The organism is Hydrogenophaga sp., from assembly GCF_030373245.1.
Classification (GTDB): domain Bacteria; phylum Pseudomonadota; class Gammaproteobacteria; order Burkholderiales; family Burkholderiaceae_C; genus Hydrogenophaga.
In genome coordinates this window covers 281,612-506,422 of the sequence record NZ_JAUCZF010000002.1, presented here as the reverse complement: position 1 = coordinate 506,422, position 224,811 = coordinate 281,612, and the positions used below count along the sequence as shown (strand labels likewise).

Genomic DNA, 224,811 nt, shown 5'->3' with positions numbered 1-224,811 from the left:
CGCTCCGCTCTCAACTTGCTGACCTGCCTGCCGCTGATCGCGGTCTGGCCGGCGCAGGCCACTGTGAGCAGCGACGCCGCTGCGCAGTGGCGCGAGCAGGCCCGGGCGCTGGAGCATGGCTCGGGTGTCGCGCGCAACCTGGACGTCGCCATCAGCCTGTACTGCAAAGCAGCCATGGCGGGCGACGCTGCGGCGCGCTATCACCTGGGCTGGATATACGCCATGGGCCGTGGTGTGCCGCGTGACGACGCCCATGCTTCCTACCTGTTCCGCCTGGCGGCTGATCAAGGCGACGAACCTTCGCGCAACATGCTGACCCTGGTCGGGACCCGAGCCACCAAGCCGCCCTGCATAGTCCACGCCGAACTCGCGCAAGCCGAACAGCTGGCGCGCGAGCGCGCCGCCATCGAAGCAGCCCGCCTCGCAGCGCAGGAAGCCGCTGAGCGCGTGGCACTGGACAACCGCTACCGGGCCTTGATCGACAGTGCGGAGCGGCGCAAGATCCTGGCCATCGTGCAAAAGCTCGCGCCCGAATATGGCATCCACCCAGGACTGGCCGTGGCCCTGATCCGGGCCGAGTCGAACTTCGATCCACAAGCCGTATCGACCAAAAACGCGCAAGGACTTATGCAGCTGATCCCCGAGACGGCGGCGCGTTTCCGGGTCACCCAACCATTCGACCCGGAGCAAAACATCCGCGGCGGCATGGCCTACCTGCGCTGGCTGCTGGCGTATTTCCAGGGCGATGTGGACCTGGCTGTCGCCGCTTACAACGCTGGGGAAGGCGCGGTGGACCGCTTTGGCGGCATTCCTCCCTATCCAGAGACGCGCGGCTACGTCAAGCGCATCCGCGAGGTGTTTGCCCACCCCACGCACCCCTTTGATCAACGCATCTCCGATCCCTCGCCGATGCTCAAGGCCGAGACCAAACCCAGGACTTGAGCCGGACAAATGGTGGGTTCGGGCCGCACAGGCGCCGCGACGATCTGCCGCCTCGGCAGCCGCGCCAACAGGCTCCCGCGATGCCCGTGCACAATCGGGGATTGCCCGCTGAACTCCTTCGCCACATGACCGCTTCCGCCGCCCGCCCTGTCCGATCGCAATACGAAGACTTCATGCGCCACGTCTACACGACCGGCGTGCAAAAGACCGATCGCACCGGTACCGGCACCACCAGCGTCTTTGGCCACCAGATGCGTTTTGACCTGAGCGAAGGTTTCCCGCTGGTCACGACCAAGAAGGTTTTTCTGAAGGCCATCATCGTAGAACTGCTGTGGTTTCTGCGTGGCGACAGCAATGTGAAATGGCTGCAGGATCGCGGTTGCACCATCTGGGACGAATGGGCGCGCGATGACGGTGACCTGGGACCGGTTTATGGCGTGCAGTGGCGCAGCTGGCCCACGCCCGGCGGCGGTCACATCGACCAGATCGCCGATGTGATGCACACGCTCAAGAGCAATCCCGATTCGCGCCGCATCATCGTCAGTGCCTGGAACGTGGCCGAGCTCTCCAAGATGGCGCTCATGCCCTGTCACGCGTTTTTCCAGTTCTATGTGGCCCCGGCCACCGAGCCTGGCGGCCGCGGCAAGCTCAGCTGCCAGCTCTACCAGCGAAGCGCCGACATTTTTCTGGGTGTGCCGTTCAACATCGCCAGCTATGCGCTGCTCACCCACATGGTGGCGCAGCAATGCGATCTGGAGGTGGGCGACTTCATCTGGACCGGTGGCGACTGCCACATCTACAGCAACCACCAAGAGCAGGTCGAGCTCCAGCTCAGCCGCCAGCCGTTCGCCTACCCCACGCTGCGCATCTTGCGCCGCCCGGCTTCCATCTTCGACTACGAGTACGAGGATTTTGAAGTGCAAGGCTACGAACACCACCCGGCGATCAAAGCGCCGGTGGCGGTTTAAGGCCTGTTCACACTGTTGTTCTGAGAAAAATGGTGAGAACAGACCCCAGACCCGTGGCCCACACACTTCACCGCGGCGCACCGAGGGAGATGCCCTTGTTCGGGGCAGCCCTTCGCTGCGGTCGTGTGCCCACATGATCTCTCGCAAGCAGGCCTGGGCGCTGCTCGCCCTCACGCTCATGTGGGGCGTGAACTGGCCCATGATGAAGCTGTCTTTGCAGGAGATGAGTCCGCTCTTCTTCCGCGCCAGCACCATGCTGCTGGGTGCTGGCTGGCTGTGTTTCTATGTTGCGCGCAAAGGTGAGCGCATGTGGCCGGCCGGGCGTGAATGGGGTGCGATTGCGCTGCTGGGCCTGCCCAACGTACTGGGCTGGCACACGCTGTCCATCCTGGGTGTCCAGGAGCTGGCCTCGGGTCGGGCTGCCATCCTCGGCTTCACCATGCCGATCTTCACGGTGTTGCTCGGTGCCCTGTTTTTTGGAGAGCGCGTCACGCCGCGCGTGCGGGTGGCGGTGTTGTGCGCGGGTCTGGCGATTGGCCTGTTGCTGTGGCACGAGCTCGCCCGCCTGAGCGGCCGGCCCACCGGCATTGTCTGGATGTTGTCCGCGGCGGTCTGCTGGGCGCTGGGCACACTCATGTTCCGCCGCGCCCGGCTCACACTCTCGCCGCTGGTGGTGACGGTGTGGATGTTGCTGCTGGGCAGCCTGGTGGTCTGGGCGCTGGCGTTTGCGCTGGAGCCCCTGCCGCAGCCATCGCGCTTCTCGCTTCCGATGTGGGTCAGCCTGGTCTATGGCGTGATCATCAACTACGGCTATGCCCAGCTGATCTGGTTCGGCATGGCGCGCGATCTGCCGCCGGCCACCAGCGCCATGAGCGTGATGGCGATTCCACTGGTCGGCACGCTCAGTGCCACCGTCATCACCGGCGAGGTGCCCCACTGGCAGGACTGGCTGGCCATGGGCTTTGTCATGATGGCGATTGCCAGCGTGCTGTGGCCTGCGCGCCGACCGACCGTGATCGCCGCGGCACAATCGCCCCATGCCTGAATCTCCACCGCAGACCGCGCCCGCCCGCCTGCACCTGATCTACGCCCGCGGCGCCAACGGCGTGATCGGCAAGGACAACCGGCTGCCCTGGCATTTGCCCGAAGACCTGGCGCACTTCAAGCGCACCACATTGGGCTGCCCGGTCATCATGGGTCGCAAGACCTGGGACTCGTTGCCGCCGCGCTTTCGCCCGCTGCCAGGTCGCACCAACATCGTGATCACGCGCGATGCCGACTGGTCTGCCGAGGGTGCAGAAGTCGCCCACTCGCTGGCACAGGCGCAAGCACGGTGCCCGCCCGGCACCGATGCCTGGGTGATCGGTGGCGCCCAGATCTACGCCCAGGCTCTGCCTCTGGCGAGCAGCGTGGTGGTCACAGAGATCTCGCAAGACTTTGAAGGTGACGCGTTCGCCCCAGCACTCGGCGCCGAATGGCGGGAAGCGCAGCGTGAAGACCACGTCTCGTCCACCGGCCTGCCCTTCGCATTCGTGACCTACCTGAGATCCGCCTGACATGAAAGTCGCCACCTGGAACGTCAACTCCCTCAATGTGCGCCTGCCTCAGGTGCTGGACTGGCTGGCCGCCAACCCGGTCGATGTGCTGGCGCTGCAAGAGCTCAAGCTCACCGACGACAAGTTTCCAGCGCTGGCGCTGGGCGAAGCGGGTTACCAGTCGCAGTGGTTCGGTCAGAAGACCTACAACGGCGTGGCGCTGCTGAGCAAGACACCCGCGCAAGACGTGATCAAGAACATCCCGGGCTTCGCCGACGAGCAGTCGAGAGTGTTGTGCGCCACATTCAACGGTGTGCGGGTAATCGGCGCCTACTTCCCCAATGGCCAGGCACCTGACAGCGAGAAGTTTGCCTACAAGATGCGCTGGCTCGATGCGCTGCGCGCCTGGGTTCAACACGAGATGGCCGCGCACCCCCAGCTGGTGCTCATGGGCGACTACAACATCACCTTCGATGACGCCGATGTCTGGGATCCGGTCGGCCTGCGCGAGACCATCCACTGCACGACCGAGGAACGCGCGCAGTTGCAGGCCCTGATCAGCCTGGGTTTGCACGACGCTCACCGGCTGTTCGAGCAGCCACCCAAAGCCTACAGCTGGTGGGATTACCGGCAACTGGGCTTCCAGAAAAACCGCGGCATGCGCATCGACCACATCCTGATCAGCGATGCGCTGAAAGCGCGCGCCACGGCATGCACGATCGACCGCGAACCCCGCAAAAACCCCCAGCCCAGCGACCACGCGCCGGTGGTGCTCACGCTGGACTGACCATCCGGAAGACGCGATCCACCTGCGCGTCTGGGCGAAGCGGACTTGCTGCCTGACTGCGGTAGGACGCGGTCTGACCGACCGCGCGCATCGCACCCTGAAAGGGATGGCACTGCAGGTAACGAGGGGCGGCACCCCTGCACCCCTACTCCAGGTTCAGCTCCTGGATCTTTCTCGTGATGGTGTTGCGTCCGATGCCGAGCTTCTGAGCGGCCTCGATGCGCCGGCCCCGCGTATTGCCCAGGGCGGCCTGGATCAGCGCTGTCTCAAAGCGGCGACTCAGCACATCCCAGACATCGGTGCGCCCGGCTTCCAGCATCTGCAGTGCCTCGACGCGCAAATTGTTCTCCCAGCTGGACGCCGCTGGACCGGTCGCCGACAACTCGCCCACCACAGGCGCCATCGGCGACAGCGGCGCAGCGTCAGGTGTGACGGTCTTCAAGGCGGCTGGTGCAGGCAAGGGTTCGGACGCAGCTGCAGCCTGAGCCTCCGCCGCCTGCGCACCCATGGAAGCCAGTACCTCGGGCGGCAAGTCCTTGACCTCGACCACCTGGGCCGGCGCCATCACGGTCAGCCAGTGACACACGTTCTCCAGCTGCCGCACGTTGCCTGGGAAGTCAAACAGGCCCAACAGCTTGAGCGCACCCTCGGAAATGCGCTTGGGCTCCACGCCCAGCTGTTTGGCGCTCTGCTGCATGAAGAGGCGCGTGAGCATGGGCACGTCTTCCCGCCGCTCGCGCAGCGCTGGCAGACGCAGCCGGATCACGTTCAGGCGATGGAACAGGTCTTCGCGGAACCCCCCTTCCTTGACGCGCTGCTCCAGATTCTGGTGAGTGGCCGCAATCACACGCACGTTCGCGCGCACCGCACTGTGGCCACCTACTCGGTAGAAATTCCCGTCGGACAACACGCGCAACAGGCGCGTCTGGAGGTCAAAAGGCATATCGCCGATTTCATCCAGAAACAGCGTGCCACCGTCGGCCTGCTCAAAACGGCCACGGCGCATGGTCTGCGCACCGGTGAAGGCGCCGCGCTCGTGACCAAAAAGCTCGGATTCCAGCAGGTCTTTCGGAATCGCTGCGGTGTTGATCGCCACGAATGGGCCGCTGGCGCGAGGCGAATGTTTGTGCAGGGCACGCGCCACCAGCTCCTTGCCCGACCCGGATTCACCGGTGATCAACACCGTGACCTGACTCTGACTCAGTCTTCCGATGGCGCGAAACACATCCTGCATGGCAGGCGCCTGCCCCAGCATTTCCGGCGCATCGCCCATGCGATCTTCGGCCACCTCTTCGCGCTGGCTCTCCTCGACCGCCCGGTGAATCAGCTCCACCGCCTTGGGTAAGTCGAACGGCTTGGGCAGGTATTCGAAGGCACCGCCCTGAAACGCGGAAACCGCGCTGTCCAGATCGGAGAAGGCCGTCATGATGATGACGGGCAGGCCCGGCAAGCGCTCCTTCACTTTCTCCAGCAGATCCAGACCGGAGCCCCCTGGCATGCGAATGTCACTCACCAGAATCTGAGGGCCCTCGCTCTCCGGCGTATCGATCAGCGCCTTGAGCACCTCTTGCGGATTGGTGAAGCTGCGCGTGGGCAGGTTTTCGCGCAGCAAGGCTTTTTCGAGGACGAAGCGGATCGATTGGTCGTCATCAACTATCCAGATCGGCTTCATGTGTGGTCTTTCCCTTGGTCAGGCGGCGCTGGCAGTGATCGGCTTCAGGGCAACGGAATCAGCAGTTTGAAATCCGTGTGCCCGGGCTGGCTCTCGCACTCGATCAGGCCATGGTGTTGCTGCACGAAGGTTTGTGCCAGCGTCAGTCCCAGGCCAGAGCCGCCATCGCGCCCCGACACCAGCGGGAAGAAAATGCGGTCCTTGATCGAGTCTGGTACGCCAGGCCCGTTGTCGATGACATGCAATTCCAGTGCCAGGCGGTAGCGCTGCTTGCCAAATGTGACCTGGCGGTTGACCCGCGTGCGCAGCGTGATGCGCGCGTCACCCGCCTGCGTGCGCTCGACCAGCGCCTGCGCGGCGTTGTGGGCAACGTTGAGCACGGCCTGGATCAGCTGCTCCCGATCACCGCGAAATTCGGGAATGGAGGTGTCGTAGTCGCGCACCACCCTCAGGCCTTTAGGAAACTCGGCCACGATCAGCGAGCGCACCCGCTCGCAGACCTCATGGATGTTGACGTCACCCACCACGTGAGGGCGGCGATGCGGCGCGAGCAGGCGATCAACCAGCGACTGCAACCGATCCGCTTCATGAATGATGACCTGGGTGTACTCGATCAGTTCCTTGGCGCTCGCGCCGGGTGGGCTGGGCGCATGGGCCTGGCCCGACTGCCGACTGGAAAACTCCATCTGCAGCAGTTGAGCCGCCCCCCGGATCCCCCCCAGCGGGTTCTTGATCTCGTGCGCGAGGTTGCGGATCAGCTCCTTGTTGGCCTGGGCCTGGTCCATCAAGCGCTCTTCGCGCTCCTGACGGGTCTGCTGCTCCAGCGGCAGTAGCTCGACCACGACCTCGCCCACCCCTTCGGTCTGTGCCACGACGACGTGCACCGGCAGTGGCTCGTGGTTGGTCCGTTTGAGCCAGGCGTCGTAGCGCAGCGCCGCGAATTCGTTGTCGCGAGCGCCACTCAAGGCGTTCTGCAGCAGCATCGGTTCGGTGAAGCAGTCCTGCAGCGCGCTGCCGGTGATGCTGCGGCGAGAGATGCCCAGCGCGTCTTCCAGTGCGGCATTGGCAAACAGCACCCGCCCTTCACCTGACACCACAGCCACCAGCGTGGCGAGCAGGTCAAGCGCCTGGTAACGGGTGTGGGCCAGCGCCTGGCGCGGCGCGCGCGCAGCAGGGGGATGTGCCGACGCGGGCAGCGGACTTGGGATGGTGGGCTTTTTCAAGCCACCTATTGTGCGGCAGGTGCGGAGGCCGAACTCGCGCCAGGCAAGCGGCCGAGCTCGCGCCGAATGCCTTCCACATCGCTCTCGGCGCGACCCACAGCGGCTTTCAACTCGGCCACGCGATCCAGGTAGCGCTGGTAGTTGCGTGATTCGATGCCCTGTTTCTCGGGTTCACCGTTGGCGTATTCCTTGCGCGCCAGGGTCAGGCGCTCCTCCGCCTTGCGCAACTCCGCTTCCAAGATGGCACGGGCGTCGCTGTCGCGCTGGCGCTGGGCGGTGGCGTCGATGCGATCGTTGGCGCTGCGAGAAGCCGTCGGCGTGCTGCGCGGTGCGGTGCTGGCCCGCGGCGCAGTGCCGGCCTGCGGGGCCGTGCCCTGCACGATGGTGATGTTGCCGCCCTCCATGAGCTTGCAGCCGCGCGTCTTCGCCACCTCGGGATTGTTGATGTACTCCACTGGCTTGCCCTCGCAACGGTACACCCGCTCCTGGGCCTGGGCTGGCGCGACAAACAGGGCCGCCACGCCAACCAGCGTCATCGAGAGCCCGATCCAACGGCTTTTATGCATCAAGAAACACACTCCACAATCCAGGAACACCATGGCACTCCAGGGAGCACCTCACATTTCAGTATGACCGATCCATCCACCGAAAGTGCCGCAATCAGGCAAACCGCCCGCTGAATATGCCGCACATCACGACAAAAGGGACAGCCTGAGCTGTCCCTTTTGGCATTTGACCCACACCCAAAGGTGGGATCGCGGCGGCCGGCCCGCGGGCCGGTCGCGCATCAAAGGCTGAAGTACATGTCGAACTCGACCGGGTGCGGCGCCATGCGGAAGCGGGTCACCTCGCCCATCTTGAGCTCGATGTAGGCGTCCAGCATGGAGTCGGTGAACACACCGCCCTTGGTCAGGAACGCGCGGTCCTTGTCCAGGTGTTCAAGCGCCTGGTCCAGGCTGTGGCACACGGTGGGGATCAGCTTGTCCTCTTCCGGCGGCAGGTGGTAAAGGTCCTTGGTGGCGGCCTCGCCCGGGTGGATCTTGTTTTCCACGCCATCCAGACCAGCCATCATCAAGGCCGAGAAGGCCAGATACGGGTTGGCTGAAGGATCGGGGAAACGCGCCTCGATACGGCGACCCTTGGGATTGGCCACGTACGGGATGCGGATCGAGGCCGAGCGGTTGCGCGCCGAGTAGGCCAGCTTCACAGGGGCTTCGAAGCCAGGAACCAGGCGCTTGTAGGAGTTGGTGCCGGGGTTGGTGATGGCGTTCAGGGCACGGGCATGCTTGATGATGCCGCCCACGTAGTACAGCGCGAAGTCCGACAGACCGGCGTAGCCGTCACCGGCAAACAGGTTCTTGCCATCCTTCCAGATCGACTGGTGCACGTGCATGCCCGAGCCGTTGTCGCCCGCGTAGGGCTTGGGCATGAAGGTGGCGGTCTTGCCGTAGGCGTTGGCCACGTTCTGCACCACGTACTTCAGCACCTGGGTCCAGTCAGCTCGCTCGACGAGCGTGCTGAATTTGGTGCCGATCTCATTCTGGCCCGCGCCAGCCACCTCATGGTGGAACACTTCGACCGGGATCCCCAGCGATTCCAGGATCAGCGACATTTCGGCGCGCATGTCCTGCGTGCTGTCGACCGGGGGCACAGGGAAGTAGCCGCCTTTGACGGTGGGACGGTGGCCGCGGTTGCCGCCTTCGAGCTTGGCACCACTGTTCCAGGGAGCTTCGTACTCCTCAATCTCGTACATCACGCGACCGGGCTCATTGCTCCAGCGCACGCCGTCAAAGATGAAGAACTCGGGCTCCGGACCGAAGTAGGCGGTGTCGCCCAGGCCGGAAGCCTTGAGGAAAGCCTCAGCGCGTTTGGCGATGGAGCGCGGATCGCGGTCGTACGCCTTGCCGTCACCCGGTTCAATCACATCACACTGAAGAAACAGCGTCGTCTCTTCATAGAACGGGTCGATGTTGGCGGTGTTCGAGTCGGGCATGAGCTGCATGTCCGAGGCTTCGATACCTTTCCAACCCGCCACCGAAGATCCGTCGAACGCGTGGCCCGAAGTGAACTTTTCCTCGTCAAAGTGCGAAATCGGCACGGTCACGTGCTGCTCTTTGCCTCGGGTGTCGGTGAAACGGAAGTCAACAAACTTGACTTCGTTGTCTTTCACCATTTGCATCACGTCTGCGACGGTCTTGGCCATCAAATACTCCTGTAGCTGGGTCGGTGGAAAAAAATGAACGAACGATAGGACTAAGCAGTTTCTGTGCCATTTGGCCGACCCGTGCCGTCAGCCACAGACCTGGCAAGCGCCGCTTGGTGGGCATTATCGTGCACAAGATTTCGAGCCGCCCGCTTCGGTGCACGCCATTCGGGGTATTGAACTGAAAGCACCAAATCAGTGCGTCCGCATTAATTGCACCAGACTGGGGCTCCTTCTCATCGCACCATTTCGGGGCCCAGGCGCGCACCCTGTGCGCGCAATCCATCGAGCAATTGAACAAACGCCAAACCCACGGCCACCGGTTCGCCCTTGACGCCGAGCTCGATGTGGCGTCCGAACTGGGGATGGTCCACGCTGGGCAGGCTGAACACCTTGACCGCGTGCGCCTCTTCGATACCCTCCATGAGCGGTGTGAGCGCCGCCTCCATGGCGCCCATCACCACCACCGAGCGCTCCATCCAGACGCCTTGCCGATGCCAGGCCTTGTATTCGGTGTCCAGCACCGACTCGATCATGGGCCAGGCCATGACCGGGAAACCGGGCACAAAATGCACCACACCACCGCCCTCACCCTCGCAAGTGAAGCCCGGAATTTTGTTGTACGGGTTGTGGATCAGGCGCGCGCCAGCTGGAAAGGTCCCCATGTTGTAGCGGTGCACGTTGTCGGGGCGCAGCGGGTCAAAAACCTGGCCTTGCTCGATGGCCACGTCGCGCATGCGCTGCTCGATCAACGACTTGGCCTCCGGGTGGAGCACCAGGTCGCGCCCCAGCGCGGCGGCCGCGCACTGGCGAGTGTGGTCGTCCGGCGTGGCACCGATGCCACCGCAAGAGAAGACCACTTCGCCACCGGCAAAAGCTTCGCGCAGGGCGGCGGTGATGCGGGCTCGGTCGTCGCCGATGCATTGCGCCCAGGCCAGCGACAGGCCACGAGTGGACATCAGCTCAGCCACTTTGGGCAGGTGCTTGTCGGCCCGTTTGCCCGAGAGAATCTCGTCGCCAATGATGATGAGGCCGAATGCGGGCGGCGTGATGTGTGGCGAAGACGGGTCGGAGGCGAGTGTCATGGCGGGGTGCTTGTGTCGGAGGAAGGCGCGTGCGGCAAGCGCTCGGGCTGATCGCGCTGGGGAGGGCCTGGCAGCGGGTCGAGGTCTGACACCACATCGACCTGCTCGGTTAGGGGCGAGGCACGCAGCGCTTGCAGGCAGCTGAGTGCGTAGTGGGCAAACCACAACGACGCAAAGGCGAACACCAGCGTGTACACCCAGATGGCCACTGGTACCAGCAGCGGCGCCATGGCGATGAACATCGCCCCAGACGCCCAGAGCAGACTCGGTGCTGCGCCCAGATAGCCACTGAGCACACCCATGAGCAGCAACTGACCGCGCCGTTCGCTCAGGATCTGCTTGCGCTCTTGCGCACTGGCATGCACCGCCAGCGCGTCAAACGCAAACACCCGGTAGGTCAGCCAGCCCCAGATCAGTGGTGGCAGGATCAGCACCAGGGGCGGCACCAGCCACAACGGCATCGAAACCACCAGCGCCACCAAGGCCAGCAAGGTCGAGCCCAGCGACCACAACACGCTGATCAGCAACGATCCCCCCTGCTTGCGCTCCAACCCGGCGAATCGGCGCTGGCCGACCATTTCCACCATCGTGGGCGTCATGAACATGGCCACCAGGAGCAGACAGAGCAAGACGATCATCGGCGTGGCCAGCACCAGCACCAGCAATGGGCCGAACACCGTTCGCAACGCACCCAGACCGATGCCCTCCAGCCAGGCCAGAAAGGTCTGCACCAGCGAATAGCTTTCCAGCCACGCTGTGACGGATGCGACCGCGCCCTCCCAAAAGAAATATCCCAGGCCGAACGACAGCAACACCATCATGACCAGCGGCAAAAAGGAGAGGGCGATCACCCGCGGATGCACGCAATAGGCCACCGCGCGCCAGAACGAATCAAACAGCAGGCTCATGACAACCAAGAATACCGGGTTTCATGGCCAGCTTCGACCGTCGCGGCATCCTCCGGGTGACAACAGGGGTTCAGCCACTGTGCTCGGTTCGGTCCAGAGCCGCTCTGCCAGACCGACAAACCGCCCAGACCTCACCTGTTTACAGGATGTTCAATCGGCCCCAGCCTGTGCACAATCACGGGTTTGCCTCTTTTCGCTCCTCAACCATGCACACCGATCCCTCAACCCCCCCGATCGGCGTTGAACCACCCCGCCCTGGTGCAATTGACCCATGAAACCCTGGGGAAACCCCAAGAACTTCACGTCAAGGGCGGCTGAGATGGCTGCACCTTGCGCCCCACGCGGCCATTAGTCCGTACACTTTGATACATATTTGTTTCAATGTCGCTCGTGACCTACTCCTTCAACCCCTGGCTGCTCGCGGCCCTGGTTCCAGTGTTGCTGGTGCTGGGGGCTTTCGCGCATCAGCAGTGGGTGGAGCGCCGCACGCGCAAGCAGCGCCGAATTCCCAAGCATTGGCCACTGGGCACCCGCCCGCTGGCCAACAGCGAAGAAGCCCGGGTCTGGAACTGGCTGTCCAGGGCCTTCTACGATCACCACGTGATGATCAAGCTGCCGGTGACCCGCTTTACCCTGCCGCGCGACAAGGAACAGGGCATGCACTGGTACCGGCTGCTGGGCAGCGTCTACTGCACCTTTACCATTTGCAAGGCCGACGGACGTGTGATCGGTTGCCTGGACGTGCCGGGCCAGGCCGGGCTGCCCCGAAGCACCCGCGCACTCAAACACTCGCTGCTCACCCAATGTGGCTTGCCCTACTGGGTCATCCGCTCCGACGCACTGCCTACCATCGCCGAAATCCGCGCCGAGTTCCTCGGTGAATCGCTTACCGCCCAGGGCATGCGTGAGCGCGAGTTCGAGGAGCGAGCCATCATTGCCGCGCAGACCAATCTGCGCACCGCGCTCAACCGCCAGCGCAGCAGCCGGCAAAGCGACTTCGGGCCCATGTCCAACTGGCCCAACAGCAACAGCAGCACCCTGCGAGCCAGCGATGGCAGCAGCGAGTGGCAGGACAATTCGTTCCTGGTGCCGCTGGACAGCCGCCGCGGCGACCTACTCTGACGCCGCAAGGCTTGTTGGTCAGGCCGCTTTGGCGACTTTGCCCGTCAAGGCGCTCACCTCGGTATCGCTCAACCAACGCCACTGCCCCGGCAACAAACTCTCTGGCAACGACACCGCACCGATGCGTGACCGGTGCAAGCTCTCCACCCGGTTGCTCACAGCGGCCACCATCCGCTTGACCTGGTGGTACTTGCCCTCCGTCAGCGTGAGTTCCAGTGTGTGCTCGTCCAGGGCACGGCAACCCGCTGCACGCACCGGTTTCGGATCGTCGTCCAGCACCACGCCCGCCAACAACCGGTCCAGCTGCGTCGCATCCAGCGGGTGCTTCACCTGCGCCAGATACACCTTGGGCACATGGTGACGCGGGGAGGTCATGCGGTGGATGAATTTGCCGTCGTCAGACAGCAAGAGCAGGCCCGTGGTGTCCTGATCCAGCCGTCCCACCGCCTGCACGCCAGCCGCCGCCCCGCCGCCCCGCATACGCAGCGGCCCAGGCAACAGCGTGTAAATGCTCGGATAGGTGCTCGGTTTTTGAGAGCACTCAAAGGCCGCTGGCTTGTTCAGCATCAGATACGCCTGAGCCTGATAGACCCAGGGCTCGCCCTGCACCATGAAGTTCAGACCGACGGGATCGAAGACCCCGGTGGGGTCAACCACCGGCACAAGTTGCCCGCCCACCTGCACCTGCACCAGGCCCTGCTGCACCAGACCAAAACAGACCCGTCGGGTGCCAAAACCTTGCGAAAAAAGAATGTCCTGAAGCTGCATCATGTGAGGTGAATTGTCGCCGCTCCCTGGAGGCTGGTGATCCATCAGCGACAATCAAAGGTTGCACGCCGTCCCACTCACTCCGTCGGATGAAACAGAAGTTCAAACAGTGGTTGCCTGACCCCGAAACCGTGCGCACCAATCGCTGGTTGCGCTGGATGGGGCCGATCCTCAAGCACCCGCGCCTCTGGCATCTGAGCCGCAAAGGCATCGCCATGGGGCTTGCGTTGGGCATCTTCTTCGGCCTGCTGATCCCGGTGGCCCAGATTCCGTTTGCTGCTGCCACAGCCGTCTTGCTGCGGGCCAACTTGCCGATGGCCGTGGCGAGCACGCTGGTGACCAACCCGGTCACCTTCGGCCCGGTTTACTTCGGGGCCTACCAGTTGGGCAAGTTCATCTTGAACGAGCCCGCGCTGTCAGAAGAAGAGGCGCTCAAGGCGCTCGACAAGGCGCATGCCGTCCCCAATTCAGACCTCAGCCTGTCTGATCGCATCCGGGTATGGACAAAACAGTTCGGCAAGATCGGCAAACCGCTGGTTGTGGGACTGGCCATTGTGGCCACGTTCAGCGGACTGCTGGTGTACTTTCTGGCCAGCGGCTTGTGGACTTTGAGAACCCGATGGACCCGTCGTCAACGCCTGCGCAAACGCAGCCCGCAGCGCCCTCGGGACCCTGCAGATGCGGCAACACCTTCCCCTGTCCGTAGCAATGACCAGACATCCGAGCCATGAAAAAAGTCGCCAGGCGGGTGAAGCTGGCGACTGATTCAATTAAATGGTGGAGCTGGGGGGATTCGAACCCCCGTCCGCAAGCCTTCTTCGCGCAGTTCTACATGTGTAGTCGTCTGATTTGATCTCGCTTCCCCAGCCGCGCAGCGACACGCTAAAAGGAAAGCCAGCAACCTTGCGTCTTGTTGCGCGCCAAGTTGCCCGACGCCCAACCAGCCTATTGAATTATCTTTGCAGCCTGGATCCCCACAGCTCGCGCCATGAGAACCCTTGCCCAGCCCATAGGCATGCTGTTGCAAAGCTCACCGGCAATTAAGCGGCGAGTGCGAAACGTTCGTCGTTTGCAGTTAGTTTTTTTCTGCGGATTTACGAGGTGACAGAACCTCGACATGCCCTGCTGCGTGTCCGAACCCACGTCGAAACCAATGCAGCCCCTGACACGCTAGTTTAAGGCAATTCAAACAATTTCAAGACCTCCAGCGGAGAGTGCACCTCCGCATCGGCACCCCAGCTCGCCACATCGGCACCGGGACCGAGGTAGCCATAGCGCGCGGCCACCGTAGGCATGCCGGCAGAACGGCCAGCCAGGATATCTCTCGCATCGTCGCCCACATACAGGCATTGCGCAGGAAGAAGACCAAGCTGACGCGCCGCTTCAAGCAGAGGCGCCGGGTGCGGCTTGGCATGCGGCGTGGTGTCGCCGCTGACGATGGTGGCAGCCGATCCAAACAAAGGCATGGCGGCGGTGAGTGGCGCGCTGAACCGCTGGGCCTTGTTGGTCACAACGCCCCAGCGAAGCCCTTGCCGCATCAGTGCCGCGAGCAAGTCTTCCACCTGGTCAAAGACCATGGTGCGCTGGGTCAGCGTGGCCTCATACTGAACGTAGAACTCCTCTCGCAGCGCTTCATAGGCCGCATGATCGGGCGTCATGCCGAAGGCCACACCGAGCATGCCCCGGGCGCCGGAACCGGCGTGCGGACGGTAATGCTCAAACGGCAGCGCTGGCAGGCCGCGCACCGAGCGCATGTGCTCGGCGGCTGCGCCGAGATCAGGCGCGCTGTCCACAAGGGTTCCGTCCAGATCAAACAGCACCGCCCGAATCTGCTGAAAGCTGAAGACGCTCATGTCTTGCGGGTAGCGAACATGTAGTTGACGCTGGTGTCCTGACTGAGCCAGTAGCGGCGGGTCAGAGGGTTGTATTCCAGGCCTTTGGTTTGCGACAAATCCAGATCGGCTGAGCGGCAATGCGCGGCGAGTTCGCTGGGGCGGATCAACTTGGCATATTCATGTGTTCCCTTTGGCAGCATCTGCAGCACGTACTCAGCCCCGACGATGGCAAACAGGAACGATTTTGGGTTGCGGTTGATGGTGGAAAAAAACACCCATCCCCCGGGCTTGACCAGCTGAGAACAGGCCTTGACCACAGAGCTGGGGTCTGGCACGTGCTCCAGCATCTCCATGCAGGTCACCACATCAAAGCTTGCGGGTTGATCAATCGCGAGTGCCTCGGCGCTGATCTCGCGGTAGGTCACGTTGGGCGTACTGGCTTCCAGCGCGTGAAGCTGGGCCACTCGCAGCGCCTTACTCGACAGGTCGATACCCGTGACTTCAGCGCCCTTTCGGGCCATGGAGTCCGACAGAATTCCACCACCACAGCCAATGTCCAGCACCCGCTTGCCGGCCAGCGGTACCAGGGCATCGATCCACTCCAGGCGCAGCGGGTTGATCTGGTGAAGAGGTCGGAATTCGCTCTCGGGATCCCACCAACGGTGGGCCAGATCGGAAAACTTGGCGAGCTCTGCGGGATCGGCGTTAACGGTCTTCATTTTTTAATTCTCCCACGGCTGGCAAACAGGCTTATCGACCCTGGATATTCGACCCTGGCCATGTGGCCCGAATGCGAAGCGCCGCGTCGAGTCACCCACCGGATCGACAGACGAAAAAAAGCCCTGCCGGCTTGCGCCAACAGGGCCTTGCGTCTGAGACGCAGAATTCAATGCTTACTTGTTGGCGCGGGTACCGACCACTTCCACTTCAACGCGGCGGTTCTTGGCGCGACCTTCGCGGGTGCTGTTGTCAGCGACCGGCTGGGTCAGACCCTTGCCTTCGGTGTAGATGCGGTTGCTTTCGATGCCCTTGGAAACCAGATAGGCCTTCACGGCTTCAGCACGGCGGTTAGACAGCGCCTGGTTGTACCCGGCAGGGCCGGTGGAATCGGTGTGGCCGACGGCAATCACCACTTCCAGGTTGATGCCGGAGACTTTGCCAGCCAGGTCGTCCAGCTTGGCTTTGCCTTCAGGCTTGAGCACTGCCTTGTCGAAATCGAAGAACGCATCGGCAGCGTAGGTCACTTTGGACGCTGCAGGTGCTGGAGCAGGTGCGGGGGCGCGAGCCGGTGCGGCAGCCGCAGGAGCAGGAGCAGGAGCGGGCGCAGCTGCAGGGGCCGGTGCAGGAGCAGGGGCAGGAGCAGCAGCCTTGGGCACGATCGCGCCGTCGCAGCCGACAGCAGCCGTGGCGGGCGTCCAGGAGGCATCGCGCCAGCAAAGCTCGCTGGTGCCGTTCTTCCAGACGGTGCCATCGGCACCACGCCAGTTGTCCACAGTCTGGGCGCCAGCAGCGGTAGCCAGGGCGGCCGTTGCGAACAGCATTGCCACTTTGTTCAGTTTTTTCATGGTTTTCCTCTTGGTAAGCCGCGTTCGGGCTGGAATAGAAACGATGACGCTTTCAGTGACCACCACCAGAAACGTTGAATTCATTGTGCCACAAGCCGCTCGCCGGCCGACCCACCTGGGCTCCCCTGCAAGTAACCCGTTTCGATTAGTCACCCCCATCCGTTGTTGAACTACAACAATAAAGCAGCCAGGAAGCGGCCCACGCGAGCCGCCTAAAATGTGCGGTTGCCTCCGGGATCCTTTTACGCATCACGCCGCCCTCCATGACCCAGTTCGCCAAAGAGACATTGCCCATCAGCCTGGAAGAGGAGATGCGCCGCAGTTACCTGGATTACGCGATGAGCGTGATCGTGGGGCGTGCGTTGCCCGATGCGCGCGATGGGCTGAAGCCGGTGCACCGGCGAGTTCTGTTCGCGATGCACGAGCTCAACAACGACTGGAATCGGCCCTACAAGAAGTCGGCCCGCATCGTGGGTGATGTGATCGGCAAGTACCACCCGCACGGTGACAGCGCGGTGTACGACACCATCGTGCGCATGGCTCAGGACTTTTCGCTGCGCCACATGCTGGTCGACGGCCAGGGCAACTTCGGCTCGGTCGACGGCGACAACGCAGCCGCCATGCGCTACACGGAAATCCGGCTCTCGAAGATCGCGCACGAAATGTTGGCCGATATCGACAAGGAGACGGTCAACTTCGGCCCCAACTACGACGGCAGTGAAAAAGAGCCGCTTGTGTTGCCCAGCCGCCTGCCCAACCTGCTGGTCAATGGCTCGGCGGGCATCGCGGTCGGTATGGCCACCAACATCCCGCCGCACAACCTCAACGAGGTGGTCGATGCGTGCCTGCACCTGCTCAAAAACCCGGAAGCCACCATCGAAGAGCTGATGGAAATCATTCCGGCGCCGGACTTTCCCACCGCCGGAATCATCTACGGCATCAACGGCGTCAAGGACGGCTATCGCACCGGCCGCGGCCGAGTGGTGATGCGCGCCAAATGCCACTTCGAAGACATCGACAAGGGCCAGCGCCAGTCCATCATCGTGGACGAGCTCCCCTACCAGGTGAACAAAAAGACGCTCCAGGAGCGCATCGCTGAACTGGTGCACGAGAAGAAGATCGAGGGCATCAGCCACATCCAGGACGAGTCCGACAAGTCGGGCATGCGCCTGGTGATCGAGCTCAAGCGCGGCGAAGTACCCGAAGTGGTGCTCAACAATCTGTACAAGCAGACCCAGCTGCAGGACACGTTTGGCATCAACATGGTCGCGCTCATTGACGGCCAGCCCAAGCTGTGCAATCTGATGGACCTGATCCAGGTTTTTCTGGATCACCGCCGCGAGGTGGTGACGCGGCGCACCGTATTCAACCTGCGCAAAGCGCGCGAGCGCGGCCACGTGCTCGAGGGCCTGGCCGTCGCGCTGGCCAACATCGACGAATTCATCAAGATCATCCGCGAGTCGCCCACGCCACCGGTGGCCAAGGCCGAATTGATGACGCGCAGCTGGGACAGCGCGATGGTGCGCGAAATGCTTACCCGTGCCCGAGCCGATGGCGGCGTGATCAATGCCGATGACTACCGTCCCGAAGGGCTGGAGCGCGAATTCGGCATGGGCAGCGATGGGCTGTATCGCCTGTCAGAGACGCAGGCGCAGGAGATCCTGCAGATGCGTCTGCAGCGCCTGACCGGTCTGGAGCAGGACAAGATCGTGGCCGAATACAAGGAAGTCATGGGCTTGATCGACGACCTGCTCGACATCCTGTCCAGGCCCGAGCGCGTGTCGACCATCATTGGCGAGGAGCTGTCCGAGGTGAAGCAGGAGTTTGGCCAGACCAAGCTCGGCGCGCGCCGCAGTCTGGTGGAACACAGCTCGTTCGACCTGTCGACCGAGGACCTGATCACGCCCACGGACATGGTGGTCACGCTCAGCCACAGCGGCTATATCAAGAGTCAGCCGCTTTCGGAATACCGGGCACAGAAGCGCGGAGGTCGTGGCAAGCAGGCCACCGCGACCAAGGAAGACGACTGGGTCGACCAGCTGTTCATCGCCAACACCCACGACTACATCCTGTGCTTCTCCAACCGCGGCCGGCTTTACTGGCTCAAGGTGTGGGAGGTACCAGCTGGTTCGCGCGGTTCACGTGGGCGCCCAATCGTCAACATGTTCCCGCTCGAAGAGGGCGAGAAGATCAACGTCGTGCTGCCGCTGACCGGAGAGGCCCGCAGCTTCCCGGAGGACCGCTTCGTGTTCATGGCGACCTCGATGGGCACGGTCAAGAAAACACCCCTCAACGAGTTCAGCAACCCGCGCAAGGCCGGCATCATCGCGGTTGGCCTGGACGAAGGTGATTACCTCATTGGTGCCGCCCTCACAGACGGTCAACACGATGTGATGCTCTTCAGCGACGGCGGCAAGGCCGTTAGATTCGACGAAAACGACGTGCGACCGATGGGTCGCAACGCGCGCGGTGTGCGCGGCATGGCCATTGAAGACACCCAAAGCGTGATCGCCATGCTGGTGGCCGAAGACGAGGCGCAGAGTGTGCTTACCGCCACCATCAACGGCTACGGCAAGCGCACTCCGATCGGCGAATACACCCGCCACGGCCGCGGCACCAAGGGCATGATCGCCATCCAGCAAAGTGAGCGCAACGGCAAGGTTGTGGCCGCCACGCTGGTGCACAGCGACGACGAGATCATGCTCATCACGGACACCGGTGTTCTGGTGCGCACCCGGGTGAGTGAAATCCGAGAAATGGGCCGCGCCACGCAGGGCGTGACCCTGATCGCGCTGGACGACGGCTCCGAGCTCTCTGGCCTGCAGCGCATCGTGGAGAACGACGCCAACATCGTTGGTACCACCGAAGAACCTGGCGACGCCGACGGCGCAGACGCTGCATGACGCCTCCCGCCGCGCGTCCTTACAACTTCTCCGCCGGCCCGGCGGCCATGCCCGTCGAGGTGCTGCAACAGGCAGCGAACGAGATGCTGGACTGGCAAGGCACGGGCATGAGCGTGATGGAGATGAGCCACCGCGGCAAATCCTTCATATCGATCTGCGAGGCCGCCGAGCAAGACCTGCGCGAGCTGCTGGCGGTGCCCGAGCAGTTCCGTATCTTGTTCATGCAGGGCGGCGGACTGGCCGAGAACGCCATCGTACCGATGAACCTCTCGCGCGGCGGTGTGGTCGATTTTGTGGTGACCGGCAGTTGGAGCCAGAAGTCGGCCAAGGAAGCGCGCAAATACGCCACCGGCCACATCGCAGCCAGCAATGAGGCCGATGCCCACACCACCCTGCCCGATCCAGCCAAATGGCAAGTGAGCGCTGACGCGCAATACCTTCATCTCTGCAGCAACGAAACCATCCACGGGGTGGAGTTCCATGATCTGCCCGACCTGAAGGCGCTGGGCAGCGATGCACCTCTGGTGATCGACTTCTCTTCCCACGTGGCTTCTCGACCGGTGGACTGGTCGCGCGTCGGTCTGGCCTTTGGTGGGGCGCAGAAGAACCTGGGCCCAGCTGGCCTGACCCTGGTGGTGGTGCGCGAAGATCTGATCGGACACGCTCTGTCCAGCTGTCCCAGTGCGTTCGACTACAAGACTGTGGCCGACAACGCATCCATGTACAACACACCCCCGACCTACGCCATCTACGTGGCGGGACTCACGTTTCAATGGCTCAAACGGCAGACCGAGGGCAACGCGAAGGGCATCGCTGCGATGGAGCAGCGCAACATCGCCAAGGCCAAGGTGCTGTACGACTTCATCGACAGCTCACAGCTCTACCAGAACAGAGTGGCCAGAAACTGCCGGTCGCGCATGAACATTCCCTTTTTCCTGCGTGACGAGTCGCGCAACAAGGCCTTCCTGGACGGTGCGCAGGCCGCTGGTCTGCTGCAGCTCAAGGGACACAAGTCGGTCGGTGGCATGCGTGCCAGCCTGTACAACGCCATGCCCATCGAAGGCGTGCAAGCACTCGTCGCGTTCATGCGCCATTTCGAAAGCACCCAGGCATGATCCAGCCCACCCAGTCCGACGCCCTGGCCGCGCTGCGCGTGCAGATCGACTCGCTCGACCAGCAACTGCTGTCGTTGCTCAACCAGCGTGCTCGGGTGGCCGAGCAGGTCGGTGAGATCAAGCGCGCCGAGGGGTCACCGTTTTTTCGTCCAGACCGGGTGGCCCAGGTGATCGACAAGATCCAGGCCAACAACGAGGGGCCTTTGCTCAACCAGCATGTGGCCTCGATCTGGCGCGAAATCATGTCGGCCTGTCTGGCACTGGAGGCGCCGCAGCGCGTGGCGGTGCTGGGGCCGGCGGGCACGTTTTGTGAGCAAGCCGCGGTCGAATTTTTCGGCGGTGCGGCCAACCTCATTTACTGTGCCAACTTCGACGAGGTGTTCCATGCAACCGCAGCAGGCACAGCGCAATACGGCGTGGTCGGCATGGAAAACTCCACCGAAGGGGTGGTCGCGCGCTCGCTTGACCTCTTCCTGCGATCACCCGTGCATGTGGTGGGCGAGGTCAGTCTGCTGATTCGCCACAACCTGCTGCGCCAGGTCAATTCGCTGGATGGCATCGAAGTGGTGATGGCGCATCCGCAAGCGCTGGCCCAGTGTCAGAACTGGCTGACGCAGCACCTGCCCAATGCCGAGCGCCGCGCCGTGTCCAGCAACGCCGAAGGCGCTCGCCTGGCAGCGACGAACCCTTCCTGGGCAGCGCTGGCGAGTGAACGCGCTGCCGGTCAGTTCGCGCTGCATATCGTGGCGCACGCGGTGCAGGACGAGGCCTACAACCGCACCCGCTTTGCCGTCATCAGCCTGCCACAGACCATGGCCATGCCACCGCCCTCAGGGCGCGACTGCACCAGCCTGGTGGTGTCGGTACCGAACCGGCCGGGCGCTGTGCACGACCTGCTCGTGCCGCTGAAGAACAACGGCGTGTCCATGACGCGTTTTGAATCCCGTCCCGCCAAGTCGGGCCAGTGGGAATACTATTTCTACATCGATTTGTCAGGACATCCTTCGCAGCCCAACGTGGCCGCCGCCCTGCAAGAACTTCAAGGCCTGTGCGCTTTCTACAAGGTACTGGGTGCCTACCCGGTGAACGAATGATCTTCACAGCGAAACCCGCCGTCCTAGTCGCGCATTCGGCCATCGAGCCAGGAATGGCCAGTCATGTTTGAGCAGCTGGGTTTGATCGGTTGTGGGCTCATGGGTGGCTCATTTGCGCTGGCCCTGAAAAAGGCGGGGCTGGTCAAACGCGTGGTGGGCTACAGCAAGTCGCCATCAACCACCGAGCGCGCACGCCAGATGGGCGTGATCGACGTGGAAGCTCCGTCTGCCCTGCTCGCCGTTTCCGGCGCCGACCTGGTCTTGCTGGCGGTTCCCGTGTCGGCCACCGAGGCCACCTTCAAGGCAATTCGCCATCTGGTGCACAAAAACACGCTGGTGATGGATGTGGGCTCGACCAAGCGCGAGGTGGTCGACGCGGCGCGGCGCGTGTTGCGCGACCAGGTGGGCGTATTCGTCCCGGCCCACCCGATCGCAGGCAAGGAGCTGGCCGGCGTCGAGCATGCCGACGCCGACCTCTACACCGGCCGCCAGGTCATCCTGACCCCCATCGAGCGCACCTACACGACACAGCTGACCAAGGCCGAGCAGGTGTGGACTGGACTGGGCTGCCACGTGCTGCAAATGTCTCCAGAAGAGCACGACGCCGCCTATGCCGCCGTGAGCCACCTGCCGCATCTGCTGGCTTTTGCGCTCATGAACGCGATCGGCGAACAGGAGAGCGGCAAAGCGTTTCTGGAGCTCGCCGGTCCCGGGTTTCGCGATTTCACCCGCATCGCCGCCAGCGACCCCAGCGTGTGGCGCGACATCTTGGTGTCCAACCGCGAAGAGCTGCTGGCGCAGTCGCGCCATTTCCAGCGCGCACTGCACGCACTGGAATCCGCCATCGATTCGAGCGATCCGGATGCACTGGAAGTCCTGATCGATCAGGCCAGCAACGCGCGCGCGCACTGGCGCATGACCGCCACAAAACCCCAGCGCTGAGGCAGTTCAAGTTCCAGCGCGCCGGCGTCCAGCGCCGCTCCCAGCACCATGTACGCCACCTCATTTCTCGATATTCCGCCTCTGGCCAGCGCCGGAGGCGTGGTTCGCTTGCCTGGCTCCAAGAGCATCTCCAACCGCTTGCTGCTGCTCGCCGCCTTGAGCAAAGGCAGCACCGATGTGATCGACCTGCTCGACTCGGACGACACGCAAGTGATGCTGCAAGCCTTGCACCAGCTCGGCTGCGCGCCGCAACCTCAGGCCGACGGCAGCCTTCGGGTCAATGGGCTGGGCGGTCAGCTGACCGTGAAGCAGGCGACGCTCTTCCTGGGCAATGCGGGTACGGCCATGCGTCCGCTCACCGCCGCCCTCGCGCTGCTCGCCACAGAGCAAGGCGCCGTGTTCGAACTGAGCGGTGTGCCTCGCATGCACGAGCGCCCGATCGGCGATCTGGTGGACGCCTTGCGTCAGATCGGTTGCCCCGTGACATGTCTGGGTCAGGCTGGCTACCCGCCGCTGCGGCTGGGCGACGGCCAGGCGAGGCCGTTGCAGCTTGGGGCAGCCATCCGCGTGCGGGGCGATGTCTCCAGCCAGTTTCTCACCGCTCTGCTGCTGGCTTTGCCGCTGGCAGCACGGTTGCAGGACGTGGTGATCGACGTGGTGGGCGAGCTGATTTCCCGACCCTACATCGACATCACGCTCAACCTGCTGGCCCGCTTCGGTGTGCAGGTGCGGGCGGAAGGCGCTTCCCGTTTTGTGATCCCTGCAGGCAGTCGCTACACCTCACCGGGACGCATCGCAGTGGAAGGCGATGCATCGTCTGCGAGTTACTTCATTGCGCTGGGCGCCGTCGCGCCGCCGCGATCGGGTCACACCGGCATCACCATCGAGGGCGTGGGCCTCTCGTCGATCCAGGGTGACATCCGCTTTGTGGAAGCAGCACGGGCCATGGGCGCCGACATCACCGGTGAAGACAACCGCCTGCACATACGTCGCGGCAGCTGGCCGCTGAAAGCCATCGACCTCGACTGCAACCACATCCCCGACGCGGCCATGACCCTGGCGGTGATGGCGCTGTACGCAGAGGGCACCACCACATTGCGCAACATCGCCAGCTGGCGGGTCAAGGAAACCGACCGGCTCACCGCCATGGCCGTCGAGTGCCGCAAGCTCGGCGCTGTGGTGGAAGAGGGTGCGGACTTCCTTCGCATCACACCCCCCGTCAAGGCCTCTGATTGGAAGCCTGCATCCATCCACACCTACGACGACCACCGCGTCGCCATGTGTTTCTCCCTCGCCGCCTTCAACCCGGCGCAGCAGCCAGTGCGCATCGAAGACCCCAAGTGCGTAGGCAAGACCTTTCCCGACTATTTCGAGGCCTTGTTCGGCGTCTGCGAGGCTCAGCCTCACCACATCCCGGTGCTGTGCGTCGACGGGCCCACCGCCTCGGGCAAAGGCACACTGGCTGCGGAGCTGGCCCGGCACCTGGGCTATCACCTGCTTGACTCGGGCGCGCTGTACCGGCTGGTGGGTCTGGCGGCAGAACGCGCTGGCTTATCCACCGCGACCGCCGATCTGGCCGAGCCGGCGCAGGCCGATCGCCTGAGCAAGCTCGCCACCGACTTGCAGGTGCGCTTCACCGGCGAGCGCATCCTTCTGGGCGGCGACGATGTGAGCGAAGACTTGCGCTCCGAGGCAGCGGGCATGGCGGCTTCGCGCGTCTCGGCGGTGCCCCAGGTGCGGGCCGCTCTGCTCGCGCTGCAACACAGCTTCCAGCAGTTGCCTGGCCTGGTGGCCGACGGACGCGACATGGGCACGGTGATCTTTCCCGATGCACAACTCAAGGTGTTTCTCACCGCAAGTGCCGAACAACGCGCCATGCGGCGCTATAAGCAATTGATTTCAAAAGGAATTGCTGCTAATATCGACCCTCTTTTGGCAGACCTGCGTGCGCGCGATGAACGGGATTCCTCCCGCTCACACGCCCCGCTCAAGCCGGCCGAAGATGCCCTGATGCTGGACAACTCCAGCCTGAGCGTCGAGCAATCGGTGCAGCAGGTGTTGATCTGGTGGCAGAGCAAATCGGTGTTTCAGGCAACTGATCGCACCACCCCTTGATGGCCCAGACGGCACCGCCGGGCGCTCCCAGCCCGCAGGCCGAATGGTTCTTGCAACTCAACCCCGCGGTGTCTCGCACCGCACGTCAACGCCGCCCATCCGTCGAATCCTGCGCAAGCCTTTGCCGGCCTTGCTGCAACCGACGCTGTGTGGTTCTAGGAAACTGAATGTCTGAATCTTTTGCCGACCTGTTCGAAGAGTCCCTGAAACGCGCTGAGATGCGCTCGGGCGAAGTCATCACCGCAGAGGTGGTGCGCATCGAACACAGCCACGTCGTGGTCAACGCCGGCCTCAAATCCGAAGCTTACGTCCCACTGGCCGAGTTCAAGAACGACCAGGGTGAACTCGAAGTGCAAGTCGGCGATTTTGTCGCCGTGGCCATCGACTCGGTCGAAAACGGTTTTGGCGACACCCTGCTGTCGCGCGACAAGGCCAAGCGCCTGGCGTCTTGGATGTCGCTGGAAAAAGCGCTGGAGTCCGGCGAATTCGTCACCGGAACGACCTCCAACAAAGTCAAGGGCGGCCTCAAGGTCATGGTCAACGGCATCAGCGCCTTCCTGCCGGGCTCGTTGGTCGACAGCCGTCCCACCAAGGACCTCACGCCGTACGAAAACAAGACCCTGGAATTCAAGGTCATCAAGCTCGACCGCAAGCGCAACAACGTGGTGCTGAGCCGCCGCGCGGTGGTGGAAGCCTCGATGGGCGAAGAGCGCGCCAAGCTAATGGAAACGCTCAAAGAAGGTGCGATCGTCAACGGCGTGGTCAAGAACATCACCGAATACGGTGCGTTCGTGGACCTCGGCGGCATCGATGGCCTGCTGCACATCACCGACATGGCCTGGCGCCGTGTGCGTCACCCAAGCGAGGTGGTGCAGGCTGGTCAGGAAATCACCGCCAAGATCCTCAAGTTCGACACCGAGAAGCACCGCGTCTCGCTGGGTCTGAAGCAGATGGGCGACGACCCATGGATGGGCGTTTCGCGCCGTTACCCGCAAGGCACCCGCATGTTCGGCAAGATCACAAACATCGCCGACTACGGCGCGTTCGTGGAACTCGAGCCCGGCATTGAAGGCCTGGTGCACGTGTCCGAAATGGACTGGACCAACAAGAACGTGGCCCCTTCCAAGCTGGTGTCGCTGGGCGACGAAGTTGAAGTCATGGTGCTCGACATCGACGAAGACAAGCGCCGCATCTCCCTGGGCATGAAGCAGTGCCGCGCCAACCCCTGGCACGAGTTCGCCGAGCAGACCAAGCGCGGCGACCGCGTCAAGGGCCCGATCAAGTCGATCACCGACTTCGGCGTGTTCGTCGGCCTGGCTGCAGGCATCGACGGCCTGGTGCACCTGTCCGATCTGTCCTGGAATGAGCCCGGTGAAGCCGCCGTACGCAACTTCAAGAAGGGCCAAGAAGTGGACGCCATCGTGCTGGCCATCGATGTGGAGCGCGAGCGCATTTCTCTCGGCATCAAGCAACTCGACGGTGACCCGTTCACCACCTTCGTGTCGATCAACGACAAGGGCTCGATCGTGACCGGCAAGGTCAAGACGGTGGATGCCAAGGGCGCCGAGATCGATCTGGGCGAAGACATCATTGGCTACCTGCGCGCCAGCGAAATCAGCCGCGACCGTGTCGAAGACGCGCGCAACGTGCTGAAAGAAGGTGACGAAGTGAATGCTGTGGTGGTCAACGTAGACCGCAAGACGCGCAACATCCAGCTGTCGATCAAGGCCAAGGATGCCGCCGACCAGCAAGAAGCCATGGCGTCGCTGAGCCAGCAGTCCTCGCGTGAAAACGCGGGGACGACCAGCCTGGGTGCGCTGCTGCGCGCCAAGCTGGACAACAACAGCTGACCGGCAACGTCCGCACCAGATTCCGGCGTCCGGTGACGCGCAGGCCAAACCCCTGCGATGTCCCCGGCGCCGGACGCTCTTCGAACTCCGTCCCATCCGAGATTCATGACCCGTTCCGACCTCGTCGAAGCGCTGGCTGCCAAGTTCAGCCAGCTCACCCACCGCGATGCCGAGTTCGCCGTCAAGGCCATCCTGGATGCGATGGGCGATGCGCTCGTCAAAGGCCATCGCATCGAGATCCGGGGTTTCGGCAGCTTTTCGGTGAACCGGCGCTCACCTCGGGTGGGGCGCAATCCCCGTTCGGGCGAAAGCGTGCTGATTCCGGAAAAGCGCGTGCCTCACTTCAAGCCGGGCAAAGCCTTGCGCGAGCAGGTCGACAAGAAGACCGCCGAGATGATGGCGGCACCGACCCAACAGCCAGACTGACCCGCGGGCCCTGCTCGCTACAATCGTTCCACCACTGAAGGGACCGATTTGAAATACCTGATGTGGCTGCTCAATGCAGCCATTTTTTTTGTGCTGTTCGCATTCGCGATCAACAACCAGGAGCCGATCACCCTGCGGCTGTTCTTTGGCGCGCAGTGGCAGGCTCCGCTGGTGCTGGTCTTGTTGCTGGTGCTGCTGCTCGGGGTGGTGCTCGGTGTCCTGGTCATGCTGCCTTTGTGGCTGCGTGCCCGTAAGGCGCGCCGCCAGGCTGGATCGACCACCGCCGCCAGCACCGTGATGGAGGGCGATTCCACTCTGCTGCCAACACCTGACGACGTGCGACATGGACTTTGACCTTACCTGGGTGCTGTGGGGTCTGCCCCTGGCCTTCGCCCTGGGCTGGGGCGCGTCGCGCCTGGACCTTCGCCAGTGGCGTGTAGCCAGCCGGACGGCGCCCAAAGCCTACTTCCGTGGCCTCAACCACCTGCTCAACGAGCAGCAGGATCAGGCGATCGACGCCTTCATCGAGGCGGTGCAGAGCGATCCCGACACCGCTGAGCTGCACTTCGCGCTCGGCAACTTGTTTCGCCGCCGCGGCGACTACGACCGGGCCGTGCGGGTGCACGAGCACCTGCTGGTGCGCGCCGACCTCAGCCGCAAGGACCGCGACCGAGCGCAGCATGCGCTGGCCCTGGACTTCCTCAAGGCTGGCCTGCTCGACCGCGCAGAGGCCGCCTTGCACAAACTCGAAGGCTCGGATTTTGAAGGCGAAGCGCTGCTGTCCTTGTTGTCCATCTACGAACGCTCGCGCGACTGGCCGCAAGCCCGCCATGTGGCCGAACGCCTCGAAGCCGCTGGCCAGGGCAGTTTCACCACGCGGCTCGCGCATTACCTATGCGAAGCCGGGGACCAGGCCCAGCGGCAAGGTGACACCATTCAGGCGCTGGCCAGTTTCACCGAAGCCAGCCAGAAGGCCCCCGCGCTGGCACGGCCCTGGCTGGCTTTGGCCAGCCTGCACCGGCAGGCGGGTCAGGCGAGCGAGGCGATGGCTTCCCTGCTCCAGCTGATCCAACAAGCGCCACAAGGCCTACCCCTGGCCGCCAGCAGCCTGGCCGACCTGGCCAGAAGCCTGGGTCGAGAGACCGAGGCCCGGGCGGCCTTGCAGGCTGCCCAGGCCCAGGCCCCCAGCCTTGATGTGACCGAAGCGCTGGCCAGCCTGAGCCCCGATGAGACCGCGGCGCGACTGCATTATCTGAACCACCTGGGGCGCGAACCTTCGCTGGTGATCGCGAACCAGTGGCTCAAAGGGGAACCTCTGTCGCAACCTGAGGCGCGGCAACCGATTCGTCAGGCGCTGGATCAGGCGAGTGCTCCGCTCAAGCGTTACCGCTGCGCGGCCTGCGGTTTTGAAGCTCAGCAACACTTCTGGCAATGCCCTGGCTGCCAGGGCTGGGACAGCTACCCAGCGCGGCGCGTGGAAGAGCTGTAGCGCCTGCGCTTGCGCGCCAGCCCGGTCCCGAGCAGCCGCCCAGGGCCCAGGCGCGACATCCCCTAAGATTGACCGGACGAGGCACGCGTCGCGTGCGTCAACCGATCTAAAAAAAGGAATTCTGTGTTCAAGAATGTGACGCTTTACCGCATCGCACCCGGCTGGGCGCCGACGCTGCAAGCGATGGAAACTGCGCTCGATGGCGCGCGTTTTGCGCCCTGTGGGGCAACGCAAGACAAGGCCGTGGGATGGGTCGAACCGCGGGGTGAGGCGCATGGACCGCTGGTGGAGTCGGTGGCTGGCCAGCGCGTGCTCAAGCTGATGATCGAGACCAAGACTGTGCCCGGCGCGGTCGTGCGCGAACATGCGCAGGAGCAGGCCGACCACATCGAGGCCAGCACCGGCCGCAAGCCTGGCAAGAAGGAAACCAAGGCGCTGCGCGAGGACGCACTGCTTGCCTTGCTGCCCCAGGCTTTTCCTCGCCGAAGCAGCGCCTGGGTGTGGATCGATCCGGCCAACGGCTGGCTGGTGACCGACGCCAGCAGTCAGGGCAAGCTCGACGAGCTGGTGACGGCCCTGGTGCGTGCTTTCGACGGTCTGGCCATTCAGCTGTTGCAGACCTCGGTCACGCCCCAGACGGCCATGACGCAGTGGCTGGCCGCCACCTCGCCCGACGCCTGGCCCGAGGGCTTTCATGTCGAGCGCGAGTGCGAGTTGAAGTCGGCCGACGAAGAGAAATCGGTGGTGCGTTTCACCCGCCACAACCTGGCCACCGACGAGGTGCGCCAGCACATCGCCGAGGGCAAGCTGCCCACGCGACTGGCCCTGAGCTGGGAAGGCCGCATCGGCCTGGTACTCACCGAATCGCTGCAGCTGAAAAAGATCAACTTCCTGGAAGGCGTGTTCGACGACCGCAGCGACGATGGTGAAAGCGGCTTCGACACCAATGTGACGCTGGCGACCGGTGAGCTGCAGAAGCTGATCCCGGCGCTCATCGCCGCCCTGGGTGGTGAACTGGAGCTGGGTGCGCCCGCCGCGACCGACGTCGAAATCGTCACCCCTGCTCGGGCGCGTCGCGAAGCCGTCACCGCCTCGGGTGATGACGGCGATCCGCCGTTCTGAGGCACTGACGGAGACTCCCCGTGCTGACCGCCCTGGCCCTGTGCATCGGCGCCTCTGTCGGCGCGATCTCGCGCTGGCAGCTCGGCCTGTGGCTGAGCACAACGCAGGCCACCCTGCCCTGGGGCACGCTGGCGGCGAACTGGGTGGGCGCCTACGCGGTCGGCGTGGCGGTGGTGTTCTTCCAGAGCCAGGCCCAGATCGATCCGGCATGGCGGGTGGCGATCATCACCGGTTTCCTGGGCGCACTCACCACCTTTTCCACCTTCTCCCTGGAGGTGGTCACGCTGCTGCAACAAGGGCGCTGGGCACTGGCGGCTGGCTCGACCAGCCTGCACCTGTTCGGCTCGCTGTTGCTGACCTGGGCCGGCATGCGCAGCGCCGCCGCGTGGTTTCTCACCCCTTGAGCTGGACGCCTGCGGCGTCGAGCACCTGCACCGAGATGTCAATGCCTTGGCGCACGCTCATGGAAACGGTGCAGAAGTCTTCGAACTGCGCCAGCACCCGGTCCAGGTGCTCGATTTCGGCTGCTGGCTTGCCCAGGCAGAGCTGCACCCGCATGCCCGTGATGCGCAAACGCTTCTGATCGTTGCGCTCAACAAGGGGCGAAGCGGTGGCGACCAGGCGACCCGGGTCCTGTTTGAACTTCTGCAATGCAAACAGCAGGCTGGCGCTCAGGCAGTTGGCGACTGCAGCCAGCAACAGGTGATCAGGTGCCGGCCCGCTTCCCTCACCCAGGGGCGCAGGTTCATCGGCCAACCACTGTGGCAAGCCTTCGCCAAAGTCCACAAGGAACTGATAGCCCGACTGGCGGGTGATGGTGACCTGTGTGTTGCCGCTCATGCAAGACCTCCCGGGGTGCGCCAGGCCAGGAGAGAAACCTGGCATGTCCGTGGGGCCATGGTAACGATCTCCCGGGGGTATCTGATCCACCCGACCAACCTCGCGACCATGCCTTGACCCATCGCAAGGACTCTGTCCACATCGCGTCGAGTTGTCACAACTTTGTCTGAGAATATCGAATCGTGAACTTGGTGTCTTCGAATCAGATACCCACGACGCTGCCGCGCCCTTGCGGCACTGCCCGCCGCGCGATGCGGTTAAGCTTGGATTGAAGACGGATTTCCTGAGCACACATGAGACAACTGGACGACTACCGCATGCGCATGGGCCGCCACGAGCTGGTGCCCATCATGATTGGGGGCATGGGCGTGGACATTTCCTCGTCCGACCTGGCGCTGGAGGCGGCGCGCCTGGGCGGCGTGGGCCACATCAGTGACGCCATGGTCAAGACCGTGACCGACCGCCGCTACAAGACCAAATACGTCAAGGCGAAGCAGAAGCAGTACCAGTACAACGTCGACTCCGAAGACAAGTCGGGAGTGAAGTTCGATCTCGGCCATCTGGCCGAAGCCACCCGCATGCATGTCGAGAAGACCATGACGCGCAAGGCGGGCAGCGGCCTGGTGTTCATCAACTGCATGGAAAAGCTCACCATGAACGCGCCCAAAGAGACGCTCAAGGTGCGCATGGCCTCGGCGCTCGATGCAGGCATTGACGGCATCACACTGGCTGCAGGCCTTCACCTGGGCTCGCTGGCCCTGATCGAAGACCACCCCCGCTTTCGAGACGCCAAGCTTGGCATCATCGTCTCGTCGCTTCGCGCGCTGCAGCTGTTTCTCAAGAAAAACAGTCGCCTCAACCGCCTGCCCGATTACGTGGTGGTCGAAGGCCCGCTGGCGGGTGGCCACCTGGGCTTTGGCATGGACTGGGCACAGTACGACCTGGCCACCATCGTGGCCGAAATCCTGGCCTGGATGAAGACCGAGCAGCTGGACTTCCCGGTGATCCCGGCTGGCGGCATTTTCACGGGCAGCGACGCGGTGCGCTTCATGGAAATGGGTGCCTCAGGCGTACAGGTCGCCACGCGCTTCACCGTCACACGAGAATGCGGCCTGCCCGACGACATCAAACAGGAGTACTTCAAGGCCGTCGAGGACGACATTGAGGTCAACGAGATCTCGCCTACCGGCTACCCGATGCGCATGATCAAGGCCAGCCCGGGCATTGGAGACGGTATCCGCCCCAATTGCGAGGCTTACGGGTATCTGCTCGATGCCAACGGCAAGTGCGCCTACGTCACGTCCTACAACCGCGAACTCGCAGCCCATCCGGGCGAGAAACGTTTCTCGGTGACCGACAAGACCTGCCTGTGCACCCACATGCGCAACTTCGACATCTGGACCTGCGGTCAAAGCGCCTGGCGGCTGAAAGACACTTCATTGCGTGGCAGCGACGGCCAGTACCAGTTGCTGAGCGCCGAGCATGTGTTCAACGACTACCGGTTGAGCACCGACGGCCGGGTGGCCCTGCCGGAACCGGAAGTTGCCACGGCCTGATAACCGCTGACCTTCCATCACAAGGGCCGCTGAACGCGGCCTTTGTTCTGTTTTGGGCGGGAGCCCTCATCCGCCGCCGCGCTGCATGTAAAGGTCGAAGCGTTTCATGAACGCGTAGCGCTGCGCAGCGTCGAGGCCGGTGAAGGCAAAACTGACCCGCAGCACCGGCATGCGCATGAGGGCAATCACCCGCGGCGGCTGCGCCTCCCAGCGAAGTTGCAGATGGCCAGGGGCAATGTCCACGCGTGCACCGCTGCCATCCAGCTGCCAGGCGTTGTCACCGAGCGCGGCTGGCAGCCAGCCCAGCCACTCGCGCTCGGTACACCCCATGTCGCGCTGAAACTGTTCAGCGTAGCTGGACTGCATGGGTTCAGCCGCCGGCGATCGGGGGCCAGATGGCGAGCACGTCGCCCTCGACGAGCGTGGCGCTCATGCGATCTTCGGGCGCAATGTACTTGCCGTTGACCAGCACCAGATGCACCAGCTTGGGCGGCAGGCCGAAGGGCTCGATGATGCGGCTGATGGGCGTGGCCGGGTCGACATCGAGCTCGACCTGATTGCTGCGACGCGCGTCGGCGGGCAGGTAGTCGGTCAGCGTGGCAAACAGCTTGAAGGTGATCTTCATTCGGTCTGTCACCGGCGGCGCTCGTCTGCAGCCCCGCTCCACTGACCCTGTGCCTGGGCGCTGGCCAGGTAGGCATCCATGAGCCGCGTGGGGTCGTGCATGAGCCGGTCTTTCCACTCACCCAGATGCACCTGGCCTTCGACCAGACCGCGCATCACGCCCACATGCTCGGTCCAGCCGACCGAATTGCAGCCGACCATGACGTCGTCCTTGAACTGCAGGCTGAGGTGGCGGCCAGCGGCCTTGTCGGTGAGCTCTACCTGCTGGCCGCCAGGCACGCCCTGCCAGTTACCAAAACTGGTTGACACCAGGCCCAGCGTATCGAGCACGTTGATCTGCGTCACGCCTTTGAGTACGCCTGCCTGCCCCACCATGTTGAGCGCTGCCACACGCGCCTGCTCGGCCGCATTGGGCTGGATGGCGCTCACGATGGTCTGACCGCTCACCTTGTCGAAGGCCTCGGCGCAGTCGCCCGCCGCGTAAATGCCCGGCACATTGGTTTGCAAGTGCTCATCGGTCAGCACACCAAGCAGACAGGTGATGCCGGAATTTTCCAGGAAGCCGATGGCGGGCTGCACGCCGGCGGCGCTGATCACCAGATCAGCGGGCACGTGGCTGCCGTCGGAGAGCCTCACCTTCAATGGCGCGCCAGCCTCGATTGACTCGACCTTGGTGCCGGTGTACACCTTCACGCCCTTGGTCTCACACCAGTCGCGGATCATGCCGCCGGCGGTGGGGCCCATCATGCGCGGCACCATGCGATCGCCCATTTCCACCACGCTGAGCTGCACACCGCGCGCGGCCAGCGCTTCCATGATGATGCAGCCGATGAATCCAGCGCCGAGCTGCAACACCCGGGCACCGGGCACTGCGAGCGCCATGATGGCGCGCGCGTCTTCAAGGGTCCAGCAGTTGTGCACGCCTTTGATGTCGATGCCACGGATGCGCGGACGTATCGGCGTCGAGCCGGTGGCGATCAGCAGCTTGTCGAACGCCAGCACCTGGCCGTCGTCGAGAGCCACACAGCGCTGCTCGACGTCGACCGACTTGGCGCGCGAGCGCACCAGGTCGATGCGCAGATCGGTGAAATGCGTCGGGCTCTTGCGAAGGTAGGTGCCCGACTCATCGACGTTGCCGATCAGCAGGTAGGGAATGGCCATGCGCGAATACGGCGGCTCGGGCTCGTCACCCACCAGGGTGATGCGATCAGCCGGCGCGTGTTTGCGGATGGTCTCGGCGGCGATGACGCCGGCAGGACCGGCGCCCAGGATGACGTGGTGCATGGAAATCTCCAGTCGAATTCGGATCGTCAACGAGCCAAGAACTTCGCCGCTTCGGGACCCGGTGAGCGAAGTGGCAGCTTCGCTCACCCGGCCGCGGCAGCGGCGAGGTTTTGATCACAAGGCCGCCACAGCGGCCACGCTCACAGGCTCAGGCGCTTTCGGGTCTCGGCGGTCGGACGGCCTTCCGGGTCCCAGCCGCGTGCGGCGTAGTACTTGGGCAGCATCTCGGGCAGCTTGCTGACCATGCCTTTGGAGGCTCCGGTCTTGGCGGCTTCGGTCAGCAGGCGCTTGGGCAGGCTGTCGTCCTTGGCGGTGAAGCCCGCAGCGTTGTTGAACTCTCGCTCCATGTTCCAGATGCGCTCGCCGATCTTCTCCAGCTCTTCGGTGGTGAAGGCTTCGTCGCAGGCTGCCTGCAGCTGCGGCGCAAGATCGGCGACGCCCCAGGCGAAGGTGGTGAACACACACAGGCCTGACGAATCGAAGGCGGCGGTCGCGTCCTGGAAAGCCTTCACCAGTTCGGGCTTGCCTTCGGACTCCACCGGATCGGTCTTGACCGGGATACCCAGTACCTCGGACGCGATGGTGTAGCCGCGCAGGTGGCAACCGCCGCGATTCGAGGTGGCATAGGCCAGGCCGATGCCCTGGATCGCACGGCCGTCGTAGGCCGGGAACTCCTGACCCTTGCTCGACATGCTGAGGTCGGGATGCCCATACTTGGCGGTCAACCGCTTGGAACCCTGACCGATTTCCTTGCCAAAGCCACGACCATAAATGGTCTCTTCGGTCAAAAAGGCCAGCGCTTGTGCAGAACCGAACTTGGCCTCGATGCCGACCTGCTCCTTGTTCAGCACGCCCATCTCGTACAGCTCCATCACAGCGCCCACCGTGGCGCCGAAGCTGATCGGGTCAATGCCTTCCTCGTTGCACAGCATCGTAGCGTACTGCAACGCCTCCAGATCGTTCACGCCGTTGGCCGCGCCAAGCGCCCATGCCGCTTCGTACTCCAGACCACCCGAGGCCCCCCAGTACTGCGGCTTGTTCTGCACCGTGAAGTGGTTCGGGTCCATCTTGCTCACGCGACCGCAGGCGATGGTGCAACCGAAACAGGCCTGGTTGGTCACCAGCTGCTTCTTGCCGTCGCTCTCGCGCGGCGTGACCATGGCTTCGGCCGAGATGTCCTTGGCACCTTCGAACTGCACGTCCTGGTGATTGCGAGTGGGCAGGCCGCCGATCTCGTTGATCACGTTCATCAGCACCTGGGTGCCGTAGGCCGGCAGGCCCTGCCCGGTGACCGCGTTCTCGGCCAGGATCTTCTTTTTCTCGAACGTGGTCTTCATGAAGGCCTTGGGGTCGCGGATGTTGCCCACGCCCTTGGTGCCGCGCACCGCAATCGCCTTCAGGTTTTTGCTGCCCATGACCGTGCCCACACCGGAGCGGCCCGCCGCGCGGTGCAGGTCGTTGACCACGGCCGCATACAGCACGCCGTTTTCACCCGCCTTGCCGATGCTGGAGACGCGCGCCAGCGGGTCCTGCAGGCTGGTCTTGAGCATCTCTTCGGTTTCCCAGACGCTCTTGCCCCAGAGGTGGGCTGCGTCGCGAAGTTCAGCCACGTCGTCGTTGATGAACAGGTACACCGGCTTGGGTGACTTGCCCTCGAAGATGATCATGTCCCAGCCGGCCATCTTGAGCTCGGCGCCCCAGTAGCCGCCCGAGTTCGAACAGGCAATGGCGCCCGTCAGCGGGCTCTTGGTGATCACCGTGTAGCGGCCACCAGTGGAGGCCATGGTGCCAGTCAGCGGGCCAGTGGCCCAGATGATCTTGTTGTCGGGCGAGAGCGGATCCACCTTGGGATCGATCTCGGTGGTGAGGTACTTGCTGCCCAGACCGCGCGAACCCAGGTAGGCGCGGGCCCACTCCATGTTCAGCGCCTCAGAGACAACGGTGCCCGCGGTCAGGTTGACGCGGAGAATTTTTCCAGCCCAAGACATGTGCTTGCTCCTTGAAAACGGTGATCAGGCGGCCGAAGGCTGGTTGCCCAGCTTGTCGGCCCACTGCTTCATCTTGTCGATTCCGGTCCAGTTGGCGTCCACAAAGGTGATCGCCGCGGTCGGGCAGGCTTCAGCACACGCCGGCTCTCCGCCACACAGGTCGCACTTCTGGACCTTGCCGGTTTCCTGCACGTAGTTGATGGTGCCAAACGGGCAGGCGATGGTGCAGACCTTGCAGCCCACGCAGGTGGTCTCGTTAACCACCTTGGCGCCCGTCACCTTGTCCAGCGTGATCGCCTCGACCGGGCAGGCGTGCAGACACCAGGCTTCATCGCACTGCGTGCAGGTGTAGGGCACCTTCTTGCCGGTGTGGTGGAAGTCAAACACCTTGATGCGCGATTTGGAGGTGGCGTAGGTGCCGTAGTTCTCGAACGAACAGGCCATTTCGCACTGCAAGCAGCCGGTGCATTTGTCCGGGTTGATGTGAAGGACCTTCTGCATGGTTGTCTCCGGAGTTGGGATCGGTGTGCCTGCCGATCGGCAAGTTATGTAGGACGGCTCATAAGATTACTTCGTTATGGCACCACCATTGGCCCCGGGTTTACCCGCGTATCGGCGGCAGAGCATCAGAAAGTCTCAGATTGAGACACCGAGCTCCGCAGAGAGAATTTAGTCATCCGACTGGCCCTTTATTCAAGAATCAGTCCTTAAAACACTTATGACTTAACTTTCATATTTATTCACTCAATTCATCCGATTTATTCAAACGAAATCAAACCCGGTTCCGTCTCAATTTGAGAATGATTGATGGCACCTAATTGAATTGAGGGTTATCACCCAATCAGACGGTCAATCGGCCGTGTTTCACTTCGCTGGGACCAAAACTCAAGGAGACAGACATGCAGGTTCAACTCAAAGTCAACGGCAAAGCCGTGACTGTGGAAGCAGCACCCCACACGCTGCTCGTCAGCGCGTTGCGCGACCAACTCAAGCTCACCGGCACCCACGTAGGCTGCGACACCGCCCAGTGCGGCGCCTGCACGGTGCTGATGAATGGCAAGGCGGTGAAGTCTTGCAACATGCTGCTGGCCCAGGCCGCAGACACCCACATCGAAACCATCGAAGGTCTGGCCGCGGCCGACGGCACCATGCACCCGATGCAGGCCGCCTTCAAAGAGTGCCACGGGCTGCAATGCGGTTTCTGCACTACCGGCATGGTGATGAGCGCGCTCGACCTGTGCACGCGCCAGCCCAACGCCAATGAAACCGAGGTGCGCGAGGCGCTCGAGGGCAACCTGTGCCGTTGCACCGGTTACCAGAACATCGTGAAAGCCGTGCTGCAGGGTGCAGCGGACATGAAAGCCTAAGGGGACAAACATGGGTGCATCCGACTTCGCCATTCTTCCCCACATCGGGGAATCCGTCCGCCGCAAGGAGGACTACCGGTTTCTGACCGGTGCCGGTCAGTACACCGACGACATCGTGCTGGCCAACATGACCTTCGCGTATTTCGTGCGCTCGCCGCACGCACATGCCAAGATCCGCAGCATCGACAAGGCCGCCGCACTCAAGGCGCCGGGCGTGATCGGCATTCTGGATGGCCAGGACGTGGCCGCCGACAAGATCAACGGCCTGCCCTGCGGCTGGCTGATCACCAGCACCAACGGCGAGCCCATGAAGGAGCCGCCACACCCGATCCTGGCGCTCGACAAGGTGCGCTACGTGGGCGACCACGTGGCGATGGTGGTGGCCGAAACGCTGGAGCAGGCGCGCAACGCCGCCGAGATGGTTGAGGTTGACTACGAGCCGCTGGGTGCGGTGGTCGATGTGCGCGATGCGAAGGCCGCTGGCGCACCCGCCTCGCACGACATGGCCCCCGACAACCATTGCTACAAATGGGCTATTGGCGACAAAGGCGAGGTCGACAAGGCGTTTGTCGGCGCTGCCCACGTGACCAAGATTGACCTGGTCAACAACCGCCTGGCTCCGAACCCGATGGAACCACGCGCGGCCATCGGCCACTACAACCGTGCTGGCGACGACTACACGCTTTACGTGGCCAACCAGAACCCCCACGTCGAGCGCCTGTTGATGACAGCCTTTGTCATGGGCCTGCCCGAACACAAGGTGCGCGTGATCGCGCCCGATGTGGGCGGCGGTTTCGGTGCCAAGATTTTTCTGTACGCCGAAGATGTGTGTCTTACTTGGGCCTCCAAAAAGCTCAACCGTCCGATCAAGTGGAACTGCGACCGCTCGGAGGCCTTCCTGTGCGATGCCCATGGCCGCGACCACGTGAGCCACGCCGAACTGGCGATGGACAAAGACGGCAAGTTCCTCGCCTTCCGTGTGCACACCGATGCCAACATGGGCGCCTACCTGTCGACCTTTGCACCGGCCGTGCCGACCATCCTGTACGCCACTCTGCTGGCCGGCCAGTACAAGACGCCACAGGTCTACGTGGAGGTAGACGCCTGGTTCACCAACACCGCGCCCGTGGATGCCTACCGTGGCGCCGGGCGGCCGGAAGCCACCTATTTGCTGGAGCGCATCGTCAGCCGCGCTGCCTGGGAAATAGGGCTGTCACAAGACGAGATTCGCCGCCGCAACTTCATCACCGAGTTTCCCTACCAGACCCCGGTGGCGCTGCAATACGACACGGGTGATTTCAACGCCTTACTCGACCACGCCAACCGGCTCGCCGAGGTGGATGGCCTGGAGGCACGCAAAGCCACATCGAAAGCCAAGGGCTTGCTGCGTGGCGTGGGCTATTCCAGCTACATCGAAGCCTGTGGCCTGGCGCCATCGAACGTGGCGGGTGCGCTGGGCGCGCGCGCCGGTCTGTTCGAATGCGGCGAGGTGCGCGTGCACCCCACGGGCAGCGTGACGGTGTTCACCGGATCGCACAGCCATGGCCAGGGCCACGAGACCACGTTCGCGCAGGTGGTGGCGGCCCGTCTGGGCCTCACGCCCGATCAGGTCGACATCGTGCACGGTGACACCGGACGGGTGCCGTTCGGCATGGGCACCTACGGCTCGCGCTCCATTTCGGTTGGCGGCGCGGCCATCATGCGTGCGCTGGACAAAATCGAAGCCAAGGCCAAGAAAATCGCGGCCCACCTGATGGAAGCCAGCGATGCAGACATCGACTTCGCCGGCGGCGAATTCAAGGTCAAGGGCACCGACAAGATGGTCACTTTCGGCCAAGTGGCGTTGACTGCCTACGTGCCGCACAACTACCCGCTGGACAAGCTGGAGCCCGGCCTGAACGAAACCGCGTTTTACGATCCGACCAACTTCACCTTCCCCGCTGGCACCTACATCTGCGAAGTGGAAGTGGACCCAGCCACCGGCGTGGTGCGGGTGGACCGCTTCACCGCGGTGGACGATTTCGGCACCATCATCAACCCCATGGTGGTGGAAGGCCAGGTGCACGGCGGCGTGGTGCAAGGCATTGGTCAGGCGCTGATGGAGCACTGCGTGTACGACCGTGAAACGGGACAGCTCGTGACCGGCTCCTACATGGACTACACCATGCCAAGGGCAGACGATTTCCCCAACATCGTGATCGGCCATGAGTGCACTCCCTGCACCACCAACCCGCTGGGCACCAAGGGTTGCGGAGAGGCCGGCGCCATAGGTTCACCGCCGGCGGTGATCAACGCGGTGCTGGACGCGCTCAGCGTGCTGGGCGTGAAGGACCTCGACATGCCGGCCAGCCCGAACCGCGTCTGGACCGCCATTCAAAACGCAAAAGCCTGAGGAGAACTCCATGTACGCATTCGCTTACGAACGTCCCGCCTCCATAGCCGACGCGCTGGCCAGGGTTTCGGCTGGCGGCCAGGCCCTGGCTGGTGGACAAACGCTGATCGCCTCGCTCAAGCAGCGCCTGGCCCAGCCCGAATCGCTGATCGACCTGGCCGGTTTGGCCGAGTTGAGTGGCATCAAAAAAGAGGGCGCCACTCTGGTCATCGGAGCCATGACCAAGCACGAAACCGTGGCCGACAGCGCCGATGTGAAGGCCCTGATTCCCGCGCTCGCCGCGCTGGCTGGGGGCATTGGCGACCGGCAGGTGCGCGCCATGGGTACGCTGGGTGGATCGGTGGCCAACAACGACCCGGCCGCCTGCTACCCCAGCGCGGTGCTGGGTCTGGGAGCCACGGTGCAAACCAACAAGCGAAAAATCGCCGCCGACGACTTTTTTCAGGGCATGTACACCACGGCGCTGGAAGAAGGCGAGCTGATCACCGCGATCCACTTTCCGGCAGCCCAGAAAGCGGCCTATGCCAAGTTCCGCCAGCCGGCTTCGCGCTTTGCGCTGGTCGGCGTGTTCGTGGCGCAAACGGCCAGTGGCGTGCGCGTGGCGATCACCGGCGCAGGCAATGGCGTGTTCCGCCACGCGGGTCTTGAAGCAGCGCTCTCCAAGAGCTTCACGCCCGAGGCGGTGGAGGGTGTGGCGATCGACGCCGGCGAGCTCAATGCCGACCTCCACGCCAGCGCCGCCTTCCGAGCGCAGCTGATCAAGGTGCAGACCCAGCGCGCGGTGCAGCAGGCCAATGGCTGACGGCAGCAACGGCTTTGCTTCCATCGACGACCTGACCCACGCCCTGCAGGGGGTGGGTTACCACGCGCCGCGCCAGCTCGCCACATCGGTGTTTCTCGCCATGAAGCTGCAGCGCCCGCTGCTGCTCGAAGGGGAGCCAGGCGTGGGCAAAACCGAGCTGGCCAAGGCGCTGGCCAAGGTGCTGGGGCGGCCGATGCTGCGCCTGCAGTGTTACGACGGCATGGAACAGCGCGAAGCGCTCTACGAGTGGAACCACACCGCGCAGCTGCTGCACATGCGCGCTGCGCAAGAAACGGTCACAGCAGATGAAATCGAGCGCGAGGTCTACCAGCCGCGCTACCTGATTCGCCGTCCCCTGTTGCAGGCGCTACAGGCGCCTGAACCAGGCGCGGTGCTGTTGATCGACGAAGTGGACCGGGCCGACGAGCCCTTCGAGGCCTTCCTGCTCGAATACCTGGGCGAATACCAGGTCACGATTCCCGAGCTGGGCACGATCAAGGCCCAGGCAGCGCCAGTCACCATCCTCACAAGCAACCGCACCCGCGATCTGAACGATGCGGTGAAACGCCGCTGTCTTTACCAGTGGATGGATTACCCCGAGCGCGAGCGCGAGCTGGCCATTGTGCAAAGCCAGGTGCCCGAAGCTGGGCCAGCGCTCACCGAACAGATCACGAAATTTGTCTCGCGTCTTCGCAGCCTGCCCTTTGCCAGCGCCTTCCAGCGCAGCCCCGGCATCGCAGAGAGCGTGGAATGGGCCAAGGCGCTGGTGGCGCTGGACACGCTCATGCTCGACCCCGAAGTGGTCCAGGACACGGCCGGTATTCTGTTCAAGCAGCGCGAAGACGTGGCCGCGCTGCTCCCGCTGATCAACGATCTGCTGCAGCCAGAGCCCGCCTGAGCGGCTGAGGCAGCAAGCGGCTTGGACCATGCGACTCGGTGACGCACGCAGCGGCAAGCTGCCCGACAACATCACCGGCTTTGGCCGAGCGCTGCGACGCGCCGGCGTGCCGGTGGACAGCAGTCGCATCGCGCTGGCCATCGATGCAGTGCGGCTGGTGGGCATCAACCGAAGAGACGATTTGCACGCAGCCCTGCGCGCTCTGCTGGTGAGCCGGCAGCAAGACATCGAGGTGTTCGACCAGCTGTTCGACGCCCTGTTTCGCAATCCCGAACTGGCGCAGCAGCTGCTGGCCCAGATGCTGCCCAAGGTGCGCCAGGGTCAGCCACCAAACCGCAAGGCGCGGGTGCAGGAAGCGCTGGCCGCCGCCAAGACCCCGGCCCAGGGACCACGCAAGGAAAGCGAGATCCGGCTCGACGCGGCCATGACCGCCAGCGACCAGCAGCGCCTGCGCCACGCCGATTTCTCAACCCTCAACGCCAGCGAGTTCCGGCTCATCGAGCGGCTGGTGCGCGAGGTGCCGCTGCCGCTTCCTCCAGTGCCCGGGCGGCGCACCCGCGCTGGCTTGCGCGGCCAGCGGCCGCACTGGGCCGCCGCGATGAACCAGGCGCGCCGCTTCGAAGGTGAGCTGCTGTGGATCCCCGGCCGCGAGCGCCGCGCGCAGCCGCTACCGCTGCTGGTGGTTGTCGATGTGTCGGGCTCTATGGAGCGCTACGCCCGGCTGCTGCTCGCGTTTCTGCACAACGCCACCCGCCACACCCCGCGCTCGGTGTTTGCCTTCGGCACCGAGCTGACCGATCTGCGCCCCGCCTTCCGCCACTGCGATACCGATCACATGCTGGAAGCGGCCAACGCACAAATCGCCGACTTCGCCAGCGGCACCCGCCTGGGCGCCTCGCTGGCCACGCTACGCGAGCGCCACGCGCGCTGCCTGATCGGGCGACGCACCGTGGTGCTGCTGATCAGCGACGGCCTGGACACCGGCGAGCCGGCTGCGCTCGATGCCGAACTCCTGTGGCTCAAACGCCATTGCCGTCAGCTGCTCTGGCTCAACCCCCTGCTGCGCTTCGATGGTTACGCGCCGCTCGCCAGTGGCGCCCAGGTGTTGCACCGCCACGCCCACGGCATGCTCGCGGTGCACAACCTCTCGCGGCTGGAAGACCTGGCGCAGGCCATGGCCCGGCTGATGAAGCGCTGAAAACCGCAGACCTTTTTTTGACGGAGACCCGCCATGGACATGCAAGGACAACGCACCCTCACCGCCAGCCAGCAGCAGGCCTGGGATGCGCTCAACAACGCCGATGTACTCAAAGCCTGCATCCCCGGCTGCGAGAAATTCGAGCCCGCCGGCGACAACGGCTATGCCGTGACCACCGCGCTGAAGATCGGGCCGGTGGCGGCCCGCTTCACCGGCAAGGTGCAGCTCACCGACATCGAGGCGCCACACCGATACAAACTCAACTTCGATGCGCAAGGCGGTGTGGCCGGCTTCGGCAAGGGTCAGTCGTCGGTCGAACTCAAACCGCTGGAAAGCGGTTGCGAGTTGCACTACACCGTGCATTCCAGTGTGGGCGGCAAGATCGCACAGATGGGACAGCGCCTGATCGATGGCGTGGCCAAGAACCTGGCCGAAGACTTTTTCAAGCGCTTCGAGGCCGAGCTTCAACTTCTATACCCAGCGCCCGAAGCTGCAACCACCTTGGCCGCGCCAGCACAGGCACCCAGCGCTGGATTGCCGGCCTGGGGCTGGGTTGCAGCCGCCGCGGCGGTGGCCGCAGCGGTCTGGTTCGCCACGCGCTGAAGCTGTTTCACATTTGCGTCCGTCCCAGCCGATCCGGCCACGGACTTTGGAGGAAACTGCCATGGAAAACCTCGATCTCACCGTGCTGCGCAGCTTGCTGCAGTGGCGATCCCAGGGGCAGCGCGCCCTGCTGGCCACCGTGGTGCGCACTTGGGGCTCATCGCCGCGTCCGGTGGGCTCTGTCATGGCGCTGTGCGAGACCGGCGCCGTGGTCGGCTCGGTCTCGGGCGGCTGCATTGAAGACGATCTGATCCACCGCTACAGCCGGGCCAACACCAGCGCCGGCGCGGCGCCATCGGCCGGCATCAGCCACGAAATCCCCAGCGGCCCGCCCAAGCGCGTAACCTACGGCGTGAGCGCCGACGAGGCACACCGCTTCGGCCTGCCCTGTGGTGGCACATTGGAGCTGCTGCTGGAGTTCAGCCCCGAGGTGGCGCCGCTGCAGGCCCTGGTGCAGGCCTTGAGCAACGGACAGCTGATGGAGCGCCAAACCGAGATCGCCACCGGGCGGGTCGTGCTGGTAGCGGCCGCCAAACCGCAAACTCTGAACGACGACGGCACTTGGCTGTGCAACTGCTTTGGTCCCGAATACCGCATGCTGCTCATCGGCGCCGGTCAGCTCACCGAATACCTGGCCACCATGGCCATGTTTTGTGGCTTCTCGGTGACCGTTTGCGACCCGCGCGAGGCCTACCGAGTCGCCTGGCAGGTGGCGGGCGCGACGCTGGACGCCGGTATGCCCGACGATGTGGTGAAGGCCTTTCTCGTCGACCGTCGAACGTGCGTGATCGCCCTCACCCACGATCCCAAGCTCGACGATCTCGCCCTGCTCGAAGCCTTGGGCAGCGAGGCGTTTTACGTCGGTGCCATTGGTTCGCGTCGCAACAACGAAGCGCGGCGAGCCCGCATGATCGAACACTTTGAGCAGACCGAAGACAGCCTGTCAGCCATGCGCGGGCCGATCGGCATTTACATCGGCAGCAAGACGCCGTCGGAGATCGCAGTCAGCGTCATGGCCGAGGTGCTGGCGGTGAAAAACGCCGTGCCGCTGCCGCGCGACATGCGAGTCGGACCTGCCAAAGAGCAGCAACTGCCCGGGGGCGGGTCGGCGGCGGCGTGCTTCACCGGATCGCACTCGGCTTGAGGTGGTGGATTGAACGCGCGCCTAGGCGTCTTGATCCTCGCGGCAGGCGCGGGCTCGCGCATGGGTGACTTGCCCAAATGCCTCATCCGCGTCGACGGTGAACCCCTTTTGATGCGCTTGCTGCGGGCGCTGGATTGCTTGCCGGTGCAACACACGGTGCTGGTGCTCGGTCACCACGCCAGTCGAATCCAGAAAGCACTGGCTCAGTGCCCCTCGCCCAGTGGGGTATCGGTGGCGCACAACCCAGCCCCTGGGGAAGACCCCGCCAGCTCGCTCCAGCTGGGACTGTGTCGGTTGTTGGAAGGGCCTGCCGATCCAGCCATCGACGCGGTGATGGTCCTGCTGGCGGATCTGCCCTTGCTCAATGGCCAAGACCTGCGCTCGGTCTGTGACGCCTTCACTGACAGCGCACGCAAACCGGCGATCCTTTGGCCCAGCGTGCAAGGCCAGCCGGGCCACCCGGTAATCTTGCGCCGCGATGTGGCGCAAGCTGTTTTGCGCCAAGGCCAGGGACTCAAGCCCTGGCGCGCACAACATCCCGAGCAAATCACCGACTGGCCAACCGACAACGATCACCATGTGCGCGACCTCGACACCCTGGCCGATCTGGATAAGCTGCGCAGGCTGACCGGCCGCACCTGGCAGCTCCCTGAATCTGATACTTAGGAGCTTGTCGGGCTTGGGGCGTCGCTAGCGAAAACCGAAGGTTTCATCAAAATCGGCCCCAGCGATGACAGTTTTCGCCAGACTTGCGGCCGACGCTCCCCAAGTCCGACGGGCTCCTAGGTAGGCTGTTCGAATCTCCCTAGGCAAACCCCACCGTCAACGACAGCTGCTCGCGCGTGCATCCCGAGCCAAGAACTGATTAAATAACGGACCGATGTGCCCGGTCCCGCCCAAGCTACTTCACGACCTTGACCACTTCCGCCCTCTCTGCCGACTCCCAGCGCATGCACCTGATCGCCACCGCTCGCGAGGCAGTCTTCCGCGCGGGCCATGTGGGCACGGTGAGCGGATTGTCGGCCGATATCGAGCGCTCCTGGCGGCGATGCCTGGCCCTGGGCCACGAGCCGCAACACGCGGTGGCCTTTGAGCCGGTATCCGATGCACAGCTCAAACGCGCCCTGGAGGCCAGCCAGCCGCTGCTGAATGTGGCGATGCCGGTGATCCACACGCTCGCGCGCGCCATGCTGCACACGCGTTACTTCGCCATCCTGACCGATGCACATGGCACAGCGCTGCAGGTGCACGGCCCGGTCGACCGGCACGATCCGGTGGCCCGGGCGATCGCACGCGTCGGGGTAGACCTGTCAGAAGCGGCGGTGGGAACCACTGCCATCGGCACCACACTGGCCGAGCAGCAGGCAGTGTGGCTTCACCGCGGCGAACACTTTTTTGACCACACCAGCATGTTCAGCTGTGCGGGCGCGCCGATCATGGGGCCCGATGGTCAGTGCGCAGGCATGCTCGACCTCACTGGCGTCAACGTGGTGGAGCAGCCCGCACTCAAGCACTTGGTCATGCAGTCAGCTCGCAGCATCGAAAACGCCATGACCCTGTCGATGCCACATCGCTGGCTGCTGCGCCTGAACTGGCCTGGCCGCGTGCTGGGCGACGACAACGATGGCCTGGTCGCAGTGGATGGTGAGGGCTTCATCACCGGCATGAACCGACCCGCACGCGACATGCTGGGCATCCACCCAGCCGCACCGCGGGGTCATTGCAGCGACGTGTTTGCGGTCGAGCCTCGCGAGCTGTTTGACGCCGCGGGTCAGCACCGCAGCGAGATGGAGGTTCCGCTCTGGTCGGGTCTGCGCCTGCAGGTGCTGGTGCAGCCACAGGCCGCCAAGGTCGAGGGCCGCAGCAGCCTGCGCAGCACCCACGCCGTGCCCCTGAAAGACCACGAGACCGCGCTCATCCGCAAGGCGGTGCAAGACGCGGGAGGCCATGTGGACGAGGCGGCGCGCGCGCTGGGCATCAGCCGCGCCACCATTTACCGCCGACTGCGCACGCGCAAACCCGGCGCCTGAACGTCCCGTCCTGCTCTGCTTCCTCGCGACTGGGCGCTGACTGCCCGAGCGCCTCAGCCAGACAGTCCAATCACCAGCGCAGCCGGCGCCATGAGGGCCCATGCCGCATCGCCAACCGCCAGCTGGCTTGGGTGATCCGCAAACCCCACCCAGTGACCACCGCCAGGCAGCGCAAGCACTGCCTCGTCGCGGGCTGCGCCCGGAGCCATGCGTTCCACTTCACCGGGCAGCACGCACCACTTGCCCGAGCGGCTTGCACCATCGCCACTGCGCTGACGGGCGGTGGCGCGCCGAACCGTCACCGCCATTGCCTTGCACATGACCAGCACCGACAGACCGGGCGCCAAGCCGAGCAGATCGGCACTCTCGCGCGTGACGCTGGCGGTGAGCACCGCGCCACCGGCGGTGCGCAGCCGCACACCCATCGCAGGGTCGTCATCGGCGCAGGCGTACAGCCCATCGACCTGGCACGGCAACTGATTGCGCATGCTGGTGCGCAGACCCAGCGCGTGGCTAAGCGAGGCCGCTCCACTCAGGCGCTGGATCACCTGGGCCCGCGCTTGCGCCAGCGCATCGGCCATCAACAGCAGCTGCTCGCCGTGTTCCGTGATCTGCGCGCCGCCACCGCCCGCGCCACCCACTGTGCGGTCCACCAGCGTGCGCCCGCTCAAGTTGCTCAAAGTGTCGATGGCCTGCCAGGCCGCCTTGTAGCTGATGCCGGTTTCACGCGCGGCCTGCGAGATCGAGCCACCCTGGGCCACGCAGCGCAAGACCTCGATGCGCTTGTCCACCGCCGGATCGCTGAGCGCCTGCGACATCGCGGGTAAAGACAGCGGCAGAGGAGTTTGGCGGCGCGGCATGGGCTGACTATACTGCTCGCTATTCCGATTTGGAATAGCGAAATCCGATCCGCCTCATGGCCCCTTCTTTCCACTCACTGGCTGCACTGCAACTCGCTCGCCGCGTGCTCTGCTGGACGGGCGCATCGCTGCTGATCTTCACGGGCACAGGTGCTCAAGCAGCTTCGGCCACGATCGCCGTGGCCGCGAATTTCGCCGAGCCCATGCGGGCGCTGGCGGCGCTGCTGGAGCAGACCACCAGCCACCGGCTGCAGATCTCCGTGGGAGCCACCGGACGGCTCTACGCGCAGATCCGCAACGGCGCGCCGTTTGATGTCTTTCTGGCCGCGGACACGCGCGCGCCGGCGCAGCTGGAAGCCGATGGCCTTGCGGTGCCCGGTACCCGCTTCACCTACGCCACCGGGCAGTTGGTGCTGTGGTCGGCGCAGAGCGGTCTGGTGGATTCGCAGGGCGCCGTGCTCAAGACCGACCGCTTTCGCAAGCTCGCTATCGCCAACCCCAAGACCGCGCCCTACGGTGCGGCGGCGTTGGAAGTGATGACCCAGCTGGGTCTGAGTGACGCGCTGACACCCAAGCTGGTGCAGGGTGAGAGCATTGGGCAGGCCTACAACTTCACATTCACTGGCAACGCCGAGCTCGGCTTTGTCGCCTTGTCGCAAGTGCTGGTAGGCGGACAGCTGAAAAGCGGCTCGATGTGGAAGGTACCCCCCGCGCTGTACACCCCGATCCGGCAAGACGCGGTGCTGCTGCAGCGCGGTGCCAGCAATGCGGCCGCACTTGCCCTTCTGGCCTTGCTGCGCAGCCCGCCGGGGCAGGCGGTGATCCAGTCCTTTGGCTATGCCGTCTGAGCCATGCTGACCGCCGGCGACCTTCAGGCCATTGCCCTCACGCTGCAGGTGGCCACCTTGACCACGCTGATCCTGCTGGTGCTGGGCGTGCCGCTGGCCTGGTGGCTGGCGCGCACACGGTCGGCCTGGCGACACCCGGTGGGGGCTCTGGTGACACTGCCCTTCGTGCTGCCGCCCTCGGTGCTGGGTTTTTATCTGCTGGTCGCCATGGGGCCCAACGGACCGCTGGGTCAGTGGACCCAGGCCATGGGTCTAGGTCTGCTCACCTTCAGCTTCGCCGGCCTGGTGCTGGCCTCGGTGATCTATTCGCTGCCCTTCATGGTGCAGCCGGTGATGAACGCGATGCAGGCGCTGGGGCCACGCCCGCTGGAGGTAGCGGCCACGCTGCGCGCCAGCCCGCTGGACCGATTTTTCACCGTGGTGCTGCCGCTGTGCAAGCCAGGACTGATCACTGGCACCGTCATGAGTTTCGCGCACACGGTGGGCGAATTCGGCGTGGTGCTCATGGTGGGCGGCAACATACCGGGCGTGACGCGCGTGGTGTCGGTGCAGCTGTACGACCATGTGGAGGCGCTGGAGTACGGCGCGGCGCACCGGCTGGCCGCCGTCTTGCTGGTGTTCGCGTTTATCGTGCTGCTGGTGCTGCAGTGGATCAACCGGCGGCGCCTGGCATGACACACGACAACGAAGCCCTGGTGTTGCAGGCGCGCTGGCAGCGCGCCGGTTTCCTGCTCGATGTGGACCTGCGCCTGCCGCCGCGCGGCGTGAGCGTGCTGTTTGGTCCCTCGGGCTCGGGCAAGACCACCTGCCTGCGCGTGCTCGCAGGACTGGAGCCGGGCGCACAGGCCTGCGTGCGCGTGGCGGGCGAAACCTGGCAGGACAGCACTGCGCGCACCTTCGTGCCACCGCACCAGCGTGCGCTGGGCTATGTGTTCCAGGAGGCCAGCCTGTTTGAAAACCTGAGCGTGGAGGACAACCTGCGCTATGGCTGGCGCCGCACGCCCGCTGGGCTGCGCCGCCACGGCTGGGACCATGGCCTCGATCTGCTGGGCATTCGCCCCCTGCTGACGCGCCGCGCCGCCGACCTCTCGGGTGGCGAACGCCAGCGCGTGGCGATCGCGCGCGCGCTGGCCACGAGTCCGCGCGTGCTGCTCATGGACGAGCCGCTCGCGGCGCTGGACGCAGCCCGCAAGGCCGACATCCTGCCCTGGCTGGAGCAACTGCACGAGCGGCTGGACATCCCGGTGGTCTACGTCACCCATTCGCCCGACGAGCTGGCCCGCCTGGCCGACCATCTGGTGCTGCTCGATGCTGGCCGCGTGGTGGCCGAGGGGCCGGTGGCTGAGCTGATGACCCGCGCCGATCTGCCGCTGGCGCGGGGCGACAACGCCGCGGCACTGATCGAGGCCGTCACCTGTGGACTGCACGCCGAGTCGGGCCTGTGCGAACTGCGTTTTGCGAGTGGCACGCTGCTGTTGCCGCAAACCCGCGCCACACCGTTACCGGACCGCACCCCGGTGCGCGTGCGCATCCAGGCGCGCGACGTGAGCATCTCGCTGCAGCGGCCCGAGCAAAGCAGCGTGCTCAACATCTTGCCAGCCACCGTGGTGGCACTGCACGACGACGGCCCCGGCCAGGTGCTGGTCACGCTGGCGCTGGGTAGCGACGACCCTGCTACCCGATTGCTGGCGCGCATCAGCCAGCTCTCGGCCCACCGACTTGCACTGCAAGCCGGCTCGCAGGTGTTTGCCCAGATCAAGGGCGTGGCGATGGTGCGCTGACGCCGCCACCCGGCAGGAACACCGGCAAGCCCCCCTGCGCATCGGGCACCGCATGCACATCAGCCCGGTAGAGGGCACGCAAAGCCCCGAGCTCGATCACATCGCATACCGGCCCGGTTGCGAGCAGACTCCCGTCGCGCATCAGCGCGGCGCGGTGGGCGTAGCGCAGTGCGTGGTTGGGGTCGTGCGTGGTGAATAGCACCGCCAGCCCTTGCTGCGCCAGCTCCCGGATGGCCTGCATCACCCGCCCCTGGTTGCCAAAATCCAGACTGGCCGTGGGCTCGTCGAGCAAGATCGCGCGCGGCTCCTGCGCGAGCGCACGCGCGATCAGCACCAGCTGGCGCTCACCACCCGAGATGCGGTGCACCGACTGCTCTGCCAGGTGGGCAATGCCCAGGCGCTGCAGCGCCGCAGCGGCCACGCTGCGGTCGTGCGCGCTGGGGCGGGCCAGCAGGCCCTGGTGTGCGGTGCGGCCCATGAGCACCATGTCGAGGGCGACAAAGCCAAAGGTGGCTTGCTGGCTCTGCGGCACGTAGGCCATCAGCCTGGCTCGTTCAGACAGGTCGTGCTCGGCCAGGGGCCGACCCGCGAGCTCGATGGTTCCTGTCCGAGGCGGCAGCAGGCCCAGCAGGGTCTTGAGCAGCGTGGTCTTGCCGCAACCATTGGGCCCCAGCAAGGCCATGACCTCGCCCGCCGCCAGCGCCAGCGACAGGTTGTGCCCCACCGTGCGCGCGCCGTATCCGACGCTCAGAGCGGTGGCCTGCAGCATCGGCACGTCCATCAGGCCCAGCCCCGGGATGCTCGGCGCAGCAGCACGATGAAAAACGGTGAGCCGATGAGCGCCGTGAGAATGCCCAGCGGGATCTCCACCGGTGCCAAGGTGCGCGCCAGGGTGTCGATGAACAACAGAAAGCCGCCGCCCAGCAAGGCCGAGGTGGGCAGCAGGCGGACAAAAGACGGCCCGACCAGAAAGCGCGCCAGATGCGGCACGATCAGCCCGACCCAGCCCACGATGCCAGCGGCCGCCACACTGGCCGCTGTCACCAGCGTGGCCGCAGCCACGATCAGCAGACGCAGGGCCGTGGTTCGCGCGCCCAGGGAGCGCGCCTCTTCTTCGGGCAGCGACATCACATCCAGCCGCCAGCGCAGCACCAGCAGGATGCCACTGCCCAGCAGCACCGGCGCGATCAGAGCGGGCAGGTCATCAACATGCGCCGCGGCCAGGCTGCCCAGCAGCCAGAAGGTCATGGCCGGCAGCTGGTTGTAGGGATCGGCGAGGTACTTCACCAGGCCAATGCCCGCGCCCAGCAAGGAGCCGATCACCACGCCGGTCAGCAGCAGCACCAGCACGGGGTCGCCCTGGCGCACCGCTGAGCCCAGGCCATACACGAGCGCCACCGCGAGCAGGCCGCCAGCGAAGGCCAGGCTCTGGATGCCCAGAATGCCGAGCGAGAAATAGATGCCCAGCACGGCGCCCAGAGCGGCGCCCGCCGAAGCGCCCAGGATGTCGGGTGAGACCAGCGGGTTGCGAAACAGCCCTTGAAAGGCGGTGCCGGCCACCGCCAGCCCGGCCCCTACCGCGATCGCTGCCAGGATGCGCGGTCCGCGGATCTGCAGCACGATGGTTTGCACCTGCTCGACCGGTGCCGGCTGCCCCTGCAACAGCGCACTGGCCAGCGCCCATAGGTCGAGCAGCGTGATGGGCGTGCGGCCCTGAGCCAGCGCAAAGAGAAGACAGGCCACCAGCACCGCCAGCGCCCACCAGCCGCCAGCGCCACTGCCTTGCGCGATGCGGAGCGCTGGCATTCAGGTGCGACCTGCCAGCACCCGGGCCACCTGCTCCGGCGTCACATCCACCTGGTAAAACAAACGGTAAAACTCGCGCGTGATCTGGCCCAGATCCTCCGGGAACAGCGCAGGGTGCACCTTGTGCCCAAGCCACCACAAGCCAGGCAGCCGGTTCACGCTGGGCGGAAAATCGACCCACCCAAACGGCAGCTTGGGGCTCAGGTGCACGCGCCCGGACTTGACCGCAGTCACGCTGCGCCACAGCGGGTTGCTGCGCACGGTTTGCGCAAAGATCTGGTCGATGGTGATGATGACCTCCGGGTCCCAGGCCAACACCTGCTCCATGGACACATTGACCAGCCCGCCGGGCACACCACCGGCCACGTTGCGGATGCCCATGAAATCCATGATCTCCACATTGATCGAGCCGCCCAGGCCAGTCTGTAAGCCCTCGGGGCCGCGCGCGTAATACACCCGGGGCTGATCGGACGACGCCACGCCCGCCATGCGCTGTCTGACTGTGCGCAAGGTCTGCTCGGCGTAGGCGCCCAGCTCAGCGGCGCGCTCGGCGCGACCGGTCAGTGCGCCCAGCAAGCGGTAGCCCTCTGCCACTGCCTCCAGACGGCCATCGAGCAGGGCGTAAGGGATGCCGGTCTGCGCTTGTACGCGATCGGCCAGCTCCACAAAAGTCTGGCGCGTCGAGCCCGCGTCCACGATCAGATCGGGCCGCAAGGCCAGCACCTGCTCCAGGTTGGCGCTGTTGCCGCGCCCAGTGAGGCGACCCACCTCCGGGCGGTCGCCCACACCGGGCAGCAGGAACTCGCGCTCGGCAGCGCGGTTGGCCCTGGGCCAGCCGATCAACAGGTCGGGCGCCAGCGTGTACAGCCAGATTGCCGCCGGCGGTCCGGCGGGAAACACGCGCTGGACTTTCGCCGGCAGGCGGATGCGGCGGTTCACCCCGTCGACCACCTCAGGCGGCGCGACCTGGGCCCAGGCCAGCGGGCAGGCAGCAGCGCCCGCCGCGAGCAAGAGTTCGCGGCGACTCCAGCCGCTTCGCTCAGGGCTGGTCAAACCCATAGCGGGCAAAGATCGCCTGCGCCCAGGGCGCCAGCAGCATCTGGGCAAACGCCTGGGCCGATGCCGGTGCGCCCTGGCGCACGGTCACGCCATAGGCCGCACCCACCTGCAGCGCCGGCGGCACCGACACCACCTTCAGCCGCGGCACTTCCTGGCGGGCCGCCACCGCATTGGTGCAGTAGGTGAGGAACACGTCGGCCTGGCCCTGGTCCATCACCCAGGCGTAGGTGCCGCGGCCAGCAGGTGCCTTGGGAGATGTCGGTCCGCCGGTGAGTTGCAGCGCCTTCGCGTCGAGCGTGGCGTAGGCGCCCGGCTTCACGGCGTCGGCCTTGCGAAACAAGGCCCAGGCGTAGTCGCCCGAGGGATCCGCCTTGGGCGTGGAGGTGCCGACGCGGGTGGCCGGGTCGAGCAACACCTCCAGCAAGTTTTGCGGTGTGGCTGTGACGCGGTCGCTGGTGAGCGCGCACAGGCTGTTGCGCACAAACACCTGGTGCGGCGCCCAGCCACCCGCCTCGACCAGGCGCTGCGGGTGCGCGGTGTTGGCCGAGGCAAACACCACAGCAGCTTCGCCCTTTTCGATGCGTTCACGCAGCAGGCCCGAAGCACCGAAGGTCAGCGCCACCTGCTGCCCTGCACGCTGTTCGTGCTCGCGCGCGATCTCGGTCAGCACCTCGCGCAGGCTGCCGGCGGCGTAGACCGGAATGGCCACGGTGGTCGGCGCCGCCTCAGTGGCCATCGGGCCGGAAACGGCGCAAGCCGTCAGACCCAGCGCCGCCACCAAAGGCCAAAGCAGAGATGTTCGGCCCATGGCACACCATCACTTGGTGGCGTTGGGGAAGAACAGCTGCTCGCCACCGATCTTGTAGCTGGCGATCACTGCCTGCCCTGCTGGGCCAGTGACCCAGTCCACAAATTTCTGACCTTCGGCGGTCTTGACCTGCGGGTGCTTGGCCGCGCTGACCAGCATGATGCCGTACTGGTTGAACAAGCGCTTGTCGCCTTCCACCAGGATGGTGAGGTCGGCGCGGTTCTTGAAGTTGAGCCATGTCGCGCGGTCGGTGAGCACGTAGGCGCCGCTGCTGGATGCAATGTTGAGCGCGGGACCCATGCCACATCCACATTCCTTGTAGCCGCTGCCTTTGTTCGCGTCGGTGTCGGTCATTTTCCAGAAGCGCAGCTCGGCCGCGTGGGTGCCGCTCTTGTCGCCTCGCGAGATGAAGGGCGCGCTGGTGCTCGCCACCTTCTTGAGCGCAGCTACGATGTCGCTGCCTTTGGTCTGGGCAGGATCCGCCTTGGGTCCGACCAGCACGAAGTCGTTGTACATCACGTCCTGGCGCTTGGCGGCAAAGCCGTCGGCCACAAACAGTTCTTCCTTGACCTTGTCGTGCACGAACAGCACGTCGGCGTCGCCCCGGCGCGCGGTGTCGATGGCCTGACCAGTGCCCAGGGCCACCACTTTCACGTCGATACCGCTGGCCTTCTTGAACTCAGGCAGCATGTGCGAAAACAGGCCTGACTGCTCGGTGGAGGTGGTGGACGCCACCACGATGCTTTGCGCCATGACCGCGGCGCTGGCCATCGCACCCGCCACACCCATGATCGCCACCGAGAGGCTGCGCCCCAGAAAAGACACGACAGGTTTTGATGCAGATTTCACAGACTTTCTCCTTGGACAAAAAGATGTGCACTGGGGCAGGCGCCCTCCAGGCACTCGTGGTTGAAAAACTCGTGGACCGGCAGGTCGGCCAGCAGCCGACCCTGTTCCAGGTAAATCACGCGGCTGGCCAGGCGTTTGACCTGGCCCAGGTTGTGGCTGGCGAACACCAGCGTGGTCGGGGGGCCTTCGCCGCTGTCGCCGCAAAAGTCCTGGATCAGTGCTTCCACTTCGCGCTTGGCGTGCGGGTCCAGACTGGCGGTGGGCTCGTCCAGCAGCCACACCGAGGGCTTGAGCGCCCAGGCTCGGGCGAGCGCCAGGCGTTGCTGTTGTCCGCCCGAGAGGGCGCGGCCATTGCGCTGTGCCAGGTCGGCCATACCCACCCGCTCCAGCGCGACCAGCGCCAGCGCACAGGCCTCGCGCCAGGGAACACCCTGCAGGCGAAGACCCAGCGCGATGTTGCGCTGCGCGCTCAGGCGCAACAGGTGCGGCCGCTGGAACAGCATGGCCACGCGAACATGCGAAGGCCGGTGCAGGCTGCCCTGGGCGAGCGATTGCAGACCATGCAGCGCGCGCAGCAGCGTGCTCTTGCCGCAACCGTTGGCGCCCACCAGCGCCACGCGCTCTCCCTCGCGGATGCAAAGATCGACGCTTTGCAGCGCCACCACGCGCCCAGAGGCGCCCAGGCGAACCTGAGCTTGCTGGAGTTCAAGGCAAACCGGGCTCTGGATGCCTGGCGCCGGAGGCATGCCAGTCATGCGGGTATCGCCACCAGGCTCACACCGTCGGCGCGCTCTCGCCAGCGCCGAAGCAGCGAGACCAGGGCATTGAGCGCGAGTACCACCGTCAACAGCACCAGCCCCAAGCCCAGCGCCAGCGGCAAGTCACCCTTGCTGGTTTCCAGCGCGATGGCGGTGGTCATGACGCGGGTGAAACCCTCGATGTTGCCGCCCACGATCATCACCGCGCCGACCTCGGACACGGCGCGGCCAAAGGCGGTGATCAGTACCGTGAGCAAGGCGTAGCGCTCGTCCCAGGCCAGCAGCACGGAGCGCAGGCCGGTGCCTGCACCCAGTGAGCGCAGCTGTTCGCCGTGGCTGTTTTCGGCGTCTTCGACCACCTGACGGGTGAGCGCGGTCACCAGCGGCAGCACCAGCAGCGCCTGCGCCAGCACCATGGCCTGGAAGCTGAACAGCCAGCCCAGAAAGCCCAGCGGACCCGAGCGCGACAGCAGCAGGTACACCACCAGACCCACCACCACCGAGGGCACGGCCAGCGACGTGTTGAGCACCGTGAGCACTGCGCCGCGTCCACGAAAGCGCACCGTGGCCAGCCAGGCTCCGAGCAAAAGACCCAGACCGCTGGCCAGCGCACAGGCGGTGGCGCTGACGGCCAGCGAGCGCCCGACCACGGTCCAGAGCCCGGGGTCGCCCGAGCTCACCATCTGCAGGGCCGTGACGACGCTGTCCGAGAACGTGTTCATGTTGCGTTGCAGCTTAGCGGCAACACCCTCCTCTGCGAGTACGTACAGACACGGTATGAAGCGCCGTGCATAGGCCCGCTGCGCCGCTTCAGGCACACTGCGCGGCATGCGACGAATCGCCCTGTCCTACGCCATCGTGCCCGAACAGCCGGAGCGCCCGACCCAACCGGTGCTGCTGCGCAATCCCATGATGGACGTGTTGCACGCGGTGCGCGAGCAGGGTTCGATCTCGGCAGCGGCGCGCCAGCTCAACCTCTCGTACCGGCACGTGTGGGGGCAGCTCAAGGCCTGGGAAGCCGAGCTCGGGCAGGAGCTGCTGCTGTGGGAACGTGGTCGAGCAGCCCTGCTCAGCCCACTGGGCGAACGCCTGCTCATGGCCGAGCGGCTGGCGCAAGCCCGGCTGGGACCCCAGATGGAAAGCCTGCGGGCCGAGCTGGAGCGCGCCTTTGCACTCGCCTTTACCGATCCGCAAGCGGGCAGTTCACCGACCTCGCTCACCCTCTACGCCAGCCACGACCACGCGCTCGGCGAACTGCAGGACCTGGCCGCGCGAAAGGACGCCCAACACGCAGACCGGACCTTGCACCTCGACATCCGCTTTTGCGGCAGCGTGGACGCGATCCGCGCGCTCAACGAAGGTCGCTGTTCGCTCGCGGGCTTTCACACCCAGCCCTTTGCCGACGCCGGCAGCCTGAGCGCGCGCACCTACCGCCCATTGCTCAAACCCGGCCTGCACAAGATCATCGGATTTGCCCGGCGCTCCCAGGGCCTGATGGTGGCTGCGGGCAATCCGCTGCGGCTGCGCGACATCGGCGACGTGGCGCGGCTGCAAGCCCGTTTTGTGAACCGCGCCAAGGGCACCGGCACGCGGTTGCTGCTCGACGAGCTGCTGGCGCAGGCCCAGCTCGACCCGATCGACCTGCCCGGCTTTGATCGCGAAGAGCGCTCCCATGCAGCAGTGGCGCAGGCGGTGGCCAGCGGCGAAGCGGACGTGGGCCTGGGCACCGAATACGCAGCGCGCAGCCAGGGCCTGGACTTCGTGCCGCTGACTCACGAGCGTTACTTGCTGGTTTGCCTGAAATCGGCACTCGATACGCCACCCGTGCAGCGTCTGCTCAGCGTGCTGCGAAGCCACACCTGGCAGGCACATCTGAACCAGCTGCCCGGCTATGTGAGCGACCACAGCGGCGAGGTGGCGGCGATGAAACGGCTGCTGCCCTGGTGGCGGTAGCCGAACCGACGGCGATCACCGGCCACCGCCGGTCATCAGCGAAGGAGACTCTTCAGAAGGCTTCCTTCTCCGCTTCAAGGTAGGCCAGACTGGTGTACTTGCCGATGTTGCTGTCAAAGCCATCCATGGTCTTGGCCCGGCTGGCCACACGGGGATCGCTCAGCACGCGGGACTTGGCACCCTCGAGCGGAAAGCCCTCCTTCACCGCCTCGACGCAGGGCTCGTAGATGCCCCGCATGAAAAGCCCGTAGTCGTCGAGCAATGTCTTGCTGCCGCACCCATGCCCAGGAAGCCAGAACTGGTCTCCCGCGGCTTTCTTGATTGCGTCGTAATACCTGAAGGTCCCCACATAGGAGCCGTCATCCATGTTGGCAATGCGGTTCTCCATCGCAATGTCACCCACGTAGGTGAGCTTGTCCTGCACGACTTCGAAGCAAAGATCGGACGGGGTGTGCGCACGACCGTAGTGGTGCAGCCTGATCTGCACGTCACCGTAGTCGAAGACCTGGCCGTGCTCCACCGTCCGGTTGGGTGCAACCACCCGGGTCCCCAGGGTCGCCTGGTTGGTCCAGCGCTCCATGAGGCTGCGCCAGAGGTTCCCTTCGTTGCCCTGGATCTGCTCGCGCGTGTGAGCCAGCGCGTGGATGGGAAGATCATTGCCGAAGGCCTCGACAAAGGCATGGTTGCCCAGCCAGTGGTCGCCGTGGTAGTGGCTGTTGAACACAGCGATGACTGGCTTGGGCGTCACCGTTTTGATCATGCGGATCGCCATCTGTCCGATCTGCAGCGATGCTCCCGTATCCAGCATCACCACGCCCTTCTGGGTGAGCACAAACACGATGCTGGCCATCAGGCCCTGGTTCTCTGCAGTGGGAAAACCATCCTTGGCGTAGACCATCCAGACATGCGGCGAAAGCTGCTCGGGCTTCACGTCAGGGACAGGCGGACCCTCGATGAAGTCCTGCATCTGCTGGGCGAACAGCCGCACCTCGGGAACCATCGCCAGACCCGCTGCCCCCAGGCCCAGCCCTCCAGCCATGCGCAACCAGCTGCGACGGGTATTCGCCGTGCTGCCCGGGGTTTGGGGTTCCGCTGCAGCGGACGGCGTCTGACGCGATTTCATGGCTTGCCTTCGGAAACAGGACTTTAAAATAAGCAATTACTTATATTAATCATAAGACGAGCTCCCACCGAGTGCAAGCACAGGGGCATCACCGCGGACTCAGGCCGGCAAGCGGCGGGCGATCTCGGCCACCAGTTGGCGGGCCAAGTGCAGTTTGTCGGCGCGGGGCAGGTCGGTGCTGCCCTGGGCATCGACCAGCAGCAAGGCGTTTTCGTCCTGCCCGAAGGTGTCGGGGCCGATGTTGCCCACCAGCAGGGGTACGCCTTTGCGCTCGCGCTTTTTTTGAGCCTGGGCCAGCAGGTCCTGACTTTCTGCGGCAAAGCCCACGCAATACAGAAGTCCACTGCGTGCCCGGGCACCTGATGCAATTTCGGCCAGGATGTCGGGGTTCTCCACAAATGCCATGGCCGGGGGCTGACCCGATCCGTCTTTCTTGATCTTCTGCGACGCCGGCACCGCCGGGCGCCAGTCGGCCACCGCAGCGGCTGAAATGAACACCGTGGCGGTCTGGGCCAGAAGGTGCAGCGATTTCTGCATGTTCAGCGCCGACTTCACGTTGATGCGACCCACGCCACGCGGCGTGGGCAGCGCAACTGGTCCGGCCACCAGGGTCACGTGGGCCCCGGCCTCGTGGGCAGCGCGCGCAATGGCGAAACCCATCTTGCCGCTGGAGAGGTTGGTGATACCGCGCACTGGGTCGATGGCCTCATAGGTCGGGCCGGCGCTGATCAGCACATGCTGTCCGGCCAGCACCTTGGGTGTGAAGAAGCGAACCAGTTCGTACTGCAGCTCTTCGGGTTCGAGCATTCGGCCATCACCGGTCTCGCCACAGGCCTGGTCGCCCGCGCCGACATCGAGCACCATGGTGCCGTCGGCGCGCAGTTGCTCCACGTTGCGTTGAGTGGCGGGATGCGCCCACATTTCTCGGTTCATGGCCGGCGCCAGGATGAGCGGCACCTTGTCCAGAGGCCGAGCCAAGCACATCAGGCTCAACAAGTCGTCGGCCCGGCCGTGCAGCAGCTTGGCCATGAAATCGGCACTGGCTGGCGCAATCAGAATGGCGTCGGCCTCGCGGCTGAGGTTGATGTGGGGCATGTTGTTGTCCACCCCGCCGGAGGTGCGCGCGTCCCACTGCGAGGTGAACACCGGCCGCCCCGAAAGCGCCTGCAGCGTCACCGCCGTGATGAACTGCTCGGCGGCCTCAGTCATGACCACCTGCACCGTGGCGCCCTGCTTGATCAGCGAGCGGCACAATTCAGCGGCCTTGTAGCAGGCGATACCGCCTGAAAGGCCCAGGACGATGTGTTTTCCAGCGAGATCGATCATGGCCGCAATGTAGCAGCGTTGGGGCCCGGCGGGTTCACCGCACCCGCCCGGCGGACGGCTCAGGAGCCTCCAGGACCGGCCCTCTATAATTCCCATTTCCACCTCCTGCGAGCGACCCGCTCGCCCGAGTCATGACCAAATTTGTGTTCGTCACCGGCGGTGTGGTGTCCTCCCTGGGCAAAGGCATCGCCTCCGCATCCCTGGCCGCGATCCTTGAATCGCGCGGCCTCAAAGTCACCCTCATCAAGCTCGACCCGTACATCAACGTGGACCCGGGCACCATGTCGCCGTTCCAGCACGGCGAGGTGTTCGTCACCGACGACGGCGCCGAGACCGACCTGGATCTGGGCCATTACGAGCGTTTCATCGAAACGCGCATGAAGAAGACCAACAACTTCACCACCGGCAAGATCTACCAGTCGGTGCTGGAAAAAGAGCGCCGGGGCGACTACCTCGGCAAGACGGTTCAGGTGATCCCGCATATCACCAACGAAATCCAGGAATTCATCAAGCGCGGCGCCGGCATCGGCACGCCCGATGCGGTGGACGTGGCCATCGTCGAGATCGGCGGCACGGTGGGTGACATCGAGTCCCTGCCTTTCCTGGAAGCGGTGCGCCAGATGAGCCTGCGCATGGGTCCGAACAACTCGGCCTTCGTGCACCTGAGCTACGTGCCCTGGATCGCCGCCGCGGGCGAACTGAAGACCAAACCGACCCAGCACACCGCCAAAGAGCTGCGCGCCATCGGCATCCAGGCCGATGCCCTGCTCTGCCGCGCCGACCGCCGCATTCCGGATGAGGAACGGGCCAAGATTTCGCTGTTCTCCAACGTGCCTGAGTGGGGCGTGATCTCCATGTGGGATGTGGACACCATCTACAAGGTACCGCGCATCCTCCACGAGCAAGGCCTGGACGGCCTGATCTGCGACAAGCTGCGCCTGAACACGCCGCCAGCGAACCTCAAGCGCTGGGACGATCTGGTCTACGAGGTCGAGCATCCGCAGCACACGGCGCACATCGCCATGGTCGGCAAGTACGTCGACCTGTCGGACAGCTACAAATCGCTCAATGAAGCGCTGCGACACGCAGGCATGAAAAACCACGCCAAGGTGCAGATCGACTACATCGACTCCGAGACGCTCACCCCCGACAACGTGGCACGCACGCTGGGTCGTTTCGACGCCATCCTGGTGCCGGGCGGCTTCGGCAAGCGTGGCATCGAAGGCAAGATCTGCGCAGCACAGTACGCCCGCGAGCACCAGGTGCCTTACCTCGGCATCTGCCTGGGCATGCAGGTCGCCACGATCGAGTATGCGCGCCACGTGGCGGGCCTCAAGGGGGCCAACAGCACCGAGTTCGAACCGAACACGCCGCACCCGGTGATCGCGCTGATCGACGAATGGCAGGACGCCGACGGCTCGATCCAGAAGCGCAACGCCAACTCCGACCTTGGCGGCACCATGCGCCTGGGCGCACAGGCGTCTGATGTGTCGCCCGACACCCTGGCCCACCAGATCTATGGCCCAGTGGTCACCGAGCGCCACCGCCACCGCTACGAGGCCAACGAACACTACCTGGACCGGCTGCGCGAAGCCGGCCTGGTGATCTCGGCACTGACTCAGCGCGAGCACCTGACCGAAATGGTCGAGCTGCCGCATGACGTTCACCCCTGGTATGTCGGCGTGCAGTTCCACCCCGAGTTCAAATCCACTCCCTGGAATGGACATCCGCTGTTCAATGCGTACATCCGTGCCGCGCTGGACCACCACGGTCAGCAGCACCAGCTCAAGGCCGTGGCCTGATCGGACACCGCATGCAACTCTGTGGCTTCGATGTCGGACTTGATCAGCCGTTCTTCCTGATCGCCGGCACCTGCTCCATCGAAGGTCAGCAGATGTCGCTCGACGTCGCTGGCCAGCTCAAGGACATCTGTGCGGAATTCGCCATCCCGCTCATCTACAAGGGCTCGTTCGACAAGGCCAACCGGTCTTCCGGCAGCACCCAGCGCGGCCTGGGCCTGGACGCAGGGCTGAAGATCCTGGATGAGGTGCGTCGCCAGACTGGCCTGCCGGTCCTAACCGACGTGCACGAGTCATCGCAAGTGGCCGAGGTCGCCAGCGTGGTGGATGTGCTGCAGACCCCCGCGTTTCTGTGCCGGCAGACCGACTTCATCCGCGCAGTGGCCCAGTCGGGAAAGCCAGTGAACATCAAAAAGGGACAGTTTCTCGCTCCCTGGGACATGAAGAACGTGATCGACAAGGCGCGCACCGCCGCAAGAGAAGCCGGTCTGTCCGAAGACCGCTTCCTGGCCTGCGAACGCGGTGTGAGTTTTGGCTACAACAACCTGGTGGCCGATATGACCAGCCTGGCCGAGATGCGCAAGTCCGGCGCACCGGTGGTGTTCGACGTGACCCACTCGGTGCAAAAGCCCGGCGGGCAAGGGACCAGCAGCGGCGGAGCCCGCGAGATGGTGCCGGTGCTGGCCAGGGCGGGTGTGGCTGCCGGGGTGGCAGGCCTGTTCATGGAAACGCACCCGAATCCTGGCGAAGCCTGGTCCGACGGGCCCAACGCGGTGCCGCTCAAGCACATGAAGGCCCTACTGGAATCGCTGTTGGCACTGGACCGTGTGGTCAAGCGCCAGCCGCTGCTGGAAAACCACTTCAACACCTGAAAGACAACATGCCCGCTTACATCATTGCCGAGGTGACCATCACCAACCCCGACCAGATGGCCAAGTACCGCGAGTGGAGCACCCGCGCCATGCAGGAGCACGGCGCCGAGGTGCTCGTGCGCGGTGGCCGGATAGTGCCGCTGGAGGAAGGCTGGACGCCGGAGCGGATCGTGGTGCTGAAGTTCAAGGATCTTCCCTCCGCCGAGGCCTATTACCACTCCGAAACCTACACCCGCGCGCGCCAGGTGCGCGAGGGTGCGGGCTCCATCCGCATGATTGCGGTGGAAGGCGTGTGAGGATGAAGCCCCCCTGCGCCGCTTCGCGTCTTCCCCCAAGGGGGACGCGCCCTGTGGCCCGGCAGAGCCGGTTCCACGGGTGCCCTGGATGGAAGCAGTCGCGTCGGTCAAGGACTTTGCCGTCGATTTTTTGTTTTTGATTTCCAAAGGTAGAACACATGAGTGCAATCGTTGACATCGTTGGCCGCGAGATTCTGGACAGCCGAGGCAACCCCACCGTCGAATGCGACGTGCTGCTGGAGAGCGGCGTGATGGGCCGTGCGGCCGTGCCATCGGGCGCATCCACTGGCTCTCGCGAGGCCATCGAGTTGCGCGACGGCGACAAGAGCCGATACCTGGGCAAGGGCGTGCTCAAAGCGGTGGAACACATCAACACCGAGATCAGCGAGTCCGTGCTGGGACTGGATGCGTCCGAGCAGGCCTTTCTGGACAAAACGCTGATCGATCTGGATGGCACCGACAACAAAGGGCGCCTGGGTGCCAACGCCATGCTGGCCGTCTCGATGGCAGTGGCCCGGGCCGCGGCTGAAGAAGCCGGCCTGCCGCTGTACCGCTACTTCGGCGGCATGAGCGCAGTGCAGATGCCGGTGCCCATGATGAACGTGGTCAACGGCGGCGCGCACGCCAACAACAACCTCGACCTCCAGGAACTCATGATCATTCCGGTGGGCGCGCCAAGCTTTCGCGAAGCCGTGCGCTGGGGTGCCGAGGTGTTCCATGCGCTCAAGAAGATCATCCACGACAAAGGCATGAGCGTGGCAGTAGGTGATGAAGGTGGCTTTGCCCCCAACGTGGCCAATCACGAGGCCGCCATCCAGATGATCCTGGAAGCCATCGCCAACGCGGGCTACACACCAGGTGAACAGATCGCCCTCGGCCTGGACTGCGCGGCCAGCGAGTTCTACAAGGACGGCAAGTACCACCTGGAAGCCGAAGGGCTGACGCTTTCTGCCGAAGAGTGGACCAACATGCTGGCAACCTGGGTCGACAAGTACCCCATCATCAGCATCGAAGACGGCATGGCCGAAGGCGACTGGGATGGCTGGAAACACCTGACCGAGCGGCTGGGCAAGCAGGTGCAGCTGGTGGGTGACGACCTGTTCGTCACCAACACCAAGATCCTGAAAGAAGGCATTCAGAAGGGCGTGGGCAATTCGATCCTGATCAAAATCAACCAGATCGGTACGCTCACCGAAACCTTTGCGGCCATCGAGATGGCCAAGCGCGCCGGCTACACCGCCGTGATCTCGCACCGCTCGGGCGAAACCGAAGACAGCACCATCGCCGACATTGCCGTGGGCACCAACGCCGGCCAGATCAAGACCGGCTCGCTCAGCCGCTCGGACCGCATGGCCAAGTACAACCAGCTGCTGCGCATCGAGGAAGACCTGGGCGACGTGGCGGTGTACCCGGGGCGCGACGCGTTCTACAACTTGAAGTGAACATGGCCCCCACGCTCAACCGCTGCGCGGGTCGCTGCCCCCCAAGGGGGAGCCACACCAGTGGCCCGGCAAAGCCGGTTCCACGGTGTGTGCTGGTGGATGCCGTGCGCGCCGGCTGCGTCGACGCTGCAGCCTGACTGATTCAGTTCCATGGCGAACCGCTTCATCCCTGCCCTGCTGATCACCTTGCTGATCGTGCTGCACGCGCAGCTCTGGTTTGGTCGGGGCAGCGTGTCGCAGGTGGCGCAGATGAAGCAGGAGCTGGTGGATCTCGAGCAGAGCAACCGCGACGCAAAGCTGCGCAACGAGCAGGTGGCCAACGAAGTGCGCGACCTGCAGGAGGGCCTGGACATGGTCGAGGAACTGGCCCGGCAAGACCTGGGCATGGTCAAGCCCAACGAGATCTTTGTGCAGATCGCACAGACCCGCCCGTGAGGGCGGTGATGGCAGCCAAGACCCCTTCAGATTCAGCCACGCGCGTCCTGCCGGTGGTCTGCCTGCTTGGAGGTGAATCCACCGGCAAAACGGCACTTTCCCTGGCCCTGGCGAAATGCCTTCAAGCCGAACATAGCATGGAGGTGCGCTGCGTGCCGGAGCACCTGCGCGCGTGGTGTGAGGCAGCGGGGCGCGCGCCGCAGGTCCACGAACAAGCCGCGATTGCCCATGAACAAAGCCGCCTGATCGAGCTCGCTGCGGCTGAGCCCGGCGTGCGGCTCGTGATCGCCGATACCTCGGCGCTGATGGTTGCTGCCTACAGCGAGCTGTACTTTCGAGACACCAGCCTGCTGGCCCGGGCGCGCGCCGAACAATCGCGTTACGGCCTGAACCTGGTCATGGGGCTGGATCTGCCCTGGACACCCGACGGCCTGTTTCGCGACGGGCCGGCGCTGCGCGACGCCACCGATGCCTTGATCCGGCGCGAGCTCAATGGCGCCCCACTGCCTTACCAGACCATCTACGGCCGCGGTGAGGCGCGGCTGCAACAGGCCTTGCGTGCGGTGGGCCGCTGGATGGACCGCGCCCTCGTGCCGGAAGACACTGCGCTGACCGAAGGACGAGTGCCTTGGCAGTGCGACAACTGCAGCGATCCGGAGTGTGAACACCGGCTGTTCACCCGTCTGGTGAGAGCCCCCAGGATCTGAGGGAACTCAGCGGCTCAATGCCGCTCGCCACTGCCGGGCGCTTGCTGGGCCGCCTGAAGGAAGATCTGCGCTGCATCCACCGGATCAAAACGGTACTGCGCGCCGCAGAAATCGCAACCTACCTCCACCTGCCCCTGCTCGGCCAGGATGGACTCAACCTCTTCGCGCCCGAGGCCACGCAACATGGCGCTCACCCGCTCGCGCGAGCAGCTGCACGCAAAACGCGGGCCCTGCGCGCCAGCCAGCGGCTCGAAGCGGCGCACATCTTCTTCCCAGAACAGGCGCCGCAGAATCGTGTCGGCGTCCAGCTCCAGCAGTTCCTCGCGTTTGAGGCTGGCGGCCAGAATCGCGATGCGGTTGTAGTCTTCGTTGCGACCGATCTCGTCTTCGTCGCGGCGTGTGACGCCGCTGCCAGACAGGTTGGCCTCACCCTGCAGCGGCAGGCGCTGGATCAGCAAGCCGGCGGCCACGCGGTCGTTGGCAGCCAGCACCAGGCGCGTGTCGAGCTGTTCGCTTTGCAGCATGTAATGCTCGATCACCTCGCTGAGTTTCTCCAGCTTTTCGTGCTGGTCGCCAAACAGCGGCACCACGCCCTGATAGGGTTGCTGGCCCGGCTGGCGATCCTTGGGATCAAGCGTGATGGCACAGCGGCCCAGATTGTTCACGTTGATCATGTGCGACAGCAGCGCCTCTGGACCCACCTCGCCCGTGACGGTGGCGGTGGCGCGCAGGCTGAGGTCGGGCTGCACCTCGGCCACCGCCAGCTTCACCGGCCCGTCGCCCATGATCTGCAGCACAAGCGCGCCATTGAACTTGATGTTGGCCTGCATGAGCGTGGCCGCCGCTGTCATCTCGCCCAGCAGTTCGATCACCGGCAAGGGGTAGCCCCCGGCCTCTTCGCGTCGTTTCAGGATGTCTTGCCAGGCACCGGTCAAACGCACCAACATGCCGCGCACCGGCAGGCCTTCAAAGACAAATTTGTGGAGTTCGGACAAACGCTGCTTTCAAACAATGAATGGCAAAGAAGACGGCGTTTCGCCGCCGGGCCGCCCCAAGGCGAAACAGCCCCCTCGGGGGGCAGCGACCCGCGCAGCGGTGGAGCGTGGGGGGAGCCACATCCCTAGTCGACCTTTTTCAAGGTGTGGCGAAAACGCTGGGCGTTGTCGATGTAGTGCCGTGCGCTCATCCGCAGACCTTCAATCTGTTCGGGCGTGAGCTGGCGAGTGGCTTTCGCCGGGCTGCCGATGATCATGGAGCCATCCGGAAACGATTTGCCCTCGGTCACCAGCGCACCGGCACCGACCAGGCAGTTCTTGCCGATCTTGGCGCCATTGAGCACCACCGCGCCGATCCCGATCAGTGACTCGTCGCCGATCGTGCAGCCGTGCAACATCACCTGATGGCCCACCGTCACGTGCTCGCCCACCACCAGGGGCATGCCGACGTCGGCGTGCAGCACGCTGCCGTCCTGGATGTTGCTGCCCTTGCCAATCGTGATGGTTTCCGTGTCACCGCGCACCGTGACGCCAAACCACACGCTGCTGTCCTCTGCCAGGTGCACGTTGCCAATCACCTGTGCGTTCTCAGCCACCCACGCCGTGTCGGCCAACTGAGGGCTGATGCCATCGAGTTCATAAAGTGCCATCGTCATCTCCTGTAGGTGGCTGGTGCGCATCAACCCATCGGGCTTGCGCGCAAAACCTAGAATTGTAGGGATGCAAGCCAGAGCCGACGTCCCGAGCGCGCCAGACCCGAGCAGCGCGCGCGCGCGGGCACTCACCGCGCTGTGCCTGACCGATCCCCAGGCCAAGATCGATGCCACGCACACGCTGCAGGCGGACAGCTTGAACGCGGCGTTGGCCTGCCGCGTCGATCCCAGCGAACAGCTGAATCTCCCGCCAGGCACCCGCCCACCGGGCCGCCCCAGCCGTCCGGAGCTGATTCCACCCATGCAGGTGCCGCACCGCTCGCCTTTCACCGCAGACGGTCTGGCCGCACTGGTGCACGCCATCGCTCACATCGAGTTCAACGCGATCAACCTCGCGCTGGATGCCACCTGGCGTTTTGCGGGCATGCCAGAGGCGTTTTACCGCGACTGGCTGCGCGTGGCCGATGAGGAAGCGACCCACTTCGGTCTGCTGCACGAGCACCTGCAAAGCCTGGGCCACGACTACGGCGACTTCCCTGCGCACGACGGACTTTGGGAGATGTGCATCAAGACGCAGGACAACGTGACAGCGCGCATGGCCCTGGTGCCGCGCACGCTGGAAGCGCGCGGGCTCGATGCCACGCCACTGATTCAGGCGCGGCTGCGCAAGGTGGGCACGCCAGCGGCCCAACGCGTGGTGGACATTCTGGACATCATCTTGCGCGATGAAATCGGCCATGTCGCGGTGGGCAACCGCTGGTACGGCTGGCTGTGTGCGCAGCAGGCGCTTGATCCCCTGGCCCACTACCGCCAGCTGGCCCGGCAACACGCGGCCCCGCGCCTGAAGCCCCCCTTCAACGACACGGCACGCCGAGCGGCCGGTTTCACCGATACCGAGCTGCAGGCCTTGCACCACTGAGCTTGGCGCCAGGACAGCGCGGATAATCGGGGATGACCTCCCCTTCCCTCGCTCCGCGCGCGCCCGCAGGCACCGACTTCTCCGCCCTCCCCTTGTCGCCGGCCATGCTGGCCAACCTGCAGCAGCTTGGCTACCTGGAAATGACGCCGATCCAGGCCGCCAGCCTGCCACTGGCTCTGCTCGGCAAAGACATCATCGCCCAAGCCAAGACCGGCAGTGGCAAGACCGCCGCGTTTGCGCTCACCCTGCTGGCCAATCTCAATCCGCGGCGCTTCGCCGTTCAGGCCCTGGTGCTTTGCCCCACGCGCGAGCTGGCCGATCAGGTCACCACTGAAATCCGTCGCCTGGCTCGAGCTGAAGACAACATCAAGGTCGTCACCCTGTGCGGCGGCGTGCCGCTGCGCGGTCAGCTCGCCACGCTGGAGCACGGCGCGCACATCGTTGTTGGCACGCCTGGCCGACTCATGGACCACCTGGAGCGCGGCAGCCTGCCGCTGGACGCGCTCAACACCCTGGTGCTCGACGAGGCCGACCGCATGCTCGACATGGGCTTCTACGATGACATGGTCAAGGTGGCCAAACAGTGCCCAAAGGAACGGCAGACTTTGCTGTTCTCGGCCACCTACCCCGAAGGCATCGCCCAGCTGAGCCGGCAGTTCATGCGCGAGCCGATCACCGTGACCGTGGAGGCGCAGCACAGCGGGAACCTGATCGAGCAGCGCTGGTTTGAAGTAAAGGACAGCGAACGGCTGCACGCCGTGGGCCAGTTGCTGGCGCACTTTCGCCCGGCGAGCACGCTGGCGTTCTGCAACACCAAGGCACAGTGCCGCGATCTGGTGGGTGTGCTGAAGGCCCAGGGCATCAGCGCGCTGGCCTTGTTTGGCGAGCTGGAGCAGCGCGAGCGCGACCAGGTGCTGGTGCGCTTTGCCAACCGCAGCTGTTCGGTGCTGGTGGCCACCGACGTGGCCGCGCGGGGTCTCGACATCGCGCAGCTCGAAGCCGTGATCAATGTCGACGTGACGCCCGACCCCGAGGTGCACATCCACCGCATCGGTCGCACCGGCCGCGCGGGCGAAAGCGGTCTGGTGCTCAATCTCGCCAGCCTGGACGAAATGGGTTCGGTCGGCAAGATCGAGGTGCTGCAAGGTCGGCCATCCGAATGGCAGGCCATCACCAGCCTCACACCCGCGAGCCACGCGCCGCTGGTGCCGCCCATGGTCACGCTGCACATCCAGGGCGGTCGCAAGGAGAAGATCCGCCCCGGCGATGTGCTGGGCGCTCTCACCGCCGATCTGGGCTACGCCCGCGAACAGGTCGGCAAGATCAACGTCAACGAATGGTCCACCTACGTCGCGTTGGACCGCGACATCGCCGAGCAGGCGGCCAGGCGGTTGAACGATGGGCGCATCAAAGGGAAGAGCGTGAAGGTGCGCGTGCTGAACGACTGAAAGGCGCTCCACCCTAAAGTGCCCTTTTCAACCCATTTCCCATCTCAAAATCAACCATGTCCGATCAACCGATCCCCGTCGATCCCAACCAGCCAGCCCCCCTGTGCGAAGCCTGCGCCGGCATCCAGCGCGACTGGCGCAAGGCGCCTGGCCACCCCGAGCTGCGCCAGGGCCTGAACCGCAAGGAGCCGCGCCGCCATGGTCAGGTGACGATCACCGAGTACCAGTGCGAGCGCTGCGGCACGCACTGGGACAGCGAGAACGACAAAAACAACCTGAAGGCAGGCTGGTCGGTGGTGGCCCGATGAGCGGCGCGGCCCTCACCCGGTTGCCAGCATGAAGGCGCCACCCCGCCTGCAGTCCCTGGTCGAAGAGGGGCTGATCGACTCGGTGGTGCGCCAGCTCATGAGCGGCAAGGAAGCCATGGTCTATGTGGTGCGGTGCGGCGACGAAACGCGCTGCGCCAAGATCTACAAAGAGGCCAACAACCGCAGCTTTCGCCAGGCAGTGGACTACACCGAAAACCGCAAGGTGAAAAACTCCCGCCAGGCGCGCGCCATGGCCAAGGGGAGCAAGTTCGGCCGGCAGGCACAAGAGGCCGCATGGCAGAGCGCCGAGGTGGACGCGCTGTATCGCCTGGCTGCCGCCGGCGTTCGCGTGCCGCAGCCTTACAACTTCTTCGACGGCGTGTTGCTGATGGAGCTGGTGACCGATGCCGACGGCGACGCCGCACCGCGCCTCAACGATGTGGCCTTCACCCCCGAACAGGCCTTGCACCACCACACCACGCTGATCGGCGAGGTGGTGCGCATGCTGTGCGCGGGCGTGGTGCACGGCGACCTGTCCGAATTCAACATCCTGCTGGCGCACTCGGGCGAAGCCGATGGCGTGGACTTCCCGGTCATCATCGACCTGCCGCAGGCGGTGGACGCGGCTGGCAATAACCACGCCCAGCGCATGCTGATGCGCGATGTGGCCAACCTGCGCGATTTCTTTGGCCAGTTTGCGCCCGCGCTCAAGCGCACCGCCTACGGGCCTGAGATCTGGAGCCTGTACCAGGCGGGTCTGCTCGGGCTGGACACGGTGCTGACCGGCCAATACACCCGCGCGCCCGGTGAGGTGGACCTGGCCAGCGTGATGCGCGAGATCGACGATGCGCGCGATGAAGATGCTGCGCGTCGCGAACGCATGGCCGCACCGCGCTGAACATCAACCCCGCGGATGGTGCTGCGCCACGATGCTCTTGAGGCGCTCACGCGCCACATGGGTGTAGATGGTGGTGGTGGAGATGTCTGCGTGGCCCAGCAGCAGCTGCACCACGCGCAGGTCGGCGCCGTGGTTGAGCAAATGGGTCGCAAACGCATGGCGCAGGGTGTGGGGCGATAGCGCCAAGGTGATGCCGGCCTGCTGCGCGTATTTTTTCACCAGGTTCCAGAACATCACGCGGCTCATGGCCTCGCCAGCGCGTGTGCCGCGCGAGGTCACGAACAGGTCTTCGCTCTGCTGCCCCGCCAGCACCTCGCGCCGTCCCTCGGCCAGCCAGGTCTGCAGCCACTGCCCAGCCACCTGGCCAAACGGAACCAAGCGCTCCTTGTTGCCCTTGCCGGTGATGCGCAACACCTGCTCGTTGTGGCCAACGTGGTAGGTCTTGAGCGTGACCAGTTCGCTCACCCTCAAGCCGCTGGCGTACATGAGCTCCAGCATGGCGCGATCGCGCTGGCCCAGCGGCGTGGCGGTGTCGGGCGCGTTCAGCAGCGCCTCCACCTGCGCCTCGCTCAACGTCTTGGGCACACGCAGCGGCTGGCGTGCAGCCAGCAGCCGAAGCGTCGGGTCGGCATTAACCAGGCGCTCGCGCAGCGCCCAGCGAAAGAAGCGCTTGAAGACGGTGAGGCGGCGGTTGGCGGTGGTGGCACGGGTCTGTGTGTGGCGCTCGGCGAAGTAGGCGTTGAGGTCGGCCTCGGTGGCCTGGGCAATGGCGCGTCTGCGTGGCGCCAGCCACTCGCCCAGCAGCGTGAGGTCGCGCCGATAGGCGTCCAGGGTGTTGCGCGAGAGACCTTCTTCGAGCCACAGTGCGTCAACAAACGCGCCTGCACTGGCCTCGCTCGCCAGAGCTTCTGGAGAACCCTGGACGCTGGCTGCTGAATGGGCGGTGTCGCGATGGCGTGGCATGGTGACAGGTCGAAAAAGAAGGTGCGTCTCGGGGAAAACCCGACTCAGCCACTACGCGTTTCCCGGGGTGATCGATGAAGGCAATTGGGGTATTCTGCCCGTCTGCTTCCCTTTCACCCTCAGGAGATTCATCTATGCGTTTGCTTCACAAAGTCGGTCTGGGGCTCAGCCTCGCTGCCGCCGTTGCCTCTGGCGCGGCTGTGGCCCAGCAGCAGCAGTTCATCAACATCCTCACCGGCGGCCAGAGCGGCGTGTACTACCCCGTGGGTGTGGCGCTGTCGCAGATCTTCGCCAAAGACATCCCCAACGTGCGCTCCACCGCACAGGTGACCAAGGCCTCGGCCGAAAACCTCAACCTGCTCCAGGCCGGCCGGGGGGAGCTGGCCATTGCGCTGGGCGATGCCGTCTCCGACGCCTGGCAGGGCAACGCCGAAGCCGGCTTCCCCAAGAAACTGGACAAGCTGCGCGGCCTCTCGGGCACCTACAACAACTACATCCAGATCGTGGCCAGCGCCGACTCGGGCATCAAGACCCTGGCCGACCTCAAAGGCAAGCGCGTCTCCGTGGGCGCGGCCAAGTCGGGCACCGAGCTCAATGCGCGCGCCGTCTTCAAGGCTGCCGGCCTGAACTACGCCGACATGGCCAAGGTGGAGTACCTGGGCTTTGGCGAGTCGGTGGAGCTGATGAAGAACCGCCAGCTCGACGCCACCTTGCAGTCTGCCGGCCTGGGCGTGGCTTCGATCCGTGACCTGTCCACGGCGATCAAGATCGTGGTGATTCCGGTGCCCGCCGATGTGGTGACCAAGGTGGGGGATGCGGCCTACCAGCCCGCCATGATCCCGGCCAACACCTACACCGGCCAGACCGAAGCCATCCCCACGGCAGCCATCACCAACTTCCTGGTGACCCACAGCGATGTGTCGGATGATGTGGCCTACCGCATGGCCAAGGCCATGTACGACAACATCGAAACCCTCTACGCCGCGCACAACGCGGCCAAAGTGATCAAGCGCGAGAACGCCATCAAGGGCATGCCGATCCCCCTGCATCCAGGCGCCGAGAAGTACTATCGTGAAGTTGGCCTGATCAAGTAAGCCCGGCTGGCGCGCCCGAGCCCTGCGGCAACGGCGCGCCTTTCTCGTCAGCGGCCCCACCCGGGGCCGCTGTCACGTGGGCACCGACCAGGCCCTCCAGCGGACATGTCTCCATGAACGAAGCCGAACAACACCAAAGCAACACCGTGCGCGGCGCCCTCTTCTGGATCGCGATCGCGTTTTCGTGCTACCAGATCTGGATGGCGTCGTTCCATCCCCTTTCCAGCCAGGTGATACGTGCGATCCACGTCGGCTTTGTGCTGCTGATGATCTTCAGCCTTTATCCACCCATGAATGGCAAGAGCGCCAGCTGGCGCGCACTCGGCTGGGTGCTGGGCATCGCGGGTTTCCTGACCGGGCTCTACCAGTGGGTGTTCGAGGCCGACCTGACGCAGCGCGCCGGTGACCTCACTCAGGCCGACTGGGTGGTGGGCGTGATCCTGGCCGTGCTGGTGTTCGAAGCGGCAAGGCGCGTGATGGGTTGGGGTCTGCCGTTGATCTGCGGCATCTTTCTGCTTTACGCGCTGTTCGGTCAGCACCTGCCGGGCATGCTGGCACACCGCGGCTATGGCGTGGACCAGATCGTGAGCACGCTCAGCTTCGGTACCGAAGGCTTCTACGGCACACCCACCTACGTCTCCAGCACCTTCATTTTCCTGTTCATCCTGTTCGGCGCTTTTCTGGAACAGGCCGGCATGATCAAGCTGTTCAACGACTTCGCCATGGGCACGGTGGGCCACACGCGCGGCGGCCCGGCCAAGGTGTCGGTGATTTCTTCGGGCCTCATGGGCACCATCAACGGCTCGGGTGTGGCCAACGTGGTCACCACTGGGCAGTTCACCATTCCGCTCATGAAGCGCTTTGGCTACAGCCCCGCGTTTGCCGGCGGCGTGGAAGCCACTTCCAGCATGGGCGGACAGATCATGCCGCCGGTGATGGGCGCGGTGGCATTCATCATGGCCGAGACCATCAACGTACCTTATCTGGAGATCGTGCAGGCGGCGGTGATCCCAGCCATCCTGTACTTCGTCACCGCGTTCTGGATGGTGCACCTGGAGGCTGGTCGCAAAGGGCTGGTGGGCCTGCCCAAAGAAGAGTGTCCGAACCCCTGGACGGCGGTGCGCGAGCGCTGGTACCTGCTGATTCCGCTGGCCGGTCTGGTGGCCTTGCTGTTCTCCGGCTTCACGCCGCTGTTCTCCGGCTCCGTGGGTCTGGCACTGACGGTGATCCTGATCTTTGGTGCGGCCGTGATCGGTGGCGTGCAGGGCACGCCCTTGCGCATGCTGTTCTGGGTGCTGCTGGGCTTTGCCTGCGCGGGCTTCCTGCAATTTGGCGTGATCGCCTTTTTTGTGGTGACGCTGGTGCTGGTGGCACTGACCTACATCCGCAAGGTGGGCGCCGATGCCCGTGCGCTGGCCATCAAGGCCCTGGTGGAAGGCGCGCGCCACGCACTCCCCGTGGCCATTGCCTGCGCCCTGGTCGGCGTGATCATCGGTGTGATCAACCTCACCGGCGTGGCGGCCGAGCTTGGCGGTCACATCATCGCCATTGGGCGCGAGAGCCTGTTTCTCGCGCTTTTGCTCACCATGCTGACTTGCCTGGTGCTGGGCATGGGCATTCCCACCATTCCCAACTACATCATCACCAGCTCGCTCGCCGCACCGGTGCTGCTGGAACTGGGCGTGCCGCTGATCGTCTCGCACATGTTCGTGTTCTATTTCGGCATCATGGCCGACCTCACACCGCCGGTGGCACTGGCCTGTTTCGCGGCGGCGCCCATCGCGCGCGAGACCGGGCTGAAAATCAGCATGCAGGCGATCCGGGTGGCCATCGCCGGTTTCATCGTGCCCTTCATGGCGGTCTACAGCCCGGCGCTCATGCTGCAGAGCGGCACCTGGGTGGATACCAGCTGGATCGTGTTCAAGGCGCTGGTGGCAATCGCCATGTGGGGCGCGGGTGCCATCGGCTTCCTGTTTGGTCCGCTGAACTGGGCTGAACGCATCGTGGCCATTGGCGCGGCCAGCTTCCTCATCGTCGCCCTGCCGCTGACCGACGAGATCGGCCTGGGCGCGGTGGCGGTGTTCATTGCCTGGCACGCCTGGCGCACACGGGCACAGCGCGCTGTGGCGGCCTGAGCGCCATGGCGCTGCTGGGTGTGTGCCTGGCGCTCGCCGCGGCAGGGCCGGCGGCGGTGCCGGTCTTCGTGCCGGTGGAGCGCTTCACCCTGGCCTGGACCCACTCGATCGAAAAGGTGCGATGGGAGGAAGACTATGCGGTGGTGCCGGGCGAACCACCCACGCTCAAGGCGCTCACAGCGCGCGTGCGCGGCTCGGCCGCCGGCATGGAGCCGCCCGCCGACGCGGTGCTTCGCAACGGCTGGTACGAATACACGCCCACCACCTGGTCGCCTGATGGCCTGCGCCTAACCCGGTCCGTCTACACGGCAGACTACGACTGGTGCACCGCGGCCGGCTGTGCGCCCATGCACCAGCTGCTCCGGTCCGATGGCGGCATCACTCTGCTCACGCCTTGCAACCCACCCCCGCAGCGCTGACCAAGGCGACAGCCAGCACAGATGCCACACGGCTCATCGGGTAACCTCCCGCGGTGAACTTTGCCCAGCTGCTCTTCCCCGATTTTTCGCTGATCCTGATCGGCTACCTGCTGTGCCGCTTCACCGCACTGAATCGCTCGGTCTGGAGTTCGATCGACAGCCTGGTCTACTACTTCCTGTTCCCGGTGCTGCTGTTCCAGGCGATCGTGAAGAGCCCGCTGGAACTGGGCGCCACCTCCAGCCTGATCGGCGCAGCGCTCTGCCTGGCCGCCGGTGGCATTGCCCTGTCGTACTCGCTGCCGCACTGGCCATGGCTCGGCAAGCGGTTTGACCTGCGCCTGCACGCCGCCAGCTCGCAGGTGGCGTTTCGCTTCAACTCGTTCATCGCGCTGGCACTGGCGAGCAAGGTCGCCGGTCCGCAAGGGCTGCAACTCATTGCGGTGATCATCGGCGTAACCGTGCCGCTGCTGAACGTGGCTGCCGTCTGGCCCATGGCGCGCCACGCAGAAAAACACTTTGCTGGCGAGCTGCTGCGCAACCCGCTCATCATCGGTACCGCCTCAGGCCTGGTGGCCAACCTGCTGGGCTTGAGCATCCCGCCATGGCTGGACCCCACCGTGACCCGCATCGGCCAGGCCGCCCTCGCCCTGGGCCTGATGGCCGCCGGTGCCGGCATGCAGTTCCGCTCGCTGCAGGCGGCCAAGACGCTGGGCTTGCTGATGCTGAGCATCAAACACCTTGCCATGCCCCTCATGGCCTTCGGCTTCGCGAGGCTCTTTGCACTCGATGCGGTGCAGACCACGGTGCTGCTCATGTTCTCTGCCGTGCCCACCGCCTCCAGCTGCTATGTGCTGGCCGCGCGCATGGGCTACAACGGCCCCTACGTGGCCGGCCTGGTCACGCTGTCTACCCTGCTGGGCATGGTGAGCCTGCCGTTTGCGCTCGGGGTGCTCGGCGGTCAGTAGCCAGATAACGCTGCCTGAATCAACTCTGAAATCCACTCCACCTCTCCTCGCGCAAACCACTTCCCAACCCAAGTAAGTCCCACGCTGAGGCCGAAAAAGAGAAGACCATACAAAGGGAACATCAAATCGTTGATAGCCCCGGACATGACACTTCCCAATGCCAAGAGCATCCAGCAAGAGATAAACACCAGAGAGCTTGCATTGAAAGCCATGGTCCACCGAGACTGCCGGAATTCGCCGCGGAGAACCACCCGGTCATCCACGACGTCGAACTTTCCAAAGAAAATGGGACGAAAAGAGTTGCCGATGAAAGGCACGACTCGATGCAAGACAACTCTGGATTCACTGATGTGGGCAATGGCAAACTGCCCGGCGAATGAGGACAGAAAAGACCGACCCGTTGCACGCTTGAGTCGCTCCATGGACTCCTGAAGGTCGAAGCGACAGCGAAATACTTTCGCCTGTTTGCCAAAGTACAGATCCCAAAGCAGTCGCAACATCGCTATCGCTCGAAAGTCCATAAGGTCTTCAGCGTTCGGGTACCAGCACCATATCTATCCGCCGCTGAATCCTTTCCACCTCATCGGCCGCACCCCCCGCCTGCGCCCGCTGCTGCTCCACCTTCAGCCAGGCCAGCAAAGGCCGGCGCCAGCCCTGGGCCGAGGCGGCTCCCACTGCCTGTGTGATCACGCCAGGCGTGGCCTGCCTGCGGCGCAGCAGAACGCCAGCAGCAACCAGGCGAGAAAGTGGGTCCTGAATACCGGCCAGCGCGCCATCGGGCAACGCCGAGCCACCAGCTAGGCCTCGATGCACCTCGGGCAGCAAAGCTGCATCCGCCGGCTGAGCCTTGCCTTCAAGATACCGCGCGTAGGCCTGCTCGTCCGGCGCCGCGTCTGCCGCGAGGGCCTCGTACCCGGCACAAGGTTCGAATTCCAGCGCCGCCACCCGAGTGGCGCACCGCAGCAGTTCCACCCGGGCCAGCAGATCCGGCCGGCCGGTCCGTGCCACTTCGCTGCGCGCGCGTGCGAATTCCACCAGCTCGATCTTGCTGTTGCCGCTGAGCCAGGCATCGGCTGCCCGCTCCACGCTGCCCTTGACGTTCATCTGCCAGTCGGGGGGCGGGGGCGTGCTGGAGCAGGCTGCTAGGATCAAGCCCAGAATGCTGAGCGCAAGCCAATGCGCAAACGAAGTCATCTGTCCAATAGAAGAGAAGCCACCCAGCAAACACCGCGGAGCCGGCTTCGCCGGACCGCAGGCATCGCCCCGTTGAGGGGGTGACAACGAAGTCGGCGTGGGGGTGATCTTGTTCACGGCAGTCTGATCTCCGTATCCCGCGCAAACGGCCATTTGCGATTGATCTCGTTCACGAGCCCGTCGACCTTGCGCAGGCTGGCCTCCACATCGGCGCGCAGCGCGCTCAGGTCGACCGTGGCTTCGCGGGTGTTGCTGGCGATGCCTTGCGCTTCCACCAGCACCGCATCCACCTTTTGCAGCGTGCCGCGAGCCTCGCTCAGCAGGCCATTGAGCTGCTGCACCGTGGCGCGAGCGTCGCTGACCAACCCGCCCTGTCCAGGTGCTGCGCCGGTACCGAATACCTGGCGGTCGGCATTGGCCACCAGGGTGTCGAGCCGCTGGGTCAGGCCATCGGCCCGCGCCAGCAAGGCGTTGGCCCGGTCCAGTGCGGCGGCCACCTTCCTGGCGTCGGTCTCGTTGCCCAGCAGCAGGCCCATGGCACCCTGCGGGCCGTTGAGCTTTTCGGTCGCGGTCTGCACATTGGCCAGGCTTTGAGAAAGCGGTGCACCGGCCTTGGTGAGATCGTTCAGGTTGTCCAGCAGGTCGCGGATCGACGCGGTGAGTCTCGGGATTTCGGCCGACGCATCACCACGCAGCACCTGGCGCTCGGCGCCATCGGGCAGCGGCGGGTCTTCCAGCACACCGCTGTAGGCGCGGATGCGGGTACTGCCGACCAGGCTGCGCTCCATGGTGAAGATGCTGGAGGTGCGCAGCCAGCGCGCGTCCTTCTCGGGCACATCGATCAGGATGCGCGCATTGCCATCGGGACCAAGTTCAATGCGTGCCACCCGTCCGATGGCAAATCCGGCGAAGGTCATGTCCATGCCGACCACCACGCCCTCGGAGTCGTCGGAAATCAGCACCAGGCGCTGGGTGCGCTCGAACGCACCCCGGGCGTACAGCACGTAGAGCGCCGAACCGACCACCAGCACCAGCATGAGGAGCAGCAGGAGCGCGGCCTTCAGCTCCAGGTATTTCACTGGCGGCTGCGGATCGGGCGGTAGGCCCGAGGGCGATGGCTGCGGGGGCGCGCTGGGCGTGTTCATGGGGCTCAATAGTAGTTGCCCAACAGGGATACGACCTCGATCAGCAACACCACCGAAAACAGGCGTGCAAATTCGGATATGTCGCTGCGTCGGCTGTACCGCCCCTGGGCGTCTCGCTGCGCGCTGGCGGCCAGAGGCACCACCGCGACCGCCAGGCTGAAAAACAGCGTCTTCAGGCTGAAGATCAGCGTGACCGCGGGGGTGAACACCCCGCCCACGCTGCGCGTGTAGCCGGGCAAGCCCCAGGGTGAGAACCCGTAAACGGTGAGGTAGGTCAGCACCAGCGCCACCACACAGCTGAGCGCCGCCAGCAGCAGCACGGAAAAAACGGCGGCCAGCGCGCGCGGCAACAACTCGCTGCGCAGCAAAGCCTGCTCATCCACCTCGCCACCTGCGCGCTGCAGATCGGACAGCTTCTTGCGCACCCTCTGCGCGCCTGGCATCGCATAGCGCACGGCCACAAAAAGGGCGGCGTAGAGCGGGATCAGCTCCAGCACCAGCGTGCGCACCAGCACCTCCAGCGCGTACTGCGTGAGCCCATAGCTGAGCGCAGTGGCCACGACGATGCGGATCAGCACCACGCTCACCAGCGCCGAGAGCACCAGAAAACCCGTCAGCAAGGGCGCGGTAGCCAGGTAGAGATTGCTCAACACCGCGGCGCGCTGAGCACCATGTCGGTAGCTCGATGGCATGAAGGCCAGCACCACGATCTGCGCGCCCAGCAACAGCACATGCCACCAGGCCACCCACGTCGCGCGCACCCGCGTACCCCAGTGGCTGAGGGCTGTTTGGGCGCTGGAGATGGGGTCCATAAGAAGATGATAGTCCTCGCATTCGGCACGGGCCCAAGTCCAAACCATCGACGTGGATTCACCCGGCCCTTTCGGCGGCAGGCGGCGCCGTGGCGCATCTGGCGGCGATCGACAAGGAGGGCTGCATCAACGCGGTCGATCGCAAGACGGACAGGGTCAAGACCAGCGGCGAAAAGGGTGGCCAGCCGCGAGGTGGAAGCGTTGACTGACCGCCTGCCTGCGGTGAGCGAGGTGGCGGTGGACGACCTGCCCGATGCCAAGTGGGGCGAGGCGGTCACGGTGATCGTGGTGCCCAAAGCCGGGCACGCGCTGAGCGAAGACGAGGTGGTGGCGCACTGCAGCGAACAAACGGCGCGCTTCAAGGCCCCCGAGCGCGTGGTCTTCGCTCTGGTGCTGCCGAAGCATCCAAGCGGCAAGCGGCTCAAGCGCAAGCCGCGACAGCGCTACGCCTGCGACGACTGCGCCAGCGCCCACACCACATGCTCTCGCACCAGCGCGCTCGGGTGCTCGGCAGACTGCGCCAGCGCGGCGCGCAACGGTGAGGCGTCAACAGCGGGCAAGACACGCAAAGCGTTGCCCAGAGCCACGGCAATGTTGCGTTGCCAGCGCTCGTGGCCGATGCGCCGGATCGGGCTGCCCTCGGTGCGGCGCAGGAACTCGGCTTCGGTCCAGCCGAACAGCTCGACCAGCGTGGCGCCCGACAGGCCCTCGCGCGAGTCAAAGTCGGGCAAGGGGCTGCGCTGGGCGTATTTGTTCCAGGGGCAGACCAGCTGACAGTCGTCGCAGCCATAGATCCGGTTGCCGATGAGCGGGCGCAGCGCCTCGGGAATCGCGCCGGCGTGCTCGATCGTGAGGTAAGAGATGCAAAGGCGCGCATCAAGCCGCCCTGGAGCCACGATGGCCTGGGTCGGGCAGGCGCTGATGCAGGCGCTGCAGGCTCCGCAGTGGTCGGACACCGGTTTGCCGGGTGGCAGCGCGATATCGACAAAGATCTCGCCCAGGAAAAACATGGAACCACCCTCGCGGTGGAGCACCAGCGTGTGCTTGCCGCGCCAGCCCTGGCCGCTGCGCACCGCCAGCTCGGCTTCAAGCACGGGCGCGGAATCGGTGAATACGCGGTGACCCAGCGGCCCCACCGCTGCTTCGATGCGACAGGCGAGCTTTTGCAGGCGCGCACGCAGCACCTTGTGATAGTCCCTGCCTCGCGCATAAAGCGACACCACGGCTTCCCCCGGTCGCTGCAAGCGCGCAAGCTCGCGGGTCTGCCATTCATCGGGCGTGCCGCTCGGCAGATAGTCCATGCGCACGGTGATCACGCTCAGCGTACCGGGCACCAGTTCGGCGGGACGCGCTCGCGCCATGCCATGCCGCGCCATGTAGGTCATCTCACCGTGACATCCTTGCGACAACCAGGCTTTCAGACCCGGTTCAGCGGTCGACAGATCCACCCCGGCCACCGCAATTTGCGAAAATGACAGCTCTTCGGCCCAAACCGCTATGTCTGAGACGAGTTGAACAGCATCGATTTCCGCCTTCATGAGCCTTCCATTGTAGAAAAGCTGCGCCCCGCGGCGTGGGTAACTCAATGGGCGTCTGAAGCCGAGACGCAGGCATTTGCCCGCCGCCTGGCGGCCTGTCCTGCCATCGTGAATTGCAGCCTCTCATTGCAGGGAGACCTGGGCGCTGGCAAAACCACCCTGGTTCGGCACCTGCTTCGCGCACTCGGCGTGCAGGGCCGCATCAAGAGCCCCACCTACGCGGTGGTCGAGCCTCACACCGCCGATGCCTGCGCACACCAGCCACCCGGAGTGCCGCTCATGATCTGGCACTTCGATTTCTACCGCTTCAACGATCCGCGCGAATGGGAAGACGCCGGCTTTCGCGAACTTTTCACCAGTCCTGGCCTCAAGCTGGTGGAGTGGCCCGAGCGCGCCGCTGCTTACCTGCCGCCCATGGACGCCCAAATTCACTTACAAACCGCACCCATGAACGACGCTTTCCCGTCCGACGATGAAGATACGCCACGCCAGGTGACCGTGACCCCGCTAAGCCCCACCGGCGAGCAACTGCTTGCCGCCCTGCAGGCATGATGAGACTGCCGGCTGCGCTCAACCGCCGCTCGCTGCTGCGGGTGGGGTCCCTGGTGCTGCTGATCGGCACCCAGCAGATTGCGCGCGGTGCCAGCGTGGTGGCGGTGCGGCTGTGGCCGGCGCAGGACTACACGCGGGTGACCATCGAGTCCGACGGCGAACTCAAGGTGCGCGAGATCATCGACACCGACCCGAAACGCCTGCAGGTCGAGATCGAAGGCCTCGACCTGGTCGCGGGGCTGCGCGAGCTGGTCGGCCAGTTGCGCAGCAGCGACCCCAACATTTCGAGCATCCGCGTGGTGCCTTCCATCCCCAACCGGGTGTGGCTCGATCTTGCGCTCAAGCAAGCGGTCAAACCCCAGGTGTTCAATCTGGCGCCAGTGGCGGCCTACCAGCACCGCCTGGTGCTCGATATCTTTCCCTTCAACCCGCCCGACCCGCTGGAGCAGCTGATCGCGCAGCGCGTGCGCGAGCTTGACGCGGCCAGCGAGCGCGCAGCGCGCCTGCTGGGCGGAGAAACCGATGCGCTGGGCAGCGCCGCGATCAACGATCCTCTGGGCGATCTGATCGCCGAACGCATTTCACCCAACCGCCTGCCTGGTCCCACCGTGGCCGCGAGCACGCCGCCCACCCCATCTGGCACCGATCGCGCTGGCGTGGGCGCTACCGTGAGCGCCAATCGGTCTGCACCTGCCGCGCCCCGCGCGGCCAGCAATCAGCGGCCCACCGACCGCCTCATCATCGTGGCGCTCGACCCAGGCCATGGCGGCGAGGACCCGGGGGCCATCGGCCCAGGGGGCACGCGGGAAAAAGACGTGGTGCTTCAGGTGGCGCACAAGCTGCGCGACCGCATCAACGCCACCAAGGTCAACGGCAGCCCCATGCGCGCCTTCCTCACGCGCGACGCCGACTTCTTCGTGCCGCTCAACGTGCGCGTGCAAAAAGCCCAGCGCGTGAGTGCCGATCTGTTCATCAGCATCCACGCCGACGCCTTCTACACCCCCAAGCCACAAGGCGCGAGCGTGTTTGCGCTGAGCACCAGAGGCGCGAGCAGCGCGGCGGCGCGCTGGATGGCCAACAAGGAAAACGCCGCCGATCTGGTCGGTGGCGTCAACGTCAAGAGCAAAGACGCCACCCTGCAGCGTGCCCTGCTCGACATGAGCACCACCGCCCAGATCAAGGACAGCCTGAAGCTGGGCAGCGCCATGCTGGTCGAGGTGGGTCGTGTCGGTAGGCTGCACAAGCCGCGGGTCGAGCAGGCCGGCTTTGCGGTGCTCAAGGCGCCAGACATCCCCAGCGTGCTGGTCGAAACCGCCTTCATCAGCAATCCGGAGGAAGAGGTGCGGCTGAAAAGCGAGTCCTATCAGAACAGCCTCGCTGATGCGCTGCTCAAGGGCATCGTCAAATACTTTTCGCAGAACCCGCCACTGGCACGCAGCCGATCGGTCTGAGGGTTTCCCGCGCCGCCTTCGGCGTCGACCCTGACGGGCGACTCAGGCTATGCGGCGCGGTCCGTTCCAGACTGGCCTGAATCAACGACGTCTTTGTGGCGCTGCCCTCGCAGAGCAGGCGTCAGCGCAAAGCCAGGTAGACCACGCCCACCAGCACCACGGCGCCCCACCCCATCCACTCCATGAACGGGCGGATGCGGGGCTCCATGGCGGGGCCGAAGCGGGCCATGAGCCAGCTCACCAGAAAAAAACGACCGCCCCGGCCCACGATGGACGCCGCCACAAACGGGATCACGGCCATGCCCATGCCGCCCGCCGCCAGAGTGAACACTTTGTAGGGGATGGGCGAAAAGCCGGCGATGAAGACCGCGGCAAAACCCCAGCGGTCAAACCAGCTCTGCGCAGTGGCCAGCTTGCCCGTCCAGCCCATCTGGTCGACCCAGGGGATCAGGGCGTCCAGTGCCCAGGCGCCCAGGATGTACCCAAGCAAGCCGCCCAACACCGACGTAAGTGTCGTGAGCAAAGCCAGCTGCCACCAGCGATTCGGGCGCGCCAGGCACATCGGCATGAGCATCACGTCGGGCGGGATGGGGAAAAAGGACGATTCAGCGAAACTGAGGCCGCCCAGGTACCAGGGCGCCTTGGGGTGGCGGCTCCAGGTGATGACGCGGTCGTACAGCGGTTCGAACAGTTTCAAGGGGAGCTCGTGAGTCGGTGGATCGGGGGCTGCAAGCCCTGGGCAAGGTGGTCGCGATTATCCCTTTTCGCCCGCTCAGACCGCGACGCCTAGAATTTCAGGGTGACCAACCTGTCCTCGCCCTCCCCTCGCCGACCCATCCGCGAACTGCCCGATGAGCTGATCAGCCAGATCGCGGCTGGCGAGGTGGTCGAGCGCCCGGCCTCGGTGGTGCGCGAGCTGGTGGACAACGCGCTGGACGCAGGCGCTACTCTGATCACGGTGCGGTTGCAGGCGGGTGGCGTGCGGCTCATCAGCGTGGAAGACAACGGCTGCGGCATCCTGCGCGCCGAGCTGCCCACCGCGCTCAAACGCCACGCCACCAGCAAAATCGCCAGCCTGTCCGACCTGGAGTCGGTGCACACCATGGGCTTTCGCGGCGAAGCGCTCGCCGCCATCTGCTCGATTGCCGAGGTGTCGCTGCTCACCCGGGTGGACACGGGCATCGAGCCGCACGGCTGGCTGCTCGACGGCCGCAGCGGCGAGCTGCAACCCGTCGCCCGAGCGGTGGGAACCACAGTCGAAGTGCGTGAACTCTTTTTCGCCACCCCCGCGCGACGCAAGTTCCTCAAGACCGACGCCACCGAACTGGCGCACTGCATTGAAGCCGTGAGGCGCCATGCGCTGGCCCGGCCCGACGTGGGGTTCGCCATCTGGCACGACGGCAAGCTGGTCGCGCAATGGCGCGCGGTTGCCGGTCAGGGTCTGGACGCGCTGCGCCAGCGTCTCGCCGATGTGCTGGGCGCGGACTTTGTCGAGCAGGCGGTGGCGGTGGACTGGCCCATCACCGAGACCGCGCCTGAGCAAGACCAGCGCTTGCGCCAGCCGCTGCGCGTGTGGGGCTTCGCTGGCGTGCCCGACGCAGCGCGCTCGCGCGCCGACTGGCAGTTCGCTTATGTGAACGGCCGCTATGTGCGCGACAAGACCATCACCCACGCAGCGCGCAGCGCTTACGAGGACGTGCTGCACGGCCACCGCCAGCCCGTGTACGCGCTGTTTGTCGCACTCGACCCAATGCGGGTCGATGTGAACGTTCACCCGACCAAGATCGAGGTGCGGTTTCGCGACGGCCGCGAGGTGCACCAGGGCGTGCGCCACGCGGTCGAGTCAGCGTTGGCGGTGCCACGCTCCGTCGCAGCAGGCCAGACCCCGGATGCATCGTTCACAGAGACGGCGCCGGGCCCCTCGGCCACCGCACACGCTGCAGCCTGGGCCGGGCAACAGGTACCGCTGGCCTGGCAGCGCCCTGACGCGATGGGCCACCGGGTCAGCGATGTCGAGGCCTTGTGGTCCAGCGGCCCATCGACGGCTGCAGCGGCTCAGGGATCAGGTCCGCTGGTGAACGCCGCGCCGCCAGTTCACTTGCCGGCAGGTGACTGGCCCCTGGGCCGTGCCATCGCGCAGCTGCAGGGGGTGTACATCCTGGCTGAAAACACGCAGGGCCTGGTGGTGGTCGACATGCACGCCGCGCACGAACGCATCGTCTACGAGCGCCTCAAGCAACAGCTGGACGCCCATCAGATCACCAGCCAGCCGCTCCTGATTCCCGCCACCTTCGCGGCCACGCCAGCGGAGGTCGCCACCGCCGAAGACGCGAGCGAGGTGCTGGCCCAGCTTGGGCTGGAAATCACCCCGTTTTCCCCCAAGACGCTGGCGGTGCGGGCCGTACCGAGCACGCTGGCCCAGGGCGATCCAGTGGAGCTGGCGCGCAGCGTGCTGGCCGAACTGTCGCAACACGACGCCAGCCGCGTGATCGAGCGGGCTCAAAACGAGCTGCTGGCCACCATGGCCTGCCACGGCGCGGTGCGCGCCAACCGCCGTCTCACGCTGGACGAGATGAACGCGCTGCTGCGGCAGATGGAGGTAACCGAACGCTCCGATCAGTGCAACCACGGTCGCCCGACCTGGAAGCAAATGGGCATGCGGGAGCTGGACGCCCTTTTTCTGCGTGGCAAATAGGCAGTAGCGGACTTCCGCCAAGCGCCCGACGGCGACCACCTGTAAGACGCCACGTGGCAGACATCACGGAAGTCGCGCGAATTTTGTATACAAAGTCAGCATGGAGACTGTCACCAAATTAACATAAAGGACTTACCAGCCAACCGGAGCTCTCCATGCGAGCCAGTCCCCTGACCCTCATCAAAGCAGGCTCTCGAACGCTTGCAGCGGCCTCGGCCGCCTTGCTCATTGCATCACCCGCCTGGTCGCAAACAGCGCCAGCCGTGGTCACTGAGGCGATCAAAAAGTTTGATGGCGGGAACACCGCGTGGATGCTGATCGCCACGGTGCTGGTGCTGCTCATGACCATCCCCGGCCTCATGCTCTTCTACAGCGGCATGCTGCGCACGAAGAACGCGCTGTCGGTGGTCGCTCACATCTTCGCATCGGCCGCAGTGGTGACGCTGGTCTGGTCCATGATTGGCTATTCGATTGCGTTCACCCCTGGCAATGGCTGGTTCGGCGGCATGGATCGACTGTTCGCCGAGGGCCTGGTCGGGCCCAACGTCCTGGCACACCCGATCGCTCCCACCATCCCGGAATCGGCCTTTTTCCTGTTTCAGCTCTCTTTCGCCGTCATTGCTTTCGCCATCATCTCTGGCGCCACGGTCGAGCGCATGCGCCTGGGCGCGACGGTGGTGTTTGCGGCCCTGTGGACTCTGCTGGTCTATGCGCCGATCGCCCACTGGGTGTGGCAGCCGTCCGGCTGGCTGGCCGCCATGGGCCACATGGACTTCGCAGGCGGCACCGTCGTGCACGTCGCGGCTGGCGCCTCCGGGCTGGCTGCGGCCTGGATGGTGGGTCCTCGCAAGGGCTTCGGCACCGAGCCCATGATTCCGCACAACCTGCTGATCACCGTGATGGGGGCCGGCCTGCTGTGGGCCGGCTGGTTTGGGTTCAACGCCGGATCAGCGTTCGAAGCCGGTCCCCGCGCCGTGGGTGCTCTGCTGGCCACTCAAGTGGCCGCCAGCGCGAGCGCCTTTGTATGGGGCCTGTGCGAGTACGTCAAACGCGGCCAGATGAGCGTGCTGGGCATGGCGACAGGCGCCATCGCGGGCCTGATTGCCGTCACGCCGGCATCTGGCTACGTGGGTATTCTGGGTGCACTCGCCATCGGTACCGCTGCCAGCTTGGTGTGTTTCCTGGCCGTGACCAATTTCAAGGCCAAGACCGGGATCGACGACACGCTGGACGTGTTTGCTCTGCATGGTCTGGGTGGCGTGGTGGGCACGGTGCTGGTACCGGTGTTCGCCCTGTCGGCGATCGCACCGGTGACCGCCACCGTGTGGACCAACACCATCGGTGCGCTGGTCGTCATGGGCTATGCCGGTGGCATGACTGTGCTGATTCTGCTGGTCGTCAAGCTCACCGTCGGTTTGCGGGTGGATGAGAAGTCCGAGCGCCTGGGGCTGGACATCACCCAGCACGGCGAAATGATCGCGCCGAACTGATCCGCTGAACCTAGCGCAAGATGGCCTCCTCACCCCCCGACTTCACCGACAGTGGGCTGATGAACTACGCCCTTCGCATGGTCATCCCCATGCGAAGGGAGTTCGGCCGCAGCCTGGACGTGCAGCACTTCTTGCACGACCTCGCTTATGCAAAAGAAGTGCTGGACGAAGCCCGCACCAGTCAGAACCCCAAGCTGCGCGAACACGCCGACTACCTGAACGGCAGGATGTTTGGTCCGCGTACCGCGTCTGCGCCTGCACCCTCGGTGTCTCAGCGCATCGCTGATCGCGCGGGACCCACGGCAGCTGCGGACAAGACACCCGCCGAAAAACCAGGAACGCTGAGCGCAGAAGAAGAGGCCAAGCAACTCATGCTGGCCAAGTACCGTTCCGGGCTGCGCTGAACGCACCCCGACCCACTGCGCTCGGGGGTCACTGGCGGCCAAGCGTGAAACTTTCTCCCGCTGGGCGCATCATGCAATGCCATGAAGCGAACCCTTTGGAAACTGTTGCTGCTTTGCGCGGTTAGCGCCGGGCTGCTCGCTGGCTGCGCCACGCTGGACGAGCGGCAGCGCGAATGGATTTTCCAGCCGTCGGACCGCACCTGGTGGCGCGGCGAAGAAGCCTCCACCGGCATGAGCGATGTCTGGATCGACTTCCAGTCGCGTGAGACCGGGCAGCCGGTCAAGCTGCACGGCCTGTGGCTGGCGCAGGCCGATTTCGATACCCGCGCCGACGCACCGGTGCTCCTGTACCTGCACGGCGCGCGCTACAACGTGGTGGGTTCGGCGTTTCGGGCCCGGCGCATGCACGAGCTGGGCTTCTCGGTACTGGCCATCGACTACCGGGGCTTTGGCAAGAGCACCGCGCAACTGCCCTCTGAAACCCTGGCCTACGAAGACGCCCGCGCAGCCTGGGACTGGCTGGGGCAGCAATACCCGGGTCGACCGCGCTACATCTTCGGTCACTCGCTGGGCGGCGCGATCGCGGTCGAGCTGGCGGCCCAGGTGGGCGATGAAGCCGGAACGGTGGTCGAAGGCACCTTCACCTCCATCCCCGATGTGGTCAGCACCTTCAAATGGGGCTGGCTGCCGATTTCACCCCTCATCACCCAGCGCTTCGAGGCGGTGAAGCGGGTGGGGAACATCGGCGCGCCGCTGCTGGTGGTGCATGGCGCGCAAGACCGGCTGATCAGCCCCGAGCTGGGACGCCGGCTGTTTGACGCCGCGACCGGCAGGAAAGCGTTTGTGCTGGTGGAAAACGGGTCGCACCACAACACCAACTCGGTGGGGCAGCCGCAGTACCGCGTGGCGCTGGCGGAGCTGTTCGGCCTGACCACCCCCTGAGTCCGGGCCGGGTGGCCCTGGGCCGCTCTGCTACCCTCGTGCGGATGTCCGCCTCCCGCTCCGCCATGTCGCCCGCGCTCATCGTGCTGGTGCTCTCCCTGCTGCTGGGCCTGCAGCCCGTCACCACCGATCTCTATCTGCCCACGCTGCCCGCGCTCACCAGCGGCTTTGGGGCCTCCATGCCCCAGGCCCAGCTCACGCTCACCGGCCTGCTGCTGGCGTTCGGTGCGTCGCAGATGGTGTGGGGGCCGCTGGCCGACCGCTTCGGCCGCCGACCCATTCTGTTGATCGGCACTGCCTTGTATGTGGTGGCAGCCGTTGGCAGCGCGCTGGCCATCAGCATGGAGCAGCTCATCGCCTGGCGGATTCTGCAGGGCGTGGGCATGGGGGCCGGCGTGATGTGCGCGCGCGCCATCGTGCGCGACCTCTACGCTCCAGCCGATGGCGCCCGGGTGATGTCCAAGGGACTCACGGGCCTGGGTGTGATCGCATGCGCCAGTGCGCCACTTGGCGGCTTGCTGAGCGACGTGTTCGACTGGCGCGCGGCCTTGTCCGTGCTGGCCGTGTTTGGCGCCGTCACGCTGGCGCTGATCGTCTGGCGATTCGAAGAAACCCTGGCCCGGGAAAACCGGCAACCGCTGCGCCCCGTCGCCCTGGTGCAAGCCTGGGCTGGCATCCTGCGCCACCCGACCTTCTGGGCCTACGCCCTGCTGGCCACCACGTCATACGGCGGCCTGTTCACCTTTCTGGCTGCCTCGTCCTTCGTGTTCATCCAGGTGCTGGGCGTCTCCAAGACAGGCTACGGCGTGTTGATGTTTTCAATGTCTCTGAGCTACATCATCGGCACCTTCGTCTGCCGGCGCCTGTTGCCGCGCTTTGGCGTGCAGCGCACCGTGGCGATTGCCGGCGCCTGCACGCTGACGGCGGGCACCACGATGGGCGTGCTGGCGCTGCTGGGCGTGCAGAGCGTGTGGGCCATCATGTTGCCTTTCTATCTGTTCATGCTGGGTCACGGTGTGCACCAGCCCTGCGGCCAGAGCGGAGCCGTCGGCCCGTTCCCGAAGTCGGCTGGTGCCGCCTCAGCGCTGAGCGGCTTCTTCATGATGATCGCTGCCTTTTGCATGGGCGGCTGGCTGGGCACCAGCCTGGCGGGCATCGCCGCTGGCAGCGGCTCCGTGCTGCCGCTCACCAACGGCATCTGGTTCTGGAGTGTGCTGATTGCCGCCACGGCGTGGACGCTGGTGCAGCGGCACGGAGAGAGCAAGGAGCCCCCCCTGCGCCGCTTCGCGACTTCCCCCCCCCGCGGGGGGGACCATGCCAGTGGCCCGGCAGAGCCGGTTCCACGGCATGCGCTGGACGCTGACGCCTCCGCCTCCGCGATCGGGGGCTCGACGTCATCCAAACCATGAGCCTGGCGCAAACAACCGCCGCATGCCTGGCCATCGCCGGGCCGACCGCCAGCGGCAAGACCGCGGCCGCGCTGGCGATCGCCGAGCGCTGGCCGGTGGAGATCGTGAGCGTGGACTCAGCGCTCGTCTACCGCGGCATGGACATCGGCACCGCCAAACCCAGTGCGACCGAGCGCGCGCAAGTGCCGCATCACCTGATCGACATCCGCGACCCGCTGAACGCCTACAGCGCCGCTGAGTTTGTGAATGACGCCCGTGGCCTGATCGACGAGATCCAGGCGCGCGGGCGCACCGCCCTGCTGGTCGGCGGCACCATGCTGTATTTCAAGGCCTTGATGCAGGGGCTCGACGCCATGCCCGCGGCCGATGCCGCAGTGCGCCAGACCATTGCTGCGCGTGCCGAGGCTCTGGGCTGGCCTGCACTGCACGCCGAGTTGCAGCGGGTGGACCCAATCACGGCAGCTCGGCTGTTTCCCAACGACGCGCAGCGCATCGCACGCGCACTCGAAGTGCACACGATCAGCGGCCAGCCGCTGTCCAGCCTGCAGACCGGGGGCGCTGCCCAGGCCAGCCCCATCGCGGCAGGCGCCATGCTGTCGCTGGAGCCCTCCGATCGGGCCTGGCTGCACCAGCGCATCGCCGAGCGTTTTGACGCCATGCTGAGGCAAGGCTTTGTCGATGAAGTGCGCGGTCTGCGCGCACGAGGCGACCTGCATGCCGACCTGCCCGCGATGCGCTGTGTGGGCTACCGGCAGGCCTGGGAACTGCTCGTCGAAACCCACGATGCGCCCACAGCGGCCCAGCTGGCCGCCTTGCGCGACCGCGGCATTTTCGCCACCCGCCAGCTTGCCAAACGCCAGCTCACCTGGTTGCGCTCCATGCCAGAACGCGCGGTCGTGACCTGCGATGCGCCGAATGCGCAGGAACAGGTCTTGCGCTGGGCTGGCGCGCTGCTGGGCGTCAGACAGGAAGCCATCCCATGAGCCTGGTGATCGAACAGCTCGGCAAGCACTACGGCAGCACCCCCGTGTTCAGCAACGTGAGCCTGACGGTGGCCCCGGGTGAATTCATCGCCATCGTCGGCGAGTCGGGTGTGGGCAAGTCCAGCCTGCTCAACTGCATGGCCGCACTGGACGACTGGCAGACCGGCCGCATCGTGCACGACGGCGTGGACCTCGGCCAGCTCAGCGAAGTGGAGCGTGCGCACTGGCGGCGCGAAAAACTGGGTTTCGTGTTTCAGGCCTTTCACGTGCTGCCGCATCTGGATGTGACGCAAAACGTCGCCCTTCCTTTGCTGTTGCTGCAAAAGCCCGATGCGGCGCGCGTGGCACAGATGCTGGATGCCGTTGGCCTGCAGGGCCTAGGCGAGCGCCTGCCCTCACAACTTTCCGGCGGGCAACTGCAGCGCGTGGCGATTGCGCGAGCACTGGTGCACAAGCCACACCTGATCCTGGCCGACGAACCCACCGGCAACCTCGACCCGCGCACCGCTGCGCAGGTGCTGCAGGTGCTGCAGGACCAGACGGCCGAGAGCGGCGCGTCCCTGGTGTTGGTGACCCACTCGGAAGCAGCTGCGGCGCGCGCCCAGCGCGTGCTGCACCTCACTGCGCAAGGTTTGCAAGCCAGTGCACCGGCGCCCATCCAGCTCAACTGATCCACCTCTTCGCGCTGCCGGCCTCCGGGTCTCTGGCCAGTCTGCTGGTGACCCTGGTCAAGCGGCCGAGTCTCCAGACCGCGAACCGGGTAGACGAACTGGCGCTGAACGAGCAGGATGTGCAAGAGGTTGTGTGCCATACGGCTTGTGCCTGCAGCAGACCGGCTGTGTACCGCCCAGCCCGGCCAACGTGAATGCTCGGCTGGCGACATCCCGTCCAGCGTTCCGGGCGGTTTGACGCCACGCACCAGGAAGGCATCCGCGTGTGGTGCAATTTGTACCCGCCATGTAACTTGATTACATTAGAATTTGACAGATACAGTAACTAAATTAGAACCATGCCCAAGACTGCGCCCGCCCAAACCTCCTCGGCCCCACTCGATCTGGTGATCTTTGGTGGTGCAGGTGACCTCTCGGTGCGCAAGCTGCTGCCGGCGCTGTATATGGCGCACCTGCACAACAACCTGCCCGCTTCCACCCGCATCCATGCGCTGGGACGGCAGCCCTGGGATCGCGACACTTTCCTGGGCTTCGTGCAGGATAAGGTGACGCCCTTCATCGCTGCCGCGGCTCGCGAGGGCGATACCTGGCAGCGCTTCCTGGACCGGCTGAACTACGTCTGCCTCGATGCCACGCAGAGCGCCGACTACCAGGCGCTGGGCCAGGCCTTGCAGAACGGCTCGGACCGGGTGTACTACCTCGCCACCGCGCCCACGCTGTTCACGGACATCTGCGCCCACCTCGCCGGCGCCCAGCTGATCGACACCGCGTCGCGCGTGGTGCTGGAGAAGCCCCTGGGTCACGACCTCGCATCGGCTCAGGCCATCAACGATGAGGTGGGGCGGTACTTCCAGGAATCTCAGATCTTTCGCATCGACCACTACCTGGGCAAGGAGACGGTGCAAAACCTCATGGTGCTGCGCTTTGGCAACACCATCTTCGAGCCGCTGTGGCGCAGCCCGTACATCAAGAGCGTGCAGATCACCGTGGCCGAAAGCGTGGGCGTGGGCAGCCGCGCCGGCTTTTACGACGGCACCGGTGCGCTGCGCGACATGGTGCAAAACCACTTGCTGCAGCTGCTGTGCATCGTGGCCATGGAGCCGCCGGTATCGCTCGACCCCGACGCGGTGCGCGACGAAAAACTCAAGGTGCTGCGCTCGTTGCGTCCGATGACGGTGGCCGACGTGGCGCGCGACACGGTGCGTGGTCAGTACAGCGCTGGCGCCTCCAACGGCGGCTCGGCCATTGGCTACCTGAAGGAAGACAACGTGCCGGCCGACAGCGGCACCGAGACCTTCGTCGCCCTTCGTGCCCACATCAACAACTGGCGCTGGGCCAATGTGCCGATCTTCCTGCGCACTGGCAAGCGCATGGCCGAGCGCCGCTCCGAAATTGTGATCGAGTTTGCCGACCTGCCCTACCGGCTGTTCACCGACTCGCCTCGCCAGTCGGTCAACCGCCTCATGATCCGCCTGCAGCCGGAAGAACATGTGCAGTTGCAGATGATGGCCAAGGAGCCAGGCAGCGGCATGCGCCTGCGCCCGGTCAATCTCAACCTTGACCTCGAATCGGCCTTCACCGAGCGCCGTGCCGAGGCCTACGAGCGCCTGCTGATGGACGTGATCAAAGGTCGCCTCACCCACTTCATGCGCCGCGACGAGCTCGAAGCCGCCTGGACCTGGGTCGACCCCATCCTCGACGGCTGGGCGCAGCTCAATGAAAAGCCCAAGGCCTACACCGCCGGCTCCTGGGGCCCCGCCGCCTCTTCTGCGCTGATGGCACGGGAGGGCTCGGCCTGGGTGGAAGAAGCCTGATGGCCCGCCGGCCGCCACGCAACGTCAAGGAATACCACGCCAAGAGCGCGGCCGATCTGGCGCGCGGTCTCGCGGCACATCTGGCCAACCAGCTGCGCACCGCAATCAGCGACCGCGGCCAAGCGTTGCTCGCGGTATCGGGTGGCAAGTCGCCGACTGCCTTGTTCGAAGCGCTGCGCCAGCAACCGCTGGACTGGGCCAAGGTCAGCGTGATCCTGGTCGATGAGCGTTGTGTTGAGCACGATCACGCCGACAGCAACACCGCCCTGGTCCGCCAGCATCTGCTGCAAGGCCAGGCTGCAGCCGCCAGGCTCCCGGCCTTTTTCGACGCCGTGCCCGAATCGCTGGACGACGCCGCGCTGGACAAGCTGGTGCGCCAGGCCAACCGGCGCCTGGCGCAACTCCACTGGCCCATCGATGTCGCCGTGCTCGGTATGGGTGAAGACGGCCACACCGCTTCGCTGTTTCCCGACGCACCCGGCCTGGAAAAGGCCTTGCGCAGCAGCGGCCCGCTGGCCTGGGTGCGCCCGGCCACCGCGCCGCATGCGCGCCTGACCCTGACCTTGCCCGCGCTGCTGGCCAGCCGTGAGCTGGTGCTGTCCATCGCCGGCGAGGCCAAACACGCCGTTTACCGCCAAGCCCTGCTCGAGGCCGATCCGGCAACTCCCGTGTCGCTGGTGCTGCACCAGCATCAGACGCCAGTCAGTGTCTGGCTGACCTGAGCCACGAATCCCGCCTACCCCGACCGCCTGAACGCGAGATGACCCGAACATGAACGCCCCATTGCACACCACCATCGACCGCGTCACCCAACGCATCATCGAACGCAGCACCGGACCCCGCGCCACCTACCTTGACACCGTGGCCCGGCAGCGCAGCAGCGGCCCGCAGCGCGCCGGCATGGGCTGCGCCAACATGGCGCACACCACCGCCGCCCTGCCTGCAAGCGACAAGCTGAAAATCCACGCCGAGCGCACGCCGCATGTGGGCATCGTCACCGCCTACAACGACATGCTCTCGGCGCACCAGCCCTACGAGCCCTACCCCGAATTCATCCGCCAGCACGCGCGCACCCTCGGCGCCACGGCCCAGGTGGCTGGTGGCGTGCCCGCCATGTGCGACGGCATCACCCAGGGCGCCGAAGGCATGGAGCTCTCGCTCTTCTCGCGCGACGTGATCGCGCTGTCCACCGCGGTGGCGCTTTCGCACAACGTGTTCGATGCCGCACTCTTCCTCGGCATCTGCGACAAGATCGTGCCTGGCCTGTTCATGGGCGCCACGCAATACGGCCACCTCAGCGCCGCCTTCGTGCCCGCCGGCCCCATGACCACAGGTCTCTCCAACGACGCCAAGGCCAAGGTGCGCCAGCAGTACGCACAAGGTCTGGTCGGCCGAGACGCCTTGCTGGAAAGCGAAGCGCAGGCTTACCACAGCCCCGGCACCTGCACTTTCTACGGCACCGCCAACAGCAACCAGATGCTGATGGAAATCATGGGTCTGCACCTGCCTGGCTCCAGCTTCGTCAACCCCGGCACGCCACTGCGCGATGCACTCACGCGCGAGGCGGTGCGGCGTGCGGTGATCAACACCGGGCGCACCGGCGGCGAGGCGATCTGCCTGGCCGACATCGTGACGGAAAAATCCATCGTCAACGCCATCATTGGCCTGGTGGCCACCGGTGGCTCGACCAACCACACCATGCACCTGGTGGCGATGGCGCACACAGCCGGCGTGCTGATCGACTGGGACGACTTCGCCGAGCTCTCCGCCGTCGTGCCGCTGCTGGCCCGCGTCTACCCCAACGGCAGCGCCGACGTGAACCATTTCCATGCCGCCGGTGGCATGGGCTACCTGATGCAGGAACTGCTGGCTGCGGGCCTGCTGCATGGCGATGTGACCACCGTGATGGGCCACGGCCTGGCGGTGTACACCCAGGAGCCCTGGCTGGACGGCGAGGCGCTCGCCTGGCGCCCGGTGCCGCGGCAGAGTGCCGACACCAGCGTGTTGCGCCCAGTCGCCGAGCCTTTCAGCGCCGACGGCGGCCTGCGCCTGCTCACCGGCAACCTGGGCCGCAGCGTGGTCAAGGTCTCGGCCGTCAAGCCCGAGCACCGCGTGGTGCGGGCCCAGGCCGTGGTGGTCAGCGACCAGCAAGACCTGCTCGCCCTGTTCAACGCCGGTCAGCTGGAGAAAGACATGATCGCCGTGGTGCGCTACCAGGGACCGCGCGCCAACGGCATGCCCGAGCTGCACAAGCTCACACCGCCGCTGGCCGTGTTGCAGGACAAAGGTTTCAAGGTCGCACTGGTCACCGACGGCCGCATGTCCGGCGCCTCGGGCAAGGTGCCCGCCGCCATCCACATCAGCCCTGAGGCCCTGGCCGACGGACCGATTGCCCGGGTGCACGATGGCGACTGGATCACGCTCGATTGCGAGCGCGGCATCCTGGAACTGGAAGTCGATGCCGCCACACTCGCCGCGCGTGCCGTGCAGCACCCCGACCTCAGCCACAATGCCCATGGCACCGGGCGCGAACTGTTTGGTCTGTTCCGCACCCACGCGAGCACCGCCGAATCGGGCGCCTCGCCGCTGTTTTCATGACCACCCCCGCGCCGACTTCGTCGTCATCCCCTCAAGGGGGCATCAGCAGCGGCCCGGCAAAGCCGGTTGCGCGCTGATCCCCGAGGGAATCCCACCACTTCAGCCGCACCGCCCATGGCCACCACCTGCTTCACCCGCCCTGCGTTCCTCTCCCGTGTGGTGCCCGTCATCGTGCTGCACGACCCCGCTCACGCCGTGCCGCTGGCCCATGCGCTGCTCGAAGGCGGCATCGACGTGATGGAGATCACCCTGCGCTCCGACGCCGCGCTGGCGTCCATCGAGGCCGTCGCCAGAGCGGTGCCTCAAATGCACCTGGGCGCAGGCACTGTGACGCGCGTGGCCGAAGTGCAGCAGGTGATCAATGCCGGCGCGAAGTTTGCGCTGTCTCCGGGCTGCACCGACGCACTGGTTGACGAAGTCAAAAAGGCCTTGCTGCCGTTCATCCCCGGCGTGATGACACCGGGCGAGGTGATGCTCCGGCGCGAACAAGGATTCACCCTGATGAAGCTGTTTCCAGCCGCCCAGGCCGGCGGTCTGGGTATGCTCAAGGCCTTGGGCGCTCCGATCCCCGACGTGGCTTTCTGCCCCACCGGGGGCGTGAGCCCCGAGAACCTGCCCTCGTTTCTGAAGTTGCCCAACGTGGCGATGGCCGGCGGCTCCTGGCTCACACCGGCCGACGCCATGGCCTCCGGCGACTGGAAGCGCGTCACGCAACTGGCCCGCGAAGCCACCGACCTCGCTGCATCTGCCTAACACATGCCCGACATGACCACCCTTCACGCCACCCCCACCGCCTTGCCCGCCTGGTCGGCGCTGGGCGAACTGGCGGCCGCCCCGCTGACCCACCTGCGCGAGCTGCTGCACACAGACACGGAGCGCAGCCGGCGCCTGAGCGCAAGCGCCTGCGGCATCACGCTCGACGCCAGCCGACAGCGCATCACGCCCGCCATCCACAGCGCACTGATCGCGCTGGCCGAGCAGGCCCAGGTGGGCGCGCAGCGCGATGCCATGTTCCGCGGCGACCCCATCAACCTCACCGAACACCGCCCGGTGCTGCATGTGGCCCTGCGCGGCGACCCCAAGGCCGACGGGCCATGGGGCCAGGCCATCAGCGCCGACGTGGCGCGCGAGCTGGACCGCGTCTGCACCTTCGCCGATGGCGTGCGCTCGGGCGCCGTCACCGGCCATTCCGAACTGGTGTTCACCGATATCGTGAACATCGGCATCGGCGGCTCCGACCTCGGCCCACGCATGTGCGCCGACGCGCTGGCCCACCTCACGGTTGCAGCCCCGCGCGTGCACTACGTGTCCAACCCCGATGCCTGGGCGCTCTACAGCGTGTTGCACTCGCTGGACGCAGCGCGCACGCTGATCGTGGTCTCCAGCAAGACCTTCACCACGCAAGAAACCCTGACCAACGCGGCCAGCTGCCAGCGCTGGCTGGTGGACAGCGGCGTGCCGGCCGAGCGCGTGAGCCGCCACCTGGTCGCCATCACCGCCAGCCCCAAGAAGTCGGCCGAACTGGGCTACCCGGCGGACCAGACCTTTTTGTTCTGGGACTGGGTGGGCGGGCGCTATTCGGTGTGGTCGGCGCTCGGCCTGCCCCTGGCCATCGGCATCGGCGGCGCGGCCTTCCGCGAGTTTCTGGCTGGCGCACGCGCCATGGACGATCATTTCTGCACCGCCCCCCTCGCGCAAAACCTGCCGGTGCTGATGGCGCTGGCTGGCATCTGGAACCGCAACTTCCTGCACCTGCCCACGCAGCTCATCGTGCCTTACGCCTCAAGGCTGGTGCGCTTCACGCCCTTTGTTCAGCAGATGGACATGGAGAGCAACGGTAAGCGCACCCACATCGACGGCACCCCCGCCACGGTGGACACCGGCGCCATCGTCTGGGGTGGCCTGGGCATTGACGGGCAACACGCCTACTTCCAGCTGCTGCACCAGGGAAAACACACCGTGCCGGTCGACTTCATCGGCGTGCAGAGCGAAGACACGCCGCTGCCCCTGGCCTCCACCCACCATGCGGTGGTCAACCTCAACCTGCGCGCCCAGGCCCAGGCCATGGCCGAAGGCCGCAGCGTGGAGGCCACCCGCGCCCTGCTGCAACAAGACGGCGTGGCCGCCGCCGAGCTCGACGCGCTGGCGCAGCACCGCAGCTTTGAAGGCAACATCCCCAGCAGCATCCTCTGGCTCGACCGGCTCAGCCCGGCGCGCCTGGGCTCGCTGATTGCCCTCTACGAACACAAGGTGTTCACCCAGGCCGCCATCTGGCGCATCAACGCGTTTGACCAATGGGGCGTGGAGCTGGGCAAGACCATGGCCAAACAGATGGAAGCCCCCCTCGCTGCTGCGCAGCACCGCCCTGCCGGGGGCAAGGCCTGAGCCCCGGCGAAGCCAGCTCCTCGGCGTTTCTGGACCGAAAGCATCGCACACCACCATGCGCATCGCCCTCATCGCCCACGACCGCATGAAGCCACGCATGGTCGAGCTCGCGCGCGAGTTCGCACCCATGCTCACCCAACACACCCTCATGGCCACCGGCACCACCGGCACCCGCTTGCAGGCAGAGGCCGGGCTGAGCCGCGTGGAGTGCCTGCTCAGCGGCCCGCTCGGGGGCGACCTGCAGATCGGCGCCCGCCTGTCCATGGGCGAAGTCGACGCAGTCATCTTCCTGCGCGACCCCATGACCGCCCAGCCACACGAGCCCGACATCAACGCCCTGGTGAGGGCCTGCGATGTGCACGACGTACCCTGCGCCACGAACCCGGCATCGGCGCGGTTGCTGCTGAAGAACCTCTAGGTTCTGGCCTGGGACGGTGTGTAGGTGGATTTGCGGCTCCCAACGCGGAGCCGCCATCGGCTGACGCGGCGAGGTGACGGCATCAATGACAGCTATCGAGGGGGTTGCTTTCATCCAGCAAGGCAGTCCGAAGGCCGACCCACCAAGTCGCGATCAAATGACGGCTGGTCAAAAGGCCGAGCTCACGCTGTCGGCCAGGAGCAGATGGTGACGACAATACAAGAAAGCGGACATCCGGAGCTTGAGGCTGTCCTATCTCCGGTGTTGGATGCAAAGGTAGAACGACCATGACCGATCTTCATCAACCGCCCGGCTTGCCCATTTCGAACGAAACAGTCCAGGACTTCTATGAGTGGCTGTTCGCACCCTGGGTGAAGGAGCTCGGACTCCGAGACTTTGATGTTTCGCCGGGCAGAGCGCTCGCAACGCTGCCTCAAGACACGAGGCTTCAGTTTGCCAGTGGCGCGGTTTGCGGTCAGGCCATCATGTCAGCGGTTGACACCGTGGCCGTCCTGGCAATGGCCACAACGGACAGGCAGCCCAAGGGGACCGTGTATCAGCACACCCACTTCTTGCGGCCCGCCATATCGGACGACATGCGAATAGAGGTCCAAGTTTTGCGATTTGGAAAGGCATCTGCATTTGCTGAAGCAAAGGTCAGTTTCGTCAATTCCGGTGAACTGGTGGCTCACGTGAGCATTGAGTTTGCTTTTTAGGTTTGAACATTGGGCAACACGAGCGTCGTTTGGCATTTGTGAACCGAAACTGACCTTCCCTGCCGCGCAGCAAGCACCTCGCCCTGAGCGTGTGAAGTGTCTCCCAAGTAGTTAAGGGTGGAGTGACCGGGGCGCCTACCAAGCCGCTGCTGCCGCCGAGGTCCGCTTCCACTTGCGTCCTATGTTCGTTTTGGGTCGCAAAGAGCCGGTCACCTCAGCGCACAGCAGCCGTTCGACCGCTTCGTATGGCTCGTCGCTGTTGAAGGGCTGGAGCACGCCTCCGAAATCACACAGAGCGTTACAGGGTAGGAATACGAGCGGACGCTGAGACCCACGATCCCGCAAGCGGCGGGCTCAGCGCATCCAGCGTGCTGCGGCGTTCAGCAACTCCTGGCGCACCCGCTCTGCGCGCACCGGGTCGGTGTCTCCGCACGCCAGGCGGCAGATCCAGTCGGTTGGTGACTCGAAGTCGCAGTGCGAAGCGCCTGGGATGAGTTCGTCGCGCCACAGTGCGGGCAGCGCGGCTCCCCAGGAAGCGGCCACGGCTTCTGCGTTGCAGCTCGATGGCGGCGCGCGCAGCAGCAGCGCCTCGGTCCGAAGCCGACCGGCCGCCGCCAGACCCAGCCGCTCCGTCTCGCCAGGCATCGTGCGGTCGAACGGGTCCAGACCCACGAAGCCGACCACGCCTGGCGTGTCCGCCGCCAGCAAACTCGACAGCCCGCCCGCGGAAAATCCCACGAGCATGACCCCCTCCACCGGGGCGCCGAAGGTACCGCCTGCACGCAGCGAGTCCACCATGGCAGTGAGGGCCCGCGCGTTGCAGCGAAAGTCGAAGGTACAAGGTAGGTCTGGCGTCAGCACCAGCACACCGGCATCGGCCAGCGCCTGCGCATGGCCCGCCAGCGTACGCCGGCTTCGCGTGAAGCCGTGCGAGAGGATGGCGGCTCCGCGCAGCGGGCCAGCGGCGGGGTATACGTCCAGCGTGACACGGTGGCCATCGAATGCGTGCACCTGCGTCTGCACAGGCGACGCCGCCGCAGGCCCGAGCGGGTAGGCCGGCGTGACCATTGCCGCAGCCGCAACCATCAGCCCGGTGAAGACCCTGCGTGCGTGATTCCTCAGCTTGTCCATCCGCTCATTGTCGGTGGCCGTCCGCTGGAGCGCCAGCCGAGATCGGGCGTCACGGGGTTGCGGAGCGCCGGACGCCTTGGTGCGCAGCAGTCGATCGACCGGCACGCAGTGCCTCATCGCTGCCGACTGACCGACGCTGGAGGTCCAGCGGTCGTTCGCTTGGCTGATGAGGAGTGGCAGATTCCGGCGGCGGCTGTGAAGGGACTAACAAAACCTGACCGACTGCACTCAGCCGTCAGCGGGAATGGTCGCCCGTCGCTGAATCGCCCCTCAGGCCTACTTCAAGCGGAAAAGGCCCACCAGACGCACCAACTCGTCGGCTTGCCTCATCAGTCCGTCAGCCGCCGCCGCAGACTCTTCCACCAAAGAGGCATTCTGTTGTGTGGCCGAATCGAGCCGATTCACAGCCGTGCTCACCAGGTCAACGCCTTGCGTCTGCTCGGTCGTGGCGTTGGATATCTCGCCGATGAGGTTGGTCACACGCTGGACCTGGTCAACAATGTCCTTCATGGTGGCGCCTGCGTCCGCCACCAACTGGGTGCCTTCCTTCACGCCGTTCACGCTTTGTGTGATGAGGTCGTTGATCTCCTTGGCGGCGCCCGCCGAACGTTGTGCCAAGTTTCTGACCTCGGCAGCCACAACGGCAAACCCACGTCCCTGTTCTCCAGCGCGTGCTGCCTCCACGGCAGCGTTCAGCGCCAAGATGTTGGTCTGGAAAGCGATGCTGTCGATGACGGAGGTGATTTCCCCAATGCGCTTTGAGCTGGTTGAGATCTCTTCCATGGTCGACACCACGTTGCTCACAACATTCGCACCACGCTGAGCCACCCCACTGGCTGATACGGCAAGTTGCGTGGCGATTCGCGCGTTGTCTGCGCTGGTCTTGACAGTGCCAGAGAACTGATCCATCGCAGAGGCCGTTTGCTGAAGATTGGCGGCCTGTTGTTCGGTGCGCGCACTCAGATCCCGGTTACCACCCGCGATCTGATGCGAGCCAGCGGCGATGTTTTCGCTGCTGGCACTGACCTGGCCGCACAGCTCTCGCAGCTGAGTGCACATGCGATTCATCGCCGCCATCACACTGGTCGTGTCACCACTTCTCACCCTGACTTGGACCGTTAAGTCACCCTCGGCCACGGCGTTGGCGATGCGCGCCACTTCGGCTGGTTCACCGCCAGTCGTTCGCAAGACATTCCGCAACACCGAAGTTCCAAGCAGCGCCAGGCCCGCTGTGGCGCCGAAAAAGACCAAGCCAACCAGCCAGAGCAACCGTTCAGTCGTCTGGTTGTAGCTATCAATGGCATCGGTCGCAAATGCACTGGCCACGACAACGGTGGCATCGACACCCTCGCGATGCTCTAGGTACAGGGCGTGTGCGGTTTTCAGTGCAACCAGGGTGGCCTCCCTGTCGCCCGTGGCGAGGGAGTCCAACACAGCTTCAGATGCCGTAATCAACTTCTGCCCCGCGTCATGTTGTGCGCCCAACAGCTGTGCCTCCAGCCCATAGGGAGGGTTGTCTCTCCAGTGTTGGACTCGACTTTCATACTCGCCGACCAGACGATTGCGCTCTTTCTGGGCATCGGCCAGGGGCAAAGTGCCCTCAACAGCTCGGCTCAGAAGTAGGCGCAGCTCAATGAGATACATCGGCGGTGGCAGGATATCGGCCACAACGTCCTTGGCGTCAAAGCCACGAGTGACCGACTTTTCCGCATAGAAGCTCCCCACGGCGGTCGCAAGACCCAGAGCACAAATGGCAGCGATGCCTGCCATGACCAGAAGGCGCAGACTGAAGCGCAGCGTTGTTTTCATCGTTTCCTCGAAAAAAGAGCACTCAGGAAGTTGTTGAGTGGTGACACACTTGCGGTTTCAAACTTCCAGGTTTCGGAGAACTGCTGAGAGGGCAGTTTTTTTCGTAGGAGTCGAGAAAATCCGCTGAGGAAATGATTCCCGAGATGCCGGCCAACGATGACCCGATAAAAGGGGTAAAGCGCCTGTATCTTTGAAGAGATGGGTCAGGGTCAGAGCACCAAAATACCCATCGAGACTCGAACACGGAAGGCGCTGCAGGCTTAGATCAAGCAGGCAAACGTGAGGTATGAAGAGTTTCTGTTTCCCCATGAGACTGGCGTCACTCCTGGCCGACACCTGCCGGCGTCGGATCTCGCCTGCTCACCTGCGAGCGTTCGTAGGCGTCGTCTGGTGTCTCGGGAAGCCAAACTTGCGTATCGCCAGCGGCTTGATGTGCTTCTCTGGGCTACGTCCTGCAAGGGTGATTTTTTTCAAACGCGGTGAAGCTCAAATCTGGAGACGATCAAGCCTTGGGCTCAATGCTGCTTTCGGCATCTTCACCGATCAGATGATGACGCTCGTCGGGACGAGTCAACACGGGTAGGACTCGACTGGCGACCAGCCAGCAAATGCCGAAGGCAAGCAGTGCCGTCGCCTCCCCGTAAAAGACCAAACGGGGTGCGCTGACATTCCAGCCCAGATCGGCACCCCAGATCCCGTTGACCAGCAAGAGCACCATCGAGACCACCATCGCCCAGAAGCAAGCCAAGTAGATGAGCGCACGAACATGGGCCTGAGGATGCCCTTTGCCCTTGGCATGTCGATAAAACTCCATGCAGAAGTAGGCCAGGATCACAAACATCACGGCCGCCGACACATAGTGAACGTAGGGAATGATCTCCAGGTCTCCACGGCATTTGCAGGGAAACATGGCCACGCCCACCCCAGCCACAGCCGCGACGCGGGACAAAACCTTGTGCACAGCCGTTTGACCGTTGTACGACAACAGGAAGGCGGAGATCGCAAAAAGGAAGCCGACGAAGATGTTGCGCGACCAGTCCCCCGCGAAATAGGACTCGCTGATGGAGGTCAGTGGTTCGCCCAGTGTCGACACCATGCTGGTTGCCGAAGCGATCACGATTGCGATGAGCCCGACGATCAGCTTCATCGTGCGCTCGTTGATTTCCGCGTGCTTGGGGGTACTGACGCTCATCATGAAGGCACCTCACGTTTTTCTGCTTTGTACTGCGGCCGCTGACTTTTTGCCATCTCCACTTTTGAGGATGCGAAAAGTACGCTTGTTGGGCTGCAGCGCTGCGCGAAGAGTTGGTGGCCTCATCAGCCAGCAATCGCCCGGCCCCTCCGTTGGGTTCATCGCTGTTGAGTGAACGCGGCTGAAGGTGCAACTGTCGACCGACTGGCAGACGAGCAACGGCAGGCATTTTTTTGTGGCAGCTGAGGTTGGGTCCTGAGCACCCCCCGGCTGCACCCAGGCTAGAACGGTCGGCACGCGTTGGGTGCATAGAGGCTTTTGCCGCAAGCCACCCAACCATCAGGCCGTCAAACTTCGGTGCTCCACCACCTGCCTCACAACACCACCCGCCTCACACCACCGCTTTCCGAACCCAGGCCGCACCCACGGCGCGCATGGCGGTTCGGCGGCGGGTTCGCTCGGTGTTGATGCTGCCGGCCCAGCCGCCGGAGGCTCGCGCAGCGGCCACGGTCTGCGCTAGGTGACCATGTTCCAAGTCAGCTGCGAACACAGGTGGCGCCAATGTGCGCGGCGCTTGTCGGTTGGCCGCCTTGGCGCGGCGCCACCTCGGGCTTGTTCTCCACCAGCGCGGCCCAAGTTGCCGAAGGGTCATGCCAGCATGGGCCAGCAGGAGCAGCGGCACCCCCAGCCAGAGCGCCTCGCGCGCGAGCCGGTCCCAGCCGAAGAGGTTGACGCCGGCCGTGGGCACAGGGCGCCAAGCCAGGCAGTGGCGCGCGCCGTCCAGTGGCCAGGCCCAGGCGTTGCAGATGCCGCGGTCCATCAGCCCGTCCAGCAAGGGGTGCGATGCGGTGCACAGGGCGATGAAGACCGCCGCCGTGAGGCGCTGGCGGCCGGTGGGGCCAGAGGCCATGGCGCCGAGCACACCGAGCAGTAGGGCAAAGCCCAGGGAGTGGGTGAACCCGCGGTGGCCGTAGGTGCCGCTGTAGCTGTCGAAGCCGAAGGCAACCGATGCGAAATCGGCGTCGGGCAGTACGGCGCAAAACGCGCCGGCCAGCATGAGCCGCCTGGAAACGAGCCGCGGCCCCATAGCCACGGCAAGCGCGAGCGCGGGGGCAAAGTGCAGAAAGGTGGCCATGATGTGGCGCCGCCTGCTTCAGTTGCCCACAGCGCCGGGCGCGGCGGCAGCGGTATTGAACGGCGTGGCCGGATTGGGCGCCGCAGCGCTATCGGTCTTGAGCACGCTGTACCAGTCGATCTTGCGGGTGGCCATCATGATGGCGGCGAGCACGCCGAACAGCAGCAGCGAGCCCATCATGAGCGCGTTGTCTTCCGACACCAGGATGCCGTAAAGCACACCGTACAGCGCCACCAGCAGGCTGCTCATGGCCAGGCCGGGGCGCCAGCCACCGAGCACGTGGCGCAGGTAATGCCCCAGCAGTGCGATGCAGGCGATGCTGGCGATGAGGTAGGCGCTCAAGAAACCGATCTGCTCTGAAAGCGACAGCAACAGCAGGAAGAACAGCACCAGCGCAGCGCCAATCATGAGGTATTGCATGGGGTGGATGCGCCAGCGCTTGACCATCTCCAGCACGAAGAAGGCGGCGAAGGTGAGCACGATGAACATGCTGGCGTATTTGGTGGCGCGCTCATTGAGGCGGTACACATCCACCGGGTTGCCGAGCGACACCGAGAACTGCTCGGGCACCGAGGCGTGCTCACCCCGCTGGCCGAACTGCGCTTGCGCCTGGCTGGAGAGCGAGGTGACGCGCCAGGTGGCCTCAAACCCGCTGGCGCTGACGCTGCGCTGGCGTGGCAAGAAGTCGCCACCAAAACTCGGGTGTGGCCAGGGCGATGTGAGGGTGACGCTGTTCTCGTCGGCCAGCGGCACCCAGCCGATGCTGCCGGTACCGGCCAGGTCGAACTTGAGGTCAAAGTCCAGCACCGCGCCCGGCTTGAGCTGGGCCATGTCCACCCGAGCGGCCAGTGGCAGCGGGGCACTGCGCGGTGCCTGGCCCACCGGCAGCACGCTGCCAGCCAGGCGCAGTTGGGGCGCGCTCAGCAGGCCGCGCGCATCGCTCACCCCCATGAGCAGCAGCGGCTGACCCAGTGCGATCTGGCCACTGCGGTGCCTGGGGCTGATCTCGGTCCAGACAAAGCGGCCGGTGCTGGCGTGCTGGCTGGTGTACACCGTGACCGGGAAGATGCCGCGCAGGCGGGTTTCGGTGGCGAGCTGACCGGTGGTGTTGAGGGTCTTGGGAAACTGGATGGACACCCGTTCTTCGGTCACCAGTTCTTCGCGCGTTTCGCCGACCTTGCCATCGACCTTCACGGTGCGCAGAAAGGTCTCGGTGTAGGGCAGCCAGAGCACCGGCCCGGTGATGGTCTGCGGACCCGCGTGGGCGCGGGCCACCTCGCTGGTGGCGCTGTCGCGGTAGGCGGTGCGCTCGGCGATGGCTTCGCGAACGAAGGCCAGGGGAATGGCCAGCAGCGCCATCAGAAAGCCAATGATCAGCAGTTTGCTCAGCAAAGGATGTTTGTTCACGAGGGACTCCAGGGTTTGACGGGGAAACGCCGCCAGTGTGGAGACCGCTTGTGCGCCGGACGTGCAGCGCGTGTGCACCTACCCGCTTTTTTGTGCAGTGGGTGTGAAGCGCGCGCTGAAGGCCTCGAAGCCGAAGGCCTTGAATCAGGCGGGAAAACGCCAGGTGGCCAGGCAGCCGCGCGGATGGTCCACGTTGTCCACCCGCACCTGCGCGCCGTGCAAATCGCTCACCTCTTTCACCAAACACAGGCCCAGACCCGAGCTCTTTTCCTGTGTGTCGCTGCGCGGCAGCGAATAGAAGCGCTCAAACACGCGGTCGAGGGCGTAGTCGGGCACGCCGGTACCTTCATCGCGCAGCGACCAGGTCACCCAACCGCCAGCATCTTGGGTGAGTGTGCAGGTGATGTGACCACCCTGGGGCGAGAAGTCGATGGCGTTGTCGATCAGGTTGCGCATCGCCTGCGCGAGCAGGAAGCGGTCACCGCGCACCCGGACCGGCTCGTTGCCCAGCGCACAGGAAAATTGCAGGACCTTGAGGCGCCAGCGCGGCTCCAGCGCCTGCACGACTTCTTCAGTCAGCGCCACCAGGTCGACTGGCTCGCTGTTGCTGAGCTGGCGCATCTGCTCCACCTCGGCCAGGTTGAGCAGCTTGTCCACCAGCGCCTGCAGGCGCAGCGTCTGGCGCTCGATGTTGCCGGCAAAGCGCTGGCGGTCGGCCTCCGCCATGGGCTCCTGCAGCAGCTCGGCCGCGCCGCGCATGGCGGCCAGCGGGCTCTTGAGCTCGTGCGTGAGCGTGTGCACGTAGTTTTCCACGTAGGCCTTGTCTTCAAGCTTCTCGCGCATGCGCTCCAGGGCGCGCGCGAGATCGCTGAATTCGGTATTGCCGCTGAGGCGCCCCATGGCGGGCAGGCTCACGCGCTCACCGCGCGCCACCGCCTGCGCATAGCGCTGCAGGCGCGACAGCGAGCTGGCCATCCACCAGCTGAACACCAGCCCCAGCAGCAGCGCGCCGCCCAGCAAGCCCCACGACCAGCGCAAGATGCGCTGCTGGCTGCGCGCAATGTAGGGCTCCAGGCTCTGGTTGGCGCGCGAGACGGTGAGCGCGCCGATGATGCGGGACCCATCGCGAATGGGCGCGGCCACGTGCATCACCGTGTTGTCCGGGTCATCGGGGCTGACCGCGCTGGAGCGCGCGCCGTACTCGCCGCGCAGCGTTCTGACCACGTCGTTCCAGCGCGAATGGTCTTGCCCCAGCGCCAGCTGCTGCGAATCAAACACCACAATGCCCTGCGCGTTGACGATGGTTACGCGGCTGTCGACCTGCTCTTTGCGAAAACCCCAGATATTGGCTTCTGGCCGAACCGCGTTGTAAGCCAGCATGGCCTGCGCAAAGTTGCCGTTCGGCAGCGTACCGGCGACCATCTCGGGCGTGGCCAACTGGGCCAGGGCGTAAGCCGTATCGACGAGGCTGTCTTCCATGGCCAGGCGGGTGCCGGGCTTCACTTCTTCCAGAAAAATGCGCAGCACCACAAACAGCGCCAGCCCCAGCACCAGGAAAAAACCCAACAGCAGGCGAAGTCCGATGCGCATGGCTCAGGAAGACCGCTGAACGGAATAGCCCATGTTGCGGTGGGTCTGGATCAGATCGGGCGAAGCGCCTCGCTCGCGAAGCTTGGCGCGCAGCAGCTTGATGTGGGCATCCACCGTGCGCTCGGCCGTGTCGGGCGCATCGGCCCACACCAGGTCCATCAGTTCGCTGCGCGAGAAGATGCGCTCGGGACGCTTCAGCAGGGTGGCGAGCAACAGGAATTCGTAGCGGGTGAGCGCCAGCCATTCGCCCAGACAGGCCACGCGTTGCGCCTCCTCGTCGAGCGCCAGCACGGCGTCAGACCCCGGCGCCCCGGATGGCGGGGCGCTTTCCCTGGCCCGCGGCAGGCCAGCCCCGTTGGCGCTTCGCCGCAGAATGGCGCGCACGCGGGCACACACTTCGCGCGGAGAAAACGGCTTGGTCACGTAGTCGTCACCGCCCAGTTCCAGACCCAGCACGCGGTCGATTTCCTCTCCACGCGCAGTGAGAAAAACAATGGGCAGATCGCTGGTCTTTCGGATCGCTCGGCACACATCGAAGCCGTTGCCGTCGGGTACGCCCACATCGAGGATGGCGAGGTCAGGCGCCCGGTCGCCGAACGCGCGCAGCGCGTCCGACACCAGACGCACATGGGTCACCTCGAAGCCTTCGCCGCGCAGGGCATAGAGCAAGGTGTCGGCAATCGCCGGTTCGTCTTCGAGCAGCAGGATGTGGTGCGGCATGGCTTGGCGTCCAGAACGTCCGCCGATGATAGGACGTCCTTCAACGTCAGCCGCACACGCGCGAAGCCAGCGCGGCTGCCCCTCAGGATCAGGGCAGGTTCAGCCAGATCTCGTTGCGCCGAAGAAACCACGGCGTGAAAGGCGGGTTGTAGCGCGAGAGCACCGGTTCGCCCACCCAGGGTTGCTGCGCCTCGCGCAGCGCCGTCTGCAGCAGCGCCAGATGCTCGTCGTAATTGCTTTGCGACCAGAGGCCCGAATAGCGGATCACGGCCACGCGCGAAGCCGGTACCTCACGCAACTGCACCCGCGCGTCTTCGGGCAGAGGTGCGTTGGCCAGGGTGATGCCACTGGGCAGCACGAACTGCACCCGAAACTCGCTGCCCTGCGCGCTTTGCGTGACTGGCGCCGTCATCGCCATCTTCACGGGCTCGGCCGCCTGCGTGACCGGCGCCGTCATGGCCATGCGGCGTTCTCCCTGGTTCTTGCCGAAGATGTAGCCCGCCAGAATGGGAAAGGCCTCCGAAGACGCCTGGTCGGCCGGGCCCGGCACCACCACCTCGGCCACCACATAGGGCTGGTACGTGCGGATCTCCACGCCCGCCCATTCGCGCTCCACCGCGTAGGCGGGCTCTTCGATCGCATGGCTCGCCAAGGGGGAGACCAGCAAAGCGAACAGGCTGAGCAAACGTTTCATATCGGTGATCTGCTGATGAAAGGCTCTGTGAGATTGCCTGCTGAGTGCGGAGTTCCTGGCCAGACGGCGACTCCATCGAGGGAGACCAGGCCGACACGGGCCTCACACCCGGTTACACCCCGGCGCAGATCACCTCACACCCGCTTCACACGGCGCCGGGATAATCGCAAGACATGTTTCGCTTGCCCCTTCCGTCTCCCTTGATCAAGCCCCTGCTGGCGGTCGCTGTGACTGCCACATGCATCGCCACGGTCCCCGCGCCAGTCGCGGCCTTCGATCTGCCGGCCATCGACCGCATCGTGCAGTACCAGCCCAAGCTGCCGCTGCAGGTGCTCACCGCCGACGGCGTGGAGATCGCGCAGTTCGGCACCGAGCGGCGTGAGTATGTGCCGCTGGCGCGCACGCCCAAGCTTTTGCAGGACGCGGTGCTGGCGGTCGAAGACGCGCGCTTTCGCGAGCACAACGGGGTCGACCCCAAGGGCATGGCGCGCGCCGCAATCGCCATGCTCACCGGCGGGCGCACTCAGGGCGCGAGCACCATCACCCAGCAACTGGTGCGCACCATGCTGCTCACCCGCGAGCGCACGGTGGAGCGCAAGGCCAAGGAAATCCTGCTGGCCTTCAAGGTCGAGGATGCGCTGTCCAAGGACCGCATCCTGGAGATCTACCTCAACGAAATCTTCCTCGGCCAGCGCGCCTACGGCTTCGCGGCTGCCGCCAAGACCTATTTCGGCAAGCCCATGGACCAGCTCTCGCTGGCCGAGACGGCGATGCTGGCCGGCCTGCCGCAGAACCCCTACTACGCCAACCCGGTGACCAACTTCCAGCGGGCCACCGCACGCCAGCGCGTGGTACTGGAGCGCATGCGCACCGTCGGTGCCATCACCGAACAGCAGCTGGCCAGCGCGCGTGCCGAGAAGCTCAGCATCCGAACGCCAGGGCAGCGCAGCGTAGAGGCCGCACACGTGGCCGAGATGGCGCGCCGCGCGGTGGTCGAGCGCTTCGGCACCGAGGCCTATTCCAGCGGTATCCGAGTGACAACCTCGCTGCGCGCCGCCGACCAGCGCGCTGCCACCGACGCCGTGCACCGCGGCGTGATGGCGCTGGAAGCGCGCAGTGCCTGGCGCGGGCCGGAAGACCAGATCGAACTGCCGAAGGCCGACGGCAGCGAACTCGACAACGCGATCGCCGAAGGCCTCAAAGGCCAGCGGGACGACGATGTGCTGCGGCTGGCCGTGGTGCTGGCAGCAAGTGCGAAGTCGGTGCAGGTGCAGCTGGCCGATGGCGAACGCCTGACCATCGAGGGCAAAGGCTTGCGCCAGGCCACGGCGGGCCTCACGTCCAAGGCCAAGCCGGCCCTTCGGGTGCAGCGCGGTTCGGTGGTGCGAGTCCTGGCCAGCGGCAAGGCATGGGCCATCACCCAATGGCCGGAAGCCGAAGCCGCGCTGGTGGCGCTTGACCCGCGCACCGGCCGCGTGCTCGCCCTGGTGGGCGGATTCGACTTCTCGAAGCAACCCTTCAACCACGTCACGCAAAGCTGGCGCCAGCCCGGCTCGGCCATCAAGCCACTTCTTTACTCGGCCGCGCTGGAAGAGCGCGTGATGCCGGGCACCCTGATCGACGACCTGCCGTTCACCGCGGCCAATGGCTGGAGCCCGGGCAACAGCGGTGGTACCGAGGCTGGTCCGATCACCATGCGCCAGGCGCTGGCCAAGTCCAGCAACCTGGTGAGTGTGCGCGTGCTGCAGCACACCGGCACCCAGCGCGCCCGGGACTGGACCACCCGCTTCGGCCTGGACGCGCAACGCCAGCCTGACAACCTCACCCTGGCCCTGGGCACCGGCCTGGTCACACCGCTGCAAATGGCCCGTGCCTACGGGACGCTGGCCAATGGCGGCTGGAACGTGGAACCGGTGGTGATCGAGAAGATCGTCGACGCGCAGGGCAAGCTGCTGTTCGAAGCGCCACCACCGCCGGTGCTGACCGACGACAACCGCGCCATCCCAGCGCGCAATGCCTACGTGATGAACAGCCTGCTGGCCGATGTGACGCGCGTGGGCACCGCGGCACGCGCCCAGACCGCTCTCAAGCGCCCCGACATCTACGGCAAGACCGGCACCACCAACGACGTGGTCGACGCCTGGTTCGCCGGCTACCAGCCCACCCTGGCAGCGGTGGTCTGGCTGGGCCACGACAAGCCGCGCAGCCTGGGCGATCACGAATCGGGCGGCCGACTCGCCCTGCCGATCTGGATCGACTACATGGCCAAGGCGTTGAAGGGCGTGCCGATCAGTACCCCTGGCCAGGCGCCCGCGGGCCTGATGCGTGAGGGGGACGACTGGCTCTACAGCGAGTGGCAGAACGGCGGTGCGGTGGCTGCCATCTCCGACGGCAGCGGCACGCAGTACGCTGGACCACCCACCTTGATCGACGCGATCAAAGATTGGTTCAAGTGAGCTGCCCCCTGCGCCGCTTTGCGTCTTCCCCCTGAAGGCAACGCTCCCTGTGGCCCGGCAAAGCCGGTTCCACGGGAGCCCTGGGCAGGGCACGCGCTCCGGAGATGGCTCTAGCCGGAGCAAATACGGGCTTTGGCCTCGGCATACTCGCGCTTGAAGCGCGCCACCAGATCGGCGGCCGGCATCACTTCGCGGATGGCGCCGATGCCCTGGCCACAGCCCCAGATGTCTTTCCAGGCCTTGGCCGCGTTGGCGCCTTCGCCAGTGGAGAAGTTCATCTTGCTGGGGTCGCTCTCGGGCAGCTTATCCGGGTCCATGCCGGCGTTGCGGATACTGCCCTTGAGGTAGTTGCCGTGAATGCCGGTGTAGAAGTTGCTGTAGACGATGTCATCCGAGTTGCTCTCGGTGATCATCTGCTTGTAGCCGTCCACTGCGCGCGCTTCGTCGGTGGCGATGAAAGCCGAGCCGATGTAGGCGAAATCGGCACCCATGGCCTGCGCCGCGAGAACCGCACCGCCCGATGCAATCGAGCCGGACAGCGCCACCGGGCCGCCAAACCACTCGCGAATTTCCTGCACCATGGCAAACGGGCTTTTCACGCTGGCGTGACCACCCGCGCCTGCCGCCACGGGAATCAGGCCGTCAGCGCCCTTCTCGATCGCCTTGCGGGCAAAAACGTTGTTGATCACGTCGTGCAGCACCACGCCACCCCAGGCCTGCACGCCCTTGTTCACATCTTCGCGGGCGCCCAGGCTGGTGATGATGATCGGCACCTTGTACTTCGCACACACCTGCATGTCGTGCTCCAGGCGGTCGTTGCTCTTGTGCACGATCTGGTTGATGGCAAATGGCGCGGCTTTGTTGTCTGGGTTCGCCTGATCGTGCGCGGCCAGCGCCTCGGTGATTTCGGCCAGCCATTCATCCAGCTGCGAGGCGGGGCGCGCATTGAGCGCGGGCATGGACCCGACCACGCCGGCCTTGCACTGAGCGATCACCAGTTTGGGGTTGCTGATGATGAACAGCGGCGAGCCGATGACGGGAAATTTGATGTTCTTGAGAACGGGAGGCAGGTAGCGCGCGGGTGCGGTCATGGGGTCTCCGGGTGGGGGGATCGGTGCATTCTGGACGCTGTCTGCTGCCCGCCGTGTCGATGCGGCGACAGCACGCGCAGACACTCAGCAGGCGGACTTCAGAAAGCGTCGGCAGACAGCGCGGTGACCGCGTCGGCACCATCCACGATCGCGTCCCGCGTGCCTGGGGCGCGGCTGAGGATGTGGTCAGCGTAGAAGCGCGCGGTGGTGATCTTGCTCTGCATGAAGGTGGGCTCGATGCCGGCGGTGAGCTGTTCTTCGGCGACCAGCAGCGCGCGGGCCAACTGCCAGCCGGCCATCAGGTTGCCTGCCAGCATCAGGTAGGGCACGCTGCCGGCGAATGCGGCGTTGGGGTTGCTGCGGGTGTTGGCGGCGATGAACTCGACCACGTCCACAAACGCCTGCCGGGCGGCAGTGAGCCGCTTGGCCACGGCCAGCGCCTGCACGCTGCCACGCTTGACCAGATCGGCCTCGGTTCTCTCGATCTGCGCCGCAATCGCCTTGGCGCCAGTGCCGCCGTCGCGCGCCGTCTTGCGGCCCACCAGATCGTTGGCCTGGATGGCGGTGGTGCCTTCGTAGATGGTGAGGATCTTGGCGTCTCGGTAGTACTGGGCCGCACCGGTCTCTTCGATGAAACCCATGCCACCGTGCACCTGCACACCCAGCGAGGTGACCTCCAGGCTCATCTCGGTGCTGTAGCCCTTGACCAGCGGCACCAGGAATTCGTAGAAAGCCGCGTTCTCCTTGCGGGCGGCGGCGTCAGGGTGGTGATGCGCCGCGTCGTAGGCCGCCGCAGCGACGGCGGCCATGGCGCGGCAGCCTTCGGTGTAGGCACGCATGGTCATGAGCATGCGCTTCACATCGGGGTGGTGGATGATGGGCGCAGCCGCGCTCATGCTGCCGTCCACGGGGCGGCTCTGCACGCGGTCCCTGGCATAACCCACAGCCTTCTGGTACGAGCGCTCGGCGATCGCGATGCCCTGCACACCCACCGCATAACGCGCCGCGTTCATCATGATGAACATGTACTCCAGGCCGCGGTTTTCCTCACCCACGATGTAGCCCACAGCGCCACCGTGGTCGCCGTACTGCAGCACCGCTGTGGGGCTGGCCTTGATGCCCATCTTGTGCTCGATGGACACGCAGTGCACGTCGTTGCGCTCGCCCAGCGAACCGTCCTTGTTCACCATGAACTTCGGCACCACAAACAGACTGATGCCCTTCACGCCCTCGGGCGCTCCGGTCACGCGGGCCAGCACGAGGTGCACGATGTTTTCGGCCATATCGTGCTCACCGTAGGTGATGTAGATCTTGGTGCCGAACACCTTGTAGGTGCCGTCGGGCTGTGGCTCGGCACGGCTGCGCACCGCCGCCAGGTCGCTGCCGGCCTGTGGTTCGGTGAGGTTCATGGTGCCAGTCCACTGGCCGCTGACCAGTTTCTCCAGGTAGATCGCCTTGAGTTCGTCGCTGCCAGCGGTCAGCAGGGCTTCGATGGCGCCATCGGTCAGCAAGGGACACAAGGCAAAGCTCATGTTGGCGCTGTTCAACATTTCGCCGCAGGCCGCACCGATGGTTTTGGGCAGGCCCTGGCCACCAAAATCCACCGGGTGCTGCAGGCCCTGCCAGCCGCCTTCGGTGTACTGCTTGAACGCTTCCTTGAAGCCCGGCGTGGTGGTGACCACGCCAGCCTTGAAGCTGGACGGGTTCTTGTCGCCCTCCCAGTTCAGGGGAGACAGCACGCCCTCGTTGAGCTTGGCACATTCCTCCAGCACCGCCTGCGCGGTCTCCAGACCCGCGTCTTCGAAACCGGGCATGGCCGCCACCTGGTCGATGCGCGCCAGGTGCTCGATGTTGAACAGCATGTCTTTCAGGGGGGCGGTGTAGCTCATCTTGTGCCTCAGGTGTCGCAAAAATCGGATAGAAAAAAGGGCATCGAACACGATGCCCTGTTCAGGGTCTGGCGTGTCAGAGTGCCTTGGTCAGTTCAGGCACCGCGTCGAACAGGTCGGCCTCCAGCCCGTAATCGGCCACGCCGAAAATCGGGGCTTCGGGGTCTTTGTTGATGGCCACGATGACCTTGGAATCCTTCATGCCAGCCAAGTGCTGGATGGCACCCGAGATGCCGCAGGCCACGTAGAGCTGAGGCGCCACGATCTTGCCGGTCTGGCCGACCTGCCAATCGTTGGGGGCGTAGCCTGCATCCACGGCGGCGCGGCTGGCGCCCAACGCGGCGCCGAGCTTGTCGGCCAGCGGCGTCATCACTTCGTCGAACTTCTCGCTGGAACCCAGTGCGCGGCCACCTGAAACGATGACCTTGGCGGCGGTGAGTTCGGGGCGGTCGCTTTTGGCGATCTCGCTGCCCACAAAGGTGGTCTTGCCACTGTCGGCCTGGGCGGCGGCGATTTCCACTGGGGCGTTGCCACCGTTGGCGGCTGCCGGGTCGAATCCGGTGGTGCGCACCGTGATCACCTTGGTGGCATCGCTGCTCTGCACCACGGCCATGGCGTTGCCGGCGTAGATCGGGCGCTCAAAGGTGTCGGGCGATTCAACCTTGGTGATGTCGCTGATCTGGGCCACATCGAGCTTGGCGGCCACGCGCGGCGCGATGTTCTTGCCCGAAGCGGTGGCGGGGAACAGGATGTGGCTGTAGCCGGATGCGATGGCCAGTACCTGAGCTGCCACGTTTTCGGCCAGACCATGGGCCAGGCCTTCGCCATCGGCATGGATCACCTTGGCCACGCCGGCAATCGCGGCGGCCGCCTTGGCCGCTTCCCCAGCGTTGTGACCGGCCACCAGCACATGCACGTCACCACCGCAGGCAGCGGCAGCGGTCACTGTGTTGAGGGTGGCGCCCTTGATCGAAGCGTTGTCGTGTTCAGCAATAACGAGAGAAGTCATGGTTCAAATCCTGTCTTACGAAAGAGTGCGTGAGGTTCGCGTGTCTTGTTCCAGGAAGCCGCGGAACCGGCTTCGCCGGGCCGCCAGCTTCGCCCCCTGGGGGGGTGACGCGCTGCAAGCGCGGCGCGGGGGGAAGCCCAATGTGCGGCGCGGGGGTGTCAAATAACCTTGGCTTCGTTCTTCAGCTTGTCCACCAGCGTGGCCACATCGGGCACCATGATGCCGGCGCCGCGCTTGGGCGGCTCGCTGACTTTGAGCGTCTTCAGGCGCGGGGTCACGTCCACGCCCAGGTCTTCCGGCTTCATGATGTCCAGCGTCTTTTTCTTCGCCTTCATGATGTTGGGCAGCGTCACGTAGCGCGGCTCGTTCAGGCGCAGGTCCGTGGTGATGACCGCAGGCAGCGTGATCGAGAGCGTCTCCAGACCGCCGTCCACCTCCCGGGTCACGCTGGCCTTGCCATCGGCCACTTCCACCTTGTTGGCGAAGGTGGCCTGAGGCAGGTCGGCCAGGGCCGCAAGCATCTGACCCGTCTGGTTGCAGTCGTCGTCGATGGCTTGTTTGCCGAGGATGACCAGGCCAGGTTGCTCTTTGTCGAACAAGGCCTTGAGCAGCTTGGCCACCGCCAGGGGCTGCAGCTCTTCGGTGGATTCGATCAGGATGGCGCGGTCGGCGCCGATGGCCATCGCGGTGCGCAGCGTCTCCTGGCACTTGGCGTCGCCACAGGAAACGGCGATCACCTCGGTCGCCGCGCCCTTTTCTTTCAGGCGCACCGCTTCTTCGACGGCAATCTCGTCAAACGGGTTCATGCTCATCTTCACGTTGGCGATGTCCACACCGCTGCCATCGCTCTTCACTCGTACTTTGACGTTGTAGTCCACCACGCGCTTGACGGGGACGATGATTTTCATGATCGGAAACTCCTGAAGATGGGGGACTGAAAGATGGCTGACGCGTTGACGTGCACGTCAATTGGATGATTGTATGCCCGGCCCTTCGCTGCAGCCGGTGAAGGCCCACCGCTGCGGTGAACCTTGCTGATCCATTGATAAAACGAACGGTCGTGCTTTTTTAAATTATAGAGGATGCGGCCCGGATCACCTAACGCGGGTTTTTGTGCGCTCTCTGCGATGGGAGAACACGTATCGGCTAATTTACCAACCGAACGGTCGGTTAATTCGGGTTAGTCTGGAGGCGGGGCGCAGGGGTGTTCGCCTATATTGATCAACGCCATGGGATGCAACGCTCCCCCGCCCTTTCCACCCCTGTTCCAGGAGATTCCCCTTATGAAGACCCGACACGCCCTGGCCGCCCTGAGTGCGACCACCTTGCTGATGGGCGCGCAAGCGTCGGCGCAGACGGTGTTTGCCGTCTCGAGCTGGCTGCCACCCACCCACACGCTGAGCGTGGTGCAAAAGGAATGGTGCGACCTGCTGGAGAAGGAAAGCGCCGGGCGCATGAAGTGCAACATCCTGCCCAAGGGCGTGGTTGCAGCCCCCGGCACCTTTGACGCGGTGCGAGACGGCCTGGCCGACATCTCCTACACGGTGGACGGCTACACGCCAGGGCGTTTCATCAACACCCAGGTGGCCGAGTTCCCGTTCCTGGGCGACAGCTCCACAGCCACCTCGGTCGCTTACCAGCGGATTTACAACAAGTACTTTGCGCCTCTGGGCGAGCACCGCGGCGTCAAGGCGCTGGCCGTGTTCACCCACGGCCCGGGCATCATCTTCAACACCAAGCAGCCGGTGAAGTCGGCTGCGGACGCCGCTTCGCTGAAGTTCCGCATCGGTGGCGGCAACATCAACGAACTGTCCAAGGCGATGGGCTGGAACACCACCCTCAAGCCCGCGCCGGAATCGTTCGAGCTGCTGTCCACCGGCGTCATGGACGGTACCTTCTTCCCCGACGAATCGGTGGCCTCGTTCAAGCTCAGCATGATCAAGCACGCCACCACCTTCCCGGGTGGCCTGTACAACACCAGCTTTGTCTTCATGATGAATCAGGGCAAGTACAACGCGCTGTCGGCGCAGGACAAGGCGGTGGTGGACAAACTGTCCGGCGAAACCGCCGCGCGCATGTTCGGCCAAGGCTGGGACAAGGTTGATGCCGCCAGTCGCGAAGGCGTGCAGAAGGCACAGGGCGTGGCCCGCATCCAGGCCGACAAGGCCTTCGTGAAGGCGGTAGCCGACAAGCAGGACTACCTGGAGACCAAGTGGGCAGCCAATGCCCAGGTCAAGGGACTGAAGGATCCGAAGAAGGTGCTGGCTGAATTCCGTGCTGAAATCGCCAAGGTGAAGTAAGCCGGGCGCCGGTCTCACACCGCCGAGCCGGCGGGGCTGTCGTTCATTCGCGGCCTCGCCGGTTTTTTGTTGATCTGGCCCGATACAAGCCCATGCTCAAAACCCTGGAAAAACTGCTGCGCTGGTCCACCGGACTGATGGCAGCCATGGCGCTTTTCGCCATCATGTGGCTCACGCTGCTGGACGTGATGGGACGCAAGTTTTTCAACAACTCCATCCCAGGCAGCCTGGAGATGACCGAAGTGTTGATGGTGATCGTGATCTTCGGCGCGCTGCCGCTCGTGTCCTGGCGCAGTGAGCACGTGGTGTTCGACTCGCTCGACCCGTTCATCCCGACCTGGCTCAAGGGCTTGCAGATGAGCATCGTCCACCTGATCTGCGCCGGTGTGTTCGGCTTCCTGGCCCAGCTGATCCTGATGCGGGCCGACCGCTTCGCCGAGTACGGCGACATCACCGTGTATCTGCAGCTGCCTCTGGCGCCTGTGGCCTGGGTGATGGCGGGTCTGCTGGCGATCACGGCGGCGGTGCACCTGCTGTTTGTGTTCGTGCGGCCACCGCCCGGTCATGTGGGTGCGCAGGAACCGGAAAGCGCAACATGATCGAAGCGGTGCTGGGTTTCCTGGCGGTGTTTGCACTCGCCTTTTTGCGGGTCCCACTGGCGATCGCGATGTCGATCGCGGGCATTGTCGGCCTGGGCTTGATGCGGGGCTGGCAACCGGCCTTCGCCAGCACCAGCCAGGTGGTGTTCGAGACCGGCTTTCACTACACGCTGTCGGTCATCCCGCTGTTTGTGCTCATGGGCAACTTCGTCGCCCGTGCCGGCATGGCGCGCGAACTTTTCAACGCCGCCAACGCTTTCGTCGGTCACCGGCGTGGTGGCCTGGCCATGGCCAGCATCATCGCCTCGGGTGGCTTTGGCTCGATCTGCGGTTCATCGATTGCGACCGCCGCCACCATGTCGCGCGTGGCCTACCCGCAGATGAAATCCCACGGCTACAAGGACACGCTGGCCACCGGCGCCATCGCCTCGGGTGGCACACTCGGCATCCTGATCCCGCCGTCGACCATCCTGGTGATCTACGGCATCATCACCGAGACCGACATCGGTCGGCTCTTCATCGCCGGCATCCTCCCCGGTCTGGTGGCCATCACCTGCCTGTGTCTGGCGGTGGTTTTTGTGACCTGGCGCGACCCCGAAGCCGGACCGCCCGCCGAGCGGTACACCGCGCGACAGCGCCTGGCGGCGGTCAAGGGCATCTGGGGCGTGGCGCTGCTGTTTGTGCTGGTCATCGGCGGCATCTACGGCGGCGTGTTCACCGCCACCGAGGGCGCTGGCGTGGGTGCGGCAGGTGCCTTTCTCTTTGCGCTGGCGCGACGCACGCTGACACCGAAGCTGCTGATGGAGGTGCTGATGGAGAGCACCCGAACCACCGCCATGCTGTTCACCATCCTGATCGGCGCAATGATCTTCACCAGCTTCATCAACTTCACCAGCATGCCGGCCGACCTGCGCGACTTCGTGCTGCAGTTCAGCCCGAACCCGGTGATGGTGGTGGTGATGATGATGGGCATCTACCTCGCGCTGGGCATGGTGATGGAAGAGCTGGCCATCGTGCTGCTGACCATTCCGGTGTTTTTCCCGGTGATCACCGCGCTGGGCTTTGATCCGGTGTGGTTCGGCATCCTGATCGTGACCATCGTGGAGATTGGCATGATTTCGCCGCCGGTGGGGCTGAACCTGTTTGTGCTCAGCTCGCTGCTGCCCACGGTTTCACTGAACACGATCTACCGCGGTGTCTGGCCCTTTGTGGTGGCCGACATCGGACGGCTTGGCATCCTGATCGCGTTCCCTGCCATCGCGCTGTGGCTGCCAGGCTTCATGTCGTAGGAGAAGGGGTCGGCGACAGCGGCGGCTTCATGTGCAGCACGCGCTGCGGGTAGGGAATCTCGATGCCGTTGTCCCGCAGCGACTTCAGAATGCTGCGGTTGACCAGCGAGCGCAGGTTGAGCTGACCGTTTTCCGGGTCCGCGATCCAGTACCCCAGGGTGAACTCCAGGCCGTCGGCGCCGAAGGCTGACAAGGCCACCGAGGGACCGGGGTCCTTGAGCACGCGATCCTGCGACAAGGCGGCCTCCTCCAGCAGCCGGGTGACCACGTCGACATCGCTCTCGTAAGCGACCGACACCACGGTCGATTGCCACACCTTGGGGTCGGCCAGCGAGAGGTTCTCGACCCGGTTGATGATGAGGAGCTCGTTGGGCACGATGGACTCTCGCCCTGTCAGCGAGCGGATGACGGTGTAGCGCGCATTGATGTCCGTGATGCGGCCTTCAAAATTGTCGACCCGCACATTGTCGCCAATGCGCATGCTGCGCTCGGCCAAAATCACGAAACCACTCACGTAGTTGGAAGCCAGCTTTTGCAGGCCAAAACCAATGCCCACACCGATGGCGCCGCCCAGGACAGAGAGCGCGGTGAGGTCGATGCCCACGGCCGACAGCGCAATGATCAGGCCGACGAACATCAGCATGGCGCGCGTAGCGTTGCTCACCGCCTTGCGCAGCGAAAGGTCGCCTCCGACAGCAGAGCGCAGCAACCGGGTTTCGATGGCGGCCGAGATCCAGAGCGCGAGGATCAGCACCGCCACCGCGGTGAGCGCGCCTTCGATCAGGGTGCGCACACTGATCTGTGAGCCACCGATCTTCCAGGTGATCTGATCCAGTTCGGCCAGCACCACCGGCAGCAGGCCGCTGACCCACAGCACCATGGCGATCCAGGCCAGCCAGGAGATGGAGCGCTCCATCACCTTCACCCACGGCGCCGACGCAAACGCCAGCTGCAACACCTTCACGCCGAAGCGGATCACCACCAGCGCGATCAGCACCGGGATCACCACCTTGAAGGTGGCCACGGGCAAAAACTTCAGCAACAGCGCTCGCGCCAGGTAGCCCAGCAACAGCAGCAACAGGGGAAACAGCAGGCCGTCGAACAGACGACGCCCGAACAGCACCGAACGCCGCTCGTCGCGCATCCCCAGCGCCTGCCGCAAAGCGGCCGACAGACCCCAGGCCAGCAGCACGCAGGCGATCAGTGCAGCCACCTCGATCAACACGGTGGGTCGCAAAAAGCTGTCGAGCCACAGGCCAAAGTCGTCGATTGGAGCCGACACGCCGGACGTAGGCGCTGGCGTGATGGTGGTGGTCGTCGTCATCGGTAGGTCAGAACAAAAAGGGCAAACGCGTCGAAGGTCGGCCGACCTCAGCCGCGCCAGCTCGGTGCGCGCTTGTCGATGAAGGCCTGCACGCCTTCCTGCGCCACCTCGCCGGCCATGTTGCAGGCCATGGTCTGCCCCGCGAGCTGGTAGGCCGAGGCCAGACCGGTTTCGAGCTGGCGGTAGAACAGGGTCTTGCCCAGCGCAATGGCCTCGCGCGGCTTTTGCAGGATGCGCTCCACCAGCGCCGCCATCTCGGCATCGAGCAGCTCGGCGCTCACCACGCGGTTCACCAGACCGCGTGCCTTCGCTTCCGCCGCGGTGATGAAGTCACCCGTGAGCAGCATTTCCATCGCCTGTTTGGGCAGGATGTTGCGCGACAGGGCCACGCCGGGTGTGGCGCAGAACAGGCCCACGTCAATGCCGTTGACACCAAAGGTGGCGCTCTCGACCGCCACCGCCAGGTCGCATTGCGCCACCAGCTGGCAGCCTGCGGCCGTGGCCAGACCTTGCACGCGCGCGATCACCGGGAGCTCCAGCGCGCGGATCGACAACATGAGCCGCGAGCAGCGCGCAAACAGCGCCTGGTAATAAGCCAGCTGCGGCTGCGCCTTCATTTCCTTGAGGTCGTGGCCAGCGCAAAAAGCCCGGCCCTCGGCAGCGATCACCACCACCCGCGCCTTCGAATCGGCTGCAATGGCGTCGATGGCCGCCTGCAAGGCCGCCAGCATGGCTTCGGACAGAACGTTGAAGCTGCGCGGCGCAGCCAGCGTGAGCGTGTGCACGCCGCGCGCATCGTGCGTGTGGCGCAGCGGTGAGCTGACGGCTTCAGACATCGGCCAGCACCCGCAAATGGGCCTCCACGCTGCGCGCCAGCGCACTCAGGGCATAACCGCCCTCCAGGCAGCTCACGATGCGGCCTTGCGCATGTTTCAACGCGATGTCCTTGATGCGCTGGGTGAGCCAGGTGTAGTCCTCTTCCACCAGCGCCATCTGCCCCATGTCGTCTTCGCGGTGGGCGTCGAAACCGGCGCTGATGAAGACCATCTCGGGCTGGTGCTGCTCCAGGCGCGGCATCCAGACCGATTCGGCCAGCTCGCGAACAGCCATGCCCTTGGTGTAGGCGGGCACAGGCAGATTCACCAGGTTGGGACCCTGCGCGTGGTTCCAGGCCGGGTAGAACGGGTGCTGGTAAAAGCTGCACATGAGGATGCGCTCGTCACCCTGCACGATGTCCTCGGTGCCGTTGCCGTGGTGCACATCGAAGTCGATGATGGCCACACGCTTGAGACCGTAGCGCGCCAGCGCGTACTTCGCGGCCACCGCCACGTTGTTGACGAAACAAAAGCCCATGGCCTGGTTGCGGGTGGCATGGTGCCCGGGAGGGCGCACAGCGCAAAACGCATTGGCCACCTCGCCGGCCATCACCGCGTCGGTGGCGTCGATGGCCGCGCCAGCGGCCACAAGGATCGCGTCCCAGGAATGGATGTTGATGGACGTGTCGGGATCGACCTGCGCGTGTTGGGGGCCGCCGGCCGTGATTTCGTCACGAAGTCCGTCGGAAAGCCCCCTCAGGGAGGCCAGGTGCATGCGACCATGTGCGAGCTCCAGGTCGGCCAGCGAGGCCGGGGTGGCTTCGCGCTGATCCAGCGCCGCGTCCAGCCCGGTGATGAGCAGGCGGTCCTGGATCGCATCCAGCCGCTCGGGGCATTCAGGGTGCCCGGCGCCCATCTCGTGGCGCCAGCAATCGGGGTGGGTGAAATAACCGGTGGCCTGGCCCATCAATCTTTTTCCGTTAAGGTTCGCGGCATGCTCGCAGACACCAACATTCGACAATTGCTGAATCAGCTTAACACGGTCATTGTGGGGAAAAACGCCCAGGTGAGCGACTGTGTGGCCTGCCTGCTGGCAGGCGGGCACCTGCTGATCGAGGACGTGCCGGGGGTGGGCAAAACCACCTTGGCCCATGCGCTGTCGCGCGCCTTTGGCCTGCAGTTTTCGCGCGTGCAGTTCACCGCCGATCTGATGCCCAGCGATCTGGTCGGGGTGTCGGTCTACGAGCGCGGACACGAGGGCTTCGTGTTCCATCCAGGCCCGGTGTTTGCCCAGGTGCTGCTGGCAGACGAGATCAACCGCGCCAGCCCCAAGACCCAGAGTGCCTTGCTGGAAGCCATGGAAGAAAAGCAGGTCACGGTCGAGGGTGAAACGCGCGCCCTGCCCACGCCGTTTTTTGTCATCGCCACGCAAAACCCGCACGACCAGCTCGGCACTTATGCCCTGCCCGAATCGCAGCTGGACCGCTTTCACATGCGGATCTCGCTGGGCTACCCAGACCGCGCCGCTGAGCGCGAGTTGCTGCGTGGCGAGGACCGTCGTCATATGGTCGATGGCCTCGCGCCGGTGCTGTCGGTTGAAGCGCTCGCTCAGCTGCAGCAGCAGGTGGCGACGGTGCACACCGCCGAGCCGGTGATCGACTACCTGCAAGACCTGGTGGCCGCCACCCGCTCGGGCCGCTGGTTCGCCCAGGGTCTGTCGCCCCGCGCCGCGCTGGCGGTGGTGCGCGCGGCCAAGGCGCAGGCGTTTTTGAGCGGGCGCGACTACGTGGCGCCGGACGATATCGCCGCCATCCTGCCGCAGACCACGGCGCACCGCCTGATTCCGGTGGCCGACGCCGGCCGCGGCTCGCTGGAGCAGGTGCGCGCGATGCTGGAAGCGGTGCCGTTGCCGTGAATTCCCCCCGCGCCGGCTTCGCCGTCATCCGCTCAGGGGGGCGATGCCTGTGGCCTGGCCAAGCCAGTTCCAGGGCATGTCTTGCCTGGGGGCGCTTCGCGCCGGCGAAGTGGTGGACGTCCAAGGCGAGGCAACACTTCAGGTTTGCGCATTGAACGCCGTCGCCGCACCCCGGTATTCCTGGCACCGCTTCAACCCGCTGGCGCTGGCACGCACTCGCCTGCGCCGGTGGTTCCACAACCGCCTACCCGCCACCGACACGCTGACGCTGACGCAGCGCAACGTCTACATCCTGCCGACCCGCCCGGGCTGGATGCTGGCGTTCACGCTGTTGGTGCTGCTGGTGGGCAGCATCAATTACCAGCTCAACCTGGGTTACCTGCTCACCTTCTTGCTGGCGGGCAGCGCAGTGGTGGGCATGCACGTCTGCCACGGCAACCTGCGCGGCGTCACCCTTCACCTGAGCCCGCCGGCACCGGTGCACGCGGGCCAGCCGGTGTTGCTCGACATTCGCCTCAGCAGCGATCTCAAGCGACCGCGCTATGGCCTCGGTCTGGGCGTGGTGGCGACCGGCAGCGAAGCGCCTCACCTGGCCTGGATCGACGTGCCCGCCCAGGGCAGCTCGGTGATCCAGGTGGCGTGGCAGGCGCCGCGGCGCGGACTGCTGGCCCTGCCAGCGCTCACAGCCCAGACCCTGTTTCCGCTCGGCACTTTCCGCGTCTGGACCGTGTGGCGGCCGGCGGCGCAGGTGCTGATTTACCCGGCGCCGGAAGCCCACGCACCGCCGCTGCCACCCGGCGAGCCGCTGGGAGGCCAGGCCAGCGGGTCTCAGGCGCAGAGCACGGGTGAATTCGATGGCGTGCGCGCCTACCGCCGGGGCGACCCGATCAAGGCAGTGGTCTGGAAAAAAGCGGCTCAAGCGTTTGCCAGCGGGCGTGACCAGCTCGTGAGCCGCGAAGCGCAGAACGCCCAGCGCCAGCAACTCTGGCTGGATCACGCCCGGTGCGGCGCCAACGACCTGGAAACCCGCCTGTCGCGGCTCACCGCCTGGGTCTTGCTGGCCGAGCGGCTGGGGCTGGACTACGGCCTGCGACTGCCTGGCCAGGTCATCTCGCCGGACCAGGGGATGAGCCACCGCAACCGCTGCCTGGAGGCGCTGGCGAGGGTATGAAGAAGCACCCCCCTGCGCCGCTTCGCGTCTTCCCCCCTCACCTGCGGGAGGGGGGGCCACACCAGCTGCCCGGCCAAGCCGGTTCTGCGGTGTGTGCTGGGTGGGGCACGCGCTACGGAGGCAGTCGGGCTCACCCCCCTGTGCCGCTTCGCGTTTTCCCCTCTCTCCTGCGGGAGGAGGAACCACACCAGCTGCCCGGCGAAGCCGGTTCCACGGCTGCCCTGGGGGGCTTCCCCTCTGCGGTGAGATCACTATGTTGACCAAGGCCTCTTCTTCGCTGAAGAGTAACTTCGGCGCAGGGCGCCGACCAGCGCAGCGGTGGAGCGCGGGAGTCCAATCACTGCCTCGAGACACGCGCGACACCTTGTTTCTGCTCGCCGTCATCGGCTGGGTGGTGGTGATGCAGGTGGCTCACATCCCCTGGTGGTGCAGTGTGCTGACAGCGGGTGTGCTGGTCTGGCGCGCGCGCCTGGCGTTGCGCAATCAGCCGCTGCCCGGCTGGCGGTTGCGGCTGGGCCTGTTGGTGGTGACGCTGGTCGCCACCTGGATCACCCACCAGACGCTGCTCGGGCGCGACGCGGGCGTGACGCTGGTGGTGGTGTTGCTCGCGCTCAAGACGCTGGAGCTGCGCGCGCGGCGCGACGCGTTCGTGATCTTCTTCCTCGCCTTTTTTGCCCTGCTGACCCACTTTTTCTATTCGCAGTCGCTGCTGACCGCGGCCGGCATCCTGATCGCGCTGCTGGGCCTGTTGACTGCGCTGGTCAATGCCCACCTGCCGGTGGGTCGCCCGCCGTTGATGCAGTCGGCCCGAACCGCGGGCGGTATGGCGCTGCTGGGTGCGCCCATCATGCTGGTGCTGTTTCTGCTGTTTCCGCGCATGGCACCGCTCTGGGGCCTGCCCGACGACGGCATGACAGGGCGCAGTGGTCTCTCCAACACCATGAAGGTGGGCGAGATTGCCAAGCTGGTGCTGGACGACCGCACCGCGCTGCGTGTCCGCTTTGAAGGCCGCCCGCCGCCGCAAGCCCAGCTGTATTTCCGTGGCCCGGTGCTCAGCGACTTCGACGGCGTGGAATGGCGCCCCCTGCGATCGGGCTTTCCAGCGCAGATGGCCTTGCCGGCCAACCTGCAGGTGGCCGGCGAACCGGTGCGCTACCAGATCACGATGGAGCCCAACCAGCGTCCCTGGCTGTTGATGCTCGAAGCCACGCTCGAGGCACCCCGCCTGCCCAGTGGCGAGGCCCGCATGACGGCCGACCTGCAGTGGCGCACCGACCGCCCGGTGAGCGAACGCCTGCGCTTCGACGCGGTGAGCTACCCGCAGTTTCGCCACGGCCCCGCAGAGCAGGTGGTGGGCCTGCAAGACCATCTGGAACTGCCGCCCGGCTACAACCCGCGCACCCTCGCGCTGGCCCAGGACCTGCGCCGCGAGTTCGGTGCCGGGCCACAAAACGCACCTGCGCTGGTGGATGCGGTGATGAATCGGCTGCGCACCGGCGGCTACAGCTACACGCTGGATCCCGGCGTCTACGGCGCCAACACGGCCGACGAGTTCTGGTTCGACCGCCGCGAGGGATTTTGCGAACACATCGCCTCCAGCTTCGTGATTCTCATGCGCGCCATGGACATCCCGGCGCGCATCGTCACCGGCTACCAGGGGGGCGAGCTCAACGGCGTGGACGGCTACTGGACGGTGCGCCAGCGCGATGCCCACGCCTGGACCGAAGTCTGGCTGCAGGGCCAGGGCTGGGTGCGGGTGGACCCCACCTCGGCCGTGGCTCCGGGGCGCACCGGCTCGCTGGAACGGCTGAGCGCGCCTGAAGGCCTGTTCGCCGGCGCGGTGCGCACCCTCAACCCCACCCTGGCGGCGCAGCTGCGCGACCTGTGGGAAGCGGTCAACAGCGGCTGGGACCAGTGGGTTCTCAACTACACCCAGGGCCAACAGCTCAACCTGCTCAAAAACCTGGGCTTCTCGGCGCCGAGCTGGACCGACCTGGCCTATGTGCTGATCGGTGTGGTGGTGCTGGTGAGCCTGGCCGGCGCGACCTGGACGCTGTGGGAACGCCAGCAGCACGACCCCTGGCTGCGCCTGCTGCGGCGCACGGCCGCTCGCCTGCGGCGACTGGGCCTCACCGACCACGAAACGCTCACCCCCCGAGGCCTGGCGCAGCGCGTGCGCCAGCACTGGGGCGACACCGCCTTTGCCTACAACCTGAGCGACTGGCTGTTGCGCCTGGAAGCACAACGCTACGCGCGCAACAGCCCGCTCACGCTGGCTACACTCCAGGCGGAGTACCAGCAACTTGGCTGGCCCAGGGAGCCCAAGCGTTGACCGTTCACTCTATTCTGATCGCCGCGCGCCGCGCCGCGCTGCTGACATGCCTCTGTCTGACCACCCTGCCCGGCGCGGCGCAGGCCTCGGGCAAGGTGGCAGCCAAGTCGCGGCCCCCGCCAGCGCCCGCTTTTCTTTACGCTCAGAGCGAAGCCGCCATGGCCTTCGCCGACGACCTCGCCGCCCGGCGCGATCTCGACCCGGCCTGGGTGCGCGATCAGGTCGGCCAGGCGCAGCGCCTGCCGCAGGTCTCGCGGCTGATGGCACCTGCCCCCCGGGGCACGCCCAAGAACTGGGCCGCCTACCGCGCGCGCTTCATCGAACCGGTGCGCCTGCGCGCCGGCCAGCGCTTCTGGGAAGACCACCGCGAAACGCTCTCGCGCGCTGAAGCCGAATTCGGCGTGCCGGCCAGCCTGATCGTGGGCGTGATCGGAGTGGAAACGCTGTGGGGCCAGCACACCGGCAACTTCCGCGTCATCGACGCACTGACCACCCTGGCCTTTGACTTTCCGCAGAGCCACCCGCGTGCCTCGGCGCGCACCGAGTTTTTCCGTGGCGAGCTGGAGCAGTTCCTCAGCCTCACCCGCCGCACAGGGCTCGATCCGCAAACCCTGCGCGGCAGCTACGCCGGCGCCATGGGCTGGCCGCAGTTCATGCCCAGCAGCTGGGTGAAGTACGCGATCGATTTTGATGGCGACGGCAGGGTCGACCTGTTCAACAGCCCGGCCGACATCATCGGCTCGGTGGCCCACTACTTCCAGGCCTTTGGCTGGCAACCGGGAATGCCCACGCACTACCCGGTCAACCTCAGCCCCACCGCCGACCTGGACACCCTGCTCGCGCCCGACATCCTGCCCAGCTTCAGCGTGGCCAGCTTCACCGCCAAGGGCGCGTTGCTCGACGGCACAGCGCTGGAGCACAGCGGCAAGCTCGCCCTGGTGGAGCTGGAAAACGGCGCGGCGCCGCGCAGCTTCGTCGCCGGCACAGACAACTTCTACGTCGTCACCCGCTACAACTGGAGCAGCTACTACGCCATGGCGGTGATCGAGCTCGGCGAAACCATCCAGGCCCAAATGCGGCCCTGATGCAAACCTGACGCGCGGCCCCGATCGCACCGTGACCAACTGGCACCCCACCCGCCGTTCCGCCCTGTTGGCCACCATCGGCGCGCTGGTGACGGGCCGCTCCACCTGGGCCTCGGAGACCGACGCCTGGCCCCGCGCCTCGGCCGTGCCCGGTGGCGTGGTGCGCCTGCCCCTGGGCGCCGCGCCCAGTCGCCCCGAGGCCGCGGCCGATGGTGTGCCGTTGCTGGTGCTTGGCGACCCCGCGGGCTGGACCGTGTTGCTGGGCATCCCGCTGTCGGCGCCACTAGGGAAAGCTTCGATCGAGCTGCGCACAGCGGGCGAGCCACCGCGCCACGTCGGCTACACCATTGCGCCCAAGCGCTACGCCGAACAGCGGCTGCGCGTGGCGCCCAAGACGGTGGACCTCTCCCCCGAAGACCTGGCCCGCCACAACCGCGAACGCGCCCACCAGCAAACCGTGATCGCCACCTTCAGCGAAGCACCCGCCGCGTGGTCAGAACAGCCCGAGGCCATGCGCATGCAGGCGCCCGTGCTCGGCCCGCGATCCAGTTCCTTCGGCCTGCGCCGCGTATTCAACGGCCAGCCCCGCAGCCCCCACAGCGGCATGGACATCGCCGCACCCACCGGAACCCCCGTGCTGGCCCCGCTGGCCGCACGGGTGATCGACACCGGCGACTACTTCTTCAACGGCCACACCGTCTGGCTCGACCAGGGCGGCGGCCTGCTCAGCATGGTCTGCCACCTGAGCGCCATCGACGTCGCCGTGGGCGATACCCTGGAAGCGGGCCAGCGCCTGGGCGCGGTCGGCGCCACCGGCCGCGTGACGGGGCCGCACCTGCACTGGGGCGTCATGCTGAATCGGGTCATGGTCGATCCGGCGCTTTTTCTAGACGTGGTGTGAGCAATGGGTCTGCGGACAGTTTGAAGTTTGAATAGTTAGTATTTGGTCCCAATTCTTCGTATGATTAAATTGTCAGCATTGCGAAATTCAACACTCGAAGAGTGTGCGCGGTGGCGTGAAACCTCCAGGTTCGCACCATTCTTGTTGGCAGTCTCGGTTTTGGGTTTCCTATTACTGAACTACTTTTTCACGCTTAACTCCCTGGCAATTACAGCCGGGGCAATTGCCGGAATTTCAGCTTCGCTGGGACACCTCGGTGTGGCGATTCGCGATCAGCGAGTGCAAGCCATTTCTTTGCTGCTTTTACTTGTTTCAGTGCTAGTTTTTCCACCTACATCCAAGTCTTTGGCAGGCTTGGCAATGCTTAATGGGTTCGTCGCTGGGACTGGTTCTTTTTCGATTGTGTTTTTACTGGTCTCTCTGTACCTGAGGTTTGAAAATGAGTAGTTTTTTGGCTGGGAAATTAGAAGGATTAGGGAACTAGTAAAGCCAGGGAGGAATTAGGGGCAAACTCCAATTCTCGCCCTGGCGATGACTGCCAGCTGAACTGACTCGCGCAAATCACTCGCCGAAGGGATGCGTGAGCGCCGCACTTGCGGTACGGTGGTGGGGCATTGCTTCCCACCACATCAACCTTGCCGAACGCCCCATGCGCGCACCCGCCCCTGTTGCCCGGCTCTGGCATCACCTGAGGAGATGGTTCATGAACCCAGCCCTTTGCAACAACCACTTTCAGGTCGAGTGGGGTGGCCGGCGCATCGGCTTCGTGTCGGTGAGCGGTCTGTCCACCGAGGTCGACATCACGCCCTTTCGCGAAGGCCCATCGCGGGACGGCGCCGCCAGGCTGGTGCCGGGCCTGCAGCGTTTTGCGCCGGTGGTGCTGACGCGGGCCATCGAGCCGGGTGACAACGAGTTTTTCGAATGGATGAACACGGTGCGCGGGAGCGAGGCCGAGCGGCGCGACGTGAGCATCAACCTGCTCAACGCCAGCCACGAACCGGTGGTGAGCTGGCGGCTGCGCGCCGCCTTTCCGTGTCGTCTGGACTACGGGCCGCTGAATGCGCTGGGAAGCGACATCGCCACCGAATCGCTGACGCTGGTGCACGAAGGCCTGGCGGTTCAGCACGCTGGCTGACCACTGCACTCACCAGTCGAGTGAGGCCTGCGGCGTCTCGGGCAGCGGCGGGCGTTGAGCGGCATTGCGCGGCGCCGGCTCGCCTTGCAGCCCATCCGGTGAGCCACCGACCAGCATGGCTTGTGCCTCGTCGACCGACGCGCCCAGCCAGCCCTTGAACGCCTGCGGCGGCACCACCACCAGGCGCCGCTTCTCGTCGCCCGGGCGGTGCATGCGGCGCAGCACCGGGTGGTCGTCGGCGTTCACCGTGAGCAGCGAAAAACTGCGCACGCTTTCGCCCGTGGCGCGGTCGACCCAGTGTTCGTGCAGCCCCGCCACCGCAAACGGCGCGCGGTCGGGCTGGTGCAGGCGCCAGCGCACCGCTCGCCCGGTTTCCCAGCAGGGCTCGAAGTAGTGATCCATCGGCGCGAGCGCCCACTGCCGCTCGCGCCAGGGTGCGCGGTAGCTCGGCTTCTCGGCCACGGTTTCGCTGCGCGCGTTGTAGGTGCGCCGGGACAGCGTGGTGGCCTGCTCGGCATCGCGGCACCAGCGCGGCACCAGCCCGTAGCGCGCCAGCTGGCAATGCACCCCGCCCGCCGCATCGCGCAGCAGGATGGGCGCGAGGTAGCCCGGAAAGGTCTCGACCGGCCAGGGTTCGGCCGGCACCCCCAGGCGCCCCAGACCGCCCAGCTCGGCCAGTGCCAACAGGTGAGTCGGCGTGGCCGGCGTGTAGTTGGTGCACATGGTTTTGATTGTCGCCGCCAGCGGCTCCGCGGACACCCCCCGATAATTTGTCGCCATGCAACTTCTCCAAGACCTTTTTCCTTTCGGCTGGCAGCACTACCTGCTCGGCGGCCTGATCATCGGCAGCGGCGTCGCGCTGTTGTTCGTCTTCACCGGCCTGGTCGGCGGCATGAGCACGGTGTTCAGCTCCAGCTGGTCGTTTGTGCTGCGCACGCCGTTTTTCCACCAGGTGCGGTTCACCAGCTCGCGCGGCTGGCGGCTGGTCTACGCGACGGGCCTGGTGCTGGGGGCGCTGGTCTGGTGGCTGCTGCTGGGCGATGGCGCACCGCTGCGCACCGAGGTGCCGGCGGGCCTGTTGCTGCTGGGTGGCTTTTTTGTGGGCTACGGCGCGCGGCTGGGCAACGGCTGCACCTCGGGCCACGGCATCTGCGGCCTGGGGTCGCTGCAGCTGCCGTCGCTGCTGGCGGTGCTCACCTTCATGGGCACGGCGTTTCTCACCGCCAACCTCGTAGCGTGGTGGCTGCCATGAGCGCTGTCATGCCCAACAGCGCACCCCAACAAGCCCCGGGCAACGCGCTGCGCCTGCGCGAGTTCGCCGTGGTGCTGGTGTGCGGCGCCTTGTTCGGCTTTGGCCTGGCGCTGTCCACCATGGTGCAGCCCGACGTGGTGCTGAGCTTTTTGCGCTTCGAAGACTGGGGCCTGATGCTGGTGATGGGCGGCGCCGTGGTGGTGACGCTGCTGGCCTACCAGCTGGCGCCGCGCTGGCTGGGCCGCCCGCTGCTGGGCGAGCGCTTCCACAGCCACGTGGCCAGCTGGAACCGCGACACCGTGCAGGGCTCGGCGCTGTTCGGCGTGGGCTGGGGCCTGTGCGGCGTGTGCCCTGGACCTGCGATCGCAGCCCTGGGCACAGGTAACTGGGCGCTGCTCTGGGCGCTGGCCGGCATTGCGCTGGGCGCGCTGGCCCAAGGCTTGCGCGCCCGTTGAGCCTGTGAACCATCTGCCTTTCAGCCCGGCGGCCGAGCGCAACCAGCAACCCATTCTGGAGCGATTGCAGGCGCTGCTGCCCGAGCGCGGCAGCGCGCTGGAAATCGCTTCGGGCACCGGGCAGCACGCAGTGGCGTTCGCGCAGCAGCTGCCCGGCTGGACCTGGCAGCCCACCGAGGCCGACGAAGCGCTGGTGAAGGCCATCGATGCGCGGGTGCAGATTGAGGGCTTGTCAGCGCGCGTGCGCCCTGCGCTTGGCCTCGATGTGCTCGCCCGCGCCTGGCCCATCCAGCGCGAAGGTCAACCCGAGGCGTTTGACCTGATTTTTTGCGCCAACCTGTTGCACATCGCTCCCTGGCCGGTTTGCGGTGGCCTGATGCAGGGCGCAGCGATCCACCTCGCCCCGGGCGGCGTGCTGGTCACCTACGGACCCTACCTGGAACACGGCGTGCCGACCTCGCCGGGCAACCAGGCCTTCGACGCCAACCTGCGCGCCAGCAACCCGGCGTGGGGGCTGCGCCAGCTGGACGACGTGGTCGAGCAGGCCGAGCAAGCCGGCCTTGTGCTGCGCGAACGCCACGCCATGCCCGCGAACAACCTGCTGCTGGTCTGGGCCCGGGAACCTGCGGACCACTGACCAGCTCCATCCTGTCTGCTTTCAGCCATCGACCTCCATGCTCAGAACCCTCAAAGACCTGCTCAACAGCCTGACCGAGGCTTCCTCTAACACCAGCCCGCAAGACCAGGAACACCAGCTGCAGCTCGCCACCGCGGTGCTGCTGGTCGAGGTGCTGCGCGCAGAACCCACGCTGGATGCGGCGGAACGAGCGACCGTGGTCACCGCGCTGCGCAACAAATTCAGCCTGCATGACAACGAGATCGCCGCGCTGATCGAACTGGCACAGGACACGGCGCACACCGCCTACGACTACCAGCGCTTCACCAGCCAGCTCAACGAGCGCTTCACCCAGGAGCAGAAAATCCGCGTCGTCGAGGCCATGTGGCAGGTGGCTTATGCGGACGCGCACCTCGACGCGAATGAGAACCACGTGATCAGCAAGGTGGCCGGTCTGCTGCACGTGACGCATGGCGAATACATCGCCGCCAAGCTGCGCGCCAAGGAAACCGCCGGACTGAGTTGAGGCGGGGCGGGCCTGCACAGCCAGCAACCCAACTTTGCAAATCTGGGTCTGCGCTTTACCCTGGCGACACAAGGCTCAGCCACCATGCAGACACCCCAACCCCAGGAGTGTCCCCATGAAATCCACCAAACTGATCAGCGCCGTGCTCGCCACCGCCTTGGGCATGAGCGCTCTGCCCGCGTTTGCCCAGCATGACCACGGAGCAAGCGACCCGCGCGGCAAAAGCGTTCAGCAGCAGCGCCAGGACAATCGCGTCGAGCGACGCGAAGACATCTACGAGCGGCGCGACGATCGGCGAGATGACCGCTACGAGCGGCGCGACGATCGGCGAGATGACCGCTACGAGCGGCGCGACGATCGGCGAGATGACCGCTACGAGCGACGCGCCGACCGACACGATGACCGCTACGACCGCCGCGACTTCCGCCAGGACCAGCGCCGTTATTACTACAACGCACGCGGCCCCGAGTTCCGCCGTGGCGCCTACCTGCCGCGCGAATACCGCAACCAGCAGTACGTGGTGGTGAACCACCGCGTGCATCGCCTGGCGCCGCCGCCGCACGGCCAGCAGTGGGTGCAGGTGGGCGGCGACTATGTGCTGGTCGCCATTGCCACCGGCATCATCGCCAGCATCATCCTCGCGCGCTGATCGAAGGCCGCCTCGGCACCGCACCTCAACGCACCGCCCCAGGCTGCCGGGCCCAGACCCGGCAGCCTTTTTCAGGACCACGCCAGTGGCGGTAACGCGAGCGACAAGCGCCGGGCGGCTATCGCCACAACAATGTGCGTTTGCCTTGTTGGCCAGGAGCCCCATGCAAACCCATCCCAACCGCGTACTCGCTCACACTGGCGCGCGCTACCCCATCGTGCAGGCCCCCATGGGCTGGATCGCCCGCTTTCCGCTTGCCTCGGCCGTCTCGCGCGCAGGCGGGCTGGGCATCATCGAAACCTCGTCGGGTGAGACCGCGAACTGCCAGGCCGAGATCACGAAGATGGCGGCCACCGGTCTGCCGTTCGGCGTCAACCTGCCGATCCGTTTTCTCAAGGACGACGCCATGCTGCGCTTCGTCTGCGACTCGGGTGTGAAATTCGTGACCACCTCGGCCGGCAGCCCGGCCAAGTTCATCGCTCCGCTGAAAAGCGCGGGCATCACGGTGTACCACGCCGTCCCCACGGTAGAGACCGCGCTCAAGTGCGTCGACGCCGGCATCGACGGCCTGGTGGTCGAGGGCGCCGAGGGCGGTGGCTTCAAGAATCCAGAGGAGGTCTCCACCCTGGTGCTGCTGCAGGCGATCCGCGCGCGGGTCGACGTGCCCATGATCGCGGCCGGTGGCATCGTGGACGGCCGCGGCATGGCCGCTGCGTTTGCCCTGGGCGCCGAAGCGGTGCAGATGGGCACGCGCTTTGTCTGCAGCGCGGAGAGCCCGGTGCACGACAACTTCAAACAGGCCATCGTGCAGGCCGGCGACACCGGTACCTGGGTGCTCAACAAAAAGGCCAGCCCCTGCATTCGCGCGCTGAAGTCGCAACGCACGGCTGAAATTCACGAGGCAGGCGTGATGCCGCCCGACACCTTCGCCGGCATCCAGCGCGTGTACTTCGACGGCGACATGGAGGCCGCGCCAGCCCTGGCCGGCCAGAGCGCCGGGCTGATCACAGGGGTGATGACCGCGCAGCAGATCATCGACGAGATGGTGGCCGGGTTCTTCGAAGCCACGGCGCGGCTGGGCCAGCTGGCGCACGCGCGCAGCTTCGGCTGAGCCCGACAGATGGCGACGCGGCACAATCGGATCATCGCGCTTTTGCTCGTTCCGCTCCCCGAGACCATGCCCTCCTTTCGCACCCTCACCCTCCCGCTCTTCGCCTCTGTTGCCTTGATGATTGCCGCCTGCTCGCCGCAGGACAGCACACCCGCTCCAGCTGCCGCCGCACCGATCACCGTCGATCAGGCCCACAGCGCCCTGAGCGCCGAGGGCAAGGGCTTCACCGTGGGCGCGCTCATGAGCGCCAACCCGGTCTACGTGCTGTTCGATCCGCAGTGCCCGCATTGCGGCCACCTGTGGAACGCCTCGCTTCCGCTGCACAACAAGGTCAAGTTCGTCTGGTTGCCGGTGGCCATCATCAACGCCAAGAGCCTGCCCCAGGGCGCGGCGCTGATGCAGGCGGCCCAGCCGCTGGAGACCATGAACGCTCACGAGCAGTCCATCCTGGCTGGCCAGGGTGGCATGTCGGCCCCGTCCAGCGTGCCCGACGACGTTGCCAAGGCCATCGCGACCAACACCACCCTGCTCAACCGGCTGGGCGCCGACTCGGTGCCCTTCATCGTCGCGCGCCAGCCGCAAACGGGTCAGGTCATCACCCGCGCCGGATCCATGGCGACGCAGGATCTGGCCGGCTGGCTGGGTCTCTGATTTCCCTCGTTTCTGGCTTAACATCCGCCGATTCCACCCGAATCCTCACAGGAGTACCTCATGGGCAAAGAACAGCGCAACGAAAAGATGGCCAAGAAGCCGAAGAAGGACACTTCCGCACCCAAGGGTCCGGTCACCTCAGACCGTCCCACGCCGCCGATGACCGCCGTGATCCCTCGCGGCAAAGAGAAAACCAAATGAGGCCAGCCTCATGAAGGCCACCTGGAACGGCGTGGTCGTGGCCGAGAGCGACGACACGGTGCTGGTCGAGGGCAATCACTACTTTCCCGAAAGCTCGCTCAAACGGGAGTACGTGACCTTCAGCAACCACCGCACCAGCTGCCCCTGGAAAGGCCAGGCCAGCTATTACTCGCTCCTGGTCAATGGCGAGATCAATCCCGACGCCGCCTGGACCTACCCTGACCCCAAGCCCGAAGCCGACAACATCCGCGGCCGCGTGGCGTTCTGGAAGGGCGTCAAGGTCGCTGCCTGAGCGTGCACCGGCGCCTGGCGGCGCTGCGCGGTGTAAGACCTGAGCGGCATGCGCGACCGATGCGCATGTCCTCATCGCTGCACCTTCCTCTTTTTGTCTCCCGGCTGAAGCCGGTCCTGGGTGTCCTGCTCACCTGCCTGAGCCTGCATCCGCTGACAGCGACCGCCATGGGCCTGACCGTGGCCCCCCAGGCCCAGTCCTGCAGCCCCATCGAGCGCGCTTCACATCGCCAGCAAGCGCAGCCTGCCGAAGCGCAACAGCGCATTCCCGAAAGCCAGGTGGTGGCCGGTCAGCACGATCTGGCCTGGGTCTGGCTTGGGTCTCCTACCCGGCGCTATCCCCATGGTGCACTGGGCTCGCCGGTGCACGCGGGCAGCGTGCACGCCAAGGTGAAAGCCCGCAGCGGTGGCTGGCAGATCGTCGAGCTGACGCTGCCGCTGAACCGGGTCTACGAGGACCGGGTGCCGCGCATCGTCGACCTGGACCGCGACGGCCGTGAGGAAATCCTGCTGATCGAAGCCGACGCCCTGCGCGGCGCTTCGCTGGTGGTCCTGGGCATCGACCCCACCCAAGACAAGCCCCGCCTGGTCGAACTCGCCCGAGGTCCGTACGCCGGCTCCACCTTCCGCTGGCTCAACCCGGTGGGGGTGGCCGACTTCGATGGCGACGGCCAGCTCGACCTCGCCACCGTGACCACGCCGCACATCGGCGGTGTGCTGCAGCTGCTGCATTACCGTCCGCCGGCCCTGGTGCCGTTTGCGCGCGCGCTGGATGTGTCCAACCACCGCATGGGGGCCCTGGAGCAGGACCTCGCGGTGATCGTGATGCAACCCGACCAGCGTCCCACCATCGTGCTGCCCGACATGACCCGTCGCGCCTTGCACGCGCTGCGCTGGGATGCCCCGGGCCAGTGGACCGAGCTGGCCGATCTGAAGCCTCTGCCCGGGCTCATTGAGCGGCTCACACCGCAGCCTCAAGGGGCCTGCGCCACGCTGGCCGACGGCCGTGCGATGCGCGTCACGTTAACGCACTGAACCCCCTCAAGCCCCCTCTCGCCCGAGTTTGCGCAGCCGGGCCTTCCATTTCGCCACGCCCTTTTCGCCGAGCTGATCCACCATCCCGATCAGCGTTTCGTTGACTGGCGCAAAGCCCACAAAACCCAGGATGTTGCGCTCCAGCGATTTGACGCTGTGCGCACGGTAAAACCAGCGGTAGGCCAGCGCCGGCATACCCATGGTCACCACCACCCGCGCCGACCGTCCCGACAGCGGCTTGTGGCCGAAGGGCTTGGCACCTTCGGGACCGACTGCAAAGCCCGGCCGCGCCACCTGCTCCAGAAAGGCCTTGAGCAGTGCGGGCATATCGCCCAGCCAGAGTGGAAAGAAGATCACCACATGCTGTGCCCAGGCGATGTCATCCTGCGCCGGCTGGAGCACGGGCGGTACGGGCTCGTGGTGCCAGGCCTGGGCGGTTCTCAGCACCGGAAAGTCAAGCGCTCCAACTCGCAGGCGGCGTACGGCGTGCCCAGCCGACTGCGCACCCTCGGCATAGGCGTCGACCAGCGCGCGATTGAGGTGCTGGCTCACCGTGTCGGGGTGGCCTTCAATGAGCAGGATGCGGCGGACTTCGGTCATGGCATGGCCTCCAGATGGCAACGCTTGCAATGCTCCACCTGCTGCGCGCCCGCTGCATTGACGAGCGTCAATCCTCTGCGCCAGTCACCCGCGATCGAACACCGGGTCCAGCGGCACCTGCAAACCGGTGGCGAGCTGATTGGTCTTGGACGCGAGCATGACGATGGACAGCAGCTCGGCGTGCTGCTCGTTCGTCATGCCCTTGGCGGTGGCCGAGGCGGTGTGCGAGTGCACGCAGTAGCTGCAGCCATTGACGATGGAGGCGGTGATGTAGACCATTTCCTTGGTCAGCGGGTCCAGGCTGGAAGGAGTGGCCATGACGCGCTTGACCTCGGCCCACGTGGCTTCCAGCAGGGTGGCGTCGAACGCCAGGTAGCGCCAGAGGTTGTTGATGAAGTCGGTCTGGCGCGTGGCGCGGATGTCGTCGAACACAGCCTTCACGCGTGGATCGGCTTCGGGGTTGGCGGGGGGTGCGATGGTGGACATGTGTTTTCTCGCAGGAAGTGATCAGCGCGCGGCACGCTTGCGGGTGGGGGCGGCCGAGGTTTTTTTGGCCGGCTTGATGTGGCCTTTTTCGCGCAGGCCATGCTTGCGCGCATCGCGCTCACGATCCGCGGCCAGGCCGGCCCGCAACCAGGCATCAAACTGGGTGGGCGTTTCCAGCGTGATGCGCCCGATGTGCAGGGCACGGAAATCAGCGATCAGCAGCTCGGCGGCCTTCTGGCGGTTGACCTTGCCACCCGCGGCCAGTGCGCCCCGTTGCCTGCCGATGGCATCGAGCAGGTCTTCCTCTGGGGCCGCGGCAACGGCTTCGCTCGAAAGACCGAGCTGGTATCGGGCGGCGAGCAGGGTCGGATAGTCGGTCTTGAGCTTGGCGAGCAGCTCCCAGGCCACCTCTTCGTCGTCGTAGGCATTGCGCCCCACGGCGCCGCTGGCGGCCAGGTTGAAGCCGCTCTCGGGCACGACGATGCGCGGCCACAGCATGCCTGGCGTGTCGTAGAGGTAAAAATCATCGGCCAGCGCGATGCGCGATTCGGTGCGGGTCACGCCCGCCTCGTCGCCCGTCTTCGCCGCACGCTTGCCCTTGAGGGTGTTGATCAGGGTGGACTTGCCCACGTTGGGAATGCCGCAGATCAGCACCCGCATCGGCTTGACCATTCCGCCGCGCAAGGGCGCCAGCTCGAAGCAGGCGTCAATCAGGGCGCGCGCTGGCGCCGTGTGGCTGGCATCCAGCCCCAGCGCACGGGTCCGCGGCTGGGCGTTGTAATGCGCCAGCCAGAGCGCGGTTCGCTCGGGGTCAGCCAAGTCCTGCTTGTTCAGCACCTTGAGCGTGGGTCGGCCGCTGGTGAGCTCGGCCATGAGCGGATTGGCACTCGACCCGGGCAGGCGCGCGTCAAGCATCTCGATCACGACATCGATCGCTTTGACCCGTTCGGCGATCGCCTTGCGGGTGAGGTGCATGTGACCGGGAAACCACTGGATGCTCATGGAAGACGACTCTTCTGGACAGACAGGCATTGTGCCGCGCGCGCGCCTGCGGGTTCGCCCCCAGCGACGCGGCCCAGACTGCGTGACACAATCATTTTCTTCCCAACCACCTGCCGAGGAGCAACATGGCCATCACCGTCAAGATCGACCTGGGTTACGAATTCGATGTCAAGGCCAAAGCCAGCGAGGTGTTCGAGGTGCTGTCGGATGTGCCGACCTCGGTCAGCCATTTTCCCAAGGTCGAGCAACTCACCGACATGGGTGACGGTGTCTACAAGTGGGAGATGGAAAAGGTGGGCACTTCGCAGGTGAACATCCAGACCGTTTATGCGAGCAAGTACGTCAGCGACAAGGCCAAGGGCACAGTGAAGTGGACACCGGTCAAGGGCGTGGGCAACGCTCTCGTCGGCGGCAACTGGAAGATCGTGGACAACAAGAAGTCGACCAACGTGACGCTGGCGATTCAGGGAGAAATCGACGTGCCGCTGCCGGGCCTGATGAAGATGGTCGTGGCGCCAGTGGTCGAAGGCGAATTCGAGAAGCTGGTCGACAAGTACATCGCCAACCTCATCAAACGTTTCGGCGGGGAGGTCTGACGCCAGCGAGCCGGCCTCAGACCAACGCGGCCAAGGCCTCCGGCTTCGGGCGCCCCAGGCGCGCCGGCGAGGTGTATTCCTGCCGATAGATCTCGAACGGCATGGTGTCGGCGGCTTCGATCTTGCGCTGGTCTTCCATGGATTGCAGCGCCATCGCCTCATAACGCGCCTGCTGTTTGGAGCTCCAGGGCAGCTGCAGCAGCCGGTCCTGGTTCTGAGCCGTGCAGCTGCGCACAAAGCCGATGAACGAGTCGGCATGCTCGGTGCGCATGGACTGCAGCACGCGGGCGGAAGGCAGCGTCTCAGGCGCCAGCAAACGGGCGCGCGCCTGATCCACGGCCTCGGCGTGTTGCCCACCGCCGTGGGCCTCGTCGAGCGCGCGGGCGAAGGGCGCCAGCTGGTCGATGATCTCCAGCCCCCAGTCGATCAGCAGCACCTCGGCGCCGTCGCGCTGCAGGCGCACGCCAGGCTCTCGACCGCGCGCCGCGGTCTGTTGCTGGTTGTGGGCCAGCGCCTCGATCTCGGCCGGTGTGTCGGGCGCGCTGTCGGTGAGCAGGCAGTGCAGCAGGAACACGTCGATGAAACGCAGCGTGGCCGCATCGATGCCCACGGACTCGAACGGGTTGAGGTCGAGCAGCCGCACCTCGACATACTCCACGCCTCGCTCACGCAGCGCATGCAGCGGCCGCTCGCCCGGGTAGATCACCCGCTTGGGGCGGATGGTGCCGTAGAACTCGTTTTCGATCTGCAGCAGACTGGTGGAGAGCTGGTTGTAGTCGCCGCCCGGGTTGCGCACGCCGATGGTCTCGTAGGCCGGCCAGGGGCGCGAGAGCGCATCGTGCAACGACGCGGCATAACCTTCCAGCCCGTTGTAACTCACCTTCAGCGATGCCTGGGCCTCGCTCTGGTAGCCCAGACGCCCCATGCGCAGCGACGTGCCGTGCGGCATGTAAAGCGAACCGGTGGTGCCCAGGGGTTGCAGCTCGTGCTGGCGTCCAGCGACAAACGAAGAACACACCGCGGGCGAGGCTCCAAACAGCGTGAGCAACAGAAAGGCATGGCGGCGGAAGTTGCGGATCAGGCTGAAGTAGCCGTCGTTGTCCACGCCAGGCAGCGACCAGTTGTAGTGGATACCCGAGATGGTCTGCATGCGCCGGCCATAGCGATGCCCCAGCCCGATGCGGTACACGCTCTTGGCGCGCCCAACGTTGGACGGTCCATACAGACCGATGGGAATGGTCTCATCCGATGGCAGCCCACACGGCATGCTGGAGGCCCACATCATCTCGTCGCTGGCATGCAGGCAGCGCGCGGTGAACTGGTGGACTTCCGCCAGCTCATCCAGGCAGGCGGTCACGCTGTCGTGCACACCGGTGATCAGCTCCAGCTGCGATTCGCTGAAGTCGGTGGTGATGTGGGGATGGGTGAGTGCGCTGCCCAATGACTTGGGATGGGGCGTGAGCGCGAGCTTGCCGTCATGCTGAACGCGCAGGCTCTCCTTTTCGAGGCCGCGCCGCATGCCTCGCAGCCGCTCTGTTGTGACGGCGGCGAGCCTTTGTTCCATGGTCGTCATACAAGGTGGTTTTCGGGTCCGGGGCCGGAACTTAACACGCTGGCGACATTTCCGCTCGCGACGAGGCCACTGGCTCTGGTGTAAGGCCGCGAGGCGGGGCTGTGCCGACCTGCTGGCTCAGCCAGGCTTCGATGGCCTCGGGCTCGTGCAGCAGGCGCAAGGTGTTGAACGCCTGATCGGCCTCGGGGTGGCGCCGGCGCAGGGCAGACAGCCACTGCTTGAGGCGACCGGCGCGGTGCCGCCGCTCCACCCGGCGGCTCACCTGCAGCCAGAAATCGGTCAGCAGCGGCAGGATTTCATGCCAGCTCACGCCACCCTGAACGCGGATGCTCAGCGCCAGGCCCGGATCGGCCACCATGCCGCGGCCGATCATCAGGTCTTCGCAGCCGCTCACTTCGCGGCAGCGAAGCGCGTCTTCTGCGGTCCATATCTCGCCGTTGGCGATGACGCGAAGGCTCGAAGGCAAGCTTTCGCGCAGCTGGGCGATGCGCTCCCAGTAAGCCGGTGGGCGGTAGCCGTGGGCCTTGGTGCGAGCGTGCACCACCAGCTCATTGGCTCCCGCCTCGGCGATGGCCAGCGCGTTGTCTTTGGCGCGCGCATCGTCGTTGAAACCCAGGCGCATCTTGGCTGAGACCGGCAGGTGCGGTGGGACGGCGCGCCGCACCGCCGCCACGATGCGCCCCACCAGCTCCGGCTCGTCCAGCAACACGGCGCCACCTCGGCTGTTGTTCACCGTCTTGGCAGGGCAACCGAAATTGAGGTCAATGCCCGGTGGATTCAGCATGGCCAGGCGCGCGGCGTTGTCGGCCAGGCAGGCTGGGTCGGAGCCCAGCAGCTGTGGCCGCACCGGTACACCGGCCCGGGTTTTCCCACCGTTCAACAGCTCGGGCACCACGCGCACAAACGCGCGCTCGGGCAACACGGTGTTGGTCACGCGGATGAACTCGCTCACGCAGCGGTCGATGCCGCCGGTGCGGGTGAGCACATCGCGCAGCGTGGCGTCGAGCAGGCCCTCCATGGGCGCGAGCAGGATCATGGAAGGGTCAGGCTCAAGGGCTGACGGTGTGCAGGTGCACGTCGCGCTGCGGAAACGGAATCTCCAGCCCCACCGCGTCGAAGCGTTTCTTCACTGCCTCCTGCATGTCGAAGTACACGCCCCAGTAGTCGCTGGTGGCAGCCCAGGCACGCACCGTGAGGTTGACCGAGTTGTCGGCCAGCTCGCCAACCACGACCAGCGGCGCCGGTTCGGGCAGCACGCGTGCGTCGGCTTGCAGCAGCTCGCGCAGCGAGGTCTTGGCCAGATCAATGTCGCCGCCGTAGCTGATACCGAACACCATGTCCACGCGCCGCGTGTCTTCCGCTGAGTAGTTCGTGATGTTGCCGTTGGCCACCGGCCCATTGGGCACAAACACCACCTTGTTGTCGGGCGTGCGCAGCACCGTGTTGAGCAGCTGGATCGACACCACCGAACCACTGATGCCCTGCATTTCCACGTAATCACCCACCTTGTAGGGCTTGAACAGGATGAGCAACACACCGCCGGCAAAGTTCGACAGACTGCCCTGCAACGCCAGGCCGACGGCCAGGCCAGCGGCGCCCAGCACGGCGATGAAAGACGTGGTCGCGACGCCGAGCATGCTGGCCACACTGATCACCACCATCACCTTGAGTCCCAGCCCGATCAAGCTGCGAAGAAAGCGCCTCAGGGTGATCTCGACGTTCAACTTTTCCATGCGGCTGTCCACCCGCCGGGAAATCCAGCCAGCGAGCCAGAGGCCGATCAGCAGGGCGACCAGCGCCAATGCGATCTGTGCACCCAGGGAAATCGCGAGTTCGGTGAGGCGTTCGGTATTCAATTCGTGCAAAACAGGATTTCCTCCAAGGCAAACAAACATGATAAGCCGGGGTCACCGGCGCCGCAGTCAACGCACATCACCGATGTGGCTGCGACCGCAGCTCCCTTTGACCGACCAGTGTCTGCCTGCAAGGTTCCCCGCGGTGTTGCCCGCCACCGAGTAGCTCCGGTACCATCGACGTCCCCGATCGAAAGTTTCGCCCCATGTCCAAGCTTGCCCGCCTGATGTCTCTGCTGCTGTGCTTCGCCTTCGTGTCTTGGGGTGCGCGGGCCCAGACCAACCCCGTCGCACCAGCCGCGGATGTCCCGCGAATCGGCACCTTCAAGCAGGTGCAAGGCGAGGCCTGGATTGGTTCGGCAGACGCTCGCCAGGCGGCGACGCCTGGCGCCGGTGTGGGCTTGGCGCAGCGCGTGAGCACCGGCGCCACCGGCGCCGCGAGCATCACGCTCAAGGACGGCACAGTGCTCACGATGGGCCCCAACACCACCATGGACCTGAGCAAGTTCCAGTTCGATGCCACCACTCAGGAAGGCAATTTCCTGCTCGATCTGCTGCAAGGCTCGGTGCGTGTGGTCACCGGTTTGCTGGCGCGCATCAACCCCGGCCTGTTCAAAGTGCAAACCCCTACCTCGGTGGTCGGTGTGCGCGGCACCGACTTCATCGTCGAAACCCAGGCCGCGCGCTGACCTCTCCCATCCACCCTGGCGCCGACGATCCCCGTCGGCCAGCGAAGACCATGCACCTCAATCGATTCTCCGGCCCAGCGATCGTCGCTCTGTCGATCGGCCTGCTGGCCGCCTGCGCGCCCGCCACCCGCGTCACCCTGCTGCCTCAGGCCGGCGGCACATCGAGTGCGGTGGTGGTGAGCACCGGCCAAGGCGAGCAGGTGCTCAATCAGCCCTATGCCGTGGCCGACGTGAACCGCCGCGGCGGCATCAGCACCGATACCACCACCGCCGATCAGGTGCGCTCGGCCTACCCACAGCTGGTGGCGCTGCAACCGCAGCCGCCAGAACGCTTCGTGCTGCAGTTCGAGCCCGGCACCTCACAGCTCACCGAACAATCCCAGGCCCAGCTGCCACAGGTAATCACGCAAGCCCGCGCACGCGCTGGCGGCGAGATCGTGATAACCGGTCACACCGACCGCCAGGGCTCGCTGGAGGCCAACGACAAGCTGTCTCTGGAGCGGGCGCAGGCGATCCGCGCGCTGCTCATCGAGCGCGGCTTCGCCGCGGCACTGATCGAAGCCGTGGGGCGCGGCGAGCGTGAGCTGGCGGTGCCCACCGAGGACGAGGTGGTCGAGCCGCGCAATCGCCGCGCCGAGGTGATCGTGCGCTGAGCGCATGGCCGAACACAGCCTGACGCGGGCGCTGCGCGAACTGCTTTCGCGCCGCCGTACCGCTGCGCTGGGCACGCTCGACCCCGACGGCGTGGCCTTTGTGTCCATGGTCCCGTTTGCCATTGACACACGAGCCGCCTGCGTCGTCATCCACATCAGCGCGCTGGCCGCGCACAGCCGTCATCTGCGATCCAGTCCACGCGCCACGCTGCTGGTCTGTGATGCCGAACTGGACAGCGAGCCGGTGCACGCGCTGGCACGCGTAACGCTGTCCGTGAACGCCACCTGGGCCGAACCCGGCAGCGACGACGCACAGCAATGCCGCAGCGCCTACCTCGCCCGGTTCCCGGAAGCCGAGCCGATGACGGCGCTGGGAGACTTCCGGTTTGTTCGCCTGGTGCCCAGCAGCGCCCGCCAGGTTGCCGGTTTTGGTGCAGCGCGCAGCCTGGACGCCACCGAAGTGGCCAAAGCGCTGAGCGCGGGCGACCCGGCTTGACGAGCAGCCTCACGCCGCTGCACGTCGACCCCTGGCTGCTGGTGTTCGACAAACCCGCGGGCCTGCTCTGCGTACCCGGCCGAGGTCCCGACAAACAGGACTGCCTGAGTGCCCGTGCGCAGGCTCAGTGGCCCGACGCCCTGATCGTGCACCGCCTCGACATGGCCACCTCCGGTCTGGTCCTCATGGCGCGCGGCATCGAGGCCCAGCGTGCGCTCAGCCTGGCGTTCGAACAGCGGCGGGTGCACAAGCGCTACACGGCGGTGGTCAGCGGCGCGCTGGCCAACCCCGAGCCCGACAACGGCTGGAGCACCATCGACCTGCCGCTGCTGCTCGACTGGCAAAACCGCCCGCGCAGCATCGTGTGCCACGAGCACGGCAAACCCAGCCTCACGCGCTGGCGTCTGGAAAGTCCGAAAGACGGTGACCCTGGTGGCCGCACCCGGCTGGCGCTGGAACCCGTCACCGGCCGTTCTCACCAGCTGCGCGTACACCTGCAAGCCATTGGCCACCCCATCGTGGGCGACCCACTCTACGCGGCCGCCCCACCCGATCCGTCGCAGCGGTTGCTGCTGCACGCACAGGCGCTCAACTGCAATCACCCGCACAGCGGTGAAGCGCTGCACTTTGTGGCACCCTGCCCGTTCTGACCTCTGGAGATTGCCATGCGCATCACACCCCAACACCTCACCATCCTCACCGGCGGCTCCCGCGGCATGGGCCTGGCGATGGCACAGCAGCTGCTGGCTCCCGACCGCATGCTGCTGTGCATCTCGCGCCATGAAAATGCCGCGCTCGCCCGCCAGGCCGAAGCCACCGGCGCTGCGCTGCTGCAATGGGCGCAGGACCTGAGCGATACCGTCGCCAGCCGCGAGCGCCTTCGAGACTGGTTGCACGGGCTTGATTCCGAAAGCCTGCACAGCGCCACCCTGATCAACAACGCCGGAGTGCTCGCCCCCATCGGTCCGCTCAACACCTGTCCACCCGATCAGCTGTCCAACGCACTGCGGGTCGGCCTGGAAGCGCCGATGCAGCTGACCGCCGCGTTCCTCGGCGCCACCGGCGCCTGGGTCGACCTGGGCTGGCGCGGCCCGCGCAAGGTGCTGAACATTTCTTCCGGCCTCGGCCGCCACGCCATGGCCTCACAAGGGCCATACTGCGCGGCCAAGGCGGGCATGGACCACTTCACCCGCTGCAGCGCACTGGACGAGGCCCAACGGCCTCACGGTGCACTGCTGGTGTCGCTGGCACCCGGCGTGATCGACACCGACATGCAGACCGAACTGCGAGCCGGTGACCCGGCCGCTTTCCCCGACCGCCAGCGTTTCGTGGAACTCCAGCGCCAGGGCCAGCTCTCATCTCCCGATGCCGCCGCCCAGCGCGTGCTGGCCTGGCTGGACCGGCCCGACTTCGGGCAGCAGCCCGTGGCCGACGTGCGCGACTGACGCCCACAACCTGCCCATCGAACCCCGACTGGAGAACCCATGCGTCAGACTCCTCGCCGCCGTTTCACCTCGTCGCTGCTGGGTCTCGCGCTGGGCGCACCGCTGCTTGCTCGCGCCCAGAGCACGACCGAAGCCGCCGATTTCTGGACCCTGCTGCGCCAAGGCGGCAATGTGTTGCTGATGCGCCATGCGCAGACCGAGTCCGGCATTGGCGACCCGCCCAATTTCCGCATCGGCGACTGCAGCACCCAGCGCAACCTCAACGACGTGGGGCGTGAGCAGTCGCGCCGCGTGGCGGCCGCTTTTCAGCGCGAAAGGATCGTGCTGGACGAGGTGCGCTCCAGCGCCTGGTGCCGCTGCGTGGACACCGCCGAGCTGGCCTTTGGCCGGCACACCGTGTGGTCGCCCATCAACTCCTTCTTTCAGCAAAACGGTCGCGAGACGCAGACCGCCGAGGTGCTGCGGGCGCTGAAATCGTTCAAGGCGCCGCGCAACCTGGTGCTGGTGACCCACCAGGTCAACATCAGCGCCCTCACCGGCGGCTTTGTGGCCATGGGCGAAATACTGCTGACCCGACCTGGTCAGATGGCCGATGGCCGGCTGCGCGTGCTGGCGAGGCAAAGCTTCTAGGGCCTGTTCATCGACGGGCGTTTGACGCCCGTCAAGCCTGGCGTAAGGGAGCCGCGCTTACCATGGGCGCTTGGCCCGCTGCATCGAACAGGGGTCAGTCGGATTCCCCAAACACCATTCCCAGGAGACACCCCATGAGCAGAGAAGTCGTCGTCGTCGCAGCAGCCCGCACCGCCATTGGCACCTTTGGCGGCAGCCTGAAGGATTCGCCCCCCACCGCGCTGGCCGCACTGGTCGTCAAGGAAACCCTGGCCCGCGCCGGCGTCGAGGGCAAAGACGTGGGCCATGTGGTGTTCGGCCATGTGGTCAACACCGAGCCGCGCGACATGTACCTCTCGCGCGTGGCCGCGATCGACGGCGGCTGTGCCGAAACCACACCGGCCTACAACGTCAACCGCCTCTGTGGCTCGGGCTTGCAGGCCATCGTCAACGCCAGCCAGAGCATCTTGCTGGGCGACACCGACATCGCCATCGGCGGCGGCGCCGAGTGCATGAGCCGCGCGCCCTACGCCAGCCTGGCCACCCGCTTTGGTGCCCGCATGGGCGACACCAAGATGATCGACATGATGGTCGGTGCGCTGCACGATCCGTTCCACAACATCCACATGGGCGTTACCGCCGAAAACGTGGCCGCCAAGTACGGCATCACGCGCGAGATGCAGGACGCGCTCGCGGTCGAGAGCCACAACCGCGCCCAGCGCGCCACCGAAGAAGGCCGCTTCAAGGAGCAGATCGTTCCGGTCATGCTCAAGAGCCGAAAAGGTGAAGTGAGCTGGGCCACCGACGAACATTTCCGCCCCGACTGCAAGCCCGAAGACATGGCCAAGCTCAAGCCGGTGTTCGTGAAGGAAAACGGCACCGTGACCGCCGGCAACGCCTCGGGCATCAACGACGCGGCCGCGGCCGTGGTCCTGATGGACGCCGCAGCGGCCAAGGCCCGTGGTGCCAAGCCCATGGCGCGCCTGGTGGGCTACGCCCACACCGGGCTGGACCCGAAGATCATGGGCGTGGGCCCGATCTCGGCCACGCAGGCGGTGCTGAAGAAAACCGGCCTCACCGTCAACGACCTCGACGTGATCGAGGCCAACGAAGCCTTTGCCGCACAGGCCTGCGCCGTGACCAAAGAGCTGGGCCTGGACCCGGCCAAGGTCAACCCCAACGGCTCAGGCATTTCGCTGGGCCACCCCATCGGCGCCACCGGTGCGCTGATCACCGTCAAGGCGCTGTATGAACTGCAGCGTGTGAACGGCCGCTACGCGCTGGTGACTATGTGCATCGGCGGCGGCCAGGGCATTGCGGCCATCTTCGAACGGGTGTAAACACCCGCCCCCCGCGCCGCGAGGGTTTGTGGTTTGTGTCTTGCAGACCACGGTTGCGCCAGAGGCTCAACCTTTTCGGGCTGTCCAGGCCTGCGCGGGCAGGCTTGGAGCCGCAGTCCTCAGCCCCCCGAGGGGGCAACGCGAGTGGCCCGGCAAGGCCGGTTCCACCGCATCCTGGACGCAGGCACGCGCTCCGGGCGCTGGAGCGCATTAAAGTAGTGGCATCTTGGACCACACGATGAGCGCATCTCCCTCAGGCTCGCTCTGGGCACCCGCCCTGGCCGAGCTGGAGCGCGGCCTGCTGCAGCGCGATGTGGCTGCTCGCGTGTTGCTGCTGGCGGCCATCGCGGGTGAGCACGTGCTGTTGCTCGGTCCGCCCGGCACCGCCAAGAGCGAGCTGGCGCGCCGCTTGCAGCGACTGCTGCCGGGCGCGCGCTACTTCGAGCGCCTGCTGACCCGCTTCACCGTGCCCGAGGAGCTGTTTGGTCCGCTCTCGCTGCGCGCGCTGGAGGAAGACCGCTACGAGCGCCTGACCGACGGCTACCTGCCGGCCGCCGAGGTGGTGTTTCTGGACGAGGTGTTCAAGGCCAACTCGGCCATCCTCAACACCCTGCTCGGCCTGCTGCACGAGCGCCAGTTCGACAACGGCAGCCAGCGCCTCGCGGTACCGCTGCGCTGCCTGGTGGGTGCCAGCAACGAGCAGCCTCAGGACGACAGCCTGCTCGCCTTCTACGACCGCTTTCTGCTGCGCGTGCCGGTCTTGCCGGTGGACGACGCGCATTTTTCCCAGCTGCTCACCGACCCGCCCGCGTCCCTGGTCGACGTTCCCCCGGCGGCGCAACTGGCTCCGCAGCAGCTGCAGGCCCTGCGCGAACAGGCCGCCACCGTGGCGCTCGGCGAACCGGTGCTGGACCACCTTATGGCGGCGCGCCAACAGGCCAGCCAGTCCGATCACCCTGTGTCCGACCGGCGCTGGCGCCAGCTGGTGGCGCTGCTTCAGGTGCAGGCCGCCAGCCAGCAAGCCGAGCGGGTTCAACCCTGGGACCTCTGGCTGCTGCCCTTTGTCTTGGCCTCCGGTCCGGCCGAGGTGCCGGCGTGGCGCGAGTGGTTTTTGCACCGCGTGGCGCGCATCGAACCTGTGCTGATCGATGGTCTGGAGCGCGCGGTTCAGGCCTTTGAACAGCAGCTCGACATTGAGCGCCGCGCGCCCGCCGACGTGCAAGACGACAGCGCGGGCAAGCTGGCGCTGGCGCGCGCCATCGCCGGGCCCGATGCCGCCCGCGACGACATGGTGCGCATCACCAGCCAGCGCGCCGAGCGCCACTTCAGCCGCATCCACATCACCGCCCGCGTGGCGCAGTGCGAGGCGCTGCTGCAGCAGCTTGAGACGCTGCACAACGACACCCAGACACTGGCCAGGCAAATCGTCACCGAGGCACGGGCACACGCCTGGCTACCGCCCTCTTGGCGAGACACCATCTGCGACCAGCACACTGCGCGATGCGATCGTTTGCGCAGCTGGCTTCAGCGCTTGCACATCGCGCGAGACGGTTTCGCACAACTGCCGGTGTCCGCCGAGGCGCCATCCAGCGAGCCAGCGCCCGTGACATGGTCGGCGGACTGAGCGCCCTGGGCGCCCCCCGGGCCGATCGGCCTTACCAGCACCTGGATCAGCTGCCACGCGAGCTCTGGCGCTGGGCGGTGGTGTGCAGCAGCGGCGCGGCCCCACGGCGACTGCCCGAGCTGGTGGCCTGGCGCACCGCACTCATGGCCGGCCAGCTGCCCGATGTGTCGCTGGACTTTGGCGACGCCGAGGCCACGCAAGCCCTGCGGCCGGTGCTGGCCGAGCTGTCTTTGCCCGCGCTCACACAAGGCAGCGAACCGCTGGCGCTGCAGGTCTTGCAAAGCCTGCTCTGGCACCTGGATGGCCTCATTGACCGGGCCGACGGTGTCCCCCGCGCTGCCGCCATTGAAGACATGCGCGCGGCTTTTCTGGCGATCTGGGACGTGCAACGCCAGGGTTGGGACGAGGTGCTCGCGCTGCTTCAATCGCTGGGCGACCTGGCGCACCTGCGCTGGGACGATTTGCGCGGCCAGCTCAACCGGCGCGAATGGCAGGAGGCGCAACGCATCGGCGCACTGCTGCAGCGCCAGCCCGCGCTGGCCAGCTTCATCGATCAGGTGGGTCGGCGCCACATGAACGCCAACGCGCCCCCGGCCCAGCAAGCGCGCCCCGATCCGCACCCCGATGCGTCGGTGGCCCGGCAGGCCACACAAGACGACGCGCGGCGGCCTGAGCCCACCGCGGTAGACGGGGTGCGGCGCTCGCGCAACCTCGCGCGCATGACCGGAGGCGAGCTGCAGCACCTGGGTCACCCGGTGTTGCGCCGCCTCTGGCGCGCGCGCTTTGCCGAAGCCCAGCTGTTCACCTACGACGACCGCGCCCGCGACCCTGCCGCGCGCCCCGCCGCCACAGCGCAGCGCACGCCCTGGCGACTGCGCCCGACCACGCTGGGCCGAGGGCCGCTCCTGGTGTGCCTCGACACCTCGGGCTCCATGCAGGGCGCGCCCGAGCAGGTCGCCAAGGCCTGCGTGCTGCAGGCCGTGCGCAGCGCCCACGCCGGGCGACGCGCCTGCCGCCTCATGGCCTTTGGCGGCCCCGATGAACTGCTGGAGCAAGACCTCACGCTCGACGCCGCCGGCCTGAATGTCCTGCTCGACCTGATGGGGCAGAGCTTTGATGGCGGCACCGACGTGCAGACACCCATGGAGCGTGCCATCGCCACGGTACAAAGCCAGGGCTGGGAAGAGGCCGACCTGCTGATCGTGAGCGACGGCGAATTCGGTGTCACCCATGCCACGCTGGTCGCCCTGCGCGACGCCAAGCAGCGCCTGGGCCTTCGCGTGCACGGCGTGCTGATCGGCGACCGCGAGACCGTGGGCCTGACCGAAGTCTGCGACCGCCTGCACTGGGTGCGCGACTGGCGGCGCTACGGCCAGGCCAGCGCCCACCTCGCCGACAATTTTTCGCCGGTGCACAACCGCAGCCTGACGGCGATGTACTTTCCGAATGCGATCCGGCGCTAGGGCTCTTGCGCGCCCGCCGGGAATATGGCGGGCTGCCCTGCTGGCTGCATTCAGCAATGCCTGACCGTACGTGAACCAAGTGGCCGGTCCCTTGTCAAACCGCCACTTGTGCCCATGTAGGTGTGTCAGTTGAAACACCAAGGAGTGCTGCCATGTTGAAACGCCTGTCCGTCCTGTGGGTAGCCGTGCGCGGCGACGCGCGCCGCCTGTGGGTCGCCCTGCGCCACCCCGAGGCGCCGCTGTGGCTGAAGCTGGGCAGCGCCAGCCTCGTGCTGTATCTCATCTCCCCGGTTGATCTGCTGCCCGACGTCATCCCCGTGCTCGGCCTGGTCGACGACCTGGTACTGATCCCACTGGCCATGCGCTGGATGCTCAACCGCCTGCCGGCCCACCTGCGCGGGGAAGCGGTCCAGAAGCCCGGGGACGTGGTCGGCGAGGCCTGAGCGCGAGGCCTTCGCCTTCTCGGGGTGAAGCCAGATCGCGTCGAAAAAAAGTTGCTGCGCTGTACCTCCCTCCGCACCATCATCCCTGCGCATCGGCATTGAGGGGGACCTTGGGCTCAAGGCCGAACCCGCCAGCTCTGGACCCAATGAGGCCTAAGCCTTGCGCTGCGGAATACTCGTTGTGCAGCGAAAGCGGCCAGTCCGACCTCTTTGTTGGCTGACTCCTTCCGGTCCCAATCAGACTCCAGGAAGTGCATCTAAGCGAACAGAAGATGCTTATCCGTAGACCTGAAAATGGTCGGCAATTTTTAGGCCCGTTCCGCTGGTTCGCTGCCCGAATATGCCAAGCAGCTTCACTAGATCTTGCGAAGTACCTTGAGCGAACATCAGACGGTTAATCTGGGCACAACCTAGGCGAGAAGCATGATGCATGCAGCGTACGGCCCAACGATGTGCCAAGCATAGTAATTGCCCGCTATGTCGAAATGCAGATAGTGAATGGTTGCCTTGATTGCAACTCCGAGCAGCGCACTCACGCAGGTCCAGTACACCGTGGCGGGCGCCCAGTTCGGTTGCGTGTACATCTTTAGCGCGAAGGCGGTCACTCCAGCCAGGATTGGTAGGTGAAGACAGGCGGCCTCCTGGTATCGAGACCTACGCCGCAGCAGTGCTGCAGGCTGTCAAACCGGCTTCTCGGACGATCGTGCCCTCTGCAACGTCACACCGACATGGATGACTCATACAATGTTGCAAATGCTGCAGCCGTCTATATTGCTCGTCGACGACGACGTCACGTTGTCGGGCATGTTGCGCACACTGCTCAGTCGCGAGGGCTGGTCTGTGCAGGCTGCCTTGACCGGTGCCGAGGGTGAAACCCTGCTGTCCCAGGCCCTGCCCGACGTGATCCTGCTGGACGTCATGTTGCCGGACGCGAACGGGTTGGACCTGTGCAGACGCTGGCGCGCCGCCAATAGGCAATTGGCCATCCTGATGCTCACCGCTCGCGGCCAGCCCTCGGAAAGAGTGCTGGGCCTGGACACCGGCGCCGACGACTACCTGGCAAAGCCGTTCGACCGGCGCGAACTCGTCGCGCGCATCCGTGCGCTGCTCCGGCGCAAGGCAGGTGAACGTACCGCATCGCCCGTGCTGCGATTCGACGGTTTGACCATCGACCCTCAGCTCCGCGAGGTCAGGGTACGAGATGAGTTGGTCGAGCTCACGAGCACGGAGTTCAAGCTGTTGCTGGAACTGGCCAGTAACCCGGGCAAGTCGCTCACGCGCGAACAGCTCAACGCCCAGGTTCAAGTCGGCAACTACCGCCCCTTGGACCGGACCGTAGACGCACAGGTCTATCGGCTGAGGCGCAAATTGATGCCGCAAGGCTCCGGCCGGGGCTGGATCGACACGGTGCGGGGCGAGGGCTACGTCTTCGTGCCACGTCCCGCATCCCCGCAGTAGGTTGCAAGCCGTGTTGCACTGGAGCCGGCTGGATACGCTCTTCGCGAGACTGCTGCTGGCACAGGGATTGACCGTCGTCTGTGCCACGATAACCTTCGGCGCCCTGGTCTTCTTCGACCGCAATGTTGTCCTCGCAGGGCCCTATGCCGAAGCTCTGGCGCCCGAGTTGGCCAGGGTGATCGGCTCCGCTCCCGTGCTGGCTTCGACACCATCCGTCGAGCGAATCGAGCCGCCTGACCCGCACGAGGCGCTCGACATTGCAGCCTGGCCTGGGGCGGCAAAGCTCATTCAGGAACTGGACAGGCAAGGCTTCAAGGTCGACCAGGTGATCCTGCACGCAAGCCGGGGCAAGCCGACGTTTTCCATGCGCGTAAGGACCGACCAGTCGTCTCCAGTTTGGGTCGGCGTGACGGATCCGTCAATCTTCCCGCGGTGGTACACCGCCGGACTCGGTTTGTCAGCCGCACTTGCGGTCGTGATCGCCGCGAGTTGGGCCATCGCCAGGCACGTCTCGCGGCCGCTGGAGTGGCTGGAGGCCAGAATTCGACGCCAGTCGGCCAGTCTTGCGCCGGATGCAGGCGAACCACAACGGCAATCCGTTGATGGCACGGCCGAAATCCGTTCGATTGCTGCGGCGTATGCAGATCTGCAAGCACGCCTGGCACGTGTCGAGCGGGAGCGCAAGGTGATGCTTGGCGGGATCTCGCACGACATGCGCAGCCCACTGGCACGCATACGGCTCGCGGCCGAAATGCTTCCGGAGACCGAGGACACCACGGAACAGCTGCAAACGATCGTCCGCGAGGTTGAGCACGCCGACCAGCTCGTGGGCAGCTTTCTCGACTTCGTCGCGGCCGACGAACTGGCACTGGACGAGATCGTCGATCTTGCGGCGCTGACGCGCACGAGCGCCGCGGGGTTTTACCGATTAGAGAAGCCGCCGACGGTTGTCGGGCCAGCACGCCTTGAATACGGTCCGGCCAACGGGTTGTTGCTCCAGCGTGCCATCACCAACCTGATCGACAACGCCTTAAAGCACGGGCGCGCACCGGTGGTAGTGACGCTTATGAGCGGCAGCGACGGCGTATCCATCCAGGTGGACGACCACGGTGACGGGATGAAGCAGGGTACGGCACTTCGACTGACCGAGGCGTTCGCCCGAGGGGATGTCGCACGAAGTGTCCCGGGTACCGGACTCGGACTGGCCATCGTTGGTCAGGTGGTGAACCGGCTAGGTGGAAAGCTGAGCTTTGAGCGTCTCGCTTCAGGTCAGCGGGTTCGCGTCACGCTCCCCGTGCCTCATCAACGCTCGGACGTCCTAAAACAGATGTCGTCGTCTTTTGCAGGGGTTGCGAGCGGATAACGAGTCAACGCAAAACCCCTGATTGGGGCCTGGCTGCCGAGAACTACTTGGGGCCCCCAGCTTCCAGGGCAGCCTTGAGTTCATCGAGCGTGACGTAACCCTTCTTGTCCTTGTCGAGGGTGTCGAATCGCCGCGCCACACGCGGCATGTCCGCCTTGGCTTCGGCAAGCGTGAGCTTCCCATCGCTGTCCTTGTCCGCCTTGGCAAACTGCTTGGCCACGGTCTCTGCGTCCGGCCGGCCTAGCTGGGCCGCGGTCGGGCCACACACGGTAACAAGAATGGACATCGCGGCGATGTGGAAGAGCTTCAGCGTCATGGAAGGAGACTCCAGTTCAGGGTTGGATCATCAAGAGCGCTCGTCACATGGATTCGGACTTTCGACCTTGCCACTGCTCGACGATCAGGAAAAACACAGGCACCAGCGCCACGGCCAGCAGGGTTGAGGCCAGCATGCCGGAAAAGACCGTCAGTCCGATCGACTTGCGGGCAGCTGCGCCGGCACCGCTGCTGATGATGAGGGGCACCACGCCCAGGATGAACGAGAACGAGGTCATCAGGATCGGCCGGAAGCGCCGCCGCGACCCCTCGAGCGCAGCCTCGACCACGTCCATGCCCTTCTGGTGCAACTCGTGCGCCACCTCGACGATGAGGATCGCGTTCTTCGCCGATAGCGCGATGAGCAGTACCAGGCCGATCTGCACGTAGATGTTGTTGGGCAGGCCCACGGCGGTCAGTGCCGCCACCGTACCCACCAGCGACAAGGGCACCGATAGCAGCACCGGGACCGGCGTCCACCAGGACTCGTACTGTCCCGCGAGGACCAGATATACCAGGAGCAAGGCCAAGCCGAACACCAGTACGACGCTATTGCCCACGAGCTTTTCCTGGTAGGACATTGCGGTCCACTCGTAGGACACCCCTGGGGGCAAGGTCTGTTTGGCCAGGTCTTCCATGAGCGCCAGCGCCTCGCCGGAGCTGTAGCCCGTGGCCGCGGCGCCGACGATCGCCGCGGTCGGCATCAGGTTGTATTGCGCGGCCACGGCGGGACCACTAACCTCGCTGAAGCGCACGAAGGCCGACAGCGGCACCATGTTGCCGCCGCGCGAGCGCACGGTCAGGCGGCCGATCGCGTCCCGGTCCAGCCTGGAGCTCGGATCGGCCTGGACGAAGATCGTGTAGTTCTGGCCGAATTTGGAGAACTGATTGACGTAGGCGGCACCCAGGTAGCTCTGCATCGCGTCGTAGGCGTCACCCACCGACACACCGAGCGCTTCGGCCCGGGCGCGGTTGAGGTCCAGCTTCAGCTGCGGCACAGCGATGCGAAGCGGCGTGAACACACGCTCGATGCGCGGATCGGCCGATGCCGCAGTCACCATGGCGTCGGCTGCCGCGGCTAGCTTCTCGTCGTCCCCGCTGCCGTCGTTCAAGACGAGCTGCATCTGGAAGCCCCCGGACAGGCCGAGCCCGTTGATCGGCGGCGGCACCAGCACGAGCCCGGTGGCGTCGGGCAGGCGGGCGAGTTCCTCCCCGAGCCTCCCGTAGATCGTCCGCAAGTCCTGCCCACCGGCCTTGCCGCGCTCGGCCCAGTCGTGCAGCACGAAGTACACGAGCGCGGCGCTCGACAGCGGCGCATTGCTGTCCAGCGGGGAGACGCCCCCGACCGCGATGGCGTGCTTCACACCCGGTACCCGCATACCGGCATGCACCAGTTCCTGGGCCGCGCGGTCGGTTCGCTGCAGCGATGCCGCATCCGGCAACTGCATCGCCACCATCACGAAGCCCTGGTCCTCGGTCGGGATGAAGCCGGTGGGGATCTTCGCGAAGCCCCACGCCGAAAGGCCGATCAGCAGCACGCCCACGGCTGCGCTCGGCCACCGGTGGCGCAGCAAGATCTTGATAAGGCGCAGGTAGCCGCGCTCCATCGGCACATAGACCGAGTTGAAGGCCTGTGCAAACCAGCCCGGTTGGCGATGAGGATCGTGCGGTCGAAGGTACTGCGCCGACTGTGCGGGCTTGAGCGTGACGGCGTTGATCCCGGAAATCACCGCCGTCGCGGCAATGACCAGCGCGAACTGCTTGTACATCTCCCCGGTGATGCCCGGGATGAAGGCCGCGGGCAGGAATACCGCAGTCAGGACCAGGGTCACGCCGATGATGGGACCGAGCAGCTCGTTCATCGCAGCGATGGCGGACTCGCGCGCCGGCGTGCCTTCTTCCATCTTCTGTGCTACGCCTTCGACGACCACGATCGCGTCGTCGACCACGATGCCGATGCACAGCACGATCGCGAACAAAGTCAGCAGGTTGATCGAGAAGCCCAGCGCGGCCATTGCTGCGAAGGCGCCGATGACGGTGATCGGCACGGTTGTGGCGGGTACCAGGGTTGCGCGCCAGTCCTGCAGAAACACGATGATCACGAGCAGCACCAGGACACCGGCCTCGAGCAGGGTCTTATAGACCTCATGGATGGATGCGCGCACGAAGACTGTCGTGTCCAGAGGCACGTCGTAGCGCAAACCCTTCGGAAAGTCGACCGACAGACGCTGGAGTTCCGTGCGCACGGCATCGGCAGCATCCAGGGCATTCGCGTCTGGCAGCTGGTAGATGGCAATGCCGCCAGCCGATCGGCCATCGAACGTGAAGGTCTGGTTGTAGTTCTGGCTGCCGAGCTCGATACGCGCCACATCGCGCAGCCGGGTGACGGCGCCGTTGTCGCCGGTGGCGATCACGATGTTGCCGAACTCTTCCGGGTCCTCCAAAGGGCCGTCGACCACGATGCTCAGCTGCTGTTGCTGCCCTGGCGGTGCCGGCGGCATGCCGAGCTGGCCCGCGCTGATGCGCTGCGTCTGCTTGCCCACCACCGCAATCACGGCCGAAGGGTTGAGGCCGCGCTGCTTCATCTGGGCGGCGTCGAGCCAGATGCGCATGCTGTAGGCGCCGACGCCAAACACGTTGACGTCGGCAACGCCAGGCAGGCGCGCCAGGCTTTCACGCAGCCGAAGGTTGGCGAAGTTGCTCAGGAACAGGGCATCATGCGAGGGATCGTCCGAGGAGAGCGTGACGATCTGCAGGATCGCGGTCGAGCGCTTGCGCGTCACCACGCCCTGCTGCTGCACGGCGCTTGGCAGTGAAGGCAGCGCGCTGGTCACGCGGTTCTGCACGGCGACCTGGGCCTGGTCCGCGTCGGTGCCCACGCCGAAGCTGACCGTCAGTGCATAGCGTCCGTCATTCGACGCGACGGACTGCATGTACAGCATGCCTTCGACGCCGTTGACTTGCTGTTCGATGGCCCGCGCCACCACGTCCTTGACTGTGCGGGCATTGGCCCCGGGGTAGTTGGCCGTCACCAGGATGGTGGGCGGCGTGAGCTGCGGGTACTGCGCCACCGGCAGGCCGAGCACGGAGACGGCCCCGATCAGCAACGTCAACAGCGCGATGACATTGGCCAGGACCGGCCGCTCGATGAAGTAGCGCGCGATCATCGAGCGACCGAGGTGGGAGCGGCCGCCGCGGGCTGTGTCTGAACCTTCCTGCCGTCGGCCACCTTGGTGGTGCCGCTGACGATCAGAAGTTCGCCTGCCTTCAGTCCGCTCAGGATTTCGTTGAACTCGCCACGCGCGGCCTGCGTCTGAACGCCACGTCGCCGGGCCACATCGCCTTCGGCGACGTAGACGAAGTTACCCTGCTGGTCGCTCAGAATCGCCGCCCGCGGTATCAACAGGGCCTCACGCGGCTGCCCCAGGTCGATCGACAGCCTGGCGTAGTACCCAGGCAGCAGGCGTCCATCGAGGTTGGAGAACCGGCCTCGCACGGCCAGTGTGCCGGTGCCCGGCAAGACCTGCCGGTCGATGAAGTCGAGCTCGCCATGCTCGGGGGTCTGATCCTCGCCCTGAAGTGTGGCCTGCACGGGGACCCGCTCCGCGACGGCCTGGCCGCCACGACCCCTGGCGGCCACCCGCTCGCGCAGGCGCAGCACGTCGCGTTCGCCGACGGCCGCGTTGACGTATGCCGGCGACAGCTTCTGGATGGTCGCGAGCAGGGTGCCGCCGGGCGACGCACCCACGTAGGCGCCGACATCCACCTGGTGACGGCCGACGACGCCGTCGAAAGGCGCGCGAATCTGGGTGTAACTGAGGCTGATCTTCGCGAGCGCGAGGTTGGCCTCCGCCTGCTGCAGATTGGCCAGCGCGGCATCCACACTGGATTGGGCGGTGGCCCGCTCCTGCAGCAGCTGCGTCTGGCGGTCGAAGTCGCTGCGGGTCTGGGCCAGGCGAGCCTCGTTCAGCTTGACCTGCTGCTCGTAGGTGTCTGGCTCGATGGAGAACAGCAATCGGCCGCGGCGCACGAACTCGCCGTCGCGGTAGTGGATCTCCTTCAAGGCACCGGCGACGCGGGCCATCAGGTCTGCTCGCTGGCTCGGAGCGACGCTGCCGTCCAGTTCGATGACGTCCTGGATGCGGCTGGGTGCCACGGCCTGGACGGTGACGCTGACGACCGGCGGCGTCGAGGCCGTCGGTGTGGCGTTCCGCTTTCCGCATCCGGACAGCAGCACAAGAACGCAGGCGAACGCGGTCGCAATGCAAACCCCCGGAGGGATAAAGGCGTGTCGGATCAAGGCTGAGCTCCCCCGCTGGACGCGTCCTGCTCCAGGCCGCCCAGCGCGCGCCACGCACTGATGTGGGCCTGGAGCAAGGCGCCTTGTGCCTGCACCCGTGCATCGGAGGTCTGGAGTCGCGCCTGCTCAGCGCTGGCCACCGTGGTGTAGTCGGTCTGCCCGGATCGATACCGCGCGCCGGCCAGCTCGGCGCTTCTCGATGCTGCGGCTTCGGCCGCGCTCAACTGCGCCACCTGCTCGGTGTATTCCATGATCGCACTCATCGCGTCCTCGACCTCCTGCTGCGCCTTCAGCACCTGGTTCTGGTAGGCCAGCATGGCCTGTTTGAAGAGGCTGTCCTGAACCTGGACCTGCGCCTTGATGCGCTCGCGGTCAAAGAGCGGCAGCACCAGCCCCAGCCCCGCCGAGAGGGTTCGGTTGTCCCAACGGAACAGATCCGAGACGCTGTCGGTGGTCGAGAACCCGAAGGACCCCCCGAGCGTGAAGCTTGGGTACAGAGCCGCTTCGGCCTGACCGATGCGCGCCGACTGGGCCATGGCCACAGCCTCCGCTTGCATCACGTCGGGGCGGCGCCTCAGCAGGTCCCTGGGCAGGCCGGCGGCGGCGGCCTTCGGCGCACGGGGCAGTCCGTGCGTCATCGGATGTTCGCGCGCGAATCGATCCGGCGGAGATCCCAGGAGCACGCTCAAGGCGTGCTGGAAGGTCGCCAGCGATTGGCGGATCGCCGGCAACTGGGCCAGGGTCTGCGCATGCTGCGTCTGCGCTTGGCGGTAGTCCAGTTCGGAGGCAGCTCCCAAGCGAAAGCGTGCCTCGGCGATCCGCAGGCTCTCTTGCTGCTGCGCCAGGTTGGCCTGGGCGACGGCAAGACGCTGCTCGTACAGCCGCACATTGCAGTAGGTGGCGGCCACGCTGGCCTTGATCGACACGTTAGCCGCCCGGTATGCCGCCTGGCTGCTGCGCAGGGACGCGGCGTCGACCTCGGTGGCGCGCCGCTGTGTGCCCCAGAAGTCAATCTCCCAGGAAACCTGGCCGAGCACCTGATGGGCCGTTGATCCCTCCTGAGTGCCGCGAAGGGTCGAGGCCAGATCGGGCTGGCTGTAGGTGCTGCCGGCCGAGAGCTGAGCTGCCGGCAGCGCGGATGCCAGCGTTCCGCGCAGCACGGCCTCGGCTTGCGCCACTTGCGCCGCTGCGGTTTGCAGTGTCAGGTTGTTGGCCTGTGCGAACTGCAGCAGTTCGCTCAGCACCGGATCGTCAAAGCTGCCCCAGAAGGTGGTTTCGTCGTTAGCGCTTATGACCGGGCGTAGTCCGGCTGGCGTAGACCAATCGGCCTGCAGTGACAACGGTGGACGCGCGTAGTCAGGGCCGACGGACGAACAGGCCCCGAGTGCAAACAGCACAATCAGTCCGACACTGTTCTTGTGCGAGGCTCGAGCGGCGTAGGGCATCTTGCCGAAAGGTATCCACATTGCCTTCGTTGACGCCTCACAGGAGTTTGGAAGCTCGGCGGCCATTGACCGCGAGCGGCTTCTACCTAGTATAGAAGTTCGATTCCCGGCGGAACGGGCGATCAGATGACGTTTTGTGATAACTGGACCGGCAAGGCCTGTTGGGCGCCTACAGCGAATTTGCTTCCCCTACATTTAGTGGTCAGGAGTTCTTGGCTGGAGAACTTCACTGTAAGTTGTCACGCAATCATGGCCATCAACATCTCCCCCCAAACAATCACCAAGCCATCGCGTGCCAACGGCTTCGCCTGGCGCTTGCGATCGCCTGCGGCGTCGACTCAAGTGGCCTTCGGTATCCGCCCTCCAGGTCGCCTACCACAAGTACCAGCAGGGTCGGCATGAACATGAGACGGCGTCTGGTGCTTCTGGCTGCCGGCCTGGCTGCAGCTAGCGCGCTCGTCGTAACCGCACTCCCGGCGATTTTGCAAAGCCTTGGTCTGCATCCTGAGTTCGAGGGCCAGCACTATCTGCTCCCCGAAGGACGGGCGCTGATCATCGCCACCAGCCACGACCGCCTGGGCGAAGGCGGCGCAGAGACCGGCGTGGCCGCGTCCGAAGTGACCGCCCCCTACTACGAGTTCAAGGGTGGCCGAGTCAACGTCGATATCGCCAGCATCAGGGGCGGGAAAATTCCGTTCGACCCGGTGACGCTCAGCCGCTTCATCCGAACCCACTACGACGAGCGCTACTTGGAAGACCCCGTCCTTCAGAGCAAGGTCCAGAACTCGATGCGCATCGACGACATCGACTTCACTCGATACGACGTCATCTACCTCGCAGGTGGCTGGGGGGCAGCCTACGACCTCGGCCAGTCCGAGGTCCTGGGGCGGAAGATCACCGAGGCTTGGGCCGCAGGCAAAGTGGTCGGCGGCGTTTGCCATGGACCTCTCGGCCTGCTGCGCGCAAATGACGAGAGCGGCCAACCGCTGGTCAGGGGTCGCCGTGTCACGGGGGTGACCGACAAGCAGGTCACGGAACTCTACATCTCGATCACCCCCATGCACCCGGAGCGAGAGCTACGGGCCGCCGGGGCGGTGTTCGAAAGCGCGACCGCGTTCCGCGACTTCTTCGCCAACCACGTCGTCGTCGACGGCCGCCTTGTCACCGGGCAGAACCAGAACGCCGGAGCCGAGGTCGCGAACCTCATGATGAAAGCGGCGGGAGGCACGCGCCGATGAAGGCCATCCTCGGCACGCCACGCGTGGAGGTGGTCTTGCGGTGGCTTGCCACTGCGGTCGGCACCCTTCTGCTGCTGATGGGAATAGGCTTTCTGGTCATGCCGGAGTTGCTTGCCACGGGCATTCTGGCGGCCGAGCCGGCGCGCGCCGTGGGCATCAACTCGCTGCGAGGCGACTTCGGCGGGCTCTTCCTCGGGATGGGCCTCTTCGTGCTGATCGGCACGCTGACCCGGTACCCAACGTTGCTGCTGGTCCCCATCGTCTTTCTGGCTCTGATCGTGACGGGAAGGTTGATCAGCGTGATCGTTGACGATCTTCCCGTGGTGACGAAGGGCGCGCTGGCCAGCGAGCTGCTGTTCCTGGCAGTGCTGGGCCTGTCGCTGCTTGCTTCGTCTGTCCGGCATGAGAACCTCGCTCATCGAGCGGTCCATGCGGTCACGCCGCGGTTGCGCATAGTCGTCGTGCTTGGGGTTGTCGTCGTCGTGATCGTGGTCGGCGCGTTCCAGGCCCAGCGACAAATCGGACTGCGTCTGCTTGGCGCGGTGGCGGGCTCCCAGCTGCAGAGCAACGGGTTGGATGGCATTCCCGACGGGCTCCACGTCGGGCTGGCCGGAACAGGGGCACCTCTACCCGAGCATCGACGCCACGGTGTCTGCACCTTCGTGCTGGCAGGCAAGCACCTCTTCATCGTGGACTCCGGGCCGGGCAGCACCAAGGCCCTCGAGTTGATGCGGCTCCCGCTCGGCAACATCGAGGCCGTGTTGCTCACCCACATGCACTCGGACCACATTGGCGGGCTCGGCGAGTTGATGCTCAAGGCCTGGACGCGAGGGGCTAGACAGCAACCGCTGAAGGTCCTCGGGCCCGACGGCGTCGACCAGGTGGTGCAGGGTTTCAACATGGCTTATGCCATCGACACTGACCTCCGCATCGCTCATCATCCCCCGACTATCGCGGCGCCGGAGGGTGCTGGCGCCATGGCCGAGACCATCCGGTCGTTCGACGCTGATGGTGCCGCAACGATCTTTGAGGCGCCGGGCCTGAAGGTGACGGCGTTTCTCGTCGATCATCGCCCGGCCGCGCCTGCGGTGGGCTATCGCTTCGACTACAAGGGCCGGTCGATCGTGATCAGCGGGGACACCCTGCCGAGCGAATCCCTCCGTCGTCAGGCCCAGGGAGCGGATATCCTGCTGCACGAGGCGTTGCAGCCGGAGATGCTGCAAATCATCCATGACGCGGCCGTGAGAGGTGGGCAGCCCAACGCGGCGCAGTTGGCCTCTGACATCCAGACCTATCACACGTTCCCAGAGGAAGTCGCCCGCATTGCTCGCGATGCACATGTGCGTCAGGTGGTCCTTCATCACTTTCTCCCCCAGGTCCCGATGCGCATCTTTCACTCGGCTTTCCTCGGCGACACGAGGAAGATCTTTCGTGGGCCCATCACCATGGGGGTTGAGGGCATGCTGCTCAGTCTTCCGCCGGAGTCGCTGGATGTTCGTCTCGGGTGGTTCTTGTAGTGGGTAGACCAACGGCTTGATAGGTATCCGAGTGGTAGAGGCGCACGCGATGCTAGTCGTTGCCGGCCGCGACACAAGCGTGAACGAATGTCATGCGGCGACCTGAATCTCGCGTCGATGTCGGTTCTGGGTCGGGAACTACCCTTGGGTGGCCCGGTCGCGAGGGTCTGCAACCAGCCTTGAACCGACTCTCGAATTGCCAAATTCGGCTCTTGACCGCATGCGTTCGGTCATGCAGTACTTCGGCCAGATCGCTCTGGCCCGCTGGGGCCTGGCACCGCTTCAGCACGCCTCCCGCTCGCTGAATCAACAGGCCGGCCATCCGCTATGCTGCCGCCCATGCCATCTCACCCTCAAGCCTCCATTTCACGTGCTGCAGGCTGGATGGCTGGCTGGCTGACGCTGATGGTGGTGATCGCCGTGGCCGGGCGCGAGGCTGCTCGCGAGTTGTCGGTGTTCCAGATCATGCTGCTGCGCTCCACCCTGGGCATGCTCATGCTGTGGCCCCTGGTGCGCGCGGCGGGTGGCCTGGCCGCGATGCGCACCCAACGGCTGCCCCAGCACACGCTGCGCAATGCGGTGCACTACGCCGCTCAGTACGGCTGGTTCGTGGCCCTCACGCTCATCCCGCTGGCGCAGGTGGTAGCCATTGAATTCACCATGCCTATCTGGGCAGCCGCTCTGGCAGCTCTTTTTCTGGGTGAACGCATGAGCGGCCGCAAGTGGTTCGCCGTGGTGCTGGGGCTGGTGGGTGTGGCGGTCATCGTGCGCCCGAGCGCGGGCGACATCGACCTCGGTCAACTCATTGCGCTGGCTGCGGCGGTGGGGTTCGCGATCTCGGTGGTGCTGGTCAAGTCGCTCACCCGCACCGATGAAGCCGTCGCCATCAGTTTCTGGATGCTGGTGGTGCAGAGTGCCATCGGGATCGTGCCGGCGATTCTGGTGTGGCAATGGCCTTCGGCGCAGGCCTGGGCCTGGGTGGTGGTGGTGGCGTTCTGTGGCACCTATTCGCACTACTGCTTCGCTAGGGCGATGCAGCATGCAGACGCCACGGTGGTGGTGCCCATGGACTTCTTGCGGGTTCCGCTCACCGCGCTGATGGGCTGGCTGGTGTATTCGGAACGGCTGGACCTGTTCACCGGCTTGGGCGTTGGCCTGATTCTGGCTGGCAACCTGCTGAACCTGCTCAGATGGCCCCATGGCGGCTGGAGAGGCCGGAGCAAGGCCTGAAGCATCGCGCGAGCGTGGACTTCGCTGTGCGCCATGCGCTCGCAGCGATACCGTCGTGTCAGCAGAACCCTGCCGATGGACCGGTTGCAATTCATGAGCCATTCGGCGACCTGCCCTGCGTGATTCGGATCGACCGTTTTCCGAAAGTTGCTGATCCGATTCAAGCATCGGTTTTGATGCGGCGGCTGGCGCTCCAGCAGAAACGGCGAGTGTCCCTCGCCAGCCATCACCGCGAGCCGACCGGGCTTCGGCCCTGTTCAGCGAATGACCGGCGGCGCCCCATCGGGCTGATCGCGCCCGACCCGCCGCGCGCGCCAAAGCCACCCCAGACCGCCAGGGAAATGCCAACCCGGCGGATGCGTCGGCTAAACTGACGGCTGCTCCGGGGTGCACAGATCTTCCAAGGTCTGGCGCTGAGATGGTTGAAAAATGCCAAACCCGTGAACTTGATCCGGCTAGTACCGGCGAAAGAAGAGCGTCGTCCTCCAGGGCTTGTTTCCTGACTGTGCTGAGCCCGCTGGTTCGGCGCCAACCCCCTCGCCAGAGGTCCCGGTTGTTCAGGTAACAGGTGTTGATGGGCGGTCTCCGGAGCTTGAACCGTTTGCTGTGTTTCAAGCCCAACTTCAGGAGACCGCTGCCATGAACGCCCCCGAAAAAATTCCCTTTGCCGATCAGTTCGCGCTCAGTCGCGAGCCGTTTCCAGCTTCGCGCAAGGTCTATGTGCCGGGCTCGCAACCGGGTGTGAATGTGCCCATGCGCGAGATCCTGCTCACCAATGGCGAACGCGTCACCGTGTACGACACCTCGGGGCCTTACAGCGACCCGGCCGCCGCCATCGACATCCGCCGCGGCCTGCCGGACCTGCGCGGCCCCTGGCTGGACGCGCGCGCCGACACCGAAAGCTACGAAGGCCGGCAGCGCGCCGCGCTGGACGATGGTGTGAAAAACGAGGCCGAGCAGAACAACACCACCATCGAGCGCATCCAGGCGCTGCGCGCCGAGGCCGCAGGCCTGCAGCGGACGCCGCGCCGCGCCAGGTCGGGCCAGAGCGTGACGCAGATGCACTACGCACGCCGCGGCATCGTCACCCCCGAGATGGAGTACGTGGCGATCCGAGAAAACGGCAAGCGCGAGTGGATGCAGGACTACCTGGCTGACGCATCACGCGAGCAACGTCTGCGCGGCAACCCCATGGGTGCCAACATTCCCAGGGTATTCACGCCCGAGTTCGTGCGCGACGAGGTGGCGCGCGGCCGCGCCATCATTCCCGCCAACATCAACCACCCCGAGGTGGAGCCGATGGCGATCGGGCGCAACTTCGGCGTGAAGATCAACGCCAACATCGGCAACTCCGCCGTCACCTCCAGCTTTGAAGAAGAGGTGGACAAGTTGGTGTGGGCCACGCGCTGGGGTGCCGACAACGTGATGGACCTCTCCACCGGCCGCAACATCCACACCACGCGCGACTGGATCGTGCGCAACAGCCCGGTGCCCATCGGCACGGTGCCGATTTACCAGGCGCTGGAAAAGGTGTGCGGCGTGGCCGAAGACCTCACCTGGGCGATCTACCGCGACACGCTGATCGAGCAGGCCGAGCAAGGCGTGGACTACTTCACCATCCACGCCGGCGTGCGCCTGGCCTACATCCACCTCACCGCGCAACGCCGCACCGGCATCGTCTCGCGCGGCGGCAGCATCCTGGCCAAGTGGTGCATCACCCACCACAAAGAAAACTTCCTGTACACGCATTTCGAAGAGATCTGCGAGATCATGAAGACCTACGACGTGAGCTTCTCGCTGGGCGATGGCCTGCGCCCGGGCAGTGCGGCTGATGCCAACGACGAAGCGCAGTTCGCGGAGCTGGCCACGCTGGGCGAACTCACGCAGATCGCCTGGAAGCACGATGTGCAGACCATGATCGAAGGCCCCGGCCACGTGCCCATGCACCTGATCCAGGCCAACATGGACGAGCAGCTCAAGCGCTGCCACGAGGCACCGTTCTACACACTGGGTCCGCTCACCATCGACATCGCACCGGGCTACGACCACATCGCCAGCGCCATCGGCGCGGCCATGATCGGCTGGATGGGCACGGCCATGCTCTGCTACGTGACGCCCAAGGAACACCTGGGCCTGCCCGATCGCGACGACGTGAAGCAGGGGATCATGGCCTACAAGATCGCCGCCCACGCGGCTGACAACGCCAAGGGTCACCCGGGTTCGCGCGCCCGCGACGACGCCATGAGCAAAGCACGTTTCGAGTTCCGCTGGATCGACCAGTTCAATCTGGGCCTCGATCCCGACACCGCGCGCGGCTACCACGACGAAACCCTGCCCAAAGACTCGTCGAAGGAAGCGCACTTCTGCTCCATGTGCGGCCCGAAGTTCTGCTCGATGAAGATCACGCAAGACGTGCGCGACTACGCCGCCGCCAAGGGCGTGAGCGAGATCGAGGCGCTCAAGCAAGGCATGGCGCAGAAGAGCGAAGAGTTCAAGGCGGTGGGCGGCGAGTTTTACGTGCCGGTCGATTCGATCAAGCCCAAGGCCTGAGTCCGTGGCCGCATTGAGAATTGGCATCGCTGGCGCGGGTGTGCTGGGGCGGCTGCTGGCCTGGCAGCTGAGCCGCGCCGGGCACGCGGTCACCGTGTTCGACCCGGCACCGGGGCCACAGGCACCCGCCATCGGCACGCTGTCCGCCCCCGCCACGCCGCATGCGGCAGGCTTCACCGCCGCCGGCATGCTCAGCCCGCTGGCCGAGCTGGACAACGCCAGCCCCGAGGTGGCCTTGCTCGGCTGGCGCTCGCTGGCGCTGTGGCGCGAAGTGGCCGAGACGCTTTTGGCCGAGGGCGTGAGCCAGCCGCTGTTTGCGCAACACGGCAGCCTGCTGCTGGCACACGGCAGCGATAGGGGCGCGGCCCAGCGTGTGCTGGCGCGGCTGGAACACGCGCGTACCCTCGCCGGCGAGACACAAGCGCCTGAGCCGCTGGACCGCGCAGCCTTGGCTGCGCTGGAGCCCGACGTGGCGCCCGGCCTACACGCCTGGCTGCTGCCCGGCGAGGCGCAACTGATGCCGCGCGAGATGATGGCGACGCTGGCAGCGCACGCGCCGGGCGTGTGGTGGTGCTGGGGCGAACGCGTGGCGCGCGTGGCGCCGGGCCTGCTGCAGGTCGAGGGTGAAGCGCCCATAGGCTTTGACCTGGTGATCGATGCGCGCGGCTGCGGCGCCCGGCCAGACGCGCCGGTGCGTGGCGTGCGCGGAGAGTTGATCTGGCTGCACGCACCCGGCGTGAGTCTGCAGCGGCCGCTGCGCCTGCTGCACCCGCGACACCGCGTCTACATCGTGCCGCGCCCGGGCAATCTGTTCGTGGTGGGTGCCAGCGAAATCGAAAGCGAAGACCGTTCACCGGTGAGCCTGCGCAGCGCGGTGGAGCTCATGAGCGCGGCGCACAGCGTGTTGCCCGATCTGGCCGAGGCGCGCATCGTGCACATGGAGAGCAACCTGCGCCCCGCACTGCCAGACAACGAACCCGCCACGCACACCGAAGCTGGCCTGCTGCGCATCAACGGCCTGTTTCGCCACGGCTGGCTGCTGGCGCCGGCGCTGGTGCAGGACGCTCTTGAAACACTGAGCCTGACCGAACCCGCGCAGGAGAAGGCCGATGTCTGAAACCATTGAACCGCACTCAACACACCTGAGGTTCAACGACCAGACGCTGCCCTGCCCCGAGGGCCTGACGCTGGCAGCGCTTTTGGAGGCGCAGGGTGTGGACGCTCAAGCGGTGGCCACGGCGGTCAACGGCACATTCGTACCGCGCTCGCAGCGCGACCAACAGCGCTTGAGGGCAGGCGACACCGTGCTGTCTTTCCAGGCCATCGTCGGAGGCTGAATATGGTTCCCCCCGCGCCGCTTCGCGTCACCCTCCACTGGGCGGCACTGGCGGCCCGGCGAAGCCGGTTCCGCGGTGTCCTGGGCTGGCTGTGCTGCCTGCAAACTTATCGCGCTCCGGCGCATTGAAATCACGTCACATGAATCAAGCCTCAGCCCACTGGACGTTGTACGGCACCACACTCAGCAGTCGCTTCCTTATCGGCACAGCCGGCTACCCGTCGCCGCTGGTGCTGGCCGACAGCATCGCCGCCAGCGGTGCGCAGATCGTCACCGTGGGCTTGAAGCGCACGCTGGCGGCGGCGGGCGACAACGGCTTCATCGCCATCATCCAGGCGGCGGTGCGCGAGCGCGGTGCGCGCCTGCTGCCCAACACCGCGGGCTGCCGCACGGCGCGCGAGGCAGTCACGCTGGCCCACATGGCGCGCGAGCTGTACGGCACCACTTGGATCAAGCTGGAGGTGGTGGGCGACGAACACACACTGCAGCCCGACCCCTGGGGCACGGTGGAGGCCGCCGCGCAGCTGGTGAAAGACGCCTTTCATGTGTTTCCTTACTGCACCGACGATCTCGTGACCTGCCAGCGCCTGCTCGACGCGGGCTGTGAGCTGCTCATGCCCTGGGGCGCGCCGATTGGCTCTGGGCAAGGCTTGATCAACCCGTTTGCGCTGCGCACCCTGCGCGCGCGCCTGCCTGACGTGCCGCTGATCGTGGACGCGGGCATCGGCGCGCCCTCCCACGCGGCACAGGCGATGGAACTGGGCATGGACGGCGTGCTGCTGAACTCGGCCGTGTCCCAAGCGGTGGACCCGGTGCGGATGGCGCGTGCGTTTGGCCAGGCCATCGAAGCGGGGCGCGGCGCATTTGAAGCCGGCGTGATGGCACCTCAGGCGATGGCGGTGGCGAGCACACCCGTCTCTGGCCACCCCTTTTTACTGGACTGACATGACACCCATCATCTGGAGCATCGCCGGCACCGACAGCGGTGGCGGCGCAGGCCTGGCGGCCGACCAGCGGGCGGCCGATGCCCTGGGCGTGCACTGCTGCACCGTGGTGGCCGGCATCACGGCCCAAAGCACCACCGAAGTGACACACATCGAGGCCACGCCACCCCATGTCTTGCAAGCACAGCTCGACACCCTGCTGGCCGACATGCCGCCGCGCGTGATCAAGACCGGGCTGCTGGGCAGCGCGGAGAACGTGCGCGTGCTGACCCGCTTCATCGACCGGCAGCGCGAGCGCGCGCCGCTGGCACTGGTGGTCGACCCGGTACTGGCGGCCAGCACGGGTGCGGCACTGGCCAACGCCGAGCTGCGCGCCGCCTACCGCGATCTGCTGCTGCCGCGCGCCACCGTGATCACACCAAACCAGGGCGAGGCCGTGGCCTTGCTGGGAGATCACAGCCCCACCGACATCCCGGCGCAATCGACCGCCCTGCGCGCGCTGGGCTGCGAAGCGGTGGTGATCACCGGGGGCGACGCGGCCGCGATCAGTCGCCACACCAGCCTCTCACTCGACTGGCTGGACACCCCGCAGGCGCAAGGCTGGTTGAGCCTGCCGCGCGAGGACACGCCGCACAACCACGGCACCGGCTGCACCTTTGCCTCGGCCCTGGCCGCCGCGATGGCGCTGGGCTGGGTGGTGGCCGACGCGGCCGTGCTGGCCAAGATGGTCGCCACCTTCGCGCTGCGCCATGCGCGCGCGGTGGGCCGTGGCGTGGGACCGGTGATCGCCCGCGCAGGCTTCGCACTCGACCCCAGCTTGCTGCCGCAGCTCTCGCTGGCCGATACCCAGCCGGACCGCTGGGCCAGTGCGCCGCGTGGTCGCGATCCTGGCGTGTACGCCATCGTCGACAGCGCCGAGCGAGTCGACGCGGTGCTTGCAGCCACGCCCCCGGTGCACACGGTGCAGCTGCGCATGAAGCGCCCCGAAACCCTGAACGATGCCGAATGGACCTCAGCGCTGCAGGATGCGATCGTGCGCAGTCAGCGCGCAGCCGACGCTGCGGGTGTGATGCTCGTGGTGAACGATCACTGGCAGGTTGCGCTTGAAGCGGGCGCCCGCGCCATCCACCTCGGCCAGGCCGATCTGCTGGCGCTCACGGCCAACGACCTGTCCCGCCTCCAGGCTGCGCGCGAAAGCGGTCTGCAAATCGGCATCAGCTCCCACAGCCTGTGGGAGCTGTGCCGCGCCACTGCGCTGCAGCCCGACCTGATCGCCTGCGGCCCGGTGTGGCCGACCACCACCAAGGACATGCCGTGGCTGCCGCAGGGCCTGCACAACCTGGCCTGGTGGGCACACATGTCGCCAGCACCGGTGGTCGGTATTGGCGGCATCCTCGCGCCCGATCAGTTGCAGGCGGTGGCGGCCGCGGGCGCGGCGGGGGGATGCGTGGTGCGTGGCCTGGGTGAAACCCCGGCGCACACCTTGCCCGCATGGCAAGCGGCATGGAGCCGGGGGGTGGCCGAGCGCACCCGTGTCGCACCCGCCATGCCCAGCCCCACGCTGGACGGTGCGCTCGCGACAGGGCTCAGGCCTATGCCGTCTTGAAGACAGCTACCGCCTGCACCAGTTGCTCGGCCTGCTGACGCAGGCTGTCAGCTGCGGCTGCACTCTGCTCGACCAGCGCCGCGTTCTGTTGCGTGCCATGGTCCATGCGGGTGATGGCCTCACCCACCTGCGCGACACCCGTGCTCTGCTCGGTGCTGGCCGCGCTGATCTCGCTCACGATGTCACTCACGCGGCGAATCGAAGCCACCACCTCTTGCATGGTGCTGCCCGCTTGATCCACCAGCGATGAGCCTTCTTCAACCCGCTCGACGCTCGCACCGATCAACTGCTTGATCTCCTTGGCGGCTTCCGCGCTGCGCTGGGCCAGGTTGCGAACCTCACCCGCCACCACCGCAAAGCCGCGGCCTTGTTCGCCGGCGCGCGCCGCTTCCACCGCTGCGTTCAACGCAAGGATGTTGGTCTGGAACGCGATGCCGTCAATCACGCCAATGATGTCCGAGATCTTGCGGCTGCTCTCGTTGATGCCCTTCATGGTGGCCACCACACGACCCACGACATCGCCACCTCGCTCAGCCACGCCCGAGGCACTGTGCGCCAGCTGGCTGGCCTGCCTGGCGTTGTCGGCGTTGTGCCGCACCGTGCTGCCCAGCTGCTCCATCGTGGCGGCGGTGCGCTGCAGTTCGCTGGCCTGTTGCTCGGTGCGACCGGACAGGTCCTGGTTGCCCATGGCGATTTCGCCACTGGCGCTGGACACATGGTCCGAGCTACGGCGCACATCGACCACCGCACGCGAGAGCCCGGCCTGCATCGCCGACAGCCATGCGAGCACACTGTCGGTATCGCCCTTGCGCAGGGTGATTTTGGTGCGCAGATCGCCTTCGGCCACCGCACGCGCCACTTCCACCGCTTTCTGTGGCTCGCCGCCGAGCTGGCGCAACAGCTGCCGAATGATCCAGGTGGCCAGCGACAGGCCGAGCACCAGGGCCAGGCCCAAGATGCCCGCCACGCCCCAGCTCGCTTGATCGTGGATGCGCTCGACCTGGGCGGCCGATGCGTTGCCGCCGTCGTAGTTGAACTGGATCAGACCATTGACCGCAGAAATCAGCTCGTCGTAAGCCATGCTGGACGCGCCGTCGGCAATGTCGGCCGCGTCCTGTTGCGAGCCCTCCTTGCCAAATTTCACGGTCTTGGCCTGCCATTCCTTGTATTGCGCAAGGCTTTTCTTCACCTCGTCAAACAGCGCCTTTTCCTCTGGACCCTGTATCCGCGAAGCATACCCACCGGCCAGCGCCTGAATGGATTGATCGGCCTCGCCAAGCTTGGCCTCGTACTCCGCGTGGTAGCTGCTGTCGTCGGTTCGGCTGTGCTTGATCTCCAGCTCGCGCATGTCGACGAGCAGCGCACGAGCGTCGCCCAGGTCGCCCACACCCCGCAGCCATTTGCTCGACAAGGCGGACGCTTCACCATCCACACTGCGCAAACCGATCAGCGCCGACGCACCCAGGGCGCAGGTAAGCAGCAGAATGACCGAGAAGGCACCGAAGAGCTGTTGGGCGACGGTGCGTCGGCTCAACCACCGACCAGGGTGTAGGGCGAATCGCATCAGAGTCCTCCGTGTGCTTACTTCTTGTGGCCGATGTAGCTCACGGCAATGACCTTGCCGGTGCCGTCCTTGATCGGGTTGTAGCAGGCATCAAATGCCGTGCCCAGCACATCGATCGGGCCGCAGTACTGCTTGCCACTGGCCAGCGCAGCATAGGCGTCGTTTCGGGCCAGCTGGGTGCCCGTGCCGCGCTTGCCCTCGGGCGTCAGCACGTTGGTGCTCACGCGCACGAACTCATCGCCCGCCCTGACGAACACGGTGGCGGTGGCCTTGTGATCCTTGCGGATGCCATCGACCACGTCGAAGTTGTTGTTGATCTTGCGATTGCCGAAGAACAGCGCCGGGACTTCCTTGCCGCCCACCGTGTCGGTGCCTTCGACGCGCGGTGCGCCGATCTTCGCCAGACGGCCGTCAAGGTCGGCAATCGTCGCCTTCGGATCGTAGGCATGGGCTTGTGAGACAAGGGCGGTCAGACCGGCCAGCAAAAGGGTGCGTTTGAAGTTCATGGGTACTCCTGTGGATGGAAAGAGGTTGAGCGTTTGGCATCCCGATGGATGTTTTTGCAACATCGGCAGCTGCCGCCACAACTTGAACAACGCTGGTTCGGCACCGGCATTGGTTGCTCATGTGCATTGTTGGCCTCTGAGAGTCGGTTGAGCGGCGGATAAAGACGCGGATTCACCCCCATTTCCACGCCCTCATTACGTGCTCGGCGGAGTGCCACGGCACCACAGACGACAATGCCAACCCATGCATTCGCCAGCACCTGCCGCTCCATCCGATCACGACCTGCCCCCGCTGCACGCCACGCCCCCTGGCCTGTACCGCCACTACAAGGGCGGCTGGTACACCGTGATCGACACCGTGCGCTGCAGCGAAACCCTGCAGGGCATGACGCTGTACCGCGCGCTATACGGCGGCTTCGGTCTGTGGGTCAGGCCGGCCACCATGTTCAACGAATCGGCCGACTTCGAAGGCCGGCACCAGCCGCGCTTCACGCGGCATGAGCCCGCTGGGGTGCCGCTGGTCGATGCGCCGACCGCCCGCGCACTGATCGCCCACCTGCGTCACCTGGCGCAACTGCAGGGCATTCACCTGGACACGGCGCTGCGAGCGCCGCCGCCCGAGCCCACCACCTGCTGCGAGCGCGGCTGCAACGGCTGTGTGTGGGAGGGATTCTATGAAGCCCTTCACCACTGGCGGACCGATGCTCTGAATCTGCTCGATGGGTCAAGTCGCTGAGTACGAACACATTCGCCAGTGGACGCTCGTGGCACGCATCAATGCAGGCGTTTGGCGCTAGGGTTGTTGCCCAGGTATTGGGTTCTGTAGAACCTTCGCTATCGAGGGATAGACGCGTAAAACTTTGTGAATTTGAGATAACCCAAACGCTCGGACCATGGCGTCTTCGCTCTGAGCGCTCCCCCCGATTACGCCCTATCAGATGCGAAACAAGGCCGAAGTTGAGAAGCTCATCAAACCCATCCCCAACTTACCAACGGTCGACGCTCGCTCACAGGTGGTCGACAATGATTGAAGCTGGCGAAGTAACATCGGCCCCAAGCGGCGGACGCGGTGGGACTCCCTCGCACCTGGGTTCACCAGAGTTCCATTTTTGTGATCTCTCTGGGATTGCTCCCAAAAGCCCACCGATCAGCCGATTGCTGCAACCAACCCCAACTGAAACTGAGCAACCTTGCTGTGCCGAGGGGTTGGCCGAATAAAAAAACGCACCAGCTCACAAGCAATTCTTCGACTGACCATGCCTCATTTAACACCCATGAAACATCCTGAACCAAGACCAGCACCAGCACCGGATGTTGAGTTTGCCGAGGATTGTGTCTCGCCAGTAGCAACAGAGCCAGAGCGGCTGATGGCACACGAGGGCTCTAAGCGAATTGCGCTGCTCAGTCTGGTGGGATTGGCACTTACAGCTTGCGGTGGCGGCGGTGGAAGCGATGCATCAGCAAGCGGTCCAGCTCCCACTCCAGGACCAGTTCCTGCTCCAGGGCCAGCTCCAGGACCAGCACCCGCACCAACGCGTGCACTGGCTTCGCGTTTTCTGGGCTTCAGCAGTTTCGGCGCAACAGATGCCAGCATCGCCGACGTGGTCAGTCGTGGTTACCGTGGCTGGTTGGACCATCAATTCACCTTGCCTCAGGTCATGCACCTGACCCATGTGGACCGTTGGATGTTTCAAATCGAGCCTGGCAAGCGTCCTTGGGAGTACGCCCGCAACCTACAAGATTCTTTTTATATGCAGGCCCTGCGCGGCCCTGACCAGTTGCGCCAGCGTGTGGTCTATGCGATGTCCCAGATCTTCGTTGTGTCAATGACCAGCAACAATGTGATTGATCGCTCGCGTTGCCACACCAGTTTCATGGACATGCTGGGCCGCAACGCCTTCGGCAACTTCCGCACATTGCTCGAGGATGTGTCTACCCACGGCATGATGGGCGTTTACCTGTCGCACCGTGCCAACCCGAAAGAAGATCCGGTCGGGGGCACATCACCCGATGAGAACTACGCGCGAGAGGTGATGCAGCTGTTCACGATTGGATTGCTGCAGCTCAACCCCGACGGAACGCCGAGGCGCGACAGCGCGGGCAACACGATCCCCACCTACGACAACGCGGATGTCTCCGGCCTGGCCAAAGTTTTTACGGGATGGAGCTGGGTGCCTAGAGACTCCAGCAGCTACCGATTCACCGAGAATTTCCCGCCAAGCGACATTCAGATTCAGCCGATGGTGCCCTATGAACAGCACCACTCGCTTTCTGCGAAGAGTTTCCTTGGTGTCACCATTCCCGCCGGCACCACCGCACGGCCGAGCCTGCGCATTGCTCTGGACACGCTGTTCAATCACCCCAACACCGCTCCCTTCGTCTCGCGCTTGCTCATTCAGCGGCTGGTGACGAGCAACCCATCACCGGCCTATGTGAGGCGTGTAGCCGCGGCCTTTGCCAACAACGGCGCCGGTGTTCGAGGTGACATGAGGGCCTTGATTCGCGCCATTTTGTTGGACGATGAGGCCATCTTGCCGCCCCGCTCCGGCGACGGTCGCCACGGCAAGGTGCGCGAGCCTGTGTTGCGGTTGACCGCTTGGGCGCGTGCGTTCAATGCGTCTTCAAACTCCAACGAGTTCCGTATTCGCACCACGAATCAGATCGGTCAGTCGCCGATGAGGGCGCCCTCGGTGTTCAATTTCTACCGCCCAGGATTCGTGCCGCCTGGCTCAACGATTGCCACCCAGGGATTGGTGGCCCCGGAACTTCAGATCAACACAGAGTCGCAAGTGACGTCTTACATCAACTTCATGAAGGACGTGGTGGAGGACGGTGTTGGTGACAACGACGACGTGTCATGCAGTCTGGTTGCCGAACAGGCGCTGGCGGGCAACCCCGACGCGTTGATTGATCGCGTGGATCTGCTGCTCACAGGCCAGCGGTTGAGCACCGCCACGCGCAGCGCGATACGCACGGCCATTTTGTCGGTACCGACCACTGCCACCAACGCCAATCGGACCCGGGCTCGTATCGCCGTGCTGCTCGCGCTGTGCAGTCCCGAGTTTCTGGTTCAAGTCTGAAGGTCTCGAAATGAAAAACTCTCACACGACCAACCCAGGCCGCCGTCACTTTCTTAAATCGGCCACAAAGCTCACGGCCATGGGTGCTGCGGCGCCCATGGCGTTGAACCTTGCAGGCATACAAGCGGCGGCGGCTCAAACCGTCGTCAACGACTATCGAGCCTTGGTGTGCGTGTTCCTCTTCGGTGGCATGGACCAGACCAGTACCCTGGTGCCCTTCGACAACGCCGAGTTTTCTGCGATGAGCGCCTTGCGCGGTGGCCTCGCTCGGCCACGCACAGACTTCATGTCGCTCGGCAGCGTTGCCTCTCAGGGCAACCGCAGTTTCGCCCTGGCCACGGAGCTGTCGCCGTTGGCGAACCTTTACGCACAAAACAAGCTGTCGATCGTGGCCAACGTGGGGCCGATGTCCGCGCCGCTGACCAAGGCCCAGTTCCAAGCCCGGGCGGCTGGAGTGCCACCGCAACTGTTCTCGCACAACGACCAGCAGTCGGTGTGGCAGTCGTCCGGAGTGGAGGGCGCCACCGTAGGCTGGGGTGGACGCTTTGGCGATCTGTTGGCGTCAAACAACTCCAGCAACCCCGTGTTCACCTCGGTATCGATCAATGGAACGGCCGTCTTTCTGTACGGCAACACGGTCCAGCAGTTTCAGGTCGGCAGCGGTGGTCCAGCAAGGGTATCAGCGCTAAACAGTCTTTACGGCTCAAGCGTGGCGGGTCAAGCACTGAGGGACATTCTCAGATCCAACCCGAGTCCGCTTTTTGAGAACCACCTGGGCGTGGTCACCCGGCGTTCGCTAGACGCAAATGCGCAATTGAGCGATGTTCTCGGGCAGGCTGCATCGCTCCAAACACCATTCCCCTCAGGCAATTCTTTGGCTGATCAGCTGAGGATGGTGGCTCGGCTGATTTCTCTGCGGCAAAGCCTTGGCATGCGACGCCAGGTGTTCTTCGTTGGCTTGGGTGGCTTTGATCACCACGACGGGCTGCTGGCAGATTTGCCGGGCCTGCACACCCAGGTGGCACAAGCGATGAGCAGCTTCTACGACGCCACCGTTGAACTGGGTGTGGCCAATCAGGTGACGACTTTCACTGCCTCGGAGTTCGGGCGCACGCTGACCAGCAACGGCAGCGGCACGGACCATGGTTGGGGTGGCCACCAGTTCGTCATGGGCGGCGCAGTGAACGGCGGCAGGATCGTCGGGAACTACCCGACCATCGCACTGAACACGAACGAGGACTTGGGTCGTGGGCGACTGCTGCCCACGACCTCGACCTCACAGTACGCGGCCACACTGGGTACCTGGTTCGGCGTGCCCACGAACTTGCTGGGCGATGCACTGCCTTACATCAACAACTTCAGCGTCAGGGACCTGGGGTTGTTTTCTTAGGCTTCCAGGCGGCTGTGACGCTGACATTGTGGTCAATCAAGTGGGGCCCCGTGGATGGGTCCACTTCCTGCGGCAAGAGTGAAAAAAGCCTTTGGCCAGCGAGAAGACTCAAGCCCCGTGGCAGTCGGCTACCCGTTCTTGAACGGGCTTGATTCTGGCGATGATGCTGTTTGCCGCGCGGGACGAACTGAGGCCCATGGCAGGTCACGTTCGACTCTTGATTGCCCGGTGATGCTGATAGGCGCGCTGAATTGGTCGAAGCCGCCAGTTCAGGTAATGGGAACGCGGTAAATAACACCGGGCATCTCAGCTCAAAGATCCCTGCAGTTGCTGTAACTCTTACAGCCGACACGCGAACCGGTGCCCGTCGCGGTGCGCAGCGGCCGCTTCATGGCGCTCAGGGTCAGCAGGCTTGGCTATTCGCAATGGTCGCATCCACCGCACACCGCTATTTGAAGCCGGTGCGACTGATTGGCCCGGAAAGCTGCGCAGACCGATCCCAGGAAATTCCCTTCACACTCAGGGCAATGCCACTGGCATCGGGTTACCCACCGCGATGGTCGGTTCGGCGCAGGGACCCTCCACTGCTGTTGATGGCCATGCGCCTCATCAGTCAAAAAAGAAGGTTTCACCGACCCTCTACAAAGATGCAGCCGTATTCGCCCCGGCGGCAGGGACTCAACCCCAGCGTGAAGCCAATGTCGGGCGAATCGTTGCGCGTGATCACGCTGCGCGCATCTTCCAGGGTGACCTGCGTGGCCGGCGCGACCGCTTCCTCAGCCGCCGGCGGAGCCAGCACAGACCAGCCGTCATCAAACGCGAGCCGCGTGTCGCGCTCGAACCGGTGCGGCTCCCGGTGGCTCACGCCACGGCCTTTGATCGCGTGCAGCGGGATGCGGAGTTCGGACATATCGATACTGTACATAAAATCAGTCTTCGGCGCCAGAACTCCAATTGACGACCCCGGCGGCTCGGTGCATACCCTGAGCAATCTGGTCGCCCGCGGGGCAGGTGGCAGTCCTTGCCTCGCCCACAATGGCGCTGCAAAGCAACGCCCCGTCGGCATGCCCGACACCAAAACTGGAACTCCCGAGGAGACCCCGCATGGCGATGAAGCAGCTCTCTGGTCTGGACTCCACCTTTCTCTACCTGGAGAAACCCGAGATGCCCATGCATGTGGGCGCCATGCATTTGCTGGAGCTGCCCGCCGGCTACCGCGGGCGCTACGCGAACGACCTGCGCCGTCACTTTGCGGCCCGCCTGCCGGCCGCACCGGTGCTTCGGCGGCGGCTGTGGTGGATGCCGCTGAACCTGGCCAACCCGGCCTGGGTGGACGCCGAGCCCGACCTCACGGTGCACGTGGTCGAACACAAGCTGCCGCGCAGCGCAGCCACCCACGGCGATGCGCGTGCGCTGATGGAGGCCGAGGTGTCACGGCTGCACCCGCAACTGCTGGACCGCAGCAAGCCGCTGTGGAAGATGCACGTGATCGAGGGCCTGCCGCGCAGCGCCTGCGGGCACAAGCAGGTGGGGCTGTATTCGCAGCTGCACCACGCCGCGGTGGATGGCCAGGCCGCGGTGGCGCTGGCCAATGTGCTGTTCGACGTCACTCCCGAGCCGCGCACCATCGAGCTGCGCCCGTCCACGCGCCAGAAGACCTTCAAGCTCGACATGGTGGAGATGCTGCGCGGCGCGCTCAGCAACGAAGTGGCCCAGGTGGCCAAGATCGTGCGCGAACTGCCAGGCACCCTGGGCACCGTGGCTGGCACCGCCAAGACCGCAATCACCGGTCAGGTTGCGCGCGGCAAGGGCTCGGGCAACGTGACACTGGCGCCCGCCACCGCGATGAACGCCACCGTGGGCACGGCGCGCGCGTTCGCCTCCACCAGCGTGCCGCTGCTCGAGCTCAAGGCTCTGGCCCGCGCCCACCAGGCCACGCTCAACGACATGGTGCTGATGCTGTGCGCGAGTGCGTTGCGAAGCTATCTGCTTCAGCACGCCGCACTGCCACGCAAGAGCCTGGTGGCCGCGGTGCCGATCTCGCTGCGGGAAGCCGGCGATACGCGCGCCGACAACCAGGCGTCCATGAGCCTGATCAGCCTGGGCACCCACTTGGCCGATCCCGCGAAACGCCTCGAACACATTCGCACCGCCAGCAGCGCCATGAAGTCGACCATGGGGCGCATGAAGAGCATTCTGCCGACCGACTTCCCATCCATTGGCGTCCCCTGGTTGATCGAAGCCGCGGTCTCGCTGTACGGCAAGGCCAAAGTGGCTGACCGCATCCCGCAGGTGGCCAACGTGGTGATCTCCAACGTGCCGGGGCCGCAGGTGCCGCTGTACCTCGCCGGTGCGCGCGTGCTCACCAACTGCCCCACCAGCATCGTGGTACACGGCCTGGCGCTCAACATCACGGTGCAGAGTTTTGACGCCGCCATGGACTTCGGCCTCATGGCCGACGGCGCGGCCATGCCCGATGTGAAGGCCTTGGCGCTGGCGGTCGACGAGGCACTAGACGAATTGCGCGCCCTGGTACCCCCTGCCGCGACCGATCGCGCCAGCGAGCAGCCTGCTGAACCCGCCAGGCACCCACGTGGAAGCGCCAAGGCGGCAGTGCGCCCAAAGGCCCCCGCCGCCACCGCGGCCAAGAGGGCGGCGAAGGCCGTCGCACCCGAGCGCAGCGTGTCACGCAAGCGACCTCCGGCTAGGGAAAGCACACCAACGCGTGCCACCCGCAGTCGTTAGCATGGTTGCATGGTCGTTTCACTCTGTGCCCGCATGAGTTCTCCCACCCGACGCAAACCCACACCGAAAGCCCCAGCCGACGAAGACACGGCTCTGCACAGTGTGCCGCCCGGCCTGTGGCTGATGATGCTGGAGGCCCGCGCACCCTGGGAGGCGATGGCACTGGCGGCGGTCTCGCCGTGGCTCTCCAAGATGCCTTCGGGCGATGGCCATGCGGTGCTGGTGTTTCCCGGCCTGGGCGCCAACGACGTGAGCACGCTCGCCTTGCGCCGCTTCCTCAAACAGCACAACTACCAGCCCCACGCGTGGAAACAAGGCATGAACCTGGGGCCTCGCAACGGCGTGCTGGAAGGCTGCCGCGAGCGCATCCGAGAACTGCACAAAGAACACGGCGGCAAGATCAGCCTGATCGGCTGGAGCCTGGGTGGCATCTACGCACGCGAAATGGCCAAGGAAATGCCCGACTTCGTCCGCTGCGTCATCACACTGGGCACGCCGTTCACCGGTCACCCCAAAGCCACCAACGCGTGGCGCTTCTACCAGATGGTCAGCCGCCAGAATGCGCACGACGAAGAGCTTCTGGCCGAAGTGCGCAAACCACCACCTGTGCCCACGACCTCGATCTACAGCAAGACCGACGGCATCGTGGCCTGGCAGTGCAGCCTCAACCCGCCGCAACACGCGCACACCGAAAACATCGAGGTGCACGCCAGCCACATCGGCATGGGCATGAACCCCCTGGCGATGTACGCCATCGCCGACCGGCTGCGGCAAGACCCGGACCACTGGAAGCGCTTCGACGCCCAAGGCGCACGCCGCTGGTTTTTCAAGGTCGCGCACCAGCCAGAGGTGGTCACACAGTGGTATTGAGGTGACCCCCACGCTCCGCCGCTGCGCGGGTCGCCCCTTGCAGGGCGCGCCACGGCCAGAGGCCGTGCCTCTTCAGGCCGTCCAAGCCTGCGCAGGCAGGCTTGGAGCCGCGGCCCTCAGCCCCCCAAGGGGGCTGGGCCTGCCTTGGGGCGGCCCGGCGCCGGCTCGCCACGCTCCACCGCTGCGCGCAAGGGACTGACAGATGAAGATTCAAGCCAACAGCATCCAGATTGAAGTCGACGACCAGGGACCACGCGACGGTCCGGTGGTCTTGCTCATCATGGGTCTGGGCATGCAGCTCATTGCGTGGCCGCAGGCTCTGGTGCAATTGCTGACCGATCGCGGTTTTCGCGTCGTGAGGTTCGACAACCGCGACATTGGCCTCAGCCAAGGGTTTGATCATGCGGGCGTGCCCAACATGGCGCTGGCAGGTCTGCGCTACGCCCTGCACCTGCCGGTGAAATCGCTCTACTCCCTGGCCGACATGGGGCGCGATGCGCTCGGTGTGCTCGACGCACTGGGCATCGCCCAGGCCCATGTGTGCGGCGCCTCCATGGGCGGCATGATTGCGCAGCACCTCGCTGCAGAGGCGCCGCGACGCGTGGCCAGCCTCACGTTGATGATGACCACCAGCGGCGCACGCTCACTGCCACAGCCACCCTGGTCGGTGCGCAAGGTGCTGATGTCGCGCCCCATGAAACCGGGCACCGATGCGGCTGTGGACTGGATCCTGCAGGTGCTGCGCGTGATCGGCAGCCCGGCCTACCCCACGAGCGCCGAGGCCATGCGCGAGCGTGCGCTGGCGTCAGTGCAGCGCGCCTGGCATCCGACCGGCTCGGCGCGCCAGCTGCTCGCTGTGGTCGCCGATGGCGACCGCACGCCCCTGCTCGCGCGCATCACTTCGCCCACCCGCATCGTGCACGGCGTCGCCGACACGCTGGTGCCGGTGGCCTGTGGCCACGATCTGGCTGCGCACATCCGAGGAGCGGACACCGAGTTCATCGCCGGCATGGGCCACGACCTGCCTGAGGCGCTGCTGCCGCGTTTCGCGCAGGGCATCGCCGCACTTGCAGCACGTGCGATGGCCTGAGATTCGGAACCGCCCATTGGCAGGCGCGCCGCATCACAGGCGCACCAGCGGCAGCCCCATCAGCGCCTGAACAAACACAGCGAGTGTGAGCGCAGCGTATACGGCTGCGGCCGTGTGTACCGTCAAGCGGGCTGGCTTGCCGCGCCGGTCGAGCCACCACCCGAGCAAAGGCAGCACCTGCATCGCGTGCAACGCCAGAAAGTGCGCGGGGCGCAGATCACCCACCTCGCCCGACCAGCCCAGCAGCGGAATCACTGCGGCGTCGGCCGACGGCACGCCCACAAAATGCCCGCTGTTGCTCGACAGATAGCCAGCGGTCACCAGGGTGAGCAACGCGGACATCGCGAACCCCCAACGCACCCCGAGTCGCAAACCCGGCCCCAGCTCAGCGGCCGCATCTCGCCCGGCCAGCCAGCCGATCACAGCAATGCCCACCACCAGTGTGACCGCGCCCACACCCATCAGAGAGTAGAGCAACGCTTCCATCGGCGTCGCCACCGCAAAATGCGAGGTCAACCCGGAGCCTGCGCGGCCGCCGATGTAGGCCATCTCGGTCCACGTCGCCAGCACCATCGCCGCCAGGGTCATCCGCAGCGCCCAGCCCGTGCGCACAGCCACCGACAGCCGTTCGACCACCAAGGCCAAAGTGGCGTACAGCACCGCGAACGACAGGGCAAACTTGGCGGGCTTGAGCCAGACGTTCGCACCTTCCAGCGTGCGCGTCTCCAGCGCCGACGCCGCCACGAAGCCCAACAAAAGTGCCAGCGAGAAGCCGGTGAGCGCCCACAATGTGCGGGCTGCGTCCACCGCGGCAAGCTCGGGAGCTGGCGCGGTGCGTGTGAGGGCGGTCCAGGTCAAGGTATTCATGGCTCAGGCCTCCTGCGCGCGGCCAAGTCGGCTGCGCGCCACCGCTTCGGTGATCAGGCCCAGCAGCCAGCCCGCCGGACCGAACATGAAGGTGGCCAGCAGCACCGGCACTTGCAGCAGCCGCGTCACGCCGACGCGATCCAGGCGGTCGGCCAGCAGCACCCCGATCAGCAGATCGAAGGCCAGATAGTGCCCCCAGCCCGCCACCAGCACCGGGTCGGAGGCGAACAGCGTCCGTACCTCGGCGATGGACCCGAAGCCCCCGCCCGCTGAGGCGAAGTGCGCACCCATGAGCGCGGTATAGGCCACACCGATCGCGCCAGGCACCAGCAGCCGGGGCACCAGGCCCAGCGCTGTCCAGCGGCGGGGCGCCAGCATCAGCACCAGCCAGCCGACCATGGCCAGCGCGTTCATCAGGGAAAAAAGTGTGCTCCAGTCCATCAGAGGCTCCCGGGTGATGAGCATGCTGCCAGCTGGGCAGCGCACTCAGTTCTTTAAATTGACAGTGTCAATATAGGCGGTCGAGCCAAAAACCGCAAGTAAAATATTGACAGTGGAAACAATTTCCCAAGAATACCTGTGCATTGACCATGTCCGACCGCCACTACCACCACGGTGACCTGCGCAACGCGCTCATCACCCAGGGACTGGCGTTGCTCGAGGAGCAGGGCCTGGCAGGGCTCTCGCTGCGCGCCATCGCGGCGCGCGCCGGGGTGAGCCACGCCGCACCCAAGAACCACTTTGGCCAGCTGCGCGGCCTGCTCACCGCCATGGCGGCCGAGGGCTTCCGGCGCCATGTGGTGTTCATGCGCGAAGGCCTGCCCGGCCGCGCCAGCCGCAAGGCCCGGTTGAACGCCGCCATGCGCGGCTATGTGCGCTTCGCGCAAGCCCACCCTCACCTGTTCTCGCTCATGTTTTCAAGCCAGCTCTGCGACTTCGAAGACGGTGAACTGCAGACCACCGCGGCCGAGAGCTACGACGTGCTGCGCGAGATCGCCGCCGGACTGGACTGGGACAAGGCCGACAAACCCCACGCCGCCCTGCGCGCCGAGACCATGCTGTGGTCCCTGGTGCATGGCTACGCCCAGCTGGCGATTGCCGGCATGTTTGCCACCGGACCCGACGGACAGTCGCCACCGGCGCTGGACATCGTCGACGTGATGCCGGCCTTCAGCTACCGTGACTGAAGCCGGCCGAGCTCAGGGCTGGCGAGCCGCGTCGAGGGCCGACATCACCCGCGTGGCAATCAAGTCCAGGCTCGGGCGGTGCACGCCTTGTTTGTCGACCCACACCTTGGGCGTGAGCGCACCTGCCAGGGTGAGCGCGTCGCCATCGGCCAGCGCGAGCAAGGCAGCGCCCGGCGCATCGTCGAACGCGATCACGTTGACGATGAACTCCTCATCGGCCCGGTTGCGCGCCAGCGCGCGCGCCACGATGTAGGTGCGTCCCGCCTTGTCAATCCTGCGCGAGGCATCGCCCATCAGCCGGCCAGCAACAAGTCCGTCGATCATCTGACCGCCCTCGGGTTGGAGTTGAAAACGCTGAACATCATCCGCGCGGCTTCTCGAAACCGGTCTGCACCCAGGCCTCGGCGCTGGCCACGGTGAGCTTGAAGGTGGGCGGTACCGGAACCACCGCCAGCGCTTCCCCCAGCTCGTCTTCGGCGCGCAGGGTCGCGATCGCGCTCTCTTCGTCAGGCACGATGGCCAGCGCCACGCGTACGCGCCGCCCACCCACCGTCACGCTGACGTTCTTGTTCAGCTCGGCGTGGCGCTGTTGCTCGGACCTGCGAATCACTTCCTTGGCGGTTTTCACCAGCGTATTGAACGCATTCGTATCCAGCGGCTTGGGGTTTTTCTTGTCGCGTCCCATGGTCCAGGGGCCGACCAGCGCCGGCTCGCTCTGGCCGTCGAGGAACATCGCCACCGCCCAGCCGTCGTCATCATCGTTGTTGATCACGCGCGCGGTCCAGTGCCCGTCGCTCCAGACGCGGTCTTCTTGAATGGGGTCCTGAGTGTCTTGGGTCATGGGAGGATGGTACGCGGCATCGCGCTCATCCCGGCGCGACCTCGGCACTTGCTCCCACCCCGGCGGCGCCACACAATCGGCACATGCAACGCCGCCACCTGATCGCCAGCGCCGCCCTGCTCGCGAGCGCACCCCAAAGCTGGGCCGCAACCCCCTGGCAGACGGCGCTGGTGCGTGCCAAGGCCATGCGCGATGTGGCAGTGCGCAGTGGCGACCAGGCCTACGGTGCGGTGGTGGTCGATGCCCAGGGCCGCCTCGTGGCCGAGGCACCCAGCCGCGTGATCGCGCTCCAGGACCCCGATGCCCATGCCGAGCGACAGGCGTTGCTGGCGGCGCAGCGCCTGTTGCGGCGCGATGACCTCGGTGGTCTCGTGCTGGTGGGCAGCTCGCGCGCCTGTGAAGCCTGCGAGCGCGCGGCTGCAAGAGCCGGCGTGGCCCTCCTGGTGTCGCCCAACGGCGAGACCGAGCCCGCGTTGATCGAAGCGGCTGCGCGGGATGATGTACCAACGCTCACGCGCTTGCTGGACGACGGCGCCCGCATCGACACGCGCGACCTGCGCGGCCGAACACCGCTGCTGGTGGCCGTGCAACGCGGGCACGACGCCGCGGCGCAACTCCTGATCCGCCGCGGTGCCGACATCAACGCGCAAGATGACATCAGCGACAGCCCCTTCCTGCTGGCTGGTGCGCGCGGCCGCACCGCCATGCTCGCTGACATGCTCGGCCCACCCAGCGGCAGCCCCACCCGGCCCGACTACCAGCGCCTCAATCGCTACGGCGGGACGGCGCTGATTCCGGCCTGCCACTATGGTCATGTGGAAACGGTGCGGCTGCTGCTCAAAGCCAGTCGCATCGACATCGACCAGGTCAACCACCTGGGGTGGACCGCCTTGCTCGAAGCCGTGATCCTGGGCGACGGCGGTGCCGCCCACACCGAGATCGTGCGCCTGCTGCTGGCGCATGGCGCCAACCCGCAGAAGGCCGACGCCCAGGGCGTGAGCCCGCTGACCCATGCGCAGCAGCGCGGTCAGACAGAAGTTGCCACCTTGCTTGCCGAGGTCACCCGGCAGCGCAGCCGCCCCGCGTCTTGAGGCCCTGAGCACCTGATTGTCGACAGGCTGTCGGTTATCGGTGTGGCGCTGCATTCCTTGGGTGCCGCTTGTAGCGAGCGATCCTGGACCCGTTGAAGCCGTTGTCCCGTTGTCTTCGTAGGGCAGTTCTGCGGCGATGGCCGTTGGTCGCAGCCGCCCCATGGCCTCTGGGTCATTGCTCCACAGCATTCATCGAGGCAATGGCGTCTTCACAAGCCCGATGCCCGACCCGAGGACCACAAACGGCTATGGCTGCAAGCGGGTGAGCTTCGAGCACCACGTGTGAGAAGGCCTCGCTGCTGCTCGGCAGAGGTGACTCTGGTTCACCTGCTTGAGATCCGGCGTCAGCGAACTTGTCGATTTGGAGTCGGCGTTGGACTGCGGCGCCAATCAGAGCAGCTTGACCTCTGGTCGCAAAGCGACATGGTGCAAATCTCTCAAGAACACCTGCGCCAGCGCGGCCACCGCTGGGCTCGCGATCCGGTCGGTGCGCTGCATCAGAAACACCGGGCGCTCGATGGCGGGTTCCAGCAGCGTGAAGCCCAGGTCGATGGCCTGTGGGTGCGAGGCCGCCAGCGCGGACAGCACCGCAACGCCCATGCCCGCTTGCACCAGCGCGAGTTGCATCGTCAGACTGGTCACGTCAATTCCCTTGGACATCATCGACACGATGGGCGAGCCGTTGATCCGCAGCAGATCGATGATGCTGCTGTTCGGACCCTCCTTGAGGATGGGCAGGTTCGACAGCGTCTCCAGGCTGCCATCGCGGATCTTGAACTGATCCCGCCGATAGACGATGCCCAGCGGCGCTTGCAGCAGCAGATCACAGCGCAGGCCAGCGATGTCGCCTTGTGGGGTGCCAATGCCCAGATCCACTTCGCCGGAGCGCACCGATTTGGTGGTCTCCACACCGTAGCTCTCCACGACGCCGACCCGAACGCCGGGGTAGCGCCGCATGAACATCTTCAACAAAGGCGGCATGAGGGTGCCACCGGCGGTGCTGCCCATGGTCAGGCTGACCCTGCCGGTGATCTCATCGGTGCGACCCTGCAGCACTTCGCAAGCGTCTTCCATGTCGTTCAGCAGGCGCTGGGCCACGGGCATGAACCGTTGACCCTCGGGCGTCAGGGTCAGGCGACGCGTGGTGCGGTGAAACAGCGTCACCCCCAGCTCCGATTCGAACCGCGCCAGGGCCCGCGTCAAGGAGGGCTGGCTGATGCCCAGGCGCTCGCTGGCCTGGGTGATGTGCCCGGCCTGGGCGATGGTGATGAACAGCCGCAGCTGCTTTTGACTCAGATTCATTTACTTTATAAATTTATCTGAACTATTCATGCATATGTTACCCGGGTATGTCCGCATGTCAGGACAAGGGCGGAGTTCCTAGACTCCAGTTCTTCACGTTTCTCACACACCCTAGGAGTGAAACTCATGGCCCGTACCAGCCTCCTCGTCGCCACCTGCGCCCTCACCATGGTCCCTTTGTGGAGCGCTGCGCAGAACCTCAGCATCGGTCTTGCGGCCGAGCCCAGTTCCCTGGACCCGCACTACCACAACCTGTCGCCCAACAACATGCTGGCGCGCCATGTTTTTGAGGCACTGGTAGGGCAGGACGTGAACCAGAAACCCCGACCTGGCCTGGCAGAGAGCTGGCGCACCGTGGACCCGCTGACCTGGGAGTTCAAGCTGCGCAAAGGCGTGAAGTTCTTCGATGGCAGTGACTTCACGGCCGATGACGTGCTGGCCACGGTGAAGCGCCTGCCCAACGTGCCTCGCTCCCCGTCCAACTTCGCCCCCTTCATCGCCGGCATGCAGTTCGAGAAAGTGGACAGCCACACTGTACGCGTCAAGACCGCCAGCCCGGCCCCTCTGGTGCCCATCAACCTGTCCGGGTTCTCGATCGTCTCGCAAAAGTGCGCCGAATCCTCGACGACCGAGGACTTCAACGCCCTGCGCTGCCTTGGGGGTACCGGTCCCTACAAGTTCTCTGAATTCAAGCCCGCCGACCGGGTGGTTCTGGTGCGCAACAACGCGTACTGGGGCCCCAAGGCCGAGTGGGAAACCGTGACCAAGCGGTTCATCGCCTCGGCGCCCAGCCGGGTTGCGGCCTTGCTGGCCGGGGATGTGAACGTCATCGACGGCGTTCCGCCCACCGACATCCCGCGCCTCAAGAGCGACGCCAACATTGAAATGGCCGAGACGCTGTCCAACCGGGTCATCTACTTCCACATGGACCAGTTCCGCGAGACCAGCCCGTTCATCACCGCCAAGGACGGCTCGGCCATCAAGAACCCGTTGCTCGACCGGCGCGTGCGCCAGGCCCTGTCCATGGCCATCAACCGCCCGGCCATCGTCGAGCGCCTGATGGATGGTGCCGCCGTCCCGGCCGAACAGGTGCTGCCCAAGAGTTTCTTTGGCACATCACAGAAGCTGCAACCCACCGGTTTCGATCTGGCCGGCGCCCGCCGCCTGCTCACGGAAGCCGGTTACCCCAACGGTTTCAAGATGAAGATGCACGGCCCGAACGGCCGCTACACCAACGACACCAAGATCATCGAGGCGGTGGCCCAGATGTTCACCCGCCTGGGTATCGACACCGAAATCGAAACCATTCCGCCGGCCAACTTCTTCACCCGCGCTTCCACAGGGGCCAACGGCCAACCCGAGTTCTCCTTCATGCTGCTGGGCTGGGGTGCTACGACCGGTGAAACCTTGGGCCCGTTGCGCTCGCTGATGGGCACCTTCGACCGCTCCAAGGGCTCCGGTGCGGCCAACCGCGGTCGCTACAGCAATCCGGCGCTGGACGCCAAGCTGACCGAAGCCTCGGCCACCGTGGACGACACCAAGCGCGCCGCCCTGCTGGCCGAAGCATCCGAGATTGCGTTCAACGATTTCGCCATCATCCCCTCGCACTACCAGACCAACGTCTGGGCCTCGCGCAAAGGTTTCAAGGTGGAAGCCCGGGCCGACGAGTACACCCTGGCCACGGGCATTACCCGCCGCTGATCGGCTCCCGATCGCCCCGGTCCGGCCGGGGTGCGGCGCACCCTGCGATGTGAGTCCCCAGAGAAACCCGCATGCTCTCCTTCCTGATACGTCGCATCGGCCAGGCCCTGCTGGTCATCGTGGTGATGATGGTGCTCGTCTTCTTCGGCGTGAACGTCATCGGCGACCCGATCTGGATGCTGATCTCGCCCGACATGGACCAGCAGGCCGTCGAGGCCACAGCGGCCGCGCTCGGGCTGGACAAACCCATCTGGGAGCAGTTCTGGTACTTCCTCAAGGGTGTGGCCAGGGGGGATCTGGGCCTTTCGTTCGTGCACGGCCAACCTGCCATCCAGCTGATCCTCAGCCGCATGCCCGCCACCATGGAGCTGGCGCTGGTGGCACTGCTCATGGCCATCCTGGTCGGGCTGCCATTGGGCATGTTCGCCGGGCTCAAGCCCGAGCACCCCGCCTCGCGCACCATCATGGCCGGCTCCATCCTGGGTTTTTCTTTGCCCTCGTTCTGGGTCGGCCTGATGCTGATCATGGTGTTTGCGGTCATCCTGGGCTGGCTGCCGGCCACGGGGCGGGGCGAGACCGAATCCTTCCTCGGCATCCAGACCAGCCTGTTGTCCTCGGCAGGCTGGGCCTTCATTGCCTTGCCAGCGTTCAACCTGGCCACGACCAAGATCAGTCTGGTGATCCGCCTCACACGCGCTGGTGTGCGCGAGGTGGCGCTGATGGACTACGTGAAATTCGCCCGGGCCAAGGGCCTCAAGCCCTCGCGCATCATCGGCGTTCACATCCTCAAGAACATCATGATCCCCGTGGTGACCGTGCTGGGCCTGGAGTTCGGTTCACTGGTCGCCTTTTCAGTGGTGACGGAGACCATTTTTGCGTGGCCCGGCATGGGCAAGCTCCTGCTTGAGTCCATCCAGCGGCTGGACCGCCCCGTGATCGTGGCCTACATCATGGTGGTCGTGGTGCTCTTCGTAGTCGTCAACCTGATCGTGGACATCGTGTATTCGCTGCTGGATCCGCGACTGCGCATTGCTGGCAACAAGGCCTGAGACGAAGAGCTTCACCATGACCGAACCCAGTCTCAGCGCCATTCCCGTGACCGACAGCGAATCCCCCTGGCGCCGCTTTGCGCGCACCTTCATGCAGGACCGGGTCGCGGTGATCGGGCTGGTGGTCTTTCTGCTGATCCTGCTGCTGGCCCTGCTGGCGCCCTGGATCACGCCACAGAACCCCTACGACCTCAACAGTGTCGACCTGATGGATTCGCGCCTTGAGCCTGGCGAACAGACCGGCGAAGGCTTCACCGCCTGGCTGGGCACCGACGGCGTGGGCCGTGACCTCTATTCCGGCATCCTCTACGGGCTGCGCATCTCACTGCTGGTGGGCGCCGTTGCGGGCCTGCTGGCCGCCACCTTCGGGGTCTCCATGGGGCTGCTGGCCGCTTACGCGGGCGGCAAGGTGGAGGCCTTCATCATGCGGGTGGTGGATCTGCAGCTGTCCCTGCCCGCCATTCTGATTGCCCTGATCCTGGTGGCTGCCCTGGGCAAGGGGGTAGACAAGATCATCATCGCGCTGGTGGTGGTGCAGTGGGCTTACTACGCCCGCACCGTGCGCGGCAGTGCGCTGGTGGAACGCCGCAAGGAGTATGTGGAAGCGGCTCAGTCGCTGGGGCTGTCGCATGCGCGTGTGGTGTTTCGCCACATCTTGCCCAACTGCATGGCGCCGGTGATCGTGATCTTCACGGTGCAGACAGCCAGCGCCATTGGGCTGGAGGCCACCCTGTCGTTCCTTGGCGTGGGGCTGCCGCAGACCGAGCCTTCGCTCGGGGTACTGATTTCCAACGGCTTTCAGTACATGCTCAGTGGCCGTTACTGGATCAGTTTCTTCCCAGGGGTGGCGCTGCTTGTCACGATTGTTGCCATCAACCTGGTGGGCGACCGCATCCGCGATGTGCTCAACCCCCGCCTGGAGAGGTAAGCATGAGCGACGTGGTGCTGCGCGTGCGTGATCTGGTCACGCATTTCGAAACCAGTTCGGGCCTGATCAAGGCAGTCGATGGCGTGTCCTTCGATGTCCACAAGGGCCAGGTGCTGGGCCTGGTCGGCGAGTCCGGATCGGGCAAGTCGGTGACCGGGTTTTCCATCCTGGGGCTGATCGATCCGCCGGGGCGCATCGTCTCGGGCTCGATCGAGCTCAATGGTCATGAGCTGGTGGGTCTGTCGGAAGAAGCGATGCGGCAAAAGCGCGGCAAAGAGCTGGCCATGATCTTCCAGGACCCGATGATGACGCTCAACCCGGTACTGCGCATCGACACCCAGATGGTCGAAGCCATCCAGGCGCACGAAAAGGTCAGCAACCAGGCTGCCCTCGCGCGCGCCCGTGAGGTGCTGGTCAAGGTCGGCATCCCCTCACCCGACGAGCGCCTGCGCGCCTATCCGCACCAGTTTTCAGGCGGCATGCGCCAGCGCGTGGCCATTGCGATTGCTCTCCTCAACCGCCCGTCCCTCATCGTGGCCGACGAGCCCACCACGGCGCTCGACGTCACGATCCAGAGCCAGATCCTGGCCGAGATGCAGGACCTGTGCGCCGAGACCGGCACCGCGCTGATCTGGATCACGCACGACCTCACGGTGGTGGCCGGCCTGGCCCAGCAGGTGGCCGTGATGTACGCAGGGCGTGTGGTGGAGTACGGCACGGTGGACAATGTGCTGGACCGCCAAGGCCACCCCTACACCGAAGGTCTGCTCGGCTCCTTGCCTGCAGCGGCCATTCCTGGCCAGCCGCTGCGACAGATTCCGGGCTCCACGCCTTCCCTGGGTCGCCTGCCGCCCGGCTGCGCCTTTGCCCCGCGCTGCAGCTACACCAGCGAGTCGTGCCGCCAGTCAGCACCCGCTATCACGACCCTGCCCAACGGCAGCCTGGTGCGCTGCCACCACCCCCTGACACACGCCTGATCCGCCATGAGCACGCCCATCATCGAACTGCGCGAGGTCAGCAAACGGTTTGTCAAACCGCTGGACACCGCCGCCCGCCTGGCCAACCTGCTGGGCGCTAGCCAGCGGGAAGAAGTGGTTCATGCGGTCGACGGCGTCAACCTGCGCGTGATGCCAGGTGAGGTGGTTGGGTTGGTGGGCGAGTCCGGCTGCGGCAAATCCACACTGGGCCGTGTCGTTGCCGGTGTGCACGAAGCCAGTGCCGGCCAGATGCAATTTGAGGGCAAGGCTCTCACGGCCATGAACGCGGCCGAGCGCAAGGCCGCCAACCTGGCGGTTCAGATGATCTTTCAGGATCCGATGTCATCGCTCAATCCCCGCATGCGGGTGCTCGACATCGTGGGCGAGGCGCCCCAGGTGCACGGCATGGTGCCCGCGTCCGAGATCGACGACTACGTGGTGCAGACCCTGGCCCGCGTGGGCCTTGACCCCAGCTACCGCAATCGCTACCCGCACCAGTTCTCGGGCGGGCAGCGCGCACGCATCGGCATTGCCCGCGCCCTGGCGGTCAAGCCGCGCTTCCTGGTGTGCGACGAAAGCGTGGCCGCCCTGGATGTCTCGATCCAGGCGCAGGTGCTCAACCTGTTCATGGACTTGCGCAAGGACCTCAACCTCACCTACCTGTTCATCAGTCACGACCTGGGTGTGGTGCGCCACATCTCCGACCGGGTGGTCATCATGTACCTGGGGCGCGTGGTCGAGAGCGCGCCAGCGACCCGCATTTTCTCGGCCCCGCGCCACCCCTACACCCAGGCGCTGCTGGCCAATGTGCCCAGCATCAGCAACCGGCATCAGCGCTTTGCGCCACTCAAGGGAGAAATCCCCTCGCCGCTGACCCCACCGCCCGGCTGCCACTTTCACCCGCGCTGTCCCCACGCCGGTCCACGCTGCAAGACGGAGCGCCCCGCCTTGATGGAGACCAACGACCAGCACCACATCGCCTGCCATCTGGAGCAGGGCGGCACTGGCGCCTGAACGCCTGGCACTTGGCCAACCCATCGAACACGCACAGCCTGAACTCACCGTCCCATGCCTGCTTCCCCCGTCGCGCAGACGCCACCGGACCCCAGCTCGGTCCTTCACATCCATGGCCCGACGTCCTCGCGCGTGCCCGTGGTGCTGGACTCGCCGCACTCTGGCCAAGTGCGGCCGCCCGACTTCGGCTGCATTCTCTCCGATGAAGACCTGCGCGATGCCCAGGACACCCATATCGACACGCTCTACAACCCCGCCACCGAGCTGGGCGTCAGCCTGCTGGCGGCACAGTACCCGCGCACCTACATCGACGCCAACCGCCACGAAGGTGATGTGGACCTCACCCTGCTGGACGCTCCCTGGCCTGACCTGTACCAGCCCAGTGGCAAGGCCGCATTGGGCAAGGCCCTGGCCTGGCGCACGCTCGATGACGGACGCCCCTTGTACGCCGCACCGCTGACCGTGCAGGCGATGCGGTGGCGCATTGCGCACTACCACCGGCCGTACCACGCCGCGTTGAAGCAACTGCTCGATGCGGCATACGACCAGTTTGGCTGCGTTTATCACATCAACTGCCACTCGATGAATCCGGTATCGGGGCTCATGGGAGAAGGCGGGCCAGGAGCGCTGCGCGCCGACTTCGTGCTGGGAGACCGCGACGGGACCACCTGCTCAGGGGCCTTCACGGCGTTTGTCCAGCAGGCGCTGGCGGCCCACGGGTATGGCGTGGCCATCAACAAACCCTACAAAGGCGTCGAACTGGTGCGCGCCTATGCAGACCCAGGCCGTGGCCGGCACAGCCTGCAGCTGGAAATCAACAAGCGCGTTTACATGGACATGGCCAGCGGCCAGCCCAATGACCATTTCCCCGTGCTCCAGCAGCGCCTGCGGCAGCTGATCGCCGACATCACCCTCCATTTTCCGCCTGAGAGAAAGCCATGAACGCAGTCGACATACCTCCCGTCCCGCCAGTCGAAATCCACCCGCCTGACATCAGCCGCTGGCGCGAGGGCAACACCGGTGTTCCGTTTGTGCACCTGTTCGACAGTGGACTTCCCGGGCCGCGCGTGCACGTGCAGGTGCTCACCCACGGCAACGAGTTTTGTGGCGCGATCGCGGCAGACGAATTGCTGGCCGAGGGCTTTCGCCCGCTCAAAGGCCAGCTCTGCGTCGTATTCGCCAACCACGAGGCCCACGCCCGCTGGGACCCTCAAGACCCCTACATCTCGCGGTTTGTGGACGAAGACCTCAACCGCGTCTGGGCCGACGCGTCCCTGTCAGACGGCGACACCTGCGAAAAGCGCCGGGCGCGCGAGCTGGTGCCCTTTGTGGACGCTGCCGACCTCATCCTGGACATCCACTCCATGAACGAACACTGCGCGCCCTTGATGGTCTGCGGCACGCTGGAGAAGAATGCTCGATACGCCGCTGCGCTGGGCATGCCAGCCGACCTCCTCATCGACACCGGCCACCCCGCCGGGCTGCGCATGATCGAGCGCGGAGCCTTCGGCGAAGCCGCGGCCCCTCAGTGCGCCTTGCTCATCGAATGTGGCCAGCACTGGGAAGCCGCAGCAGCCGACGTGGCGCGCGACTGCCTGGTCCGATTCCTGGGCCTGACCGGTCTGGCCAGCGAGGACTGGGTGCGATCTCACCAGCGCCAGCCCCTGCCCCCACAGCAGCGCCTGGTGCGCGTGACCGAGGCGGTCACCGCCCGCACGAGTGAATTCCGTTTTCTGGTGCCCATCGTGCCCATGTCCATCATCGACAAGGCGGGCACCCCGGTCGCCCAGGACGGTACCCACACATGGACCAGCCCGTATGACCAATGCGTGCTGATCATGCCGACGCAGCGACGCTTCAAACCCGGACAGACCATGGTTCGGCTCGGCCGCTTCGAAGCCGCCTGACCCGCTCCATGCCCAACGCATCCTCACCTCCCTATGTCATCGGCACTCCAGGCCAGGCCTGGGGCGATGTCGAAAAGCGCCTCTGGCTGGCGCGACAAACCGTACAGCGCAGTTACCAGGACGACGTGGTGACTCCTCTGTGGCGGCTGTTTTCACAGAACGGCAACCCGGACCTTCAAGCCTGTGCCGAATGTTTCAGCTACGGCAGCCTGGACTATCGCGCCGAAGGTTTTGGCGCCTACGCACTTCATGCGGTCAAGAGCAGACACTGGGACCCGACCAAGCCGTTTTTCCTGGTCACTGGCGGCGTCCATGGTTACGAGCGCAGCGGCGTGCTGGGTGGCCTGCGGTTTCTGGCAGAGAAGTTTGCACACTATGCAGAGCGCGCTAACCTCCTGCACCTGGTCTGTGTGAGCCCGTGGAGCTATGAGACCATCAATCGCTGGAACCCGCACGCGGTGGATCCCAATCGCGCCTTTCTTCCCATCCCGGCTGCGCCCGAGGCAAAAAATGCGATCGACCTGCTCAACCAGTTCGACACGCCGCTGCTGCACATCGACCTGCACGAAACCACCGACACCGATGCCAGCGAGTTCCGGCCGGCCAAAGCCGCGCGCGATGCCACTCCCCTCGAACCCTGTGACATCCCCGACGGCTTCTACCTGTTCGCAGACCAGAGCCGCCCGCAGCCGGCCTTCCAGACCGCCATCATCGACGCGGTGAGCCGCCTCACCCACATTGCCCCGGCCGATGCCAACGGCGAGCTGCTGGGCAAGCCACTGGTGCAGCCTGGGGTGATCCAGTCCTTCAAGCGCCCGCAAGGCATCTGCAGCGGCTGGACCGAAGCCCGCTATGTCACCACCACCGAGGTCTACCCAGACAGCCCCCGACTGACCCCTCAGCTTTGCATCGAGGTCCAGCTGGCAGCCCTGTGCGCTGGTTTCGACTTTGTGCTTCACAGCGCGGCAAAAGCCGAAGTCTCTGCTTCATGCTCATGATCGATACCGCGAGCGGTCCTTCATGCATATCCATCGAAGTGTGCGCAGCACCCGCTTGCTTTCACCCCTGGCCGCTGAACCGATCGCCATCGAACGCTGTCGGGTGCACAACCGCAGTGGAGGGAGCTCGGCAACGGCTCGGAAGTCTCCATTCTTCCTTGCGCCGAAAAGTTGTCCTCGGGAGCTGAAATTGCTGGCCGCGACCGGGCTGCCGGCCTGATCGGCACAGGGATCGTTGGTGGAAGGGTTCCACCAACATGGCGTGAAGGCACGCACGAACATCCGAGTACTTGGTGTGAACGTCTGGCCTAAGCACGCTCTCCTGGCCGAGTGCCGCAATCCGGCAGCCCATCAAACCGTCTGCCAAGCCCCGCGGAACTCACGTCTTTCGACGCGTCGCCTTTGCAGCAGTCGACACCTTGCCTTTGCCCGCTGGCACCTTCAGCTGCCCTTGCGCCTGCTCCAGCCACAGCAAGCTTTCGGTGTGCGCCAGAAACCGGCGCAGGTAGTGCGGTGAAAGCTCCCCCATGTGCGCCAGGATGTCGAGCACGAGGCGCTGGGGATTGAGCGGGCCTGCGTTTTGCGGGGCACGGGCTTGAGCCTGCTGCACCTGCACTTCGGCGCCCAGGCGCTCCCAGGTTTCGCGGAAGCGCCGCGCGCTGCGCAATTCGGGCCAGGGGTCTGCGCCAGTCGGCCCGCCCGCCTCCGTCTGTGCGCCAGCGCCCGCTGCCTTCGAGGCCTGGGCGATGTGGGTGTTGAGCTGGGTCAGCAGCGAAGGCGGTGCTGCTGGGGGCGCCGTGGTTTTCATGGCTTGGCGGGCGGTGGGTCGACCGCCTGGCCACTGCCGGCTCGCGGTACGGGTGCCATCTCCACGCGGCGGTTGAGCGCGCGGCCGGGCTCGCTGTCGTTGCTGGCCACGGGCTGCTCGGCGCCAAAGGCGGCGCTGAACACGCGCGAGCGCGGCATGCCTTGCTGGATCAGGGTGCGGGTGACGGTGAGCGCGCGCTGCGCCGAGAGCTCCAGGTTGTCCTGGTACTTGGTGTTGCTGGCGCCAATGGGTTTGTCGTCGGTGAAGCCACTGACCATGAGCATTTCATCGCGCTCGCCCAGGTACACCTGCAGCGGCGGCACCAGGGCTTGCAGCAGCCGCTCGCCCTCGGGACGCAGCTGGTCGGAGTTGAAGTCAAACAGGACGCTGCCGCTGATGCCGATGCGGCCGTTGTTGAGCGTGACGCGGCCGCTGGCCAGCGGAATCGCGAGCGCCTTTTCCAGCGCGATGCGGCGCGCTTCTTCTTGCTGGCGCTTGGCCACTTCGACCTGCAAGGTGTTCACCAGGTCCACCTGCGTCAGCAGCACGCCAATGAACACGAGCACAAACGCGCCCACGAGGCCGGCCATGAGGTCGCCAAAGACGGCCCAGACCGGTGCGGTGGCTTCGTCTTGGCTGGCGTCATCCACGCCATCGTCGGCCGGGCGGTCGAAGAACGCGCCCATCATGCAGCGCCTGCAGTGGCTTTGGCCCCCGCATGGCCTGGGGGGCGCGGACCGCGCAGCTGCCGCAGGTCTTCCACGATGCCTTGCTGCGCGCTGATGCTGAGGTCAATCACCTCGCGCGCCTGGGCCACGTAATAGGCCAGCTGCTCGTCGCTGCGCGCCAGCGACTGCCCGATGGCGCCTTCCACGCGCTGCAGGCTGTGCACCAGCTGCTCGTGGCTGGTGGCGAGCTGCTGCGTGCCTTGCTGGAAGGCTTCGCCCAGGGCGGCCAGCTGAGCCGCGCTGGAGGCAGCCTGCTCGGCCATGGCCTCGGCGCGACCCGCCTGCGCACCCACGGTGTCGGCAAACTGCTGGCCCACGCGGTCGAGCACGCCGGTGGCCGAACCCACCAGGTTTTCAATGGCGGCGCGCTGTTCGCCGGTGGTCTGCTGCACCTGCTGCAACAGCATGCCGATCTGGCCCACGAGGTCGGCGCGCTCGGCGAGCGTGGCGTTGTCGCGCTCGGCCAGGCGGCTCATCTGCTCGCGCAGCTGGGCGATCACCTCGGCCGCTGCCTTGGGCGCTTCAGAAGCGGTGTGCATCAGCCGGGCCATGGGGGCTTCGAGTGCGGTGCCCAGCGTGGACAACTGAGACGCGAGCTGGCTGGACAGCGCGGTGGTCAGGCCACCCAGGCGCTGCACCGCGGCTTCGCCCCGCGCGCCCTCTTCTTCGCGCAGCGACTGCAGTTGCTGTGTCAGGGCCGCAAAGGTCCGTTCCTGCTGCTCGGTCTGGGCTTGCTGGCGCGTGGCTTCGGCCTCGCGCAGGGTGGCCAGCTGCTTGGCCGCTCCGTCCTGCAGGGCAGCGAGCTGCTGCGCTACACCAGTCTGCAGCTCGGCGGCGCGTTGCGCGGCGTCTTGCTGGCGCGCCGCTTCTTCGCTGCGCAGGGCGGCGAGCTCGCTGCGCCAGAGGCTGGCGAGCGCGTCCATGCGCTGGCCGTGCTCCTGTGTCCACGCCGATTCGGCTTGCGCACGGGCCGCCACCAGCGCTTCGGTCTGACCGATGAGGCGAGCCACACTGTCCAGACTGCGACTGGCCTGCTCGCGGCTCTGCTCGGCGATGGCGGTGGCACTTTGCTCCAGTGCCTGCAACACGGCTTGTTGCTGCGCCTGCGCCTGCGCACCGGCCTGCTGCCATTGGCCTTGCAGCGACTGCGCAAGCGACTGCAGCGAGGCGGTCCAGGCGGCTTGCTGTTGCTGATCGGCCTGGGCACGCTCGGCCAGCGCGCGGCTCCAGCCGCCGGCCACCGCTTGTGTGGTCTGGCCAAACTGGTCTGACAGCCCAGCCAGCTGGGCCTGCACGGCGGCGCTCACGCCTTCATGCAAGCGGGAAGACTCGGCAGCGATGCCGGCCATGGCCTGCTGCACCACGGGCTGCAGGCTGTCGGTGGCGGCGCGGGCGCTGGCGGCCAGGCTTTCGCGCAACGATCGATCGACCGACTCGGCCAGGCCCGTGTAGGCGCTGGCGGCCTGGCTCTGAAACTCGGCCTGGCGGGCCAGCAGCTGCTCATCGAGCTGCTGGCTGCGGCGCTCCATCTGCTCGATGAGCGTTTGCAGGTGCAGCGCGGCAGCGGGCATGGCCTCGGCCTGGCGCTGCAGCGCCTCAAAGCTTTGCTGGCGCTGGTGGGCCGCGGAGAAGGGGCGCAGGGTGGTGCTGGTCAAACCATCGAGCGCACGAATGACCTGGCTGCGCTCGCGGCGCGCCAGCGTGGCCATGAGGCCGAGCATGGCCGAGGTGGCGACACCGGCCACCGAGGTGCCAAACGACAGGCCCAGCCCTTTGATGGGCGCGGCCAGTGCGGAGCGGATGGCGTTCAGGTCGGCCGAGCCTTCGAGCGCAAACACCGCGCCCTTGAAGGTGACGACCATGCCGAGGAAGGTGCCCAGCATGCCGAGCATGACCAGCAGGCCGATCAGGTACGGCGTGAGTGCCAGGCCGGGGAAGGCGCTGCGCTCGCCCTCGATGCGCTGGCGCACGGCGTGTTGCAGCGAAGCGGGCACGCGGGGCAGCCAGTCGGCAAGCTGGTTCAGCGGCAGCGGCACGTTGGCCAGGGCACTGTTGAGCGCGGTGGTGGTCTGCCCAAAGCGGCGCAGCTCCCAGACGCCGCCCAGGTAAACGGCGCCAATCAGCAGCGTCATGCCCAACGCGAAGGCACTGGTGCCAACGAAGCCGCTGGCCACCCAGGCCACCACACCCAGGCCCACGAACAGGGCGAACCAGGACAGGGCGCGGAAGGAAGCAGAAGAGGAGGTATCGGGGGTCATGCTGGTATTGATTCGATGAGGCCAATGACCGGCTGCAGGCGCAGGTCGAGCTCGGCGAGCAGGGTTTGCTCGAATTCGTTGGCAAAGGTCTGCAGCCAGCGCAGATCGTCGGGAGCTGGGTCGGACGGGTCGGCGGCCTGCTGGCGCAAGGCGACAAAACGCGCTTTCAGAAACGCCGGCAAGCTGCCGAGCAGACGCTGCTCGCGTCCGGCCAGCAGGGGCTCCATGGCCGCGTCCAGCGCAGCGAGCTGCGCCAGTTCGGGGGTGGCCTGGGCCAGGGCCTGGCGCACATGGCCACGCAGCGCCTCCACGCTGAGCTCCATGCGGCGCTGCTGGTCGCCCAGACGCTGGTGGAACAGCGCCCACTCGATGTCGAGGTCTTCAGGATCGGGCCGGTGCGAGGCGTCGCGGGCGGTGATCGATTGGGTGAGCACCGAGCGCACGCGCTGCAGCTCCTGCTGCAACGCGGCGTGCAGGGGCTGCGGCTCCACTGGCGGCGCAGCGCGGCGGGCCGCGGCCATGCCGGCAGCCGCCACCGAGGTCTGCAGGGTGCGCAAGGCGATGGCCTCGTTCACATTCAGCCACTGGCCCAGGCGCTCGGCCACGTCCTGCCGGGGCGCGCTGACGCCTGCGGGCATCCAGCAGGCAAGCTGGCGCACCAGTGCGGAGGAGGCGTGAGAACCCTTGAAACTGCGGAGCAAAACCAAAGCCTGGGGGCACAACGTGCCCCCTCCATAAGGTTGAATAAGCGGTGAAAGCGATGTGGCCTGAAGAAGCCCCAGGCCGGCGTCAGAGCGCCGCCAGGGCGCTTCGGCGATCGCCAGGCGGCGGGGGCGAGGTCTGTGGACCGCAACCCCTGCCCGTCCCGAAAGCGGATGAGCGCTCCCTGGCGATTATTCACATTGGCGGCCTGCACAAAAAACAGGCAACTCGCTCAACGTGTTAGGAAGCCGAGCCGTGGCAGGCGCAGGCTTCGCCGTGGGCGGCGGCGACCAGCTCGTTCAGGATGCCGCAGTGGCCGCGGTCGTGCTGCCCGTTGCAGCGCGATTTCAGCTGAACCAGCTGCTTCTCCAGCGCCTGCATGCTTTTCAGCCGGGCACGCACCCGGCTCAGCTGCTCGGCCACCAGCGCGTCCACATCCGAGCAGTCTCCACGGGTGTCGTCCAGCACGCCGAGCAGCCGCGCGATCGAGGCCAGGGGCATGTCAAGCGCGCGGCAGTGCCGGATGAACGCCAGGCGCTCCAGATGGCGACCGTCGTAATCGCGGTAGCCGTTGTCTCGCTTGGGCGGCACCGGCAGCAAACCCTGCTTCTCGTAATAGCGGATGGTTTCCACCTCGACACCGGTGGCCTGAGCCAATTGTCTGATTTGCATGAAGACCTCCGAAACCAAAACAGGTGGTTGACACTGTAGTGGCTACAGGGTTTCAAATGAAAGCATTGAAAGGAAGACCATGTCTGCCCATTGCTGTGAGCACGAACCCCCCAAGCCCAGCCAGATCGCCAACCTGGGGCGCTACCGCCGCATCTTGTGGGTGGCGCTGGTGGTCAACGCCGCGATGTTCGCTGTCGAGATCGTGGCCGGCATTCAGGCCGGATCGCTGGCCTTGCTGGCCGACGCCATCGATTTCGGGGGCGACGCACTGAACTATGGCGTGTCGCTGGCGGTGCTTGCCTCGGCCCTGGCCTGGCGCGCACGAGCGGCTTTGCTCAAGGCGGTGAGCATGATGGGTTTTGGCGTCTTCGTCCTGGGGCAGGCGGTGTGGAGCCTGTGGCACGGCGAGGTGCCCGCGGCCCTCACCATGGGTGCGGTGGCCCTGCTCGCGCTGGCCGCCAACGTGGGCGTGGCCACCCTGCTTTACGCGTTTCGCGAAGGCGATGCCAACATGCGCAGCGTGTGGCTGTGCTCGCGCAACGACGCCATCGGCAACCTGGCGGTGATGCTGGCTGCACTGGGTGTGTTTGGCACCGGCAGCGCCTGGCCCGATCTGCTGGTGGCCGCGCTGATGGCCAGCCTGGCGCTGCACGGTGGCTGGAGCGTGTGGCAGCAGGCACGCCGAGAGTTGAACGGCGAGGCATCGCCTGCGCACTCGCTCGAACGCCAACAAGACGATCGCCACAAAATGGCCCTGCACCAGACCCTGATTCGGCAAGCGAAGCTGGCTCGGTCTGTCAACACGAAGTGGCAGTTTCTGGAAGCTGCGCACGTGGCGGGACAGACTCAGCTGAAGCCACACCTGCAGACACACGCCACGATGATGAAGCTGGCGTGGCAGACACGTAATCTCAAGGAGCTGGTGGGTCAGCTGTTCAGGCTGGTGTTGGTGCCGATCGGCCATGTGCTCGGGCGGCTTCCCCTGGGCAACCCAGGTCGTTCCAACGTGAATGCCTTCAGATCGATGGCCGTGCGACCCGATTTGCTGGCGGTGATGCAAAGCGCGCGGGACGGCAGCGTTCAAGCGCACACCATCACCGCACCAACACCGCCCGGAAATCGTTGACGTTGGTGTGCGTGGGGCCGGTGACCACCAGATCGCCCAGCGGCTCGAAGAAGCCGTAGGCGTCGTTGCGAGACAAGTGGTCACTGACTTTGAGACCGAGCGCCTGGGCGCGAACCAGGGTGTCGGGCGTGACCAGGGCGCCTGCGTTGTCTTCCACGCCGTCGATGCCGTCGGTATCGGCGGCCAGCGCCCACACGCCCGGCTGACCACCCAGCGCCTGGGCCAACCCCAGACAGAACTCGCCGGCCCGCCCGCCCCGGCCCTTGGCCTGGCCCTCGGCGCGTGGACGCACCGTGACGGTGGTCTCGCCACCGCTCAGGATCACGCACGGCTTCTCAAGGCTGCTGCGCCCTTGCGCCGTTGAGCGAGCCAGCGCGGCATGTACCTTGCCCACTTCGCGCGACTCACCTTCGATCTCGTCACTCAAGATGTAGGCCTTCAAGCCCAGCGCGCGAGCCGCGTCTGCTGCAGCTTCCAGGCTTTGCTGGGGCGTGGCGATCAGATGGGTCTGGTGGCCAGCCAGGCCCGCGTCGCCCGGTTTCGGCGTTTCGAGTGCGCCGCTCTCCAGCTTGGCTTTCACGCCGGCAGGCACCTCGATGCCGTAACGCCGCAGGATCTCCAGCGCCTCGGCGCAGGTGGACGCGTCGGCCACGGTGGGACCACTGGCGATCACGCTCACGTCATCCCCCGGCACATCGCTGATGGTGAGCGTGACCACCTGCGCTGGGGCGCAGGCCGCCGCGAGTCGCCCCCCCTTGATGCGCGAAAGGTGCTTGCGCACCGTGTTCATCTCGAGGATGTTGGCGCCACTCTCCAGCAACTGGCGGTTGATGCGCTGCTTGTCTTGCAGCGTCAGGCCCTCACACGGCAGGGTGAGCAGCGACGAGCCACCACCCGAAATCAGGCACAACACCAGATCGTCGCTCGTCAGCCCCCTGACCAGCTCCAGGATGCGCTGCGCCGCGGCCAGCCCCGCCGCGTCGGGCACCGGGTGCGAGGCCTCCACCACCTCGATGCGCTCGGCCAGCCCATCGGGGCGCGGCGGCGTGTGGTGGTAGCGCGTGACGACCAGGCCCGAGAGCGGGGCATCGGCCGGCCACAGCACCTCCACCGCCTGAGCCATCGCGCCACCGGCCTTGCCAGCACCGATCACCAGCGTGCGGCCCTTCGGCGGCGGTGGCAGATGGGCGGCGGTGTTGTGCAGAGGCAGGGCGCGCTGCACAGCCGCGTCGTACAGGTAGCGCAACAGAGCGCGGGGGTCGTCGAGGCTGGGGGTCGCGGCTGGTGTCATGGACACGGAGTCTAAGGACTCAGGCGGCTGGGGTCGGCGCAATCTGGTGGTTTGCCATGAGCTCAAGTGAACGGCACAGCGCGGAGTGATCCAGCCCTGCCATGCCATTGGCTGCACAGGCCTGCATGAGCTGCGCCGCACTTGCAGTGTTGGGCAGGCTCACACCCAGTTCCTTGGCACCTTGCAGCGCGAGGTTCAGGTCCTTCTGGTGCAGTTCGATGCGAAAGCCTGGGTTGAAGGTGCGCTTGACCATGCGTTCGCCGTGCACCTCCAGAATGCGACTGGCGGCAAAGCCTCCCATGAGCGCCTGGCGCACCTTGGCCGGGTCGGCACCTGCCTTGCTGGCAAACAGCAGGGCTTCGGAGACGGCTTCAATGTTGAGTGCCACGATGATCTGGTTGGCCACTTTGGTGGTCTGGCCGTCGCCGTTACCGCCCACCAGGGTGATGTTCTTGCCCATGGCTTCGAAGAGGGGTTTCATGCGGTCGAACGCGGCCTGCGGACCGCCCACCATGATGGTGAGACTGGCGGCCTTGGCACCCACTTCGCCGCCGCTGACCGGCGCGTCGAGGTAGTCACACCCCAGGGCATTGATCTTCTGCGCGAACTGCTTGGTCGCCATGGGGCTGATCGAACTCATGTCGACCACCAGCTTGCCCTTGCTCAAGCCCTTGGCCACGCCGGTCTCGCCAAACAGCACGTCCTCCACATGAGGTGTGTCGGGCACCATGGTGATGATGATGTCGGCCCGCTTGGCCACTTCGGAGGCGTTGGTGCAGATGGTCGCGCCCTGTTGGGCAAAAGCCTCTGGAACCTTGCTGCGGCTGCTCACAAAGAGCTGATGGCCCGCATTGAGCAGGTTGAGCGCCATGGGCGTGCCCATGATGCCCAGGCCGATGAAGCCGACACTGAGTCCGCTCTTGGTCATGTGGAAGTCTCCTGTGGTTCTTGAATTCAGAGGGTTTGGCCGTGGACCTGGACCCAGCCCAGACCCGCGTCGGTGCCACCAGGGCTGGTGTCCCTGGGCTTGTACTCACAACCGATGTGGCCGGCATAGCCTATCGCATCGAGGTGTTCGAACAGAAAGCGGTAGTTGATTTCACCGGTTCCGGGTTCGTTGCGCGCGGGGTTGTCCGCCAGCTGGATGTGCCCGATGCGCGCCAGGTGCTGCTTCATCGTCGCCGCCAGCTCGCCTTCCATGCGCTGCGCATGGTAGATGTCGTATTGCAGGTAGAGGTTGGGCGATCCCACCTCGTCCATGATGGCCAGCGCCTGCGCGGTGTGGTTGACGAAGAAGCCTGGTATGTCGAAGGTGTTGATCGGCTCCATCACGAGCTGGATGCCATGATCGCCCAGCTTGTCGGCAGCGAACTTCAGATTGGCGACCAGGGTCTTGCGCGCATCGGCTTCGCTCACACCCACCTGAGCAATGCCCGCAAGCGCATTCATTCGAGGCGGGCTGAGCAGCGCCGCGTACTCCAGCGCCTTGAGCACGCCCTCTCGGAACTCGCCCACGCGGCCCGGGTGGCAAGCAATGCCGCGCTCTCCCGCCGCCCAGTTGCCGGCCGGCAGGTTATGCAGCACCAGCTCAAGGCCGTTGTCGTGCAGTCGCTGCGCGATGTCCTTCGCAGTGAAGTCGTAGGGAAACAGGAACTCCACCGCTTGAAAACCCGACTTGGCGGCGGCACCGAAGCGGTCGAGGAACGGCAGCTCGTTGTAGAGCATGGTGAGGTTGGCGGCGAAGCGGGGCATGGTGCGCTTTCTTGTGCGATGAGCGTGGAATCGGGTCCGATCGCACTGAGCGTGTCGAAGTGCTTCGACGGGCTCAGCGCGAACGCGAGGGAGGCGTACTCGGCAGGTGGTTCGACCGCGCCTATTCCAGCAATCCTGCGGCGATCAGGCCTTCGCGACCTTCGGGGTGCAGGCACTCGATGTCTTCGAACTCGTTGATGGCGTTGATTTCGGTACCCATGGCGATGTTGGTCACCTTCTCCAGAATCACCTCCACCACCACCGGCACACTGAACTGGCGCGCCATGCTCTGCGCTTCGCGCAGAGCCTCCTGGATCTTGCTCGGGTCTGTCACGCGCAAGGCCTTGCAGCCCAGGCCGGTCACCACCGCCTGGTGATCCACACCATATCCCTTGAGGGTCGGGTCGTCCACGTTCTGGTTGTCGAAGGCGAGCTGCACGCAGTAGTCCATCTCGAAACCACGCTGGCTCTGGCGAATCAGGCCCAGGTAGCTGTTGTTCACCAGCACCTGCACATAGGGGATGCGGAACTGCGCGCCCACTGCCAGTTCCTCCACCAGGAACTGGAAGTCGTAGTCGCCCGACAACCCCACCACGGTCTTGGTCGGGTCTGCCGCAGCCACGCCGATGGCGGCGGGAATGGTCCAGCCCAGCGGGCCGGCCTGGCCGCAGTTGATCCACTGGCGCGGGCCATAGACATGCAGGAACTGCGCACCGGCAATCTGGCTGAGACCGATGGTGGACACGTACACCGTATCGCGTCCAAACGCGGCGTTCATCTCTTCGTACACGCGCTGCGGCTTGATCGGCACATTGTCGAAATGCGTCTTGCGCTGCATCAGCTTCTTGCGCTCGGCGCAGCGCGCAGCCCAGGTGGAATAGTCCCGCAGCTGGCCGGCGGCCTTGCGCTCGCGCGCCACCTGCACAAACAGTTCGAGCGCGATCTTGGCGTCGGACACGATGCCGAGATCGGGGTTGAAAACGCGACCGATCTGCGTCGGCTCGATATCGACGTGCACGAAGGTGCGTCCCTGCGTGTACACCTCGACCGAGCCCGTGTGGCGGTTCGCCCAGCGGTTGCCGATGCCGAGCACGAAGTCACTGGCGAGCATGGTGGCGTTGCCATAGCGGTGACTGGTCTGCAGGCCGACCATGCCGGCCATGAGCGGGTGATCGTCCGGAATGCTGCCCCAGGCCATCAGGGTGGGGATGACAGGTACGCCGGTGAGTTCGGCCAGCTCGACCAGCAGAGCGGACGCATCGGCGTTGATGATGCCCCCGCCAGCCACGATGAGCGGCTTGCTGGATGCCATCAGCATGTCCAGCGCGCGCTCGACCTGCTTGCGCGATGCGGCGGGTTTGTAGACCGGGAGCGGCTCGTAGGTGTCGATGTCGAACTCGATCTCGGCCATCTGAACGTCGATCGGCAAGTCGATCAGCACCGGGCCCGGGCGGCCAGAGCGCATGAGATGAAAGGCCTGCTGGAAAACGCGGGGTACCAGCGCCGGCTCACGCACCGTCACCGCCCACTTGGTGACCGGCTTGGCGATGCTTTCGATGTCCACCGCCTGGAAATCTTCCTTATAGAGCCGAGCCCGCGGCGCCTGGCCGGTGATGCACAGGATGGGAATGCTATCGGCGCTGGCGGAATACAGGCCGGTGATCATGTCGGTGCCGGCGGGGCCGCTGGTGCCGATGCACACGCCGATGTTGCCCGCGCGGGCCCGGGTGTATCCCTCCGCCATGTGGGATGCCCCTTCCACGTGCCGCGCCAGCACGTGGGCGATGGTCTGGCGCTCGCGCAGCTGAGCGTACAAAGGATTGATGGCAGCGCCGGGCACACCAAAGGCCTGGGAAATGCCTTCCTTCTCCATCACGAGCACGGCGGCCATGGCGGCCTTCATCTTGGGCATGTCGAGTCTCCTGGGGGTGGATGGGGTCACAAGCTGAAACCCTCTGGCGCCATCGTATTGAAGACATCCCGTGCTGAGAATGGCATCATGGGTACTTCGATTCGATACACCAGGTATGTAATCGCATGGACCGATTCAAGGAAGTAGAAGCCTTCGTGCAGGCGATGGAACACGGCAGCCTGGCCGCTGCAGCGCTGCATGCGGGCATCACTCCAGTCATGATGGGGCGGCGCATCGACGCGCTGGAAAGGCGCCTGGGTACCCAGCTCATCCACCGCTCCACGCGACGGCTGGCGCTGACCGAAGAAGGCGCCAGCTTTCTGGACGAATGCCGGTCACTGCTGGCCCAATGGGCCGCCGCCGAGGCAACGGTCTCAGCTCAGCGCCACAGCGCCACGGGCCACCTGGTGGTCTCGGCGCCCGCCGCTTTTGGCCGCCTCCACGTGGCCCCTCACGCCAGCGCCTTTCTCAAGGCCAACCCCCAGGTCAAGCTGTCGTTCAACCTCACCGACCGGGTGGTGGATCTGGTGCGCGACGGCTACGACCTGGGCCTGCGCATCGGGGGTTTGATCGACCCCAACTTCGTCGCCATCAAGCTGGCAACCAACCAGCGCGTGGTCTGCGGCACGCCCGCCTATTTCCGCAAGCACGGCAAACCGCGCACGCTCGATGACCTGAAGCGCCACAACTGCCTGGCCTTCAACCTGCAGGGCGGTCAGCAGCGCGGCTGGTACTTTCAGCAGGCGGGGAAGCCAGTCTCCATCCGCGCCGATGGCAACCTGGACTGCAACGACGGCGAGCTGCTGCACCGGTGGGTGAGCGAGGGCATGGGTCTGGGCTGGCGCAGCACCTGGGAAATCCAGGCGCAGCTGCAACGTGGTGAGCTGGTGACCGTGCTCGACGAATTCGCTCTGCCCGCCTACGACATCCTGGCCGTGTATCCGCAACAGCGCCACCTGCCAGCCAAGGTGCGGTTCTTCATTGATCATCTGAAAAAAATATACGCCAGGCCGGGCTACTGGATGAGGTGAAGCTCCCACCGCGCCAGCTTTGCGGTCTCCCAGCGAGTGACACGGGCGGGCCGGCAGAGTCGGTTCCGCAGCGCCCTGGGTGAAGCATCTCCAGCCATCAATCCCTCACGCTTCTCGACAACGCATGACCTCCCTGCTCATCCACAACGCCACTTGCATCGCCACCTTTGATCACGCCGATCCAGCGCAGGGTCGGGAACTCAAGGACGCATCGCTCTTCGTGCGCGGCAACCAGATCGAGTGGATCGGAACTGCCGCCGAGCTGCCAGCCAAGTTGCGCATCGAGGCCGACGAGGTCATCGATGCGCGAGGCCATCTGGTCACGCCCGGCCTGGTGAACACCCACCACCACATGTACCAGTCGCTGACCAAGGCGATTCCCGTGACCCAGAACGCCGAGCTGTTCGGCTGGTTGCGCGGCCTGTATCCGATCTGGGCCGGACTGACACCCGAAATGGTCCAGGTGTCCACGCAGGTCGCCATGGCCGAGCTGCTGCTCAGCGGCTGCACCACCAGCAGCGACCACCTCTACATCTACCCCAACGGCGTGCGGCTGGAGGACAGCATCGAAGCCGCGCAACGGATCGGCATGCGCTTCCTGGCCACGCGCGGCAGCATGAGCGTGGGCCAGAGCGCGGGGGGCCTGCCGCCGGACTGCGTGGTCGAAAAAGAAGACGCCATCCTCAAGGACAGCCAGCGCCTGATCGAGACCTGGCACGATGCGTCGCACGGCGCCATGGTGCAGGTGGCCCTGGCCCCGTGCTCGCCGTTCTCCGTCAGTCCGGCGCTGATGAAGCAGAGCGCCGAACTCGCACGCAGCTTCAAAGGGCAAGGCGTGCGGCTGCACACCCATCTGGCCGAGAACGACCACGACATCGCCTACAGCCGCGAGAAGTTCAACATGACCCCGGCACAGTACGCGCAAGAGCTGGGCTGGCTGGGCGACGATGTGTGGCACGCCCACTGCGTGAAGCTGGACGAAGAAGGCATTTCGCTCTTCGCCGCCAGCCGCACCGGCGTGGCGCACTGCCCCTGCAGCAACATGCGGCTGGCCAGCGGCATCGCTCCCATCCGCCGCATGCTGAACGCGGGCGTACCGGTGGGACTGGGCGTGGACGGCAGCGCCAGCAACGACGCGGCGCACATGGTGAACGAAGCGCGCCAGGCGATGCTGCTGGCGCGGGTGGGCCGTGCGTTGATGCCACCGGAAACCCGAAACGGCAAGACCTTCTTCGGCTGCGACCTCGGGCCCGCCGAGATGACGGCGCGCGACACCCTGCACATCGCCACCCGCGGCGGCGCGCGGGTGCTGGGGCGCAGCGACATCGGCCACCTGGCCGTGGGCATGTGCGCCGACCTCGCTGTGTTTGATCTGCGCACGGTCGGCTTTGCCGGCGGCGCGGTGCACGATCCGGTGGCCAGCCTGTTGCTGTGCGCAAGCCCGCGGGCAGCCTATGCAGTGGTGAATGGGCGGGTCGTGGTGCGCGAAGGTCGCATCACCACCATCGACCTGCAGCCTCTGGTGGAGCGGCACAACCGCCTGGCTGTGGCGCTGGCAGAGTCGGCGCCAAGCTGATTTCCCGACCGGCAAAGCACACAGCAGGACGTTGACGCTCGTCAATTCTGCCGATGCCGCCCTGGGTATCTTGTTGTGGCGTGTCCAGCAGCGTGCTGTGGCGCCGCCATTCAACCGGAGCCCAATATGAAGACGCCCTGCTTCCCGGTGTTTCTTCGACGCCTTGCCCTTGTTTCATTGTCCGCACTGGTGGTGGCGTGTGGTGGCGGAGGTGACGGACCAAGCGGAACAGCGCCCGAAATTTCCTGATCATCAGTCCACAGGCGGCCTACAACACGGTCGATCCGCTGTTCTTCTCTTCCCAGTTCGACTTTTTCGATCCCGACGCCAACGTCGCCACCCTGACGCTGCGTGTGCGAGACGAATCCGATGGGTCGGTGCTGGATCTTGGCACCGATCCCATCGCTGGCATTGCCGGCATCACCAGCGGCACGGTGCTGGGACAGTTCATCGCAAGTGGCGTGGTCCCAGGCACCTACGCGGTGCTGGTCAACGTGACAGACAGCACCAGCCAGACCTCGAACGTGCTGGGAGCACCGGTGCGCATTGCGGCCTATCCCTGGACCAGCCGCCTCGCCGGCCCGACACCACGCGAATACGCAGCTGCGGCGGTGCTCGATGGCAAGGTCTATGTGGCGGGCGGCCAGCTGACCAGCAGCACAACCACGCCAGCCCCCGCGACCGCCGCGCTGGAAATCTACGATCCAGCGACCAACACCTGGAGCGCAGCACCTCCCATGCCAACCGCACGCATGGGCCTGACGTTGACCGCATTCAATGGCAGGCTGTATGCGATTGGCGGCCGAACTGATGGATTCAGCATCTCCGCGGTGGGAACGGTCGAAGAATAAAACCCGGGCACCGGCCTGTGGACAACCCGAGCTTCGATGCCACTGCCCCGTTTCCATGCCGCTGCGGCGCCAGCCTCGACGCCCTTTGGCAACCTGATCGTGGTGGCTGGGGGTGAATTCGAAACTTCGGTGCTGGACGCTGTGCAGGGCTACAACCCGATCACGAATGGCTGGTTCAGCCTGGCGCCGATGCCAACCGCACGCGGACAACTGGCGATGGAGGCGGTCAACGGCAGGCTCTATGCCGTTGGCGGCTATGCCGGGATACTGCCGCAATGGGTCGGTACGGTGGAGGCATACGATCCTCAGGTGGGCAGCTGGACCACGATGGTTTCCATGCCCACGCCGCGCGCCCACCTTACGCTCGCGGTGTTTGGCGGTCGGCTGCTGGCGGCCGGCGGAGAAAACGTGAACCGCGCGCTGGACGTGCTTGAGAGCTACGACCCCACTCTCAACGCCTGGAGTGGCAAGACACCGAGCACCACCGCATTCACGCGGGCTGCCGGGGTTGTCGAAAGCGGCCGCCTGTATGTGTTCGGCAACCTGCTGGCGCTGCAGTACGACCCAGCCAATGAGATCCGATGAGGGAAAGGTGCCGATCCGTGAACTGGATGCCGGCACCAGATCGAGGGCAAGCGGCAAAAACAGCGGAGCCAGCGTTTCGGATGCTGCCAGCTTTGTGGTTCGTCTGTTTTCAGTCCGCCCGAACCTGGACCTCACCCTTCTTGACCTGAACCGGGTAGGTCTTCAGGGCCTTCTCGCCCCGCACGAAGTTGAGCAGCTGAATGCCGGGCGGGAAGTTGGCCCAGTCGATCACCTCGCCGGTCTTGATGTCGAAGCGCGCTCGGTGCAGCGGGCATTGCACCTTGCAGCCGTCGATGATCTTGCCTCGTCCCAGCGGCGCAAAGGTGTGGGTGCATTGGGACTGGGTGGCAAAAAAGCCCTCAGCCAGGTGGTACACCACCACCTTGGTGTCGCCCGCGCTGTGCGCGGCCATCTTGCCGATGGGCAGGTCGTCGACCTTGCAGACGGTGTGCCATTTCATCGAAATCTCCTGGAGTGGGTGCAAATTCAGTCTAGCACCGCGGCCTCGCTGCGAGGCCTACCGCTGCGCGCCGAGCACCCGCAGCAGCCAGGCGTTGAGGTGCGCCACCTGTTCCGGACACACGCTGTGGGCCATCGGGTAGCTGTGCCACTCCACCTCGTGACCCAGCGCCTGCAGCAGGTCGCGCGAGGCCAGGCCGCGCCCGATGGCTACCACGTCGTCTTGCTCGCCATGCGCCAGGGTGATCGGAGTGGCCAGATTGGCCGGGCTGCGCTCCTGCGCCGTGGTACTGGCCAGTGGCAGATAGCCCGACCAGCCGACCAGACCCGCCAGCCGCTGCGGCGCACGCAAGCCCGCCATCAGCGTCATGGCGCAGCCCTGAGAAAAACCCATGAGCACCGTGCGCCCAGAAGGCATGCCAAGCTCGATCTCGCGGTCCAGCAACTGCTGGATCAGCGCCTGGCTCTCGCGCAATCCCGCCTCGTCCTCAACTCGCACGCCTGCTGGGTCAGGCGGATAAATGTCGTACCAGGCCCGCATCTCGTAACCCCCGTTGATGCTGACCGGGCGCACTGGCGCGCTGGGAAAAACGAAGCGAACCGGGCCGATCGCACTCAGGTCGAGTTGCTGCGCAATCGGCACAAAGTCGTTGCCATCGGCACCCAGCCCGTGCAGCACGATGATGCTGGCCACGGGTGGGGTGGTCGCGTCACCGCCAAGAATGCCTTCGATGATGTCCAGAGCGTGGGGGTTTTTCATGCTTGCAGCATAAGGGCTCCGAACGTTGCTCTGCCCGCATTGCCCTCTTGGCACACCCTGCACACACACGCATTGTTTCAACACCTGGACCTCGGCCAGCCCCGGTCTGCGCCCCTGAGCCGAGACGCCAGATTCATCAGAAACAGGCCTGTCCGCTCGTGTTGGAGGTGCAAATCCTTTGCGCGAAATGTGGCGCACCGTCGTACGAATTCAAGATCGGTTTCACCAACCGCACCATCTGGCCGCGCTGCCATGGTGGCGCGCCGATCTGGGACACGGTAGGGGACAGCACCCTCACGCCTGCCGCCGCCCGGACAGCGTGCCGAACACGAGCAGGAGGTTAAACCCTCTAAACATGAGGCCCTCTGTTGGTTAAATTTGCAGATTCCCCTTTCTCAGGAGACAAAAATGAGCATCGTCGCAGCCGAATTTCTCGCCCTTCAGCGCCTCTACCATTGGGAAAAAACCGAGCCCAACCGGGTGGCCCTCACCCAACCCATGGGTGGCGGCGTGGTGCAGGACCTGACCTGGGCCCAGGTGGGTGACCAGGTGCGGCGCATGGCGGCTCACCTGAAGGCACAAGGGTGGGAGCCAGGCTCCAAGGTCGCCATCCTGTCCAAGAACTGCTCCTGGTGGATGATGAGCGATCTGGCGATCTGGATGGCTGGCTATGTGTCGGTGCCGCTTTACCCCACACTGGCGCCCGAGACCATCCGCCAGATCCTGACCCACAGTGAGTCCAAGGCCTGTTTCATCGGCAAACTCGACGGCTGGGAACACATGAAGCCCGGCGTGCCCGCCGACCTGCCTTGCATGAGCTACCCGCTGTCACCGCCCGACGCCGTGCGCGCTTATGAGGGTTGGGACGCGATCTGCGCACAAACCGAACCTCTCAAGGGCAACCCGGTGCGGGCCGAAGACGAGCTCGCCACGCTGATTTACACCTCGGGCACAACCGGCATGCCCAAGGGTGTGATGCACACCTTTGGCGCCTTTGCCTGGGCCCTGGACAAAGGCATTCAGCGCATTCCCATGAGCGGTGCCGACCGCATGCTGTCTTACCTGCCGCTGGCCCATGTGGTTGAACGCATGCTGGTCGAACACGGCTGGTTGCGCACCGGCATGCACGTTTTTTTCGCCGAGTCGCTCGACACCTTTGCCGCCGACCTGCAGCGTTCGCGACCCACCATTTTCTTCTCGGTCCCGCGCTTGTGGGTGAAGTTCCAGCAGGGCATCCACCACAAGATGCCACCGGCCAAGCTCAACCGTCTGCTCGGCATCCCCCTCATTGGCGGCCTGGTGCGCAAGAAGGTCATGAAAGCCCTGGGCCTGGATCAGTGCAAGTTCGCTGCCGGCGGTGCTGCACCGATGCCCGTGGCCTTGCTCGACTGGTACGACAAACTCGGACTGAAGATCAACGAGGGCTACGGCATGACCGAAAACCTTGCGTTGTCGCACATCACCGAACCCGGCAAGAACCAGAAAGGCACCGTCGGCCCGGTCTACAGCGGCGTGGAACACCGCATCGATCCCGACACTGGCGAGGTGCAGATGCGCAGCCCGGCCATGATGATGGGCTATTACAAGGAGCCGGAAAAGACGAAAGAGGCCTTCACAGCCGACGGCTGGCTCAAGACAGGCGACAAGGGCACGATCGACGGCCAAGGCCTGTTGCGCATCACCGGCCGGGTGAAAGATCTTTTCAAGACCGGCAAGGGCAAGTACGTGGCTCCGGCACCCATTGAAGACAAGCTGGTCATGCACGACTCGGTGGAAGCCTGCGTGGTGACAGGAGCCAACCTTGGCCAGCCGCTGGGCATCGTGATGCTCAATGCCGAGGCGGTGACCATGGTGAGCGATGCCGCTGCGCGCAGTGAACTGGAACAATCACTGACCGGTCACCTCAAGGCGATCAACGCCACGCTGGACCCGCACGAACGCCTGCAGTGCGTGGTGGTGGTGACGACGGCCTGGACGGTGGACAACGACGTGATCACGCCCACCTTCAAGGTCAAGCGCAACCGCATCGAAGACCTGTACGCCAAGAACTACGAAGCCTGGGAGACCTCGGGCAAGAAGGTGATCTGGCAGGAGGGCTGATATGAACCGTGCGCCGATCTTTCCCTGACTGAGGCACCCAGGCTCATCAGGCAACCGACAGGACAGCGGCGATGCGCTGATTCGGCGGCCACCCAGCAAAAAGCCCGCTTGTGCGGGCTTTTTGCTGGGTGGATCGGCCTGAGAACCCGGGCCGTTCAGCAAGAGACCGTCAGATGCGGAAGTCTTCGATGCTCTTGCCCGAGGCGAGCACGGTGCGCACCCATTCCGGCTTGCGGCCCGGGCCACCTGCCCAGAGTTCACCATTGGGGCCCTTGTACTTGGGCGGTGCGCTGGATTTGGATTTTCCCTTCTTACCACCCGAGGCACTGCCGCCCAGATCGGCGGTGGTGATGCCGAATTGCTTCATCTTGGCTTTGATGTCTGCGATCACAGAAGCGAGTTCGTTCTTGCGAGCCTGCTCGGCTTGAGCCATCAGGGCCTGTGCCTGCGCCATGAGTTCGGAATAGCCTGCCATTGATTGTCCTTGTCTTGATTGAGTATCAAATGTGTAATTTTTTGCATCCCAACGATGCATGTGAGATTCTAATCTCGATTGAAGACATCCGTCCAGGATTGCAGATCCGGGGGCAATTCAGAATGTAACTCGATGGCTTGCGCTGACACCGGGTGTGTGAATTGCAATCGCCATGCATGGAGAAACATGCGCCTGTGTCCCAGACGCGCCAATTGACGGTTGAGTTCGAAATCGCCGTATTTCTCGTCGCCCACAATCGGATGCCCGGCATGGGCCAGGTGGACCCGGATCTGGTGCGTGCGTCCGGTCTTGATGGTGACCTCCAGCAAGGTGTACCGGGTGGGAGTTCCCTCTGGCGAACCTGGCGGCAGATCCACCACCTGTCGCACCCGCACCAGACTGACCGCGTGCATGCCGTCGGCATCCTGCTGGTCGGTCACGCGCACCCGCCGTTCACCATCGGGCAGCAGGTATTTGTGCAAGGGTTGATCGAGCACCTTGCGCTTGGCGGGCCAATCGCCTTTGACCAGTGCAAGGTAGGTCTTACCGGTCTCACGGGCCCTGAATTGCTCCTGGAGCGCCTTGAGCGCACTCTTCTTCTTGGCAATCAGCAACAAGCCACTGGTCTCGCGGTCCAGCCGGTGCACCAGTTCCAGCAGGCGCGCCTCAGGACGAGCGCGGCGCAATTGTTCAATCACGCCAAAACTCACCCCGCTACCGCCATGCACCGCCACGCCAGCCGGCTTGTCGATGGCCAACAAGGCATCATCTTCATAAATCACGGGGAAATCGCGCGCCGGCGCCGGATGAGCCAATTTCTCTTCGGCCCGCTCAGACAGTCTGATGGGTGGAATCCGCAACAGGTCGCCCGCCTCCACCCGGTCCTGAGCGGACACACGGCCTTTGTTGCGCCGCACCTCGCCGGAGCGGATGATGCGGTAGATGTGCGTCTTGGGCACACCCTTGAGATGACGGATCAGGAAATTGTCCAGCCGCTGCCCAGCCGATTCGGCGTCTACCGTGAGGTGGCTGACTGCCGCGGGCGACGTCGTCAAGGGAGCGACAGGGGTGGGGGCTGAGGGCATGAAAATGAGGTCCCCGCTGTCGGCGCGCTCTGCTTATAATGCGGCACACCTACCGCGCGCCGTAAGTGATTGATTTGCCTTGATTTTAAGGCAGTCACTGCAGGCAGATCCTCTCACCATGAGGAAAAAGAGCCCGGCAGGTGCAGGATGCCATTCGCAGCACCCGAGCCAGACGCCCATGCCTGATGTCTTCCCCATGGAATCCAGGTTGGGCCTCAGACCCGGCTGACGCTGTGAACGAACCCGCCCCAGTGATTGCGAACCCGAATACGGAATACCCCCATCGGGCAGCTGCCCTCCGAAGCTGCTTGAGGACAACGAGAAACTTGTGAGACACCGGCCAGCGCCCTGCTGTTGACAGCCCGCTGCCCGCCCAGCTCCGCTCCACGTCCATGCGCCCACGCCCTGACCCGGCGGTTCGAGGCTGCCTCCTGCGTGAGGCCGCGCCGTCGAACGACAACCGAACCCTCGGGTCAACGGCTCTCCGGCAATTCCTCCCTGCGTTCGCGTCTCCGGCTGGTTCACGGCAGGTTGGCGCTCCAGATCCTCCGGGGGTCGGGGCGTCCTTGTGTTTTTGAACAAAGGACAACGCATCATGAAACGCATGCTGATCAACGCCACGCAGGCTGAAGAACGCCGCCTGGCGATCGTGGACGGGCAAAAACTGCTCGACTACGAAATCGAGATTGAAGGGCGCGAACAGCGCAAGGGCAACATCTACAAGGCCGTGGTCACGCGGGTCGAGCCCTCGCTGGAAGCCTGCTTCGTCGACTACGGCGAAGACCGCCACGGCTTTCTGCCGTTCAAAGAAATTTCGCGCAACTACTTTCAGGGCAACACCGCGCCCTCACAGGCGCGCATCAACGACGTGATCAGGGAAGGCCAAGAGCTGCTGGTCCAGGTCGAGAAGGAAGAACGCGGCAACAAGGGCGCGGCGCTCACCACATTCGTGAGCCTGGCGGGCCGCTACGTGGTGCTGATGCCCAACAACCCGCGCGGCGGTGGCGTGAGCCGCCGCATCGAGGGCGAGGACCGTCAGGAGCTCAAGCAGGCGCTGGATCAGCTCGAATACCCCAACGGCATGAGCATCATTGCTCGCACCGCCGGCATCGGTCGCGACGCCGCCGAGCTGCAATGGGACCTGAACTACCTGCTCAAGCTGTGGAAGGCCATTGACGGCGCGGCCCAGGGCGGCAAGGGCGCCTACCTGATTTACCAGGAATCGAGTCTGGTGATCCGCGCCATCCGCGACTACTTCAACAGCGACATCGGTGAGATCCTGATCGACACCGACGACATCTTCGAGCAGGCGCACCAGTTCATGGCGCACGTGATGCCCGAGCACGAGCACCGCGTGAAGCGCTACCGCGACGACGCGCCGCTGTTTTCGCGCTTCCAGATCGAACACCAGATCGAAACCGCCTACAGCCGCACCGTGACGCTGCCCAGCGGCGGCGCCATCGTGATCGACCAGACCGAAGCACTGGTGGCGGTGGACGTGAACTCGGCGCGCGCCATCAAAGGCGGCGATATCGAAGAAACCGCGACCCGCACCAACCTGGAAGCGGCTGACGAAGTGGCGCGCCAGGCGCGTCTGCGCGACCTGGGCGGTCTGATCGTGATCGACTTCATCGACATGGATGAGTCGAAGAACCGTCGCGAGGTGGAAAACCGACTGCGCGATGCGCTGCGCCAGGACCGTGCACGCGTGCAGTTCGGGGCCATCAGCAAATTTGGCCTGCTGGAGATGAGCCGTCAGCGCCTGAAACCCATGCTCAGCGAGGGCGCATCCATCCCCTGCCCTCGCTGCGGCGGCTCGGGCCACATCCGAGACACCGAGAGCTCGGCGCTGCAGATTCTTCGCATCATCCAGGAAGAGTCGCTGAAAGACAGCACGGCCGCGGTGCTGGTGCAGGTACCGGTCGAAGTGGCCAGCTTCCTGCTCAACGAAAAGCGCACCGAAATCACCAAGATCGAGCTCAAGCAGCGCATCAACGTGCTGCTGGTGCCCAACAAGTCGCTGGACACACCGAACTACAAGCTCGAACGTCTCAAACACGACGACTCGCGCCTGGACAACCTGGACGTGAGCTACAAGATGGCCGATGTGCCCGACGATGTGGCCAGCTTCACTCGCCGCAGCCAGGAACGCACCAACAAGCAGGAACCGGTGATCAAGGGCGTGCTGCCCGATGGTCCCGCACCCGTGGCAGCACCCAAGCCCGAAGCGCCGGTGGCCGCTGCGCCCGTTGCAGCCGCCACACCCGCACCCGCAGCGGTTGCAGCACCGCCAACCGCCAGCCCCAAGGCGCCGGCTGAGGGTCGCGGCGGGGAGGCCCGCCGTGATGGACGGGGCGGCCGCGGTGGACGAGGCACTTCGGAAGGCCGGACCGAAGGCCGTGGTGGTCGCGACGCTGGTCGGCGCGGCGAGCGCGTGGAGGGTCGCGGGGAATCGCGCGGCGAAGGCCGTGGCGGCGAGCGCCGCTCTGAAGGTCGGGCAGAAGGCCGTGTGGAGGGACGAGGTGAAGGCCGTGGGGAAGGTCGAGGCGAGGGCCGCCAGGGTGGCCGCCGCGACAGCCGACGCGACACGCCTGCCACGGAAGGCCAGAGTGCTGTTACCACCCCGGCGGTGACAGACAACGCCAGCGAAAGCGGTGAAAACCAGCGACGGGAGCGCCGCGGTCGAAACGACGGACGCCGTCGTTCGGGCGGTGCCGAGGCGGCCGAGGGCCAGACCCAGCCCCTGCTGGACAACACCCAGGCGCAGTCCATCGTTGAGGACGCGCAGGCCGGGACGGCGGCAGAGCCACCCGCCAGTGAAGAAGCGGGCGAAAGCCGCGCGCCTCGTGAACCGCGCGGCCGCGGCCGAGACCGCTACGGCCGGGATCGCCGCGAGCGCGCGCCGCGCGAGGACGCCGCACCGGCCGAGCAGGCTCCGGCGTTCGAGGACACAGCACCTCAGGCTGAAGCCGCGGAGGAGCGGGTTCCGGTGCGCAACAGCTACTTCACGCTGCCGGTCGAAGCGTCGGCTCCTGCCGCTGCTTCAGCGCCGGGCGCGAACGAGCCCCTGGCCGCGGCCGAAGCGCCGGTTGAGCCACAGCCGGTGGCGCCGCGTCCGGCGCACCAGGCGCCCGCCATGCGCCCAGCCCCTGTCGCTGCAGCACCTGTGACCACACCCGCGCCTCAGGGCTTGCCCAAGGTGCAGTCGTTTGCGCTGCCGATCGAGGAGATGCAGCAGGTGGCACAGGCCAGCGGCCTGGAGTGGGTCAATTCCAACGCCGCCAGGGTGGCCGAGGTGCAAGCCGCCATTGCCGCTGAACCGCGCGCCATCCACGTGCCCCGCGAGATCCCGCCGGTGGTGCTGATCGACGAAGGCCCGCTGGTGCTGGTGGAGACGCGCAAGGACCTGCGCAACACCGCGCTGCCGTTCGAGAATCCTCAAAACAGCTGAGCGCGAGCGCGGAGCCTTTGGGCTTCTGGATGAAAAAAGCCGGCATACTCTGCCGGCTTTTTTTCATGGGTATTGGGTTGAAGGTCTCGCGAAACCACGGCCCGCTCCAACCTGAACAGCAGGACACTCGCACGGCTGACCGGGCACCCGACACGCCGCCCGAGGCTCAGGCGAATCGGCACTGGCCGAATCAGCCTAGCAAAGCCGCTTTTTTCCAGTGCGCCTGCGCGGCGGCTTCGTCGCCGCGCTCCTCCGCCAGGCGCGCCAGGCTGCACCAGGCTCGGCGCAGCAGATCGGGCTCGCTCAGGCTGTTCGTGGCCTGCCCCAGCAGCTGGGCGGCCTTGCCCCACAGCTGCCGCTGCATGCAGGCCTGACCGGCCAGGTATTGCAGGTAGGCGTTGGAGGGCTGCTCCCGCTGGCTTTGCTCCAGCTGGGCCAGACCCGCCGCATCCAGCATCGAAAGGCCAGGCTCCAGCGCCAACACCAGATGCTTTTGTTGTTGGGCATCGAGCTGCTTGAATCCGGTCCAAATGGGCGCCAGCCACTGGCGCACGTTCGCCGCGGCCAAAGCACGATCGACTTCGGTCGCAGCGGGAGCTGACACCAGCTGATTGGCCCGCTGGCACGCAGCCAGGGCCACCTCGGGCATCAGTCGTTCGTCAACATCCAGTCGCCCCCAGATCGTATCCAGCTGCGACAGATCATGTGCCTGGCGCAGACTGTCAAGTGCCAGACCACGCACGATGCTGGCCGACGCCTGCGGCGAGAAGGCACGGTGCTTGGCCAGCAGGCGTGCGGTCTCCAGCGCTTCGGCGGTGGCGCCCCCCAGTCGCGCGACACGAAGTTTCAGGCGCAGGGCCTGGATGCGCCGGGCAGCGCCTTGGGGCAATTCGGCCAGCCGGCTGCGGGCCGTCTCGGCGTCTTGATCCTCCACCGCCCAGCGCACTGCCCGCAACAGAGCACCTTCATGGGCTTCCGGTGAGCTCTTGGCAAGCTTGGGGTGCAGGGCCGACAACAAATGATCGTCGCGCGTTTCGCGGTTTTGCAGCGAGTGCGCGCTCTCGGCCACCAGCAAGTGAGACAGGAGCTGCAGCTGGTGGCGCCGCGACCATTGAGCCGATGGCATGCCGCTCAGGTTCTCCAGTGCAAGCCGGCCGGCCGCCTGAGCCCGCACGAAACGCCCCGCGAGCTGGTGCGACAGGGCATCGAGCAAAGCACCCACAGCCGCCCGCTCCACCTGCTGTGCGCGCCAGCGCTGCGCCCGCTGCGGCAATTCCCGCAACAGGCTCAGACCCCGCAAGGCCAGGTACACCAGCACGAACGCCGCCACCACGCAAAAGGCCACCAGATTGAGTGAAAGATCAAACCGGTAGGGCGACCAGAACAGCGTGACCGTGGCCTGGTTGTTACCGACCAGCAGGGCCAGCGCCACCGCCATCGCGGCCAGAGCCAGCAGCCAGAACACGCCCCGCATCGCGCCAGTCTGGCGACGGCGGTCCATCAGCGACCTCCCGCGGCCGTGGCCAGGGCAGCCAGGCTTTCTTCGGGTCGCGGTAACTCCACGATCAGCAACTCTTCACGCAGCTTGGCGAGCTGAGCCTTCGCCGCAGCCACCGCTGGCGACTGCGTGTCGAAATAGCGTGTGAGCGCTGCATCGACCGCAGTCAGGTCGGCCTGGGCCGATGCTGCCTGCCGAGCCAGCAGGCCCAGGCGCGCATTGAGCAGCTTCAGCTTGAGGTTTTCTCGGAGGAAAAACGCCTGTTCGGTGGCCAGCAAGGCCGCCTCGGGCTGGTCAATGCGGCTGACGCGCACCAGGTCGCGACTGGACCGAACCACATCGGTCCAGGCCCGATTCCACAAGCGGCGCCAGTTCGCAAGCCAGCCGGAGGTGGTTGCAGCGGTCGGCTCGGCAGCGGGCACGGCTTCGGTCGAGGCAGCGCTCGCCTCGCTCGCAGCCGGCGGTGCCTCAACGGCCAGCGTCGGCGTGCCGGCCGCTTCGGGCGAGGTGGGCGTGGTGAACGCTGCAGAGACGGTGACCGCGACGGTTGCAGAGACGGCGCTGGCAAGGCTGGCTTGCGGCCTCGGGCCCACCTGGTTCGCCACTGGCCAGTCGTCCACCTGACGGGCCAGCTCGTCCAGCCGCAGCACCACCGACGGCACATCGGCCACAGCAGCGCCTTTGACGCGATCTATGTCGCGGGCGATGGCGCGCTGCACCGGATTGAGGCGCGGCTGGGCGGCACGACCGATGCGCTGATCGGCGGCCTGCAGGGCCGACAGCAGCGGCGCGACGCTGCCGGTGAGCTGAGCCTGCTGCTGCGCCAGGCGCAGCGTCGACTCAATGTCTTGCACGAGGTTGTCGTCGCGCGAGCGGGACAAGGTGAGCATCAGCTCTTCGAGCTGGCTGCGCTGCAGGCTGACTTCGGACAGCCGCACCTCGGCCACCGTGAGGCGGGCTTGCAGCTCTTTGGTCAAGGCCTCGGCCTGGCCGCTGATCTGGCGCGCCTGATCGGCCAGCGACACGCTTTCCTGGCTGCGACGCGCCAGCTCGCGCTGGGTGGCGTCCAGCCGCTGCCACAGCAGCCCCCCCACTACCAGCGCCAGCGCAGCGATAACCAGGGCCAGGCCTGCCAGCACGCCAGGCCAGCGTGCCCGCGCTCGGCGACCAGCCGGCTGTGAAGCGGACGGTGCTGGTGCTGGTGCTGGTGACGCGGGCGTGCCCTGCGCCGGCTCAGCGGCAGCCGGTGCAACGGACGGAGCGTCCTGAGAAGGGGGAGGGGTGGGTTGCTGATCACTCATGGCGCTTCAGCAATTCTAGGCTGCGCAGCACATCGGCCAGCGCTGGCCGGCTCTCGGTCACGTTGCCGAAGCCAACTGCTCGCGCCGCCTCGGCAATGCGCGGGTGCGTGACGAGCGCAGCGGCCTGCGTCCAGTCGGTAGAACTCATCACCTGCTTGAGGTGGTTCACCGCTTCGGAGCTGCTGAACAGCCAAAGGTTTCCCGGGGCTGCGGCCGCCTGCGCGCTGGCGTGCTCGGCCATCGACCACATCGGCGCCCGGCGCTCGTATGCCACACAGGTTTGCACCTGCGCACCCGCCGCTTCGCAGCGCCGGATCAGCCAGTCGCGCCCCGTGCCTGCCACCACCGATTCGGGCGGCGCGTTCTCCACGCCAGCGGAGTGGCCGCGCACGATCAGGACCCTGGCACCGGGCTTGAGCTGGGACGCGATCACCGGCCAGAGGTGCTCGGAGTCGAATTGAGAAGCGTCGGGGGGCGGCGAGTCGATGCGGTCCTCACCCACCCCCAGAGAATGCAGGGCGTTTGCCAGCGCGCGCGCCGTGCCTGGGCCGGGCGCCCAGAACCGCGTGCGCCGTCCACCAGCTGGAGGGCTGTCTACACCAGCGGCAAAAAAGTGATGAACCGCTGCCGCACTGACCAACATCACCGCGTCCGCCTGCCAGCAGGCACGGCGCTGCCGATCCAGCCAGGCCAGCGCCTGCGGGTCGGTGGGTTCACCGATCTCGATCAACGGCAGAACCGTCACTGCCCAACCCTCGGCCTGCAAAGCGCGAGCCCAGTTGTGCGCCTCCCGTTCAGGCCGAGTGACGACCACTCGCCTCACCCAAGCGGCATCAGGACGCGAAACGGCGCCCGCCGCCAAGGCCTCAGGCCCCCGACGCTGGCGGATGCGCGCCGGCGGCGCGCAGAGCACCCGCCGCGCGCTGCCCGAGCGCCTCAGCCTGCACCAGGTCCTGCACCGGTGCCCGCTCGCACACCCGCACCACCGGTTGATGGCCTTCGGGATCGCCCCAGGCAGCATCCAGCTGCAAAACACCATCGTTGGCCCAGTGGGCGTAGGCCGCCAGCGGCATGGAACAGCTGCCACCCATGGCCCGCGACACCGTACGCTCGGCGGCGACCCGCTGCCAGGTGGGCATATGCACCAGCGGCGCCAAGGCCTGCAACAGATCCGCTCGGTCTGCGCGCACCTCAATGCCCAGCGCGCCCTGGCCCGCAGCGGGCAAGGATTCGGCGGGCTCGAAGCTGTGGCGGATGCGGCTCTCCAGCCCCAAGCGCTTCAAGCCGGCAGCGGCGAGCACGATGGCGTGGTACTGGCCTTCGTCGAGCTTGCGCAGCCGCGTGTCCAGGTTGCCCCGCAGCGGCTCGATGCGCACATCCTGGCGGCCCAGCGCATCCAGCGCCTCGCGCAGCAGCACCAGCCGGCGCAGGCTGGAGGTGCCTACGATGGCATTCGGGGGCAGCTCAGCCAGCGACGCACAGACCGGCGACACCCAGGCGTCGCGCGGGTCTTCGCGCTCCATCACGCAAGCCAGGACAAAGCCCTCGGGCAGGTCCATCGGCACATCCTTGAGCGAATGCACCGCGATGTCGGCGCGGCCCTCTTCGAGCGCCACCTCCAGCTCCTTCACGAACAGCCCCTTGCCCCCGACCTTGGACAGACTGCGGTCCAGGATCTGATCGCCTTTGGTCGTCATGCCAAGCAGGGCCACTCGGTGGCCCAGGCCGGTGAGCAGCGCCTGCACATGCTCCGCCTGCCAGAGCGCGAGACGACTTTCGCGGGTGGCGATGGTGATGGACAGCGCATCCAAGGGCTTTGAAAACGACACGATGGGAATCCAAAAAAATAGGCCCGGCCGACGCGGGCAGTTTCGTACCGGATTGGTAATGGCACAGGTGTTTTTGGATGCTAGCATGGCCCTTCGCCACCACTTCGAACATCCCAAGCGCCCCGCATGAGCCGACCTACTGCCCGACCTTCCGCCGCCTCTGTCCGCCGCAGCGATACCAAACGACCGGCTCAGGAAAACGACAAAGACCAGCCACTGATCGACGACATCCGACTGCTGGGCCGCATTCTCGGCGACGTGATCCGCGAACAGGAAGGCGCACCCGCCTTTGAGCTGATCGAACGCATCCGCCAGCTCTCGGTGGCGTTTCGGCGCCACGACGACCACGACGCCGACCGTGCACTCAAAAAGC

212 protein-coding genes, 1 other RNA gene, 5 pseudogenes and 1 riboswitch (2 of these 219 only partly in view) are annotated in these 224,811 nt (G+C 65.4%); of the genes and pseudogenes, 131 read left to right on the top strand and 87 right to left on the bottom strand.

Features of this window, described 5'->3' with window-relative positions; translation table 11 throughout:
• The 5 genes from QUV25_RS07840 to QUV25_RS07820 form a co-directional block, all read left to right on the top strand.
• Positions 1-942, top strand: the 3' portion of a protein-coding gene (locus tag QUV25_RS07840) for a transglycosylase SLT domain-containing protein (protein WP_300862967.1). The gene continues 9 nt to the left of window position 1, outside the view; 942 of the gene's 951 nt are visible here — the last part of the coding sequence; the start codon falls outside the window, past its left edge; its stop codon occupies positions 940-942.
• A 125-nt stretch (positions 943-1,067) separates the two neighbouring features.
• Complete coding sequence (locus tag QUV25_RS07835; protein ID WP_300862966.1) at positions 1,068-1,910, top strand: thymidylate synthase; 843 nt, start codon at positions 1,068-1,070, stop codon at positions 1,908-1,910.
• A gap of 133 nt (positions 1,911-2,043) precedes the next feature.
• Complete coding sequence (locus tag QUV25_RS07830; RefSeq protein ID WP_300862964.1) at positions 2,044-2,955, top strand: DMT family transporter; 912 nt, start codon at positions 2,044-2,046, stop codon at positions 2,953-2,955.
• Complete coding sequence (locus QUV25_RS07825; protein WP_300862962.1) at positions 2,948-3,466, top strand: dihydrofolate reductase; 519 nt, start codon at positions 2,948-2,950, stop codon at positions 3,464-3,466. Before QUV25_RS07830 ends, QUV25_RS07825 begins: the two co-directional genes overlap by 8 nt.
• A 1-nt stretch (position 3,467) precedes the next feature.
• Complete coding sequence (locus QUV25_RS07820) at positions 3,468-4,232, top strand: exodeoxyribonuclease III (protein WP_300862960.1); 765 nt, start codon at positions 3,468-3,470, stop codon at positions 4,230-4,232.
• Between the two features lie 145 nt (positions 4,233-4,377).
• Here QUV25_RS07820 and ntrC read toward each other — a convergent pair whose 3' ends face one another.
• The 6 genes from ntrC to QUV25_RS07790 form a co-directional block, all read right to left on the bottom strand.
• Positions 4,378-5,904: a nitrogen regulation protein NR(I) gene (gene ntrC / locus QUV25_RS07815; RefSeq protein ID WP_300862958.1), complete on the bottom strand. Its 1,527-nt coding sequence runs from the start codon at positions 5,902-5,904 to the stop codon at positions 4,378-4,380.
• A gap of 44 nt (positions 5,905-5,948) precedes the next feature.
• Complete coding sequence (gene glnL, locus QUV25_RS07810) at positions 5,949-7,052, bottom strand: nitrogen regulation protein NR(II) (protein WP_300863086.1); 1,104 nt, start codon at positions 7,050-7,052, stop codon at positions 5,949-5,951.
• A gap of 80 nt (positions 7,053-7,132) precedes the next feature.
• On the bottom strand, positions 7,133-7,693 hold the full coding sequence (locus QUV25_RS07805) for a hypothetical protein (protein WP_300862957.1): 561 nt from the start codon (positions 7,691-7,693) through the stop codon (positions 7,133-7,135).
• A gap of 221 nt (positions 7,694-7,914) precedes the next feature.
• Positions 7,915-9,330: a type I glutamate--ammonia ligase gene (gene glnA, locus QUV25_RS07800; RefSeq protein WP_300862954.1), complete on the bottom strand. Its 1,416-nt coding sequence runs from the start codon at positions 9,328-9,330 to the stop codon at positions 7,915-7,917.
• Positions 9,331-9,566: 236 nt separating this feature from the next.
• Complete coding sequence (locus tag QUV25_RS07795; RefSeq protein ID WP_300862951.1) at positions 9,567-10,415, bottom strand: molybdopterin-binding protein; 849 nt, start codon at positions 10,413-10,415, stop codon at positions 9,567-9,569.
• Entirely contained in the window at positions 10,412-11,323 is a 912-nt protein-coding gene (locus QUV25_RS07790) for an EI24 domain-containing protein (protein ID WP_300862950.1), read from the bottom strand. Before QUV25_RS07790 ends, QUV25_RS07795 begins: the two co-directional genes overlap by 4 nt.
• 390 nt (positions 11,324-11,713) lie before the next feature.
• Here QUV25_RS07790 and QUV25_RS07785 point away from each other — a divergent pair, with 390 nt between their 5' ends.
• The gene (locus QUV25_RS07785; protein ID WP_300862948.1) at positions 11,714-12,445 is read left to right on the top strand and encodes a DUF2726 domain-containing protein; all 732 of its coding nucleotides are present in this window, start codon (positions 11,714-11,716) and stop codon (positions 12,443-12,445) included.
• Positions 12,446-12,463: 18 nt separating this feature from the next.
• Here the strand turns inward: QUV25_RS07785 and QUV25_RS07780 are convergent, their stop codons facing one another.
• Positions 12,464-13,213, bottom strand: a complete 750-nt coding sequence (locus tag QUV25_RS07780; protein WP_300863085.1) for a 16S rRNA pseudouridine(516) synthase — start codon at positions 13,211-13,213, stop codon at positions 12,464-12,466.
• A gap of 89 nt (positions 13,214-13,302) precedes the next feature.
• On the opposite strand from QUV25_RS07780, the gene QUV25_RS07775 reads away from it, so the two are divergent.
• Entirely contained in the window at positions 13,303-13,944 is a 642-nt protein-coding gene (locus tag QUV25_RS07775) for a DUF2062 domain-containing protein (protein ID WP_300862946.1), read from the top strand.
• 44 nt (positions 13,945-13,988) lie between these two features.
• Here QUV25_RS07775 and ssrA read toward each other — a convergent pair.
• The 4 genes from ssrA to ompA form a co-directional block, all read right to left on the bottom strand.
• Positions 13,989-14,376, bottom strand: a transfer-messenger RNA (tmRNA) gene (gene ssrA, locus QUV25_RS07770).
• Positions 14,377-14,388: 12 nt separating this feature from the next.
• Positions 14,389-15,066, bottom strand: coding sequence for a phosphoglycolate phosphatase (gene gph / locus QUV25_RS07765; RefSeq protein WP_300862945.1), 678 nt, complete (start codon positions 15,064-15,066; stop codon positions 14,389-14,391).
• Positions 15,063-15,767, bottom strand: coding sequence for a bifunctional 2-polyprenyl-6-hydroxyphenol methylase/3-demethylubiquinol 3-O-methyltransferase UbiG (gene ubiG / locus QUV25_RS07760; RefSeq protein WP_300862944.1), 705 nt, complete (start codon positions 15,765-15,767; stop codon positions 15,063-15,065). Before ubiG ends, gph begins: the two co-directional genes overlap by 4 nt.
• Before the next feature lie 174 nt (positions 15,768-15,941).
• Positions 15,942-16,613, bottom strand: coding sequence for an outer membrane protein OmpA (gene ompA / locus QUV25_RS07755; protein ID WP_300862941.1), 672 nt, complete (start codon positions 16,611-16,613; stop codon positions 15,942-15,944).
• Positions 16,614-16,876: 263 nt separating this feature from the next.
• Here ompA and gyrA point away from each other — a divergent pair, with 263 nt between their 5' ends.
• The 11 genes from gyrA to crcB all read left to right on the top strand — a co-directional run bounded on the left by gyrA (position 16,877) and on the right by crcB (position 30,073).
• Positions 16,877-19,516, top strand: a complete 2,640-nt coding sequence (gyrA, locus tag QUV25_RS07750; protein WP_300862940.1) for a DNA gyrase subunit A — start codon at positions 16,877-16,879, stop codon at positions 19,514-19,516.
• Entirely contained in the window at positions 19,513-20,631 is a 1,119-nt protein-coding gene (serC, locus tag QUV25_RS07745) for a 3-phosphoserine/phosphohydroxythreonine transaminase (protein WP_300862938.1), read from the top strand. The genes gyrA and serC overlap by 4 nt, the downstream gene beginning before the upstream one ends.
• Positions 20,628-21,725, top strand: coding sequence for a prephenate dehydratase (gene pheA / locus QUV25_RS07740; RefSeq protein WP_300862936.1), 1,098 nt, complete (start codon positions 20,628-20,630; stop codon positions 21,723-21,725). The genes serC and pheA overlap by 4 nt, the downstream gene beginning before the upstream one ends.
• 63 nt (positions 21,726-21,788) lie before the next feature.
• On the top strand, positions 21,789-22,667 hold the full coding sequence (locus tag QUV25_RS07735) for a prephenate dehydrogenase/arogenate dehydrogenase family protein (protein ID WP_300862935.1): 879 nt from the start codon (positions 21,789-21,791) through the stop codon (positions 22,665-22,667).
• 48 nt (positions 22,668-22,715) lie between these two features.
• Complete coding sequence (locus QUV25_RS07730) at positions 22,716-24,782, top strand: bifunctional 3-phosphoshikimate 1-carboxyvinyltransferase/cytidylate kinase (protein WP_300862934.1); 2,067 nt, start codon at positions 22,716-22,718, stop codon at positions 24,780-24,782.
• A 167-nt stretch (positions 24,783-24,949) separates the two neighbouring features.
• A complete protein-coding gene (gene rpsA, locus QUV25_RS07725; protein ID WP_300862932.1) occupies positions 24,950-26,632 on the top strand; it encodes a 30S ribosomal protein S1 in 1,683 nt (560 codons plus the stop codon).
• 105 nt (positions 26,633-26,737) lie between these two features.
• A complete protein-coding gene (locus tag QUV25_RS07720; protein WP_300862930.1) occupies positions 26,738-27,058 on the top strand; it encodes an integration host factor subunit beta in 321 nt (106 codons plus the stop codon).
• A 48-nt stretch (positions 27,059-27,106) separates the two neighbouring features.
• A complete protein-coding gene (locus QUV25_RS07715) occupies positions 27,107-27,412 on the top strand; it encodes a lipopolysaccharide assembly protein LapA domain-containing protein (protein WP_300862929.1) in 306 nt (101 codons plus the stop codon).
• A complete protein-coding gene (gene lapB / locus QUV25_RS07710) occupies positions 27,402-28,547 on the top strand; it encodes a lipopolysaccharide assembly protein LapB (protein WP_300862927.1) in 1,146 nt (381 codons plus the stop codon). Before QUV25_RS07715 ends, lapB begins: the two co-directional genes overlap by 11 nt.
• Before the next feature lie 123 nt (positions 28,548-28,670).
• Positions 28,671-29,669 (top strand): recombination-associated protein RdgC, encoded by a 999-nt coding sequence (locus QUV25_RS07705; protein WP_300862925.1) that lies wholly within the window; start codon positions 28,671-28,673, stop codon positions 29,667-29,669.
• A gap of 20 nt (positions 29,670-29,689) precedes the next feature.
• The gene (crcB, locus tag QUV25_RS07700; protein ID WP_300862924.1) at positions 29,690-30,073 is read left to right on the top strand and encodes a fluoride efflux transporter CrcB; all 384 of its coding nucleotides are present in this window, start codon (positions 29,690-29,692) and stop codon (positions 30,071-30,073) included.
• Here the strand turns inward: crcB and QUV25_RS07695 are convergent.
• On the bottom strand, positions 30,063-30,509 hold the full coding sequence (locus tag QUV25_RS07695) for an OsmC family protein (protein ID WP_300862922.1): 447 nt from the start codon (positions 30,507-30,509) through the stop codon (positions 30,063-30,065). The genes crcB and QUV25_RS07695 overlap by 11 nt on opposite strands.
• A gap of 293 nt (positions 30,510-30,802) precedes the next feature.
• On the opposite strand from QUV25_RS07695, the gene QUV25_RS07690 reads away from it, so the two are divergent.
• Complete coding sequence (locus QUV25_RS07690) at positions 30,803-32,065, top strand: nitronate monooxygenase (RefSeq protein WP_300862920.1); 1,263 nt, start codon at positions 30,803-30,805, stop codon at positions 32,063-32,065.
• Between the two features lie 66 nt (positions 32,066-32,131).
• Here QUV25_RS07690 and QUV25_RS07685 read toward each other — a convergent pair whose 3' ends face one another.
• From QUV25_RS07685 to QUV25_RS07665, 5 genes are all read right to left on the bottom strand, one after another.
• Positions 32,132-32,431, bottom strand: coding sequence for a hypothetical protein (locus tag QUV25_RS07685; protein ID WP_300862918.1), 300 nt, complete (start codon positions 32,429-32,431; stop codon positions 32,132-32,134).
• Positions 32,432-32,435: 4 nt separating this feature from the next.
• On the bottom strand, positions 32,436-32,690 hold the full coding sequence (locus tag QUV25_RS07680) for a MoaD/ThiS family protein (protein WP_300862916.1): 255 nt from the start codon (positions 32,688-32,690) through the stop codon (positions 32,436-32,438).
• Positions 32,691-32,698: 8 nt separating this feature from the next.
• Complete coding sequence (locus QUV25_RS07675; protein WP_300862915.1) at positions 32,699-33,973, bottom strand: FAD-dependent oxidoreductase; 1,275 nt, start codon at positions 33,971-33,973, stop codon at positions 32,699-32,701.
• A gap of 140 nt (positions 33,974-34,113) precedes the next feature.
• Positions 34,114-35,961: an aldehyde ferredoxin oxidoreductase family protein gene (locus QUV25_RS07670; protein WP_300862913.1), complete on the bottom strand. Its 1,848-nt coding sequence runs from the start codon at positions 35,959-35,961 to the stop codon at positions 34,114-34,116.
• Between the two features lie 24 nt (positions 35,962-35,985).
• On the bottom strand, positions 35,986-36,462 hold the full coding sequence (locus QUV25_RS07665) for a 4Fe-4S dicluster domain-containing protein (RefSeq protein ID WP_300862911.1): 477 nt from the start codon (positions 36,460-36,462) through the stop codon (positions 35,986-35,988).
• A 398-nt stretch (positions 36,463-36,860) separates the two neighbouring features.
• On the opposite strand from QUV25_RS07665, the gene QUV25_RS07660 reads away from it, so the two are divergent.
• The 9 genes from QUV25_RS07660 to QUV25_RS07620 all read left to right on the top strand — a co-directional run bounded on the left by QUV25_RS07660 (position 36,861) and on the right by QUV25_RS07620 (position 46,395).
• Positions 36,861-37,328, top strand: coding sequence for a (2Fe-2S)-binding protein (locus tag QUV25_RS07660; protein ID WP_300862909.1), 468 nt, complete (start codon positions 36,861-36,863; stop codon positions 37,326-37,328).
• Between the two features lie 10 nt (positions 37,329-37,338).
• Positions 37,339-39,720, top strand: a complete 2,382-nt coding sequence (locus QUV25_RS07655; RefSeq protein ID WP_300862907.1) for a xanthine dehydrogenase family protein molybdopterin-binding subunit — start codon at positions 37,339-37,341, stop codon at positions 39,718-39,720.
• A 10-nt stretch (positions 39,721-39,730) separates the two neighbouring features.
• Complete coding sequence (locus QUV25_RS07650) at positions 39,731-40,522, top strand: xanthine dehydrogenase family protein subunit M (RefSeq protein WP_300862905.1); 792 nt, start codon at positions 39,731-39,733, stop codon at positions 40,520-40,522.
• A complete protein-coding gene (locus QUV25_RS07645; RefSeq protein WP_300862903.1) occupies positions 40,515-41,420 on the top strand; it encodes a MoxR family ATPase in 906 nt (301 codons plus the stop codon). Before QUV25_RS07650 ends, QUV25_RS07645 begins: the two co-directional genes overlap by 8 nt.
• 28 nt (positions 41,421-41,448) lie before the next feature.
• On the top strand, positions 41,449-42,618 hold the full coding sequence (locus tag QUV25_RS07640; protein ID WP_300862901.1) for a VWA domain-containing protein: 1,170 nt from the start codon (positions 41,449-41,451) through the stop codon (positions 42,616-42,618).
• Between the two features lie 33 nt (positions 42,619-42,651).
• Entirely contained in the window at positions 42,652-43,221 is a 570-nt protein-coding gene (locus tag QUV25_RS07635) for a CoxG family protein (protein ID WP_300862899.1), read from the top strand.
• A gap of 61 nt (positions 43,222-43,282) precedes the next feature.
• The gene (locus QUV25_RS07630) at positions 43,283-44,365 is read left to right on the top strand and encodes an XdhC family protein (protein WP_300862897.1); all 1,083 of its coding nucleotides are present in this window, start codon (positions 43,283-43,285) and stop codon (positions 44,363-44,365) included.
• A gap of 9 nt (positions 44,366-44,374) precedes the next feature.
• Positions 44,375-45,031 (top strand): nucleotidyltransferase family protein, encoded by a 657-nt coding sequence (locus QUV25_RS07625; RefSeq protein ID WP_300862895.1) that lies wholly within the window; start codon positions 44,375-44,377, stop codon positions 45,029-45,031.
• Positions 45,032-45,279: 248 nt separating this feature from the next.
• On the top strand, positions 45,280-46,395 hold the full coding sequence (locus QUV25_RS07620; protein WP_300862893.1) for a helix-turn-helix domain-containing protein: 1,116 nt from the start codon (positions 45,280-45,282) through the stop codon (positions 46,393-46,395).
• A gap of 53 nt (positions 46,396-46,448) precedes the next feature.
• On the opposite strand, the gene QUV25_RS07615 is transcribed toward QUV25_RS07620, so the two are convergent.
• Positions 46,449-47,255, bottom strand: a complete 807-nt coding sequence (locus tag QUV25_RS07615; RefSeq protein ID WP_300862891.1) for a TOBE domain-containing protein — start codon at positions 47,253-47,255, stop codon at positions 46,449-46,451.
• A gap of 56 nt (positions 47,256-47,311) precedes the next feature.
• Between QUV25_RS07615 and modA the strand changes: the two genes are divergently transcribed.
• Genes modA through modC form a run of 3 tightly spaced genes read left to right on the top strand, consistent with a single transcriptional unit; the run spans position 47,312 to position 49,884 of the window.
• Entirely contained in the window at positions 47,312-48,103 is a 792-nt protein-coding gene (modA, locus tag QUV25_RS07610) for a molybdate ABC transporter substrate-binding protein (protein WP_300862889.1), read from the top strand.
• Positions 48,104-48,106: 3 nt separating this feature from the next.
• Positions 48,107-48,778: a molybdate ABC transporter permease subunit gene (gene modB / locus QUV25_RS07605; RefSeq protein ID WP_300862887.1), complete on the top strand. Its 672-nt coding sequence runs from the start codon at positions 48,107-48,109 to the stop codon at positions 48,776-48,778.
• Positions 48,775-49,884 carry a molybdenum ABC transporter ATP-binding protein gene (gene modC, locus QUV25_RS07600; protein ID WP_300862884.1) on the top strand — a complete coding sequence of 370 codons (1,110 nt, stop codon included), beginning with the start codon at positions 48,775-48,777 and terminating at the stop codon, positions 49,882-49,884. The genes modB and modC overlap by 4 nt, the downstream gene beginning before the upstream one ends.
• Here modC and QUV25_RS07595 read toward each other — a convergent pair.
• Genes QUV25_RS07595 through QUV25_RS07565 form a run of 7 tightly spaced genes read right to left on the bottom strand, consistent with a single transcriptional unit; the run spans position 49,859 to position 55,886 of the window.
• The gene (locus tag QUV25_RS07595) at positions 49,859-50,665 is read right to left on the bottom strand and encodes an ABC transporter ATP-binding protein (protein WP_300862881.1); all 807 of its coding nucleotides are present in this window, start codon (positions 50,663-50,665) and stop codon (positions 49,859-49,861) included. The two genes, modC and QUV25_RS07595, sit on opposite strands and share 26 nt — an antisense overlap.
• A complete protein-coding gene (locus tag QUV25_RS07590; protein ID WP_300862879.1) occupies positions 50,665-51,690 on the bottom strand; it encodes an iron ABC transporter permease in 1,026 nt (341 codons plus the stop codon). Before QUV25_RS07590 ends, QUV25_RS07595 begins: the two co-directional genes overlap by 1 nt.
• Positions 51,691-52,749 carry an iron ABC transporter substrate-binding protein gene (locus tag QUV25_RS07585; protein WP_300862877.1) on the bottom strand — a complete coding sequence of 353 codons (1,059 nt, stop codon included), beginning with the start codon at positions 52,747-52,749 and terminating at the stop codon, positions 51,691-51,693. It lies immediately after the preceding gene.
• Positions 52,730-53,557, bottom strand: a complete 828-nt coding sequence (locus QUV25_RS07580) for a molybdate ABC transporter substrate-binding protein (RefSeq protein ID WP_300862874.1) — start codon at positions 53,555-53,557, stop codon at positions 52,730-52,732. The genes QUV25_RS07585 and QUV25_RS07580 overlap by 20 nt, the downstream gene beginning before the upstream one ends.
• 9 nt (positions 53,558-53,566) lie before the next feature.
• A complete protein-coding gene (locus tag QUV25_RS07575) occupies positions 53,567-54,346 on the bottom strand; it encodes a substrate-binding domain-containing protein (RefSeq protein ID WP_300863084.1) in 780 nt (259 codons plus the stop codon).
• A gap of 56 nt (positions 54,347-54,402) precedes the next feature.
• Positions 54,403-55,152 carry an ATP-binding cassette domain-containing protein gene (locus QUV25_RS07570; RefSeq protein ID WP_300863083.1) on the bottom strand — a complete coding sequence of 250 codons (750 nt, stop codon included), beginning with the start codon at positions 55,150-55,152 and terminating at the stop codon, positions 54,403-54,405.
• A gap of 5 nt (positions 55,153-55,157) precedes the next feature.
• The gene (locus tag QUV25_RS07565) at positions 55,158-55,886 is read right to left on the bottom strand and encodes an ABC transporter permease (protein WP_300862872.1); all 729 of its coding nucleotides are present in this window, start codon (positions 55,884-55,886) and stop codon (positions 55,158-55,160) included.
• Between the two features lie 106 nt (positions 55,887-55,992).
• Between QUV25_RS07565 and QUV25_RS07560 the strand changes: the two genes are divergently transcribed.
• Positions 55,993-57,117: a substrate-binding domain-containing protein gene (locus QUV25_RS07560; protein ID WP_300862870.1), complete on the top strand. Its 1,125-nt coding sequence runs from the start codon at positions 55,993-55,995 to the stop codon at positions 57,115-57,117.
• Positions 57,118-57,169: 52 nt separating this feature from the next.
• Here the strand turns inward: QUV25_RS07560 and QUV25_RS07555 are convergent, their stop codons facing one another.
• Together QUV25_RS07555 and coaBC are read right to left on the bottom strand one after the other, a co-directional pair.
• Complete coding sequence (locus QUV25_RS07555) at positions 57,170-58,240, bottom strand: MBL fold metallo-hydrolase (protein ID WP_300862868.1); 1,071 nt, start codon at positions 58,238-58,240, stop codon at positions 57,170-57,172.
• A 99-nt stretch (positions 58,241-58,339) separates the two neighbouring features.
• Positions 58,340-59,566 carry a bifunctional phosphopantothenoylcysteine decarboxylase/phosphopantothenate--cysteine ligase CoaBC gene (coaBC, locus tag QUV25_RS07550; protein ID WP_300862865.1) on the bottom strand — a complete coding sequence of 409 codons (1,227 nt, stop codon included), beginning with the start codon at positions 59,564-59,566 and terminating at the stop codon, positions 58,340-58,342.
• A 131-nt stretch (positions 59,567-59,697) separates the two neighbouring features.
• Here coaBC and QUV25_RS07545 point away from each other — a divergent pair, with 131 nt between their 5' ends.
• The 6 genes from QUV25_RS07545 (at position 59,698) to QUV25_RS07520 (ending at position 65,117) form a co-directional block, all read left to right on the top strand.
• Positions 59,698-61,368 (top strand): CTP synthase, encoded by a 1,671-nt coding sequence (locus QUV25_RS07545; RefSeq protein WP_300862863.1) that lies wholly within the window; start codon positions 59,698-59,700, stop codon positions 61,366-61,368.
• Positions 61,369-61,379: 11 nt separating this feature from the next.
• Positions 61,380-62,237: a 3-deoxy-8-phosphooctulonate synthase gene (kdsA, locus tag QUV25_RS07540; protein ID WP_300862861.1), complete on the top strand. Its 858-nt coding sequence runs from the start codon at positions 61,380-61,382 to the stop codon at positions 62,235-62,237.
• 8 nt (positions 62,238-62,245) lie between these two features.
• A complete protein-coding gene (locus QUV25_RS07535; protein ID WP_300862859.1) occupies positions 62,246-62,533 on the top strand; it encodes a DUF1330 domain-containing protein in 288 nt (95 codons plus the stop codon).
• 158 nt (positions 62,534-62,691) lie between these two features.
• Entirely contained in the window at positions 62,692-63,975 is a 1,284-nt protein-coding gene (gene eno / locus QUV25_RS07530; protein WP_300862857.1) for a phosphopyruvate hydratase, read from the top strand.
• A 150-nt stretch (positions 63,976-64,125) separates the two neighbouring features.
• The gene (locus tag QUV25_RS07525) at positions 64,126-64,410 is read left to right on the top strand and encodes a septum formation initiator family protein (protein WP_291010406.1); all 285 of its coding nucleotides are present in this window, start codon (positions 64,126-64,128) and stop codon (positions 64,408-64,410) included.
• An 8-nt stretch (positions 64,411-64,418) separates the two neighbouring features.
• Positions 64,419-65,117, top strand: a complete 699-nt coding sequence (locus tag QUV25_RS07520) for an ATP-binding protein (protein ID WP_300862855.1) — start codon at positions 64,419-64,421, stop codon at positions 65,115-65,117.
• A gap of 14 nt (positions 65,118-65,131) precedes the next feature.
• On the opposite strand, the gene QUV25_RS07515 is transcribed toward QUV25_RS07520, so the two are convergent.
• Both QUV25_RS07515 and QUV25_RS07510 read right to left on the bottom strand, forming a co-directional pair.
• The gene (locus QUV25_RS07515; RefSeq protein ID WP_300862853.1) at positions 65,132-66,112 is read right to left on the bottom strand and encodes an Hsp33 family molecular chaperone HslO; all 981 of its coding nucleotides are present in this window, start codon (positions 66,110-66,112) and stop codon (positions 65,132-65,134) included.
• Between the two features lie 125 nt (positions 66,113-66,237).
• Complete coding sequence (locus QUV25_RS07510) at positions 66,238-66,762, bottom strand: gamma carbonic anhydrase family protein (protein WP_300862851.1); 525 nt, start codon at positions 66,760-66,762, stop codon at positions 66,238-66,240.
• A 70-nt stretch (positions 66,763-66,832) separates the two neighbouring features.
• Between QUV25_RS07510 and QUV25_RS07505 the strand changes: the two genes are divergently transcribed.
• The 4 genes from QUV25_RS07505 to QUV25_RS07490 are packed head-to-tail and all read left to right on the top strand — an operon-like array spanning position 66,833 to position 70,338.
• Entirely contained in the window at positions 66,833-67,684 is an 852-nt protein-coding gene (locus QUV25_RS07505) for a ferritin-like domain-containing protein (RefSeq protein ID WP_300862849.1), read from the top strand.
• A gap of 32 nt (positions 67,685-67,716) precedes the next feature.
• Positions 67,717-69,132: an ATP-dependent RNA helicase DbpA gene (dbpA, locus tag QUV25_RS07500; protein WP_300862848.1), complete on the top strand. Its 1,416-nt coding sequence runs from the start codon at positions 67,717-67,719 to the stop codon at positions 69,130-69,132.
• A gap of 56 nt (positions 69,133-69,188) precedes the next feature.
• Complete coding sequence (locus tag QUV25_RS07495; RefSeq protein WP_300862847.1) at positions 69,189-69,440, top strand: hypothetical protein; 252 nt, start codon at positions 69,189-69,191, stop codon at positions 69,438-69,440.
• A 28-nt stretch (positions 69,441-69,468) separates the two neighbouring features.
• Positions 69,469-70,338 (top strand): PA4780 family RIO1-like protein kinase, encoded by an 870-nt coding sequence (locus tag QUV25_RS07490; protein ID WP_300862845.1) that lies wholly within the window; start codon positions 69,469-69,471, stop codon positions 70,336-70,338.
• Positions 70,339-70,341: 3 nt separating this feature from the next.
• On the opposite strand, the gene xerD is transcribed toward QUV25_RS07490, so the two are convergent.
• Positions 70,342-71,301 (bottom strand): site-specific tyrosine recombinase XerD, encoded by a 960-nt coding sequence (gene xerD / locus QUV25_RS07485; protein WP_300862843.1) that lies wholly within the window; start codon positions 71,299-71,301, stop codon positions 70,342-70,344.
• A gap of 134 nt (positions 71,302-71,435) precedes the next feature.
• On the opposite strand from xerD, the gene QUV25_RS07480 reads away from it, so the two are divergent.
• The 4 genes from QUV25_RS07480 to QUV25_RS07465 all read left to right on the top strand — a co-directional run bounded on the left by QUV25_RS07480 (position 71,436) and on the right by QUV25_RS07465 (position 75,914).
• Positions 71,436-72,395, top strand: a complete 960-nt coding sequence (locus tag QUV25_RS07480) for a TAXI family TRAP transporter solute-binding subunit (RefSeq protein WP_300862842.1) — start codon at positions 71,436-71,438, stop codon at positions 72,393-72,395.
• 113 nt (positions 72,396-72,508) lie between these two features.
• The gene (locus QUV25_RS07475) at positions 72,509-74,530 is read left to right on the top strand and encodes a TRAP transporter permease (RefSeq protein WP_300862839.1); all 2,022 of its coding nucleotides are present in this window, start codon (positions 72,509-72,511) and stop codon (positions 74,528-74,530) included.
• 5 nt (positions 74,531-74,535) lie between these two features.
• Positions 74,536-74,949: a DUF1850 domain-containing protein gene (locus tag QUV25_RS07470; RefSeq protein WP_300862837.1), complete on the top strand. Its 414-nt coding sequence runs from the start codon at positions 74,536-74,538 to the stop codon at positions 74,947-74,949.
• A 53-nt stretch (positions 74,950-75,002) separates the two neighbouring features.
• Positions 75,003-75,914 (top strand): AEC family transporter, encoded by a 912-nt coding sequence (locus tag QUV25_RS07465; protein ID WP_300862835.1) that lies wholly within the window; start codon positions 75,003-75,005, stop codon positions 75,912-75,914.
• On the opposite strand, the gene QUV25_RS07460 is transcribed toward QUV25_RS07465, so the two are convergent.
• The 4 genes from QUV25_RS07460 to QUV25_RS07445 all read right to left on the bottom strand — a co-directional run bounded on the left by QUV25_RS07460 (position 75,908) and on the right by QUV25_RS07445 (position 79,065).
• A complete protein-coding gene (locus QUV25_RS07460) occupies positions 75,908-76,414 on the bottom strand; it encodes a hypothetical protein (RefSeq protein ID WP_300862833.1) in 507 nt (168 codons plus the stop codon). The genes QUV25_RS07465 and QUV25_RS07460 overlap by 7 nt on opposite strands.
• A 28-nt stretch (positions 76,415-76,442) precedes the next feature.
• Positions 76,443-77,066, bottom strand: coding sequence for a hypothetical protein (locus QUV25_RS07455; protein ID WP_300862830.1), 624 nt, complete (start codon positions 77,064-77,066; stop codon positions 76,443-76,445).
• Positions 77,067-77,221: 155 nt separating this feature from the next.
• Positions 77,222-78,253: a mammalian cell entry protein gene (locus QUV25_RS07450; protein WP_300862828.1), complete on the bottom strand. Its 1,032-nt coding sequence runs from the start codon at positions 78,251-78,253 to the stop codon at positions 77,222-77,224.
• 5 nt (positions 78,254-78,258) lie between these two features.
• Positions 78,259-79,065 carry an ABC transporter permease gene (locus QUV25_RS07445; protein ID WP_300862827.1) on the bottom strand — a complete coding sequence of 269 codons (807 nt, stop codon included), beginning with the start codon at positions 79,063-79,065 and terminating at the stop codon, positions 78,259-78,261.
• Here QUV25_RS07445 and QUV25_RS07440 point away from each other — a divergent pair.
• Positions 78,985-79,422: pseudogene (locus tag QUV25_RS07440) on the top strand (hypothetical protein); the annotation flags it as partial. The gene QUV25_RS07445 and the pseudogene QUV25_RS07440 sit on opposite strands and share 81 nt — an antisense overlap.
• 86 nt (positions 79,423-79,508) lie before the next feature.
• On the opposite strand, the gene queG reads toward QUV25_RS07440, so the two are convergent.
• Positions 79,509-80,603: a tRNA epoxyqueuosine(34) reductase QueG gene (gene queG, locus QUV25_RS07435; protein ID WP_300862824.1), complete on the bottom strand. Its 1,095-nt coding sequence runs from the start codon at positions 80,601-80,603 to the stop codon at positions 79,509-79,511.
• Positions 80,604-80,624: 21 nt separating this feature from the next.
• Here queG and tsaE point away from each other — a divergent pair, with 21 nt between their 5' ends.
• Together tsaE and QUV25_RS07425 are read left to right on the top strand one after the other, a co-directional pair.
• A complete protein-coding gene (gene tsaE / locus QUV25_RS07430) occupies positions 80,625-81,155 on the top strand; it encodes a tRNA (adenosine(37)-N6)-threonylcarbamoyltransferase complex ATPase subunit type 1 TsaE (RefSeq protein WP_300863082.1) in 531 nt (176 codons plus the stop codon).
• Positions 81,152-82,606, top strand: coding sequence for an N-acetylmuramoyl-L-alanine amidase (locus QUV25_RS07425; RefSeq protein WP_300862821.1), 1,455 nt, complete (start codon positions 81,152-81,154; stop codon positions 82,604-82,606). Before tsaE ends, QUV25_RS07425 begins: the two co-directional genes overlap by 4 nt.
• 121 nt (positions 82,607-82,727) lie before the next feature.
• On the opposite strand, the gene QUV25_RS07420 is transcribed toward QUV25_RS07425, so the two are convergent.
• Positions 82,728-83,303 (bottom strand): VTT domain-containing protein, encoded by a 576-nt coding sequence (locus tag QUV25_RS07420; protein ID WP_300862820.1) that lies wholly within the window; start codon positions 83,301-83,303, stop codon positions 82,728-82,730.
• A gap of 102 nt (positions 83,304-83,405) precedes the next feature.
• On the opposite strand from QUV25_RS07420, the gene mutL reads away from it, so the two are divergent.
• The 14 genes from mutL (at position 83,406) to QUV25_RS07350 (ending at position 99,131) form a co-directional block, all read left to right on the top strand.
• Complete coding sequence (gene mutL, locus QUV25_RS07415; RefSeq protein WP_300862817.1) at positions 83,406-85,301, top strand: DNA mismatch repair endonuclease MutL; 1,896 nt, start codon at positions 83,406-83,408, stop codon at positions 85,299-85,301.
• Between the two features lie 155 nt (positions 85,302-85,456).
• Positions 85,457-86,791: an ammonium transporter gene (locus QUV25_RS07410; protein WP_300862815.1), complete on the top strand. Its 1,335-nt coding sequence runs from the start codon at positions 85,457-85,459 to the stop codon at positions 86,789-86,791.
• A 20-nt stretch (positions 86,792-86,811) separates the two neighbouring features.
• On the top strand, positions 86,812-87,195 hold the full coding sequence (locus QUV25_RS07405) for a hypothetical protein (protein ID WP_300862813.1): 384 nt from the start codon (positions 86,812-86,814) through the stop codon (positions 87,193-87,195).
• 81 nt (positions 87,196-87,276) lie between these two features.
• A complete protein-coding gene (locus tag QUV25_RS07400) occupies positions 87,277-88,137 on the top strand; it encodes an alpha/beta fold hydrolase (protein ID WP_300862811.1) in 861 nt (286 codons plus the stop codon).
• Positions 88,138-88,181: 44 nt separating this feature from the next.
• Positions 88,182-89,546: a multidrug effflux MFS transporter gene (locus QUV25_RS07395; protein WP_300862809.1), complete on the top strand. Its 1,365-nt coding sequence runs from the start codon at positions 88,182-88,184 to the stop codon at positions 89,544-89,546.
• On the top strand, positions 89,543-90,529 hold the full coding sequence (gene miaA / locus QUV25_RS07390; protein WP_300862807.1) for a tRNA (adenosine(37)-N6)-dimethylallyltransferase MiaA: 987 nt from the start codon (positions 89,543-89,545) through the stop codon (positions 90,527-90,529). Before QUV25_RS07395 ends, miaA begins: the two co-directional genes overlap by 4 nt.
• Positions 90,526-91,200, top strand: coding sequence for an ABC transporter ATP-binding protein (locus QUV25_RS07385; RefSeq protein WP_300862805.1), 675 nt, complete (start codon positions 90,526-90,528; stop codon positions 91,198-91,200). The genes miaA and QUV25_RS07385 overlap by 4 nt, the downstream gene beginning before the upstream one ends.
• Positions 91,201-91,538: 338 nt before the next feature.
• Positions 91,539-93,014 carry a glucose-6-phosphate dehydrogenase gene (gene zwf / locus QUV25_RS07380; protein WP_300862803.1) on the top strand — a complete coding sequence of 492 codons (1,476 nt, stop codon included), beginning with the start codon at positions 91,539-91,541 and terminating at the stop codon, positions 93,012-93,014.
• Positions 93,014-93,736 (top strand): 6-phosphogluconolactonase, encoded by a 723-nt coding sequence (gene pgl, locus QUV25_RS07375; protein WP_300862801.1) that lies wholly within the window; start codon positions 93,014-93,016, stop codon positions 93,734-93,736. Before zwf ends, pgl begins: the two co-directional genes overlap by 1 nt.
• Positions 93,737-93,785: 49 nt before the next feature.
• Positions 93,786-95,612: a phosphogluconate dehydratase gene (edd, locus tag QUV25_RS07370; RefSeq protein WP_300862798.1), complete on the top strand. Its 1,827-nt coding sequence runs from the start codon at positions 93,786-93,788 to the stop codon at positions 95,610-95,612.
• Positions 95,613-95,726: 114 nt separating this feature from the next.
• Positions 95,727-96,365: a bifunctional 4-hydroxy-2-oxoglutarate aldolase/2-dehydro-3-deoxy-phosphogluconate aldolase gene (gene eda, locus QUV25_RS07365; protein WP_300862796.1), complete on the top strand. Its 639-nt coding sequence runs from the start codon at positions 95,727-95,729 to the stop codon at positions 96,363-96,365.
• Positions 96,366-96,377: 12 nt separating this feature from the next.
• On the top strand, positions 96,378-97,997 hold the full coding sequence (pgi, locus tag QUV25_RS07360) for a glucose-6-phosphate isomerase (protein WP_300862794.1): 1,620 nt from the start codon (positions 96,378-96,380) through the stop codon (positions 97,995-97,997).
• A 55-nt stretch (positions 97,998-98,052) separates the two neighbouring features.
• Positions 98,053-98,415: a methylglyoxal synthase gene (locus QUV25_RS07355; RefSeq protein ID WP_300862792.1), complete on the top strand. Its 363-nt coding sequence runs from the start codon at positions 98,053-98,055 to the stop codon at positions 98,413-98,415.
• A 287-nt stretch (positions 98,416-98,702) separates the two neighbouring features.
• The gene (locus tag QUV25_RS07350; RefSeq protein ID WP_300862791.1) at positions 98,703-99,131 is read left to right on the top strand and encodes a PaaI family thioesterase; all 429 of its coding nucleotides are present in this window, start codon (positions 98,703-98,705) and stop codon (positions 99,129-99,131) included.
• Positions 99,132-99,485: 354 nt separating this feature from the next.
• On the opposite strand, the gene QUV25_RS07345 is transcribed toward QUV25_RS07350, so the two are convergent.
• From QUV25_RS07345 to QUV25_RS07310, 8 genes are all read right to left on the bottom strand, one after another.
• The gene (locus tag QUV25_RS07345; RefSeq protein ID WP_300862789.1) at positions 99,486-100,262 is read right to left on the bottom strand and encodes an alpha/beta fold hydrolase; all 777 of its coding nucleotides are present in this window, start codon (positions 100,260-100,262) and stop codon (positions 99,486-99,488) included.
• A gap of 276 nt (positions 100,263-100,538) precedes the next feature.
• Positions 100,539-102,071 carry a methyl-accepting chemotaxis protein gene (locus tag QUV25_RS07340; RefSeq protein WP_300862788.1) on the bottom strand — a complete coding sequence of 511 codons (1,533 nt, stop codon included), beginning with the start codon at positions 102,069-102,071 and terminating at the stop codon, positions 100,539-100,541.
• 502 nt (positions 102,072-102,573) lie between these two features.
• Positions 102,574-103,266: a hypothetical protein gene (locus QUV25_RS07335; RefSeq protein ID WP_300862787.1), complete on the bottom strand. Its 693-nt coding sequence runs from the start codon at positions 103,264-103,266 to the stop codon at positions 102,574-102,576.
• A 388-nt stretch (positions 103,267-103,654) separates the two neighbouring features.
• Positions 103,655-104,398 carry a metal-dependent hydrolase gene (locus QUV25_RS07330; protein WP_300862785.1) on the bottom strand — a complete coding sequence of 248 codons (744 nt, stop codon included), beginning with the start codon at positions 104,396-104,398 and terminating at the stop codon, positions 103,655-103,657.
• 18 nt (positions 104,399-104,416) lie between these two features.
• The gene (gene creD, locus QUV25_RS07325; RefSeq protein ID WP_300862783.1) at positions 104,417-105,805 is read right to left on the bottom strand and encodes a cell envelope integrity protein CreD; all 1,389 of its coding nucleotides are present in this window, start codon (positions 105,803-105,805) and stop codon (positions 104,417-104,419) included.
• A 144-nt stretch (positions 105,806-105,949) separates the two neighbouring features.
• A complete protein-coding gene (creC, locus tag QUV25_RS07320) occupies positions 105,950-107,395 on the bottom strand; it encodes a two-component system sensor histidine kinase CreC (protein ID WP_300862782.1) in 1,446 nt (481 codons plus the stop codon).
• Positions 107,396-107,398: 3 nt separating this feature from the next.
• Positions 107,399-108,115, bottom strand: a complete 717-nt coding sequence (gene creB / locus QUV25_RS07315) for a two-component system response regulator CreB (protein WP_300862780.1) — start codon at positions 108,113-108,115, stop codon at positions 107,399-107,401.
• An 88-nt stretch (positions 108,116-108,203) separates the two neighbouring features.
• Positions 108,204-108,809 (bottom strand): heme-binding protein, encoded by a 606-nt coding sequence (locus QUV25_RS07310; protein ID WP_300862777.1) that lies wholly within the window; start codon positions 108,807-108,809, stop codon positions 108,204-108,206.
• Positions 108,810-108,982: 173 nt separating this feature from the next.
• On the opposite strand from QUV25_RS07310, the gene QUV25_RS07305 reads away from it, so the two are divergent.
• Complete coding sequence (locus tag QUV25_RS07305; protein ID WP_300862775.1) at positions 108,983-111,265, top strand: penicillin-binding protein 1A; 2,283 nt, start codon at positions 108,983-108,985, stop codon at positions 111,263-111,265.
• Positions 111,266-111,375: 110 nt separating this feature from the next.
• Here the strand turns inward: QUV25_RS07305 and QUV25_RS07300 are convergent, their stop codons facing one another.
• The 4 genes from QUV25_RS07300 to QUV25_RS07285 all read right to left on the bottom strand — a co-directional run bounded on the left by QUV25_RS07300 (position 111,376) and on the right by QUV25_RS07285 (position 116,162).
• On the bottom strand, positions 111,376-112,356 hold the full coding sequence (locus QUV25_RS07300; RefSeq protein ID WP_300862773.1) for a nitronate monooxygenase family protein: 981 nt from the start codon (positions 112,354-112,356) through the stop codon (positions 111,376-111,378).
• Between the two features lie 98 nt (positions 112,357-112,454).
• Positions 112,455-114,245: an acyl-CoA dehydrogenase gene (locus QUV25_RS07295; RefSeq protein WP_300862771.1), complete on the bottom strand. Its 1,791-nt coding sequence runs from the start codon at positions 114,243-114,245 to the stop codon at positions 112,455-112,457.
• A gap of 76 nt (positions 114,246-114,321) precedes the next feature.
• Positions 114,322-115,254, bottom strand: a complete 933-nt coding sequence (locus QUV25_RS07290; protein ID WP_300862770.1) for an electron transfer flavoprotein subunit alpha/FixB family protein — start codon at positions 115,252-115,254, stop codon at positions 114,322-114,324.
• A 158-nt stretch (positions 115,255-115,412) separates the two neighbouring features.
• Positions 115,413-116,162, bottom strand: a complete 750-nt coding sequence (locus QUV25_RS07285; RefSeq protein ID WP_300862768.1) for an electron transfer flavoprotein subunit beta/FixA family protein — start codon at positions 116,160-116,162, stop codon at positions 115,413-115,415.
• Positions 116,163-116,537: 375 nt separating this feature from the next.
• On the opposite strand from QUV25_RS07285, the gene QUV25_RS07280 reads away from it, so the two are divergent.
• The 3 genes from QUV25_RS07280 (at position 116,538) to QUV25_RS07270 (ending at position 119,442) form a co-directional block, all read left to right on the top strand.
• A complete protein-coding gene (locus QUV25_RS07280) occupies positions 116,538-117,554 on the top strand; it encodes a TRAP transporter substrate-binding protein (protein WP_300862767.1) in 1,017 nt (338 codons plus the stop codon).
• A 92-nt stretch (positions 117,555-117,646) separates the two neighbouring features.
• Positions 117,647-118,153 carry a TRAP transporter small permease gene (locus tag QUV25_RS07275; protein ID WP_300862766.1) on the top strand — a complete coding sequence of 169 codons (507 nt, stop codon included), beginning with the start codon at positions 117,647-117,649 and terminating at the stop codon, positions 118,151-118,153.
• Entirely contained in the window at positions 118,150-119,442 is a 1,293-nt protein-coding gene (locus QUV25_RS07270; protein ID WP_300862764.1) for a TRAP transporter large permease, read from the top strand. Before QUV25_RS07275 ends, QUV25_RS07270 begins: the two co-directional genes overlap by 4 nt.
• On the opposite strand, the gene QUV25_RS07265 is transcribed toward QUV25_RS07270, so the two are convergent.
• Genes QUV25_RS07265 through QUV25_RS07255 form a run of 3 tightly spaced genes read right to left on the bottom strand, consistent with a single transcriptional unit; the run spans position 119,432 to position 122,548 of the window.
• The gene (locus QUV25_RS07265) at positions 119,432-120,766 is read right to left on the bottom strand and encodes a mechanosensitive ion channel domain-containing protein (protein ID WP_300862762.1); all 1,335 of its coding nucleotides are present in this window, start codon (positions 120,764-120,766) and stop codon (positions 119,432-119,434) included. The genes QUV25_RS07270 and QUV25_RS07265 overlap by 11 nt on opposite strands.
• A 47-nt stretch (positions 120,767-120,813) precedes the next feature.
• Complete coding sequence (locus QUV25_RS07260) at positions 120,814-121,602, bottom strand: enoyl-CoA hydratase (RefSeq protein WP_300862761.1); 789 nt, start codon at positions 121,600-121,602, stop codon at positions 120,814-120,816.
• Positions 121,595-122,548: a histone deacetylase family protein gene (locus tag QUV25_RS07255; protein WP_300862760.1), complete on the bottom strand. Its 954-nt coding sequence runs from the start codon at positions 122,546-122,548 to the stop codon at positions 121,595-121,597. The genes QUV25_RS07260 and QUV25_RS07255 overlap by 8 nt, the downstream gene beginning before the upstream one ends.
• 27 nt (positions 122,549-122,575) lie before the next feature.
• Here QUV25_RS07255 and QUV25_RS07250 point away from each other — a divergent pair, with 27 nt between their 5' ends.
• From QUV25_RS07250 to QUV25_RS07220, 7 genes are all read left to right on the top strand, one after another.
• Positions 122,576-123,496 carry a MoxR family ATPase gene (locus QUV25_RS07250; protein WP_300862758.1) on the top strand — a complete coding sequence of 307 codons (921 nt, stop codon included), beginning with the start codon at positions 122,576-122,578 and terminating at the stop codon, positions 123,494-123,496.
• A 199-nt stretch (positions 123,497-123,695) separates the two neighbouring features.
• Complete coding sequence (locus QUV25_RS07245) at positions 123,696-124,667, top strand: DUF58 domain-containing protein (protein WP_300863081.1); 972 nt, start codon at positions 123,696-123,698, stop codon at positions 124,665-124,667.
• 253 nt (positions 124,668-124,920) lie between these two features.
• Entirely contained in the window at positions 124,921-126,999 is a 2,079-nt protein-coding gene (locus QUV25_RS07240) for a DUF3488 and transglutaminase-like domain-containing protein (RefSeq protein WP_300862756.1), read from the top strand.
• Between the two features lie 158 nt (positions 127,000-127,157).
• The gene (mltB, locus tag QUV25_RS07235) at positions 127,158-128,084 is read left to right on the top strand and encodes a lytic murein transglycosylase B (RefSeq protein ID WP_300863080.1); all 927 of its coding nucleotides are present in this window, start codon (positions 127,158-127,160) and stop codon (positions 128,082-128,084) included.
• A 67-nt stretch (positions 128,085-128,151) separates the two neighbouring features.
• Positions 128,152-128,985 (top strand): peptidoglycan DD-metalloendopeptidase family protein, encoded by an 834-nt coding sequence (locus tag QUV25_RS07230; protein WP_300863079.1) that lies wholly within the window; start codon positions 128,152-128,154, stop codon positions 128,983-128,985.
• Positions 128,986-129,045: 60 nt separating this feature from the next.
• Complete coding sequence (locus QUV25_RS07225; RefSeq protein ID WP_300862754.1) at positions 129,046-129,432, top strand: hypothetical protein; 387 nt, start codon at positions 129,046-129,048, stop codon at positions 129,430-129,432.
• A 256-nt stretch (positions 129,433-129,688) separates the two neighbouring features.
• Positions 129,689-130,120, top strand: coding sequence for a phage tail protein (locus QUV25_RS07220; RefSeq protein WP_300862752.1), 432 nt, complete (start codon positions 129,689-129,691; stop codon positions 130,118-130,120).
• A 9-nt stretch (positions 130,121-130,129) separates the two neighbouring features.
• Here QUV25_RS07220 and QUV25_RS07215 read toward each other — a convergent pair whose 3' ends face one another.
• Positions 130,130-130,843 (bottom strand): SOS response-associated peptidase family protein, encoded by a 714-nt coding sequence (locus QUV25_RS07215; RefSeq protein WP_300862751.1) that lies wholly within the window; start codon positions 130,841-130,843, stop codon positions 130,130-130,132.
• Positions 130,844-130,898: 55 nt separating this feature from the next.
• Between QUV25_RS07215 and QUV25_RS07210 the strand changes: the two genes are divergently transcribed.
• The 10 genes from QUV25_RS07210 (at position 130,899) to QUV25_RS07165 (ending at position 136,907) form a co-directional block, all read left to right on the top strand.
• Entirely contained in the window at positions 130,899-131,372 is a 474-nt protein-coding gene (locus QUV25_RS07210) for a YeeE/YedE thiosulfate transporter family protein (protein WP_300862749.1), read from the top strand.
• The gene (locus QUV25_RS07205; protein WP_300862746.1) at positions 131,369-131,827 is read left to right on the top strand and encodes a YeeE/YedE family protein; all 459 of its coding nucleotides are present in this window, start codon (positions 131,369-131,371) and stop codon (positions 131,825-131,827) included. The genes QUV25_RS07210 and QUV25_RS07205 overlap by 4 nt, the downstream gene beginning before the upstream one ends.
• A gap of 4 nt (positions 131,828-131,831) precedes the next feature.
• Positions 131,832-132,464, top strand: coding sequence for a DUF938 domain-containing protein (locus QUV25_RS07200; RefSeq protein ID WP_300862744.1), 633 nt, complete (start codon positions 131,832-131,834; stop codon positions 132,462-132,464).
• A 37-nt stretch (positions 132,465-132,501) separates the two neighbouring features.
• On the top strand, positions 132,502-132,969 hold the full coding sequence (locus QUV25_RS07195; protein WP_300862742.1) for a TerB family tellurite resistance protein: 468 nt from the start codon (positions 132,502-132,504) through the stop codon (positions 132,967-132,969).
• A gap of 115 nt (positions 132,970-133,084) precedes the next feature.
• Positions 133,085-133,618 carry an RcnB family protein gene (locus QUV25_RS07190; protein ID WP_300862740.1) on the top strand — a complete coding sequence of 178 codons (534 nt, stop codon included), beginning with the start codon at positions 133,085-133,087 and terminating at the stop codon, positions 133,616-133,618.
• Between the two features lie 163 nt (positions 133,619-133,781).
• Complete coding sequence (locus QUV25_RS07185; RefSeq protein WP_300862739.1) at positions 133,782-134,729, top strand: nitronate monooxygenase; 948 nt, start codon at positions 133,782-133,784, stop codon at positions 134,727-134,729.
• Positions 134,730-134,795: 66 nt separating this feature from the next.
• Positions 134,796-135,380, top strand: a complete 585-nt coding sequence (locus QUV25_RS07180) for a DsbC family protein (protein WP_300862737.1) — start codon at positions 134,796-134,798, stop codon at positions 135,378-135,380.
• 60 nt (positions 135,381-135,440) lie between these two features.
• Positions 135,441-135,581, top strand: coding sequence for a hypothetical protein (locus QUV25_RS07175; RefSeq protein WP_300862736.1), 141 nt, complete (start codon positions 135,441-135,443; stop codon positions 135,579-135,581).
• A 10-nt stretch (positions 135,582-135,591) separates the two neighbouring features.
• Positions 135,592-135,873: a DUF427 domain-containing protein gene (locus QUV25_RS07170; protein ID WP_300862735.1), complete on the top strand. Its 282-nt coding sequence runs from the start codon at positions 135,592-135,594 to the stop codon at positions 135,871-135,873.
• A 65-nt stretch (positions 135,874-135,938) separates the two neighbouring features.
• Positions 135,939-136,907: a VCBS repeat-containing protein gene (locus tag QUV25_RS07165; RefSeq protein ID WP_300862733.1), complete on the top strand. Its 969-nt coding sequence runs from the start codon at positions 135,939-135,941 to the stop codon at positions 136,905-136,907.
• A 6-nt stretch (positions 136,908-136,913) separates the two neighbouring features.
• Here QUV25_RS07165 and QUV25_RS07160 read toward each other — a convergent pair whose 3' ends face one another.
• The 3 genes from QUV25_RS07160 to ylqF form a co-directional block, all read right to left on the bottom strand.
• Complete coding sequence (locus QUV25_RS07160; RefSeq protein WP_300862732.1) at positions 136,914-137,507, bottom strand: NAD(P)H-dependent oxidoreductase; 594 nt, start codon at positions 137,505-137,507, stop codon at positions 136,914-136,916.
• An 84-nt stretch (positions 137,508-137,591) separates the two neighbouring features.
• The gene (locus tag QUV25_RS07155) at positions 137,592-137,993 is read right to left on the bottom strand and encodes a carboxymuconolactone decarboxylase family protein (protein ID WP_300862731.1); all 402 of its coding nucleotides are present in this window, start codon (positions 137,991-137,993) and stop codon (positions 137,592-137,594) included.
• Between the two features lie 21 nt (positions 137,994-138,014).
• Positions 138,015-138,995, bottom strand: a complete 981-nt coding sequence (ylqF, locus tag QUV25_RS07150) for a ribosome biogenesis GTPase YlqF (protein ID WP_300862728.1) — start codon at positions 138,993-138,995, stop codon at positions 138,015-138,017.
• Between the two features lie 125 nt (positions 138,996-139,120).
• Between ylqF and QUV25_RS07145 the strand changes: the two genes are divergently transcribed.
• Positions 139,121-139,591, top strand: a complete 471-nt coding sequence (locus tag QUV25_RS07145) for an SRPBCC family protein (RefSeq protein WP_300862727.1) — start codon at positions 139,121-139,123, stop codon at positions 139,589-139,591.
• A gap of 16 nt (positions 139,592-139,607) precedes the next feature.
• Here the strand turns inward: QUV25_RS07145 and gshA are convergent, their stop codons facing one another.
• The 3 genes from gshA to QUV25_RS07130 are packed head-to-tail and all read right to left on the bottom strand — an operon-like array spanning position 139,608 to position 143,029.
• Positions 139,608-141,164, bottom strand: a complete 1,557-nt coding sequence (gshA, locus tag QUV25_RS07140) for a glutamate--cysteine ligase (RefSeq protein WP_300862725.1) — start codon at positions 141,162-141,164, stop codon at positions 139,608-139,610.
• 31 nt (positions 141,165-141,195) lie between these two features.
• On the bottom strand, positions 141,196-142,200 hold the full coding sequence (locus QUV25_RS07135) for a tRNA-dihydrouridine synthase (protein ID WP_300862724.1): 1,005 nt from the start codon (positions 142,198-142,200) through the stop codon (positions 141,196-141,198).
• 13 nt (positions 142,201-142,213) lie between these two features.
• Positions 142,214-143,029: a mechanosensitive ion channel domain-containing protein gene (locus QUV25_RS07130; protein WP_300862721.1), complete on the bottom strand. Its 816-nt coding sequence runs from the start codon at positions 143,027-143,029 to the stop codon at positions 142,214-142,216.
• 194 nt (positions 143,030-143,223) lie between these two features.
• Here QUV25_RS07130 and QUV25_RS07125 point away from each other — a divergent pair, with 194 nt between their 5' ends.
• The 12 genes from QUV25_RS07125 (at position 143,224) to QUV25_RS07070 (ending at position 154,600) form a co-directional block, all read left to right on the top strand.
• The gene (locus QUV25_RS07125) at positions 143,224-143,706 is read left to right on the top strand and encodes a FecR family protein (protein ID WP_300862719.1); all 483 of its coding nucleotides are present in this window, start codon (positions 143,224-143,226) and stop codon (positions 143,704-143,706) included.
• Positions 143,707-143,756: 50 nt separating this feature from the next.
• Positions 143,757-144,359 (top strand): OmpA family protein, encoded by a 603-nt coding sequence (locus QUV25_RS07120; RefSeq protein ID WP_300862718.1) that lies wholly within the window; start codon positions 143,757-143,759, stop codon positions 144,357-144,359.
• Positions 144,360-144,363: 4 nt separating this feature from the next.
• Positions 144,364-144,855, top strand: coding sequence for a HugZ family protein (locus tag QUV25_RS07115; RefSeq protein ID WP_300862716.1), 492 nt, complete (start codon positions 144,364-144,366; stop codon positions 144,853-144,855).
• On the top strand, positions 144,852-145,505 hold the full coding sequence (locus QUV25_RS07110) for an RluA family pseudouridine synthase (RefSeq protein ID WP_300862715.1): 654 nt from the start codon (positions 144,852-144,854) through the stop codon (positions 145,503-145,505). Before QUV25_RS07115 ends, QUV25_RS07110 begins: the two co-directional genes overlap by 4 nt.
• A 15-nt stretch (positions 145,506-145,520) precedes the next feature.
• Positions 145,521-146,300: an SDR family NAD(P)-dependent oxidoreductase gene (locus QUV25_RS07105; RefSeq protein WP_300862713.1), complete on the top strand. Its 780-nt coding sequence runs from the start codon at positions 145,521-145,523 to the stop codon at positions 146,298-146,300.
• 39 nt (positions 146,301-146,339) lie between these two features.
• Positions 146,340-146,930 carry a histidine phosphatase family protein gene (locus QUV25_RS07100; RefSeq protein WP_300862712.1) on the top strand — a complete coding sequence of 197 codons (591 nt, stop codon included), beginning with the start codon at positions 146,340-146,342 and terminating at the stop codon, positions 146,928-146,930.
• Between the two features lie 134 nt (positions 146,931-147,064).
• Positions 147,065-148,249, top strand: coding sequence for a beta-ketothiolase BktB (gene bktB, locus QUV25_RS07095; protein ID WP_300862711.1), 1,185 nt, complete (start codon positions 147,065-147,067; stop codon positions 148,247-148,249).
• 238 nt (positions 148,250-148,487) lie between these two features.
• Positions 148,488-149,873, top strand: a complete 1,386-nt coding sequence (locus tag QUV25_RS07090) for an AAA family ATPase (protein WP_300862709.1) — start codon at positions 148,488-148,490, stop codon at positions 149,871-149,873.
• Positions 149,858-151,336, top strand: a complete 1,479-nt coding sequence (locus tag QUV25_RS07085; protein WP_300862706.1) for a VWA domain-containing protein — start codon at positions 149,858-149,860, stop codon at positions 151,334-151,336. Before QUV25_RS07090 ends, QUV25_RS07085 begins: the two co-directional genes overlap by 16 nt.
• Positions 151,337-151,488: 152 nt before the next feature.
• Positions 151,489-151,779, top strand: coding sequence for a YkvA family protein (locus tag QUV25_RS07080; protein ID WP_300862705.1), 291 nt, complete (start codon positions 151,489-151,491; stop codon positions 151,777-151,779).
• A gap of 753 nt (positions 151,780-152,532) precedes the next feature.
• Positions 152,533-153,237 carry a response regulator transcription factor gene (locus QUV25_RS07075; RefSeq protein ID WP_300862703.1) on the top strand — a complete coding sequence of 235 codons (705 nt, stop codon included), beginning with the start codon at positions 152,533-152,535 and terminating at the stop codon, positions 153,235-153,237.
• Between the two features lie 10 nt (positions 153,238-153,247).
• On the top strand, positions 153,248-154,600 hold the full coding sequence (locus QUV25_RS07070; protein ID WP_300862701.1) for an ATP-binding protein: 1,353 nt from the start codon (positions 153,248-153,250) through the stop codon (positions 154,598-154,600).
• Between the two features lie 43 nt (positions 154,601-154,643).
• Here the strand turns inward: QUV25_RS07070 and QUV25_RS07065 are convergent, their stop codons facing one another.
• Genes QUV25_RS07065 through QUV25_RS07050 form a run of 4 tightly spaced genes read right to left on the bottom strand, consistent with a single transcriptional unit; the run spans position 154,644 to position 160,660 of the window.
• Positions 154,644-154,916, bottom strand: a complete 273-nt coding sequence (locus QUV25_RS07065; protein WP_300862697.1) for an EF-hand domain-containing protein — start codon at positions 154,914-154,916, stop codon at positions 154,644-154,646.
• Between the two features lie 43 nt (positions 154,917-154,959).
• Positions 154,960-158,082 carry an efflux RND transporter permease subunit gene (locus QUV25_RS07060; protein ID WP_300862695.1) on the bottom strand — a complete coding sequence of 1,041 codons (3,123 nt, stop codon included), beginning with the start codon at positions 158,080-158,082 and terminating at the stop codon, positions 154,960-154,962.
• On the bottom strand, positions 158,079-159,215 hold the full coding sequence (locus QUV25_RS07055; RefSeq protein WP_300862693.1) for an efflux RND transporter periplasmic adaptor subunit: 1,137 nt from the start codon (positions 159,213-159,215) through the stop codon (positions 158,079-158,081). Before QUV25_RS07055 ends, QUV25_RS07060 begins: the two co-directional genes overlap by 4 nt.
• Positions 159,212-160,660 carry an efflux transporter outer membrane subunit gene (locus QUV25_RS07050; RefSeq protein WP_300862691.1) on the bottom strand — a complete coding sequence of 483 codons (1,449 nt, stop codon included), beginning with the start codon at positions 160,658-160,660 and terminating at the stop codon, positions 159,212-159,214. The genes QUV25_RS07055 and QUV25_RS07050 overlap by 4 nt, the downstream gene beginning before the upstream one ends.
• 398 nt (positions 160,661-161,058) lie before the next feature.
• On the opposite strand from QUV25_RS07050, the gene QUV25_RS07045 reads away from it, so the two are divergent.
• The 8 genes from QUV25_RS07045 to thiD all read left to right on the top strand — a co-directional run bounded on the left by QUV25_RS07045 (position 161,059) and on the right by thiD (position 171,081).
• Entirely contained in the window at positions 161,059-161,898 is an 840-nt protein-coding gene (locus QUV25_RS07045; RefSeq protein WP_300862688.1) for a type 1 glutamine amidotransferase domain-containing protein, read from the top strand.
• Complete coding sequence (locus QUV25_RS07040) at positions 161,895-163,415, top strand: MBL fold metallo-hydrolase (protein ID WP_300862685.1); 1,521 nt, start codon at positions 161,895-161,897, stop codon at positions 163,413-163,415. The genes QUV25_RS07045 and QUV25_RS07040 overlap by 4 nt, the downstream gene beginning before the upstream one ends.
• A gap of 339 nt (positions 163,416-163,754) precedes the next feature.
• The gene (locus tag QUV25_RS07035) at positions 163,755-164,645 is read left to right on the top strand and encodes a DMT family transporter (RefSeq protein WP_300862684.1); all 891 of its coding nucleotides are present in this window, start codon (positions 163,755-163,757) and stop codon (positions 164,643-164,645) included.
• Positions 164,646-165,018: 373 nt separating this feature from the next.
• A riboswitch (TPP riboswitch) is annotated at positions 165,019-165,135 on the top strand.
• Between the two features lie 149 nt (positions 165,136-165,284).
• Positions 165,285-167,195: a phosphomethylpyrimidine synthase ThiC gene (gene thiC, locus QUV25_RS07030; protein ID WP_300862682.1), complete on the top strand. Its 1,911-nt coding sequence runs from the start codon at positions 165,285-165,287 to the stop codon at positions 167,193-167,195.
• Positions 167,196-167,208: 13 nt separating this feature from the next.
• Positions 167,209-168,312: an FAD-dependent oxidoreductase gene (locus QUV25_RS07025; RefSeq protein WP_300863078.1), complete on the top strand. Its 1,104-nt coding sequence runs from the start codon at positions 167,209-167,211 to the stop codon at positions 168,310-168,312.
• Complete coding sequence (gene thiS / locus QUV25_RS07020) at positions 168,305-168,532, top strand: sulfur carrier protein ThiS (RefSeq protein WP_300862679.1); 228 nt, start codon at positions 168,305-168,307, stop codon at positions 168,530-168,532. The genes QUV25_RS07025 and thiS overlap by 8 nt, the downstream gene beginning before the upstream one ends.
• Positions 168,533-168,671: 139 nt before the next feature.
• Positions 168,672-169,475: a thiazole synthase gene (locus tag QUV25_RS07015; protein ID WP_300862677.1), complete on the top strand. Its 804-nt coding sequence runs from the start codon at positions 168,672-168,674 to the stop codon at positions 169,473-169,475.
• 1 nt (position 169,476) lies between these two features.
• Entirely contained in the window at positions 169,477-171,081 is a 1,605-nt protein-coding gene (gene thiD, locus QUV25_RS07010) for a bifunctional hydroxymethylpyrimidine kinase/phosphomethylpyrimidine kinase (RefSeq protein WP_300862675.1), read from the top strand.
• Here thiD and QUV25_RS07005 read toward each other — a convergent pair.
• Together QUV25_RS07005 and QUV25_RS07000 are read right to left on the bottom strand one after the other, a co-directional pair.
• Positions 171,068-172,615, bottom strand: coding sequence for a methyl-accepting chemotaxis protein (locus QUV25_RS07005; RefSeq protein WP_300862673.1), 1,548 nt, complete (start codon positions 172,613-172,615; stop codon positions 171,068-171,070). The two genes, thiD and QUV25_RS07005, sit on opposite strands and share 14 nt — an antisense overlap.
• Before the next feature lie 47 nt (positions 172,616-172,662).
• Positions 172,663-173,151, bottom strand: coding sequence for a Cache 3/Cache 2 fusion domain-containing protein (locus QUV25_RS07000; RefSeq protein ID WP_300862670.1), 489 nt, complete (start codon positions 173,149-173,151; stop codon positions 172,663-172,665).
• 244 nt (positions 173,152-173,395) lie between these two features.
• On the opposite strand from QUV25_RS07000, the pseudogene QUV25_RS06995 reads away from it, so the two are divergent.
• The 4 genes and pseudogenes from QUV25_RS06995 to QUV25_RS06980 all read left to right on the top strand — a co-directional run.
• Positions 173,396-173,647, top strand: a pseudogene (locus tag QUV25_RS06995) (DUF1653 domain-containing protein); the annotation flags it as partial.
• A gap of 48 nt (positions 173,648-173,695) precedes the next feature.
• Positions 173,696-173,887, top strand: a complete 192-nt coding sequence (locus QUV25_RS06990; RefSeq protein ID WP_300863077.1) for an oxidoreductase-like domain-containing protein — start codon at positions 173,696-173,698, stop codon at positions 173,885-173,887.
• A gap of 805 nt (positions 173,888-174,692) precedes the next feature.
• Positions 174,693-176,231 carry a DUF1800 domain-containing protein gene (locus QUV25_RS06985; protein ID WP_300863076.1) on the top strand — a complete coding sequence of 513 codons (1,539 nt, stop codon included), beginning with the start codon at positions 174,693-174,695 and terminating at the stop codon, positions 176,229-176,231.
• Positions 176,232-176,310: 79 nt separating this feature from the next.
• Entirely contained in the window at positions 176,311-177,621 is a 1,311-nt protein-coding gene (locus tag QUV25_RS06980) for a DUF1501 domain-containing protein (RefSeq protein ID WP_300862668.1), read from the top strand.
• A 628-nt stretch (positions 177,622-178,249) separates the two neighbouring features.
• On the opposite strand, the gene QUV25_RS06975 is transcribed toward QUV25_RS06980, so the two are convergent.
• Complete coding sequence (locus QUV25_RS06975) at positions 178,250-178,531, bottom strand: hypothetical protein (protein ID WP_300862667.1); 282 nt, start codon at positions 178,529-178,531, stop codon at positions 178,250-178,252.
• Positions 178,532-178,725: 194 nt separating this feature from the next.
• Here QUV25_RS06975 and QUV25_RS06970 point away from each other — a divergent pair, with 194 nt between their 5' ends.
• The 3 genes from QUV25_RS06970 to QUV25_RS06960 all read left to right on the top strand — a co-directional run bounded on the left by QUV25_RS06970 (position 178,726) and on the right by QUV25_RS06960 (position 182,326).
• Complete coding sequence (locus tag QUV25_RS06970; RefSeq protein WP_300862665.1) at positions 178,726-180,366, top strand: wax ester/triacylglycerol synthase family O-acyltransferase; 1,641 nt, start codon at positions 178,726-178,728, stop codon at positions 180,364-180,366.
• 33 nt (positions 180,367-180,399) lie between these two features.
• A complete protein-coding gene (locus QUV25_RS06965) occupies positions 180,400-181,236 on the top strand; it encodes an alpha/beta fold hydrolase (protein ID WP_300862664.1) in 837 nt (278 codons plus the stop codon).
• 202 nt (positions 181,237-181,438) lie between these two features.
• Positions 181,439-182,326, top strand: coding sequence for an alpha/beta fold hydrolase (locus QUV25_RS06960; RefSeq protein WP_300862662.1), 888 nt, complete (start codon positions 181,439-181,441; stop codon positions 182,324-182,326).
• Between the two features lie 33 nt (positions 182,327-182,359).
• Here QUV25_RS06960 and QUV25_RS06955 read toward each other — a convergent pair whose 3' ends face one another.
• Both QUV25_RS06955 and QUV25_RS06950 read right to left on the bottom strand, forming a co-directional pair.
• Positions 182,360-183,193 carry a hypothetical protein gene (locus QUV25_RS06955; protein WP_300862660.1) on the bottom strand — a complete coding sequence of 278 codons (834 nt, stop codon included), beginning with the start codon at positions 183,191-183,193 and terminating at the stop codon, positions 182,360-182,362.
• Positions 183,194-183,196: 3 nt separating this feature from the next.
• On the bottom strand, positions 183,197-183,658 hold the full coding sequence (locus QUV25_RS06950) for an ABA4-like family protein (RefSeq protein WP_300862659.1): 462 nt from the start codon (positions 183,656-183,658) through the stop codon (positions 183,197-183,199).
• A 125-nt stretch (positions 183,659-183,783) separates the two neighbouring features.
• On the opposite strand from QUV25_RS06950, the gene QUV25_RS06945 reads away from it, so the two are divergent.
• A complete protein-coding gene (locus QUV25_RS06945) occupies positions 183,784-184,380 on the top strand; it encodes a TetR/AcrR family transcriptional regulator (RefSeq protein ID WP_300862657.1) in 597 nt (198 codons plus the stop codon).
• Between the two features lie 12 nt (positions 184,381-184,392).
• Here QUV25_RS06945 and QUV25_RS06940 read toward each other — a convergent pair whose 3' ends face one another.
• Together QUV25_RS06940 and QUV25_RS06935 are read right to left on the bottom strand one after the other, a co-directional pair.
• Positions 184,393-184,704: a single-stranded DNA-binding protein gene (locus tag QUV25_RS06940; RefSeq protein ID WP_300862654.1), complete on the bottom strand. Its 312-nt coding sequence runs from the start codon at positions 184,702-184,704 to the stop codon at positions 184,393-184,395.
• 37 nt (positions 184,705-184,741) lie between these two features.
• The gene (locus QUV25_RS06935; RefSeq protein ID WP_300862652.1) at positions 184,742-185,221 is read right to left on the bottom strand and encodes a hypothetical protein; all 480 of its coding nucleotides are present in this window, start codon (positions 185,219-185,221) and stop codon (positions 184,742-184,744) included.
• A gap of 83 nt (positions 185,222-185,304) precedes the next feature.
• Here QUV25_RS06935 and QUV25_RS06930 point away from each other — a divergent pair, with 83 nt between their 5' ends.
• Entirely contained in the window at positions 185,305-186,312 is a 1,008-nt protein-coding gene (locus QUV25_RS06930; protein WP_300862650.1) for an ankyrin repeat domain-containing protein, read from the top strand.
• A gap of 390 nt (positions 186,313-186,702) precedes the next feature.
• On the opposite strand, the gene QUV25_RS06925 is transcribed toward QUV25_RS06930, so the two are convergent.
• Complete coding sequence (locus QUV25_RS06925; RefSeq protein WP_300862648.1) at positions 186,703-187,614, bottom strand: LysR family transcriptional regulator; 912 nt, start codon at positions 187,612-187,614, stop codon at positions 186,703-186,705.
• A 126-nt stretch (positions 187,615-187,740) separates the two neighbouring features.
• On the opposite strand from QUV25_RS06925, the gene QUV25_RS06920 reads away from it, so the two are divergent.
• The 8 genes from QUV25_RS06920 (at position 187,741) to QUV25_RS06885 (ending at position 196,188) form a co-directional block, all read left to right on the top strand.
• Complete coding sequence (locus QUV25_RS06920) at positions 187,741-189,315, top strand: ABC transporter substrate-binding protein (RefSeq protein WP_300862645.1); 1,575 nt, start codon at positions 187,741-187,743, stop codon at positions 189,313-189,315.
• Between the two features lie 71 nt (positions 189,316-189,386).
• A complete protein-coding gene (locus QUV25_RS06915) occupies positions 189,387-190,364 on the top strand; it encodes an ABC transporter permease (protein ID WP_300862644.1) in 978 nt (325 codons plus the stop codon).
• A 16-nt stretch (positions 190,365-190,380) separates the two neighbouring features.
• Complete coding sequence (locus QUV25_RS06910) at positions 190,381-191,292, top strand: ABC transporter permease (protein ID WP_300862642.1); 912 nt, start codon at positions 190,381-190,383, stop codon at positions 191,290-191,292.
• A gap of 2 nt (positions 191,293-191,294) precedes the next feature.
• Positions 191,295-192,269 carry an ABC transporter ATP-binding protein gene (locus QUV25_RS06905; RefSeq protein ID WP_300862639.1) on the top strand — a complete coding sequence of 325 codons (975 nt, stop codon included), beginning with the start codon at positions 191,295-191,297 and terminating at the stop codon, positions 192,267-192,269.
• Between the two features lie 6 nt (positions 192,270-192,275).
• Complete coding sequence (locus QUV25_RS06900) at positions 192,276-193,283, top strand: ABC transporter ATP-binding protein (protein WP_300862637.1); 1,008 nt, start codon at positions 192,276-192,278, stop codon at positions 193,281-193,283.
• 54 nt (positions 193,284-193,337) lie between these two features.
• Positions 193,338-194,225, top strand: a complete 888-nt coding sequence (locus QUV25_RS06895; RefSeq protein WP_300862634.1) for an N-formylglutamate amidohydrolase — start codon at positions 193,338-193,340, stop codon at positions 194,223-194,225.
• Complete coding sequence (locus tag QUV25_RS06890; RefSeq protein ID WP_300862632.1) at positions 194,222-195,190, top strand: succinylglutamate desuccinylase/aspartoacylase family protein; 969 nt, start codon at positions 194,222-194,224, stop codon at positions 195,188-195,190. Before QUV25_RS06895 ends, QUV25_RS06890 begins: the two co-directional genes overlap by 4 nt.
• An 8-nt stretch (positions 195,191-195,198) precedes the next feature.
• Complete coding sequence (locus QUV25_RS06885; protein WP_300862630.1) at positions 195,199-196,188, top strand: peptidase; 990 nt, start codon at positions 195,199-195,201, stop codon at positions 196,186-196,188.
• 379 nt (positions 196,189-196,567) lie between these two features.
• Here QUV25_RS06885 and QUV25_RS06880 read toward each other — a convergent pair.
• The 5 genes and pseudogenes from QUV25_RS06880 to QUV25_RS06860 all read right to left on the bottom strand — a co-directional run.
• Positions 196,568-197,137: pseudogene (locus tag QUV25_RS06880) on the bottom strand (DUF2894 domain-containing protein); the annotation flags it as partial.
• Positions 197,035-197,685, bottom strand: a pseudogene (locus tag QUV25_RS06875) (OmpA family protein); the annotation flags it as partial. The pseudogenes QUV25_RS06880 and QUV25_RS06875, both read right to left, overlap by 103 nt.
• A complete protein-coding gene (locus QUV25_RS06870; RefSeq protein WP_300862627.1) occupies positions 197,682-199,982 on the bottom strand; it encodes a hypothetical protein in 2,301 nt (766 codons plus the stop codon). The gene QUV25_RS06870 and the pseudogene QUV25_RS06875, both read right to left, overlap by 4 nt.
• Positions 199,979-200,683: a DUF3348 family protein gene (locus QUV25_RS06865; protein WP_300862625.1), complete on the bottom strand. Its 705-nt coding sequence runs from the start codon at positions 200,681-200,683 to the stop codon at positions 199,979-199,981. Before QUV25_RS06865 ends, QUV25_RS06870 begins: the two co-directional genes overlap by 4 nt.
• Positions 200,684-200,924: 241 nt before the next feature.
• The gene (locus tag QUV25_RS06860) at positions 200,925-201,356 is read right to left on the bottom strand and encodes a Cd(II)/Pb(II)-responsive transcriptional regulator (RefSeq protein ID WP_300862622.1); all 432 of its coding nucleotides are present in this window, start codon (positions 201,354-201,356) and stop codon (positions 200,925-200,927) included.
• A gap of 79 nt (positions 201,357-201,435) precedes the next feature.
• Between QUV25_RS06860 and QUV25_RS06855 the strand changes: the two are divergent.
• Both QUV25_RS06855 and QUV25_RS06850 read left to right on the top strand, forming a co-directional pair.
• A pseudogene (locus tag QUV25_RS06855) lies at positions 201,436-202,047 on the top strand (cation transporter); the annotation flags it as partial.
• Between the two features lie 57 nt (positions 202,048-202,104).
• Positions 202,105-202,482: a DUF3703 domain-containing protein gene (locus QUV25_RS06850; protein WP_300863075.1), complete on the top strand. Its 378-nt coding sequence runs from the start codon at positions 202,105-202,107 to the stop codon at positions 202,480-202,482.
• On the opposite strand, the gene QUV25_RS06845 is transcribed toward QUV25_RS06850, so the two are convergent.
• The 4 genes from QUV25_RS06845 to gcl all read right to left on the bottom strand — a co-directional run bounded on the left by QUV25_RS06845 (position 202,451) and on the right by gcl (position 207,437).
• The gene (locus QUV25_RS06845; RefSeq protein WP_300862619.1) at positions 202,451-203,773 is read right to left on the bottom strand and encodes a glycerate kinase; all 1,323 of its coding nucleotides are present in this window, start codon (positions 203,771-203,773) and stop codon (positions 202,451-202,453) included. The two genes, QUV25_RS06850 and QUV25_RS06845, sit on opposite strands and share 32 nt — an antisense overlap.
• 19 nt (positions 203,774-203,792) lie before the next feature.
• Positions 203,793-204,701 (bottom strand): 2-hydroxy-3-oxopropionate reductase, encoded by a 909-nt coding sequence (gene glxR / locus QUV25_RS06840; protein ID WP_300862615.1) that lies wholly within the window; start codon positions 204,699-204,701, stop codon positions 203,793-203,795.
• 26 nt (positions 204,702-204,727) lie between these two features.
• The gene (hyi, locus tag QUV25_RS06835) at positions 204,728-205,525 is read right to left on the bottom strand and encodes a hydroxypyruvate isomerase (protein WP_300862613.1); all 798 of its coding nucleotides are present in this window, start codon (positions 205,523-205,525) and stop codon (positions 204,728-204,730) included.
• A gap of 121 nt (positions 205,526-205,646) precedes the next feature.
• On the bottom strand, positions 205,647-207,437 hold the full coding sequence (gcl, locus tag QUV25_RS06830) for a glyoxylate carboligase (RefSeq protein WP_300862610.1): 1,791 nt from the start codon (positions 207,435-207,437) through the stop codon (positions 205,647-205,649).
• Between the two features lie 125 nt (positions 207,438-207,562).
• Between gcl and QUV25_RS06825 the strand changes: the two genes are divergently transcribed.
• From QUV25_RS06825 to QUV25_RS06810, 4 genes are all read left to right on the top strand, one after another.
• Positions 207,563-208,468, top strand: coding sequence for a LysR family transcriptional regulator (locus QUV25_RS06825; protein WP_300862608.1), 906 nt, complete (start codon positions 207,563-207,565; stop codon positions 208,466-208,468).
• A 124-nt stretch (positions 208,469-208,592) separates the two neighbouring features.
• Positions 208,593-210,044 carry an 8-oxoguanine deaminase gene (locus tag QUV25_RS06820; protein WP_300862606.1) on the top strand — a complete coding sequence of 484 codons (1,452 nt, stop codon included), beginning with the start codon at positions 208,593-208,595 and terminating at the stop codon, positions 210,042-210,044.
• A 353-nt stretch (positions 210,045-210,397) separates the two neighbouring features.
• On the top strand, positions 210,398-210,895 hold the full coding sequence (locus QUV25_RS06815; RefSeq protein ID WP_300862604.1) for a kelch repeat-containing protein: 498 nt from the start codon (positions 210,398-210,400) through the stop codon (positions 210,893-210,895).
• 36 nt (positions 210,896-210,931) lie between these two features.
• Entirely contained in the window at positions 210,932-211,480 is a 549-nt protein-coding gene (locus tag QUV25_RS06810) for a hypothetical protein (RefSeq protein ID WP_300862603.1), read from the top strand.
• Positions 211,481-211,589: 109 nt separating this feature from the next.
• Here QUV25_RS06810 and QUV25_RS06805 read toward each other — a convergent pair whose 3' ends face one another.
• Both QUV25_RS06805 and QUV25_RS06800 read right to left on the bottom strand, forming a co-directional pair.
• Positions 211,590-211,940: a Rieske 2Fe-2S domain-containing protein gene (locus tag QUV25_RS06805; RefSeq protein WP_300862601.1), complete on the bottom strand. Its 351-nt coding sequence runs from the start codon at positions 211,938-211,940 to the stop codon at positions 211,590-211,592.
• 57 nt (positions 211,941-211,997) lie between these two features.
• Positions 211,998-212,699: a dienelactone hydrolase family protein gene (locus tag QUV25_RS06800; RefSeq protein ID WP_300862600.1), complete on the bottom strand. Its 702-nt coding sequence runs from the start codon at positions 212,697-212,699 to the stop codon at positions 211,998-212,000.
• Positions 212,700-213,107: 408 nt separating this feature from the next.
• Here QUV25_RS06800 and QUV25_RS06795 point away from each other — a divergent pair, with 408 nt between their 5' ends.
• On the top strand, positions 213,108-214,799 hold the full coding sequence (locus QUV25_RS06795; protein ID WP_300862598.1) for an AMP-binding protein: 1,692 nt from the start codon (positions 213,108-213,110) through the stop codon (positions 214,797-214,799).
• Between the two features lie 169 nt (positions 214,800-214,968).
• Here QUV25_RS06795 and QUV25_RS06790 read toward each other — a convergent pair whose 3' ends face one another.
• Both QUV25_RS06790 and QUV25_RS06785 read right to left on the bottom strand, forming a co-directional pair.
• Positions 214,969-215,274: an H-NS histone family protein gene (locus QUV25_RS06790; protein WP_300862595.1), complete on the bottom strand. Its 306-nt coding sequence runs from the start codon at positions 215,272-215,274 to the stop codon at positions 214,969-214,971.
• Between the two features lie 68 nt (positions 215,275-215,342).
• Positions 215,343-216,359: an RluA family pseudouridine synthase gene (locus tag QUV25_RS06785; RefSeq protein WP_300862593.1), complete on the bottom strand. Its 1,017-nt coding sequence runs from the start codon at positions 216,357-216,359 to the stop codon at positions 215,343-215,345.
• Between the two features lie 595 nt (positions 216,360-216,954).
• Here QUV25_RS06785 and QUV25_RS06780 point away from each other — a divergent pair.
• Complete coding sequence (locus tag QUV25_RS06780) at positions 216,955-219,810, top strand: Rne/Rng family ribonuclease (protein WP_300862591.1); 2,856 nt, start codon at positions 216,955-216,957, stop codon at positions 219,808-219,810.
• Between the two features lie 190 nt (positions 219,811-220,000).
• On the opposite strand, the gene QUV25_RS06775 is transcribed toward QUV25_RS06780, so the two are convergent.
• Genes QUV25_RS06775 through hemC form a run of 4 tightly spaced genes read right to left on the bottom strand, consistent with a single transcriptional unit; the run spans position 220,001 to position 224,438 of the window.
• Positions 220,001-221,284 carry a heme biosynthesis HemY N-terminal domain-containing protein gene (locus QUV25_RS06775; RefSeq protein ID WP_300863074.1) on the bottom strand — a complete coding sequence of 428 codons (1,284 nt, stop codon included), beginning with the start codon at positions 221,282-221,284 and terminating at the stop codon, positions 220,001-220,003.
• Between the two features lie 26 nt (positions 221,285-221,310).
• The gene (locus QUV25_RS06770; RefSeq protein ID WP_300862589.1) at positions 221,311-222,609 is read right to left on the bottom strand and encodes a uroporphyrinogen-III C-methyltransferase; all 1,299 of its coding nucleotides are present in this window, start codon (positions 222,607-222,609) and stop codon (positions 221,311-221,313) included.
• On the bottom strand, positions 222,602-223,423 hold the full coding sequence (locus tag QUV25_RS06765) for a uroporphyrinogen-III synthase (RefSeq protein ID WP_366945641.1): 822 nt from the start codon (positions 223,421-223,423) through the stop codon (positions 222,602-222,604). Before QUV25_RS06765 ends, QUV25_RS06770 begins: the two co-directional genes overlap by 8 nt.
• Positions 223,424-223,475: 52 nt before the next feature.
• The gene (gene hemC / locus QUV25_RS06760) at positions 223,476-224,438 is read right to left on the bottom strand and encodes a hydroxymethylbilane synthase (RefSeq protein ID WP_300862585.1); all 963 of its coding nucleotides are present in this window, start codon (positions 224,436-224,438) and stop codon (positions 223,476-223,478) included.
• A 126-nt stretch (positions 224,439-224,564) separates the two neighbouring features.
• Between hemC and QUV25_RS06755 the strand changes: the two genes are divergently transcribed.
• Positions 224,565-224,811, top strand: the beginning of a protein-coding gene (locus QUV25_RS06755) for a phosphoenolpyruvate carboxylase (protein WP_300862584.1). It continues 2,687 nt past the right edge of the window; the window shows 247 of its 2,934 coding nt (coding positions 1-247); it begins with the start codon at positions 224,565-224,567; its stop codon lies beyond the right edge, outside the window.

What these genes read in the sequence shown, in the direction of transcription:
- QUV25_RS07835 (WP_300862966.1), top strand. Translation starts at nt 1,068, where the DNA reads ATGACCGCTTCCGCCGCCCGCCCTGTCCGATCGCAATACGAAGACTTC.
- QUV25_RS07830 (WP_300862964.1), top strand. Translation starts at nt 2,044, where the DNA reads ATGATCTCTCGCAAGCAGGCCTGGGCGCTGCTCGCCCTCACGCTCATG.
- QUV25_RS07825 (WP_300862962.1), top strand. Translation starts at nt 2,948, where the DNA reads ATGCCTGAATCTCCACCGCAGACCGCGCCCGCCCGCCTGCACCTGATC.
- QUV25_RS07820 (WP_300862960.1), top strand. Translation starts at nt 3,468, where the DNA reads ATGAAAGTCGCCACCTGGAACGTCAACTCCCTCAATGTGCGCCTGCCT.
- ntrC (WP_300862958.1), bottom strand. Translation starts at nt 5,904, where the DNA reads ATGAAGCCGATCTGGATAGTTGATGACGACCAATCGATCCGCTTCGTC.
- QUV25_RS07805 (WP_300862957.1), bottom strand. Translation starts at nt 7,693, where the DNA reads ATGCATAAAAGCCGTTGGATCGGGCTCTCGATGACGCTGGTTGGCGTG.
- glnA (WP_300862954.1), bottom strand. Translation starts at nt 9,330, where the DNA reads ATGGCCAAGACCGTCGCAGACGTGATGCAAATGGTGAAAGACAACGAA.
- QUV25_RS07795 (WP_300862951.1), bottom strand. Translation starts at nt 10,415, where the DNA reads ATGACACTCGCCTCCGACCCGTCTTCGCCACACATCACGCCGCCCGCA.
- QUV25_RS07790 (WP_300862950.1), bottom strand. Translation starts at nt 11,323, where the DNA reads ATGAGCCTGCTGTTTGATTCGTTCTGGCGCGCGGTGGCCTATTGCGTG.
- QUV25_RS07780 (WP_300863085.1), bottom strand. Translation starts at nt 13,213, where the DNA reads ATGCAGCTTCAGGACATTCTTTTTTCGCAAGGTTTTGGCACCCGACGG.
- QUV25_RS07775 (WP_300862946.1), top strand. Translation starts at nt 13,303, where the DNA reads ATGAAACAGAAGTTCAAACAGTGGTTGCCTGACCCCGAAACCGTGCGC.
- gph (WP_300862945.1), bottom strand. Translation starts at nt 15,066, where the DNA reads ATGAGCGTCTTCAGCTTTCAGCAGATTCGGGCGGTGCTGTTTGATCTG.
- ubiG (WP_300862944.1), bottom strand. Translation starts at nt 15,767, where the DNA reads ATGAAGACCGTTAACGCCGATCCCGCAGAGCTCGCCAAGTTTTCCGAT.
- ompA (WP_300862941.1), bottom strand. Translation starts at nt 16,613, where the DNA reads ATGAAAAAACTGAACAAAGTGGCAATGCTGTTCGCAACGGCCGCCCTG.
- gyrA (WP_300862940.1), top strand. Translation starts at nt 16,877, where the DNA reads ATGACCCAGTTCGCCAAAGAGACATTGCCCATCAGCCTGGAAGAGGAG.
- serC (WP_300862938.1), top strand. Translation starts at nt 19,513, where the DNA reads ATGACGCCTCCCGCCGCGCGTCCTTACAACTTCTCCGCCGGCCCGGCG.
- pheA (WP_300862936.1), top strand. Translation starts at nt 20,628, where the DNA reads ATGATCCAGCCCACCCAGTCCGACGCCCTGGCCGCGCTGCGCGTGCAG.
- QUV25_RS07735 (WP_300862935.1), top strand. Translation starts at nt 21,789, where the DNA reads ATGTTTGAGCAGCTGGGTTTGATCGGTTGTGGGCTCATGGGTGGCTCA.
- QUV25_RS07730 (WP_300862934.1), top strand. Translation starts at nt 22,716, where the DNA reads ATGTACGCCACCTCATTTCTCGATATTCCGCCTCTGGCCAGCGCCGGA.
- rpsA (WP_300862932.1), top strand. Translation starts at nt 24,950, where the DNA reads ATGTCTGAATCTTTTGCCGACCTGTTCGAAGAGTCCCTGAAACGCGCT.
- QUV25_RS07720 (WP_300862930.1), top strand. Translation starts at nt 26,738, where the DNA reads ATGACCCGTTCCGACCTCGTCGAAGCGCTGGCTGCCAAGTTCAGCCAG.
- lapB (WP_300862927.1), top strand. Translation starts at nt 27,402, where the DNA reads ATGGACTTTGACCTTACCTGGGTGCTGTGGGGTCTGCCCCTGGCCTTC.
- QUV25_RS07695 (WP_300862922.1), bottom strand. Translation starts at nt 30,509, where the DNA reads ATGAGCGGCAACACACAGGTCACCATCACCCGCCAGTCGGGCTATCAG.
- QUV25_RS07690 (WP_300862920.1), top strand. Translation starts at nt 30,803, where the DNA reads ATGAGACAACTGGACGACTACCGCATGCGCATGGGCCGCCACGAGCTG.
- QUV25_RS07685 (WP_300862918.1), bottom strand. Translation starts at nt 32,431, where the DNA reads ATGCAGTCCAGCTACGCTGAACAGTTTCAGCGCGACATGGGGTGTACC.
- QUV25_RS07680 (WP_300862916.1), bottom strand. Translation starts at nt 32,690, where the DNA reads ATGAAGATCACCTTCAAGCTGTTTGCCACGCTGACCGACTACCTGCCC.
- QUV25_RS07675 (WP_300862915.1), bottom strand. Translation starts at nt 33,973, where the DNA reads ATGCACCACGTCATCCTGGGCGCCGGTCCTGCCGGCGTCATCGCCGCC.
- QUV25_RS07670 (WP_300862913.1), bottom strand. Translation starts at nt 35,961, where the DNA reads ATGTCTTGGGCTGGAAAAATTCTCCGCGTCAACCTGACCGCGGGCACC.
- QUV25_RS07665 (WP_300862911.1), bottom strand. Translation starts at nt 36,462, where the DNA reads ATGCAGAAGGTCCTTCACATCAACCCGGACAAATGCACCGGCTGCTTG.
- QUV25_RS07660 (WP_300862909.1), top strand. Translation starts at nt 36,861, where the DNA reads ATGCAGGTTCAACTCAAAGTCAACGGCAAAGCCGTGACTGTGGAAGCA.
- QUV25_RS07655 (WP_300862907.1), top strand. Translation starts at nt 37,339, where the DNA reads ATGGGTGCATCCGACTTCGCCATTCTTCCCCACATCGGGGAATCCGTC.
- QUV25_RS07650 (WP_300862905.1), top strand. Translation starts at nt 39,731, where the DNA reads ATGTACGCATTCGCTTACGAACGTCCCGCCTCCATAGCCGACGCGCTG.
- QUV25_RS07645 (WP_300862903.1), top strand. Translation starts at nt 40,515, where the DNA reads ATGGCTGACGGCAGCAACGGCTTTGCTTCCATCGACGACCTGACCCAC.
- QUV25_RS07640 (WP_300862901.1), top strand. Translation starts at nt 41,449, where the DNA reads ATGCGACTCGGTGACGCACGCAGCGGCAAGCTGCCCGACAACATCACC.
- QUV25_RS07635 (WP_300862899.1), top strand. Translation starts at nt 42,652, where the DNA reads ATGGACATGCAAGGACAACGCACCCTCACCGCCAGCCAGCAGCAGGCC.
- QUV25_RS07630 (WP_300862897.1), top strand. Translation starts at nt 43,283, where the DNA reads ATGGAAAACCTCGATCTCACCGTGCTGCGCAGCTTGCTGCAGTGGCGA.
- QUV25_RS07615 (WP_300862891.1), bottom strand. Translation starts at nt 47,255, where the DNA reads ATGCCGCGCCGCCAAACTCCTCTGCCGCTGTCTTTACCCGCGATGTCG.
- modA (WP_300862889.1), top strand. Translation starts at nt 47,312, where the DNA reads ATGGCCCCTTCTTTCCACTCACTGGCTGCACTGCAACTCGCTCGCCGC.
- modB (WP_300862887.1), top strand. Translation starts at nt 48,107, where the DNA reads ATGCTGACCGCCGGCGACCTTCAGGCCATTGCCCTCACGCTGCAGGTG.
- modC (WP_300862884.1), top strand. Translation starts at nt 48,775, where the DNA reads ATGACACACGACAACGAAGCCCTGGTGTTGCAGGCGCGCTGGCAGCGC.
- QUV25_RS07595 (WP_300862881.1), bottom strand. Translation starts at nt 50,665, where the DNA reads ATGGACGTGCCGATGCTGCAGGCCACCGCTCTGAGCGTCGGATACGGC.
- QUV25_RS07590 (WP_300862879.1), bottom strand. Translation starts at nt 51,690, where the DNA reads ATGCCAGCGCTCCGCATCGCGCAAGGCAGTGGCGCTGGCGGCTGGTGG.
- QUV25_RS07585 (WP_300862877.1), bottom strand. Translation starts at nt 52,749, where the DNA reads ATGGGTTTGACCAGCCCTGAGCGAAGCGGCTGGAGTCGCCGCGAACTC.
- QUV25_RS07580 (WP_300862874.1), bottom strand. Translation starts at nt 53,557, where the DNA reads ATGGGCCGAACATCTCTGCTTTGGCCTTTGGTGGCGGCGCTGGGTCTG.
- QUV25_RS07575 (WP_300863084.1), bottom strand. Translation starts at nt 54,346, where the DNA reads ATGGGTGTGGCGGGTGCGATGGCCAGCGCCGCGGTCATGGCGCAAAGC.
- QUV25_RS07570 (WP_300863083.1), bottom strand. Translation starts at nt 55,152, where the DNA reads ATGCCTCCGGCGCCAGGCATCCAGAGCCCGGTTTGCCTTGAACTCCAG.
- QUV25_RS07565 (WP_300862872.1), bottom strand. Translation starts at nt 55,886, where the DNA reads ATGAACACGTTCTCGGACAGCGTCGTCACGGCCCTGCAGATGGTGAGC.
- QUV25_RS07560 (WP_300862870.1), top strand. Translation starts at nt 55,993, where the DNA reads ATGCGACGAATCGCCCTGTCCTACGCCATCGTGCCCGAACAGCCGGAG.
- QUV25_RS07555 (WP_300862868.1), bottom strand. Translation starts at nt 58,240, where the DNA reads ATGAAATCGCGTCAGACGCCGTCCGCTGCAGCGGAACCCCAAACCCCG.
- coaBC (WP_300862865.1), bottom strand. Translation starts at nt 59,566, where the DNA reads ATGATCGATCTCGCTGGAAAACACATCGTCCTGGGCCTTTCAGGCGGT.
- QUV25_RS07545 (WP_300862863.1), top strand. Translation starts at nt 59,698, where the DNA reads ATGACCAAATTTGTGTTCGTCACCGGCGGTGTGGTGTCCTCCCTGGGC.
- kdsA (WP_300862861.1), top strand. Translation starts at nt 61,380, where the DNA reads ATGCAACTCTGTGGCTTCGATGTCGGACTTGATCAGCCGTTCTTCCTG.
- QUV25_RS07535 (WP_300862859.1), top strand. Translation starts at nt 62,246, where the DNA reads ATGCCCGCTTACATCATTGCCGAGGTGACCATCACCAACCCCGACCAG.
- eno (WP_300862857.1), top strand. Translation starts at nt 62,692, where the DNA reads ATGAGTGCAATCGTTGACATCGTTGGCCGCGAGATTCTGGACAGCCGA.
- QUV25_RS07525 (WP_291010406.1), top strand. Translation starts at nt 64,126, where the DNA reads ATGGCGAACCGCTTCATCCCTGCCCTGCTGATCACCTTGCTGATCGTG.
- QUV25_RS07520 (WP_300862855.1), top strand. Translation starts at nt 64,419, where the DNA reads ATGGCAGCCAAGACCCCTTCAGATTCAGCCACGCGCGTCCTGCCGGTG.
- QUV25_RS07510 (WP_300862851.1), bottom strand. Translation starts at nt 66,762, where the DNA reads ATGGCACTTTATGAACTCGATGGCATCAGCCCTCAGTTGGCCGACACG.
- QUV25_RS07505 (WP_300862849.1), top strand. Translation starts at nt 66,833, where the DNA reads ATGCAAGCCAGAGCCGACGTCCCGAGCGCGCCAGACCCGAGCAGCGCG.
- dbpA (WP_300862848.1), top strand. Translation starts at nt 67,717, where the DNA reads ATGACCTCCCCTTCCCTCGCTCCGCGCGCGCCCGCAGGCACCGACTTC.
- QUV25_RS07495 (WP_300862847.1), top strand. Translation starts at nt 69,189, where the DNA reads ATGTCCGATCAACCGATCCCCGTCGATCCCAACCAGCCAGCCCCCCTG.
- QUV25_RS07490 (WP_300862845.1), top strand. Translation starts at nt 69,469, where the DNA reads ATGAAGGCGCCACCCCGCCTGCAGTCCCTGGTCGAAGAGGGGCTGATC.
- xerD (WP_300862843.1), bottom strand. Translation starts at nt 71,301, where the DNA reads ATGCCACGCCATCGCGACACCGCCCATTCAGCAGCCAGCGTCCAGGGT.
- QUV25_RS07480 (WP_300862842.1), top strand. Translation starts at nt 71,436, where the DNA reads ATGCGTTTGCTTCACAAAGTCGGTCTGGGGCTCAGCCTCGCTGCCGCC.
- QUV25_RS07475 (WP_300862839.1), top strand. Translation starts at nt 72,509, where the DNA reads ATGAACGAAGCCGAACAACACCAAAGCAACACCGTGCGCGGCGCCCTC.
- QUV25_RS07470 (WP_300862837.1), top strand. Translation starts at nt 74,536, where the DNA reads ATGGCGCTGCTGGGTGTGTGCCTGGCGCTCGCCGCGGCAGGGCCGGCG.
- QUV25_RS07460 (WP_300862833.1), bottom strand. Translation starts at nt 76,414, where the DNA reads ATGTTGCGACTGCTTTGGGATCTGTACTTTGGCAAACAGGCGAAAGTA.
- QUV25_RS07450 (WP_300862828.1), bottom strand. Translation starts at nt 78,253, where the DNA reads ATGAACACGCCCAGCGCGCCCCCGCAGCCATCGCCCTCGGGCCTACCG.
- QUV25_RS07445 (WP_300862827.1), bottom strand. Translation starts at nt 79,065, where the DNA reads ATGGACCCCATCTCCAGCGCCCAAACAGCCCTCAGCCACTGGGGTACG.
- queG (WP_300862824.1), bottom strand. Translation starts at nt 80,603, where the DNA reads ATGAAGGCGGAAATCGATGCTGTTCAACTCGTCTCAGACATAGCGGTT.
- QUV25_RS07425 (WP_300862821.1), top strand. Translation starts at nt 81,152, where the DNA reads ATGATGAGACTGCCGGCTGCGCTCAACCGCCGCTCGCTGCTGCGGGTG.
- QUV25_RS07410 (WP_300862815.1), top strand. Translation starts at nt 85,457, where the DNA reads ATGCGAGCCAGTCCCCTGACCCTCATCAAAGCAGGCTCTCGAACGCTT.
- QUV25_RS07405 (WP_300862813.1), top strand. Translation starts at nt 86,812, where the DNA reads ATGGCCTCCTCACCCCCCGACTTCACCGACAGTGGGCTGATGAACTAC.
- QUV25_RS07400 (WP_300862811.1), top strand. Translation starts at nt 87,277, where the DNA reads ATGAAGCGAACCCTTTGGAAACTGTTGCTGCTTTGCGCGGTTAGCGCC.
- QUV25_RS07395 (WP_300862809.1), top strand. Translation starts at nt 88,182, where the DNA reads ATGTCCGCCTCCCGCTCCGCCATGTCGCCCGCGCTCATCGTGCTGGTG.
- miaA (WP_300862807.1), top strand. Translation starts at nt 89,543, where the DNA reads ATGAGCCTGGCGCAAACAACCGCCGCATGCCTGGCCATCGCCGGGCCG.
- QUV25_RS07385 (WP_300862805.1), top strand. Translation starts at nt 90,526, where the DNA reads ATGAGCCTGGTGATCGAACAGCTCGGCAAGCACTACGGCAGCACCCCC.
- zwf (WP_300862803.1), top strand. Translation starts at nt 91,539, where the DNA reads ATGCCCAAGACTGCGCCCGCCCAAACCTCCTCGGCCCCACTCGATCTG.
- pgl (WP_300862801.1), top strand. Translation starts at nt 93,014, where the DNA reads ATGGCCCGCCGGCCGCCACGCAACGTCAAGGAATACCACGCCAAGAGC.
- edd (WP_300862798.1), top strand. Translation starts at nt 93,786, where the DNA reads ATGAACGCCCCATTGCACACCACCATCGACCGCGTCACCCAACGCATC.
- eda (WP_300862796.1), top strand. Translation starts at nt 95,727, where the DNA reads ATGGCCACCACCTGCTTCACCCGCCCTGCGTTCCTCTCCCGTGTGGTG.
- pgi (WP_300862794.1), top strand. Translation starts at nt 96,378, where the DNA reads ATGACCACCCTTCACGCCACCCCCACCGCCTTGCCCGCCTGGTCGGCG.
- QUV25_RS07355 (WP_300862792.1), top strand. Translation starts at nt 98,053, where the DNA reads ATGCGCATCGCCCTCATCGCCCACGACCGCATGAAGCCACGCATGGTC.
- QUV25_RS07350 (WP_300862791.1), top strand. Translation starts at nt 98,703, where the DNA reads ATGACCGATCTTCATCAACCGCCCGGCTTGCCCATTTCGAACGAAACA.
- QUV25_RS07345 (WP_300862789.1), bottom strand. Translation starts at nt 100,262, where the DNA reads ATGGACAAGCTGAGGAATCACGCACGCAGGGTCTTCACCGGGCTGATG.
- QUV25_RS07340 (WP_300862788.1), bottom strand. Translation starts at nt 102,071, where the DNA reads ATGAAAACAACGCTGCGCTTCAGTCTGCGCCTTCTGGTCATGGCAGGC.
- QUV25_RS07335 (WP_300862787.1), bottom strand. Translation starts at nt 103,266, where the DNA reads ATGATGAGCGTCAGTACCCCCAAGCACGCGGAAATCAACGAGCGCACG.
- QUV25_RS07330 (WP_300862785.1), bottom strand. Translation starts at nt 104,398, where the DNA reads ATGGCCACCTTTCTGCACTTTGCCCCCGCGCTCGCGCTTGCCGTGGCT.
- creC (WP_300862782.1), bottom strand. Translation starts at nt 107,395, where the DNA reads ATGCGCATCGGACTTCGCCTGCTGTTGGGTTTTTTCCTGGTGCTGGGG.
- creB (WP_300862780.1), bottom strand. Translation starts at nt 108,115, where the DNA reads ATGCCGCACCACATCCTGCTGCTCGAAGACGAACCGGCGATTGCCGAC.
- QUV25_RS07310 (WP_300862777.1), bottom strand. Translation starts at nt 108,809, where the DNA reads ATGAAACGTTTGCTCAGCCTGTTCGCTTTGCTGGTCTCCCCCTTGGCG.
- QUV25_RS07305 (WP_300862775.1), top strand. Translation starts at nt 108,983, where the DNA reads ATGTTTCGCTTGCCCCTTCCGTCTCCCTTGATCAAGCCCCTGCTGGCG.
- QUV25_RS07300 (WP_300862773.1), bottom strand. Translation starts at nt 112,356, where the DNA reads ATGACCGCACCCGCGCGCTACCTGCCTCCCGTTCTCAAGAACATCAAA.
- QUV25_RS07295 (WP_300862771.1), bottom strand. Translation starts at nt 114,245, where the DNA reads ATGAGCTACACCGCCCCCCTGAAAGACATGCTGTTCAACATCGAGCAC.
- QUV25_RS07290 (WP_300862770.1), bottom strand. Translation starts at nt 115,254, where the DNA reads ATGACTTCTCTCGTTATTGCTGAACACGACAACGCTTCGATCAAGGGC.
- QUV25_RS07285 (WP_300862768.1), bottom strand. Translation starts at nt 116,162, where the DNA reads ATGAAAATCATCGTCCCCGTCAAGCGCGTGGTGGACTACAACGTCAAA.
- QUV25_RS07280 (WP_300862767.1), top strand. Translation starts at nt 116,538, where the DNA reads ATGAAGACCCGACACGCCCTGGCCGCCCTGAGTGCGACCACCTTGCTG.
- QUV25_RS07275 (WP_300862766.1), top strand. Translation starts at nt 117,647, where the DNA reads ATGCTCAAAACCCTGGAAAAACTGCTGCGCTGGTCCACCGGACTGATG.
- QUV25_RS07270 (WP_300862764.1), top strand. Translation starts at nt 118,150, where the DNA reads ATGATCGAAGCGGTGCTGGGTTTCCTGGCGGTGTTTGCACTCGCCTTT.
- QUV25_RS07265 (WP_300862762.1), bottom strand. Translation starts at nt 120,766, where the DNA reads ATGACGACGACCACCACCATCACGCCAGCGCCTACGTCCGGCGTGTCG.
- QUV25_RS07260 (WP_300862761.1), bottom strand. Translation starts at nt 121,602, where the DNA reads ATGTCTGAAGCCGTCAGCTCACCGCTGCGCCACACGCACGATGCGCGC.
- QUV25_RS07255 (WP_300862760.1), bottom strand. Translation starts at nt 122,548, where the DNA reads ATGGGCCAGGCCACCGGTTATTTCACCCACCCCGATTGCTGGCGCCAC.
- QUV25_RS07250 (WP_300862758.1), top strand. Translation starts at nt 122,576, where the DNA reads ATGCTCGCAGACACCAACATTCGACAATTGCTGAATCAGCTTAACACG.
- QUV25_RS07240 (WP_300862756.1), top strand. Translation starts at nt 124,921, where the DNA reads ATGTTGACCAAGGCCTCTTCTTCGCTGAAGAGTAACTTCGGCGCAGGG.
- mltB (WP_300863080.1), top strand. Translation starts at nt 127,158, where the DNA reads ATGGCCTTCGCCGACGACCTCGCCGCCCGGCGCGATCTCGACCCGGCC.
- QUV25_RS07225 (WP_300862754.1), top strand. Translation starts at nt 129,046, where the DNA reads ATGATTAAATTGTCAGCATTGCGAAATTCAACACTCGAAGAGTGTGCG.
- QUV25_RS07220 (WP_300862752.1), top strand. Translation starts at nt 129,689, where the DNA reads ATGAACCCAGCCCTTTGCAACAACCACTTTCAGGTCGAGTGGGGTGGC.
- QUV25_RS07215 (WP_300862751.1), bottom strand. Translation starts at nt 130,843, where the DNA reads ATGTGCACCAACTACACGCCGGCCACGCCGACTCACCTGTTGGCACTG.
- QUV25_RS07210 (WP_300862749.1), top strand. Translation starts at nt 130,899, where the DNA reads ATGCAACTTCTCCAAGACCTTTTTCCTTTCGGCTGGCAGCACTACCTG.
- QUV25_RS07205 (WP_300862746.1), top strand. Translation starts at nt 131,369, where the DNA reads ATGAGCGCTGTCATGCCCAACAGCGCACCCCAACAAGCCCCGGGCAAC.
- QUV25_RS07195 (WP_300862742.1), top strand. Translation starts at nt 132,502, where the DNA reads ATGCTCAGAACCCTCAAAGACCTGCTCAACAGCCTGACCGAGGCTTCC.
- QUV25_RS07190 (WP_300862740.1), top strand. Translation starts at nt 133,085, where the DNA reads ATGAAATCCACCAAACTGATCAGCGCCGTGCTCGCCACCGCCTTGGGC.
- QUV25_RS07185 (WP_300862739.1), top strand. Translation starts at nt 133,782, where the DNA reads ATGCAAACCCATCCCAACCGCGTACTCGCTCACACTGGCGCGCGCTAC.
- QUV25_RS07180 (WP_300862737.1), top strand. Translation starts at nt 134,796, where the DNA reads ATGCCCTCCTTTCGCACCCTCACCCTCCCGCTCTTCGCCTCTGTTGCC.
- QUV25_RS07175 (WP_300862736.1), top strand. Translation starts at nt 135,441, where the DNA reads ATGGGCAAAGAACAGCGCAACGAAAAGATGGCCAAGAAGCCGAAGAAG.
- QUV25_RS07170 (WP_300862735.1), top strand. Translation starts at nt 135,592, where the DNA reads ATGAAGGCCACCTGGAACGGCGTGGTCGTGGCCGAGAGCGACGACACG.
- QUV25_RS07165 (WP_300862733.1), top strand. Translation starts at nt 135,939, where the DNA reads ATGTCCTCATCGCTGCACCTTCCTCTTTTTGTCTCCCGGCTGAAGCCG.
- QUV25_RS07160 (WP_300862732.1), bottom strand. Translation starts at nt 137,507, where the DNA reads ATGACCGAAGTCCGCCGCATCCTGCTCATTGAAGGCCACCCCGACACG.
- QUV25_RS07155 (WP_300862731.1), bottom strand. Translation starts at nt 137,993, where the DNA reads ATGTCCACCATCGCACCCCCCGCCAACCCCGAAGCCGATCCACGCGTG.
- ylqF (WP_300862728.1), bottom strand. Translation starts at nt 138,995, where the DNA reads ATGAGCATCCAGTGGTTTCCCGGTCACATGCACCTCACCCGCAAGGCG.
- QUV25_RS07145 (WP_300862727.1), top strand. Translation starts at nt 139,121, where the DNA reads ATGGCCATCACCGTCAAGATCGACCTGGGTTACGAATTCGATGTCAAG.
- gshA (WP_300862725.1), bottom strand. Translation starts at nt 141,164, where the DNA reads ATGACGACCATGGAACAAAGGCTCGCCGCCGTCACAACAGAGCGGCTG.
- QUV25_RS07135 (WP_300862724.1), bottom strand. Translation starts at nt 142,200, where the DNA reads ATGATCCTGCTCGCGCCCATGGAGGGCCTGCTCGACGCCACGCTGCGC.
- QUV25_RS07125 (WP_300862719.1), top strand. Translation starts at nt 143,224, where the DNA reads ATGTCCAAGCTTGCCCGCCTGATGTCTCTGCTGCTGTGCTTCGCCTTC.
- QUV25_RS07120 (WP_300862718.1), top strand. Translation starts at nt 143,757, where the DNA reads ATGCACCTCAATCGATTCTCCGGCCCAGCGATCGTCGCTCTGTCGATC.
- QUV25_RS07115 (WP_300862716.1), top strand. Translation starts at nt 144,364, where the DNA reads ATGGCCGAACACAGCCTGACGCGGGCGCTGCGCGAACTGCTTTCGCGC.
- QUV25_RS07105 (WP_300862713.1), top strand. Translation starts at nt 145,521, where the DNA reads ATGCGCATCACACCCCAACACCTCACCATCCTCACCGGCGGCTCCCGC.
- QUV25_RS07100 (WP_300862712.1), top strand. Translation starts at nt 146,340, where the DNA reads ATGCGTCAGACTCCTCGCCGCCGTTTCACCTCGTCGCTGCTGGGTCTC.
- bktB (WP_300862711.1), top strand. Translation starts at nt 147,065, where the DNA reads ATGAGCAGAGAAGTCGTCGTCGTCGCAGCAGCCCGCACCGCCATTGGC.
- QUV25_RS07090 (WP_300862709.1), top strand. Translation starts at nt 148,488, where the DNA reads ATGAGCGCATCTCCCTCAGGCTCGCTCTGGGCACCCGCCCTGGCCGAG.
- QUV25_RS07085 (WP_300862706.1), top strand. Translation starts at nt 149,858, where the DNA reads ATGGTCGGCGGACTGAGCGCCCTGGGCGCCCCCCGGGCCGATCGGCCT.
- QUV25_RS07080 (WP_300862705.1), top strand. Translation starts at nt 151,489, where the DNA reads ATGTTGAAACGCCTGTCCGTCCTGTGGGTAGCCGTGCGCGGCGACGCG.
- QUV25_RS07075 (WP_300862703.1), top strand. Translation starts at nt 152,533, where the DNA reads ATGCTGCAGCCGTCTATATTGCTCGTCGACGACGACGTCACGTTGTCG.
- QUV25_RS07065 (WP_300862697.1), bottom strand. Translation starts at nt 154,916, where the DNA reads ATGACGCTGAAGCTCTTCCACATCGCCGCGATGTCCATTCTTGTTACC.
- QUV25_RS07060 (WP_300862695.1), bottom strand. Translation starts at nt 158,082, where the DNA reads ATGATCGCGCGCTACTTCATCGAGCGGCCGGTCCTGGCCAATGTCATC.
- QUV25_RS07050 (WP_300862691.1), bottom strand. Translation starts at nt 160,660, where the DNA reads ATGCCCTACGCCGCTCGAGCCTCGCACAAGAACAGTGTCGGACTGATT.
- QUV25_RS07045 (WP_300862688.1), top strand. Translation starts at nt 161,059, where the DNA reads ATGAACATGAGACGGCGTCTGGTGCTTCTGGCTGCCGGCCTGGCTGCA.
- QUV25_RS07040 (WP_300862685.1), top strand. Translation starts at nt 161,895, where the DNA reads ATGAAGGCCATCCTCGGCACGCCACGCGTGGAGGTGGTCTTGCGGTGG.
- QUV25_RS07035 (WP_300862684.1), top strand. Translation starts at nt 163,755, where the DNA reads ATGCCATCTCACCCTCAAGCCTCCATTTCACGTGCTGCAGGCTGGATG.
- thiC (WP_300862682.1), top strand. Translation starts at nt 165,285, where the DNA reads ATGAACGCCCCCGAAAAAATTCCCTTTGCCGATCAGTTCGCGCTCAGT.
- thiS (WP_300862679.1), top strand. Translation starts at nt 168,305, where the DNA reads ATGTCTGAAACCATTGAACCGCACTCAACACACCTGAGGTTCAACGAC.
- QUV25_RS07015 (WP_300862677.1), top strand. Translation starts at nt 168,672, where the DNA reads ATGAATCAAGCCTCAGCCCACTGGACGTTGTACGGCACCACACTCAGC.
- thiD (WP_300862675.1), top strand. Translation starts at nt 169,477, where the DNA reads ATGACACCCATCATCTGGAGCATCGCCGGCACCGACAGCGGTGGCGGC.
- QUV25_RS07000 (WP_300862670.1), bottom strand. Translation starts at nt 173,151, where the DNA reads ATGAACTTCAAACGCACCCTTTTGCTGGCCGGTCTGACCGCCCTTGTC.
- QUV25_RS06980 (WP_300862668.1), top strand. Translation starts at nt 176,311, where the DNA reads ATGGGTGCTGCGGCGCCCATGGCGTTGAACCTTGCAGGCATACAAGCG.
- QUV25_RS06975 (WP_300862667.1), bottom strand. Translation starts at nt 178,531, where the DNA reads ATGTCCGAACTCCGCATCCCGCTGCACGCGATCAAAGGCCGTGGCGTG.
- QUV25_RS06970 (WP_300862665.1), top strand. Translation starts at nt 178,726, where the DNA reads ATGGCGATGAAGCAGCTCTCTGGTCTGGACTCCACCTTTCTCTACCTG.
- QUV25_RS06965 (WP_300862664.1), top strand. Translation starts at nt 180,400, where the DNA reads ATGAGTTCTCCCACCCGACGCAAACCCACACCGAAAGCCCCAGCCGAC.
- QUV25_RS06960 (WP_300862662.1), top strand. Translation starts at nt 181,439, where the DNA reads ATGAAGATTCAAGCCAACAGCATCCAGATTGAAGTCGACGACCAGGGA.
- QUV25_RS06955 (WP_300862660.1), bottom strand. Translation starts at nt 183,193, where the DNA reads ATGAATACCTTGACCTGGACCGCCCTCACACGCACCGCGCCAGCTCCC.
- QUV25_RS06950 (WP_300862659.1), bottom strand. Translation starts at nt 183,658, where the DNA reads ATGCTCATCACCCGGGAGCCTCTGATGGACTGGAGCACACTTTTTTCC.
- QUV25_RS06945 (WP_300862657.1), top strand. Translation starts at nt 183,784, where the DNA reads ATGTCCGACCGCCACTACCACCACGGTGACCTGCGCAACGCGCTCATC.
- QUV25_RS06940 (WP_300862654.1), bottom strand. Translation starts at nt 184,704, where the DNA reads ATGATCGACGGACTTGTTGCTGGCCGGCTGATGGGCGATGCCTCGCGC.
- QUV25_RS06935 (WP_300862652.1), bottom strand. Translation starts at nt 185,221, where the DNA reads ATGACCCAAGACACTCAGGACCCCATTCAAGAAGACCGCGTCTGGAGC.
- QUV25_RS06930 (WP_300862650.1), top strand. Translation starts at nt 185,305, where the DNA reads ATGCAACGCCGCCACCTGATCGCCAGCGCCGCCCTGCTCGCGAGCGCA.
- QUV25_RS06925 (WP_300862648.1), bottom strand. Translation starts at nt 187,614, where the DNA reads ATGAATCTGAGTCAAAAGCAGCTGCGGCTGTTCATCACCATCGCCCAG.
- QUV25_RS06920 (WP_300862645.1), top strand. Translation starts at nt 187,741, where the DNA reads ATGGCCCGTACCAGCCTCCTCGTCGCCACCTGCGCCCTCACCATGGTC.
- QUV25_RS06915 (WP_300862644.1), top strand. Translation starts at nt 189,387, where the DNA reads ATGCTCTCCTTCCTGATACGTCGCATCGGCCAGGCCCTGCTGGTCATC.
- QUV25_RS06910 (WP_300862642.1), top strand. Translation starts at nt 190,381, where the DNA reads ATGACCGAACCCAGTCTCAGCGCCATTCCCGTGACCGACAGCGAATCC.
- QUV25_RS06905 (WP_300862639.1), top strand. Translation starts at nt 191,295, where the DNA reads ATGAGCGACGTGGTGCTGCGCGTGCGTGATCTGGTCACGCATTTCGAA.
- QUV25_RS06900 (WP_300862637.1), top strand. Translation starts at nt 192,276, where the DNA reads ATGAGCACGCCCATCATCGAACTGCGCGAGGTCAGCAAACGGTTTGTC.
- QUV25_RS06895 (WP_300862634.1), top strand. Translation starts at nt 193,338, where the DNA reads ATGCCTGCTTCCCCCGTCGCGCAGACGCCACCGGACCCCAGCTCGGTC.
- QUV25_RS06890 (WP_300862632.1), top strand. Translation starts at nt 194,222, where the DNA reads ATGAACGCAGTCGACATACCTCCCGTCCCGCCAGTCGAAATCCACCCG.
- QUV25_RS06885 (WP_300862630.1), top strand. Translation starts at nt 195,199, where the DNA reads ATGCCCAACGCATCCTCACCTCCCTATGTCATCGGCACTCCAGGCCAG.
- QUV25_RS06870 (WP_300862627.1), bottom strand. Translation starts at nt 199,982, where the DNA reads ATGACCCCCGATACCTCCTCTTCTGCTTCCTTCCGCGCCCTGTCCTGG.
- QUV25_RS06860 (WP_300862622.1), bottom strand. Translation starts at nt 201,356, where the DNA reads ATGCAAATCAGACAATTGGCTCAGGCCACCGGTGTCGAGGTGGAAACC.
- QUV25_RS06850 (WP_300863075.1), top strand. Translation starts at nt 202,105, where the DNA reads ATGGCCCTGCACCAGACCCTGATTCGGCAAGCGAAGCTGGCTCGGTCT.
- QUV25_RS06845 (WP_300862619.1), bottom strand. Translation starts at nt 203,773, where the DNA reads ATGACACCAGCCGCGACCCCCAGCCTCGACGACCCCCGCGCTCTGTTG.
- glxR (WP_300862615.1), bottom strand. Translation starts at nt 204,701, where the DNA reads ATGACCAAGAGCGGACTCAGTGTCGGCTTCATCGGCCTGGGCATCATG.
- hyi (WP_300862613.1), bottom strand. Translation starts at nt 205,525, where the DNA reads ATGCCCCGCTTCGCCGCCAACCTCACCATGCTCTACAACGAGCTGCCG.
- gcl (WP_300862610.1), bottom strand. Translation starts at nt 207,437, where the DNA reads ATGCCCAAGATGAAGGCCGCCATGGCCGCCGTGCTCGTGATGGAGAAG.
- QUV25_RS06825 (WP_300862608.1), top strand. Translation starts at nt 207,563, where the DNA reads ATGGACCGATTCAAGGAAGTAGAAGCCTTCGTGCAGGCGATGGAACAC.
- QUV25_RS06820 (WP_300862606.1), top strand. Translation starts at nt 208,593, where the DNA reads ATGACCTCCCTGCTCATCCACAACGCCACTTGCATCGCCACCTTTGAT.
- QUV25_RS06810 (WP_300862603.1), top strand. Translation starts at nt 210,932, where the DNA reads ATGCCACTGCCCCGTTTCCATGCCGCTGCGGCGCCAGCCTCGACGCCC.
- QUV25_RS06805 (WP_300862601.1), bottom strand. Translation starts at nt 211,940, where the DNA reads ATGAAATGGCACACCGTCTGCAAGGTCGACGACCTGCCCATCGGCAAG.
- QUV25_RS06800 (WP_300862600.1), bottom strand. Translation starts at nt 212,699, where the DNA reads ATGAAAAACCCCCACGCTCTGGACATCATCGAAGGCATTCTTGGCGGT.
- QUV25_RS06795 (WP_300862598.1), top strand. Translation starts at nt 213,108, where the DNA reads ATGAGCATCGTCGCAGCCGAATTTCTCGCCCTTCAGCGCCTCTACCAT.
- QUV25_RS06790 (WP_300862595.1), bottom strand. Translation starts at nt 215,274, where the DNA reads ATGGCAGGCTATTCCGAACTCATGGCGCAGGCACAGGCCCTGATGGCT.
- QUV25_RS06785 (WP_300862593.1), bottom strand. Translation starts at nt 216,359, where the DNA reads ATGCCCTCAGCCCCCACCCCTGTCGCTCCCTTGACGACGTCGCCCGCG.
- QUV25_RS06780 (WP_300862591.1), top strand. Translation starts at nt 216,955, where the DNA reads ATGAAACGCATGCTGATCAACGCCACGCAGGCTGAAGAACGCCGCCTG.
- QUV25_RS06775 (WP_300863074.1), bottom strand. Translation starts at nt 221,284, where the DNA reads ATGCGGGGCGTGTTCTGGCTGCTGGCTCTGGCCGCGATGGCGGTGGCG.
- QUV25_RS06770 (WP_300862589.1), bottom strand. Translation starts at nt 222,609, where the DNA reads ATGAGTGATCAGCAACCCACCCCTCCCCCTTCTCAGGACGCTCCGTCC.